At 67.1% G+C, this 230,686-nt stretch carries 207 protein-coding genes, 5 tRNA genes and 4 pseudogenes (1 of these 216 running past the window's edge); 92 read left to right on the top strand and 124 right to left on the bottom strand.

Annotation, left to right across the window (positions count from 1 at the left end):
- Together ACWEFV_RS03635 and ACWEFV_RS03630 are read left to right on the top strand one after the other, a co-directional pair.
- Positions 1 to 482 carry the 3' portion of a flavin-containing monooxygenase gene (locus tag ACWEFV_RS03635; RefSeq protein ID WP_450069081.1) on the top strand. Its footprint begins 1,051 nt before the window's first position, so only the last 482 of its 1,533 coding nucleotides appear in the window; the start codon falls outside the window, past its left edge; its stop codon occupies positions 480 to 482.
- A gap of 98 nt (positions 483 to 580) precedes the next feature.
- A complete protein-coding gene (locus tag ACWEFV_RS03630) occupies positions 581 to 1,903 on the top strand; it encodes a lipase family protein (RefSeq protein WP_450069080.1) in 1,323 nt (440 codons plus the stop codon).
- Here ACWEFV_RS03630 and ACWEFV_RS03625 read toward each other — a convergent pair.
- From ACWEFV_RS03625 to ACWEFV_RS03600, 6 genes are read right to left on the bottom strand one after another with little or no spacing between them, the layout of a single operon-like run.
- Positions 1,900 to 4,599: a fumarate reductase/succinate dehydrogenase flavoprotein subunit gene (locus ACWEFV_RS03625; RefSeq protein WP_450069264.1), complete on the bottom strand. Its 2,700-nt coding sequence runs from the start codon at positions 4,597 to 4,599 to the stop codon at positions 1,900 to 1,902. The genes ACWEFV_RS03630 and ACWEFV_RS03625 overlap by 4 nt on opposite strands.
- 5 nt (positions 4,600 to 4,604) lie before the next feature.
- The gene (locus ACWEFV_RS03620) at positions 4,605 to 5,366 is read right to left on the bottom strand and encodes an ABC transporter ATP-binding protein (protein ID WP_450069079.1); all 762 of its coding nucleotides are present in this window, start codon (positions 5,364 to 5,366) and stop codon (positions 4,605 to 4,607) included.
- Positions 5,363 to 6,223 (bottom strand): ABC transporter permease, encoded by an 861-nt coding sequence (locus ACWEFV_RS03615; protein WP_450069078.1) that lies wholly within the window; start codon positions 6,221 to 6,223, stop codon positions 5,363 to 5,365. The genes ACWEFV_RS03620 and ACWEFV_RS03615 overlap by 4 nt, the downstream gene beginning before the upstream one ends.
- Positions 6,220 to 7,650, bottom strand: coding sequence for an ABC transporter substrate-binding protein (locus ACWEFV_RS03610; RefSeq protein WP_450069077.1), 1,431 nt, complete (start codon positions 7,648 to 7,650; stop codon positions 6,220 to 6,222). The genes ACWEFV_RS03615 and ACWEFV_RS03610 overlap by 4 nt, the downstream gene beginning before the upstream one ends.
- A 10-nt stretch (positions 7,651 to 7,660) precedes the next feature.
- Positions 7,661 to 7,888 (bottom strand): 4Fe-4S dicluster domain-containing protein, encoded by a 228-nt coding sequence (locus ACWEFV_RS03605; RefSeq protein ID WP_003880761.1) that lies wholly within the window; start codon positions 7,886 to 7,888, stop codon positions 7,661 to 7,663.
- Complete coding sequence (locus ACWEFV_RS03600) at positions 7,885 to 8,643, bottom strand: GntR family transcriptional regulator (protein ID WP_450069076.1); 759 nt, start codon at positions 8,641 to 8,643, stop codon at positions 7,885 to 7,887. Before ACWEFV_RS03600 ends, ACWEFV_RS03605 begins: the two co-directional genes overlap by 4 nt.
- Positions 8,644 to 8,931: 288 nt before the next feature.
- On the opposite strand from ACWEFV_RS03600, the gene ACWEFV_RS03595 reads away from it, so the two are divergent.
- A complete protein-coding gene (locus ACWEFV_RS03595) occupies positions 8,932 to 10,443 on the top strand; it encodes a DUF222 domain-containing protein (RefSeq protein ID WP_450069075.1) in 1,512 nt (503 codons plus the stop codon).
- 103 nt (positions 10,444 to 10,546) lie between these two features.
- Here the strand turns inward: ACWEFV_RS03595 and ACWEFV_RS03590 are convergent.
- The 4 genes and pseudogenes from ACWEFV_RS03590 to ACWEFV_RS03575 form a co-directional block, all read right to left on the bottom strand.
- Positions 10,547 to 12,726 (bottom strand): annotated as a pseudogene (locus tag ACWEFV_RS03590) (molybdopterin-dependent oxidoreductase).
- 169 nt (positions 12,727 to 12,895) lie between these two features.
- Positions 12,896 to 13,384: a transcription antitermination factor NusB gene (gene nusB / locus ACWEFV_RS03585; protein ID WP_135454116.1), complete on the bottom strand. Its 489-nt coding sequence runs from the start codon at positions 13,382 to 13,384 to the stop codon at positions 12,896 to 12,898.
- Between the two features lie 2 nt (positions 13,385 to 13,386).
- Positions 13,387 to 13,950, bottom strand: coding sequence for an elongation factor P (gene efp, locus ACWEFV_RS03580; RefSeq protein ID WP_044518154.1), 564 nt, complete (start codon positions 13,948 to 13,950; stop codon positions 13,387 to 13,389).
- A gap of 24 nt (positions 13,951 to 13,974) precedes the next feature.
- Entirely contained in the window at positions 13,975 to 15,060 is a 1,086-nt protein-coding gene (locus ACWEFV_RS03575; RefSeq protein WP_450069074.1) for a M24 family metallopeptidase, read from the bottom strand.
- A 33-nt stretch (positions 15,061 to 15,093) separates the two neighbouring features.
- Here ACWEFV_RS03575 and ACWEFV_RS03570 point away from each other — a divergent pair, with 33 nt between their 5' ends.
- On the top strand, positions 15,094 to 15,666 hold the full coding sequence (locus ACWEFV_RS03570) for a B-4DMT family transporter (RefSeq protein ID WP_450069073.1): 573 nt from the start codon (positions 15,094 to 15,096) through the stop codon (positions 15,664 to 15,666).
- Between the two features lie 51 nt (positions 15,667 to 15,717).
- Here ACWEFV_RS03570 and aroB read toward each other — a convergent pair whose 3' ends face one another.
- The 11 genes and pseudogenes from aroB to ACWEFV_RS03515 form a co-directional block, all read right to left on the bottom strand.
- Entirely contained in the window at positions 15,718 to 16,797 is a 1,080-nt protein-coding gene (gene aroB, locus ACWEFV_RS03565) for a 3-dehydroquinate synthase (protein WP_450069072.1), read from the bottom strand.
- Between the two features lie 181 nt (positions 16,798 to 16,978).
- Positions 16,979 to 17,503, bottom strand: a pseudogene (locus ACWEFV_RS03560) (shikimate kinase); the annotation flags it as partial.
- Positions 17,503 to 18,702 (bottom strand): chorismate synthase, encoded by a 1,200-nt coding sequence (aroC, locus tag ACWEFV_RS03555; protein ID WP_135460005.1) that lies wholly within the window; start codon positions 18,700 to 18,702, stop codon positions 17,503 to 17,505. The pseudogene ACWEFV_RS03560 and the gene aroC, both read right to left, overlap by 1 nt.
- 61 nt (positions 18,703 to 18,763) lie before the next feature.
- Positions 18,764 to 19,150: a hypothetical protein gene (locus ACWEFV_RS03550; RefSeq protein ID WP_450069071.1), complete on the bottom strand. Its 387-nt coding sequence runs from the start codon at positions 19,148 to 19,150 to the stop codon at positions 18,764 to 18,766.
- A gap of 90 nt (positions 19,151 to 19,240) precedes the next feature.
- Entirely contained in the window at positions 19,241 to 19,663 is a 423-nt protein-coding gene (locus tag ACWEFV_RS03545) for a prepilin peptidase (protein WP_450069070.1), read from the bottom strand.
- A 51-nt stretch (positions 19,664 to 19,714) separates the two neighbouring features.
- Entirely contained in the window at positions 19,715 to 20,596 is an 882-nt protein-coding gene (locus ACWEFV_RS03540; RefSeq protein ID WP_450069069.1) for an LLM class flavin-dependent oxidoreductase, read from the bottom strand.
- Between the two features lie 216 nt (positions 20,597 to 20,812).
- Entirely contained in the window at positions 20,813 to 21,640 is an 828-nt protein-coding gene (locus tag ACWEFV_RS03535; protein ID WP_167857830.1) for a shikimate dehydrogenase, read from the bottom strand.
- A gap of 37 nt (positions 21,641 to 21,677) precedes the next feature.
- On the bottom strand, positions 21,678 to 22,922 hold the full coding sequence (locus tag ACWEFV_RS03530) for an endolytic transglycosylase MltG (protein ID WP_135454098.1): 1,245 nt from the start codon (positions 22,920 to 22,922) through the stop codon (positions 21,678 to 21,680).
- On the bottom strand, positions 22,915 to 23,433 hold the full coding sequence (ruvX, locus tag ACWEFV_RS03525; RefSeq protein ID WP_135454096.1) for a Holliday junction resolvase RuvX: 519 nt from the start codon (positions 23,431 to 23,433) through the stop codon (positions 22,915 to 22,917). Before ruvX ends, ACWEFV_RS03530 begins: the two co-directional genes overlap by 8 nt.
- A 4-nt stretch (positions 23,434 to 23,437) precedes the next feature.
- Positions 23,438 to 26,128: an alanine--tRNA ligase gene (gene alaS / locus ACWEFV_RS03520; protein WP_450069068.1), complete on the bottom strand. Its 2,691-nt coding sequence runs from the start codon at positions 26,126 to 26,128 to the stop codon at positions 23,438 to 23,440.
- Between the two features lie 109 nt (positions 26,129 to 26,237).
- On the bottom strand, positions 26,238 to 26,627 hold the full coding sequence (locus ACWEFV_RS03515) for a secondary thiamine-phosphate synthase enzyme YjbQ (RefSeq protein ID WP_170856270.1): 390 nt from the start codon (positions 26,625 to 26,627) through the stop codon (positions 26,238 to 26,240).
- Positions 26,628 to 26,755: 128 nt separating this feature from the next.
- On the opposite strand from ACWEFV_RS03515, the gene ACWEFV_RS03510 reads away from it, so the two are divergent.
- Positions 26,756 to 27,376 (top strand): antibiotic biosynthesis monooxygenase, encoded by a 621-nt coding sequence (locus tag ACWEFV_RS03510; protein WP_450069067.1) that lies wholly within the window; start codon positions 26,756 to 26,758, stop codon positions 27,374 to 27,376.
- A gap of 69 nt (positions 27,377 to 27,445) precedes the next feature.
- On the opposite strand, the gene ACWEFV_RS03505 is transcribed toward ACWEFV_RS03510, so the two are convergent.
- Complete coding sequence (locus ACWEFV_RS03505; RefSeq protein WP_450069066.1) at positions 27,446 to 28,780, bottom strand: replication-associated recombination protein A; 1,335 nt, start codon at positions 28,778 to 28,780, stop codon at positions 27,446 to 27,448.
- Between the two features lie 30 nt (positions 28,781 to 28,810).
- Complete coding sequence (locus tag ACWEFV_RS03500) at positions 28,811 to 29,644, bottom strand: DUF3097 domain-containing protein (protein ID WP_450069065.1); 834 nt, start codon at positions 29,642 to 29,644, stop codon at positions 28,811 to 28,813.
- Positions 29,645 to 29,701: 57 nt separating this feature from the next.
- On the opposite strand from ACWEFV_RS03500, the gene ACWEFV_RS03495 reads away from it, so the two are divergent.
- Positions 29,702 to 30,298: a hypothetical protein gene (locus tag ACWEFV_RS03495; protein WP_135454084.1), complete on the top strand. Its 597-nt coding sequence runs from the start codon at positions 29,702 to 29,704 to the stop codon at positions 30,296 to 30,298.
- Here ACWEFV_RS03495 and ACWEFV_RS03490 read toward each other — a convergent pair.
- Positions 30,282 to 30,602: a DMT family transporter gene (locus tag ACWEFV_RS03490; protein WP_450069064.1), complete on the bottom strand. Its 321-nt coding sequence runs from the start codon at positions 30,600 to 30,602 to the stop codon at positions 30,282 to 30,284. The two genes, ACWEFV_RS03495 and ACWEFV_RS03490, sit on opposite strands and share 17 nt — an antisense overlap.
- Positions 30,599 to 31,252, bottom strand: coding sequence for an FMN-dependent NADH-azoreductase (locus ACWEFV_RS03485; RefSeq protein WP_135454080.1), 654 nt, complete (start codon positions 31,250 to 31,252; stop codon positions 30,599 to 30,601). The genes ACWEFV_RS03490 and ACWEFV_RS03485 overlap by 4 nt, the downstream gene beginning before the upstream one ends.
- A 97-nt stretch (positions 31,253 to 31,349) precedes the next feature.
- Here ACWEFV_RS03485 and ACWEFV_RS03480 point away from each other — a divergent pair, with 97 nt between their 5' ends.
- A complete protein-coding gene (locus ACWEFV_RS03480; protein ID WP_135454078.1) occupies positions 31,350 to 31,976 on the top strand; it encodes a TetR/AcrR family transcriptional regulator in 627 nt (208 codons plus the stop codon).
- Here the strand turns inward: ACWEFV_RS03480 and ACWEFV_RS03475 are convergent.
- From ACWEFV_RS03475 to ACWEFV_RS03460, 4 genes are read right to left on the bottom strand one after another with little or no spacing between them, the layout of a single operon-like run.
- A complete protein-coding gene (locus ACWEFV_RS03475; protein WP_450069263.1) occupies positions 31,973 to 32,998 on the bottom strand; it encodes a zinc-binding metallopeptidase family protein in 1,026 nt (341 codons plus the stop codon). The genes ACWEFV_RS03480 and ACWEFV_RS03475 overlap by 4 nt on opposite strands.
- The gene (locus ACWEFV_RS03470; RefSeq protein WP_135454074.1) at positions 32,991 to 33,908 is read right to left on the bottom strand and encodes a transglutaminase family protein; all 918 of its coding nucleotides are present in this window, start codon (positions 33,906 to 33,908) and stop codon (positions 32,991 to 32,993) included. The genes ACWEFV_RS03475 and ACWEFV_RS03470 overlap by 8 nt, the downstream gene beginning before the upstream one ends.
- Positions 33,905 to 36,595: a circularly permuted type 2 ATP-grasp protein gene (locus ACWEFV_RS03465; RefSeq protein ID WP_450069063.1), complete on the bottom strand. Its 2,691-nt coding sequence runs from the start codon at positions 36,593 to 36,595 to the stop codon at positions 33,905 to 33,907. Before ACWEFV_RS03465 ends, ACWEFV_RS03470 begins: the two co-directional genes overlap by 4 nt.
- Positions 36,595 to 39,921 (bottom strand): transglutaminase family protein, encoded by a 3,327-nt coding sequence (locus ACWEFV_RS03460; protein ID WP_450069062.1) that lies wholly within the window; start codon positions 39,919 to 39,921, stop codon positions 36,595 to 36,597. The genes ACWEFV_RS03465 and ACWEFV_RS03460 overlap by 1 nt, the downstream gene beginning before the upstream one ends.
- A 130-nt stretch (positions 39,922 to 40,051) precedes the next feature.
- Here ACWEFV_RS03460 and ACWEFV_RS03455 point away from each other — a divergent pair, with 130 nt between their 5' ends.
- Positions 40,052 to 40,795 (top strand): GAP family protein, encoded by a 744-nt coding sequence (locus ACWEFV_RS03455; protein ID WP_286174895.1) that lies wholly within the window; start codon positions 40,052 to 40,054, stop codon positions 40,793 to 40,795.
- Here the strand turns inward: ACWEFV_RS03455 and ACWEFV_RS03450 are convergent.
- From ACWEFV_RS03450 to ACWEFV_RS03440, 3 genes are read right to left on the bottom strand one after another with little or no spacing between them, the layout of a single operon-like run.
- On the bottom strand, positions 40,782 to 41,729 hold the full coding sequence (locus tag ACWEFV_RS03450; protein ID WP_450069061.1) for a DUF389 domain-containing protein: 948 nt from the start codon (positions 41,727 to 41,729) through the stop codon (positions 40,782 to 40,784). The two genes, ACWEFV_RS03455 and ACWEFV_RS03450, sit on opposite strands and share 14 nt — an antisense overlap.
- A gap of 18 nt (positions 41,730 to 41,747) precedes the next feature.
- Positions 41,748 to 43,094 carry a DUF4253 domain-containing protein gene (locus ACWEFV_RS03445; RefSeq protein WP_135454066.1) on the bottom strand — a complete coding sequence of 449 codons (1,347 nt, stop codon included), beginning with the start codon at positions 43,092 to 43,094 and terminating at the stop codon, positions 41,748 to 41,750.
- On the bottom strand, positions 43,091 to 43,579 hold the full coding sequence (locus ACWEFV_RS03440) for a winged helix-turn-helix transcriptional regulator (protein ID WP_450069060.1): 489 nt from the start codon (positions 43,577 to 43,579) through the stop codon (positions 43,091 to 43,093). The genes ACWEFV_RS03445 and ACWEFV_RS03440 overlap by 4 nt, the downstream gene beginning before the upstream one ends.
- 81 nt (positions 43,580 to 43,660) lie before the next feature.
- On the opposite strand from ACWEFV_RS03440, the gene ACWEFV_RS03435 reads away from it, so the two are divergent.
- Positions 43,661 to 44,845 (top strand): thiolase family protein, encoded by a 1,185-nt coding sequence (locus tag ACWEFV_RS03435; protein WP_450069262.1) that lies wholly within the window; start codon positions 43,661 to 43,663, stop codon positions 44,843 to 44,845.
- An 80-nt stretch (positions 44,846 to 44,925) separates the two neighbouring features.
- Here the strand turns inward: ACWEFV_RS03435 and ACWEFV_RS03430 are convergent, their stop codons facing one another.
- Positions 44,926 to 45,375, bottom strand: coding sequence for a nitroreductase family deazaflavin-dependent oxidoreductase (locus ACWEFV_RS03430; RefSeq protein ID WP_450069059.1), 450 nt, complete (start codon positions 45,373 to 45,375; stop codon positions 44,926 to 44,928).
- Positions 45,376 to 45,544: 169 nt separating this feature from the next.
- On the opposite strand from ACWEFV_RS03430, the gene ACWEFV_RS03425 reads away from it, so the two are divergent.
- The 8 genes and pseudogenes from ACWEFV_RS03425 (at position 45,545) to ACWEFV_RS03390 (ending at position 57,057) form a co-directional block, all read left to right on the top strand.
- Positions 45,545 to 49,837, top strand: a complete 4,293-nt coding sequence (locus tag ACWEFV_RS03425) for an AAA family ATPase (protein WP_450069058.1) — start codon at positions 45,545 to 45,547, stop codon at positions 49,835 to 49,837.
- Between the two features lie 72 nt (positions 49,838 to 49,909).
- Positions 49,910 to 50,734: a hypothetical protein gene (locus ACWEFV_RS03420; RefSeq protein ID WP_450069057.1), complete on the top strand. Its 825-nt coding sequence runs from the start codon at positions 49,910 to 49,912 to the stop codon at positions 50,732 to 50,734.
- 6 nt (positions 50,735 to 50,740) lie between these two features.
- Positions 50,741 to 51,922 carry a polyprenyl synthetase family protein gene (locus ACWEFV_RS03415; protein ID WP_135454060.1) on the top strand — a complete coding sequence of 394 codons (1,182 nt, stop codon included), beginning with the start codon at positions 50,741 to 50,743 and terminating at the stop codon, positions 51,920 to 51,922.
- Positions 51,919 to 52,374 carry a hypothetical protein gene (locus ACWEFV_RS03410; protein WP_135454058.1) on the top strand — a complete coding sequence of 152 codons (456 nt, stop codon included), beginning with the start codon at positions 51,919 to 51,921 and terminating at the stop codon, positions 52,372 to 52,374. The genes ACWEFV_RS03415 and ACWEFV_RS03410 overlap by 4 nt, the downstream gene beginning before the upstream one ends.
- Positions 52,371 to 52,637, top strand: coding sequence for a hypothetical protein (locus tag ACWEFV_RS03405; RefSeq protein ID WP_135454056.1), 267 nt, complete (start codon positions 52,371 to 52,373; stop codon positions 52,635 to 52,637). The genes ACWEFV_RS03410 and ACWEFV_RS03405 overlap by 4 nt, the downstream gene beginning before the upstream one ends.
- Positions 52,634 to 53,656, top strand: coding sequence for a hypothetical protein (locus tag ACWEFV_RS03400; protein ID WP_450069056.1), 1,023 nt, complete (start codon positions 52,634 to 52,636; stop codon positions 53,654 to 53,656). Before ACWEFV_RS03405 ends, ACWEFV_RS03400 begins: the two co-directional genes overlap by 4 nt.
- Positions 53,649 to 54,053 (top strand): SCP-2 sterol transfer family protein, encoded by a 405-nt coding sequence (locus ACWEFV_RS03395; protein WP_450069055.1) that lies wholly within the window; start codon positions 53,649 to 53,651, stop codon positions 54,051 to 54,053. The genes ACWEFV_RS03400 and ACWEFV_RS03395 overlap by 8 nt, the downstream gene beginning before the upstream one ends.
- Positions 54,050 to 57,057: pseudogene (locus tag ACWEFV_RS03390) on the top strand (FAD-dependent oxidoreductase). Before ACWEFV_RS03395 ends, ACWEFV_RS03390 begins: the two are co-directional and overlap by 4 nt.
- Here ACWEFV_RS03390 and aspS read toward each other — a convergent pair.
- The gene (gene aspS, locus ACWEFV_RS03385; RefSeq protein ID WP_450069054.1) at positions 57,054 to 58,859 is read right to left on the bottom strand and encodes an aspartate--tRNA ligase; all 1,806 of its coding nucleotides are present in this window, start codon (positions 58,857 to 58,859) and stop codon (positions 57,054 to 57,056) included. The pseudogene ACWEFV_RS03390 and the gene aspS overlap by 4 nt on opposite strands.
- Before the next feature lie 82 nt (positions 58,860 to 58,941).
- On the opposite strand from aspS, the gene ACWEFV_RS03380 reads away from it, so the two are divergent.
- Positions 58,942 to 59,838: an oxidoreductase gene (locus ACWEFV_RS03380; protein ID WP_450069053.1), complete on the top strand. Its 897-nt coding sequence runs from the start codon at positions 58,942 to 58,944 to the stop codon at positions 59,836 to 59,838.
- 36 nt (positions 59,839 to 59,874) lie between these two features.
- Positions 59,875 to 60,378, top strand: a complete 504-nt coding sequence (locus tag ACWEFV_RS03375) for an SRPBCC family protein (RefSeq protein WP_450069052.1) — start codon at positions 59,875 to 59,877, stop codon at positions 60,376 to 60,378.
- 4 nt (positions 60,379 to 60,382) lie between these two features.
- On the opposite strand, the gene ACWEFV_RS03370 is transcribed toward ACWEFV_RS03375, so the two are convergent.
- Positions 60,383 to 61,858, bottom strand: a complete 1,476-nt coding sequence (locus ACWEFV_RS03370) for a carboxylesterase/lipase family protein (RefSeq protein WP_450069051.1) — start codon at positions 61,856 to 61,858, stop codon at positions 60,383 to 60,385.
- Positions 61,859 to 61,932: 74 nt separating this feature from the next.
- Here ACWEFV_RS03370 and ypfJ point away from each other — a divergent pair, with 74 nt between their 5' ends.
- Genes ypfJ through ACWEFV_RS03340 form a run of 6 tightly spaced genes read left to right on the top strand, consistent with a single transcriptional unit; the run spans position 61,933 to position 68,028 of the window.
- Positions 61,933 to 62,826: a KPN_02809 family neutral zinc metallopeptidase gene (ypfJ, locus tag ACWEFV_RS03365; RefSeq protein WP_450069050.1), complete on the top strand. Its 894-nt coding sequence runs from the start codon at positions 61,933 to 61,935 to the stop codon at positions 62,824 to 62,826.
- Complete coding sequence (locus ACWEFV_RS03360) at positions 62,819 to 64,453, top strand: DUF885 domain-containing protein (RefSeq protein ID WP_450069049.1); 1,635 nt, start codon at positions 62,819 to 62,821, stop codon at positions 64,451 to 64,453. The genes ypfJ and ACWEFV_RS03360 overlap by 8 nt, the downstream gene beginning before the upstream one ends.
- A 21-nt stretch (positions 64,454 to 64,474) precedes the next feature.
- Positions 64,475 to 65,002 (top strand): DinB family protein, encoded by a 528-nt coding sequence (locus tag ACWEFV_RS03355; protein ID WP_135454039.1) that lies wholly within the window; start codon positions 64,475 to 64,477, stop codon positions 65,000 to 65,002.
- 55 nt (positions 65,003 to 65,057) lie between these two features.
- Complete coding sequence (locus ACWEFV_RS03350; RefSeq protein WP_135454037.1) at positions 65,058 to 65,645, top strand: TetR/AcrR family transcriptional regulator; 588 nt, start codon at positions 65,058 to 65,060, stop codon at positions 65,643 to 65,645.
- Positions 65,645 to 67,204 carry a flavin-containing monooxygenase gene (locus ACWEFV_RS03345; RefSeq protein ID WP_450069048.1) on the top strand — a complete coding sequence of 520 codons (1,560 nt, stop codon included), beginning with the start codon at positions 65,645 to 65,647 and terminating at the stop codon, positions 67,202 to 67,204. Before ACWEFV_RS03350 ends, ACWEFV_RS03345 begins: the two co-directional genes overlap by 1 nt.
- The gene (locus tag ACWEFV_RS03340; RefSeq protein ID WP_135454033.1) at positions 67,201 to 68,028 is read left to right on the top strand and encodes a mycofactocin-coupled SDR family oxidoreductase; all 828 of its coding nucleotides are present in this window, start codon (positions 67,201 to 67,203) and stop codon (positions 68,026 to 68,028) included. Before ACWEFV_RS03345 ends, ACWEFV_RS03340 begins: the two co-directional genes overlap by 4 nt.
- 14 nt (positions 68,029 to 68,042) lie before the next feature.
- Here the strand turns inward: ACWEFV_RS03340 and ACWEFV_RS03335 are convergent, their stop codons facing one another.
- Together ACWEFV_RS03335 and ACWEFV_RS03330 are read right to left on the bottom strand one after the other, a co-directional pair.
- Positions 68,043 to 68,933 (bottom strand): acyl-CoA thioesterase, encoded by an 891-nt coding sequence (locus ACWEFV_RS03335; protein WP_135454032.1) that lies wholly within the window; start codon positions 68,931 to 68,933, stop codon positions 68,043 to 68,045.
- Positions 68,934 to 68,947: 14 nt separating this feature from the next.
- On the bottom strand, positions 68,948 to 69,784 hold the full coding sequence (locus ACWEFV_RS03330; RefSeq protein WP_450069047.1) for an LLM class flavin-dependent oxidoreductase: 837 nt from the start codon (positions 69,782 to 69,784) through the stop codon (positions 68,948 to 68,950).
- Positions 69,785 to 69,896: 112 nt separating this feature from the next.
- Here ACWEFV_RS03330 and ACWEFV_RS03325 point away from each other — a divergent pair, with 112 nt between their 5' ends.
- The 7 genes from ACWEFV_RS03325 (at position 69,897) to ACWEFV_RS03295 (ending at position 76,413) form a co-directional block, all read left to right on the top strand.
- The gene (locus ACWEFV_RS03325; protein ID WP_450069046.1) at positions 69,897 to 70,535 is read left to right on the top strand and encodes a TetR/AcrR family transcriptional regulator; all 639 of its coding nucleotides are present in this window, start codon (positions 69,897 to 69,899) and stop codon (positions 70,533 to 70,535) included.
- A gap of 112 nt (positions 70,536 to 70,647) precedes the next feature.
- On the top strand, positions 70,648 to 71,877 hold the full coding sequence (locus ACWEFV_RS03320) for an amidohydrolase family protein (protein WP_135454026.1): 1,230 nt from the start codon (positions 70,648 to 70,650) through the stop codon (positions 71,875 to 71,877).
- 38 nt (positions 71,878 to 71,915) lie between these two features.
- A complete protein-coding gene (locus ACWEFV_RS03315) occupies positions 71,916 to 73,076 on the top strand; it encodes an acyl-CoA dehydrogenase family protein (protein ID WP_450069045.1) in 1,161 nt (386 codons plus the stop codon).
- A complete protein-coding gene (locus ACWEFV_RS03310; protein ID WP_450069044.1) occupies positions 73,073 to 74,338 on the top strand; it encodes an acyl-CoA dehydrogenase family protein in 1,266 nt (421 codons plus the stop codon). The genes ACWEFV_RS03315 and ACWEFV_RS03310 overlap by 4 nt, the downstream gene beginning before the upstream one ends.
- Positions 74,339 to 74,419: 81 nt before the next feature.
- Complete coding sequence (locus tag ACWEFV_RS03305; protein WP_450069043.1) at positions 74,420 to 74,854, top strand: SRPBCC family protein; 435 nt, start codon at positions 74,420 to 74,422, stop codon at positions 74,852 to 74,854.
- A gap of 61 nt (positions 74,855 to 74,915) precedes the next feature.
- Positions 74,916 to 75,509: a TetR/AcrR family transcriptional regulator gene (locus ACWEFV_RS03300; RefSeq protein WP_167857829.1), complete on the top strand. Its 594-nt coding sequence runs from the start codon at positions 74,916 to 74,918 to the stop codon at positions 75,507 to 75,509.
- A gap of 10 nt (positions 75,510 to 75,519) precedes the next feature.
- Complete coding sequence (locus tag ACWEFV_RS03295) at positions 75,520 to 76,413, top strand: haloalkane dehalogenase (RefSeq protein ID WP_450069042.1); 894 nt, start codon at positions 75,520 to 75,522, stop codon at positions 76,411 to 76,413.
- Here the strand turns inward: ACWEFV_RS03295 and ACWEFV_RS03290 are convergent.
- Complete coding sequence (locus ACWEFV_RS03290; protein ID WP_450069041.1) at positions 76,410 to 77,693, bottom strand: multidrug effflux MFS transporter; 1,284 nt, start codon at positions 77,691 to 77,693, stop codon at positions 76,410 to 76,412. The two genes, ACWEFV_RS03295 and ACWEFV_RS03290, sit on opposite strands and share 4 nt — an antisense overlap.
- A 79-nt stretch (positions 77,694 to 77,772) precedes the next feature.
- On the opposite strand from ACWEFV_RS03290, the gene ACWEFV_RS03285 reads away from it, so the two are divergent.
- A complete protein-coding gene (locus tag ACWEFV_RS03285) occupies positions 77,773 to 78,240 on the top strand; it encodes a MarR family winged helix-turn-helix transcriptional regulator (RefSeq protein ID WP_135454011.1) in 468 nt (155 codons plus the stop codon).
- An 18-nt stretch (positions 78,241 to 78,258) separates the two neighbouring features.
- On the opposite strand, the gene ACWEFV_RS03280 is transcribed toward ACWEFV_RS03285, so the two are convergent.
- On the bottom strand, positions 78,259 to 79,269 hold the full coding sequence (locus tag ACWEFV_RS03280; protein ID WP_210115651.1) for an Rv2578c family radical SAM protein: 1,011 nt from the start codon (positions 79,267 to 79,269) through the stop codon (positions 78,259 to 78,261).
- Positions 79,270 to 79,564: 295 nt separating this feature from the next.
- Complete coding sequence (locus ACWEFV_RS03275; protein WP_135454006.1) at positions 79,565 to 79,999, bottom strand: hypothetical protein; 435 nt, start codon at positions 79,997 to 79,999, stop codon at positions 79,565 to 79,567.
- 235 nt (positions 80,000 to 80,234) lie between these two features.
- Here ACWEFV_RS03275 and urtA point away from each other — a divergent pair, with 235 nt between their 5' ends.
- From urtA to urtE, 5 genes are read left to right on the top strand one after another with little or no spacing between them, the layout of a single operon-like run.
- Positions 80,235 to 81,503: an urea ABC transporter substrate-binding protein gene (urtA, locus tag ACWEFV_RS03270; RefSeq protein ID WP_450069040.1), complete on the top strand. Its 1,269-nt coding sequence runs from the start codon at positions 80,235 to 80,237 to the stop codon at positions 81,501 to 81,503.
- A 31-nt stretch (positions 81,504 to 81,534) separates the two neighbouring features.
- Entirely contained in the window at positions 81,535 to 82,419 is an 885-nt protein-coding gene (gene urtB, locus ACWEFV_RS03265; protein ID WP_135454002.1) for an urea ABC transporter permease subunit UrtB, read from the top strand.
- A gap of 17 nt (positions 82,420 to 82,436) precedes the next feature.
- The gene (gene urtC, locus ACWEFV_RS03260; RefSeq protein ID WP_450069261.1) at positions 82,437 to 83,561 is read left to right on the top strand and encodes an urea ABC transporter permease subunit UrtC; all 1,125 of its coding nucleotides are present in this window, start codon (positions 82,437 to 82,439) and stop codon (positions 83,559 to 83,561) included.
- A gap of 56 nt (positions 83,562 to 83,617) precedes the next feature.
- Positions 83,618 to 84,373 (top strand): urea ABC transporter ATP-binding protein UrtD, encoded by a 756-nt coding sequence (urtD, locus tag ACWEFV_RS03255; protein WP_286175283.1) that lies wholly within the window; start codon positions 83,618 to 83,620, stop codon positions 84,371 to 84,373.
- Complete coding sequence (gene urtE / locus ACWEFV_RS03250) at positions 84,373 to 85,065, top strand: urea ABC transporter ATP-binding subunit UrtE (protein ID WP_450069039.1); 693 nt, start codon at positions 84,373 to 84,375, stop codon at positions 85,063 to 85,065. Before urtD ends, urtE begins: the two co-directional genes overlap by 1 nt.
- A 24-nt stretch (positions 85,066 to 85,089) precedes the next feature.
- Here the strand turns inward: urtE and hisS are convergent, their stop codons facing one another.
- Both hisS and ACWEFV_RS03240 read right to left on the bottom strand, forming a co-directional pair.
- Positions 85,090 to 86,352 carry a histidine--tRNA ligase gene (gene hisS, locus ACWEFV_RS03245; protein ID WP_135453998.1) on the bottom strand — a complete coding sequence of 421 codons (1,263 nt, stop codon included), beginning with the start codon at positions 86,350 to 86,352 and terminating at the stop codon, positions 85,090 to 85,092.
- Entirely contained in the window at positions 86,349 to 87,014 is a 666-nt protein-coding gene (locus ACWEFV_RS03240; protein WP_135453997.1) for an MBL fold metallo-hydrolase, read from the bottom strand. Before ACWEFV_RS03240 ends, hisS begins: the two co-directional genes overlap by 4 nt.
- 120 nt (positions 87,015 to 87,134) lie before the next feature.
- On the opposite strand from ACWEFV_RS03240, the gene ACWEFV_RS03235 reads away from it, so the two are divergent.
- The 4 genes from ACWEFV_RS03235 to ACWEFV_RS03220 all read left to right on the top strand — a co-directional run bounded on the left by ACWEFV_RS03235 (position 87,135) and on the right by ACWEFV_RS03220 (position 91,462).
- Entirely contained in the window at positions 87,135 to 88,010 is an 876-nt protein-coding gene (locus ACWEFV_RS03235; RefSeq protein WP_450069038.1) for a peptidylprolyl isomerase, read from the top strand.
- A 7-nt stretch (positions 88,011 to 88,017) separates the two neighbouring features.
- Entirely contained in the window at positions 88,018 to 89,019 is a 1,002-nt protein-coding gene (locus tag ACWEFV_RS03230; protein WP_450069037.1) for a peptidylprolyl isomerase, read from the top strand.
- Positions 89,020 to 89,076: 57 nt separating this feature from the next.
- Positions 89,077 to 90,651 (top strand): HD domain-containing phosphohydrolase, encoded by a 1,575-nt coding sequence (locus ACWEFV_RS03225; RefSeq protein ID WP_450069036.1) that lies wholly within the window; start codon positions 89,077 to 89,079, stop codon positions 90,649 to 90,651.
- A gap of 82 nt (positions 90,652 to 90,733) precedes the next feature.
- Entirely contained in the window at positions 90,734 to 91,462 is a 729-nt protein-coding gene (locus tag ACWEFV_RS03220) for a hypothetical protein (RefSeq protein WP_450069035.1), read from the top strand.
- On the opposite strand, the gene ACWEFV_RS03215 is transcribed toward ACWEFV_RS03220, so the two are convergent.
- The 6 genes from ACWEFV_RS03215 to yajC form a co-directional block, all read right to left on the bottom strand.
- Positions 91,446 to 93,797 (bottom strand): RelA/SpoT family protein, encoded by a 2,352-nt coding sequence (locus tag ACWEFV_RS03215; RefSeq protein WP_450069034.1) that lies wholly within the window; start codon positions 93,795 to 93,797, stop codon positions 91,446 to 91,448. The genes ACWEFV_RS03220 and ACWEFV_RS03215 overlap by 17 nt on opposite strands.
- A gap of 40 nt (positions 93,798 to 93,837) precedes the next feature.
- Positions 93,838 to 94,365 (bottom strand): adenine phosphoribosyltransferase, encoded by a 528-nt coding sequence (locus ACWEFV_RS03210; RefSeq protein ID WP_450069033.1) that lies wholly within the window; start codon positions 94,363 to 94,365, stop codon positions 93,838 to 93,840.
- The gene (locus ACWEFV_RS03205; RefSeq protein WP_135453987.1) at positions 94,362 to 96,029 is read right to left on the bottom strand and encodes an ABC transporter substrate-binding protein; all 1,668 of its coding nucleotides are present in this window, start codon (positions 96,027 to 96,029) and stop codon (positions 94,362 to 94,364) included. Before ACWEFV_RS03205 ends, ACWEFV_RS03210 begins: the two co-directional genes overlap by 4 nt.
- 5 nt (positions 96,030 to 96,034) lie before the next feature.
- Positions 96,035 to 97,330 carry a protein translocase subunit SecF gene (secF, locus tag ACWEFV_RS03200; protein WP_135453985.1) on the bottom strand — a complete coding sequence of 432 codons (1,296 nt, stop codon included), beginning with the start codon at positions 97,328 to 97,330 and terminating at the stop codon, positions 96,035 to 96,037.
- Between the two features lie 4 nt (positions 97,331 to 97,334).
- Positions 97,335 to 99,185, bottom strand: a complete 1,851-nt coding sequence (gene secD / locus ACWEFV_RS03195; RefSeq protein WP_450069032.1) for a protein translocase subunit SecD — start codon at positions 99,183 to 99,185, stop codon at positions 97,335 to 97,337.
- 72 nt (positions 99,186 to 99,257) lie between these two features.
- Positions 99,258 to 99,611, bottom strand: a complete 354-nt coding sequence (gene yajC, locus ACWEFV_RS03190) for a preprotein translocase subunit YajC (protein WP_450069031.1) — start codon at positions 99,609 to 99,611, stop codon at positions 99,258 to 99,260.
- 161 nt (positions 99,612 to 99,772) lie between these two features.
- On the opposite strand from yajC, the gene gabT reads away from it, so the two are divergent.
- Positions 99,773 to 101,113 carry a 4-aminobutyrate--2-oxoglutarate transaminase gene (gene gabT / locus ACWEFV_RS03185; RefSeq protein WP_450069030.1) on the top strand — a complete coding sequence of 447 codons (1,341 nt, stop codon included), beginning with the start codon at positions 99,773 to 99,775 and terminating at the stop codon, positions 101,111 to 101,113.
- A gap of 4 nt (positions 101,114 to 101,117) precedes the next feature.
- Here gabT and ACWEFV_RS03180 read toward each other — a convergent pair whose 3' ends face one another.
- Positions 101,118 to 101,738 carry a hypothetical protein gene (locus ACWEFV_RS03180; RefSeq protein WP_450069029.1) on the bottom strand — a complete coding sequence of 207 codons (621 nt, stop codon included), beginning with the start codon at positions 101,736 to 101,738 and terminating at the stop codon, positions 101,118 to 101,120.
- Positions 101,739 to 102,103: 365 nt separating this feature from the next.
- Between ACWEFV_RS03180 and car (ACWEFV_RS03175) the strand changes: the two genes are divergently transcribed.
- The 4 genes from car (ACWEFV_RS03175) (at position 102,104) to ACWEFV_RS03160 (ending at position 111,089) form a co-directional block, all read left to right on the top strand.
- A complete protein-coding gene (gene car, locus ACWEFV_RS03175; RefSeq protein ID WP_450069028.1) occupies positions 102,104 to 105,595 on the top strand; it encodes a carboxylic acid reductase in 3,492 nt (1,163 codons plus the stop codon).
- A 172-nt stretch (positions 105,596 to 105,767) separates the two neighbouring features.
- A complete protein-coding gene (gene car, locus ACWEFV_RS03170) occupies positions 105,768 to 109,235 on the top strand; it encodes a carboxylic acid reductase (protein WP_450069027.1) in 3,468 nt (1,155 codons plus the stop codon).
- A gap of 83 nt (positions 109,236 to 109,318) precedes the next feature.
- Positions 109,319 to 109,780 (top strand): SRPBCC family protein, encoded by a 462-nt coding sequence (locus tag ACWEFV_RS03165; RefSeq protein WP_450069026.1) that lies wholly within the window; start codon positions 109,319 to 109,321, stop codon positions 109,778 to 109,780.
- 46 nt (positions 109,781 to 109,826) lie between these two features.
- The gene (locus ACWEFV_RS03160) at positions 109,827 to 111,089 is read left to right on the top strand and encodes an HNH endonuclease (RefSeq protein WP_450069025.1); all 1,263 of its coding nucleotides are present in this window, start codon (positions 109,827 to 109,829) and stop codon (positions 111,087 to 111,089) included.
- Here the strand turns inward: ACWEFV_RS03160 and ACWEFV_RS03155 are convergent.
- The 5 genes from ACWEFV_RS03155 to ruvC form a co-directional block, all read right to left on the bottom strand.
- Positions 111,081 to 111,905 carry an alpha/beta fold hydrolase gene (locus ACWEFV_RS03155; RefSeq protein WP_450069024.1) on the bottom strand — a complete coding sequence of 275 codons (825 nt, stop codon included), beginning with the start codon at positions 111,903 to 111,905 and terminating at the stop codon, positions 111,081 to 111,083. The two genes, ACWEFV_RS03160 and ACWEFV_RS03155, sit on opposite strands and share 9 nt — an antisense overlap.
- 68 nt (positions 111,906 to 111,973) lie before the next feature.
- Positions 111,974 to 112,357 carry a DUF1304 domain-containing protein gene (locus tag ACWEFV_RS03150; RefSeq protein WP_135453971.1) on the bottom strand — a complete coding sequence of 128 codons (384 nt, stop codon included), beginning with the start codon at positions 112,355 to 112,357 and terminating at the stop codon, positions 111,974 to 111,976.
- 5 nt (positions 112,358 to 112,362) lie between these two features.
- On the bottom strand, positions 112,363 to 113,418 hold the full coding sequence (gene ruvB, locus ACWEFV_RS03145) for a Holliday junction branch migration DNA helicase RuvB (RefSeq protein WP_135453970.1): 1,056 nt from the start codon (positions 113,416 to 113,418) through the stop codon (positions 112,363 to 112,365).
- Between the two features lie 2 nt (positions 113,419 to 113,420).
- Complete coding sequence (gene ruvA / locus ACWEFV_RS03140; RefSeq protein ID WP_450069023.1) at positions 113,421 to 114,008, bottom strand: Holliday junction branch migration protein RuvA; 588 nt, start codon at positions 114,006 to 114,008, stop codon at positions 113,421 to 113,423.
- Positions 114,005 to 114,574: a crossover junction endodeoxyribonuclease RuvC gene (gene ruvC / locus ACWEFV_RS03135; RefSeq protein ID WP_135453968.1), complete on the bottom strand. Its 570-nt coding sequence runs from the start codon at positions 114,572 to 114,574 to the stop codon at positions 114,005 to 114,007. Before ruvC ends, ruvA begins: the two co-directional genes overlap by 4 nt.
- A gap of 94 nt (positions 114,575 to 114,668) precedes the next feature.
- On the opposite strand from ruvC, the gene ACWEFV_RS03130 reads away from it, so the two are divergent.
- Positions 114,669 to 115,328, top strand: coding sequence for an SDR family oxidoreductase (locus ACWEFV_RS03130; RefSeq protein ID WP_135453967.1), 660 nt, complete (start codon positions 114,669 to 114,671; stop codon positions 115,326 to 115,328).
- Here the strand turns inward: ACWEFV_RS03130 and ACWEFV_RS03125 are convergent.
- The 3 genes from ACWEFV_RS03125 to ACWEFV_RS03115 form a co-directional block, all read right to left on the bottom strand.
- Positions 115,297 to 115,698 carry a hypothetical protein gene (locus tag ACWEFV_RS03125; protein WP_135453966.1) on the bottom strand — a complete coding sequence of 134 codons (402 nt, stop codon included), beginning with the start codon at positions 115,696 to 115,698 and terminating at the stop codon, positions 115,297 to 115,299. The genes ACWEFV_RS03130 and ACWEFV_RS03125 overlap by 32 nt on opposite strands.
- On the bottom strand, positions 115,698 to 116,453 hold the full coding sequence (locus ACWEFV_RS03120; RefSeq protein WP_135453965.1) for a YebC/PmpR family DNA-binding transcriptional regulator: 756 nt from the start codon (positions 116,451 to 116,453) through the stop codon (positions 115,698 to 115,700). Before ACWEFV_RS03120 ends, ACWEFV_RS03125 begins: the two co-directional genes overlap by 1 nt.
- Positions 116,454 to 116,530: 77 nt before the next feature.
- Positions 116,531 to 116,857 carry a hypothetical protein gene (locus ACWEFV_RS03115; RefSeq protein ID WP_450069022.1) on the bottom strand — a complete coding sequence of 109 codons (327 nt, stop codon included), beginning with the start codon at positions 116,855 to 116,857 and terminating at the stop codon, positions 116,531 to 116,533.
- A gap of 84 nt (positions 116,858 to 116,941) precedes the next feature.
- On the opposite strand from ACWEFV_RS03115, the gene ACWEFV_RS03110 reads away from it, so the two are divergent.
- The 3 genes from ACWEFV_RS03110 to ACWEFV_RS03100 are packed head-to-tail and all read left to right on the top strand — an operon-like array spanning position 116,942 to position 118,918.
- A complete protein-coding gene (locus ACWEFV_RS03110) occupies positions 116,942 to 117,616 on the top strand; it encodes a TetR/AcrR family transcriptional regulator (protein ID WP_450069021.1) in 675 nt (224 codons plus the stop codon).
- A 28-nt stretch (positions 117,617 to 117,644) separates the two neighbouring features.
- A complete protein-coding gene (locus ACWEFV_RS03105; protein ID WP_450069020.1) occupies positions 117,645 to 118,031 on the top strand; it encodes a carboxymuconolactone decarboxylase family protein in 387 nt (128 codons plus the stop codon).
- Complete coding sequence (locus tag ACWEFV_RS03100) at positions 118,028 to 118,918, top strand: NAD(P)-dependent oxidoreductase (protein ID WP_450069019.1); 891 nt, start codon at positions 118,028 to 118,030, stop codon at positions 118,916 to 118,918. The genes ACWEFV_RS03105 and ACWEFV_RS03100 overlap by 4 nt, the downstream gene beginning before the upstream one ends.
- A gap of 13 nt (positions 118,919 to 118,931) precedes the next feature.
- Here ACWEFV_RS03100 and ACWEFV_RS03095 read toward each other — a convergent pair whose 3' ends face one another.
- The 23 genes from ACWEFV_RS03095 to ACWEFV_RS02985 all read right to left on the bottom strand — a co-directional run bounded on the left by ACWEFV_RS03095 (position 118,932) and on the right by ACWEFV_RS02985 (position 149,955).
- Positions 118,932 to 120,830, bottom strand: a complete 1,899-nt coding sequence (locus ACWEFV_RS03095) for an ArnT family glycosyltransferase (protein WP_450069018.1) — start codon at positions 120,828 to 120,830, stop codon at positions 118,932 to 118,934.
- A gap of 70 nt (positions 120,831 to 120,900) precedes the next feature.
- Positions 120,901 to 121,728: an AfsR/SARP family transcriptional regulator gene (locus ACWEFV_RS03090; RefSeq protein WP_450069017.1), complete on the bottom strand. Its 828-nt coding sequence runs from the start codon at positions 121,726 to 121,728 to the stop codon at positions 120,901 to 120,903.
- Between the two features lie 168 nt (positions 121,729 to 121,896).
- Complete coding sequence (locus tag ACWEFV_RS03085) at positions 121,897 to 122,091, bottom strand: hypothetical protein (protein WP_450069016.1); 195 nt, start codon at positions 122,089 to 122,091, stop codon at positions 121,897 to 121,899.
- A gap of 31 nt (positions 122,092 to 122,122) precedes the next feature.
- Positions 122,123 to 123,889, bottom strand: coding sequence for a hypothetical protein (locus ACWEFV_RS03080; protein WP_450069015.1), 1,767 nt, complete (start codon positions 123,887 to 123,889; stop codon positions 122,123 to 122,125).
- Positions 123,886 to 125,211, bottom strand: coding sequence for a hypothetical protein (locus ACWEFV_RS03075; RefSeq protein WP_135453956.1), 1,326 nt, complete (start codon positions 125,209 to 125,211; stop codon positions 123,886 to 123,888). The genes ACWEFV_RS03080 and ACWEFV_RS03075 overlap by 4 nt, the downstream gene beginning before the upstream one ends.
- Positions 125,201 to 127,171, bottom strand: coding sequence for an ATP-binding protein (locus ACWEFV_RS03070; protein WP_450069014.1), 1,971 nt, complete (start codon positions 127,169 to 127,171; stop codon positions 125,201 to 125,203). Before ACWEFV_RS03070 ends, ACWEFV_RS03075 begins: the two co-directional genes overlap by 11 nt.
- Entirely contained in the window at positions 127,164 to 128,663 is a 1,500-nt protein-coding gene (locus ACWEFV_RS03065) for a hypothetical protein (protein WP_450069013.1), read from the bottom strand. Before ACWEFV_RS03065 ends, ACWEFV_RS03070 begins: the two co-directional genes overlap by 8 nt.
- Positions 128,660 to 130,642 carry a phage tail protein I gene (locus ACWEFV_RS03060; protein WP_450069012.1) on the bottom strand — a complete coding sequence of 661 codons (1,983 nt, stop codon included), beginning with the start codon at positions 130,640 to 130,642 and terminating at the stop codon, positions 128,660 to 128,662. Before ACWEFV_RS03060 ends, ACWEFV_RS03065 begins: the two co-directional genes overlap by 4 nt.
- Positions 130,642 to 132,795 (bottom strand): putative baseplate assembly protein, encoded by a 2,154-nt coding sequence (locus tag ACWEFV_RS03055; RefSeq protein ID WP_450069011.1) that lies wholly within the window; start codon positions 132,793 to 132,795, stop codon positions 130,642 to 130,644. Before ACWEFV_RS03055 ends, ACWEFV_RS03060 begins: the two co-directional genes overlap by 1 nt.
- A gap of 10 nt (positions 132,796 to 132,805) precedes the next feature.
- Positions 132,806 to 133,201: a GPW/gp25 family protein gene (locus tag ACWEFV_RS03050; protein ID WP_135453952.1), complete on the bottom strand. Its 396-nt coding sequence runs from the start codon at positions 133,199 to 133,201 to the stop codon at positions 132,806 to 132,808.
- 24 nt (positions 133,202 to 133,225) lie between these two features.
- Entirely contained in the window at positions 133,226 to 134,785 is a 1,560-nt protein-coding gene (locus tag ACWEFV_RS03045; protein WP_450069010.1) for an eCIS core domain-containing protein, read from the bottom strand.
- A 42-nt stretch (positions 134,786 to 134,827) separates the two neighbouring features.
- Positions 134,828 to 139,156: an eCIS core domain-containing protein gene (locus ACWEFV_RS03040; protein ID WP_450069009.1), complete on the bottom strand. Its 4,329-nt coding sequence runs from the start codon at positions 139,154 to 139,156 to the stop codon at positions 134,828 to 134,830.
- Positions 139,144 to 140,685, bottom strand: coding sequence for a hypothetical protein (locus ACWEFV_RS03035; RefSeq protein WP_450069008.1), 1,542 nt, complete (start codon positions 140,683 to 140,685; stop codon positions 139,144 to 139,146). Before ACWEFV_RS03035 ends, ACWEFV_RS03040 begins: the two co-directional genes overlap by 13 nt.
- A complete protein-coding gene (locus ACWEFV_RS03030) occupies positions 140,682 to 141,350 on the bottom strand; it encodes a phage baseplate assembly protein V (protein WP_450069007.1) in 669 nt (222 codons plus the stop codon). Before ACWEFV_RS03030 ends, ACWEFV_RS03035 begins: the two co-directional genes overlap by 4 nt.
- Positions 141,351 to 141,424: 74 nt before the next feature.
- Positions 141,425 to 142,507 carry a phage late control D family protein gene (locus tag ACWEFV_RS03025; protein WP_450069006.1) on the bottom strand — a complete coding sequence of 361 codons (1,083 nt, stop codon included), beginning with the start codon at positions 142,505 to 142,507 and terminating at the stop codon, positions 141,425 to 141,427.
- Positions 142,500 to 142,676: a hypothetical protein gene (locus ACWEFV_RS03020; protein WP_167857822.1), complete on the bottom strand. Its 177-nt coding sequence runs from the start codon at positions 142,674 to 142,676 to the stop codon at positions 142,500 to 142,502. Before ACWEFV_RS03020 ends, ACWEFV_RS03025 begins: the two co-directional genes overlap by 8 nt.
- Positions 142,676 to 143,701, bottom strand: coding sequence for a CIS tube protein (locus ACWEFV_RS03015; RefSeq protein WP_450069005.1), 1,026 nt, complete (start codon positions 143,699 to 143,701; stop codon positions 142,676 to 142,678). Before ACWEFV_RS03015 ends, ACWEFV_RS03020 begins: the two co-directional genes overlap by 1 nt.
- A gap of 1 nt (position 143,702) precedes the next feature.
- On the bottom strand, positions 143,703 to 144,200 hold the full coding sequence (locus tag ACWEFV_RS03010; RefSeq protein ID WP_450069004.1) for a phage tail protein: 498 nt from the start codon (positions 144,198 to 144,200) through the stop codon (positions 143,703 to 143,705).
- Positions 144,193 to 146,148, bottom strand: a complete 1,956-nt coding sequence (locus ACWEFV_RS03005; RefSeq protein WP_450069003.1) for a hypothetical protein — start codon at positions 146,146 to 146,148, stop codon at positions 144,193 to 144,195. The genes ACWEFV_RS03010 and ACWEFV_RS03005 overlap by 8 nt, the downstream gene beginning before the upstream one ends.
- 17 nt (positions 146,149 to 146,165) lie before the next feature.
- On the bottom strand, positions 146,166 to 146,621 hold the full coding sequence (locus ACWEFV_RS03000) for a phage tail protein (protein ID WP_135453944.1): 456 nt from the start codon (positions 146,619 to 146,621) through the stop codon (positions 146,166 to 146,168).
- Positions 146,622 to 146,646: 25 nt separating this feature from the next.
- Positions 146,647 to 148,509 (bottom strand): phage tail sheath family protein, encoded by a 1,863-nt coding sequence (locus ACWEFV_RS02995; protein WP_450069002.1) that lies wholly within the window; start codon positions 148,507 to 148,509, stop codon positions 146,647 to 146,649.
- A 19-nt stretch (positions 148,510 to 148,528) separates the two neighbouring features.
- On the bottom strand, positions 148,529 to 149,365 hold the full coding sequence (locus ACWEFV_RS02990) for a hypothetical protein (protein WP_450069001.1): 837 nt from the start codon (positions 149,363 to 149,365) through the stop codon (positions 148,529 to 148,531).
- Positions 149,362 to 149,955: a DUF4255 domain-containing protein gene (locus ACWEFV_RS02985; RefSeq protein WP_135453941.1), complete on the bottom strand. Its 594-nt coding sequence runs from the start codon at positions 149,953 to 149,955 to the stop codon at positions 149,362 to 149,364. Before ACWEFV_RS02985 ends, ACWEFV_RS02990 begins: the two co-directional genes overlap by 4 nt.
- A 125-nt stretch (positions 149,956 to 150,080) precedes the next feature.
- Between ACWEFV_RS02985 and ACWEFV_RS02980 the strand changes: the two genes are divergently transcribed.
- The 4 genes and pseudogenes from ACWEFV_RS02980 to ACWEFV_RS02965 all read left to right on the top strand — a co-directional run bounded on the left by ACWEFV_RS02980 (position 150,081) and on the right by ACWEFV_RS02965 (position 155,587).
- On the top strand, positions 150,081 to 151,055 hold the full coding sequence (locus ACWEFV_RS02980; RefSeq protein ID WP_450069000.1) for a hypothetical protein: 975 nt from the start codon (positions 150,081 to 150,083) through the stop codon (positions 151,053 to 151,055).
- A gap of 6 nt (positions 151,056 to 151,061) precedes the next feature.
- Positions 151,062 to 152,492, top strand: a complete 1,431-nt coding sequence (locus ACWEFV_RS02975; RefSeq protein ID WP_450068999.1) for a glycoside hydrolase family 5 protein — start codon at positions 151,062 to 151,064, stop codon at positions 152,490 to 152,492.
- Between the two features lie 368 nt (positions 152,493 to 152,860).
- Positions 152,861 to 152,995, top strand: a pseudogene (locus ACWEFV_RS02970) (eCIS core domain-containing protein); the annotation flags it as partial.
- Between the two features lie 159 nt (positions 152,996 to 153,154).
- Entirely contained in the window at positions 153,155 to 155,587 is a 2,433-nt protein-coding gene (locus tag ACWEFV_RS02965; RefSeq protein ID WP_450069278.1) for a hypothetical protein, read from the top strand.
- 26 nt (positions 155,588 to 155,613) lie between these two features.
- On the opposite strand, the gene pdxT is transcribed toward ACWEFV_RS02965, so the two are convergent.
- From pdxT to ACWEFV_RS02910, 11 genes are all read right to left on the bottom strand, one after another.
- Positions 155,614 to 156,195 carry a pyridoxal 5'-phosphate synthase glutaminase subunit PdxT gene (gene pdxT / locus ACWEFV_RS02960; protein WP_135453937.1) on the bottom strand — a complete coding sequence of 194 codons (582 nt, stop codon included), beginning with the start codon at positions 156,193 to 156,195 and terminating at the stop codon, positions 155,614 to 155,616.
- Entirely contained in the window at positions 156,192 to 157,040 is an 849-nt protein-coding gene (tesB, locus tag ACWEFV_RS02955; RefSeq protein WP_135453936.1) for an acyl-CoA thioesterase II, read from the bottom strand. Before tesB ends, pdxT begins: the two co-directional genes overlap by 4 nt.
- A gap of 9 nt (positions 157,041 to 157,049) precedes the next feature.
- A complete protein-coding gene (gene pdxS, locus ACWEFV_RS02950; protein WP_450068998.1) occupies positions 157,050 to 157,961 on the bottom strand; it encodes a pyridoxal 5'-phosphate synthase lyase subunit PdxS in 912 nt (303 codons plus the stop codon).
- 65 nt (positions 157,962 to 158,026) lie between these two features.
- A complete protein-coding gene (locus ACWEFV_RS02945; protein WP_450068997.1) occupies positions 158,027 to 159,085 on the bottom strand; it encodes an NUDIX hydrolase in 1,059 nt (352 codons plus the stop codon).
- A gap of 2 nt (positions 159,086 to 159,087) precedes the next feature.
- Complete coding sequence (locus tag ACWEFV_RS02940; RefSeq protein ID WP_135453933.1) at positions 159,088 to 160,212, bottom strand: glycosyltransferase family 4 protein; 1,125 nt, start codon at positions 160,210 to 160,212, stop codon at positions 159,088 to 159,090.
- A gap of 4 nt (positions 160,213 to 160,216) precedes the next feature.
- Positions 160,217 to 161,125, bottom strand: a complete 909-nt coding sequence (locus ACWEFV_RS02935) for a phosphatidylinositol mannoside acyltransferase (protein WP_450068996.1) — start codon at positions 161,123 to 161,125, stop codon at positions 160,217 to 160,219.
- Positions 161,122 to 161,808, bottom strand: a complete 687-nt coding sequence (gene pgsA, locus ACWEFV_RS02930) for a phosphatidylinositol phosphate synthase (RefSeq protein WP_450069260.1) — start codon at positions 161,806 to 161,808, stop codon at positions 161,122 to 161,124. The genes ACWEFV_RS02935 and pgsA overlap by 4 nt, the downstream gene beginning before the upstream one ends.
- The gene (locus ACWEFV_RS02925; protein WP_450068995.1) at positions 161,805 to 162,395 is read right to left on the bottom strand and encodes an HIT family protein; all 591 of its coding nucleotides are present in this window, start codon (positions 162,393 to 162,395) and stop codon (positions 161,805 to 161,807) included. The genes pgsA and ACWEFV_RS02925 overlap by 4 nt, the downstream gene beginning before the upstream one ends.
- Positions 162,392 to 164,446: a threonine--tRNA ligase gene (gene thrS / locus ACWEFV_RS02920; RefSeq protein ID WP_450068994.1), complete on the bottom strand. Its 2,055-nt coding sequence runs from the start codon at positions 164,444 to 164,446 to the stop codon at positions 162,392 to 162,394. Before thrS ends, ACWEFV_RS02925 begins: the two co-directional genes overlap by 4 nt.
- Positions 164,447 to 164,507: 61 nt before the next feature.
- Positions 164,508 to 164,939 (bottom strand): TIGR02611 family protein, encoded by a 432-nt coding sequence (locus tag ACWEFV_RS02915; RefSeq protein ID WP_135453929.1) that lies wholly within the window; start codon positions 164,937 to 164,939, stop codon positions 164,508 to 164,510.
- A complete protein-coding gene (locus ACWEFV_RS02910) occupies positions 164,936 to 165,568 on the bottom strand; it encodes a PaaI family thioesterase (protein WP_135453928.1) in 633 nt (210 codons plus the stop codon). The genes ACWEFV_RS02915 and ACWEFV_RS02910 overlap by 4 nt, the downstream gene beginning before the upstream one ends.
- 31 nt (positions 165,569 to 165,599) lie before the next feature.
- Here ACWEFV_RS02910 and ACWEFV_RS02905 point away from each other — a divergent pair, with 31 nt between their 5' ends.
- On the top strand, positions 165,600 to 166,097 hold the full coding sequence (locus ACWEFV_RS02905; protein ID WP_135453927.1) for a DUF1990 domain-containing protein: 498 nt from the start codon (positions 165,600 to 165,602) through the stop codon (positions 166,095 to 166,097).
- Positions 166,098 to 166,129: 32 nt separating this feature from the next.
- Here ACWEFV_RS02905 and ACWEFV_RS02900 read toward each other — a convergent pair whose 3' ends face one another.
- Genes ACWEFV_RS02900 through ACWEFV_RS02890 form a run of 3 tightly spaced genes read right to left on the bottom strand, consistent with a single transcriptional unit; the run spans position 166,130 to position 168,731 of the window.
- Positions 166,130 to 166,930, bottom strand: a complete 801-nt coding sequence (locus ACWEFV_RS02900; protein WP_135453926.1) for an SDR family NAD(P)-dependent oxidoreductase — start codon at positions 166,928 to 166,930, stop codon at positions 166,130 to 166,132.
- A gap of 50 nt (positions 166,931 to 166,980) precedes the next feature.
- The gene (locus ACWEFV_RS02895; RefSeq protein WP_450068993.1) at positions 166,981 to 167,778 is read right to left on the bottom strand and encodes an NADPH-dependent oxidoreductase; all 798 of its coding nucleotides are present in this window, start codon (positions 167,776 to 167,778) and stop codon (positions 166,981 to 166,983) included.
- Entirely contained in the window at positions 167,778 to 168,731 is a 954-nt protein-coding gene (locus ACWEFV_RS02890) for a TauD/TfdA dioxygenase family protein (protein WP_450068992.1), read from the bottom strand. Before ACWEFV_RS02890 ends, ACWEFV_RS02895 begins: the two co-directional genes overlap by 1 nt.
- A 298-nt stretch (positions 168,732 to 169,029) precedes the next feature.
- Between ACWEFV_RS02890 and ACWEFV_RS02885 the strand changes: the two genes are divergently transcribed.
- Together ACWEFV_RS02885 and ACWEFV_RS02880 are read left to right on the top strand one after the other, a co-directional pair.
- Positions 169,030 to 169,962: a LysR family transcriptional regulator gene (locus tag ACWEFV_RS02885; protein WP_450068991.1), complete on the top strand. Its 933-nt coding sequence runs from the start codon at positions 169,030 to 169,032 to the stop codon at positions 169,960 to 169,962.
- Positions 169,959 to 170,975: a ketopantoate reductase family protein gene (locus ACWEFV_RS02880; RefSeq protein ID WP_450068990.1), complete on the top strand. Its 1,017-nt coding sequence runs from the start codon at positions 169,959 to 169,961 to the stop codon at positions 170,973 to 170,975. The genes ACWEFV_RS02885 and ACWEFV_RS02880 overlap by 4 nt, the downstream gene beginning before the upstream one ends.
- Here the strand turns inward: ACWEFV_RS02880 and ACWEFV_RS02875 are convergent.
- Together ACWEFV_RS02875 and ACWEFV_RS02870 are read right to left on the bottom strand one after the other, a co-directional pair.
- Entirely contained in the window at positions 170,972 to 172,273 is a 1,302-nt protein-coding gene (locus ACWEFV_RS02875; RefSeq protein WP_450068989.1) for a cytochrome P450, read from the bottom strand. The two genes, ACWEFV_RS02880 and ACWEFV_RS02875, sit on opposite strands and share 4 nt — an antisense overlap.
- Before the next feature lie 118 nt (positions 172,274 to 172,391).
- Positions 172,392 to 173,261 carry a polysaccharide deacetylase family protein gene (locus tag ACWEFV_RS02870; RefSeq protein WP_450068988.1) on the bottom strand — a complete coding sequence of 290 codons (870 nt, stop codon included), beginning with the start codon at positions 173,259 to 173,261 and terminating at the stop codon, positions 172,392 to 172,394.
- A 59-nt stretch (positions 173,262 to 173,320) separates the two neighbouring features.
- Between ACWEFV_RS02870 and ACWEFV_RS02865 the strand changes: the two genes are divergently transcribed.
- Entirely contained in the window at positions 173,321 to 173,677 is a 357-nt protein-coding gene (locus tag ACWEFV_RS02865; protein WP_135453919.1) for a MerR family transcriptional regulator, read from the top strand.
- An 8-nt stretch (positions 173,678 to 173,685) separates the two neighbouring features.
- Here the strand turns inward: ACWEFV_RS02865 and ACWEFV_RS02860 are convergent, their stop codons facing one another.
- Entirely contained in the window at positions 173,686 to 174,090 is a 405-nt protein-coding gene (locus ACWEFV_RS02860; RefSeq protein WP_135453918.1) for a DUF302 domain-containing protein, read from the bottom strand.
- A gap of 241 nt (positions 174,091 to 174,331) precedes the next feature.
- Here ACWEFV_RS02860 and trxA point away from each other — a divergent pair, with 241 nt between their 5' ends.
- Positions 174,332 to 174,715 (top strand): thioredoxin, encoded by a 384-nt coding sequence (gene trxA / locus ACWEFV_RS02855; RefSeq protein WP_135453917.1) that lies wholly within the window; start codon positions 174,332 to 174,334, stop codon positions 174,713 to 174,715.
- Positions 174,716 to 174,907: 192 nt separating this feature from the next.
- Positions 174,908 to 175,618, top strand: a complete 711-nt coding sequence (locus tag ACWEFV_RS02850) for a TVP38/TMEM64 family protein (RefSeq protein ID WP_135453916.1) — start codon at positions 174,908 to 174,910, stop codon at positions 175,616 to 175,618.
- A 3-nt stretch (positions 175,619 to 175,621) separates the two neighbouring features.
- Here ACWEFV_RS02850 and ACWEFV_RS02845 read toward each other — a convergent pair whose 3' ends face one another.
- Both ACWEFV_RS02845 and ACWEFV_RS02840 read right to left on the bottom strand, forming a co-directional pair.
- Entirely contained in the window at positions 175,622 to 178,039 is a 2,418-nt protein-coding gene (locus tag ACWEFV_RS02845) for a Tex family protein (protein WP_450068987.1), read from the bottom strand.
- A gap of 104 nt (positions 178,040 to 178,143) precedes the next feature.
- Positions 178,144 to 178,218: transfer RNA gene (locus ACWEFV_RS02840), tRNA-Val, on the bottom strand.
- A gap of 253 nt (positions 178,219 to 178,471) precedes the next feature.
- Here ACWEFV_RS02840 and ACWEFV_RS02835 point away from each other — a divergent pair.
- The 4 genes from ACWEFV_RS02835 to ACWEFV_RS02820 all read left to right on the top strand — a co-directional run bounded on the left by ACWEFV_RS02835 (position 178,472) and on the right by ACWEFV_RS02820 (position 179,218).
- Positions 178,472 to 178,840 carry a DUF6636 domain-containing protein gene (locus ACWEFV_RS02835; protein WP_450068986.1) on the top strand — a complete coding sequence of 123 codons (369 nt, stop codon included), beginning with the start codon at positions 178,472 to 178,474 and terminating at the stop codon, positions 178,838 to 178,840.
- Positions 178,841 to 178,949: 109 nt separating this feature from the next.
- Positions 178,950 to 179,022, top strand: a tRNA-Gly gene (locus ACWEFV_RS02830).
- A gap of 30 nt (positions 179,023 to 179,052) precedes the next feature.
- A tRNA-Cys gene (locus tag ACWEFV_RS02825) sits at positions 179,053 to 179,126 on the top strand.
- A 17-nt stretch (positions 179,127 to 179,143) separates the two neighbouring features.
- A tRNA-Val gene (locus ACWEFV_RS02820) sits at positions 179,144 to 179,218 on the top strand.
- 154 nt (positions 179,219 to 179,372) lie between these two features.
- Here the strand turns inward: ACWEFV_RS02820 and ACWEFV_RS02815 are convergent.
- Complete coding sequence (locus ACWEFV_RS02815; RefSeq protein ID WP_450068985.1) at positions 179,373 to 181,121, bottom strand: serine/threonine-protein kinase; 1,749 nt, start codon at positions 181,119 to 181,121, stop codon at positions 179,373 to 179,375.
- 183 nt (positions 181,122 to 181,304) lie between these two features.
- On the opposite strand from ACWEFV_RS02815, the gene ACWEFV_RS02810 reads away from it, so the two are divergent.
- Positions 181,305 to 181,377, top strand: a tRNA-Gly gene (locus ACWEFV_RS02810).
- Positions 181,378 to 181,400: 23 nt separating this feature from the next.
- Here the strand turns inward: ACWEFV_RS02810 and ACWEFV_RS02805 are convergent.
- Both ACWEFV_RS02805 and ACWEFV_RS02800 read right to left on the bottom strand, forming a co-directional pair.
- Positions 181,401 to 181,853 carry a hypothetical protein gene (locus tag ACWEFV_RS02805; protein ID WP_450068984.1) on the bottom strand — a complete coding sequence of 151 codons (453 nt, stop codon included), beginning with the start codon at positions 181,851 to 181,853 and terminating at the stop codon, positions 181,401 to 181,403.
- Between the two features lie 216 nt (positions 181,854 to 182,069).
- On the bottom strand, positions 182,070 to 183,749 hold the full coding sequence (locus ACWEFV_RS02800) for an alpha/beta hydrolase (protein WP_450068983.1): 1,680 nt from the start codon (positions 183,747 to 183,749) through the stop codon (positions 182,070 to 182,072).
- 116 nt (positions 183,750 to 183,865) lie between these two features.
- On the opposite strand from ACWEFV_RS02800, the gene ACWEFV_RS02795 reads away from it, so the two are divergent.
- The 3 genes from ACWEFV_RS02795 to ACWEFV_RS02785 all read left to right on the top strand — a co-directional run bounded on the left by ACWEFV_RS02795 (position 183,866) and on the right by ACWEFV_RS02785 (position 187,031).
- Entirely contained in the window at positions 183,866 to 184,432 is a 567-nt protein-coding gene (locus ACWEFV_RS02795; RefSeq protein WP_135453911.1) for a TetR/AcrR family transcriptional regulator, read from the top strand.
- 119 nt (positions 184,433 to 184,551) lie between these two features.
- Positions 184,552 to 185,208, top strand: a complete 657-nt coding sequence (locus ACWEFV_RS02790) for a biliverdin-producing heme oxygenase (protein ID WP_450068982.1) — start codon at positions 184,552 to 184,554, stop codon at positions 185,206 to 185,208.
- A gap of 236 nt (positions 185,209 to 185,444) precedes the next feature.
- Entirely contained in the window at positions 185,445 to 187,031 is a 1,587-nt protein-coding gene (locus ACWEFV_RS02785; protein WP_450068981.1) for a PPE domain-containing protein, read from the top strand.
- Here ACWEFV_RS02785 and ACWEFV_RS02780 read toward each other — a convergent pair.
- The gene (locus ACWEFV_RS02780; protein WP_135453908.1) at positions 187,028 to 188,086 is read right to left on the bottom strand and encodes a 3-deoxy-7-phosphoheptulonate synthase; all 1,059 of its coding nucleotides are present in this window, start codon (positions 188,084 to 188,086) and stop codon (positions 187,028 to 187,030) included. The genes ACWEFV_RS02785 and ACWEFV_RS02780 overlap by 4 nt on opposite strands.
- 269 nt (positions 188,087 to 188,355) lie before the next feature.
- Between ACWEFV_RS02780 and ACWEFV_RS02775 the strand changes: the two genes are divergently transcribed.
- Entirely contained in the window at positions 188,356 to 189,303 is a 948-nt protein-coding gene (locus tag ACWEFV_RS02775; RefSeq protein ID WP_135453907.1) for a LysR family transcriptional regulator, read from the top strand.
- A 64-nt stretch (positions 189,304 to 189,367) separates the two neighbouring features.
- On the opposite strand, the gene ACWEFV_RS02770 is transcribed toward ACWEFV_RS02775, so the two are convergent.
- Together ACWEFV_RS02770 and ACWEFV_RS02765 are read right to left on the bottom strand one after the other, a co-directional pair.
- On the bottom strand, positions 189,368 to 190,507 hold the full coding sequence (locus tag ACWEFV_RS02770; protein WP_450068980.1) for a TDT family transporter: 1,140 nt from the start codon (positions 190,505 to 190,507) through the stop codon (positions 189,368 to 189,370).
- 76 nt (positions 190,508 to 190,583) lie between these two features.
- The gene (locus ACWEFV_RS02765) at positions 190,584 to 191,744 is read right to left on the bottom strand and encodes a CynX/NimT family MFS transporter (protein WP_450069259.1); all 1,161 of its coding nucleotides are present in this window, start codon (positions 191,742 to 191,744) and stop codon (positions 190,584 to 190,586) included.
- Between the two features lie 140 nt (positions 191,745 to 191,884).
- Here ACWEFV_RS02765 and ACWEFV_RS02760 point away from each other — a divergent pair, with 140 nt between their 5' ends.
- From ACWEFV_RS02760 to ACWEFV_RS02750, 3 genes are all read left to right on the top strand, one after another.
- Entirely contained in the window at positions 191,885 to 192,547 is a 663-nt protein-coding gene (locus ACWEFV_RS02760; RefSeq protein WP_135453905.1) for a FadR/GntR family transcriptional regulator, read from the top strand.
- Positions 192,548 to 192,630: 83 nt separating this feature from the next.
- Positions 192,631 to 193,905 carry an MFS transporter gene (locus tag ACWEFV_RS02755; RefSeq protein ID WP_450068979.1) on the top strand — a complete coding sequence of 425 codons (1,275 nt, stop codon included), beginning with the start codon at positions 192,631 to 192,633 and terminating at the stop codon, positions 193,903 to 193,905.
- On the top strand, positions 193,850 to 194,221 hold the full coding sequence (locus ACWEFV_RS02750) for an ArsR/SmtB family transcription factor (RefSeq protein ID WP_135453904.1): 372 nt from the start codon (positions 193,850 to 193,852) through the stop codon (positions 194,219 to 194,221). The genes ACWEFV_RS02755 and ACWEFV_RS02750 overlap by 56 nt, the downstream gene beginning before the upstream one ends.
- A 2-nt stretch (positions 194,222 to 194,223) precedes the next feature.
- Here ACWEFV_RS02750 and ACWEFV_RS02745 read toward each other — a convergent pair whose 3' ends face one another.
- The gene (locus ACWEFV_RS02745) at positions 194,224 to 195,567 is read right to left on the bottom strand and encodes a sensor histidine kinase (protein WP_450069258.1); all 1,344 of its coding nucleotides are present in this window, start codon (positions 195,565 to 195,567) and stop codon (positions 194,224 to 194,226) included.
- A gap of 166 nt (positions 195,568 to 195,733) precedes the next feature.
- Between ACWEFV_RS02745 and ACWEFV_RS02740 the strand changes: the two genes are divergently transcribed.
- The 4 genes from ACWEFV_RS02740 to ACWEFV_RS02725 are packed head-to-tail and all read left to right on the top strand — an operon-like array spanning position 195,734 to position 198,075.
- Entirely contained in the window at positions 195,734 to 196,480 is a 747-nt protein-coding gene (locus ACWEFV_RS02740) for a Clp protease N-terminal domain-containing protein (RefSeq protein WP_135453902.1), read from the top strand.
- 40 nt (positions 196,481 to 196,520) lie between these two features.
- On the top strand, positions 196,521 to 196,946 hold the full coding sequence (locus ACWEFV_RS02735; RefSeq protein ID WP_450068978.1) for a PPOX class F420-dependent oxidoreductase: 426 nt from the start codon (positions 196,521 to 196,523) through the stop codon (positions 196,944 to 196,946).
- Between the two features lie 45 nt (positions 196,947 to 196,991).
- The gene (locus ACWEFV_RS02730) at positions 196,992 to 197,525 is read left to right on the top strand and encodes a hypothetical protein (RefSeq protein ID WP_135453900.1); all 534 of its coding nucleotides are present in this window, start codon (positions 196,992 to 196,994) and stop codon (positions 197,523 to 197,525) included.
- 28 nt (positions 197,526 to 197,553) lie between these two features.
- Positions 197,554 to 198,075 (top strand): N-acetyltransferase family protein, encoded by a 522-nt coding sequence (locus tag ACWEFV_RS02725; protein WP_450068977.1) that lies wholly within the window; start codon positions 197,554 to 197,556, stop codon positions 198,073 to 198,075.
- On the opposite strand, the gene zapE is transcribed toward ACWEFV_RS02725, so the two are convergent.
- Positions 198,072 to 199,112, bottom strand: coding sequence for a cell division protein ZapE (zapE, locus tag ACWEFV_RS02720; RefSeq protein WP_135453898.1), 1,041 nt, complete (start codon positions 199,110 to 199,112; stop codon positions 198,072 to 198,074). The genes ACWEFV_RS02725 and zapE overlap by 4 nt on opposite strands.
- Before the next feature lie 34 nt (positions 199,113 to 199,146).
- On the opposite strand from zapE, the gene ACWEFV_RS02715 reads away from it, so the two are divergent.
- From ACWEFV_RS02715 to aftC, 3 genes are read left to right on the top strand one after another with little or no spacing between them, the layout of a single operon-like run.
- Positions 199,147 to 199,920: a pyrimidine reductase family protein gene (locus tag ACWEFV_RS02715; protein ID WP_450068976.1), complete on the top strand. Its 774-nt coding sequence runs from the start codon at positions 199,147 to 199,149 to the stop codon at positions 199,918 to 199,920.
- A 25-nt stretch (positions 199,921 to 199,945) separates the two neighbouring features.
- Positions 199,946 to 201,523, top strand: a complete 1,578-nt coding sequence (locus ACWEFV_RS02710) for an alpha/beta hydrolase (protein ID WP_450068975.1) — start codon at positions 199,946 to 199,948, stop codon at positions 201,521 to 201,523.
- Between the two features lie 33 nt (positions 201,524 to 201,556).
- Positions 201,557 to 202,849: an arabinofuranan 3-O-arabinosyltransferase gene (gene aftC, locus ACWEFV_RS02705; RefSeq protein WP_450069257.1), complete on the top strand. Its 1,293-nt coding sequence runs from the start codon at positions 201,557 to 201,559 to the stop codon at positions 202,847 to 202,849.
- Here the strand turns inward: aftC and ACWEFV_RS02700 are convergent.
- A complete protein-coding gene (locus ACWEFV_RS02700) occupies positions 202,841 to 203,413 on the bottom strand; it encodes a class I SAM-dependent methyltransferase (protein WP_450068974.1) in 573 nt (190 codons plus the stop codon). The two genes, aftC and ACWEFV_RS02700, sit on opposite strands and share 9 nt — an antisense overlap.
- Positions 203,414 to 203,602: 189 nt before the next feature.
- On the opposite strand from ACWEFV_RS02700, the gene ACWEFV_RS02695 reads away from it, so the two are divergent.
- Together ACWEFV_RS02695 and msrB are read left to right on the top strand one after the other, a co-directional pair.
- Positions 203,603 to 204,046: a hypothetical protein gene (locus ACWEFV_RS02695; protein ID WP_450068973.1), complete on the top strand. Its 444-nt coding sequence runs from the start codon at positions 203,603 to 203,605 to the stop codon at positions 204,044 to 204,046.
- 103 nt (positions 204,047 to 204,149) lie between these two features.
- Complete coding sequence (msrB, locus tag ACWEFV_RS02690) at positions 204,150 to 204,566, top strand: peptide-methionine (R)-S-oxide reductase MsrB (protein ID WP_450068972.1); 417 nt, start codon at positions 204,150 to 204,152, stop codon at positions 204,564 to 204,566.
- A gap of 10 nt (positions 204,567 to 204,576) precedes the next feature.
- Here msrB and ACWEFV_RS02685 read toward each other — a convergent pair whose 3' ends face one another.
- From ACWEFV_RS02685 to hemE, 4 genes are all read right to left on the bottom strand, one after another.
- The gene (locus tag ACWEFV_RS02685; RefSeq protein ID WP_450068971.1) at positions 204,577 to 205,320 is read right to left on the bottom strand and encodes a class I SAM-dependent methyltransferase; all 744 of its coding nucleotides are present in this window, start codon (positions 205,318 to 205,320) and stop codon (positions 204,577 to 204,579) included.
- 117 nt (positions 205,321 to 205,437) lie between these two features.
- A complete protein-coding gene (gene hemQ, locus ACWEFV_RS02680; RefSeq protein ID WP_044517907.1) occupies positions 205,438 to 206,133 on the bottom strand; it encodes a hydrogen peroxide-dependent heme synthase in 696 nt (231 codons plus the stop codon).
- 4 nt (positions 206,134 to 206,137) lie between these two features.
- Positions 206,138 to 207,493: a protoporphyrinogen oxidase gene (locus ACWEFV_RS02675; protein WP_135453887.1), complete on the bottom strand. Its 1,356-nt coding sequence runs from the start codon at positions 207,491 to 207,493 to the stop codon at positions 206,138 to 206,140.
- Positions 207,490 to 208,551 carry a uroporphyrinogen decarboxylase gene (gene hemE, locus ACWEFV_RS02670; protein ID WP_135453886.1) on the bottom strand — a complete coding sequence of 354 codons (1,062 nt, stop codon included), beginning with the start codon at positions 208,549 to 208,551 and terminating at the stop codon, positions 207,490 to 207,492. Before hemE ends, ACWEFV_RS02675 begins: the two co-directional genes overlap by 4 nt.
- Positions 208,552 to 208,662: 111 nt before the next feature.
- Between hemE and ACWEFV_RS02665 the strand changes: the two genes are divergently transcribed.
- Together ACWEFV_RS02665 and ACWEFV_RS02660 are read left to right on the top strand one after the other, a co-directional pair.
- Positions 208,663 to 209,244, top strand: coding sequence for a DUF3000 domain-containing protein (locus ACWEFV_RS02665; RefSeq protein WP_135453885.1), 582 nt, complete (start codon positions 208,663 to 208,665; stop codon positions 209,242 to 209,244).
- Between the two features lies 1 nt (position 209,245).
- Positions 209,246 to 210,496 carry an HRDC domain-containing protein gene (locus tag ACWEFV_RS02660; protein ID WP_450068970.1) on the top strand — a complete coding sequence of 417 codons (1,251 nt, stop codon included), beginning with the start codon at positions 209,246 to 209,248 and terminating at the stop codon, positions 210,494 to 210,496.
- A gap of 3 nt (positions 210,497 to 210,499) precedes the next feature.
- Here ACWEFV_RS02660 and ACWEFV_RS02655 read toward each other — a convergent pair whose 3' ends face one another.
- From ACWEFV_RS02655 to nhaA, 3 genes are read right to left on the bottom strand one after another with little or no spacing between them, the layout of a single operon-like run.
- Positions 210,500 to 211,399: an alpha/beta fold hydrolase gene (locus ACWEFV_RS02655; protein ID WP_450068969.1), complete on the bottom strand. Its 900-nt coding sequence runs from the start codon at positions 211,397 to 211,399 to the stop codon at positions 210,500 to 210,502.
- Between the two features lie 21 nt (positions 211,400 to 211,420).
- The gene (dxs, locus tag ACWEFV_RS02650) at positions 211,421 to 213,334 is read right to left on the bottom strand and encodes a 1-deoxy-D-xylulose-5-phosphate synthase (RefSeq protein ID WP_450068968.1); all 1,914 of its coding nucleotides are present in this window, start codon (positions 213,332 to 213,334) and stop codon (positions 211,421 to 211,423) included.
- 28 nt (positions 213,335 to 213,362) lie between these two features.
- On the bottom strand, positions 213,363 to 214,655 hold the full coding sequence (gene nhaA / locus ACWEFV_RS02645; RefSeq protein ID WP_450068967.1) for a Na+/H+ antiporter NhaA: 1,293 nt from the start codon (positions 214,653 to 214,655) through the stop codon (positions 213,363 to 213,365).
- Between the two features lie 189 nt (positions 214,656 to 214,844).
- Here nhaA and ACWEFV_RS02640 point away from each other — a divergent pair, with 189 nt between their 5' ends.
- A complete protein-coding gene (locus tag ACWEFV_RS02640) occupies positions 214,845 to 215,933 on the top strand; it encodes a GGDEF domain-containing protein (protein ID WP_450068966.1) in 1,089 nt (362 codons plus the stop codon).
- Between the two features lie 19 nt (positions 215,934 to 215,952).
- Here the strand turns inward: ACWEFV_RS02640 and ACWEFV_RS02635 are convergent, their stop codons facing one another.
- Positions 215,953 to 217,173 carry a class I SAM-dependent RNA methyltransferase gene (locus ACWEFV_RS02635; protein ID WP_450068965.1) on the bottom strand — a complete coding sequence of 407 codons (1,221 nt, stop codon included), beginning with the start codon at positions 217,171 to 217,173 and terminating at the stop codon, positions 215,953 to 215,955.
- A complete protein-coding gene (locus ACWEFV_RS02630; protein ID WP_450068964.1) occupies positions 217,170 to 219,167 on the bottom strand; it encodes an APC family permease in 1,998 nt (665 codons plus the stop codon). Before ACWEFV_RS02630 ends, ACWEFV_RS02635 begins: the two co-directional genes overlap by 4 nt.
- Positions 219,168 to 219,272: 105 nt before the next feature.
- Here ACWEFV_RS02630 and ACWEFV_RS02625 point away from each other — a divergent pair, with 105 nt between their 5' ends.
- Both ACWEFV_RS02625 and ACWEFV_RS02620 read left to right on the top strand, forming a co-directional pair.
- The gene (locus tag ACWEFV_RS02625) at positions 219,273 to 219,947 is read left to right on the top strand and encodes a potassium channel family protein (RefSeq protein ID WP_135453877.1); all 675 of its coding nucleotides are present in this window, start codon (positions 219,273 to 219,275) and stop codon (positions 219,945 to 219,947) included.
- Positions 219,947 to 220,615, top strand: coding sequence for a potassium channel family protein (locus tag ACWEFV_RS02620; RefSeq protein WP_135453876.1), 669 nt, complete (start codon positions 219,947 to 219,949; stop codon positions 220,613 to 220,615). Before ACWEFV_RS02625 ends, ACWEFV_RS02620 begins: the two co-directional genes overlap by 1 nt.
- 15 nt (positions 220,616 to 220,630) lie before the next feature.
- On the opposite strand, the gene ACWEFV_RS02615 is transcribed toward ACWEFV_RS02620, so the two are convergent.
- Positions 220,631 to 221,224, bottom strand: coding sequence for a DUF3159 domain-containing protein (locus ACWEFV_RS02615; RefSeq protein WP_135459988.1), 594 nt, complete (start codon positions 221,222 to 221,224; stop codon positions 220,631 to 220,633).
- A 98-nt stretch (positions 221,225 to 221,322) separates the two neighbouring features.
- Complete coding sequence (locus tag ACWEFV_RS02610) at positions 221,323 to 221,694, bottom strand: OB-fold nucleic acid binding domain-containing protein (protein WP_044517882.1); 372 nt, start codon at positions 221,692 to 221,694, stop codon at positions 221,323 to 221,325.
- A 134-nt stretch (positions 221,695 to 221,828) separates the two neighbouring features.
- Here ACWEFV_RS02610 and ACWEFV_RS02605 point away from each other — a divergent pair, with 134 nt between their 5' ends.
- Positions 221,829 to 222,548 carry an alpha/beta fold hydrolase gene (locus ACWEFV_RS02605; protein WP_450068963.1) on the top strand — a complete coding sequence of 240 codons (720 nt, stop codon included), beginning with the start codon at positions 221,829 to 221,831 and terminating at the stop codon, positions 222,546 to 222,548.
- Between the two features lie 11 nt (positions 222,549 to 222,559).
- Here the strand turns inward: ACWEFV_RS02605 and ACWEFV_RS02600 are convergent, their stop codons facing one another.
- Both ACWEFV_RS02600 and dut read right to left on the bottom strand, forming a co-directional pair.
- The gene (locus ACWEFV_RS02600) at positions 222,560 to 223,363 is read right to left on the bottom strand and encodes a DUF3710 domain-containing protein (protein ID WP_450068962.1); all 804 of its coding nucleotides are present in this window, start codon (positions 223,361 to 223,363) and stop codon (positions 222,560 to 222,562) included.
- Positions 223,363 to 223,827 carry a dUTP diphosphatase gene (dut, locus tag ACWEFV_RS02595; protein ID WP_135453873.1) on the bottom strand — a complete coding sequence of 155 codons (465 nt, stop codon included), beginning with the start codon at positions 223,825 to 223,827 and terminating at the stop codon, positions 223,363 to 223,365. The genes ACWEFV_RS02600 and dut overlap by 1 nt, the downstream gene beginning before the upstream one ends.
- Before the next feature lie 25 nt (positions 223,828 to 223,852).
- Between dut and ACWEFV_RS02590 the strand changes: the two genes are divergently transcribed.
- Complete coding sequence (locus ACWEFV_RS02590) at positions 223,853 to 224,332, top strand: DUF3093 domain-containing protein (RefSeq protein WP_135453872.1); 480 nt, start codon at positions 223,853 to 223,855, stop codon at positions 224,330 to 224,332.
- 33 nt (positions 224,333 to 224,365) lie between these two features.
- Here the strand turns inward: ACWEFV_RS02590 and ACWEFV_RS02585 are convergent, their stop codons facing one another.
- Positions 224,366 to 224,668: a DUF4193 domain-containing protein gene (locus ACWEFV_RS02585; protein WP_019344626.1), complete on the bottom strand. Its 303-nt coding sequence runs from the start codon at positions 224,666 to 224,668 to the stop codon at positions 224,366 to 224,368.
- A 165-nt stretch (positions 224,669 to 224,833) separates the two neighbouring features.
- On the opposite strand from ACWEFV_RS02585, the gene cei reads away from it, so the two are divergent.
- Entirely contained in the window at positions 224,834 to 225,481 is a 648-nt protein-coding gene (gene cei, locus ACWEFV_RS02580) for an envelope integrity protein Cei (RefSeq protein ID WP_135453871.1), read from the top strand.
- Here cei and ACWEFV_RS02575 read toward each other — a convergent pair.
- Positions 225,455 to 226,303 carry an inositol monophosphatase family protein gene (locus tag ACWEFV_RS02575; RefSeq protein ID WP_450068961.1) on the bottom strand — a complete coding sequence of 283 codons (849 nt, stop codon included), beginning with the start codon at positions 226,301 to 226,303 and terminating at the stop codon, positions 225,455 to 225,457. The two genes, cei and ACWEFV_RS02575, sit on opposite strands and share 27 nt — an antisense overlap.
- A gap of 157 nt (positions 226,304 to 226,460) precedes the next feature.
- On the opposite strand from ACWEFV_RS02575, the gene ppgK reads away from it, so the two are divergent.
- The gene (gene ppgK / locus ACWEFV_RS02570) at positions 226,461 to 227,282 is read left to right on the top strand and encodes a polyphosphate--glucose phosphotransferase (protein ID WP_135453869.1); all 822 of its coding nucleotides are present in this window, start codon (positions 226,461 to 226,463) and stop codon (positions 227,280 to 227,282) included.
- Between the two features lie 207 nt (positions 227,283 to 227,489).
- Positions 227,490 to 228,911 (top strand): RNA polymerase sigma factor, encoded by a 1,422-nt coding sequence (locus tag ACWEFV_RS02565; RefSeq protein ID WP_450069256.1) that lies wholly within the window; start codon positions 227,490 to 227,492, stop codon positions 228,909 to 228,911.
- A gap of 102 nt (positions 228,912 to 229,013) precedes the next feature.
- On the opposite strand, the gene ACWEFV_RS02560 is transcribed toward ACWEFV_RS02565, so the two are convergent.
- Entirely contained in the window at positions 229,014 to 230,369 is a 1,356-nt protein-coding gene (locus ACWEFV_RS02560) for a histidine phosphatase family protein (protein WP_450068960.1), read from the bottom strand.
- Positions 230,370 to 230,686: the final 317 nt, after the last annotated feature.

Raw genomic sequence — 230,686 nt, 5'->3', positions numbered from 1 at the left:
TCCTGGCCGAGGACCTACAGTCGCGTATCACCGACGCGGACGGCAATTTCCAGCTGTACCGCCAGATTCTGCCCGTCGATGTACCCCGGCTGTTCTTCGTCGGCTACGGGTCGTCGTTGTTGAGCCCGATCAGCGCCGAAGCCGCCGCGATCTGGGTGGTCAACTATCTGGCCGGGTACGCCGAGCTGCCGCCGGTCGAGCAGCAGCGCGCATTCGCCGAGCGCCGGCTGAAGTGGATGATCGAACGGACCGACGGCAAGCACGCTCGCGGAACCAACATCATCCCGTTCTCTGTGCGCCAGATCGACGAAATCCTTGATGAGGCCGGCGTGAACGTCGGACGGTGGACCCAGCTTCGGCAGTGGCTGTTGCCGATCAGGCCGGCCGCCTACCGGGCCGCCACCCGAAAGCTGCACCGCCGGATCGATGACAAGACAGGGGCCCGGCACAGCGCACCGCGTGCTGCTGCGTCCAGAACCTGACGCTTCCACTTCACCGCACAACTGACTGACTCACTGACGCCGCGGGTGCGCGGCGCCAGCACTTGCGCACACCCATTTACTTCGACCTAGGACGTCCCATGCCACTAATCCCCCACTGCCGCACCAGAACCCGACTCGCAACCGCTCTGGTGATCGCGGCGTTGGCGTGGACCGCTTGGCCGGCCACGCTGATGAACCCCGTTGCCCGGGCCGACGACCAGCACTACGAAGAATTCTACACACCGCCGACGCCTCTGCCCGATAGCCGACCAGGCGATCTCATCCGTAGCGAACCGTCACGTTTGGTGCTCGAACCCTCGGGTCAACTCGGCGCGTTCGTGGGAGGTGGTACGCGAATCATGTACCGCAGCACTGACGCTCAGGGAAAGCCGGTCGCCGTGACCGGAACCTACATCGAACCCGACGCCCCATGGACGGGCAAGGGCCCGCGTCCGCTGCTCGCGTACGCGACCGGGCCGTATGGGACAGGTGAACAGTGTGCGCCGTCGCGACTGTTCAACCAGGGCATCCACTTCTCTCAGGGGTTCGACCTGATGTTCAACTACGAAGAGGGGTTCATCGCCACCCTGCTGGCCCGTGGCTTCGCCGTCGTGGTCACCGATGGCGTCGGCATGGGTGTTCATGGTTCGGAGTCACCGCAGTTCCTCAACAGAGTCGCGGCCGGTACCGCGATGCTCGACGCCGCCCGCGCGGCAATGAAACTCCCCGACACGTCGCTGAATCCTAATGGGCCGGTGGCGTTCTGGGGCTGGGCATCCGGTGGACAGGCCTCGATGTCGGCCGCCGAACTGGCCGGCAGCTACGCGCCTGAACTCCGGGTTGTGGGCACCTACGCCGCCGGGGCCGTCACTGATATCGCGGCAGCGCTTCCGGCTATCGACGGCAACTTCCTGGCAGTGCTCACCGGATACATGTTGCGTGGCATCATCGCGTCCTACCCCCAAACCGAAGAACCACTGCGTAACTCACTGACACCGCGGGGTCTGCAGATGCTGGACTGGAGCGGCCACACCTGCCTGGTCCAGGGCAGTGTCGACTACGCCTTCCGGCACGTGCAGCCGTGGTTCAACACCGACCTGAACGACCTGGTCGGCAACGATCCGATCCGGAGTCTGCTGGCGGCTCAACGCATCGGCAGCCTCAAGCCCACCGGCCCGGTCCTGGTCACCCACAACCGCTGGGATTCCCTCGCGCCCTATGCGTCGGCCGTCGACACTGCGAACGACTGGTGCGCGAAGGGTGGCGACGTCACGTTCCGGACCAACGAAATGGCACCGTTCTTGAACAAGATGGCCACCACCAGCTTGTTGCAACCGTACGTCGACGGCGAACCAACCATGGACTGGCTCACCGACCGGTTCAACGGGGTGCCCACCGCTCCCAACTGCGGAGAGTTCTAGCCCGGAACGTGCGGGCCTGTGCGCGCCAACGCCTGACGCGCGTAGGCGCGCACGTCGGCATCACTGTCGTCCAAGGCCACGGTGAGTGCCTGACGGGCCGTCGACTCCGAACCCGCCCACCGGCTCAGGCTCAGCACAGCGGCCTTGCGGACATCGAGATGCTGGTCGTCCAGCGCCCGCGACAGGGTGGGAACCGCCACTTCCGGTAGGGCCCCGGCCAACGCCCGTGCCGCGCCCTGACGGATCTGCCAGGCCGACTCCGTGAACGCCTTCTCGACGCTGACCACGTCGTCCCCGGTGCAGCCGACCGCGCCGAGTGACGCCAGGGCCGCCGCCCGCACCAGCGGATCGGTGTCGTCGAGCGCCACGCGCACCGCATCGGCGCCGGCACGCAGGGTCGCCAGTCCGCCTACCGCGGCGATCCGGACCTCCCGGTTCTCGTCGGTGGTGGCTGCCGCCACCCCGGTGTGGTCGTCGACCGACACCAGCGCCCGCACCGCCTCGATCCGCACCCGGTGATCGGAATCGGTCGACGCGAGGCGGTACGCCTGGGCGTCGCCGACCCGCCGGGAACTCAACAGGTAGACCGTGACCGCACGGACCACCGGGTCCGCGGACTCCAGCCGGTCGGCGAAAGCGCCCGGGTCGGGCAGGACCTCGACGAGTTCACGTACCGCATCCGCGGTTTCCCGTCGCACCTCGGCGTCGCCATCAGCCAGTGCGGCAACCAGCACGGGCTGGTACCCGTCGGGCAGATGCTCGACGAGAGTGGCGACCGCGGTTCTGCGCACGCCGGGGTCGGAATCTGCCAGGTAGGCACTCAGATCCTCCAGAGAGGGCTCCTCCAACGCCAGGACCGCGGCGATACGTGGTGACGGCGGTTGCGCGGATCCGGCCGGGCGCACCCGGGAGCGTTCGGCTGCGGGCGCCCGGCCGCCGTGCAGGTGGGGCTGTTCGACGGTGGTCACCGGATCGTGGGAAGTCAGGTGGTCCAACTCCGGCACGGCGACGAAATACGGTGCCACCGGCCGCTTCACGAACTGCATGGCGCCGTCGGCGTCCTTGTAGAGGTTGAGGTGGTAGCGCCACTGCGCATCGTCGCGCTGCGGCAAATCGGCCCGCTCGTGGTACAGACCCCAGCGTGACTCGGTGCGCGTGAGCGAGGACCGGGCCGCCATCTCCGCGCAGTCCCGGATGAAGGACACCTCCGCGGCGCGCATCAACTCGTGCGGGGTACGTGCCCCGATGCCCTCGACCTCGGTGGTCATGCGCTCGAAGGTCTGCACCGCGATCGACAACTTGGTGGCGGTCTTCGGTGGTGCCACATAGTCGTTGACGAACCGTCGCAGCTTGAACTCGACCTGCGGCTGCGGCGGGCCGTCCGGGTGCCGCAGCGGACGATAGATGAGCTCATGGGCCTGGGCCACCTGATCGGCCGGAAGCTCCACCGGCGCAGCCACATCCGACAGTGTCGAGGCGGCATGCTCGCCGGCGAGATCGCCGTATACGAAGGCGCCGATCATGTAGTTGTGCGGAACGCACGCCAGATCTCCGGCCGCGTACAGGCCGGGCACCGTCGTGCGGGCATGTTCGTCCACCCACACTCCGGATGCGGAATGCCCTGAGCACAACCCGATCTCGGAGATGTGCATCTCGATGTCGTGGGTGCGGTAGTCGTGTCCGCGATTGGCATGGAACGTTCCGCGGGTGGGTCGCTCCGTGGTGTGCAGGATGTTCTCCAGCGTGGTCAGTGTTTCATCGGGCAGATGGCTGACCTTGAGGTAGATCGGCCCGCGGGCCGATTCGATCTCCTCCTTGACCTCGGCCATCATCTGCCCGGACCAGTAGTCGGAGTCGACGAACCGCTCCCCCAGCGCATTGACCTGATAGCCACCGAATGGGTTGGCCACATAGGCGCACGCCGGCCCGTTGTAGTCCTTGATCAGCGGATTGACCTGGAAGCACTCGATTCCCGACAGTTCGGCGCCGGCGTGGTAGGCCATGGCGTATCCGTCGCCGGCGTTGGTGGGGTTCTCGTAGGTGCCGTAAAGATATCCCGACGCCGGAAGCCCGAGGCGGCCACACGCGCCGGTGGACAGGATCACCGCCTTGGCGGCGACGGTGACGAATTCTCCTGTGCGGGTGTTGAATGCGGCCGCACCCACCGCTCGTCCCTCATGCGTGAGCACGCGAACCGGCATGAGCCGGTTCTCGATCCGGATCTTCTCGCGCATCGAGCGTTGGCGCAGCACCCGGTACAGCGCCTTCTTGACGTCCTTGCCCTCGGGCATCGGCAGCACATAGGAGCCCGAACGGTGCACACGCCGCACGGCGTACTCACCATGCTCGTCCTTCTCGAACTTGACCCCGTACCGTTCGAGCCGCTGCACCATCGCGAACCCACGGGTCGCGGTCTGATAGACGGTGCGCTGGTTGACGATTCCGTCGTTGGCCCGGGTGATCTCGGCGACGTAGTCCTCGGGCTCGGCCTTGCCGGGGATGACGGCGTTGTTGACGCCGTCCATGCCCATGGCCAGCGCTCCGGAGTGCCGCACGTGGGCCTTCTCCAGCAGCAGCACCTGGGCGCCGTTCTCGGCGGCGGTCAACGCCGCCATGGTGCCCGCGGTGCCACCGCCTATCACCAGCACGTCGCAGTCGATGCGAATCGCGTCTGACATATCGGGAATCTGGGTCAATTCGGTCACGGTTGCTCCAGGGCGGCAATGATCTCGGCGCGCAGCGCGGATCGTTCGGGATGGTCGGTTCGGGGCTGGGCCACCTCGATGAGGGTGCGCAGCGGCTGTCCGGCACGGCCGAGCACCGCAACGCGGTCACCGAGCGTGAGCGCCTCGTCGACGTCGTGGGTGACGAACACGATCGTGGTCGGATGGGCCTGCCAGGTGTCGATCAGCAACCGCTGCATAGCCGCCCGGGTCTGGGTGTCCAGCGCGGCGAACGGTTCGTCCATCATGACCGCACGGGGCGCACCGGCCAGCCCGCGCGCGAGTTGAACCCGCTGCCGCATACCGCCGGACAGGTTCTTCGGCAGGAACTCGGCGAATCCGGACAGGCCGACCTCGGCGATCCAGCGGTCGGCACGTTCGCGGCGACCCGCCTTGGGTTCACCCCGCAGCTGCAGGGCCAGCTCGATGTTGGACCGCACCGTGCGCCATGGCAGCAGCGCACTGTCCTGGAACACCATGCCGCGGTCCCGTGACGTCGTGGTGACTGGATCGCCGTCGGCCAGCACCCGGCCGGCGTCGGGCCGCAGCAGCCCGGTCAACGCGCGCAACACCGTGGACTTCCCGCACCCCGACGGACCGGTGAGCACCAGGATCTCACCGGGCTCGACGGTGAGGCTCAGATCGTCGATCACCGGAGTGCCGGTGTAGGACAACCGGATTCGATCGAGTTCCAATCGCATTCCGGTGGCGGCCCGGGTAGCGGTGTCGGTGGGGCTCATCGCGTCACCTCCTCACCGCGCGGCAACCAGCGCGTCGCCCGCCGGCCGATGAACTCGACCGCCGCGGCGGTCACGAAACCGAGCACGCCGATCGTGATGATGCCGACGAACACGTCGGGATAGTTCAGCACCGTGTACGCCTGCCAGGTGCGGTAACCCACACCGAGGCGGCCAGAGATCATCTCGGCCGAGATCACGCAGATCCAGGCAACCCCCATGCCGACCGAGAGCCCGCCGAACAGTCCGGGCAGGATGCCCGGCAGCACCACCTGGCGCAGCACGTCGAGACGACCGCCACCGAGGGTGCGCACCGAGTCCTCCCAGATGGTCGGAAGCGCACGCACCGCATGCCGGACGCTGACCATGATCGGGAAGTAGGCGGCCAGGAACGTGATGAACACGATTCCCGCCTCATCGCTGGGGAACAGCAGGATCGCCACCGGCACGATGGCGATCGCCGGTATCGGCCGGGCCAACTCGGTGAGTGGACCGAAGATGTCGGCGAACCACGCGGTGCGCCCCAGCAGGATTCCGGTGATCACACCGACCACCGCGGCGATCCCGAACCCGGTGAGAATCCGGATCAGCGACTGGCCGAGGTCCAGCCAGTACTCCGGCGTGCCCAGCCGGTTCAACAGGGCCGCGGTGATTTCGGTGACGGTCGGCAGAGTGTCGAACCGCAGCCCCACCCGCACGTTGTTGGCGGTCAGCAGCTGCCAGAGGACGACCGCGCCGACCACCGAGGCCAGCCGCACCAGACGATGCGGCCAGACCGAAGGCGTGCGGCGGTGATGCGTTTCCGCCGGGTCGACGGGAGGGTCGCCGACCGTGACGGGCGGGGTATCGGTGGTGGTCACACCGCACCTGCCAGCGCTTGGCGGTAGTCGACGATCGCAGCGCCGGGATGCGCAGCGGTATAGCGTTCGGCACCGGCCTGGGTTCCGAACGGCAGGAAGCCCTCGGCGCCCGGTGCGGGCAGCCGCACCCACACGGACTTGTCGGCGAACCACCGGGTGCCCAACTCGGCGTCGGAGACATAGGCGGCGCGGACCTTCTTGCCCTCGCCTTCCGCCTGCCGGATCGCCTTGAGCAGGCAGACCGGCGTCGCGGCCGCCGTGGTGGTGTCCGATCCGTCGAGCCAGAGCTCGCCGGCCGTGGCGGGATTGTCGACGGCGGTGTGGCACACCGGGTCGGTGCCGCCCAACGCCGACGGGTTGGCGTTCGAGTTCAATGCCTTGTCATAGTCCTGACCGCGCGCGGAGTACGCCGCCCGCAGGGGTCCGTCCTGCACGAAACCGGTCACATCGAGGTCGGCGAAATTGTCGATCGACTTCAGGTAGGGCACATCGCCTTTGAGCGCCTCGACCAGCGACGGCTTGAGGGTGGTGTCGAACGAGGTGCCGCCTGGCCCGTTGTACAGGTACACAACCTCCTGCGGCAGCCCGCTGCCCTCGGCCACCAGGCGGGCCGCCTCCAACGGCTTCGTGTTGAGGAAGTCGGTGGCATCGAGTTGCGCCTGCAGGAACGCGTCGAGCACCTCAGGGTGCTCAGCCGCATACGCCCGGCGAACCACCACACCGTGCAGGGTCGGGTAGTTCAGTTCGGCACCGTCGTAGAGCAGCTTGGCCTTGCCCTGGTGGACCAATAGACCCGGCCAGGCGACGAATTGCGAAAGCGCCTGGACCTGACCGGATTCCAGCGACGACGCGCCGACCTGAGGCTGCTGGTTGAGCACCTCCACACCGGTCTTGGCGTCGATCCCGCCCTTACCGAGGGCCTGCACCAGCATGCCGTGGCCTGCCGATCCGACGCTGGCCGAGACCTTCTTGCCGGCCAGGTCGGTCAACGACTTGGCCGGCGAATCCGGTGCCACCACAACCATGTTCAGCGCACCCTTGGGGTTGTACCCGGTGACCGACACGATCTCGGTCTTGGCGCGTTCGTTGGGCTGTGTCTTGGACCCGTTGATGAGCATCGGATAGTCGCCCATCGAGCCGATGTCGATCTTCTCGGCCACCATCTGCGCGGTGATCGGCGCGCCGGTGTCGTAGTCCTGCCACGTCACGTTGTACTTGGTGCCGGTGCGGGTCGTGATGTCAGCGAGACGGCGTTCCAGGTACCCCTGGGCGCGCAACAACGTTCCGGCGGTGACGGTGTTGATGGTCTTGGACTGGTAGCCGACGACGACGTCGACGGTGTCGGCCGATTTCGTCGCCGAGTCCAGGGAGCAGCCGGCGGTCGCGAGCGTGAGACCGGCGGTGAGGGCGATCAGGGCTGTTTTCACATCGGGTCCTCTAGCGGATGAGATAGGGCATGTTGACGGTGACGGCGCCGGTGGGACAGCGGGCCGCGCATGGGCCGCAGTACCAGCACTCGTCGACGTGCATGAAGGCCTTGCCGTTCTCGGGATTGATGGCCAGCGAATCCAGTGGACACACGTCGACGCACAATGTGCAGCCCTCGATGCACAGTGACTCGTCGATGGTCACCGGGACATCGGCGCGCTGATTGACCAGTGTCATGCGTCTCTCCTAACGAGGTTGCCGCGCATGGTGATTCGGTCACCACGCATCCTGATGTACTCCAAGTCGACGGGCGTGCCGTCGTCCAGACTCGTGAGCCGTTCGGCCATCAGCAGCGCCGATCCGGCCGGTACCTGCAGCGTCGCGGCGGAATGCGGGTCAGCCGAAACCGCTTCCAGGGCAAGGCTTGCCCCACCCAGTCGGCGACCACTGACGCGTTCGATGAGCGCGAAGATGTCATTGCTCTCCAGCGGATGACCGATCACCTGCTCGCCGATCTCGGGAGTCAGGTAGGTCAGATCCAACGACAGCGGTAGGTCGGCGAGGTAGCGCAGACGCTCGATGAACACCACCTGGGCGCCGGGTTCCAGCGCGAGCTTGCGCACCACCGCGGGCGGGGCCGAGAGGCGCTGCACGGCACGGACTTCATTGCGGACGTCGCCGTAGTCCTTGAAGGTCTCCTTGAGTCCCACCAATGCGTCGAGGCCGTGGTCGTACTTGCGGGCCGCTACGTGCGTGCCCACCTTGGTGCCGCGGTCGATCAAGCCTTCGGTCTTGAGGACGGCGAGAGCCTCACGGATGGTGTTGCGGGAGACGAAGAACTCGGCGGCCAGCTCCGCCTCGGCCGGCAGGGCCCCGTCATACGTGCCTTCGTAGATCTGGTGGCGCAGTACATCGGCCACCTGGCGCGCCTGATCGGCACGCGCACGGCGACTCGGCAGCGATACAGGATGGGCTTCGGGCTGGGACGACACGCACTCAAGGTAAGGGGCGATTCATGCGTGTCGCAGTGCGGCGAATCTGCCGTTTGCCCAGGTTAACTGATTGCGCCGCCGACCGACGAGCCGTACCTGGCGAAACCGCCGTTGCGGCTCGCATTGCGCCACCTCGGCCCGGACAAGAATTTACAAATCGCGATGATCGAAACGTCGCCAAGATCCGATTGAGTCAGCCCGAGGCGGGCCCGAAAAACTTTGGCCACTTTGACCACGTGAGTCCCAATTGGCGGATCCTTGTCAGGATGTCGAACTAGTGTTCGAATCATGGTAGTCGGGTTGGCGCAGGACCGGGGTGTGGTGCAGGCCGCCCAGGCCGGCCGCCGCGCCGCCACCGCGGCGCTGGCCGATGCTGATTTCACCGGGTTCGCCACCGCGGAGTTGCTGGCGCTCCAGTCCGAACGGGAACGGCAGGCCCGCACCGAGGCGATGATCGATCACCGGATCCAAGCCGCCCTGATGGCTGCGGCCGCCCCGCACGAGATCGGCGGCAAGTCCTGGAAGGACGTGCTGGCCACCCGGATGCGGATCAGCGGCAAGCAAGCCGCACGCCGCGTGGCCGCCGCCGCCGAACTGGGCCCGCGCTATGCCATCGGCGGTGAGGTACTGGCACCGCGACTGCCCGCCTGCGCCACAGCACTGCTGGCCGGCACGATCAACACCGAACACATCACCATCATCGGTGACACCCTGGGCAAAGCGGCCCACTACGTCAGCACCGCCGAACTCGCCCAGATCGAATCCGACCTGGTGGCCGCGGCGACCCGGGACACCCCCGAAACACTGAAAGCCGCCGCCGACAAACTGCTGTATCTGCTCAACCAAGACGGCGACTCACCCGATGTCGCAGCACACCTGCGTGGGCTGCGGATCGGCACACAAGACGCCGACGGACTGGTACACGTCCAGGGCTGGCTGGACCCCGAGACCGCGGCATACCTGACCACCGTCACCGGCGTGTGGGGTGCACCGGGCATCAACAACCCCGCCGATCCCGAACCGATCCACAACCCCACACCCAACCCAGTCGACACCCCCGACACCGCAGCAGTGCCTGACGTGCCCGAGACCGACGTGGACGATCAATACAGTCCTGCTCACGAGGCTCCCGACGCCTCTCACGAGCAAGGCATCGCTCACGACCAACAGGACCAGGACGCGGCGGCCCGCCGTGACACCCGCACCCAGGCCCAGCGCAATCACGACGCGCTCAAAGTCGCATTGCGGGAACTGCTGATGTCCAAACGACTCGGCCAACACGGCGGCCTTCCGGTCACCGTGGTCGTCTCCACCACACTCGCCGAACTCGAAGCCGGCGCCGGAATCGCCGTCACCGGCTCAGGCATCCGGATGCCGATGAAAGACCTCATTCGCTTGGCATCCCACAGCTTTCACTACCTCACCGTCTACACCCACCACACCGCAGAACCCCTGTACCTGGCCCGCACCCAACGATTGGCCACCAAAGCCCAACGACTGCTGCTCTACAACCGGGACCGCGGCTGCACCCGCCCCGGCTGCACCGCACCAGCCGACCACTGCCAGGTCCACCACGCCAAAACCGACTGGCAACACGGCGGACAGACCAACGCCCCCGACCTCGCACTGAGCTGCGGACCCGACAACCGCCTGGCCGGCCTCGGCTGGACCACCACCATCGACCCAAACACCGGCCGCACCCACTGGCACCCACCACCCCTGATGAACACCGGTCAAGACACCCTCAACCACCACTTCCACCCAGAAGAACTACTCGTTCCCCCGGAACCAAGTGGTTGACGGGACCAACCCGCGACCTACTGCGCTCATCGCAATCACGCTGTCATACAACGTGATTGACTCCCATCAGGGCGCACTCGATATGTTCCGTGAGTGGTGAACGCTAGATCGTCGTCCGGCTGACCGTGACCGGGATGCCGTTGAGCGCACCGTTTCCGGACGGCTCATCGATGAAGTCGGGCAACGACAAGATGTTGGTGTTCACCCCGGGTGACGCGTTCGCGACGCCGAGCCGCGTGCCGGGCTGACCATGGCCCCAGCCGTGCGGCATCGACACCACGCCGAGCTTGATCGCGTCGGTCACCTCGACCGGCACCACGATCTTCCCGGCGCCCGAGGCCACTTCCGCGCTGTCGCCATCGGCGATGCCCCGCGATGCCGCATCCTGGCTGTGCATCAGCAGGGTGCATCGGTCGCGTCCCTTCATCAACGGGCCGACGTTGTGGAGCCAGGAGTTGTTGGACCGCAGATGCCGCCGGCTCACCAGTACCAGTTGGTCGGGGGCGCGATCGAGACGATCGGCCAGCCGCGGCAGGTCGTCGAGCAGATACTGCGGGGCCAGCCGGATCTTCTGGTCGGCGGTGCCGAGCACCTCTGGAACCCGGGGCACCATCGGCCCATAGTTGATTCCGTCCGGCTGGGCCTTGAGCTTGTCCAGGGTCAGACCGTCGGGATTCTCGCCGTACCGGTCGCCGAACGCGGCGGTCCGCAGTGTCAGATCGAGCATCCGCTCGGGACCGCCGTGGTCGTAATGCTTACGGATCTCGGCCCCGTCGAGCCCCTGGGTGAAGCACAGGTAGTCGAACCAACCGTCGTCGAGCGCGGCGATGTCGACATCCTCGGCCGGGGTTCCGGTGCACAGCCCGGTCAGCCGGATCAGGATCTCCCATTCCTCCGGTGCGTCGGGATCCTCGCGATGGAACACCGGCGGCGAGTACCGGGCGAAGCTGTTGATCGCCGCACCCAGCAGCAGGTCTGCGGAGTGCGGCTGCTCGAGCGCCGAGGCGCCGAGGCGCCGGGCAGGATGACATCGGCGTGCCGGGTCGTCTCGTTGAGCCACAGGTCCACCGAGATCATCGCGTCCAGCTGCGGCAGCGCCTCGTCGAGTTTGTCGCCACCGGGAGTGGAGAGCACCGGATTGCCCGCGACGGTGATCAGGGCTTTGAGCTGCCCTTCGCCGGGGGTGGTGATCTCTTCGAGCATGCATGACACCGGGACCTGACCGAGCACCTCTTTGGCTCCGCGGACCCGGGTGCGGTAACGGCCGAAGTTCGGCGCCCCGTCCTCCAGCCCAGGGATCGGCTGGCTCGTAATCGTCCATGCCGTCGGCCGGGCGAACATCGCGCCGCCGGGGGTGTCGAAATGCCCGGTGACGATGTTGACCACATCCACCAGCCAACTGGCCAGGCTGCCGAACTCCTGATTGCAGGTGCCGATCCGACCGTAGACCACCGCGCGCGGCGTACCGGCCAGCTCGCGAGCCAGGCCGCGAATGCGCTCCGCATCGATACCCGTTGCGGCAGCGACCCTTTCGGGTGACCAATCGGCCACAGCCTGCTGCAGCTCGGGCACCCCGTCGAGGTGCTGTTCCAGCTCGCCGAGATTGACCAGCCCTTCGTCGAACACGGTGTGGACGATCCCGAGCAGCAGCGCCGCGTCGGTGCCCGGCGTGATCGGCAGCCATTCGTCGGCCTTGGCGGCGGTCTGGGTCCGCACCGGGTCGATGACGATCACCTTGCCGCGCTTACGGATACCGGCGATGATGCCCATCACGTCGGGGGCGGCCAAGAGCGATCCCTGCGAGGCCGCCGGGTTGGCACCCATCACCACCAGCAGGTCGGTGCGCTGGATGTCCGGTGTCGGGAAGGCCCACCAGCTGCCGTACATCAGGTGCGACGACAGGTTCTTCGGCCACTGGTCGATGGTGCCCGGCGAGTAGGTGATCGGCATACCGGACAGGCCGAGCAGGATGGCCGAGTAGCGGGACAGCGAGAACGAATGCGCCAGCGGATTTCCGGTGTACGCCGCGACCGCGCCGATACCGTGCTTCTCGATGACGGGAGCTAGCAGTTCGGTGCAGCGACGGAACGCGGTGTCCCAGTCGACCTCGTGCCACTCGCCGTCGACCTTGATCATCGGCCGCCGGATCCGGTCGGGATCGTCGTGCAGCGCTGCCAGCGAGGCGCCTTTCGGGCAGATGTGCCCCGCACTCCACTGGTCGGACTTGTTCGGCCGAACGCTCGCCACCTTGCCGCCGGAGACCTGGATCTCCAAGCCGCACATGGCCTCACACAGCGGGCAGGCGTGCAGGTGCAGGCCGTCCTCGCCGACGTCCGCAATGCTTCTCGGCTCGTGTCCCATCAAGGCCTCCGGATGTCGGTACGGGTGAAAACACACGTAACAACATCGTGGCACCGAACGGCATCGATGATCCCGATGTCCGGGACAGTCCCTACTGTTCGGGGCGGTCCTGGATCGCGCCCTGCACGGCCGCGGCGGCAGCCCGGATCTGCGGGGTCACCAGCATCACCTGGCCCAGCACCCCGTTGACGAATCCGGGCGACTCATCGGTGGACAGCTCTTTGGCGAGCTCGACGGCCTCGTCCACAGCGACGGGTTCGGGGACGTCCTCGGCGTGCAGCAGTTCCCAGACGGCCACGCGGAGGATGGCCCGGTCCACGGCAGGCAGCCGCTCCAGCGTCCACCCCTGCAGGTGCGCCGAGATGAGATCGTCGATGTGGGCGGAGTGCTCGGTGACGCCGCGCGCCACCGACACCGTGTAGGGGTTGAGCGGCGTGACGTCGGCCTGATCCTCGGCCAGCGCGGCACGACCATCGGCCACCGCCTCCGGCGTCAGACCGCGCGCCTCAGCCTCGAACAACAGATCGACGGCGCGCTTGCGGGCCTGGTGACGGCCCCGGTCACCACGGCGGTCAGGCATGGTCAGCCATTCACGCGGCCGAGGTAGCTACCGTCGCGGGTGTCGACCTTGAGCTTGTCACCGGTGTTGATGAACAGCGGCACCTGGATCTCGGCGCCGGTCTCCATGGTGGCGGGCTTGGTGCCGGCGCTGGAGCGGTCACCCTGCAGGCCGGGCTCGGTGTGGGAAACCTCGAGCTCGACGGACACCGGAAGTTCCAGGTACAGCGGCGCGGACTCGTGGAAGGCGATCTGCACCGGCAGGCTCTCGAGCAGGAAGTCGGCCAAGCGGCCGACGAGCGCCTCGGACAACGGATGCTGATTGAAGTCCTCGGAATCCATGAAGACGAAGTCGTTGCCGTCGCGGTACAGGTAGGTGGCGTCACGGCGGTCCACGGTGGCGGTCTCCACCTTCACACCGGCGTTGTAGGTCTTGTCGACGACCTTGCCGGACACCACGTTCTTCAGCTTCGTCCGCACGAAGGCCGGCCCTTTGCCCGGCTTGACGTGCTGGAATTCGACGATCTGCCACAGCTGTCCATCGATTTGCAGGACGAGCCCGTTCTTGAAGTCGGCAGTCGATGCCATGAGGGTGTAGCTCCTAAGCTTTTGTCACAAAATGGCCAGTTCCTTGGGGAACCGGGTAAGCAGGTCGGGTGCCGCCTCTCCGACGACCAGGGTGTCCTCGATCCGGACACCGCCGCGATCGGGCAAGTAGACACCTGGCTCAACGGTGACCGCAGAGCCAGCAAGCAGTGTACCGGCGGCAGCGGCATTGATTCCCGGCGCTTCGTGGATCTGCAGCCCCACTCCGTGTCCGAGGCCGTGGCCGAAGTTGTCGCCGTAGCCGGCATCGGCGATGACCTGGCGTGATGCGGCATCCACCGTGCTCAGCGAAACCCCGGGGGCCAGCGCTTCGCAGCCGGCCTGCTGAGCGGTGGCCACCAGGTCATAGATGTCGCGCTGCCACTGTGCCGCCGGGCCCAGCACGAACGTGCGTGTCATGTCGGAGTGGTAGCCCTCCACCAGGGCCCCGAAATCGATCTTCACGAAGTCCCCCGCCGCCAGCACCGCATCCGTGGGCCGGTGGTGCGGGATGGCCGAGTTCGCGCCCGTCGCCACGATCGTCTCGAAGGACGGCCCGTCGGCGCCGTGATCGAGCATCAGGGCTTCCAGCTCGTTCCGCACCTGACGTTCGGTGCGGCCCGGCCGCAGGCCACCGAGCTCCAGCAGATCTGTGAGCGCCGCGTCGGCGGCCTCACAGGCCAACCGCAGCATCGCGATCTCCCCGGCGTCCTTGATCTCGCGCAGGGCCTCCACGGTGCCCGCCGCGCGCACCCACTCGACCGTGTCGCCGGCAGCCTTCTTCAGGGCGGCGAAGGAATCCACGGTCACCACGTGGCTTTCGAAACCCAGCCGCAGCGCCCCGCAACGCGCCGCGCGGCCGGCCAGATGCGACCCGCAGGCCCGCTCGATGACCACCTCGGCGTCCGGGGACTGCTGCGCGGCCTGGGTGCGGTAGCGCCCATCGGTGGCCAGCACCGGGGTGGCATCCTCGGCGAGGACCAGAAGCGCCGCGTTCGAACCGGTGAATCCGGACAGATACCGCACGTTGACCAGGTCTGTCACCAGCATCGCGTCCAGGCTCAAGTCGGTCATCCGACGCCGCAGCCGATCCCTGCGCTGGGAAATAGTCACGGTCTGTGACGCTACTCGCTACAGTGTGCCCCCATGAGCAAGTGGTTACTGCGCGGAGTGGTGTTCGCAACAGCGATGGTCATAGTGCGCTTACTGCAGGGAGCACTGATCAACGCCTCGCCGGGTAATGCCACCTGGTTCAGCCTGGGGCTGGTCACGTTGTTCGGTATCGGAGTGCTGATCTGGGGTCTACTCGACGGCCAGAATGACGCACGTGCCAATCCGGACCCGGACCGTCGTGCCGACATGGCGATGACCTGGCTGATCGCCGGCCTGTTCGCCGGCATCGTCAGCGGCGCCGTGGCGTGGCTCATCGGGATGTTCTACAAGAGCCTCTACACCGATGCGCTGCTCAACGAGGTCACCACGTTCGCGGCGTTCACCGCCCTGCTGGTGTTCCTGCTCGCGGTCGCCGGTGTGACCATCGGCCGTTGGCTGGTGGACCGCCACGCCCCGCCGATGCCCCGCCAACGCCACCACGGCCTGGCGGCCGACGAGCGTGCCGACACCGATGTGTTCGCCGCCGTGACCGCCAATGGAGCCACCGAGAACGCAGACACCGAGCAGACCACCCCGGTCGACCACCCCGAGCAACCCAAGCAGTAACGGGCCCCTGCCCGGGAGGGCAGAAGATTCAGGCGCGAGTGGCGCGGGCAGTCAGGCCCGCGCCACTTCTGCGTATGCGGCCGCCAACAGCGATGGATCCGGGCCTTCCAGACGACCCGGCTTCGCCAGCCCGTCGAGCACGACGAACCGCAACACTCCCGAACGGTTCTTCTTGTCGCCTGCCATGTAATCCATGAGTTGGGGCAGCGCGTCGCTGTCGTAGGTGACCGGCAGCCCGAGCGCGGTCAGCACTGTGCGGTGCCGGTCGGCGGTCTCGTCGTCGAGACGTCCCGCGAGCCGGCCCAGTTCGGCCGCGAACACCAGGCCCACCGACACCGCGGCGCCGTGGCGCCACTTGTAGCGTTCACGACGCTCGATGGCGTGCGCAAGGGTGTGGCCGTAGTTGAGGATCTCACGCAACTGCGACTCTCGTTCGTCAGCAGCAACCACCTCAGCCTTGACCGCAATTGCGCGGCGGATGAGCTCGGGCAGGACCGTCCCGGTGGGATCAAGTGCTGCTTCCGGGTCGGCCTCGATCAGGTCGAGGATGACCGGGTCGGCGATGAAGCCGGCTTTCACGATCTCCGCCATCCCGGCGACAATCTCGTTGCGCGGCAACGTTTCCAGGGTAGCGAGGTCCACCAGCACCGCAGCCGGCTGATGGAAGGCGCCGACGAGGTTCTTGCCGGCGTCGGTGTTGATCCCGGTCTTGCCACCCACCGCCGCGTCCACCATGCCCAACAGGGTGGTTGGCACGTGCACGATGTCGACGCCGCGCAGCCAGGTGGCGGCGGCAAAGCCCGCTACGTCGGTGGCCGCTCCCCCGCCCAGGCTGACGACAGCATCCTTCCGGCCAATACCTATGCGCCCCAACACTTCCCATATGAAGCCGACGACGGGCAGCTCCTTGCCCGCCTCGGCATCCGGAATCTCGACCCGGTGGGCTTCAATTCCCTTGTCGGCCAAGTGTTGCCGGACAGCCTCGGCGGTCTGCGTCAGCACCGGCTGATGCAGAATCGCCACCTTGTGCCGGCCCTCGAGCGTATTGCCCAGTTCGCCGAGCAGGCCGGTTCCGATGATGACCGGGTACGGCCGGTCCACCAGTACCTCGACGATTACCGGGTCAGTCATCATTACGCTCCGCGTTGCGAGCGGCCAGGGCCGCGGGGGTGGGTATGGCTGTAGGTTCGGCATCAGAGGTGGCCGGGACGGTGTTGCCGCCCTCGGCTTCCGAACCGGAAGACTGTGCGGGGGCCGAACCGCGCCGCCACGGCGGGCGACGCCGGCGCCGCTTGATCGCCCGCGGCTGCTGAGCCTGCTTCTGGGGCGGGGGGCTTTCCAGTCGCGTGACGATCGTGCGCACCACCGCACCGGGATTGCGCCGGTTGGTGTTGATCCGCATCGTTGCGACCCGACGGTAGAGCGGCACCCGTTCGGACATCAGGGCACGGAATTTCTCCGCCCGGTCGGGCCCGGCCAGCAGTGGCCGGACCGTGGAACCGCCCGTGCGGCGGACCCCCTCGGCCGCACTGATCTCCAGATAGACGACGGTGTGCCCGGCCAGTGCGGCCCGCACTCCAGGGGTGGTGACCGCGCCGCCGCCCAGGGACAGCACGCCGTCGTGGGTGGCCAGCGCCGAACGGATGACCTCTTCCTCGATCCGGCGGAACTCCGCCTCGCCGTCGGTGGCGAAGATGTCGGCGATCGTGCGGCCGGTGGTCTCCTCGATCGCGGCGTCGGTGTCGAGCATCGTGAGGTTCAGCGCTTTGGCCAGCCGGCGGCCGATGGTCGACTTGCCCGAACCCGGCAGGCCGATCAGTACCGCCTTGGGGGCCATCAGCCCAGGGCCTGCCCCGCCGGCTCGCGCTCGGCGACGGCCCGCAGGTAGGCGTCGATGTTGGCCCGGGTCTCCGCCAGCGAGTCCCCACCGAACTTCTCCAGCACGGCGCGGGCCACCACCAGTGCGACCATGGTCTCCACCACCACACCGGCGGCCGGCACCGCGCACACGTCGGAGCGCTGGTGGATGGCGACGGCTTCCTCACCGGTTGCCATGTCGACGGTGGCCAACGCCCGCGGGACGGTCGAGATCGGCTTCATCGCGGCCCGGACCCGCAGCGCCTGGCCGTTGGTCATGCCGCCTTCCAGGCCGCCGGCCCGGTTGGTCGAGCGCAGGACTCCGTCGGGGCCGGGGTACATCTCGTCGTGGGCGACGCTGCCGCGACGGCGCGCGGTCTCGAAGCCGTCGCCGATCTCGACACCCTTGATCGCCTGGATACCCATGACTGCGGCGGCGAGCTGGCTGTCGAGGCGGTTGTCGCCACTGGTGAACGAGCCCAACCCGATCGGCAGACCTGCGACGACGACCTCGACGACACCGCCGAGGGTGTCACCGTCCTTCTTGGCGTCCTCGATCTCGGCGATCATCGCTGCCTCGGCGTCCTTGTCGAAGGCGCGCACCGGGCTGTCGTCGATCGCCTCCAGGTCGGAGAACTGCGGCGGCGGACCGTCGTAGGGCTTGGACGCGCCGATGGAGATGACGTGCGAGACGACCTCCACACCGAGCGCAGCACGCAGGAAGGCGCGGGCCACGGTGCCTGCCGCCACCCGTGCAGCCGTCTCGCGTGCGCTGGCACGTTCCAGCACCGGGCGGGCATCGTCGAAGCCGTACTTGAGCATGCCGGCGTAGTCCGCGTGCCCCGGGCGGGGGCGAGTCAGCGGGGCGTTACGGGCGACATCGAGTTCGGCCGGGTCCACCGGGTCCGGAGACATCACGGTCTCCCACTTGGGCCATTCGGTGTTGCCGATCTCGATGGCGATCGGCCCGCCCAGGGTGGTGCCGTGCCGCACCCCGGCCAGCATGGTGACCTGGTCCTGTTCGAACTTCATCCGGGCGCCCCGGCCGTAGCCGAGACGACGACGTCTGAGCTGCACCCCGATCTCGTCGGAGGTGATGGGCACGCCGGCAACCATCCCTTCGAGCATGGCCACCAGGGCGCGGCCATGGGATTCACCAGCTGTGGTCCAACGCAACACGGGTGTCATTCTCCCACGTCGGGGTTTGCCTCCCGAAATCCGTGGTCAATCGTGACGAACGCTAGCGCTGTTGAGGCTGCTGCGGCGCCTGCTGATGCTGACCGTACTGATACCACCACTGCGCGTAGGCCCGCGCCTGCTCGACTTCCTCGCGCAGTTTGGCCCGCGCACCCGCGTTGCTCAGCAGCGAGAGCCAGTTCATGAACAGGATCGACAGGAAGCTCCACCAGCCCAGGATGAGGTTGTGCCGCTGGGCGCTGGTCAAAGCGGCCTCGCACTGTTCGGCGGTCCCGGTCACCACACGGGTCTGGTTGAACCACAAGACCAGCAAGCCGGTGTGCCGAGTCGTCTCCACCCGGAAAACCGGAACCGCGGGCGGCGGCGGATACTGCTGCGCGGGCGGCGGCGGATACTGCTGCGCGGCCTGCGGCCAATTCGGTTGTGACATGCGGACTCCCCCGGGACGAATCGCTACCGGTGATGAGCGTAAACGCGGATTCCGCGGGTCCTTCGCACCAAAATCGCGACCACTATTCGGCTACACCAGAACCAAAGCCACCGCGGCGGCACTCGCCGCACACATCGAGGGGCCGTGCGGCACCGTCCGAATCCCGCGTAGGGCTGCACCCAACGCCAACACCGCGGTGCACACCGGTGCCGCCAGCGCCGCCAACAGCCAGACGTCCGCACCGAACGCCCCGGTCATCGCGCCCAAACCAATGGCCAGTTTGACGTCGCCGCCACCCAGGGCCCGCGGGGAGAGCAGATGCACCACCAGGTACGCGGCCGTCAACGCCAAGGCCCCGACTAGCGCTGCGAGACCGCGCCCGGCCACCGCCGCCGCCACCAAGACCAGCACCGCGCCCGGAAGCGTCAGCCAATTCGGCAGCCTGCGTTCGGCGATGTCGTAGCCGCTGAGTGCCAGCAGCCAGGCGCACACGACGGTCACCCCCAGCCCCATCCACCGAGGCTAAGCGCGGCCGGGTGCGCGGGAACGCGCCTGTTTCGCGGGTCAGCCCGCGCGCAGCGAAGCGGACACCGCACCCGCCGTTTCGGCGAATCCGTCGAAATCCACTTCCGGCCCCAACGGCTGGAGCACCAGCGTCTGAGCTGGATAGCCGGCGAGTCCCGCGACGATCTCGTCGACCGTCCCGCTGACGCCGTAGCCGCCGGGTGCCAAACCGCGTTCCGCGGCCACATCGTCGAGGCGCTGCCGTCCGGTCGCACCGGGTACACACGCCAGGTACTGCACCGACTCAAATGGTGCGGAGACGACCCGGTCTGCCTGCCCGGCAGCCACGTGTCCGAGCGCTGCGCGGACGGAGTCAGGGGTGTTCCCGCTGTCGATGATCACGCCGTCGGCAATCTCACCGGCGAGCCGCAGCGTCTTCGCGCCGATCCCGCCGATGAGCACCGGAACAGGCTGGGGCGGCACCCAGTCCAGCTTCACCCCATCAAGACGCACGAACCTGCCTTCGGTGGAGACCGTCCGGCCGGCCAGCAATTCCCTTAACGCACTGTGGTATTCACGCAGCAGCGTCAGCGGAGAGGGCACGGCGGCCCCGGCCTGGCGCATCCAGGCCTGCACGCCGTGACCGATTCCCACCCGGACCCGGCCGGGGAACATCGTGGCCAGGGTCGCGATCTCCATCGCGGTGGACACCACATTGCGCAGTGGCGCCGGGAGCACACCGATACCGACGGCGAGAGTTTCGGTACCAGCCAAGGCAACCGCCGCCTGCGCGATGCCGCCCTGCAGGAAACAGTCCTCCCACAGCCAGAGTTCGTCGATTCCGGCCCGTTGCGCAGCTGCCGCGCTGCGGGGCAGGGCCTCGGGTGAGCGGTCGGGACGAAACACCACCCCGACGCGGGGCGGGTGGCCGGTTCGGATCATGTTCGCCACCCTACGGTTACCCCGGCGCCGCCTGGAAAATCGCTTGCGGCGGTATGACACGGTCGTGTTGTGCGCAGACCTGGCGCAGTTGGGGACGGACGCTGCCGCTGTCTTCGCCCGACGCGCTCCCCGTCCAGACCCCGCTGGCGCGCCTGGTCGGATCCAAGGAATACCCCTACAGCTCCTACCACCGAGGAACGTTCGTCCCGTGACGGCTCAGCCCAGCGCGGCGCGCATCGCCTCTTTCGGGGCGGGCATTCCGGTGAACTGCTCCACCTGAGCGAAGGCCTGGTTCAGCAGCATCTGCAGCCCGTTGATCGCCTCACCGCCCGCCGCCTGAACGGCCTCGGCCAGCGGTGTCGGCCACGGGTCGTAGATGGCGTCGAGCACGCGTGGCACCCCGGCCAGCGTGTCGGCATAGGCGGCGGCCGCCTCGGCCGGAATGGTGCTGACGGCCGCATCGGCGGTGGCTACCGCGTCGGTCAGCGCGGTGCCGCCGATGTCGCACCAGCTGCCCTGCGCTCCGCACCGCCCGGCCAACTCCACCAACCGTGACGCCTTGCCCTCATCGCGTGCCACGACGGTGATCCGCTGCACGCCGAGCTCGGCCAGGGCGACCACGGCGGCCGGGGCGGTACCGCCGGATCCGATCACCAGCGCCGAGTCACCGGCCGTGCCGAGCGCACCGATCACGCCGTCGATGTCGGTGTTGTCGGCACGCCAGCCACCGGTCGGCATCCGGACCAGGGTGTTGGCCGAGCCCACCAGCTCGGCGCGTTCGGTGCGCTGATCGGCGAACTCCAGTGCGGCGAACTTGCCCGGCATGGTGACCGACAGTCCGACCCATTCCGGGCCGAGGGCACCGACGAGGCCGGGCAGTTGTTCGGCCGTGCACTCGATGCGTTCATAGGTCCACGACGGCAGCCCGAGTGCCCGGTAGGCGGCCAGATGCAGCTGCGGCGAGCGCGAATGGGTGATCGGCGAGCCGAGAACGGCGGCTTTGCGCCCGCTGTTTGGCACGGCGGGGGGTGGCCTGTCTGGCACGGCGGCGGGTGGCCTGTCTGGCACGGCGGCGGGCCGCCTATCTGGCACTGTCGAGGACACCGTTGTGTTGCGCCAGTTCGATGTTGGCCAGGTGTTGGTCGTAGTCGCGGGTGAACAGCGTGGTGCCCTGCAGGTCGATGGTCACGAAGTACAGCCAGTCGCCCTCCGCCGGCCGCTCGGCGGCGGCCAGCGCTTCGGTGCCGGGCGAGCAGATCGGAGTCTGTGGAAGCCCTTGACTCATATAGGTATTCCACGGCGTGGTCCTGGCCCGGTCATCGTCGGTGGTCGCCACTTCCTGACGATCGAGGGGGTAGTTCACGGTCGAGTCGAACTCCAGCTTGCGGTGTTCGGCCAGCCGGTTGTAGATCACCCGCGCGACCTTGGCGAAGTCCTGCGGCTTGGCTTCGCGTTGTACCAGGGATGCGACGGTGAGGATCTGATACGGCGACATCTGCATTGCCGCAGCGGTGTCGAGCAGACCGCTCTGGGTGTAGAGCGTGGCGCTGCCGGCGATCAGGGTGGACAGGATGTCCTGCGGGGCGCCTGCGGGATCGACATTCCAGGTGCCGGGTGCGATCAGCCCCTCCAGCCGCCGGTGGTCGTTGGGCATCGCCGCGACGGGAGCGGCGGCCCAGTCCGGTACGGCCAGCGCCGCGGCGGGTGTCGATTGCGCGGCCGCGCGGAGCGCGTCGACCGGTACGCAGCGCTTCTCGCCGTCGAGTTCGACGCAGGAGGCCTGCGAGATCAGGGTGAAGACGCCTTCGGTGACGGCCTTGGTCTTGACATCGGCCGTGTCGTCGAGCTGGCGCCCCTCCGGAATCGTGAGCTTGCCCACTCGGCTCTCCGGATCAGCCAGGCGCTCAACGGCATTGGCGGCCGGGATCTCGGTGCGCAATTTGTAGAAGCCGGGCTGGATCGCCGAGATCGCCTCGTTCTCGTGCGCCGCGTCGACGAAGGCCTTGACCGTGGCGACCACTTTCTTGTCCTGCAGGGTCTTGGCGATGGCCGTAGTGGAGTCGCCGTCGTGGACCTGGACGACGACATCGGCCACGCCGTCACCCGCGTAGTCGTTGGCGGTGCCGGACATGCCGTGCCAGAACTTGGAGCCGAGGAACACCGCGCCGATCACCACCACGATGAGCGCTGCGATGGACAAGCCCCGGGTGGTGCGTCGCTTGCGGTCGTTGCGGGCTTTGCGGGCCCGGTCGGCCTTGCTCAGCCCACGCCGCGGTGGTCCGACCGCCTCGGGCTTCGCTTTGTCGGCACCCCACTTCTCAGCCATCCATGCCCTCTCCGCGCGCAGCCAGAGCCGCACGTCGCTGATCCAGCCAGCTCTGCAGAATGCCAACCGCAGCGGCCTGGTCGATCATCGCTTTCTGTCCCTTTGCCCGAACCCCCGCTTCGCGCAACGACCGTTGAGCCGACACAGTAGTGAGCCGCTCGTCGGCCAACCGCACCGGTATCGGGGCGATCCGGCGGGCCAGCACATCGGCCAGTTCGATGGCGTCGACTGCTGAGGTGCCCGCCCGGTCGGCGAGTGTGCGCGGCAGCCCGACGACCACCTCGACCGCCTCGTACTCGCCGATCAGGTTCACCAGTCTGCGCAGGTGCTTGCCCGAACGGTCCCGCTTGTCCCGCTGAACGGTCTCGACCGGGGTGGCCAGTATCCCGTCGGGATCGCAACTGGCCACGCCGATCCGGACGGTGCCGACGTCGATGCCGATGCGCCGCCCACGTCCGGGGTCGTCGTCCCCTGGGCGGTCCGGTAGCCGGTCGTCGACCGTGTCGGACACGAAGCTAGCCCCGGCCGATCTCGGCGCGCAGCGCGGCCAATGCCGCGTCGATACCCGCCGCCCCCTTACCGGAACCTTGTGCCATGTCCACTTTGCCGCCGCCGCGGCCGTTGACTGCCGCGCTGAACGGTTTCACCAGCTCATTGGCGCGCAGCCCCAGATCCTGAGCGGCCGGGTTGACCGCGACCACGAAGGGCACCGCGTCGTCCTCGCCCTCGGCGATCAGCGCGATCACCGCCGGGTCGCTGCCGAGCTTGCCCTTGATGTCGCCGACCAGGGTGCGCAGATCACCGCCCGACATGCCGCCGGCCATCCGCTGGGCGACGACCCGGACCTTGCCGATGGTCTCGGCGCCGGCGGCCGCGTTGGCCGCCGCGGCCCGGGCGTTGGCCAGGCGGGCCTTGTCCAGTTCCTTCTCGGCGGCCTTGAGACGCTCGACCAGGTTGGCCACCCGGGCGGGCACCTCTTCGGAAGGCACCTTGAGCGACGAGGCCAGGCCTGCCATCAGGGCGCGTTCCTTGGCCAGGTGGCGGAAGGATTCGAGACCGACGTAGGCCTCCACGCGGCGGATGCCGGAGCCGACCGAGGACTCCCCGAGGATGGTGACCGGGCCGATCTGGGCAGAGTTCCGCACATGGGTGCCACCGCACAGTTCCAGTGAGAACGGTCCGCCGATATCGACCACCCGCACCTGGTCGGGGTAGTTCTCGCCGAACATCGCCATGGCGCCCATCGCCTTGGCCTTGTCCAGTGCGGTGACGAAGGTGTTCACCTGGTAGTCGGCCTCGACGGCCTCGTTCGTGACTTCCTCGATCTGCGAGCGCTGATCGTCGGTGAGCGCGCCCTGCCAGTTGAAATCGAACCGCAGATAGCCCGGCCGGTTCAGCGAACCGGCCTGAACGGCGGTGGGGCCCAGCACCTGTCGCAGTGCGGCATGCACCATGTGGGTGCCGGAGTGGCCCTGCGTGGCGCCGTGGCGCCACTTGGGATCCACTGCGGCGGTGACGGTGTCGCCCTCGACGAACTCGCCGGACTCGACGGTGATCCGGTGCGCCCACAAGGTCTTGGCGATCTTCTGCACATCGGTGACGGCGGCCTTGGCGGTAGCCGAGGCTCCGGTACCGGAAATCGCGCCTTCGTCGGCGATCTGGCCGCCGGACTCGGCGTAGAACGGGGTGCGGTCCAGGATCAGCTCCACACGATCGGCGTCCAGGCCGTCGTGGGTCACCACAGGCACCCGCTTGCCGTCCACAAAGATGCCGAGAATCCTTGCTTCAGTGGACAATTCGTCGAAGCCGGTAAATTCGGTGGGCCCGGCGTCGACCAGCTCGCGGTATGCGGACAGATCGGTGTGGGCCTGCTTGCGCGCGGCGGCATCAGCCTTGGCGCGCCGACGCTGCTCGGCCATCAGCGTCCGGAAACCCTCCTCGTCGACCCAGAGGCCGGCCTCGGCCGCCATCTCCAGTGTGAGGTCGATCGGGAAGCCGTAGGTGTCGTGCAACGTAAATGCGTCGTCGCCGGAAAGCACCGTGGCGCCCGATTTCTTGGTCGCGGCGGCGGCATCGTCGAACAGCTTCGACCCGGCGACCAGGGTCCGGTTGAACGCGGTCTCCTCGGCGACGGCGATCCGGTTGATGCGCTCGAAGTCGGTGACCAGTTCCGGGTAGGACGGGCCCATCTCGTCGCGCACCGTGGACATCAGCCGACTCATGATCGGCTCCTCGACGCCGAGCAGTTTGGCGGAGCGGATGATGCGGCGCAGCAGTCGCCGCAGCACGTAGCCGCGGCCTTCATTGCCGGGGCTGACCCCGTCGCCGATGATGATCGCCGCGGTGCGGCTGTGGTCGCCGATGATGCGGTAGCGGACATCGTCCTCGTCGTCGCCGGCGCGGTATCCGCGGGGGGCGATCCCGGCGACCAGGTCGATCACCGGACGCACCAGGTCGGTCTCGTAGACGTTGTCCACGTCCTGCAACAGGCAGGCGATGCGCTCGACGCCCATACCGGTGTCGATGTTCTTGCGCGGCAGCGGGCCGAGGATCTCGAAGTCGTCCTTCGAGGTGCCCTCACCGCGCTCGTTCTGCATGAACACGAGATTCCAGATCTCGATGTAGCGGTCCTCGTTGGCCTCGGGCCCGCCCTCGATGCCGTATTCGGGCCCCCGGTCGTAGTAGATCTCCGAGCACGGTCCGCAGGGTCCGGGGATGCCCATCGACCAGTAGTTGTCGGCCATGCCGCGGCGCTGGATGCGCTCGAGCGGCAACCCGGCGACTTCCTGCCACAGCGCGATGGCCTCGTCGTCGTCCAGATAGACCGTTGCCCACAGCCTTTCCGGGTCGAATCCGTAGCCGCCCTCGCTGACCGGGTTGGTCAGCAGGGTCCAGGCCAGCTCGATGGCGCCCTTCTTGAAGTAGTCGCCGAACGAGAAGTTGCCGGCCATCTGGAAGAAGGTGTTGTGCCGGGTGGTGATGCCCACCTCGTCGATGTCAGGCGTGCGGATGCACTTCTGGACGCTGGTGGCGCGGTCCCACGGCGGCGTGCGCGCACCGAGGAAGTAGGGCACGAACTGCACCATGCCGGCGTTGACGAACAACAGGTTGGGGTCGTCGAGGATCACCGAGGCACTGGGCACCTCAGTGTGGCCCGCCTTCACGAAATGATCGAGGAAGCGCTTCCTGATCTCGTGTGTCTGCACGTTGCTCGTGTCCTCGTGTTCGTGGGTGGCTGGGGTTGCGCAGGCAACCACCAGTTCGACCGCTTTACATTACCGTTCTGCGCGTTCACCCCGAAAAGGGCGACAAGCCTCACGCCCCCAGAAAGCTCAGCCGCACCGAACGCTGCGGGTTGTCGCGGTTCAGATCGACCAGCACCACACTCTGCCAGGTTCCCAGCAACGGTCGGCCCGCCTGGACCGGCAGCGTGACCGACGGCGACACCAGGGCGGGCAGCACGTGATCTGCGCCATGGCCGAACGATCCGTGGCTGTGCCGGTAGCGGTCGTCACGCGGCAACAACCGTTCCAGGGTATCGAGCAGGTCGTCGTCGGAGCCGGCGCCGGTCTCGATGATGGCCACACCCGCCGTCGCGTGCGGGACGAACACGTTGCACAGGCCATCGCGGTGCGCGCCGCAGAACCTGCGTACCGAGTCGGTGAGATCGACGATGCGGCGCCGTGAGGTGTCCACGTCGATCACATCGGTGTCCATCGGCCCAGCCTACGAGCCTCCCGCCACACCATTGCCACCTGCGACACACCGGAGGAAGGTTGGGGGTGGAACCGGTGGCGCCACCGGGGCGCCGCCCTGGCAGGAAGGGGTGGACCGTGTTCGCACGTTCAACCACGATTGCGGCGCGCACCCAGGCCGTCAACGCCGGTATCGCCCATGTCCGCGACGAGGTCATGCCCGCCATAGACACCATCGACGGTTGTGTGGGCCTGTCTCTGATGGTGAACCGGGAATCGGGCGAGTGTGTCCTCACCACGGCCTGGCGGTCTGAAGATGCCATGCATGCCAGTGCCGACGCGGTAGCGCCGATGCGCCATCGGGTGGTGGAGGTATTCGAAGGCGCCGCCACCGTCGACGAATGGGAGATCGCGCTGGTTCACCGCGAGCAGTACTCCCGACCCGGCGCATGCGTACGGGCGACGTGGCTGCGAACCCGCCCCGAACTGTTCGACCGGGCCGTGGACTTCTACCGCACCTCGGTGTTGCCCGCGATGGAGGATCTCGAGGGTTTCTGCAGCGCGAGCCTCATGCTCGACCGCGGGACGGGACGTGCGGTGTCCTCGGCCACTTTCGACAGCGCCGAAGCGATGGACCGCAACCGCGATGAGGCACGGGCGTTGCGCACCGCCCGGCTCCGCGACCTGAGTGCCGATCAGATCGACGTCGGAGAGTTCGAACTCGTGCTCGCCCACCTGCGAGTGCCCGAGATGGCCTGACCCGCCCCGCGCCACGGTCTCGGTTGAATAACCAACCGGGACCGTGGTTTTCGTTTGGCCCGGCCGGTATCAGCGTCGCCGGCGAATGATGGCCCGCAGCTTGTCCACCCGGGTGACCAGCTCGCGTTCGAAACCGCGCCCGGTCGGCTGGTAGTAGTCCACCCCCACCAGATCGTCTGGCGGATACTGTTGCGGCACAACACCATCGGGATGATCATGGGCGTACTTGTAGCCCACGGCGTTGCCGAGTTTCTGCGCTCCCGAGTAGTGACCGTCCCGCAGCTGCGGGGGCACCAACCCGGCCTTGCCGGCCCTGATGTCGCCCATCGCCGCACCCAACGCCGTGGTCACCGCGTTGGACTTGGGTGCGGTGGCCAGATGCACCGTGGCATGAGCCAACGTCAGCTGGGCCTCGGGCATCCCGATCAGCTGCACGGTCTGGGCTGCGGCTACGGCGGTCTGCAGCGCGGTCGGGTCGGCCATCCCGATGTCCTCGCTGGCCAGGATCATCAACCGGCGCGCCACGAAGCGTGGGTCCTCCCCCGCCACCAGCATCCGGGCCAGGTAGTGCAGGGCCGCGTCGACGTCGGATCCGCGGACCGACTTGATGAAGGCGCTGACGACGTCGTAGTGCTGATCGCCGTCGCGGTCGTAGCGCACGGCCGCCTTGTCCAGCGACTGCTCGATGATCTCCACGGTGACCTGTTCACCGGGTTCGGCGGCGACTTCCAACGCGGTCAGCGCCCGCCGCGCGTCACCCGCCGAGAGCTGCACCAGGAGGTCGACGGCCTCGTCGGTGACCGCGACAGCACCACCCAAACCGCGCGGGTCGGTGATCGCGCGGCGCAGCACGATCTCGACGTCCTGCGGGGTCAGCGGTTGCAACTGCAGGATCAATGACCGTGACAGCAGCGGCGCGACCACCGAGAACGACGGGTTCTCCGTGGTGGCCGCCACCAACAGCACGACCCGGTTCTCCACCGCCGCCAGCAGCGCATCCTGCTGGGTTTTGGAGAAACGGTGCACCTCGTCGATGAACAGCACGGTCTGTTCGCCGTGGACGGCCGCGCGCCGTGCCACATCGATCACGGCGCGGACCTCCTTGACGCCCGCGCTCAACGCCGACAGCGCCTCGAACCGGCGGCCGGTGGCCTGCGAGATCAGTGATGCCAGGGTGGTCTTGCCGGTGCCGGGCGGGCCGTAGAGGATGACCGATGCCGCCCCAGACCCCTCCACCAGGCGGCGCAACGGCGAACCGGCCTGCAGCAGATGGGTTTGGCCGACGACCTCGTCGAGGCCCGCCGGGCGCATCCGCACCGCCAGCGGCGCCGTGCCGGGTGCGGCAAGCGCGCCGGGGTCACCCGGCCCCGGGTCACCTGGCACGTCGAACAAACCGTCTGACACGCCTTCTGCTTACCACGCCGGCACGACGGACTACGCCGGCGCGGTGACGAAGTCGATCAGTTCCTCGACCCGGCCGATCAGTGCGGGCTCCAGGTCGTTCCAGTCCCGGACCCGGCCGCGGATACGCTGCCACGCCCGCGCGATGTCGGCCTGGTCCTGGTGTGGCCAGCCCAGAGCCTCACAGATGCCGTGCTTCCACTCCACGTTGCGCGGGATGGTCGGCCAGGCCTTCATGCCGAGCCGGGCCGGTTTGACGGACTGCCAGATGTCGACGAACGGGTGCCCGACCACCAGGGTGTGCTCACCGCCGGGGCCGCGGCGCACCGCCTCGGCGATGCGGGCCTCCTTGGAGCCGGTCACCAGGTGATCGACCAGCACGCCCAGCCGGCAGCCCGGTCCGGGCGCGAACTCGGCCACGATGTCGGCCAGGTCGTCGACGCCGCCGAGGTATTCGACGACGACACCTTCGATACGTAGGTCAGCGCCCCAGACCTGCTCGACGAGTTCGGCGTCGTGGCGGCCCTCCACATAGATCCGGCTGGCCAGCGCGACCCGCGCCTTGGCATTCGGCACCGCGACCGATCCCGAGGCCGTGCGTGCCGGCGCCGCGGTCCGCTTGGGCACCACGAGGCTCACCGGCTTGCCGTCGATCAGGAACCCCGGCCCCATCGGGAAAGCCCGCACCTTGCCCCGGCGGTCTTCGAGTTCGACCCGGCCGCCCTCGATCCGCACCACCGCACCCACGTAACCGCTCTGGGCATCCTCGACGACCAGGCCCTTCTCCGCGGGCTGCTCCTTCGATCGAGTCAGCTTCGGGGTGTGCGGATTTCGGGCCAGAATGTCGGAACCGTAGCGATCAGTCACGCGGCGATCCTAGGAACGCCTGCGGCGAAAGCAGGGTTGCGACATACGATCGTGATCGTGCTGTTAGATCGGCCGACTGCCGATGGCATTGCCGACGGGACCATCTCGCTGGTGCTACGGCGTTGGGACAAGCCCCGGGCCAAACCAGGCGGAACCCAACGGACCCAGGCCGGCACGATTCGTATCGAGTCGGTCACCGAACACCCGGGCGGTTACCGCGTGAGCACCGCGCAGGCCCGCGCCGCGGGATATCCGGATGCTGCAACAGCGCAGGCCCAGCTCGACCGGAGACCCGCCGCGCACACCTACCTCGTCGCAGTCTCCTACCTGGGCCCGGACGAGCGGCCCGATCTGGCCGCCGACGACACACTTACCGACGCCGACATCCAGCTGATCGATGCCCGGCTGGACCGCTGGGACACGGCCAGCGGTGACGGCGCGTGGACCCGCAGGTACCTGACGATGATCGCGGCCAACGAGGCCGTCCGCGCACCGGATCTTGCGGCGCGCGTCGGCCTCGAAGTGCCGCGGTTCAAGCGACGGGTCCGTCAGCTCAAGGGGCTGGGCCTGACCATCAGCCTCGACGTCGGCTACCGGCTCGCCCCACGGGGGCGTGCCTACTTGGCGGCCACCAGGGTCAATCCGGATTCGTGAACCGGGCGAGCGCGATGCCTCCCACGATCATCGACAGCGCCAGGGCGCGCCCCGCGCTCAACAGGTCCCCGTGGATGAGCACACCCAGAGCGATCGCACCGACCGCGCCGATGCCGGTGAAGACCGCGTACGCGGTGCCGACCGGCAGACCGCGCATGGCCAACGACAGCAGGTACACCGACAGCGCACCGACCGCAACGCACACCACGGTGGGCAGTGGCCGGGTGAATCCTTCGGTCGGCTTGATGCTCTGCGACCAAGCGACCTCCACCAGGCCCGCCAAACCCAGTATCAGCCAACTCATTTCGCGTACTCCACGGCCAGGGTGCGGGCCACCGCAAGGGCCTGCGCCAGCGATTCGTCGTGTGTCGACCGAAACTTCGCCAGCGCGGGATCTACCCGCGCGTTGGCCATCTCGGCATTGATGAACACGGTGTCGGTCACGCCGTAGTGCCCGGCGACGAAATCCCGCAGGAACCGTTCCTGGTAGTCGAACGCGGCTTTCGGCGAGCCGGGTGAGTATGCGCCACCACGGGCAGTTGCCACGACGAATCGTCTCGGCGCCAGGGACATTCGCGGAAAGGTCACCTGGTCCAGCCAGGCCTTGAGCGAGGCCGGGATGGAGTAGTTGTACATCGGCGTGGCGATCAGCACGACGTCGGCCGAGCGCAGTTCACCCAGCAGCGGTTTCACGATCGCCCAGGCCGCGGCCTGCTCCGGCGTGCGCGCCAACTCTTCGAGCCGGTCCAGATCGGTATTGCCTGCGGCCAGTACCGCGTCACAGAGTTCGGTCCAGCCCTCACCGATGAACGGCACCGGATCGGCCGCGACATCCCGGTAGAGGTATCGGCCGTCCGGATGTGCGGCCTGCCAGGACCGGGCGAACTCCGCGCCGATCTGACGACTGACGGACCGATTGCGGGCGCTCGCGTCGATGTGAAGAAGCGTGGTCATGCCTACCTCCGAGTTAAGTGGACAATACGTCCGGTTCAGCATCGCAAGTAACCGGACATTTCGTCCACTTATTTCCCGGATCGGCTACAGTGCAGTGATGGACATCGGCGCAGACCTCCTTGCGTCCGACGACGCCGGCTCCGAACGGGTCGGCGCGCTGCGGGCCGATGCGGCCCGCAACCGCGCGAAAATCCTTGCCGCGGCGGCCACGGTGTTCGCCGGCCGCGATCCGCGAACGGTCACGATGGACCACATCGCCACGGCAGCCGGCGTCGGGCGTGGCACGCTCTATCGCCGTTACCCGAGCACCGGCGCCATAGCCGAGGCTCTGCTCGACGAACACGAACGCGCACTACAGCAGCAGCTATTGTCCGGCGAGCCGCCGCTGGGCCCGGGTGCGCCACCGGCCGAGCGACTCGCGGCGTTCTACGCGGCGATGATCGAACTCCTGGAGACGCACGCCGATCTGGCGCTCGGCGCCGAGACCGGGGGCGCGCGGTTCACCACCGGTGCATATGGTTTCTGGACCGCCCATGTACGCGCACTGTTGATGGAAGCCGGTGCGGCTGAACCGGATCCATTGGTCGATGTGTTACTGGCGCCCTTGGCGGCAGAGAGCTTCGCCCACCAGCGCGCGCGTGGACTGAGCGTCGAACAGATCAAGGGCGCGCTCTCCCGGCTCGCCCACGGGATTCTCGATCCCGGTAGTCCGCCGGGGGTCTAGGCGGTGAGCTCGTCGATGACGGTGTGAACGAACCGCATCTTCTCCAGCACCGCCGGGGGCAACACGAACGGGTAGAGATCGTCGTGTCCCATCGACCGGTTCACCATGTTCAGCGACCATGCCAGTGGCAGCCACATCTCGATGATCGTGTCGAAACCGCTGGGCCCCAGTATTTTCCGTTCGAAGGTTGCCCCGGACGGAGCAAATCCATAGGCCGCTGCAGTATCCAGGGTGTCGCGGATGTGCAGATAGTGCGCGAACGTCTCGGCCCAGTCTTCCGCCGCGTGCATACTGGCATACGACGACACGAATTCGTCATCCCAGCCCGCGGGCGGACCGCTCTGGTAGTGCCGGTCCAGGGCGGCCTGATAGTCGGCGTCCGGATCCCCGAACAACTCACGGAACCGCGCGGAGTAGCTCGCCGACGGGGCAACCAGCCGGTAGAAGTAGTAGTGGCCGATCTCGTGGCGGAAGTGGCCCAGCAAGGTGCGATACGGCTCGTCCATCGCGATCCGGAGCTGCTCGCGGTGCACATCGTCGCCTTCGGCGAGATCCAGTGTGATGACGCCGTTGTGATGGCCGGTGAAGACCTTCTCGGACTCGCTGGAAAGCAGGTCGAACGCCAGCCCGAACTGGGGGTCCTGGTCGCGGCTGACGATCGGCAGCTTCAGTTCGTGCAGTTCGGCGATCAGCCGGCGCTTGGCCTGCTCCGCCTCGGCGAACGACGACATCGCCGCGGTATCGGTGTCGGCCGGCCGGGTCCGGGTGAGTGCGCACGAGGCGCAGAGCCGGCCGCCCTGCCCGATGTGCACCAGCCAATTGCATTCGGCCAGATGCAGATTCGCGCACAGCTCGTACTGGCCCTCATCGACGGCACCGGCGTGACCGTTATGATCGGTGTCGGTGATCACCAGCAGCGCCATGTCGTCGAGCGAGAATCCCAGGGCACTGCCGCACGAAAGGCACAGAGAGTTCTCGAAAGCCAGGTGCTGGCCGCAGTTCGGACAGGTGAAATCACGCACGCAGCGATCCCCCTCGAACGGGCGGGTGCGGTGCCACATCCACGGACACCTCGATCACACTACTGTCCGAATCCGTGTAGATGATGCCGCGCAATGGGGGTACATCGGCGTAGTCGCGGCCGAACCCGGCCACGATGTAGCGCTCGTCGACCATCTGATCATTGGTCGGATCCATTCCCAGCCAGACATTCTGCGGCGTCCACACCGACGCCCAGGCATGTGTCGCGTCCACCCCGATCATGCGTTCCTTGCCCGGCGGCGGATCGGTTGCCAGATAGCCGGAGACATAACTGGCGGCCAGGCCGTTGGCGCGCAGGCAGGCGATGGCCAGCCGGGCGAAGTCCTGGCACACCCCCTCGCGCGCCGCCAGCACCTCGGCCACCTGGGTGGACACCGTGGTCGAGCCGGACCGGTAGGTGAAGTCGGAGTAGATCCTCGACGTCAGGTCCCGCAGCACATCGATCAGCGGCCGTCCGGGCACGAAACTCGGTGAGGCATATTCGCGCACCGCGTCGGTGATCTCCGGCGGCGACAGGTCCAGGGTGAACTCGGCGGCCAGCGCACCGTCGCCGCCGACCGGGCGGGCCAGCTCCCACGGCGCTCTGGCCGAAGCACCGGAATAGCGTTCGGGTGTAGGCGGATCCACCTCCACCACGGAGTGGCTCGTGATGCTCAGCGTGCGGTGGCGTTCGGTGACGTGGAAATACGAGCTGATGTTGCCGTAGGCGTCCCGGCTGGTGGAACGATCGGCCGCGTCCGGTTCGAGCACCAGCTCGTGGGACAGGCAACGTTGCCAGTCCAGGTCACGAGGCGTGAGAAAACCACGGCCGTAGGAGCTCGTGACGTCGTCGGAGTAGCGATAGACCGTGCGATGGGTGATGTCGTAGCAGCGGGTGCCGGGTTGGGTCATGGCACCACCCGCCGTTCGTCAGGTCCCCACAACGGTTGCATGCCGCCGGGCAGCGACAGGTGGGCCGCGGTGATCACTCCGGACAGGTCCCGCAGGCCGGCATGCATGCCGTCGAGCAGGGCAGCCAACTCGGCGCGGGTCCCCTCGCCGGTGACCTCCTCGAGGTCGGCCGGGTCGAGCCGGCGCAACCGGGTGGCCAGTTCGTCGACCAGACGTTCTGAACGCGACGAGCCCGACGATCCGGGCAGGGTCTTGAGACCGGATCGGATCCGCTCCAACTGGTAGATCAACGATCTGGGGTTCTCGGCATCGAACAACACCAGTTCCGCGATCGCTGCGATCTTGATCTGGCCGGGATTGCGCCGTCGGTAGATCACCGACGATTCGCAGGCGACCAAGGCCGACTCGGTCACCGCGCGTTCGGCTTCCGCGCTGCGCATCGTCGTCAGGGTGGCTCGCAGCAGCGCGGTGAGCGCCAGGCCCCGCTCGATGCGCTTACCGAGATCCATCATGGTCCAGCCGATGTCCTGCACCATCGACTCTGCCGCCACCCCGGACAACGCCAGCATGCCGGCCAGGGTCTGGCTGTGCGCATTGGCGAGGTAGAGGTCCGCGGAGGTGGGCGATTCGGGCGGAGCGGCCGATGGCCGCAGCACGGCACGTTCGACCCCGGCCAACACCATCCAGGTGTCGTTGGACATCTGGTCACGCACCGAGCGGGCGGCCAGCGCGAGGCGCTCCACCGATTGGGCGAGCGAGCCCGACCGGTGCCGGTCCGCGGTGGCCGACCACAGTGTGGCCGGGGCGATCGCGATCATCTCGTGATCGTCGTCGGCATCGCCGGTATCGGTGCCCGTGATCGATCCGAGCGCCGCAAACAGCACCGGAACACATTGGCTCTCTTCGAGATCCGGGCGATAGCGGAATTCGTGGTAGCGCTCTCGGGTGACGGTGAGCAACCGGGCCGTGCTCTCGGCACGTTCGGCGTAACGCCCCATCCAGAACAGGTCGGAGAGGACACGCGGCGAACTGACCGCCCGGGTAGAGCTGGGGATCGCGCCGGGCGCCACCAATTCGACCGAGACCACCGGGGCGCGCTCGGCTGTGACCCGCTGCGGGGTCCGCACCCAGACATCCTTGGCGGCAAGCGTGTTCATCCGGTAGGCAGAGTTTCCCGGGGCGACCACGTAGCCCAGCCCACCGATCATCGGGGCATACCCGCCGCGTTGCGCCACGGTGAACAACCGCATGCCGACATTTCCGGCCGACAACCCCTTGGCCCGATAATCGGTTGGTGCGGTGGAGAACTGAGGTAACTCCTGCCCCACCCACTCGACCGGTTCAGCCTCGATACGTGCCGCCAGATTCTCGCGATCTGCAGCCGACAGCGTCGGCCCGACGATCATCTCACCGCCGCTGACGGGCCGGATCAACAGTGAGGTCAGCTTGGTGAGCAGATGGGAGCGTTCGATGTCGATGCCGCCCCAGTACATCGGAGCGGCCGTCAGTTGCGGTTTCTCATCCAACAGCAGCTCGGCCAACTCCGGCAGAAATCGGGCCAGGCCCGGACTTTCCAGAATCCCGCTGCCCAGCGTGTTGACCACCGTCACCGCGCCGCGGCGCAACACCTCGACGAGGCCGACCACGCCGAGCCGGGAATCGGGGCGCAGATCCAGCGGATCCATGTAATCGGCATCGACACGGCGCAACACCACGTCGACGCGTTTGAGGGTGCCCAGCGACCGCATCCACAGCGTGCCGTCACGGACCACCAGATCGGCGCTCTCCACGAGTGGGAAGCCGAGCACACCGGCCAGGTAGGCCTGGTCGAAGGCTGTCTCAGAATGGATTCCGGGGCTGAGCACCACGACCACAGGCTCTTGGGCGGCCTCGGGCGCCGCGTCCAGAAGGGCCAGGCGCAGCGCCTGCGCCCACGGAGAGGCCGGCCGCGGGCCGATCCGCTCGTAGAGGTCGGGGGCCGCGTGGGCGATGACGCGGCGGTCGGCCAACGCGTAGCCGGCGCCCGAGGGTGCCTGCGTCCAGTCCGCATTCACCATGAAGGAGCCGTCGTCGCCGCGGCTGACGTCGCAGCCGTGCAGAAACAACTGATGGCGTCCTGGCACCACGACGCCACGCGCGGCGCGCACGTATCCGGGATGGGCGAACAGCAACTGGGCGGGCAGTACCCCGCTGGTGATCGAGCGGCGGGCACCGTACAGATCGGTGAGCACCGCATCGAGCAGCCGGGAACGCTGCACCAGACCCGATTCCAGCGAATCCCAGTCCTGCGCCGAGATCACCAGCGGCAGCGCATCAAGATGCCAGGGGCCGGGTACGGCGGTGCCGTCACCGTCGGTGACCACCTCCCCGTGACGGTCCACCTGGATGTAGGTGATGCCGTCGTTGTCGACGAGGCCGCGTACCACGGCGCGGAGCCGGTCCAGACCGTCACGGCCCCGCTCGCCGACGCCCTCGGCCAGCTCCCGCCAGGCCGGGCGGACGTCGCCCGAGGCATCGACCAACTCGTCGTAACCGGCACCGCCGCCGTCGTCGCGCACGTCGAACAGCGCCTGCTGGGCCCGGGAACTGCGATAGGCGGCCAGTACGCCGTCAACATCCACACCGGTGTCCGCGGCAACACCAGTGGCTTGGGCTGACTCCGGTGAGCCGTTCGCACGTAGAACCATCAGTTAAGAACGGTACGCACCCGACGTAGATCCAGAATTCCGGGCGCGCCGACATCAGTGGATTGGCGTGCCTGCTTCTCCCTCAGATCCGCCAGGTCGATGGTGCCCGGGGTGAATCCCGCCGCTTCGAATCGACGGCCACGCCGCGACTCGGCCTCGACCGCGTTGACCGGTGGGGTGTCGTAGGACCGTCCACCCGGGTGTGCCACGTGGTACGTGCAGCCGCCCTTGGACTGCCCGGTGCTGCCGTCCACCAGTTCGAACTGCAGCGGGGAGTCCACGGTGATCGTCGGGTGCAGTGCGCTGGGCGGCTGCCAGGCACGGAACCGCACACCGCCCACCTGGACGTCGGGATTGTCGGTGGCCAGCAATGGGATCGGGTAGCCATTGGCGGTCACGATGTAGCGGTGCCGGTCGGCCCCGACCAGCCGCACCTGGACCCGCTCCACCGACGAGTCCACGTAACGGGCGGTGCCCCCGGCAGTCGACTCCTCCCCCAACACATTCCACGGTTCGATCGCGCCGCGCAGCTCGATCTCCACGCCGTCGCAGACCGTGGTGCCCACCCGCGGGAACCGGAACTCGGTGAACGGATCCAGCCAGCTGGTGTCGAAGTTGATGCCATGCGCCCGCAGGTCGGCCGCGACCTCGGCGATGTCATGAATCAGGAAGTGCGGCAGCAGGTATCGGCCGTGCAGATTTGCACCGTGCCGGATCAACGGAGCCCGCAACGGCTCCTCCCAGAACCTGGCGACCAGCGCGCGCACGAGCAGCGACTGCACCATCGCCATCTGGAAGTGTGGCGGCATCTCGAAACCCCGCAACTCCAACAGCCCCAGGCGCCCCCGCGCGCTGTCGGGGCTGTAGAGCTTGTCGATGCAGAATTCGGCACGGTGGGTGTTGCCGGTGATGTCGGTGAGCAGATGACGGAGGGCACGGTCGGTGACCCAGGGATTAGCGGAACCGGCCACCGTGCCGTACGCGCCGCCTGCGGCGGAAAGCCGCGCGATCTCGGCGAAGGCGATCTCGAGTTCGTAGAGCGCTTCCGACCGGCCCTCGTCCACCCTCGGCGCCTGTGAGGTGGTGCCGATGAACCGGCCGGCGAACAGGTAGGACAACGAGGGGTGGCGCTGCCAGTAGGTGAGCAGCGACACCAGCAGATCGGGCCGGCGTAACAGCGGTGAGTCGGCCGGAGTGATGCCGCCGAGGGTGATGTGGTTGCCGCCGCCGGTACCGCCGTGGGTTCCGTCCACGTCGAACGATTCGGTCGACAGCCGGGCCTGCCGGGCCTGCTCGTAGAGGGTCTCCAGTTGGGCCTTCTGTTCGGCGAAGCCGGCGGTCGGTGCGACGTTGACCTCGATGACGCCCGGATCCGGGGTGATCGACATGGACGCGATGCGAGGGTCCGGCGGCGGCCCGTACCCCTCGATCACCACCGGCGTGTCCAACTTGGCGGCCGCGGATTCGACGCGGGCCACGAGGTCGACGAAATCGTCGAGCTCCTCGGTCGGGGGCAGGTAGATGTAGAGGAACCCGGACCGGATCTCGGCGACCAGCGCCGTGGTGGGTGCTTCGTCGGCGGGCTCGAGCGCGGCGTCGTCGGGTTCGGCGCGCACGTCGGTGCGCCGCGACAGCGGGTCGGCGTCGTAGGCCGGGCGCGGCGGATGCCAGCTGATCGCATTCAGCGGCAGCCGCAGCCCGGCCGGCGAATCACCCTCCGTGAGGACGATCCGGCCACGCCGCAGCTGCCAGTCCGCGCTGGCCCAGCCGGACCCGTCGGCGCGGCGGTGCAGGGGCAGGACGTAGGCGGCGGGCTGATCGACCGGGGCATCGAGCCGGGCCAGCAGCTCGGCCCGGGCGTCCGGGGTGTCATCGGCCAGGTCGTCGGCGGCGGCCACCGGCTCGCCGGCCGGCTGCCGCGCGGCGGCCGCCAATCGGCTCAGCGCATCCTCATATGCCGGGCGAACCTGACCGGCGGGAAGCCCGAAGTCGGCGGCGACCGCTGCGAGGATGCGCTGACCGGCGTCGTCGGCCAGGGCGGGCACCGCACCACCCCACGGATCGGCCAGCAGCGCCGCGTCGTTCCACAGTGGCTGATCGTCGGTACGCCAGACCAGGCCGATCTGCCAGCGCGGCAGGGGCTCGCCCGGATACCACTTGCCCTGGCTGCGCTGGATCAGCCCGGCCGGGGCCCACACCGCCTTGAGACGCGCCGCGAGCACCGAGGCTCGTTCGCGCTTGTGCTTGCCGTCGGCGTCGGTGGTCCATTCCGGATCGACCTGATTGTCGATCGAGACAAAGGTCGGCTCGCCCCCGACGGTGAGCCGCACATCGCCGTCGGCCAGGCGCTGATCCACCTCGGCACCCAGCTTCGTGATCGCTGTCCAGGCCGCGTCGGTGTACGGCAACGTCACCCTCGGGTCCTCGTGGATCCGAGTGACCACGTTGGAGTACTCCAGCGCGGATTCGCACGGTCCGGTGGCGCCGGTGATCGGGGCCGCCGATTCCGGGTGCGGGGTCGCCGAGAGCGGGATGTGGCCCTCCCCGGCGAACAGTCCCGACGTCGGGTCCAGGCCGATCCAGCCGGCCCCCGGGATGTATGCCTCTGCCCAAGCGTGCAAGTCGGTGAAATCCGCGGCGGGGCCGGACGGTCCGTCGAGGGCCTCTACGTCCGAGGTCAGCTGGACCAGGTAGCCCGAGACGAACCGGGCCGCCAACCCCAGCCGACGCAGGATCGACACCAACAGCCACGCCGAGTCGCGGCACGAACCGATTCCGGTGCGCAGCGTGACGTCCGGGGTCTGCACACCGGGTTCCATCCGGACGGAGTAGCCGATATCGGCATTGACGGCACGGTTGAGCGCGACCAGATAATCGATCGTGCGGGTGCCTGGCGGCACGGTGAAATTGCTCACCCACGCCTTCACCAGTTCGCCCGGACCGGATCCCTCGGCCTCCTCGTCGACCGGGCGCAGGTATGGCTTGAGATCCTCCAGCAGGGCTTTCGGGTACTCGAAGCCGAAGCTCTCTGCGTAATCCTCGATGAAGAAGTCGAACGGGTTGATCACCTTGAGATCGGCGATGAGCCCGACGGTGATGGTCAGCATGCGCGTCCGGTCCGGGAACACCAAGCGGGCCAGGAAGTTACCGAATGCGTCCTGCTGCCAGTTGATGAAATGGCCGGCCGGCTCGACGGTCAGTGAGTACGCCTCGATGGGGGTGCGAGAGTGCGGCGCCGGGCGCAACCGGATGACGTGTGGATGCAGCTCCACCAACCGGTCGAAGGTGTAGCTGGTGCGATGCTCCAGCGCCACTTTGATCCCCATCTACAGATCCCACCACATGGCGAACTCCCCCGCACTGCGTGCAACGGGCGGTCACGGTTGATGCGCCCGGATTCGGCCGTAGTCGGTCAGCGCTGGTTGAATTCAGCGGTGAGGTAACTGAGGTGAAGGGATGTGGCCGCCCGCGATGTGGAGCACCGTGCTGGTGATGGCCGCCGTGGCGGCAATCGATCCCCTGAGAATCGGGGTCGTTGCCTTCATGCTGTCGCGGTCCCGGCCCTTGCGTTTGCTGCTCCCGTTCTTTCTCTTCGCCTTCACCGCCAACGTCGCAGTGGGCGCCGCGGTGGTGTTCGTGTTCAAGAACGCCACGGGCGACGGCGGCAGCACGATGCCGCCGGGACTGGAGATCGGCATCGGCGCCGTGGCGCTGGTGATCGCTGTCCTGTCCGCGACAGGACAGCTCGAACGCCTGGTCAACCGGGTGCGCGCGCGACGGGCCGTACCGGTCGCAGTGGGTGACGGCACCGATACGCCGCCCGCGGAGGAGGCGGTGCCAGGTCTGTCGAAACTGCCGGCGGGGATGCAGGCCGCCCTGCGTGGTGAGGCACCGTGGGCCGCCGCGCTGCTGGGCCTCATCAACGGTTTCCCCACGCCCTACTACCTGGCCGCGATGGCTGCGGCCCTCACCTCAGGTGCCGCATTGGCCGAGCAGATGGCCGCAATGGTCGTGTTCAACCTCGTCGGTTTCCTGGCGGCGCTGATCCCGATCATCAGCTTCTGGGTGGCGCCGGAGGCCACCCGGTCGGGTGTGGAGCGGCTGTATGCCTGGATGGGCCGGCACCATCGCCTGGTGGTGGCCGTGATCGCCGGCGCGGTCGGAGTGTTCTTCTTGGCCTCGGGCATCAGCCACTTGTGACGGCGCGGCGAACCTTCGTGCGACTGCCGACTTTCGCGCGACGGTAGACCGCGAGCGTCAGCACACCGGCCATGGTGATACCCAGCAGGTTCACCAGCAGCTGCAGCACCGAATCGGCGGCGACATCCCAATCGCCGACGGTGGCGGCCACCACCGCGAAACCCGCGGCGGGGACGGTCGTCACCGAGATGAAGACACCCACCAGCGCGGCGGATTTCGACGATACGAGCGACAGCATCCCGGCGGCGCCCGCCAGCAGTGCGACGACGAATGAGAACGGTCCCACCTGGAAGATGAAGTCGACCTGGGTGAGTTCGCTGAACGTGGTCAGCTGCACCCATCCGAGCGCTTCGAATCCGAGTGTTGCCAGCCCGGTGACGACCATGGCCACCGGGAATCCGACCAGCAGCGCCGCGCCGGCCCGCCGTGCCAGCGAGACCCGGCGTTGGACGAGCGCGACGGCGAGCGCCGCGAGCGGTCCGAACTCAGGTCCCACCACCATGGCGCCGACCACGGTGATCGCCGAGTCGGTCACCACTCCGATGGCCGCGAGCAGGCACGCGATGCACAGGAACATCAGGAACGTGACACTGAGGCTGGACTCCTCGCGGGTCCGCGATACCAGCTCATCCCAGATCACCGCATCGGCTCCGTCACCGCCCGCGACATCCTCGGCGTGGTAGGCCGCGCTCGACAGCACGGTGTCGAGCGGCTCGAGGGTTATGGCGCCGAAGTGCTGCACATCAAGGGATTTCAACCGCTGGACAATCTCATCGGCCGCTTCCCGGGCGACATCGGCGGTGATCTGGTCACCGGCGGGATCAACCGCGGCACCGGCCAACAACACGATGTGGGCGACGCCGGGCTGCTCTCGCAGGACACGGAGAATCGGCTCGCGCACATCGGCCGGCGCTATGACGCGTAAGTGCAGCACCGGCCGAGACTAGCGGTTTCAGTCCCACCAGAAGGCCCACAGGGGGTGAGCCAGCATGCGCGCCAGCGCGTCGAGTGAGCCGGCCTGGGTGTTGACCGAATCGTCGCAGTACAGGTAAGCCTCCAGCGCGGCCGCCAGACCCTCCTGCCGGGTACGCGGCGGCTGGTCGACGGTCAGCAGTAGTGACTCGTCGTCGAGGGCGAGCAATTCGGTCCCGTAACGGTCTGACCAGCGGCGCAGGATCGCTGCATGCTCGACACCGCGAACGTCCGAGTTGATCGCGCCCGACCATTGGAGCAGGCCGGGTACCAGCCAATCGGCAGGGGTGGGCACCAGGGCCAACTGCGTGTACTCACTGCGAGAATCGAACTCGGCGAACTGCTGTTGCCAGTCTTCGGAGTCGACGGCCTCGAAGGCGGCCGGATGTCTCGGGATGTTGTATTCGGCTGTGCGCTCTTCGAATTCACGTTGCAGCCAGCGGACTCCGTCGAGTTCGGCCGCAAGCACGGGGCTGTCATCGGCGATACCGTCCATCCCGAGCCGGTGCCAGGCCGATTTGGTGAGCAGCACGGGCCACAAGCCCGTCGCCGGGAACTGGGAACGAACTGCCAGCCATGCCGCGGCGGCGGGTGCACCGGGCGGCACCGGTACCGACCACATGGGTGCCCGGTGGGCCAGCACGTCGTCATGGCGTTCCAGTTCGCCGAGATGGACGCCGAGCAAGGCCAGCGCGGCCGCCGGATCGGTAGGCGGCCGTACCGCGGCTGGTGGCGGGCCGGACGGGTCGGGCCTGAAGGGCGGCTGGGCAAGGGGCAGAACAGGTTCCGTAGCAATGGATTCCGGAAGGAACGGCCGTGCGGACGACGGCGCGAACGCTTCGACGGCCCGGCCGGTAAGGGCGCGGGCCAACCCGGTCAGGTCCGCGCTCACAGCGGCCACAGTGTTGTCCTGGATCGCCCAGACGGTCGGGTCCAGGTCGGGCCCCTGCCGGAGGAACGCGACGCCGTAGACCGGTACCACCCTGGGCTGATCGGCGAGCTTCGCGCTGGCGAGCCTCAGTGCCGCGTCACCACCGGGGTTGTGGCCCCAGGCGGAAAGCCACAGTTGACCTTCGCGCACCGCATGCAGCAACTCGCGAACCGGCCGACCGATGTGCATCCGCAAGGTCACCTCGTCGGCGTTGCGCCAGTCAGGCCAGCCGGAGCCCACCGGCACTCCGGCGGACAGGAAGTCACGGTGATCAGTGTTGAGCCGCAGAGAGAACCGGGACTCGAGGGCGTTCAGTTCGGCTTCGGTGAGTCCGGGTTCGATACGCCATCGGCCGTCTTCGGCGAGCGTCTCCAGCGCACGCGCACCCACCGTCACGACGTGCGACGCTCGACGCGGACGACGAGTTCGTCGGCCGGCACGTGGTGTCCTTCGTCACAACGGATTTCGACTCCGGCCAGCGCACCGCACCCGTCATGTGCGAGCCGCAGTCCGGTGTCGTTGAGATGCTTGCGACCCCACTCGAACATGGCCCACACCACCGGCATGAAGTCGGTTCCGGATTCGGTGAGCACGTACTCGTCGCGCTCCCGCTGACCGGGCTCGCGATAGGGCCGTTTTGCCAGCAGCCCGGCCGCCACCAGGTCGGACAACCGTGCCGAGGTTGCCGCCTTGGTGATCCCGACCCTGCGGGCGAAGTCGTCGAAGCGGGTCGTGCCGTAGAAGGCCTCGCGCATGATCAGCATCGCCGACTTGGTGCCGGCGAACGCCATGGTCCTCTCGATCGGGCAATGACCCACTGCCGACCAGCTGTCCCGGTCGGCGAGCTTGCCCTGCAGCATTCCCACGGAATCAAACCCCATCCCTGAGTTGTTCTCACTATACCCAGGTGTTATACCTGGGTAGTCATCACAATACTCAGCGTGGAGCATCAGGAGGCCCAGATGACCGGATATGCAGACCGGGACGCAGTCATCGTCGGAGCGGTCCGGACCCCGATCGGCAAAGGCAAGGCCAACGGCGCACTGCACGGCGTCCTGCCGGCCGATCTGCTGGCCCACAGCCTGCGGGAGCTGATCACCCGCACCGGTGTCGACCCGGCACTCGTCGACGACGTCATCGCGGGCGCCGTGACCCAGGTCGGCGATCAGGCCGTCAACATCGCCCGCAATGCCCTGCTGGGCGCGGGCTTCCCGGAGACCGTTCCGGGGACCACGGTGGACCGACAGTGCGGCAGTAGCCAGCAGGCGATCAGCTTCGCCGCGCAAGGCGTGCTGGCCGGCGCCTACGACATCGTGATCGCCGCGGGTGTGGAGTCCATGTCCCGGGTGCCCATGGGCAGCTCGGTACTGCCGGGCAGCGACCCGTTCGGCCTGGCCTTCGCCGAGCGCTACTCTGAAGGCCTTGTCCCACAAGGGATCAGCGCCGAGTTGATCGCAGCCAAGTGGGGCTTTTCCCGCGCCCAGCTCGACGAGTTCTCGGCGGGCAGCCACGAGAAGGCGGCGCGGGCCACCAAGGACGGATTGTTCGAGGCCGAACTCGCGCCGATCGCCGGACTGAGCACCGACGAGATCATCCGCCCGGGGACGACGGTCGACACCCTGTCCGGGTTGAAGCCGGCGTTCTACAACGAGGCCTATGCCGCCCGCTTCCCGCAGATCAACTGGGAGATCACCCCGGGTAACTCGTCACCGCTGTCCGACGGCAGCGCGGCGGTGATGATCACCAGCGGGGCGACGGCCAGGAAGCTCGGGCTCAAGCCCCTGGCACGTATCCATACCACCACCGTGGTCGGGTCGGATCCGCTGTACATGCTGACCGGCGTCATCCCGGCCACCGAAAAGGTATTGGCGCGTGCGGGTCTGACGCTGGCAGACATCGACCTGTTCGAAGTCAACGAGGCGTTCGCCCCGGTCGTGCTGGCCTGGGCGCATGACACAGGTGCAGATCTGGGCAAGACGAACGTCAACGGTGGCGCGATTGCCATCGGCCATCCGCTGGGAGCCAGTGGTGCACGCATCATGACCACCCTGGTCAATGCGCTCGAGCAGCGCGGCGGGCGCTACGGCCTGCAGACGATGTGCGAGGGCGGCGGCATGGCCAACGCCACCATCATCGAACGGCTGTAGCCCGATCCCGGCCGAAACGGTATTCCAGCGGCGAAAGTGCGAGTCGCAGGCGGCTGGAATACCGTTTCGGCGCCCAGGGACTAAGCGCGGACGATTTCGAACAACGGGATGGACCGAGTGGTGTTGGCCTGGTATTCGGCGAACACGGGCGCAACCTCGGTGATCTTCGGGTAGGCGGCGTCGCGCTCGGCATCGGGCAGTTCCCGGGCCGTTGCGTCGTAGGCGTCGGTGCCCAGCTCGATACGTACCTTCGGATTGGCCCGCAGATTGTGCACCCATGCCGGGTCTTTCGGCGCACCTGCGTACGACCCCACGATGAGCATCTTGCCGTCGACGGTCAGATAGGCCAGCGGCGAGAGCCGTGGCTTGCCCGACTTGGCGCCGGTCGTGTGCAGCAACAGCAGGTCGGCCTGCTCGAACGGGCCGCCGACCTTGCCACCGTTCCCCCGGAATTCCTCGACCACGTTGCGGTTGAAGTCATCGAGGTATTCCGTGTCGGTGTAGAACTTGCCCTTGTCCATCTCGGTCATGACTTCTCCAGCTTCTCCGGTGGCGCTTCTATTCCACGATGTCTGGCCCAGGTCGGTTCCAGACCCGTGAAAACGCGCCGAAAACGGTGGGCTCCTGCGATCCTGGCTATCTCTGACGATCCGGTCAATTCGCCTCGGACCGCCCAATCGGAGAGGGGCGCTACGTGCGGTGACATCGGCGACGCTCGACATCAGCGGCCGCGTGGTCGACCGACGACGCGAGCTGGGCGAACTTCGCGCCGCAGCGGCGTCAGCCGAACGGAACGGCGGGACATCCGTGCTCATCAGCGGGGTTCCCGGTGTGGGCAAGTCGACCCTCCTGCAGGCCTTCGGAGATGAACTCGCAGATCGCAACTGCACGTTCGCCTACGGCCGCTGTCGAGACGGGGCTCCGGCCCCGTATTCGGCGATAGGCGATGCACTCACCGCGCTGGTCCACTCCATGGTGGCAGCCGCCCCGGCGGAGCGCGACGAATGGCGCGCGGATCTCAGCGTCGAGACTTCGCCGCTGACAGGCGTTCTCGGGGATCTCGTGCCAGAGCTGACCGACGCGCTCGGCGGGGCCGCACCGGTGGCCGACCTCGATGCCGCCGAGACCCGCCGCCGGTTGCACCGCGCCGTCATCCGTCTGCTTTCGATCACCGCCGCCCACCGGATGGTCGTGCTCGCCATCGATGACCTGCAATGGGCGGACCAGGACTCGCTGTTACTGCTGTCGGAACTGCTCGCGGTGGCACCCCGCAGTGTCCTGGTACTCGGCGCGTACCGCGAAGGCGAGTTCGACGCCGGCGCAGCCGGCATCACCTCGCCCCACGTACGCAGTCTGGAGCTGGGCACGCTGGGCCCCGAGGACGTCGAGGAACTGCTCACCGACGTCACCGGCCGGAGCCTTGAGCTGGCCGAAGTGGCCGCCGAATTCCAACACCGCACCGGGGGCAATCCCCTCCAGATCCGCCAACTGCTGTACCGCGCGCAGCGCGAAGGAGCCCTGAACCCGGCCGGCGACGGACAGAGCCCGGTGTGGGATCTGCGCGCGCTGTCCTCGATCGAGGTCTCCGCCACCGAGGCGGAATTTCTCGGCAGCTACCTGAACCAATTGCGTCCATCCGATCTTGCGGTGTTGAGCTCGGTGTCCTGCATCGGTGGCGAGTTCGACCTGGCCGACGCCGCAGTAGCCTCTGCACAACCCTCAGACGTTGCAGCACAAGCCCTTTGGGCGTGTATGGAACTGCGGCTCATCGAGGCGGTCGACAGCGGCGGCCGGCGCATCGCGAACGCCATCAGCCGTGACGCGCGCTACCGCTTCAGCCACGACCGGGTCGCCGAAACGGCCCGGGCCCATCTGTCCGACGACGCACAGCTCGAGGTGCACCTACGGCTGGGCAGGCGGCTGATCGAACTGGGCGACGAGCGGTTGTTCGAAGCCGCGCGGCACGTCGGGATCGGCGGCCTGACCGGCACCGACGGCGCCGAGCGAATCCGCTTCGTCGACGTACTTCACCGCGCCGCCCGGAAAGCCCGGGTCCAGGCATCATTCCCGTTGGCGCTGGAGTACTGCCGCAATGCCCTGCGGCTGCTCGGCGCGCAGCGCTGGGCCACGAACTTCCCGTTGGCCAGGGAACTGCACCTCGACGCCGCGGACGCCGCACTGCTCGTCGGCGATGTCCCGGCGCTGTTCGCCTTGCTCGACGAGGCCGACGACGCGTTGTCCGACCCGGCCGACCGCGCCCGGCTCGCGTACCTGCGGCTCAAAGGTCGCGTCGCGCAGAACCGGTTGCGTGAGGCGATCGAGATCGGGCTGGCCGCGCTCGACGAGCTGGGCGAGCCGCTGCCTGCCCAGGCCGGCAAGCCACGGATGGCCAATGCGATGGTCCGGATGCGGCTGACGATGCGCCGTTGGAGCAACGACCGGCTGCTGGACCTGCCGTCCTGCCAGGATCCGCGCGTCATCGAGGTTCAGCGGATCCTCACCGAGATGCGCAGCATCTCCTATATCGTCCGGCCGAATCTCTTCCCCCTGTTGGTGCGCAAGCAGCTCGAACTCACCCTGGCCTACGGCCATACCCCGTCCTCGCCCCTGGTCTTGGCCAGCTACGGGCTCTTGCTGGTGATACTCGGTGATCGTTCGGGCGCCCAGCGGTTCGGGGAGGTCGGGCTGCAGCTGGCCGAGCGGCCGGAATTCCGGGAGGCCAGGCCGCAGACGCTGTTCATGCATCTGAACTTCATCCACCACTGGCGTCATCCCCTGCGCGACGGGCTCGGCCTGCTCCGCGGCGCCGTCACCGAGGCCCTCGACCAGGGCGATCAGGAGTATGCCGGATTTCTTGCCGCGACCCTGATCTCCCAGTCGTTCTGGGTGGGCCGGCCCCTCGCCGAGATCGACGCACTGGCACAGTCCCTGATCCCCCAGTTCCGTACACAACGCGCACCCAGCATGCTCTGTCAGGCGCAACAACAGATGGCGCTGAACCTGATGGGCAGGTGCGAGGATCCGCTGCTGCTCGCCGGCGAGAGCGGCTACGACGAGCGGGAGGTGCTGGCCGCGGCACAGCGTGAGGGCGACGAGGTCGTCATGGGGATCGTGGCGGCGATGAAGCAGGGTTTGTGTTTCTGGTCCGGCGACCACGCGGGCGCCATCCCGTTCACCGAGGAGGCCGTCGAGCACATCGACGGCCTGGTCGGCACCTCCGTCTCCCAGCTGGTCTACCTGATCGGTGCGCTGAGCCTGATGCAGAACGCGCCGCGCGACCGCGCGACCGCCCGCTTCGTCCGCCGGGCGATGAAGTTGCACCGGACCTGCGCCGAGACCGCGCCGGAGAACTACGCGGCGGCCTACGAGCTGCTCCAGGGCTCATGGGCGCGCGCCCGCGGTCACTACGGCCAGGGTGAGCGCCATCTGCACCGGGCAATTGCGCTCGCCGAGACACACCAGCTACCCATGATCGGCGCCCGTGCCCACGAGGAGGCGGCGTTGCTGTACGCCGAGACCGGGCGAATGACGCTGCGCGATCACATGTTGCGCTCGGCCTACCAACGCTGGCTCAGTCTCGGGGTGGCGATCCGCACGGACTGGCTTGCCCAGCAACATCCCTGGCTGCTCAGCCGGGACCTGGTACATCCGGGTGCGGTCGGTATCGACCCCGTCAGCGCCCATCAGTTGCTGCGGACCCTGGCCGGGGCGCGGACCGCCGATGGTGTGGCTCGCATCATTCTGGGCTCGGTCGCCGACACCACCGGGGCCCGCCGAGTACAGCTGCTCACCAGAGCCGCCGACGAATCCTGGGGTGTGCGCGCCTTCTACGAGCACGGCGCCGCCACAATCCTCGACGAGCGCTCGACCGAAGCGAGCTATGACGGCGAGCTGGTCCGGCTGGTTGCCTCCAGCGGTGTCCCGCATGTGGCCACACGCACTCTGGCGTCACCGATAGTGGTGCAGGACAGGGTGATCGGGGTGATCTGTGCCCAGCGCGACGATACCGGCGGACATTTCACGTCCGATCAGCAGGACGCGGTCATGTTCCTGTGCGCACAGGCCGCCGCACCGTTGTGGAACTTCCAGCTCGAGGCACGGCTGAAGGCCGCCGATGAGTACCGGCAGTCGCTGATCGACGTGCAATCCCGATTCGTGCCCAACGAGCTGCTGCGCATCCTCGACATCGACGACCTCCGCCGCGTACGCGCCGGCTACCGCGTCGAGCGCGAGATGACGGTCCTGATCAGCGATATCCGTGGTTACACCACGATGATCGAGGACATGAATGTTTCGGAGGCCGGCAATCTGGCGATGGGCTTCCTGCGCGCGGTCGAGCTGCCGATCATCAGCTGCAACGGTTTCGTCCAGGACGTACGCGGAGACGAGATCGTCGCCGTTTTCGAGACCCCGGACGACGCGGTCCGGGCTGGTCTGGCGATGCTGCGATCCTTGCGCGACCACAACCGGGAACGGTTGGCACACGGCTCCGAGGAGTTGCGCGCGGGCATCGGCATCAATACCGGAGCGGTGGGAGTCGGACTGGTCGGCGGCGTTAACCGCATGGTGCTGACCATCATCGGCGATGCGGTGAACCTGGCCGCGCGTATCGAGAGCACCAACAAACGTTACGGGTCCGCTTTGCTCATCTCTGATGCGACCATGACCCGGCTGGCTCGATCCCCGGGGTTCGACGTCCGACGCATGGAACGGGTGATGGTCGTCAACCGGCGCAGGCCGGTGACGATTTACGAAGTCTACGACGATGATTCGGATACCCTGCGGTCCGCCAAACGTGCGGCGCAACCCGCCTTCGCGGAAGCCTTCGCACTGTTCGACGCCGGGGATGTCGACCGGGCCCGCACCGCATTCAAGCGGTGTCAGCGATTGCTGCCGGATGATCCCGTCGCTCCGCTGCACCTGGCGCACTGCGAAGCGATGGCACGCGGCGAGATGACGCCCGGGCAGGAAGTGGTACTCCACCAGAAGTAGTTCACGCCGAAACGACCACACCCGCCGGTGCGGTCTGCGATGCTTTCCTGATCGGGGTCAGGGGGTCACCAAATGTATTTGACTACAGAACAATTGACCATCGCCAACCAGGCGGTCACCGAGACCTTCGAGCAGACGTGCATCGCCTGGCAGGCCATCCCCCATTGGAACACCTGCGACCCGGGCCAGCGCCGGGTACGCAACGACGTCGTCAACAATCCCGGCTTCTTACGAGTCCGCTCCCGGGAGGTCAGTTTCCAGGTCACCCTGGTCCAGACCACCGCGCCGACCCTCGATTCCCTGATCGACGAAGTGAACTGGGCTGCAACCAGACTCGCCCGCAGAGTGGACAACAGGGTCATCAGATCACTGCGCAACAATGCGTTCTACACATTCAACTTCGACGCCGCAACATCCCAAATCCTGTTGGACAACCTCATCGACGCCCGGGCAAAGATCGAGGATGCCGGTTACCGGTCCCCGTCGTGTCTCATCTCCGACACCCAGGGACTGAAAGAGCTCAGCGATCTGACTGCCGGCTATCCCGTCACCAATGAGCTGCTCGCCGCGGCGCACGTCAACTCACTGCACCGCGCGTCACAGCTCAACAGGCAGATGGACGAGGTCGACAAGACCGGAGCGATCACGGGCAAGAGAAGGCCTGGCACCGTCATGGTGATGCTCGGCCGGCGCCAGCTCATCGCGCATTCAGGCGCCCCCGAGGCCTCACCGGGTGAGGAGCCGATAGACCTCGCCATCAGTGTGTTGCCGAGTCTCGAGGTACTCGGTGAGACCACGAACTCGCGGATCGAGATGGCCGTCCGAATCCGGTTCGCCCTGCGGATCAAGGAGAAGCGAAGTCTCGCGGCGTTGTACGGGAGGCCGGTCAAGAAGTGATCAGCCATGACCTCGACCCTGCCTGAGGCGCCCCCAGCGCACACCGAACCGAATCCACTCGACGCCTACCTTGCCCTGTGCAAGGAGGCCTGTGACGGTGAGATCACCAGGATCTACGGCAGCGGAACAGGATCCAGCGGTCTGCGGGAGTTGATCCTGGACTACCCGCGCCGCGGCGGGAAGGCGCTCCGGCCGGCGCTGAGCATCGCCGTCTGTCTGGGGCTCGGCGGCCATCTCGATGCCATCCTGCCCACCGCCGCGACACTAGAGCTCTACCACAACGCATTCCTCATCCATGACGACATCGAAGATGAATCATGGTGGCGGCGAGGCAAACCCGCTCTGCACATCGATCACGGCGTCCCGGTCGCGGTCAATGTCGGCGACGCCATGCTGTCACTGTCGCTGCAGCCGTTGCTGGACAACGTCGAGCGCATTGGATTGGGCCCCGCGCTGCGCATCCTGAAGGCCGTCGCGCACATGACCCGGCAGACCGTCGACGGCCAGGCGATCGAACTGGACTGGGTACGGACCAACACCTGGCGGCTCGACGACAGCGACTATCTCCGGATGGTGGAGCTCAAGACCAGCTGGTACTCGTTCATCACCCCACTGCAGGCCGGTGCCATCGCCGCCGGAACAGTCCCTGAGCACCTGACATCGCTGGAGCGTTTCGGCCGCCACCTCGGCGCCGCGTTCCAGATCACCGACGACCTGCTGAACCTGCGCGCCGCCCCCGAGGCCTACGGCAAGGAGATCGGTGGCGATCTCTGGGAGGGCAAACGGACCCTGATGCTGTTACACGCCCTGCGCGGCGCGGAACCGGCCGAACGAGAGCACGCCGTGCGCATCCTGGCCAAGCGGCGCCCCGGCGCTGAAGGCGAATCAGGGCTGACCGGCCTGCTCGATCGCCTCACCACCCGGGGCGAACTCTCCCGCACCGGCCACAGTGCGATCACGAAATTCCTTCATGCACAACACATCACCGAACCGAAAACCCTCGATGAAATTCACTGGCTCTTCGGTCTGCTGCACCGGACCGGATCGCTGACACACGCCAGGGACATCGCCGCCGAGCACGCCGGGCATGCCGCCGCGGTACTGACTGATCTCGACTGGCTGCCACCGAGCCACCACCGGCAGGCTCTCGCCGCCCTGGTCGACTATGTGCACGGGCGGACCCGATGAGTCCCGAAGTGCTGATCGGAATGCTCGCCGAGCTCGATCGGATCCGGGCTCTCACCCTCGACCTCACCGAGCGCCAGGCTCCACAGCTGCTGCCCGCCCCCGACGGTGCCTCACCAGCCGAGCGCACCGTCCACGAGCTGCTCGTGGGAGCCCGTCGCGCGGTTCTCGGCAATCCGGCGGCAGCCCGCGGGTTGCACGATCTCCTCGTCGCCGAGGGCCGGCGTTACGCGCGGAGCCCCGCGGGCGCGCGACTGCGCGACGCACTCATCGCCTCGGAGTCCGTGGAGAACCTTCGCCGCCTCTGGGAGACGGTGAGCCTCAACGTGCTCGACGGGCCGGCCGTATCCGACTCCGCTCCGACCGCCTGGGCGGAGTTGCTCGCCGACGCCGTCATCGGACACGGGCTCGACGACGCGATACTGTCCCGCCTCCGTCCGGAGGGCTTCGCATGAGCCTCTCCGACCCCCGGGCGGCCCTGGCCGAGCAGAGCAGCTTCATCGAGTATCTGGTCGGTCTGGCGGCAGTGTCGCGCGCCATCCACGCCCTGGCCGGTGACGGCACGACACCCGTACCGCCCCGGCCCGCGGACGATTTCGTGCATGCGCTGCTGGGGCTGGCCAGCCTGGGGACTGCGATCGAGCGGCTGGCCGAATCCGCCACCGGACAAACCGCCGCGGCCCCGCCACCGGACAGCCCGAGGAGGTGGCTGCGATGACCGCAGTGCTCGCGGGCAGCGATTTCCTTCGCGCCCCTGTGCTCGCCGCGACGCACCCTGAAGCCTTCAAAGAGTGGCACCACTTCGTCATTCACGGGCCGGGCCGACACATCCTGATCAACTTCAGCCTCGCCGACGAGACAACCGCGACCGGACGTCATCACCTGGTGCCACGGGTGATCGTGATCGCCCACGACGACCGGTGGACCGGAGCTGTCGAACGGTTCGACAGCTCCGCGCTCGACGTGTCAGCCGACCTCGGCGACCTGACGATCGGCGGCAACCGGATGACGGTGGCCCCTGACGGCTACCGGGTGCTGATCGATCTCCCCGAGCAGGATATTCGGGGCGATCTCACCTTCGCACCGGTCAGCCGGCCGTTCGTGGTCAACAATCAGCCTGTCGGCGAGGGCCGGATGAACTGGCTGTTCGTGCCGCGACTGCGGGCCGCCGGACGGCTGCACATCGGCGGCCGCGAGCATCGCATCGAAGATGAACTCGCCTATCACGACCACAACTGGGGTCGCTTCCGGTGGGGTGACGACTTCGGCTGGGTCTGGGGCACCATCCTGCCCCGGGAATCCGGCGATCCGTGGTCGATGGTGTTCCTCCAGATGACCGACCGGCGTCGGTTGCACTACCTGTCCCAGGCGCTCTACGTGTGGCACCACGACGAGCCCGCCGCGATCTTCCGGCACGCCGCGGTCACCACCGAGCGCGTCGGCGTGCTGATGCGAGGGCCCGACTGCACCTTGCCACCCCCGATGCGGCTCGTCCTCGACGGTGCGGCGCCGGGGGTACCGGAGAAGTTCCGCATCGGTGCCGCGCGGGTCGACGACGAGGTACACGCCGAATTCCGGGTCGCTTCCTACGCGCGGCTCGCACAACCCAGCGAGCTCAGTCTCACCCGGTCGACGGTGCTCTGCGAAGCCAACGGCACCGCCACCGTGACCGGAAGAATCGGGGGCAGGCAGATCGACTTCGCCGGCGCGGGTGTATTCGAGTTCCTCTATGGCTGAACAGGTTTCGTCGCTGCTGCGGCGCTCGATCGAGCACCTCGCCGAGGAGGGGCCCGCCGGTTACCGGCTGCTCCTGCAACAGCTGGGGCCGCTGGTGGTCGAACTCGACGTGGACGGCGAGACCTTCGCACTGTCGGGTGGACACGAACTCCAGGTCACCGATGGCGGCGCGGACGCCCCCGGTGTGCGGATACGCACCTCCCGTTCCGCCATTCTCGACGTGCTGGATGCGACGGTCGGCCTCGGGGATGCCGTGGACACCGACAAGCTGTGCGTCCGAGGCACACTCGACGATGTACTGCGCGCACACGACACGCTTCTCGCCTACGTCCACGCCGCGGTCCGGGCGCCGGCACACCCGGCCCTGCTGAGAGCACTCCGCGCGGGTGCGCCATGACGTGCGTGTCGACGCCCGCGTCGTGCACCCCGCGCCCCACTGTCGTCGTTCTGGGCGCCGGAATCGCCGGCCTCACCGCGGCACATGAACTGGCCGACCGCGGTTTCGACGTCACGGTGTACGAGCCGCGGGAGGATGAACGCAACGGATTCGACACCGCGACTCCCGGCAGCCATCCCCCGGTCAAGCTCGGCGGCCTTGCCGCATCCCAGTTCTCGACCATCGGCCCCGTCGGCGGCAGCCCGGCGGAACTGCGTCCGTTCCCGGGTCGCCGGGGCAATCCGTGTCCGCCCGAGTGCGCCGTCGCGGGTGAGCACGGCTTCCGCTTCTTCCCGGCCTACTATCTGCACATCTGGGATCTCTTCCAACGCATCCCGGTCTATCAGCGCACCGGTGCCGGCCAATGGCAGCCGACATCACGCACCGTCATGGACAACGTCCGGCGCGTCGTCACCCAGGGCACGACCGTCGACGGCAAACCCTCTCTGGTGTTCCCCCGCGAGCTGCCGCGCAGCCTTGCCGAATTCCTCGGCATTCTCCGCCAGCTCACCCAACTGGGTTTCACCGCAACCGATGTCGCAGCGTTCCAGGGCCGGCTCCTGCGCTACCTGGTGACCAGCCCGTTGCGCCGTGGTCGGGAATTGCAGAACCTGTCCTCCTACGACTTCTTCGTCGGGCGTGACAACGACACGACCGGCAGGCGGCTGTCCTACTCACCGAACTTCGAGGCGTTGCTGCGCGAAATGCCTCGCGTGCTGGCCGCATTCGACCCGCAGTGGGGTGACGCCCGCACGAATATCACCACCTATCTGCAGCTGTACCTGAACATGGACCGCCGCGACGACAAGGCCGACGGCGTGCTCAACGGCCCCACCACCGAGGCGTGGTTCGACAACTGGCATCGGCACCTCGTCGAGCTCGGGGTCCGTTTCGTCGCAGGGGCGGCCGCGCAGCTCACTGCGCCCGACATCGACCCGAGCCTGCCGGCGCACCTGAGGCCCCGGGTGCAGGTCGTGCTGACCGACGGCACCCGGCTGAACCCGGACTACACCGTGGTCGCCGTGGATGCCCCTGCAGCCGAACAGATCACGGCCACCCTGCGGGTCGCCGGCACCGGTGGCACCGTCGCGGGCCTTGACGGCTTCACGACCTCCGCGCCGCCGCCGGACGGGCCGCTGCAATCGCAGCACACCCGGCCGCCGATCGCACGCGACCCTTGCCTCATGGACGAGATGGGACGCGTGCCCTGGGACCGGTTCCAGACCCTCAGTGGCATCCAGTTCTATTTCGACACGGAGTTCCAGCTGATCCGCGGGCACATGTACTACGCCGGGACCGAGTGGGCGCTGTCATCGATCAATCAGCACGGACTCTGGGAGAACCGACCCCGTCTTGCCCGCGACGGGTACGTCTCGGTGCTCTCGGTCGACATCGGGGATTTCAACGCGCCGTCCCGTCACCTGGTCGACGAGTTGGGACGCGGCAGGGCGGCCCGGGAGTGCACCGCCGACGAGATCGCCGCCGAAGTGTGGCGCCAGATCGTCACCGCCCTGACTAACGATGCCGACAACTCCGCGGAGGAATTGCTGCCCTGGCCCGTCTGGTTTGCGCTGGACCGGGGTCTGGTGATGGCCGACGGGCCGGGCCAGGGCAGGGGCCGGGTGGTCCGCAACGAAACCCCTTACCTGGTACCGATCATCGGGGACTGGGACAACCGGCCCGGTGGTGACCCGTGGAACCCGCACGGCACGTCGTGGAGCTTCGCTCCGACCGAGGAATGGTGGCTGCAGGACCTCGAGCAGCGCCATGTCTGGCAGGCCCGCCACGGCGGCTATCAGGTGCACCACAACTCGGTGGTCTTCGCCGGCACCTGGGCCAGGACATTCACCCGGATGACCTCGATGGAAGCCGCCTGCGAATCAGCCCGGCATGCCGTCAACGCCGTCCTCGATCACTACGTCTGGGTACGATCGGGCGGCCTTGACCGCCGCGAAAACACCACGCTCCCTTGGCTTTTCCCGTACGGGTTCCTCGATCAGGGGCTCTCCAGCCCGATCCGGATGCCTACGCCCGCCGGAGACTACTGCTACATCTTCGACGTCGAGAACCGCGAACCCGCCGACACCCGGGCACTGCGCATCCTCGACTCCGAGTATTGCCAGCACTCACTTCCCCACCCGTTGGACACCATCGCCCCATCCGCTGTCCCAGCTCCGTCAGGAGGCCGACCATGACGTACCCACCCGACCACAACCAGCAGATCTACGCCTATCTGCAGGCCTGGCGGCAGTTTCTGGAGCCGCTGACCGCCATGGCAGCCATGGCCGCCGGCATGGCGTACCCGGCTGGCCCTTGGACCGGGCCACCCACGTATCCCATGCCCGGTGCACCGAGCCTGCCGCCGTACCCGCCGACATACCCGGTACCGCCGCAGGCGCCCGCGGCACCGGCCGTCCAGCCCCCGGCCCAGATGCCGGCCGACTACGCACAGCAACTGTTCGGCTATCTGCAGGGCTGGCGACAGCAGCTCGAACAGATGACCGGCGCGCCACCTACGCCCCCGTCGTCGTACGGGAACGACGGGGGATCCCCGGGCCGCCGGCCGCTGCCGCCGGACGCGCCCGATGTCGGCAGAACGTCCCCACCGGCGGACGGCAGTCTCTACCCCAAGCAGGGCACGACAGCACCCGTCGAGCCGCCCAAGTACGCCATGGCGCCTGCCAACCAGGGCGGCAGTCTGATGCCCGGCGAGCAGCTCCAACGCGACAGCCTCAGGCAGGCGGCCGTGGTGGCGCGCGGACCGCAGATCGGCATGGCGCCGGTCGCCGAACTCGGTCGGGTGCGCCAACGTGACGTCACCGGCCCGCGCGTGACCAGCGCGCCGGTCGGGCGCACCGTCGCGGCGAACCCGGCGAACCCGGCGAACCCGGCGATCCAAACGGCACCACGGTCGAACTACGCCGGACTCACGAATCGCGCGCTGGGCAACGTCGAGAGGGGCTAAGCCTTCGACTCGGCCTCGGGCTTCGGCTCGGGCTTGGACTTCGACTCCGGCTTGGCGTCGATGCCCGATTCCTTGCGCTGCTGCGGGGTGATCGGCGCGGGAGCATCCGTCAGCGGGTCCACACCGCCGCCGGACTTGGGGAACGCGATGACCTCGCGAATCGAGTCCACCCCGGCCAGCAGCGCAGTGATGCGGTCCCAGCCGAAGGCGATTCCGCCGTGCGGCGGCGCCCCGAAGGCGAAGGCGTCCAACAGGAATCCGAACTTGTCCTGGGCCTCGTCGTGGTCGATGCCCATCATCGCGAACACCCGCTCCTGGATGTCGCGCCGGTGGATACGGACCGAGCCGCCGCCGATCTCGTTGCCGTTGCAGACGATGTCGTAGGCATCGGACAACGCGTTGCCGGGATCGGTGTCGAAGGTGCCCTCCGATTCGACCTTCGGCGCGGTGAAGGCGTGGTGCACGGCCGTCCAGGCACCCGAACCCACGGCCACATCGCCCGAGGCCGTCGCCACATCGGCGGGCTCGAACATCGGGAAATCCACCACCCAGGTGAATGCCCAGGCGGCCGGGTCGATCAGGTCCAGGCGCTTGGCGATCTCGATGCGGGTGGCGCCCAGCAGCGCCCGCGCCGTGCGGGCCGGGCCTGCCGCGAAGAACACGCAGTCACCGGGCTTGGCACCGACGTGGGCGGCCAGGCCGTCGCGCTCGGCGTCGGTGAGGTTCTTGGCCACCGGGCCAGAGAGAGTGCCGTCCTCGCCGACCAGCACGTAGGCCAGGCCCTTGTGGCCACGCTGCTTGGCGAACTCCTGCCAGCCGTCGAGCGTGCGGCGCGGCTGCGACGCTCCGCCCTCCATCACGACCGCGCCCACGTACGGGGCCTGGAACACCCGGAACGGGGTGTCCTTGAAGTACTCGGTGCACTCGATGAGTTCGACGCCGAACCGCAGGTCGGGCTTGTCGGAACCGAACCGGCGCATCGCATCGGCGTAGCTGATGCGCGGCAACGGCAGCGGCAGTTCATAACCGATCGTCGACCAGACCGCCCGCAGGACCTGCTCGGCGATCGCCATGACATCGTCGGCGTCGACGAAGCTGAGCTCCATGTCCAGCTGGGTGAACTCGGGCTGCCGGTCGGCGCGGAAGTCCTCGTCGCGGTAGCAGCGCGCAATCTGGTAGTAGCGCTCCATGCCCGCCACCATGAGCAGCTGCTTGAACAGCTGCGGGCTCTGCGGCAGCGCGTAGAACGAGCCGGGCTGCAGACGCGCGGGCACCAGGAAGTCGCGGGCGCCCTCGGGCGTCGAGCGGGTCAGCGTCGGGGTCTCGATCTCGACGAAGTCGTGCTCGGACAGCACGCCACGGGCGGCCGCGTTCACCTTGGAGCGCAACCGGATTGCGTTGCCCGGGCCCTCACGGCGCAGATCCAGGTAGCGGTACTTGAGCCGGGCTTCCTCGCCGGCGGTCTCGTCGAGTTGGAACGGCAGCGGGGCACTCTCGGACAGCACGGTCAGCGAGGTGGCGTTCACTTCGATCTTGCCGGTCGCGATGTCGGGGTTCTCGTTGCCCTCCGGACGGACCTCGACCACGCCGGTGACGGCGACGCAGAACTCGGCGCGCAACCGGTGCGCGGCGGCGAGCACATCACCTTCACGGAACACCACCTGCGACACACCCGACGCGTCGCGCAGGTCGATGAAGATGACGCCGCCGTGATCACGGCGACGCGCGACCCATCCCGCCAAGGTGACCGTTTGACCGGCATCCGCGGCCCGCAATGAACCGGCGGCATGACTGCGCAGCACGAAAACTCCTGAATGTTGAGATCAGACGGGTGGTGACGAGTGACCAGTCTAGAGAGTCGCCTGCGGCGGTAACTTGGCAGCAGTGAACTCCCCCATCGCCGTCATCGGCCCGGGCGCCATCGGATCCACCGTCGCCGCGCTGCTACACGCCGCCGGCCGGACCGTCCTGCTGTGTGGACGGACCGCACGCGACGGCGTCGAGGTCCGGCCCGACGACGGGGATCCCATCCAGGTGCCAGGCCCGGTGCACACCGATCCGTCCTCGGTCGACGGCCCGCTCGACGTGGTGTTTCTCGCTGTCAAGGACACCCAGAACGCACAGGCAGCGGCCTGGCTGGACCGGTTGTGCGACGAGAAAACCGTGGTGTGCGCGCTGCAGAACGGTGTCGAGCAGGTCGAGCGGGTATCCGAGGTCAGCCGGTACACGGACGAGGCCCACGTCGTGCCGGCAGCGGTGTGGATCTCATCGGAGATGCAGCCCGGCGGCTGGGTGCGGTTGCGCAGCGAGGCCCGGTTGGTGCTGCCGGACACCCCGGCGGCGGCGACCGTGGCCGACACGGTGCGCGGCACCGGGATCGTCGTCGAACGCGATCCAGATTTCCGCAGCGCGGCCTGGCGCAAGCTGCTGGTCAACGCCGTGGTCGGGTTCATGGTGCTGGCCGACCGGCGCGCGGGGATGTTCCGCCGTGACGACGTGGCCGTGCTGGCGCGGCGCTATCTGACCGAGTGCCTGGCCGTGGCCCGCGCCGATGGCGCCGGCCTGGGTGACGAGGTGGTCGACGAGATCGTCGGCATGCTGGCCGCGGCGCCGGAGGACCTGACCACCTCGATGCTGACCGACCACCAGGCCGGCCGACCTCTGGAGTGGGATATCCGCAACGGTGTCATCGCCCGCAAGGCGGCGGCGTACGGCCTGCCCACCCCGATCAGCGATGTCGTCGTCCCACTGCTGGCCGCAGCCGGCGACGGGCCGGGCTGACCCGCCACTAGACACTCTCCCCTAGGGTGTCTGGTCATGGCCCGGACCTATGAGTGTGAACGCGTCGAGTTGGACTTCATCGACCGTGCGCCGTTCCGCTTCGTCAGCACCGTCGACCTCGCCATCACGCCCGAGCAGCTGTTCGAGGTACTCAGCGACGCGACCTCCTGGCCACAGTGGGCCACCGTCATCACCAATGTGGAATGGACCAGCCCCGAACCCCGTGGTGTCGGCACCACCCGCACGGTCACGATGCGCGGGCACATCACCGGCGATGAGGAGTTCCTGGCGTGGGAACCCTTCTCCCACATGGCTTTCCGCTTCAACACCAGCACCTCGAACGCAATTTCGGCGTTTGCCGAGGACTACCGCGTCGTGGAGACGGCCGACGGCTGCCACCTGACCTGGGTGATGGCGATGAAGCCCAGCGGGCTCGCCGGGCGGCTCGGCATGACCATGGGTCAGCCGGTGATGGCATGGCTCTTCCAGCGGTTCCTGTACAACCTGCGCCGTTACAGCAACGAGCGGTACGGCAAGTAGGGCGTCAGCCGAGCCCTTCCCACGCCACGCGTCGCGCCACGTCGGGATCGGCGACGGTCTCGTCGCGCGTGGAACGGATCACCCGGGTCAGGCGCTGCTCGACGTCGTACTCCGGCCAATCGGCGACCTCGGCCCGGGCGAAATCCAGCCAGGTGCGTTGCATCCGCCGACCCACCGACGGCTGGACGCGCCGGCCCAGCGGATGCAGCTTGCGCCCCAGATACGACCCATAGCTGTGCTGGATGTGCACGATCTCGCTGCCGTGGGTGGCGCCAAGGCCCAATACCTTCAACGTCCAGGTGGTGTGGTCGAACCGGTACACGTGAGTCGGTGCGTGCCCACTGTAGGCATCGGCGAACGCCCAGGTCGGCGCCCCGAACATGACGTCGGAGCCGAACGCGATCAACGCCCGGCGGCGCGGGAGATCCGGATAGGCGGCCAATACCCGATCGCGATCGTGCGGGGTTCGGCGGCGCAGATAGTCCTCGACACCGGCCAACGTCGTCGGCAACATCGGCGGCTTACCCCAGGCGAACATCGATGCCTCGTGGCTGTTGGTGCCGATGATCAACGGCACCGCGGACACCGCGCCCGCACGTGCGGCTTCGGTCGGGTGCAGCGGCAGCAGGTCGACACCGTGGGTCAGCCCGTAGGCCAACGTCGGTGTCTGCTGCGCACTCTCGAGCTGTAGCTGACCGGCCGCGCGGCGCAACTGACGCTGCGGCAGCACCTTGAGCGCCTCGGCGCCCACCCCGAGCAGTTGCATGAAACGCCGCGACTGGCGGGCCCGGTCTTCGCGATCGGCGATCAGCGGCAGCGCCGGACTCTGGGCGATGGCCCGGGCAAACAGACCGTCGGCCGCCGGGCTGGCCAACAGCGCCAACACCGATGTGGCCCCGGCCGATTCACCGAACACCGTCACCTGTTCGGGATCGCCGCCGAATGCCGCGATGTTGTCGCGCACCCACTGCAGCGCGGCGATCTGGTCGCGCAGGCACAGATTGTCGTCGAATCCCTCGCCCAGGTCACCGAGCTCGAATCCGCCGAACACGCCGAGCCGATACGTGACATTGACGACGACCACGTTGCCGTTGGCTGCCAGCCGCGAGCCGTTGTACAGCTGCAACTGGCCGGCGCCGTAGACGAACGCCCCGCCGGGGATCCACACCATCACCGGCAGCGATCCACCCGTATCGGGCGACCACACCGTGACCGTCAGGCAAGCCTCGTCGCGGACCTTGGGGTCGTCGCGGCCTCCCCCGACGAACGAACGCCCTTGTGGCGGCAACGGGCCGTGCTCGACGGCGTCGCGCACCCCGGTCCAGGGCACCACGGGCCGCGGCGCCAGGAACCGCAGCGCGCCGATGGGCTGCTGGGCGTACTCGACACCCCGCCATACGCTGACCCCGCTTTCGCGGGTGCCGCGTAGCCGCCCCAGCGAGGTGTGGGCGATGGTCGCATGTTCCGCAACGACGGACACGTGTGAATCCTAATGTGGCAAGCTGAACGGGCTGTTGAGCACGCACCTACCGGCGAATGCGATGGAGTGACGCGATGACCTTCAACGAGGGTATGCAGATCGACACGAGCACCACCTCCAGTACCGGCGGTGGCCGTGGCCCCGGCCGTGGCATCGCGATCGGTGGAGGGATGGGCGGTCTGTTGATCGTGGTGCTCGCGTTGTTCCTCGGTGTGGACCCCGGCACCGTGATGCCTCAACAACAGCAGCAAATCGACACCAGCGGCGCCGGGGGCGAGGGATTCGATCTGAGCCAGTGCAAGACCGGCGCCGACGCCAACTCGAAGGTCGAATGCCGCGTGGTCGCCACCGGTAACTCCGTGGACGGCGTGTGGCAGCAACTGCTCAAGGGCTACACCCGCCCGCACGTGCGACTGTTCAAGGGTCAGGTCCAGACCGGCTGCGGTCCGGCCACCAGTGACGTCGGGCCGTTCTACTGCCCGGTGGACAAGACGGCCTACTTCGACACCGACTTCTTCCAGGTGCTCGTCGACCAGTTCGGTTCCAGCGGAGGCCCGCTCGCGCAGGAGTACGTGGTAGCCCACGAGTTCGGTCACCACGTGCAGGACCTCCTGGGGGTTCTCGGCCGGGCCCAGCGTGACCCTGAGGGCGCCACGGGCGCGGGCGTGCGCACCGAACTGCAGGCCGACTGTTACGCCGGCGTGTGGGCGCACTACGCGTCGATCACCCGGCAGGAGGGCACCGACGTGCCGTTCCTGGAACCGCTGAGCGACAAGGACATCACCGACGCGTTGTCGGCGGCCTCCTCGGTGGGCGACGACCGGATCCAGAAGCAGGCCACCGGCCGGATCAACCCCGAGGCCTGGACCCACGGTTCCTCCGAGCAACGCCAGAAGTGGTTCACCATCGGATACCAGACCGGTGATCCGAATAAGTGCGACACCTTCGCCGCGAACAACCTTGGCTAGGGCCACCACCCCCGTCGACGCGGTAGCCGAGCGCTACCTGGACACCTATGCGCGCCTCGACCCGTGCGCAGCAACAGAACTGGGTATCACCGGACACGACGACGACGTCACCGACTACTCCCCGCAGGGAGTGACGGCACGCGCCGAGGCGGCCCGTGCCACCTTGCGGGAGCTCGATGGGATCGAACCCGTCGACGACGTCGACGTGGTCACCGTGGCCGCACTGCGCGAGCGCCTCGGCGCGATCGTCGACGTGCACGATGCCGGCCTGGACCTGGGCGAGCTCAACGTCATCGCGTCGCCGCTGCAGACCATGCGTGACGTATTCGACCTGATGCCCACCGATACCGAGGATGATTGGGCGCTGATCGCCGCGAGGTTGGCGAAAGTACCCGAGCGGGCCGCAGGTTATGCGGACGCATTACGCGAAGCGTCCGGCACCGGCCACGCCCCCGCCCTGCGCCAGGTCACCCGCGGGGTCACCCAGTCCCGCCAGATCGCCCAGTTGTTCGCCGAGATGTGCACCGGCGCGGCGCCGACAACCCCGCGACTTCAGGCGGAGTTGCAGCAGCGCAGCGACGCCGCGGCCGACGCCTACCGGCAATTGGGCGATGCGCTGCGCGAGGAGATCGCCCCGCGGGCCCGTCAATCCGACGCCTGCGGGCGCGACGCCTACGGGCTCATGTCGCGGTTGTTCCTGGGTACCTCCGTCGATCTCGACGAAGCCTACGAGTGGGGTTTGGGGTTGCTCGATGCCGTTGTGGCCGAGCAGGAATCGATCGCCCAACAGCTCTATCCGGGTGCCACGGTCGCCGAGACGCTGCGCCGGCTCGACGAGGAGCCGCGATACGTCATCAGCGGTACGGACGCCCTGCAGGCCTGGATGCAGCAGCTCTCCGATCGCGCGGTGGAATCACTGGCCGGCACCCACTTCGACATCGAGGGGCCGCTTCGCACGCTTGAGTGCCGGATCGCGCCGACCCAGACCGGCGGCATCTACTACACCGGGCCGTCCGAGGACTGGTCGCGCCCCGGGCGCATGTGGTGGTCGGTACCGCCCGGGGTCGAGCGATTCCACACCTGGCAGGAAACGACCACGGTCTTCCACGAAGGCGTCCCCGGCCACCATCTGCAGATCGGCCGCGCGGTGGCCCTGGCCGATCGGCTCAACCGGTGGCGGCGGCTGGGTTGTTGGGTGTCGGGCCACGGTGAGGGCTGGGCCCTGTACGCCGAGCGGTTGATGGCCGAGCTCGGCTGGCTCGACGATGCCGGCGACCGGATGGGAATGCTTGACGCGCAACGATTCCGCGCGGCCCGGGTGGTCCTCGACATCGGTGTGCACTGCGGCCTGACCGCGCCCGACGGTGAGGTGTGGGACGCCGAGCGGGCATGGAACTTCCTGACCTCACATTCGGCCATGGCCGAGGAGAACCTGCGCTTCGAGCTGGATCGCTATCTGGGCTGGCCGGGGCAGGCACCGTCGTACGCCATCGGGCAGCGGATCTGGCACGAACTGCGCGACGAGACCCTGCGCCGGGGATCGTCGTTGCGGGAATTCCACAGCCGCGCACTCGATCTGGGTGGACTGCCACTCGATGTGCTCAGATCGGCGTTGTCGTCCGGCTGACCGGTAGCGGACACTGGGGTCATGGACCCCGCACTGGAACCCGACAACAAGGACTGGACCTGGGTACTGTCCCGCTGCTGCCCTGAGTGCGGGTTCGACCCGACGGTGGTGCACCGGAGCGAGGTGGCCGGCCGGATCCGCGACGATGCCGCACTGTGGGTGTCCCGCCTGCACCGCCCCGGGGTAGGTGTCCGGGCTCGTGCGGACCGCTGGTCGATTCTGGAATACGGCTGCCATATCCGTGACGTGCACCGGATCTTCGAGCACCGGGTGCAGTTGATGCTGACCGAGCACGATCCGCACTTCCCCAACTGGGATCAGGATGCCACCGCGATCGCCGACGACTACGGGTCGCAGGACCCGGGGACCGTCGCGACCGAGCTGTTCGAGGCGGCCGGGGTGGTCGCCGACACCTACGATCGCGTGCCGGCCGACGCCTGGTCGCGCCGCGGGTTGCGCAGCAATGGCAGCGAGTTCACCGTCGCGACGATCGCGATCTACCACCTGCACGACATCGTCCACCACGCGCACGACGTCGCGGAGATGTGAGTTCCACCGCGCTCAGCCATTGACCAGATTGAACACATCTCGTTAATGTGTTCAAATGTCCGAGCCCGAGCGAACCGTGTCACCCGCACTGCTCGTTGCCACCGCGGAGACCCTGAGGCATTTGGGCCCAAGGCAATTCAGCCTTACCGCAGTAGCTGAGGCTGCCGGCGTATCCCGCGGCACCGTGCACAACGCGCTCGGCAGCCGCGACAACGCCATCAAGGTCGCGCTCGATCACCTGACGACGGCATTCATCGAGACCGTCGCCGCCGCGCTGGAGCACGAGACCTGCCTGACCGGTCAGGTCGCCGCCGCGGCGGGGGTCATCTGCGCGCACCGGCAGCAATCCGACTCGGTCATCGCCAGCGGATTCAACGAGAGCATCGTGGTGTTGCTGCTGCGCAATACCGGCGACGACTTGATGCGGCGCTCGATCGAGCTGTGGAAGCCGCGGGTGCGCGCGGCCCAGGAGCGCGGCGAGGTCGGTGCCGACATCGCACCGGCCCGGGCCAGCGAGTGGATCGTGCGAATGCTGATGAGCTTCGAACTTCTCCCACCCATCGGCGTGAACCTCGACAGTCCACGTGCGGTGAAACGATTCGTGTCCGACCACATCGTCGTCGGCCTGACCGGAAGGCAGTAATGAGCACGCCCGATTACGAGGTGGCGATCATCGGCGCCGGCCCCGGTGGCATCGCCACAGCACACATGTTGCGCCAGAAGGGTATCCGCGACTTCGTCATCATCGAACGCGGCAACGACTTCGGCGGCACCTGGCGCGACAACCACTACCCCGGCCTGGCCGTCGACATCCCCACCCTGTGGTACCAGCTGTCGTTCGCCCCCAACCCGAACTGGAGCAGGTTCTTCGCGCCCGGCCCGGAAATCGGCCGTTATCTGCAGGACACCGCCGCCCATCTCGGACTCTACGAACACCTGCGCCCCAACTCCGAGGTGATCCGCCAGCAGTGGGACGACACACACGGCTTGTGGCGATTGGAGATCCGCGACGGAGCGCCGGTGACCGCACGGTTCCTGGTCAGTTCCGTCGGCGGATACGTCAACGCCAAGAACACTGTCGACATCGAGGGTGTCGAAGACTTCACCGGAACCATCCTGCGCCCCAACGCCTGGGACGACAGCTATGACACCAGCGGCAAGCGCATCGCCGTGATCGGGACCGGATCATCCGGCGTCCAGATCACCGGCGCCCTGTCCGCGGAGGCCGCCAATCTCGATGTCTACCAGCGCACTCCGGCCTGGGTGCTGCCGAAGGTCGACTTCGACATCTCGCCGCGGATGCGCCGGTTGTTCCGGCTGCCCGGAGTGGTCCCAGCCGTCAATGCGGCGGGCCGGCTCGCCATGGACATCTTCATGGTGGCACCCATCATCCACGTGTTCTCCCGGCTGCCGGACAAATGGTTGCGCCGCTTCATGCCGCTCTACGATGGCTGGTCCCGGCTGCTGTACAAGCTGCTGCTGCGCGCTGTCGTCGACGACCCGGCGACCCGGCGAGAGTTGGTGCCGCGCTACGGCATCTTGGCCAAGCGGCCGGTGATCTCAAGCGCATTCCTGCCCGCGCTGAACAATCCGAACACCAACCTGATCACCACACCGATCGAGCGGATCACCACAACCGGGATTCGCACCGCCGACGGCGTCGACCACCCGGCCGACCTGCTGGTGCTGGCCACCGGCTACGAACTCTGGATCGACCCGGAGACCTACCGCCCGGACACGATCCTGGGCGCATGCGGTTTCGACCTCGCCCAGTACTACCGGGCGCACGGCCTGCAGAGCTACGCGGGCACGGCCCACCCGCGCCTGCCCAACCGCTGGGAGATCGTCGGCCCGCTCGGTTTCGTCGGATTCGCCTGGCTGGACTATGTCGAGACGGTCGCCGCACACGCCGTGCGGATCATCGATGAGACCCGCCACCGCGGCGCTCAGGTCGCCGCCGTCAGCCAGGACGCGTTCAACCTGTGGAACGAGCGGATGCGTCGCGACGGCCGCGTCGCGTACCTGTACTACACCGCGGCATCGGGCCTGAACACCTATTTCGTCAACTCCCAGAACGAAACCCCGTACTACCGGCCGCAGACCATCACCGGATCCCGGCAGTTCGCCCGGCACTCCCCGCTGTCCGACTACGAGTTCACCAATGTCCGCGTCACCGCCCTACCCGAGGAGCAATCCGCATGAGCAACACCGATACCCCACTGGCCGGGCGCGTTGCCTACGTCACCGGTGCCGCCCGTGGGCAGGGCCGCTCGCATTGTGTGCGGCTGGCCCGCGCCGGCGCCGACATCGTCGCGCTGGACGCCTGCGCGCCGGTCGCCGAGCACAACGGGTATGCCGCCGCCACCCCGGAGGAGCTCGCCGAGACCGTGGCACTGGTCGAGGGTGAGGGACGCAAGATCCTGGCCCGCGAGGTCGATGTGCGCGACGCCGAGGGCCAACGCCGCCTGGTGGCCGATGCGGTCGAACAGTTCGGCCGGCTCGACATCGTCGTCGCCAATGCCGGTGTGCTCAACTGGGGCCGGTTGTGGGAGATTCCGGCACAGCAGTGGCAGGACATCATCGATGTGAATCTCACCGGGCTCTTCCACACCGTGCAGGCGGTGGTGCCTCCGATGATCGAAGCGGGCAACGGCGGTTCGATCATCGCGATCAGCTCGGCCGCGGGGATCAAGGCCGTTCCCGGCTGTGCGCACTACTGCGCCAGCAAGTTCGGTGTCGTCGGGCTCACCAATTCACTCGCTGTCGAGCTGGGCGAGTTCGGTATCCGGGTGAACTCGGTCCACCCCTACGGCACCGACACCCCGATGGGCAACGACCTGTCGATGTACAAAGTGCTGCAGGACCATCCGAACTACATCCACAGCTTCTCCCCCGGCGCGCTGCCGACGGATTCGCTCATCGCACCGGACAACATCTCCGACATCGTCGTGTGGCTGGCCAGTGATGCCTCGGCATTGGTCACCGCCGCCCAGATCCCGGCAGACAAGGGGTATCTCAAGATCTGAGCGGCGGCGCCGGTCTACAGCCGCGAGTGGGCCGAGATGGTGGTATCGGTGGTGCGCAGCGGCCGGATCAGCGCGTCCTGGCTGAACGACGCGATGAGCTCACCCTCTTCGGTGTGCACCGCGCCGCGCACGTACGACATGCCCGAGCCGACCTGGGTGCTCTCGTGGCTGTAGAGCAGCCAGCCGTCCCAGCGGACCGGCTCGTGGAAACTCACCGTGACAGTCATCGGCGCGGTCGAGACGGTGAGATGAGCCTGGGCGGTACCGATGCCCTCGTGGGCCCGCATGGTGGTCGAAATACCCAGGTGCCCAGTGAAGTACGCGATCAGCGCCTTGGCCAGATCGTCACGGGCCGGCACCGGGTCATAGTGCAGCCAGGCGTACAGCTCGGGGGGACCGACCTCGTCGGGGCTGTTCACGTCCACCACGTCGACGAGCCGAAGCTCGCGGCCGATCATCGGCATGTGCGAGACGTTCGAATCGGCCGGGCCCGCGACCTCGGGCCGCGGCAGGTGATGGCGGATCACGTCACCGGACGGCACATCGGTGAACACCGTGATGGTGATGCAGCGCTTGCCGTTCTGCGACGCGGCGACCACCGCGGTGGCCGTGGACCGGCCTTCGCTGATCACATCGATGTCGAGTTCCACCGGCGGTCCGACCATCACCGCGCGGGCGAACACCGCGTGCACCGAGCGAATCGACTTGTCCGGAAACCGTTTGGCCGCTGCGACGATGGCTGCACCCACGATCTGGGTTCCTTCCACCACCTGACGCTCGTCGACACCGGCGATGCCGGTCTGCACGGTGAAGCGGTTCTCCCCCGCCGGTTCGGCGTCGAACAGGTCGAGCAGCATCTGCAGCGTCCACTGCGCCGGCTCGGCCTCTTTTGGTTCGGCTGTCATCGTCCTTGTTCCTTTCATGCGTTGATGACTGTCTCGGCGAATTCCGAAATAGTTTGGGGTGCCGCGAAATCGGCGAACCACACGTAGAAGCGTTCGACCCCCTGGGCCGACAGCCCGGCGAAATGGGCGGTGAGTTCGGCAGCGTCACCGCACACCAGCCCGTCGCCGAGGTGCCCGAACAACCGGGTGCTGCGGTCGGTCACCGTCGAGCGGTCGGCGTCTCGACCCACGAAGCCGACCATCTGCTGTAGCGAGACCCGCGCCGAGCCCACCGTCGGCAGCAATGTGGGCAGTCGATCGAGCTGATGCGACGGAATATTCCACCAGTCGGCATGAGTCCGTACCAGTTCCATCATGCGCTTGCCGGTTCCGCCCAGTACCAATGGAATTCGACGGGCCGGCCGCGGCGTCTGCGCTCGTTCGTCGTCGCCGTCCCAGTACTGGTGCAGCAGCCGCAGATTCTCACCGAGCCTGCGTACCCGCGCCGCGGCGTCACCGGTCTCGAAACCGAACCGCTCGAACTCCTGCGGCCACGAACCTGAGCCCAGGCCGAGCTCGAACCGGCCGCCGCTGGCTGCCGACAACGTGACGGCCTGTTTGGCCAGCACTGCCGGATGCCGGAAGGCGTCGCACAGCACCAGGTGGCCGATCTGGAGCCGCTCGGTGCGGGCCGCCACCCACGTGGCGACAGTCATTGCCTCCCAGATGTTCTGGTGCGTCGCGCCCGGGGCTTCCAGATGGTCGATGAACGCGATGCCGTCGAATCCACTCGCCTCGGCCACCCGCGCACGCTCCACGACGTCATCGACGTCCAGCCGTACCTGGGGCAGGAACAGGAACCACTCACTCACATCGCTGCTCCGCCCGCAGTCGATCCAACACAGTGATCACAAGCCGCCTATTGCTTCTACAGAACCGGTAACGTCATTCTCGCAAGTGCAGCATGACGGAGGTGATGGCGCAATGGTCAGGCCGGCCGAACGACCGTCCGACGGCGCACGCGCCGAGGCGCAGGCGGACCGGGCCCGCCGCTTCATGAAATCGGCGCTGGCCATCCTGGGCGAGACGGGACGCACCGACTTCACCGTGCTGGAGGTCGTGGAACGCTCCAAGACCTCATTGAGGTCGTTCTACCAGCACTTTTCCACCAAAGACGAGCTGCTGCTGGCCCTCATTGACAAGATCATGGCCGAGTCCACACAGCGCTGGCGCGCCGACACCGACGGACTGCCCGGACCCGAAGCACTGCGGTCGCTCATCGAGCGCATCACCACCCCTGCGTCGTCGAGCACCCAGGACAGCATCAACCGCGGCCTGACCTTCTACAACGACCATCTCGCCGAGTCGTTGCCCCGTGAGTACGCCCGGGTGCTGGCGCCGTTGCACGAGCTCATCGGCGACATCCTGCGACGCGGAATGGACTCGGGAGCCTTCCGTTCCGATATTGACGTCCAGAGCACCGCGGCCCTGATCATGCAGTCCGTGCTGGGTGCGATGCGCCTGCGTTCACTCGGCGTGGAACTCAACGGAACGCCGATCGACGGCGAGCACATCTACGAGTTCTGCGTGCGCGGCCTACTGGCACCCGAATCTGTCAACTGACCAGCGCTTTTACGCGATTTTGAGCGATCGCCCGAATGGGCTCGTCGCCGCTGGTCATCACGTGGTAACGTCATTACCAGTTTCGAAAACAAGACTCTTCCAGGAGGCGAACATGCCGTCACGCGAGCTTCCCTATCCGGTGTTCGACGCCGACAACCACTTCTATGAGCCCAAGGAAGCGCTCACCAAATTCCTGCCCGAGCACCGCAAGGGCGTCATCGACTACATCGATGTGCACGGCCGCACGAAGATCGTGGTGCGCAACCACATCAGTGACTACATCCCGAACCCCACGTTCGAGGTCGTCGCCCGGCCCGGCGCCCAGGAGGAGTACTTCCGTCACGGCAGCGGCGGCAAGAGTTACCGCGAGGTGATGGGCAAGCCCATGAAGGCGATCCCCGCCTTCCGCAATCCCGAAGCGCGCCTTGAGGTTCTGGACAGCCTCGGCCTGGACTACACGATCATGTTCCCGACGTTGGCCAGCCTGGTCGAGGAGCGCCTGAAGGACGATCCGGACCTGATCCTCGACATCATTCACGCGCTCAACGAGTGGATGTACGAGACCTGGCAGTTCAACTACGAGGGCCGGATCTTCTCGACACCGGTCATCAACCTCGGCGTCGTCGACCGTGCGCTGGAGGAACTCGAGTGGTGTCTGGAACGCGGCGCCAAGACCGTGTTGGTCAGGCCCGCGCCGGTGCCCGGCTACCGCGGCAGCCGTTCGCTGGGTCTGCCCGAATTCGATCCGTTCTGGGACGCCTGCGTCAAAGCCGGCATCCCGGTGTGCATGCACGCCTCCGACAGCGGTTATTCCCAGTACCTCAACGATTGGGAACCGGCCGAGGAGTTCACGCCCTTCAAGCCGACCTCGTTCCGGATGGTCGCGATGGGCAAGCGGCCGATCGAGGACACCATGGCCGCACTGGTCTGTCACGGTGCCCTGACCCGCAATCCGGATCTGCGCATCCTGTCGGTGGAGAACGGCGCCTCCTGGGTGCCGTACCTGTTCTACCAATTCAAGGACGTCTACTCGAAGATGCCGCAGGAGTTCCCCGAGGACCCGGTCGAGGCCTTCAAGCGTGCCATCTACGTCGCCCCGTTCTGGGAGGACGATTTCAAGAAGATGGCCGACCTGTGCGGTATCGACCGCATCATCTTCGGATCCGACTGGCCACACCCCGAGGGGCTGGCCGATCCGATCAACCTGGTCGACGACCTGCAGGCACATGGCCTCGACGAAGAGGGTGTCCGAAAGGTCATGGGCGGCAACCTGGTCGACCTGTTCAAGGTCGAGAACAAGAAGGTGTACCGGCCCGATGTCCCGGCGCTCGTCCTGAACTGATCCAGTCCTCCTCACACCCAAGAAGCTGGGCCGACTTTATGACCGATGTGGCAAATCCCGAACAGATGCTGTTCACCTCCACCGCGCAGGCCTTCCTGGAAAAGGAGGTGCCGCTGACCCGCGTGCGCCAGCTGCACGCCGAGGGAGTCGCGTTCGACTCCCAGTGGTGGGGCCGCGCAGCGGAATTGGGTTGGGCCAGCCTGCTGGTGCCCGAGGAGCTCGGCGGCGGCAGCCCGTCCGGGGACGGCGTCACCGACCTGGCGCTGCTCGCCGAGCAGGCCGGCCGCACGGTGGCGCCCGGCCCGTTGCACCCGGTCAGCATCGTGCTGGCCGGCCTGGTCGAAGCACCCAGCGGACATGAGGAATTGATCGAGGCCCTGGTGTCCGGCGAGACCGTGGCGTCCTGGGCGGCCTATGAGCCCAACCGGCCGTTCGGGGCCCTGCAGTCCGCCACCGGCATCGGCACCACGGCAACCCGCACCGCATCGGGGTACCGGATCGACGGTGTCAAGGACCGCGTCGAAGCCGGCGACCAGAGCGGCACGGTACTGGTGGTGGCCGTGTGCGACGGGCAGATCCGGCAGTTCGCCGTGCCCACCGATACGGCCGGGGTCACGGTCACCCCGCAGAAGTCGGTGGACCTGGTCAAGCGTTACGCCCGAGTGCAATTCGACGGCGTCGAGGTCGGCGAATCCGCCGCGGTGGGGTCCGCCGAGCAGACGCCGGCCATCATCGAACGCCAACGCCAGGTGGCCCTGCTGCTGCAGTGCGCCGAGATCGTCGGAATCCTCGACGCGGTGCTCACGATGACCAATCAGTGGCTCGTCGACCGGCACAGCTTCGGTCGCCCGTTGGCCTCGTACCAGGCCCTCAAGCATCGCGCGGCCGACATGAAGATGTGGTTCGAAGCCGCGCGCGCCACCACGGCTGGCGCGGTGGCCGCGGTGGCCGAACGTTCCCCGGACGCACCGAAGCTCGTCAGCGTCGCGAAAGCCTATGTGGCCGAACGTGCTCCAGTGATGCTGCAGGACTGCGTGCAATTACACGGCGGCATCGGCGTGACCTGGGAACACGACCTGCATCTGTACCTGCGCAGGGTCTCCCTGTACCGGGCCATGTACGGCTCACCCGAAGACCACCATCGCGCGGTGTACGCGCTGAGCCGCAAGACCCGCGCAGCCGAGGAGGTTGGGGCATGACCGACACCGTGAGCACGACCGCCACGACTGAGTCTGTCGAAGAATTCGCCCTGCGCGCCCGGACCTGGCTGGCCGAGAACATGCCGTCCATCGATCCGGACAACCCTCCGTTCTCGGTGCGTGCCGAAACCGAATCCTGGGAGCGCGCAAAGGAACTGCAGAAGCGCCTCTACGAAGGTGGATTCGCGGGCATCTGCTTTCCGCGCGAGTACGGCGGCCTGGGACTGGATTACGCGTACCAGAAGGCGTTCAACGACGAGTGCACCGCGTATGAGATGCCGCTGATCCTCAACACTCCCTCGTTCACCATCTGCGGCGCGACGATTCTCGACATGGGCAGCGAAAAGCAGAAGCGCGAGCGCATTTCAGCCGCGATCCGCGGTGACGAGGTGCTCTGCCAATTGTTGTCCGAGCCCAGCGGCGGGTCGGACCTGGCCGGTGTGATCACCCGCGCAGAGCTCAAGGGCGACACGTGGATCATCAACGGCGCCAAGACCTGGAGCACCAGTGCATTTGCCGCCGACTACGGGTTGATGCTGGCCCGCACCGATTGGACCGTGCCCAAACACGAGGGCCTGACGATGTTCCTGGTGCCGCTGAACGCTCCGGGTATCACGATGCGCCGCATCACCGAGGTGAACGGTAACGAGGAGTTCTGCGAGGAGTTCTTCGACAACCTGGAACTTCCCGCGGACGCCGTGGTGGGCGAGGTCAACGACGGCTGGACGGTGGCCTCGCGCCAGCTGCACCACGAACGTCGCGCTGTCGGGGGCGGATCCGAGTTCGCCAGCGGGACCGGCGCCGAGAACGCGAACGAGATGCCGCCGGATCACATCGCACTCGCCGAGGCCACCGGGCAGGGTGACGACGCCCGGGTCCAGGACCTGGCAGGCCGTGCCCTGGTGCGGCGCATCGTCAAGAAACAACTCATCGACCACGTCGGCAGCGCCATCGCCAACGGCTCGCTGCCACCCAACGCGGGCACCCTGATCCGGCTGTTCCACGCCGAGACCACCGAACTCGAGGTCGACACCGCGTTGGCCATCGCAGGCACAGCAGGTGTGATCGACGAAGGTTCGGCAGATGTCCCCGGCCTGCTCGACATCGGGGTCCGCTACCTGTCTCGCCAGACAGGGTCGTTGGGCGGCGGCAGTTCGGAGATGGCACGCAATGTGATCGGCGAGCGGATCCTGGGCTTCCCACGCGAACACGCGGCCGACCGCGGCGTGCCGTTCAATGAGGTCAGGCGCAACAAGAGCTGACCGTCCTTCAGCACTGAGGCACGGTCGTGTCGACAGGTTTGCCGCGTACGGTGGGGACCAGTCAACGCAGGGGGAATCCCGATGCCCACCATTCATTTGGAACGAGTGATCGCAGCACCGCTCGAGCAGGTCTTCGACTGGATGGCCGACCCAGCGGGTCTGGCCACCGCACCGCTGGTGCTCCGGTCCCGGTGGGCGGCGGGTTCGTCGGAACCCGCCGTGGGGGCCGTACGGGCGGTGACCGGAGCCGGTATGTGGTTTCGGGAGGAGATCACGGCCTACGACCGCCCGAACAGTTACTCGTATCTGATCATCGGGTCTTTCCCGCCGTTCGATCACGACGGCGGCACACTGACTTTCGCACCCCGCGGCGACGGTACGCACATCGACTGGACGACGAGCTACACCCACCCCGCACGCGCCGGCGGTAAGGCGATGGAGGCCATCAGCTCACGGCTGCTCCCGTGGAATTTCCGCGGCATCCTCACCAACTGCGCCAGGGCGCTGGAGCACTAGGCAGTCTCTCCAAGAAGACACTTCCCATGATAGGCATCATGCGATTAGCATGATGTCTATCATGCGAAATCCAGCGACGAAGCGTGCCGACAGCAAGCAGGAGTCTCAGGACCGGATCCTCGATGCCGCCGCACGCAGGCTGCGCGAAGAGGGACTGACCGGTGCGGGCATCGCCGCAGTGATGCGCGATGCCGGGCTCACCCATGGCGCCTTCTACTCCCACTTCAGCACCAAGGACGAGCTTGCGGGTGCGGCCTTCGCCCATGCCATCGGCACCGGTCGCCCGCGCTGGATCAAGCCGTCACACGGTGAATCCTGGCGAGCCCGCCTGAGTGGCCTGGCCAAGCGCTATCTCACTCCGGCACATCGCGACGACCTGGCGACCAGCTGCGCCTTCGCCACCTTGGGCTCCGAGGCAGCTCGTGGATCCGACGAATTTCGTGCCGCGTACGAACGCGAGCTCCGCACGTCGCTGTCCGCGATCTGCGGCGACGACACCGACGACGAACGGTTCGACGAGGCCATCGCGCTGATGGCAGTCTGCGTCGGCGGCATGACCCTGTCCCGGGCGGTCGCCGACCCTGAATTCTCCGCGCGCATCTTACGTAGCGCTCGGGCCGCCGCCGCCAAAGTTGCCGAAGACCAACCACATTGAGGAGAACGTCATGGTCAGCGCTGAACCGTACGGAAAGCTGCAGTACAAGGAAATCAACGGTAAGCAGATGGCCTACGTCGACGAGGGTGACGCCGCGGCCGCTTCGGCCATCGTGTTCCAGCACGGCAATCCCACCTCGTCGTACCTGTGGCGCAACGTGATGCCCCACCTGGAAGGCCTCGGCCGGCTGGTGGCGTGCGACCTGATCGGCATGGGCGGCTCCGACAAGCTCGACGATTCCGGGCCGGACCGCTACCACTATGCGGAGCAACGCGATTACCTGTTCAAGCTCTGGGACTCACTGGATCTGGGAGACCGTGTGGTGCTCGTCCTGCACGACTGGGGATCGGCACTGGGGTTCGACTGGGCCAATCAGCATCGCGACCGCGTGGCCGGGATCGCCTACATGGAGGCCATCGCGTCGCCGATGACGTGGGCGGACTGGCCCGACCCGGTGCGGGAGGTCTTCCAGGGTTTCCGCTCCCCCAACGGTGAGTCAATGGTCTTGGAACAGAACATGTTTGTCGAAGGTGTACTCCCCGGAGCGATCCGGCGCACACTGACCGACGAGGAGATGGACCACTACCGCGCGCCGTTCCGCGCGCCAGGTGAAGACCGCCGGCCTACGCTCTCGTGGCCACGCAACATCCCGGTCGACGGCGAGCCCGCCGACGTCGTCGCGATCGTCGAGGACTACGGCAACTGGCTCAAGACCAGCGACGTCCCCAAACTCTTCGTCAACGCCGAACCCGGCGCCATCATGCGCGGGCGCGTCCGTGAATTCGTCCGGGCCTGGCCGAATCAGGCCGAGGTGACAGTTTCCGGTTCGCATTTCATTCAGGAGGACAGCCCCGACGAGATCGGTGCGGCCATCGCGGACTTCGTTCGCGGGCTCGCCGGCTAGTTCGTGGAGCTGGCTACGGCCTCGGGAACGACTGACTCGACTTCGCGGTCATCCCAGTCGCTTTCACCGCCAGGAGCATGCCCGCGGGTCAACACGAACAACGCCGTCGCGGCCAGTGCGGCACAGCTGAACATCAGCGTCCCCATCGGCACCGCGCTGTGCTCACCGGCCAGACCTACCAAGGGCGACGCCACGGCGCCGAGGCCGTATTGCACGAATCCGATGATCGCCGAGCCGGTTCCGGCCGCGTACCGGACCTCCCCGATCGCCAGCGTGGTCGCGTTGGCGAAGGTGAAGCCGACGGTAGCCATGAAGCCGGCCATCAGGGCCACGGTCACCGATGGCAACACCCCACCGACTGTGACATTGAGCAGCATCAGCAGCGTGACGATGACCATGGCCGAGACACCGCACAGCAGAAGCTTGCGTGGCGAGACGGTACGAACCAGCCGGGCCGACACCACACCCGACACGGCTACCGCCAGGGCGCAGGCGCCGAATGTGAGCGAGTAGGCCCGAGGCGACATACCGATGATGTTCTGGAGCACGAACGGCGAGGCCGAGATATAGGAGAACATCGCCGCCGCGGCGAAGCCGAGGGTAAGCGTGTAGCCCATGAAGCGGCGATTGCCGAGCACCGAAACAGCGTTTCGGGCAAAGGCGTTGATTCCGGCGGGACGGCGATTCTCGACGGGCAGCGATTCTCCTGCCAGGAAGAATGCACCGATCAGCATCAGCAGGTTCAACCCCGCGAGTGCGAAGAACACCGCGCGCCAGCCCAGGCCGGCGACCACCTGACCGCCGAGCACGGGCGCCAGGATCGGCGCCAGCACCCCGATGACCATCATCACCGAATACAGCTGCGCTGCCTGGGAACCGCGGGTGCGGTCGGTGATGATCGCCCGGGCGATGACCACCCCCGCGGCACCGGCGAATCCCTGCACGAACCGCAACGCGATCAGAACCTGGACCGACGGGCTGAACGCGCACAACACACTGGCCGTCAGGCAGGCGACGACGCCGATCAGCATCGGACTGCGCCGCCCGAGCCGATCGGAGAGTTGGCCGATGAACAACTGCCCTACCGCCAGGCCCACCAAAAAGGTGGTCAGGGTCAGCTGAATCATCGACGCCGACGTCCCGAACTCGTCTGCCATGCCCGGAAACGCCGACATGTACATGTCGACCGAGAACGGTGTCACGGCGGTGAGTAACGCCAGAACGATGATCAGTGCCACTGAAGGTGGCGTGGTGGCCGGAGTTGCCGATCGAAAGGCCATGTGCCCCTTACTTCAATATTTGAGCGTTAAGATTATTTATATCAATATACTTATTGACCCATAAGTATTGAAGGGTGCTATGGACGACACTTCGCCTCCCGCCGACGGTGGCCGACTCCGCGAACTCGCACTCGTGCTGCACGACCTGTCTTGGCGGATCGCACGGTTGGGCCCGGCCCAGGTCGGAGTGGATCCACTTCCGGCATCTGAACTCGCAGTACTGCGCTCGATCATGGAGCAACCGGACCGCAGCGTGTCCGAGGTCGCCGACTCCCTGTCGATGCAGACCAGCAACGTGAGCACCGCGATCCGTGCATTGACCGAACGCGGGCTGGTCGGCAAACGGGTCGCCGACAACGACCGGCGCGTTTACCTGCTCTCCCCCACGCCCCGGGCCCTTCGCGAGCGCGACCAGATCGAGAACGCGATTGCAGCGACAGTCTCGGCAGCACTCGACGCCATCCCGAAAAGTCAGCTCAGCGCGCTACAGAAAGCCGCACCCGCCTTGGAGGCACTGACCCACCAGGTCGGGCCCCACTCGTGGTGACCACTGACGAACACCGGCTCAGAACAGCGTCGGCTGCACGGGCGACGCGGCAGTCGTAGCCGAACCGGCGTCGACAACCCGCGGTGCGCCCGTCAACCCATGCCTGGCGACCAAAGGCCGGACCCGGGCCCGCAGCATGTCGCGGTAGTCCGCGGGCAGGTATGCCCCACGCCGATACAGCCGCTGGTACTCACCGACCAGATCAGGACGCGCGCGTCCCAACCAATCCATGAACCAGCCCCGTGTCGAACCACGCAGATGCAGACCGAAAACGGTCACCCCGCTCGCACCGGCCGCCGCGATCCGGCCCAGCAACGCGTCGAGATGCTCGACGGAGTCGGTCAGGTACGGCAACACCGGGGCGACCATGACGTGGCAGTCCAGGCCCGCCTCACGGATCGCCGAGATCAAGCCGAGGCGCGCTTGCGGCGAGGGTGTTCCGGGTTCGACGTCGCGGTGCAGATCTTCATCGCCGACCGCCAGCGACACCGCCACACTCACCGGCACCCGGTCGGACGCGTCGGCGATCAAACTCAGGTCCCGGCGCAGCAGTGTGCCCTTGGTGAGGATGGAGAACGGCGTGCCGGAATCCGCGAGCGCCGCGATGATCCCGGGCATCAGCGCGTAGCGGCCCTCGGCCCGCTGATACGGGTCGGTATTGGTGCCCAGTGCGACCGTCTCCCGGTTCCAGGACGGGCGACGCAGTTCGCGGCGGAGCACTTCGGCGACGTTGGTCTTGACGACCACCTGCGAGTCGAAATCCGAGCCGGAATCGAGGTCCAGGTACTCGTGGGTGGGCCGGGCGAAGCAGTAGCGACATGCATGACTGCAGCCGCGGTAGCCGTTGACGGTGAAGCGGAACGGCAGTGCGGATGCGGCCGGCACCTTGTTGAGGGCCGATTTGCACAGCACCTCATGGAAGGTCATCCCCTCGAACTGCGGCGAGCGGACGCTACGGACCAAACCGACCCGCTGCAGGCCGGGCAATGCACCGTCGTCGACTCCGACCGCTTGCCCATCCCAACGCACACTCCAATCGAACATCTGTTCGATGTTGATGTCAAGGTAATTCCACCCGTGTCGAACATGCGCAGACGAAGGCCGAATGGATACCTCGAATGAAGACTGGGTGCGCCGATGCCGCGGTTTCGGGTACGGCATCGGCGCGCGCCGAGGGCGCTTGCCCAGTCAAACGCACATCGGGCCGGAAGCGGAACCGCCCGACGTGCACTCGTTTATCGAACAACAGTTCGAGTGCGTAGTCAAGGCGGATCTCAGTCCGTGGGATCCTCGCGAATCCCGCATCGGGGCGTCAGCTCACCGATTACCACTGACCGAGCTGGCAGCGCGGGCTGTACGGATGATCGTTCTGGACGGCGATCTGACCGTCGACGGCGATCTCGCAGTGCGCGTTGGGCTGGGCCTGGCCCCCGTGCGTCGTGCTCGCGACGGTGAAGATCGCCCACTGCGGGTCGGCGAGCGTGGTCTCGAAGACCCAGGGCGCGTCGGGACCGACGTTCACCGTCGCCTTCTGCAGGTACTTGTACGCGTCCGCGTTGTAGGCGTCTTTGCTCGCAGGCTGCGCCGTCAGGTAGTAGAGGTCGAATTCGTAAGGCGCGCCAGACGTGAGCGTGTACTTCACCTGATGGCCTTGGCCCGCCGGGTCCGCATACGACGTTGCGTTGGAGACCGCCATACCCGCAGCCGCCAGAACCAGCGCCGCACCGACCGTGGTTGTCGCTTTTCGCATGTTCCTCATATCGACGCAGGCTACCGCCTTGTTACAGGTGCGACTAACGGGTCTCGTGACGCCGCGTCAACGGCAAACCAACTCTGCCTAGCTTGAGGTTAATTTGTTTGTCACACACAGACATTTCCCAGTAACAGCTGCGCTCTAACGTCCCGATTCGACACCCGCACAGGGTGTCAGCCTCTTGCACCGCTGCCGATCGTGATCGGCCGAGAAGCGCTGCCATTCAAGGGAAAGGTCGCCCATGCGAGTTCCAGGACGTGTCCCGTTCCGTCGGTCAACGTTAGCCGCAGGGAGTTTGATCGCAGTCGCCGGCTTGCTACTGGCCGGCTGCGGCAGCCGGGCGAGCGACACCGACACAGCAAACGCGACTTCCTGTGTGGACACCTCCGGCCCGAAGATCAAGGTCGGATCGTTGAACTCCCTGTCGGGCACGATGGCCATTTCCGAGGTGACGGTGCGCGACGCGATCAAGCTCGCGGTCTCCGAGATCAACTCCAAGGGCGGCGTCCTGGGCAAACAGATCGAACTGATCGGCGAGGACGGGGCGTCCGAGCCCACGGTATTTGCCGAGAAGGCCGAGAAACTGATCAGCAGCGATTGTGTGGCTGCGGTGTTCGGCGGTTGGACGTCCTCGAGCCGCAAGGCGATGCTCCCGGTGTTCGAGAGCGCCAATGCCCTGCTGTACTACCCCGTGCAGTACGAGGGCCTTGAATCGAGCAAGAACATCTTCTACACCGGCGCCACCACCAACCAGCAGATCGTCCCGGCACTGGACTACCTCAAGGAGAAGGGCGTCAAGTCGCTCTACCTCGTGGGCAGCGACTATGTGTTCCCGCAGACCGCCAACCGAATCATCAAGGCCTACGCCAAAGAGAACGGCATCGAGATCAAGGGTGAGGACTACACCCCGCTGGGCTCGACCGACTTCTCCACCATCGTCAACAAGGTCCGCAGTGCCGACGCCGACGCCGTGTTCAACACCCTCAACGGCGACTCGAATGTGGCGTTCTTCCGCGAGTACCGCAACGTCGGCCTGACCCCGCAGGAGATGCCCGTGGTCTCGGTCTCGATCGCCGAGGAAGAGGTCGGCGGCATCGGTGTGCAGAACGTCACCGATCAGCTGACCGCATGGAACTACTACCAGACGATCGACACCCCGGTGAACAACGCCTTCGTCAAGGCCTACAAGGACTTCGTCAAGGATCCCAAGAAACCCACCTCGGATCCCATGGAAGCCGCCTACGTCTCGGTCTACCTGTGGAAGAACACCGTCGAGAAGGCCAAGTCGTTCGACATCGCGGCGATTCAGGAAAACGCCGGCGGCGTCAGCTTCGATGCCCCGGAAGGCAAGGTCACGATCGACGGCGAGAACCACCACATCACCAAGACCGCGCGGATCGGCGAGATCCGGCCCGACGGCCTGATCTACACGATCTGGGAGTCCAAGGGTCCGATCGATCCCGACCCGTACCTGAAGTCCTACCCGTGGGCCGCGGGGCTGTCCGGCTGACGAGCGAAGCGACGGGGGAATCGAACACCGCATGGACATCCTCATCGGCCAGCTGGCAACAGGATTGAGCCTCGGCTCAATCCTGTTGCTGGCCGCACTCGGCCTGTCCCTGACGTTCGGCCAGATGGGCGTCATCAACATGGCGCACGGCGAATTCATCATGGCCGGCTGCTACACCGCCTACGTGGTGCAGCAGGTCATCACCAATGCCGGTGCCTCACTACTGATCTCGCTACTGGTCGGGTTCCTCGTCGGCGGCGCCATGGGCGCACTGTTGGAGGTGACGCTGATCCGGCGGATGTACCACCGTCCGCTGGACACTCTGCTGGTCACCTTCGGCGTCGGCCTGATCCTCCAACAGGTGGCCCGCGACATCTTCGGTGCGCCTGCGGTCAATGTCGTTGCCCCGGATTGGCTCTCGGGTGGCGTCGAGATTCTCGGCGCCGTGGTGCCCAAGACCCGCATATTCATCCTGGTGTTGGCAGTCGTTTGTGTGGCGGTGCTCGCCACCGTGCTCAAGACCAGCCCGATGGGGCGGCGGATCCGGGCCGTGGTACAGAACCGCGATCTGGCTGAGACCAGCGGGATCTCGTCCCGCAGAACCGATATCACCACCTTCTTCATCGGATCCGGCCTGGCCGCCGTGGCCGGTGTGGCCCTGACGCTCATCGGCTCCACCAGTCCGACCATCGGCCAGAGCTTCCTGATCGATGCCTTCCTGGTGGTGGTGGTCGGCGGTCTGGGCCAGATCAAGGGCACCGTGATCGCGGCGTTGGCCCTCGGTTTCCTGAATTCGTTCATCGAGTACAGCACCACGGCGTCGCTGGCCAAGGTGATCGTGTTCGGCATCATCGTGATCTTCCTGCAGGTGCGCCCGCAGGGATTGTTCACGGTTCGGACCAGGAGTCTGGTATGAGCGCACTGACACAGGGAATACGGACGAACCTGGGCCGCTGGCAGACGTGGGCCGGATTCGGCGTCGCGGCGGTGGTGCTGTTCGGCGTCGCCCCCGCCGCGCTGTCGGACTTCCGGCTCAGTCTGCTCGGTAAGTTCCTGTGCTTCGCGATCGTGGCGGTGGGCATCGGATTGGCCTGGGGCCGGGGCGGAATGCTGGTACTCGGGCAGGGTGTGTTCTTCGGCCTCGGCGGCTACATGATGGGCATGCACCTCAAGATCGCCGACGCCGAGATCCGCGGGCACGACGTGCCCGACTTCATGCAGATCGCCGGGGTACGGCACCTGCCTACCTATTGGGAACCATTCGCCTCCCCCGCGTTCACGTTGTTGGCAATCCTGGTTCTGCCGACGGGAATCGCGGCCCTGCTCGGCTTCGGTGTGTTCAAGCGCCGGGTCAAGGGCGCCTACTTCGCGATCCTCTCGCAGGCGTTGGCCGCGGCGCTGGCGATCCTGCTCGTCGGGCAGACCAGCCTCGGCGGCAGCAACGGGTTGACCAACTTCCGAACCTTCTTCGGGTTCAACCTCAATGACCCGACAAACAAGCGGATGGTCTATTTCATTGCGGCAGCGACTCTGCTGATCGTGGTCGCCGTGGTGCGTCAACTCATGTACAGCCGTTACGGCGAGTTGTTGGTCGCCGTGCGCGACGGTGAGGAGCGCGTGCGGTTCCTGGGCTACGACCCGGCCAACATCAAGGTCGTGGCCTACACCCTGGCCGCTTTGTTCGCCAGCATCGCCGGTGCGTTGTTCGTGCCGATCGTCGGCTTCATCGCGCCGTCACAGGTCGGCATCGTGCCGTCCATCGCCTTCCTGATCGGGGTGGCGATCGGCGGGCGCACCACGCTGCTCGGCCCGGTTCTCGGCGCCATCGGTGTGGCTTGGGCCCAAACCCTGTTCTCCGAACGGTTTCCGTCCGGGTGGATCTACGCGCAGGGCCTGTTGTTCATCGTCGTGGTCGGATTCTTCCCCGCCGGCCTGGCCGGGCTCGGTGTGCTGTTCGCCCGGTGGCGGCGCCGGCGGTCCACCACAGCGGATGCCGAGGAGTCCCAGCCCGAGGCGGCATCAGACACCGATACCGAGAAAGTAGGTGCCTCATCGTGACCGGAGCCGAGCAGGCCACCGAGGCGCCCGAGCCGATGGCCGGCGGCAACGCCGGCATGGGTGCCGAGTATCTGGAAGTCCGCGGTCTCACAGTAGATTTCGACGGGTTCAAAGCGGTCAGCGATGTCGACCTCACCCTGTTTCAGGGTGATCTGCGCTTTCTGATCGGCCCCAACGGGGCGGGAAAGACGACCGTCATCGACGCCATCACCGGCCTGGTGGCAGCCACCGGTTCAGTGAACAAGTCGGGTGTGGAACTGCTCGGTAAGAAGGTGCACCAGATCGCCCGACTGGGCGTGGGCCGCACATTTCAGACCGCGAGCGTGTTCGAACAGCTGACGGTGTTGCAGAACCTCGACATCGCGGCGGGCGCGGGCCGTTCGCCGTGGACACTGCTGCGCCGCCGGCGCGGCATCCTGCCCGCGATCGAGGAAGCACTGGAAACCACCGGGTTGGCAGACCTGGCCGACAAACCCGCCGGCGTACTGGCTCACGGCCAGAAGCAGTGGCTGGAGATCGGCATGCTGCTGGTGCAGAACGCCGATGTCCTGTTGCTCGACGAGCCGGTGGCCGGGATGAGCCACGAGGAACGTGAGGAGACCGGAAACCTGTTGCGCCGCATCGGCGGAACCCGCACCGTGGTCGTGGTCGAGCATGACATGGATTTCATGCGGGCATTCGCGACCTCGGTGACGGTGCTGGCCCGCGGCCAGGTGATCGCCGAGGGTTCGGTGGCCGAGGTGCAGGCCAACCCGAAGGTCCAAGAGGTCTACCTCGGCACTGCCGCGGCCGGCGTGGAAGGAATCTCCTGATGCTCGAACTTCTCGATGTCCGAACCGGTTACGGCCGATCCGAGGTGATCCACGGCGCGAGCATCGCGGTGCCGTCCGACGGTGTCGCGGCGGTGATGGGTCACAACGGCGCAGGCAAGACGACGCTGCTGCGGGCGGCCGTCGGACTGCTCAAATGCACTGCGGGCAAGGTGCTTTTCGACGGTGAGGACATCACCAGACTGCGGCCGAGTGCGAGGGTGGCCCGGGGCCTGGCATACGTACCCCAGGGACAGCAGTCCTTCGGCCAGCTGACGACCGCCGAGAACCTTCAGGTGGTCGCCGATGGCCGGCGTAACGGCAAGGCGCTGATCGATGAGCAGCTGGACCTGTTCCCCGCCCTCAAGGAACTGCTCAACCGGCGGGCCGGTCTCCTGTCGGGTGGCCAGCGGCAACAACTCGCGATTGCCCGGGCATTGATCACCAGCCCCACGTGCCTGATCCTCGACGAGCCGACCGAAGGCATCCAGCCGTCGGTGGTGGCCGAGATCGAAGCCGCGATCACGTCGCTGACCGCACGCGGCGATCTGGGCGTGCTGCTGGTGGAGCAGCACATCGGGTTCGCGCTGGAATCCGCTCAGCGTTACTACATCCTGGAGGCCGGCCGCATCACCTCGAGCGGCACCGGTGGCTCGACTTCAGAAGCCGACGTCCGGGCCGCAATGGCCATCTGACCCCCTGCACCGCGGGGCGATGGGTCAGGCCAGCCGGGAAAGCACCTCGGCCACAACGGAATCGGTGGCGATATCCACCTGCTCGCCGGTCGCGAGATCCTTGAGCCCGATGGTGCCGGCCTCGATGTCGCGGTCGCCGGCCACGAGCGCGTACTTGGCGCCCGAACGGTCGGCCGCCTTCATCGCACCCTTGAGCCCGCGGTCGCCGTAGGCCAGGTCCACCCGCACGCCGCCGGCCCGCAGCCGCGCGGCCAGCTTGGCCAACTCCAGCTTGGCGGCGTCGCCCAGCGGCACGCCGAACACCTCGACGCCGCCGACACCGGTCACCGACTTGCCCTCGGCCTGCAATGCGAGCAGCGTGCGGTCGACGCCGAGCCCGAAGCCGATGCCGGACACGTCCTGCCCGCCGAGCTGACTCATCAGGCCGTCGTAACGCCCGCCTCCGCCGATGCCGGACTGCGCGCCCAGCCCGTCGTGCACGAACTCGAATGTGGTCTTGGTGTAGTAGTCCAACCCGCGCACCATCCGCGGGTTGATCACATACGGCACACCGAGACCGTCGAGGTGCGCCTGCACCACCTCGAAGTGGGCCTTGGCACTATCCGACAGATGGTCGAGCATGAGCGGCGCGTCGGCGGTCATCTCCCGCACGTGGGGCCGCTTGTCGTCGAGCACCCGCAGCGGGTTGATCTCGGCGCGACGCCGGGTGTCTTCGTCGAGGTCGAGCTTGAACAGGAAGTCCTGTAGCAGCTCCCGGTAGGCCGGCCGGCAGGTGTCGTCGCCCAGGGAGGTGAGCTCGAGGCGGAAGCCGTCCAGACCCAGTGACCGGAATCCGGCGTCGGCGATCGCGATCACCTCGGCGTCGAGCGCCGGATCATCGACGCCGATGGCCTCCACCCCGACCTGCTGCAGCTGGCGGTAGCGTCCGGCCTGGGGCCGTTCGTAGCGGAAGAACGGCCCCGAGTAGCAGAGCTTGACCGGCAACGCGCCCCGGTCCAGCCGGTGCTGGATCACCGCGCGGATCACGCCGGCGGTGCCCTCGGGCCGCAGGGTCACCGAGCGGTCGCCCCGGTCGGCGAACGTGTACATCTCCTTGGACACCACATCGGTCGACTCGCCCACACCTCGGGCGAACAGCGCGGTGTCCTCGAAGATCGGCAGCTCGATGTCGCCGTAGCCGGCGCGGCGCGCCGAAGCCAGCAGGCCGTCCCGGACCGCCACGAACTGCGCCGACTCCGGCGGTAGGTAATCGGGCACGCCCTTGGGCGCCTGGAATGCAGATGTCACAGAGTCAAACCTTCGAGAAACGGGTTGGTGCGGCGTTCGTGCCCGATGGATGTGCGCGGGCCGTGTCCTGGTAATACCACGGTGTCGTCGTCGAGTACCAACAGCTTTGTCACGATCGACTCGAGCAGGTCGCGTCCGCTGCCACCGGGCAGGTCGGTGCGGCCGACCGAGGACTTGAACAGCGTATCGCCTGTGAAAACAGTCCTGTCGACCCGGAACACCACCGATCCCCTGGTGTGCCCCGGGGTGTGGTCGACGGTCACCGAGAGGCCGCCGAAATCGAGGGTCTGACCGTGCCGGTCCAGCTCAATCAGCTGTTTGGGCTCGGAGAGCAGCACACCGAACGCCAGGCGGGACAGCCGCCCAAAGACGGCGGGCCCGAAATCCTTGATCGGATCGGTCAGCATGAACCGGTCCTCGGGGTGGATGTAGGCAGGACAGCCATAGGTGTCGGCCACCTTCTGGGCCGACCAGATGTGATCGATGTGACCGTGCGTCAGCAGGACAGCTGCCGGGGTGAGCCGGTTCTCGTCGAGAATCCGGCTCAGCCGGTCCATGGCCCGCTGGCCTGGGTCGACGACGATCGCGTCGGCCCCTGGCCGCTCGGCCAGGACATAGCAGTTGCATGCCAGCATCCCGGCCGGGAATCCGGTTATGAACACGGCCCCAGTTTCCCACGGCCGCGCCGCCACCTGCGGTTCCCGCGGGTCGCAGACCCAGGACCCAGGCTCGCCTGGCAGACTCGTCACCAATCCCGACCGCCCACAAGGAGGACTGCCGCGGTGCCGACCAACAAAGAACGGCGTGAGACCGCCAAGCGCAAGCTGGAGGAACAGCTGGAGCGCCGCGCCGCCCAGGAACGCAAACGTCGCATCCTGACCATCGCGGGCTCAGCCGCTGCGGCAATCGTCGTCATCGCGGCCGTCGTGGCCACGCTCGTGTTCACCAGCAAGGACTCGGGCAGCACCACCGCCTCGGCGGACACCACCACCGCGACGTCGGGGGCGCCGGCCCAGCCTGCTGCCAACGGCCAGCTGCCGGCCTTCGTCGCACCCGCCGACCTCGGCGCCAACTGCCAGTACCCCGCCGCAGCTGCGGCCAGCAAGCCCGTCGAACCGCCGAACACCGGCAAGGTCCCCACCGAGCCGGCCACCATCAGCGTCAGCATGGTCACCACCCAGGGCAACATCGGGCTCCAGCTCGACAACGCCAAGGCACCGTGCACGGTCAACAGCTTCGCGAGCCTGGCCTCGAAGAACTACTTCAACGACACCCCGTGCCACCGGCTGACCACGGGTGGCCTGTCGGTGCTGCAGTGCGGTGACCCGACCGGCCAGGGCACCGGCGGCCCCGGCTACCGGTTCGCCAACGAGTACCCGACCAACCAGTACCAACCGGACAACCCGGCGCTGCAGCAGCCTGTGCTCTACCCCCGCGGCACGGTGGCGATGGCCAACGGCGGGCCGAACACCAACGGCAGCCAGTTCTTCCTGGTGTACCAGGACTCGCAGCTGGCACCGAACTACACGGTGTTCGGCAAGATCGACGAAACCGGTCTGGCCACGCTCGACAAGATCGCCGCAGCCGGTGTCGCCGGCGGCGGACCGGACGGCGCACCGAATCTGCCGGTCGAGCTGAAGTCTGTGGCCCTGGACTAGTCCGCCGTTGACTGTCCCGCCCCCTTACAGCGGCTACCAGCCGGACGATCCCGGTTACGCGCCGGGTTATCCGATGGGATATCCGGCTGGTTACCCGCCGCCTGCCCGCACCAACGCCATGGCCGTCGCGTCACTGGTGTGTGCCGTCCTCTTCGCGCCGCTGGGCATCGTCTTCGGGCACATCTCGCTGTCGCAGCTCAAGCGCAGCGGTGAACAGGGCCGCGGCATCGCGATCGCGGGCCTGGTCATCGGGTACGTGATGACGGCGCTGGCGATCGTGGCGCTGGTGTTGGCCGTGGTGTTCGCCTTCATCGTCGTCAAAGCCGCGGAGGACATGCCCCGGCACGACCGCTACACGGCCTCCCCGGGTTCAGAGCAACAACTGCCGGCATTCACGCCGCCGGCGAACCTCGGCGCCAACTGCCAGTACCCGGCCACCACCGAACCGGCCACCAAGCCGGTCCGCCCGCCGCGCACCGGCACGGTGCCGACCGAACCGGCCACGGTGGAAGCCGGGATCGTCACCGATCGCGGCAGCATCGGCCTCAAGTTGGCCAATGGCAAGGCGCCGTGCACGGTGAACAACTTCGCCAGCCTGGCCTCCCAAGGATTCTTCGACGGCACCCAGTGCCACCGGCTGACCACCGGAGTCCTCTCGGTGCTGCAGTGCGGTGACCCGTCGGGCAGCGGAACCGGTGGGCCCGGTTACCGGTTCCCCAACGAGTACCCGACCAACCAGTACCGGCTCTCCGACCCCGCGGTGCAGCAGCCCGTGGTCTATCCGCGGGGCACCGTGGCGATGGCGAACGCCGGGTCGGGAACCAACGGCAGCCAGTTCTTCCTGGTGTACGAAGATTCCCTGCTGCCGCCGACGTACACCGTGTTCGGCACCATCGACAACACCGGGCTGGACACCCTCGACGCGATCGCCGCCGACGGGGTCGCCGACGGCAGCGACGACGGCGAGCCCGCCACATCGGTGACGATCAAATCCGCCAGCTTGGGCTGAGCGGCGAGGCGTTCCGACGTACTGACCGGTGCGCCGGCGGGTCCTATGCTCACCGGTATGGATCGCGGCAGCCGGGATTCGGGCATATCCCTGGCTGAACTGCTGGCCGCGTTCTCGCTTGCCATGGATCTCGGTCTGGGGCAGCCGATGGAGCACGTGCTGCGGTCCTGGCGACTCGCCGCACGCCTGGGCGAGCGTGTCGGACTGATCGCCGAGCAGCGAGCCGATCTCTACTACACGGCGGTGCTGGGCTGGGTGGGCTGCATCGCCGACGCGCCCGAGGTGTCGGCCTGGTTCGGCGATGACATCGCGTTTCGCGCCGACAGCTACCGCGTCGATCTCCGCGGGCTGGGCGGGGCGACATTCATGCTGTCGCACGCCGCTTCGGCCGGCCCCCTGCTCAACCGGGTGCGCAAGACCGCGACGCTCATCGCGACCGGTGGCCGCGACATCGAGCACGGGCTGATGTCGCACTGCCTGAACACCTCGACGATGGCCGAGCGGCTCGGTCTCGACGCCGCCGTCGGTGACGCTCTGCGCCAATTCTTCGCACGGTGGGACGGCAACGGGGTGCCCGCCGGCCTCGGCGGCGACGCAATTGCCTTGCCGATGCGACTCTTTCACCTCGCCGACGTGGCCGAGGCGGTGCACCGAGACGCCGGGGTGGACGCCGCCGTCGATGTCGCCACGTCGCGTCGCGGCACCCAGTTCGACCCGGCCGTGGTCGACGCATTCTGTGCAGCGGCAGGCGATCTGCTGTCCGACGGCGATGACGAACCGGACTGCCACGATCTGATCGCCGCCGAGCCGGCGCTGCAGCGACGTCTCACCGACGACCAACTCGACTCGGTACTGGAGGCATTCGCGGATTTCACCGACCTTCGATCGCCACACCGTGCCGGACATTCGCGCGGCGTGGCCGAACTCGCGGCGCAGGCCGCAAAGATCGCCGGCCTGGCCGCGGGCGACACCGTCCTGGTTCGTCGCGCCGCGTTGTTGCACGACATCGGCCTGCACGGCGTACCCGCCACGATCATGGACAAGCCCGGGAAACTCAGCGCCTCCGACCACGAGCGACTGCGGCTGAGTTCGTACTACACCGAACGGGTTCTGGCCCGACCCGGCCCGGTGGCGCGCATCGGTGCGGTGGCGGCGCTGGCCTATGAACGTATGGACGGCTCGGGGTCGCACCGCGGCCTGTCCGGACCGTCGATCCCGGTGACCGGACGCATCCTCGCCGCCGCGGATTGCTACCGCGCCATGACTGAGCCGCGGCCGTACCGACCGGCGTTGTCCGCCAAGGCCGCCGGCGCTGAACTGCGGGCCGAGGTCCGGCGCGGACGGCTGGATGCGGCCGCTGTCGACGCCGTTGTCGAGGCAGCGGGCGGCCCCCGGCATCGACGCCGCGTGGGTCCGGACGGGCTGACACCGCGGGAAATCGAGGTACTGGGGCTGATCGCCCGTGGCGCGTCCACCCGGCAGGTCGCGAACACGCTGGGGATCAGCCCGAAGACGGCCGGCACCCACATCGAGCGCATCTACACCAAGACGGGTTCGTCGACCCGCAGCACCGCCACGCTCTACGCCGTTACGCACGGTCTGCTGGACACGCTGACCGAAGCCGAAAAGTAGGGCGAATGCCCGACGACACCGGGCTTGTGCGCTCCTAGCGTTCACCTCACGAACCGAACGAGAACCGTAGTGAGGACCCACGATGTCGACGACCATGCTGAATCTCGCTTCTCCCCTGTCCAATCTGCCCGAACACTGCGGACAGGCGCCGTGGCCCGACCACGAATACGTCAAGGGCTGGGGTGTTTTCGGGCTGCCCTTCGACAGCGGCCATGTGCTGGCGCTCCGGGTGTTCCCGGAGAACGACTTCGGGCCGTATCGCACCGTGTGGCACCGTGACCCGGCCGGGCGGTGGTCGATCTTCGTGCACGGCGACCGCCTCGACACCGCATGCCCCCGCTACTACGGACCGGCGTGTGCCTACACCGGCTTCGCCGAGATCACCGTGGACTGGACCGGGCCCGCATCGCTACGTGTCACGGTCGACACCCCCGCACTGGACTGGACGCTGACCGCCACGGCGGGGCCGGTGCTGCGCGCCATGAACGCGGTCAGCCGGCGCCTACCGCTGAGTACCTGGCGGCCTCGGCCGCTGGTGCGGGCGCGCGAGATCCTGGCCGCGGGACTGGGCATGGGTCAGGTGCGCATGACCGGCGTCATGCCGAGCGGGCACGTCGGAACCCTGATGCCCCAACAGATGTACCTCATCACGAAGGCGTCAGCCACCCTCGACGGCCACGACTTGGGCCGGCCGGCACGCCTGGCCGCCAACCCCGTCATCGGTGAGGTGACACTGCCCGCGCGCGGCGTACTGGCCGTCGGTCAGGCGATGTGGCAGATCCCGGTACCGGGTGTCAGGCCGCCGACGTGACGCGGTAGACGTCGTACACGCCTTCGACGTTGCGCACCACGCTCAGCAGGTGACCCAGATGTTTGGGATCGCCCATCTCGAACGTGAACCGGCTGATCGCGACCCGGTCGTTCGACGTCGTCACCGACGCCGACAGGATGTTGACCTTCTCGTCGGCCAGCACCCGGGTGACGTCGGAGAGCAGACGGTGCCGGTCCAGCGCCTCGACCTGGATGGCCACCAGGAACACCGACGACGGCGACGGCGCCCAGTTGACCTCGATGATGCGTTCCGACTGTTGTTGCAGCGACGCCGCATTCGTGCAGTCGGTGCGGTGGACGCTGACCCCGCCACCGCGGGTCACGAAGCCCATGATGGTGTCGCCGGGCACCGGCGTGCAGCACTTGGCGAGCTTGGTCAGGGTGCCGGGCGCTCCCGGCACCGCGACGCCGGTGTCGTCGGTGCTGCGCTGCCGCACCGGCATGGTCAACGGGGTGGACCGCTCGGCGAGCTCGTCCTCGGCCGCATCGTCGCCGCCGAACTGGGCGAGCAGACGCTGCACGACGTGGCGCGCCGACACGTGACCCTCGCCGACCGCGGTGTACAGCGCCGAGACGTCGGCGTAACGCAACTCCCGCGCCAGCGCGCCCATCGAATCGGCATTGATCAAGCGCTGCAACGGAAGTCCACCACGGCGGACCTCCCGCGCGATGGCGTCTTTACCGGACTCCAGGGCCTCTTCGCGGCGCTCTTTGGCAAACCACTGCCGGATCTTGGCCTTTGCCCGTGGCGACACCACGAAGGTCTGCCAGTCGCGCGACGGACCGGCGTTGGGGGCCTTCGAGGTGAACACCTCGACGACCTCACCGTTCTCGAGCTTGCGCTCCAGGGCGACCAGCCGGCCGTTCACCCGGGCCCCGATACAACGGTGCCCCACCTCGGTATGCACCGCGTAGGCGAAGTCGACCGGGGTCGAACCCGTCGGCAGGTTGATCACATCGCCCTTGGGGGTGAAGACGAAGATCTCTTTCACCGCAAGGTCGTAACGCAACGACTCGAGGAACTCGCCGGGGTCGGCGGCCTCCCGCTGCCAGTCCAGCAGCTGGCGCATCCAGGCCATGTCGTCGATCTCGGTTACGGCGTGACTGTGCGGAACCCCGTTGCGGCCCTTGGCTTCCTTGTAACGCCAGTGCGCAGCGATGCCGTACTCGGCGGTGCGGTGCATGTCCCGGGTCCGGATCTGCACCTCCAGCGGCTTGCCCTCGGGGCCGACCACCGTGGTGTGCAGCGACTGGTAGACGCCATAGCGCGGCTGGGCGATGTAGTCCTTGAACCGGCCCGCCATCGGTTGCCACAACGAGTGCACGACGCCGACTGCCGCGTAGCAGTCACGAATCTCGTCGCACAGGATCCGCACACCGACCAGGTCGTGGATGTCGTCGAAGTCGCGCCCCTTGACGATCATCTTCTGGTAGATCGACCAGTAGTGCTTGGGCCGGCCCTCGACGACCGCGTTGATCTTCATCGCGCTCAGCGCCACGCCGATCTCGGCGCGCACCTTGGCCAGGTAGGTGTCGCGTGACGGCGCCCGGTCGGCGACCAGCCGCACGATCTCCTCGTACTTCTTCGGATGCAGGATCGCGAACGACAGGTCCTCAAGCTCCCACTTGACCGTCGCCATGCCGAGCCGATGCGCAAGTGGCGCAATGACTTCCAGTGTCTCGCGGGCCTTGCGGGCCTGCTTCTCGGGCGGCAGGAACCGCATGGTGCGCATGTTGTGCAACCGATCGGCCACCTTGATGACCAGTACCCGTGGGTCCCGAGCCATGGCGATGATCATCTTGCGGATCGTCTCGCCCTCGGCGGCCGAGCCCAGCACCACCTTGTCCAGCTTTGTGACCCCGTCGACGAGGTGGCCCACCTCGGCGCCGAATTCGGCGGTCAACGCCTCCAGGGTGTACCCGGTGTCCTCCACGGTGTCGTGCAGCAGCGCGGCCACCAACGTGGTGGTGTCCATACCGAGCTCGGCCAGGATGTTGGCCACCGCCAGCGGATGGGTGATGTAGGGGTCACCGGACTTGCGGAGCTGGTCGGCGTGACGTTGCTCGGCGACGTCGTAGGCGCGCTGCAGCAACTGCAGGTCGGCCTTCGGATAGATCTCGCGGTGTACCGCGACCAAGGGCTCCAGGACCGGGTTGACCGCACTGCGCTGCGCCGTCATCCGGCGGGCCAGTCGCGCGCGCACCCGCCGTGAGGCGCTGGTCTTCGTGGCGTCGGGACCGGTGGCGCCCGGCAACACCGGCGGCGACTGCACCGCCTGGCCCGCAGCCGCGTCCGTACCCGTATCGCCGGCCATCGTCACCTCCCGGTTTTCGCTCAGAATCCGAGGATATCCCTCACACCGTGTGCAGGCTGCTGACCCTCAGCGGTGCCACCACGTCCCGGCCGCCCAGGTCCGTCAATTCCAGCACCACGGCGGCGCTGAGCACGTTGGCCCCACTCGCCTCGAGCAGCTGTCGTGCCGCTAGCAGGGTCCCGCCGGTGGCCAGGACATCGTCGATGATCACAACGTTGCGCCCCGCGATATCAATCCCGTCGGCCGGGATCTCCAGCGTCGCACTGCCGTACTCAAGCTGATAGGTGACGCTGTGCACCGGAGGCGGCAACTTCCCGCCCTTGCGTACGGCCAGCACACCGACGCCGAGCCGCGTCGCGACCGCGGCACCCAGCAGGAACCCCCGCGCGTCCAGGCCGGCGACCAGATCGGCGTCGACCGCGGTGGCGGCCAGGGCGTCGGTGACCGCGCACAGGCCCCGCGCATCGGCCAACAGCGGGGTCAGGTCCTTGAACTGCACGCCGGGCTCGGGAAAGTCGGGGACCTCCCGGATCAGTTTCTTGACCAACGATGAGATGTCCTGGCTCATGTGGACAGCTTCCAACGGTCCATGTTCCAGCCTGCACCCCACCGGGTCGGATTGCTGCTCACGGCGTACATCTTCGTCGATGTGAGTACGGTGCGCTGCTGGCGGTACAGCGGCAGGGTCGGCATGTCGTTCCACAGGATCGGTGCGCCCTCCCCTGCCAGCCGGGCCAGTTCCTTCGGATCGGTCGTGACGGCCTGTGCATCGATGATGCCGTCGACCCGCTCGTTGACGTAGCCGGGCAGGTTGTTGCCGTTGCCGGAGTGGAACGCGTAGGCGTCGATGGCCGAAGAACCCGAGGAGCCGCTGCCCGCGGCCCCGCCGGTGCTGGCCAGCAGTCCGTCGAACTCGTTGTTCCGCAATGCCACCGGCCCGGCCGTTGCCGATCCGGCGTCCTGCACGGTGATGCCCGCTGCGGCGCATGATTTCGCGATCGCGCCGACGGTCGCGGCCAGCCTCGCGTTGGGCGTCTGATACCCGATGCGTACCGTCAGCGGCTTGTTGTTGAGCGCGGCGCGGGCTGCGTCGGGGTTGGCCACACCGAATTGCCCGGCCTCGCCGACGTTCTCGGCCGCACTGAAGGCGTCGTCACTGACGGGACTCAGCCGGGAGTTGATGATCGGCGTCGCGGCGTTGCGGGCGATCACGTCGCGCGGGGTGCACAGCGCAACGGCCCGGCGCGCCGGCGGGGCGGCCAGCGGACCGCCCGGCGCGAAGATCAACTGCTCGATACCGGCCGACGGGCTCTCCATGCTGACGTAGTCGTCGGGCAGGTTGAGCAGGCCCGAGGATCCGGACTCGATGTCGACGACGTCGAAGGAGCCCTGGTTGACCCGCTCCTGGATGTCAGCCCCGCGTGGCCACACCGCGATCCGGTTGGTGACCGCCGGGGTGCCCCACCACTTGTCGTTGGCGACCAGGACCACCACGCCGTCCTTGGACACCGAGTCGATCCGGTACGGGCCCGAGGACGGGAACCGTTTGAGGTCGAGGTCCGGTTTCAGATCCCAGACGGTGTTCCACGCCTCGGCGATCCGGGCGATCGTCGGCTGGTCGCCGTTCTGCAGCGCGGTAACCACACCCCCGTCGCCGAGGTCGAGCTCGTCGGCGATGACGTGCGCGGGCATCAGCGAGGTGGCCGCGAACAAATGGCCGTAATCGAGGAATCCGCGGTCCTGGGCGAACGACACCCGGGCCCGTTTCTGGCCCGGTTCGCAGTCCACCGACCCGATATCGCGGTAACCCGCTCGGCTGGCGGCGTCGAACCCGGGAAACCGCCCGGACTGTGCGCCCCAGGCCAGCACCAGATCGTCACAGGTGATCGGCTTGCCGTCGGAGTAGACCGCCTTGTCGCTGATCACGTAATCGAGCACCAGCGGAGCGCGACCCACGACCGACACCGAGCCGAAGTCGTTGTCGGCGACCACCTGGCCTTCGGGCCCGTGATAGGCGAACCCGGTCAACGCCCGGGCGAACGCCTGCGGCCCGGCGGATGCGGCTCCCGCCACGGTGTTGGTGTTGTAGGTGGTCAGGGAGCCGTCGACGGCGTAGTCGATCGCGTCAGCCGCGCTGTCCGAACACGCCGCCAATCCCATCGCGACGACCACGGACAGCGTCGCCGCCGTCACCGCTGTCCGTGCCCGGGCGATGGCCCGCCACTGAACCATGCGGTTTACCGCCGGGTGTTCCGCTTGCCCGACGGACGTCCGGTCCGTGCCGCCGGACGCGCACCTGGCGCCGGCTTGGCCGGTGCCGGCTCGCCGGCGACCGAGGCCGTCACCGTCTCGGCACTGATTTCGGTGGATTCTGCGTCCGATGCTTCGGAGGCGTCCGCTGTGTCCTTCGTGGCCGTCGACGCCTTGGCGCCCTTCTCCCGGCGATTGAGCACCCGCTTGGTGTGCTTGCGCACGAGTTCCGTACGTTCGCGCAACGACACGAGCAGCGGCGTGGCGAAGTAGATCGACGAATAGGTACCGACGATGACGCCGACCAGCTGGACCAGGGCCAGATCCATCAGGGTCCCGACGCCCAGCAGCCAGACCGCGACCACCATCAGCGCGACGATCGGCAACACCGAGATGAGGCTGGTGTTGATCGAGCGCATGAACGTCTGGTTGACGGCGAGGTTGGCCTGCTCGGCGAACGTTCGGCGAGTGGTGTGTTCGAAGCCGTGGGTGTTCTCCTCGACCTTGTCGAACACGATCACCGTGTCGTAAAGCGAGAAGCCCAGAATCGTCAGCAGGCCGATGACGGTGGCCGGGGAGACCTCGAACCCGACCAGCGAGTAGACGCCGGCGGTCACGACCAGGTCGAAGACCAGCGTGGCCATCGCGGCCATCGCCATGTAGCGCTCATAGCGCCAGGCGATGTAGATGGACGCCAGTACGACGAAGACCACGAGCGCGATCAACGCCTTCTGGGTGATCTGACCACCCCAGGTCTCGGACACCGCCGAGTCGCTGATCACCTGCTTGCTGGGCTGGCCGTCGCTGCCCTTGGGGTGGAAGGCGTCGAACAGTGCGGTGCGCAGCTGTTCGGTCTCGTCGTTGGACAGCGTCTCCGAGCGGATCTGCACCGTGGCCGATGCGCCGCTGCCGACCAGCACGACCGACTCGGGCGCCCTGTTCAGGGTCTTGTTGAAGACGTCCTCGACCTGTTGGACCGTGACGATCCCCTCGGAGCCGGCCGACGGCATCGACACCTTCGTGCCGCCCTCGAAGTCGATCCCGAAGGTGAACCCGCGAAGCACCATGCTGGCGATGCAGATCGCGACGATGATGCCGCTGACCGCGTACCAGAACTTGCGGCGGCCGATCACCTCGAAGGCGCCGGTACCGGTGTAGAGCCGGACGAAGAATCCGTGCTTGGGCAGTGCCGCAGACGTGGATTCGATGTTCGGCGCCTCCACTGCGGTGTCCTTGACGTCCTCGGCGGTTGTGTCGTCGGTGGTCTTGCTCTTTGCAGCCATGTGCTTATCCCCGTCCCGCGGTCGCATGCGAAGCCTCCCGGCGTTCCCGCGCGATCTGTTGCACCGCGCCGAGACCGTTGAGGGCAGGTTTTGCCATCGTCGGGGACTTGGACGCCAGGTACACCAGCGGCCAGGTCACCAGGAACACCACCACGATGTCCAGGATCGTGGTCAGGCCCAGAGTGAACGCGAAGCCCTTGACCTGGCCGATCGCCAGGAAGTACAGCACCGCGGCGGCCAGGAAGGTCACGGCGTTGCCGGACACGATCGTCTTGCGGGCGCGCGCCCAGCCTCGGGGCACCGCCGACCGGAAGGACCGGCCCTCACGGATCTCGTCCTTTATTCGCTCGAAGAACACCACGAACGAGTCCGCGGTGGTGCCTATACCGATGATCAGACCGGCGATACCGGCCAGGTCCAGCGTGTAGCCGATGTATCGGCCGAGCAGTACGAGGATGGCGAAAACCATTGCGCCGGCAGCGACCAGAGACAGTGCCACCAGCAGGCCGAGCACCCGGTAGTACAGCAGCGAGTACAGCAGCACCGCGGCCAGACCGACGGCGCCCGCGATCAGGCCGGCCCGCATCGAGGACAGGCCCAGGGTCGCCGAAACCGTCTCGGCCTCAGACGATTCGAAAGACAGCGGCAGCGAGCCGTACTTGAGCACGTTGGCCAGTTCCTTGGCCGTGACCGAAGTGAACTGGCCGGTGATCTGGGTGTTGCCGCCGGGAATGGCCTCCCGGATCTCGGGCGCGCTGACCACCTGCGAGTCCAAGGTGAATGCGGTCTGGGTGCCCACGTTCGCCGCGGTGAAGTCGGCCCAGGTCTTGGCTCCCCCGCTCTTGAAGGTCACGTCGACGACGTACTGGCCCTGCTGCTGGTTCAGGCCGGAGGTGGCGTTCTCGATCTCCTCGCCGCTCATGATCGACTTGCTCAGCAGGTAGACGGTCTGCCCGTCCTGGGAGCAGGTGATCAGGGGCAGGTTCGGGTCGTCGTTGCCGGCCAACACGTCTTCCTCACCGCAACGGGTGGCCTGGTACTGCAGCGCCAGGATCTGGATCGACGGGTTGGTGCTCTGCCGCAGTTCCTTCTCATCGGAGATGCGCTGGGCGAGGGCGGCCTTGGCGTCACCGGGCTTGGCCGGTGCCGGAGCCGGCGCGGGGGCCGGGGCAGGCGCCGGGCCGGGCTCACCCGGGGCCGGTGCCGGAGTCGGTTCGCCGGGAGTCGGCGGGGGGTCCAGTGGGTAGGGCCGCGGCTGGGGTGCCGGGACCGGCTCACCGGCCGGAGGTACAGGCTGTTCCCCTGCCGGCGGGACTGCCGGCGGCTCGCCCGGAAGGCCGGGCGCCACGCCCGGAATCCCACCGGGAACGCCCGGTACCACTCCCGGTGCACCAGGTGCCGCGGGCGCGCCCGGTGCCGCAGGGGCACCCGGAGCGCCGGCGCCCGGCTGCTGGCCCTGTTGGACCGGCGGCTTGGCAGGCATCGCGTGCACGACGGGCCGGATGTACAGACGCGCGGTCTGGCCCAGGTTGCGGGCCTCGCTGCCGTCGTTACCGGGAACCGTGATCACCAGGTTGTCGCCGTCGATGACGACCTCCGAGCCCGAGACGCCGAGACCGTCGACGCGGGCACTGATGATTTGTTGGGCCTGGTTGAGAGCCTCTCTGGTCGGCGTCGAGCCGTCCGGGGTGCGCGCGGTCAGCGTCACCCGGGTACCGCCCTGCAGGTCAATGCCCAGTTTGGGCTTGGCCTGCTTGTCGCCGGTGAGGAACACCAGCAGATAAACGCCGATCAGAAGGACCAGGAAAAGTGTCAGGTAGCGCGCAGGATGCACCGGCGCCGAAGACGATGCCACGTTTCTAGGGTCTCCTCGAGATCAGTTCGTCAGCACCGCAAAGGGTACGTGCTTGTCCTGGGTGCTCTGCGGTCAGTCTTTTTTGAGACCGTCGGTGTCGGTGACACCGGTGCTCTCGGTCAGTTCAGTCGCGGCCGACGGGGTGTCGGCGTCGGCGTCGGCATCGGTGTCCTCCTCGATGCGATCGCGCACCGCGAGCTTCATCCAGGTGGTGACGACGCCGGGGGCGATCTCCAGGTCGACGTTGTCGTCGGTGATACCGGTGATCGTGGCCAGCAGGCCCGAGGTGGTGTGAACGCGATCGCCGATCTGCAGCGAGTTGTGCAGGTCGATGGTCGCCTGCATGGCCTTGCGCTGACGACGCGACGCGAAGAACATAAACGCGCCCATGACGATCAGCAGGGGCAGGAAAATGACGAGATCCATGTCGATTATGTCTTTCGTGTTGTGTCAGATGTCAGGGCGACCGAGGCCACGATACCGCCGCCGACCCCGACGACCTCATTCGCCGCCGACTGGCGGGCGACGCGGCTAGGCTCAGTACGCGTTGTTTCCGGCGCCGCCGTTTGCGTATTGAGGAGGCAGTGTTGAGCCATCCCGAGCAGACCCGCCATCTGGCCACCACCATTCCCGGCCCCAAATCTGAGGCATTGACCGGCCGGAAAACGGCCGCGGTGGCTCGTGGCGTGGGTAACACAATGCCCGTGTACGCCGCCCGCGCCGGAGGCGGCATCGTCGAGGACGTCGACGGCAACCGGCTCATCGACCTGGGCTCGGGCATTGCCGTCACCACCATCGGCAACTCGTCGCCGCGCGTGGTCGAGGCGGTGGCCGCGCAGGCCGGGAACTTCACCCACACGTGCTTCATGGTGACGCCGTATGAGCAGTATGTCGCGGTTTGCGAGCACCTCAACCGGCTGACGCCGGTGCGCGGCGAGAAGCGTTCGGCGTTGTTCAACTCGGGCTCCGAGGCCGTGGAGAACTCGGTCAAGATCGCTCGGTCCTATACCCACAAGTCCGCCGTCGTCGCCTTCGACCACGCTTACCACGGGCGCACCAACCTCACGATGGCGTTGACCGCCAAGTCCATGCCGTACAAGCACGGTTTCGGTCCGTTCGCGCCCGAGGTCTACCGGGCGCCGCTGTCCTATCCCTTCCGCGATGCCGAGTTCGGCAAGGAGTTGGCCACCGACGGCACGCTCGCGGCCAGGCGGGCCATCGACGTGATGGAAAAGCAGATCGGTGCGGACAACCTGGCGGCGGTCATCATCGAACCCATCCAGGGCGAGGGCGGGTTCATCGTCCCCGCCGACGGGTTCCTGCCCGCGTTGCTGGGGTGGTGCCGCGACAACAACGTGGTGTTCATCGCCGACGAGGTGCAGACCGGGTTCGCCCGCACCGGCGCGATGTTCGCGTGTGAGCACGAGGGCATCGATCCCGACCTCATCGTCACCGCCAAGGGCATCGCCGACGGACTGCCACTGTCCGGCGTGACCGGACGCGCCGAGATCATGGACGCGCCGCATGTGTCCGGGCTGGGCGGCACCTACGGCGGCAATCCGATCGCGTGCGCGGCGGCGCTGGCCACCATCGAGACCATCGAGGCCGACGGGTTGGTCGGCCGCGCCCAGCACATCGAGGTGCTGATGAAGGACCGGCTGGGCCGGTTGCAGGCCGAGGACGACCGGATCGGCGACGTGCGCGGCCGAGGCGCGATGATCGCCGTCGAACTGGTCAAGGCCGGCACCACCACTCCCGACCCGGAGCTGACCAAGGCGCTGTGCGCCGGTGCCCATGCGGCCGGGGTGATCGTGCTGTCCTGCGGCACCTACGGCAACGTGCTGCGCTTCCTGCCGCCGCTGACGATCAGCGACGAGCTGCTCGTCGAGGGGCTCGACGTGCTCGAGCTGATCCTGCGCGACCTCTGACGCCCTAATGCGCGTGGGTGTGGCGTCCACCGAACAGTCCGCCCCAGGTCCGATGTTCGGGGGCGGCCACGGCTTCGGTCGGCGGTGCGTCTGCGACGGCGACAGGCTCGGCCGATACGGCATGCGCCGCGGGCCGTTGCGCGTACTCGACGTCACGCACACTGCGGACCGACAACCGGCCCACCGCCATGGCCCCCAGCAACACGATCAGCGCGCCGAGCCCGGAGAAGTACGCCAACTCGAGCGTCACCCGTTTCGCATCGGTCACGGCTATCGGCATCCCGGCGTCACCGATGCCCAACGGTCCCGCGAGTGCGCGACCCACCACGAACCAGGCTCCCGCCAGTACCGCCAGCCATGCGCCGAACAGGGCGGTGGCCCGGTTCCCCGAGCCCATCAGCAGCAGGCCGCCGAGAGCTGTCGCAGCGCCCGGAAGCACCTCCAACCAACCGCGTGCGGTGGTCCAGAACCAGGTCTGATCCGGGGTGAACGCGAAGTCGAAGTACGGTCCGACGAACGGGATCAGCGCACCCCAGATTCCCAGCAGGACCAGCAGGAACCCGCTGGCCGCTCCGCGACTGCGGGACATGCGCAGACGACTGCCGCGGGTATCGAATTCGGTCATGATGCCTCCTTTGACTCCCCCGTGGGTACCCGAACTCCAGCGGGAGTAACGCTCCTACCCTGAGGGAATGCGCCTTGCCGAGAACGCCCTGCGCGACACGTTGGCCGACGCCTGGGACCGCTGGGCGCAGCGGTGTGCCGAACTCACCGAACCTCAAGCGATTCCCGCAATCCGATAACGCGGTCACGGACCGGTCGCCACTACTGCAGGTCGACGGCCTTCACCCAGGAACGGGTCAGACTCACAGCACATTGACAGCTAAGAAACTGGTTTTCCGGAAATAAGTTTAGTTTCACTAACGTAGTAGTTCGGTAGCGCAACGTCGCGCCGGTGATTATTTCAGCTATCTGTAAAGAGGGTTCTTGATGTCGTTTGATACTCGTGATGAGCAACTGGCGAGCCGTATCGCCGATCTGACCGCCACCGATCCACAGTTCGCCGCCGCGATTCCCAGCGACACCGTCACCGCCGCCGTCGACGTCCCCGGCCTGCTCCTGCCCGAAATCGTCCAGACCGTCCTGCAGGGCTACGCCGAGCGGCCCGCGCTCGGGGAACGCGCCCTCGAATTCATCGCCGACCCGGCCACCGGACGGACCACCGCGCGCCTTCTCCCCCGGTTCGACACCATCAGCTACGGCGAGCTCTGGGACCGGCTCCGCGCCCTCGCCGCCGCCTTGCACGCGTCCGGCGTCGCAGCCGGTGACCGGATCGCCATCCTGGGATTCACCAGCGCCGACTACACCGTGATCGACACGGCTCTGAGCCAGATCGGCGCGGTCTCGGTCCCCCTGCAGACCAGCTCCTCGCCCGAGTCGCTGGCACCGATCGTGACCGAGACCGAGCCGCGGGTGATCGCCGCGAGCGTCGACCACCTCGCCGATGCCGTCGAGCTGGCGCTCACCGCCCACGCTCCGGCCCAGGTGCTCGTCTTCGATTACCACCCCGAGATCGATGACCATCGCGACGCGGTGGCATCGGCCACCGAGCGACTGGCCGCGGCCGGCCGCGGCATCGCGGTCGACACCCTGGCCGACCTGCTGGCCCGCGGCAGCGAGCTGCCGACACCCCCGGCACCCGAGACCGACGGCACCGACCCGCTCGCGTTGCTGATCTACACCTCCGGCAGCACTGGCGCCCCCAAGGGCGCGATGTACCTGCAGAGCTCGGTCGGCAAGTTCTGGCGGCGCAACAGCAAGGCCTGGCTCGGACCGGTCAGCTCGGCGATCAATCTGAGCTTCATGCCGATGAGCCATGTGATGGGCCGCGGCATCCTCTACGCCTCCCTCGCCGCAGGCGGCACCTGCTACTTCGCGGCCCGCAGCGATCTGTCGACGCTCCTGGAGGACCTCGCCCTGACGCGGCCCACCGAGCTGAATTTCGTTCCGCGCGTGTGGGAAATGATCCACAGCGAATTCCAGAGCCGCGTCGATCACCGCCTGGCCGACGCCGGCCAGGACCGTGAGACGGTCGAGGCCGAGGTGCTGGCCGAGGTGCGGGACAAGGTCCTGGGCGGACGGTTCGTCGCGGCGATGACCGGCTCGGCGCCCATCTCAGCCGAGCTCAAGACCTGGACCCAGGACATGCTCGGAATTCACCTGCTGGAGGGATACGGCTCGACCGAGGCCGGAATGGCACTGTTCGACGGTGTGGCCCAGCGTCCGCCGGTGATCGACTACAAGCTGGTCGACGTCCCGGACCTGGGGTACTTCCTCACCGATCAGCCGTACCCGCGCGGCGAGTTGCTGATCAAGACCGAGAATCTGTTCCCCGGCTACTACAAGCGCCCCGAGGTCACCGCGTCGGTGTTCGACGAAGACGGCTTCTACCGCACCGGCGATGTCGTCGCGGAGATCGGCCTGGACCAACTGCGCTACGTCGACCGGCGCAACAACGTCCTCAAGCTGGCCCAGGGCGAGTTCGTCACACTGGCCAAGCTGGAGGCGGTGTTCGGCAACAGCCCTCTCGTGCAACAGATCTACGTCTACGGCAACAGCGCGCAGCCCTACCTGCTGGCCGTGGTGGTGCCCACCGACGCGAGCGTTTCGAAAGAGGCGATCAGCGAATCCCTGCAAGAAGTGGCCAGGGACGCCGACCTGCAGTCGTATGAGATCCCCCGCGATTTCATCATCGAGACAACACCTTTCACCCTGGAGAACGGTCTGCTGACCGGTATCCGCAAGCTGGCCTGGCCGAAGTTGAAGGCGCACTACGGCGAGCGACTGGAGCAGCTCTACGCCGACCTGGCCGAGATTCAGGCCGGTGAGCTTCGAGCATTGCGGTCCCTGAGCGCCGACGCCCCGGTGCTGGAGACCGTGAGCCGGGCCGCCGGTGCCCTGCTGGGCGCAGCGGCATCCGACCTGGGACCCGATGCCCACTTCACCGATCTGGGTGGAGATTCGTTGTCGGCGTTGACCTTCGGAAATCTTCTGCGCGAGATCTTCGATGTGGATGTGCCGGTGGGCGTGATCGTCAGCCCGGCAACCGATCTGGCCGGGATCGCCGGGTACATCGAAACGCAACGCAACGGATCCAAGCGGCCGACGTACGCGTCGGTGCACGGCAGGCACGCCGCCGAAGTCAGTGCCGCCGACCTGACGCTGGACAAGTTCCTCGACGCGGACACCCTGGCCGCGGCGCCGAGCCTGCCCAAGTCGCGCGCCGAGGTGCGCACCGTGCTGCTCACCGGCGCCACCGGCTTCCTGGGCCGTTACCTGGCCCTGGAATGGCTGGAGCGCATGGACCTGGTCGACGGCAAGGTCATCGCCCTGGTCCGCGCGAAGTCCGACGAGGAGGCACGGGCCCGTCTCGACGCCACCTTCGATGTGGGTGACGCGAAACTGCTTGCGCACTACCAGAATCTGGCCGCCGACCACCTCGAGGTGATCGCCGGCGACAAGGGCGAGGAGAACCTCGGCCTGGATCAGCAGACCTGGCAGCGGCTGGCCGATGACGTGGACCTGATCGTGGACCCGGCCGCACTGGTCAACCACGTGCTGCCCTACAGCGAGCTGTTCGGGCCCAACGCCCTGGGCACCGCCGAGCTGATCAAGATCGCGCTCACTACGAAGATCAAGCCGTACACGTATGTGTCGACCATCGGCGTGGGCGATCAGATCGAGCCCGGGAAGTTCGTCGAGAACGTCGACGTCCGGGAGATGAGCGCGGTCCGCAAGATCAACGACGGCTACGCCAACGGTTACGGCAACAGCAAGTGGGCCGGCGAGGTCCTGCTGCGCGAGGCCAACGATCTGTGCGGCCTGCCGGTCGCGGTGTTCCGTTGCGACATGATCCTGGCCGACACGACGTACTCGGGTCAGCTCAACCTGCCGGACATGTTCACCCGAATGATGTTCAGCCTCGTCGCCAGTGGTATCGCTCCGGGCTCGTTCTACGAACTGGACGCTGACGGCAACCGGCAGCGCTCGCACTATGACGGGCTGCCGGTGGAGTTCATCGCCGAGTCGATCTCGACGCTGGGTGGGCAATCCGTGGGGAGCTTCGAGACCTACCACGTGATGAACCCCTACGACGACGGCCTCGGTATGGACGAGTTCACCGACTGGCTGATCGAGGCCGGCTACCTGATCGAGCGCATCGCCGACTACGGGCAGTGGATCCAGCGGTTCGAGAGCACCCTGCGCGCCCTGCCGGACAAGCAGCGCCAGGCCTCACTCCTGCCGCTGCTGCACAACTACCAGCGACCCGAGCGGCCGATGCTGGGCGCCTTGGCCCCGACGGACCACTTCCGGGCCGCGGTGCAGGAAGCCAAGATCGGGCCCGACAAGGACATCCCCCATGTCAGCCCGGCGGTGATCGTCCAGTACATCACCAACCTGCAGCAGCTGGGCCTCCTCTAAGAACCCGTGCGCTCGTCCCACACCGGCGTGGGGCGGGCGCACGTCGGGGGGTGACGCATCTCGCACCGCCGGAGCTGGCATCTCGAAATATAATTAGTTTTACTAACGTAGTAATTAGTAGGCGCGGAAGACGTGCCGACAGTATTTATTTTGATTTGCTCAGGGGACCGATATGACCACCGAAACACGCGAGGACCGGCTTCAACGCCGGATCGCACACCTTTATGACACCGACTCACAGTTCGCCGGTGCCCGCCCCAGCGACGCCGTCAACGCCGCAGTCGCCCAGCCTGAACTGCGGCTGCCGGCCATCGTCAAAGGCGTGCTCGCCGGCTACGCCGACCGCCCCGCGCTCGGACAGCGCGCTGTAGAACTCGTCACCGACGCCGCCGGCCGCACATCGGCCCGGCTGCTCCCCCGCTTCGACACCATCACCTACCGCCAACTGGGAGACCGCATCCAGGCGGTCACCAACGCCTGGCACAACCACCCGGTGAAGCCCGGCGATCGCGTCGCCATCCTCGGGTTCACCAGCGTCGACTACACCACCATCGACACCGCACTCATCGAACTCGGTGCCGTGTCGGTGCCGCTGCAGACCAGTGCCCCGGTCGCCACCCTGCGGCCCATCGTCGCCGAAACCGAGCCGACCGTGATCGCGGCAAGCATCGACTTCCTCGACGACGCAGTCGAATTGGTCCGCTCCGGACCCGCACCCCGCCGCCTGGTGGTGTTCGACTACCGGCCCCAGGTCGACGCTGAGCGCGAGGCCTTCCAGGCCGCCAAGGCCGCACTGGCCGATACCGATGTGGTCGTCGAGCCGCTGGCCGACGTCCTCGACCGCGGACGGTCACTGGCCGACGCCCCGCTCTACACCCCGGGTCAGGCCGACCCGCTGACCATGCTGATCTACACCTCCGGCAGCACCGGCACCCCCAAGGGCGCGATGTACCCGGAGAGCAAGGTCGCCAACATGTGGCAGCTGGCGTCGAAGGCCACCTGGGACGAAAACCAGGCCGTGCTGCCCGCGATCACCCTCAACTTCATGCCGATGAGCCACGTCATGGGCCGCGGCATCCTGATCGGGACGCTGAGCTCCGGCGGCACCGCGTATTTCGCTGCGCGCAGCGACCTTTCGACCTTCCTCGACGATCTCGCCCTGGTCCGCCCCACGCAGCTCAGCTTCGTGCCGCGAATCTGGGACATGCTGTTCCAGGAGTACCAGAGCCGCCTCGACCGTGCCGGTGGCAGTGAGGACGAGGTGCTCGCCGAGGTCCGCAAGGGCCTGCTGGGCGGACGGTTCGTCTCCGCGATGACCGGCTCCGCGCCGATCTCTGCCGAGATGCACAGCTGGGTGGAACGCCTGCTCGATATGCACCTGCTGGAGGGGTACGGCTCGACCGAGGCCGGTTCGGTCTTCGTCGACGGCCACATCCAGCGCCCGCCGGTGATCGACTACAAGCTCGTCGACGTCCCGGACCTGGGCTACTTCCTCACCGACCAGCCCCACCCGCGCGGTGAGTTGCTGGTGAAGTCCGAGCAGATGTTCCCCGGGTACTACAAGCGTCCCGAGATCACCGCCGAGATGTTCGACGAGGACGGGTATTACCGCACCGGTGACATCGTGGCCGAACTCGGCCCCGATCATGTCGAGTACCTCGACCGGCGCAACAACGTGCTCAAGCTTTCGCAGGGCGAGTTCGTCACGGTCTCCAAGCTGGAGGCAGTCTTCGGGGATAGCCCGCTGGTGCGGCAGATCTTCATCTACGGCAACAGCGCACGTTCCTACCTGCTGGCCGTGGTCGTGCCCACCGATCCTTCCGCGTCGAAGCAGGCGATCAATGATTCGCTTCAGGACGCGGCCCGCGCCGCCGGACTTCAGTCCTACGAGGTGCCGCGCGATTTCATCGTGGAGACAACACCTTTCAGCCTGGAAAACGGTCTGCTGACCGGCATCCGCAAGCTGGCCCGGCCAAATCTGAAGAACCACTACGGCGACCGGCTGGAGCAGCTCTACAGCGACCTGGCCGCAGGTCAGGCCAACGAGTTGAGTGAACTGCGGCGCAGCGGTGCCGACGCCCCGGTCCTCGACACCGTGAGCCGGGCCGCCGGGGCACTGCTGGGTGCCGCGACCTCTGATCTCGCGCCCGATGCCCACTTCACCGATCTGGGTGGAGATTCGTTGTCGGCGTTGACTTTCTCGAATCTGCTGCACGAGATCTTCGATGTGGATGTTCCCGTCGGCGTGATCGTCAGCCCGGCCACCGATCTGGCCGGTATCGCCGGCTACATCGAAGGCGAACGTCACGGATCCAAGCGCCCGACCTACGCGTCGGTGCACGGACGTGACGCCACCGAGGTGCATGCCGCCGACCTGACGCTGGACAAGTTCCTCGACGCGGACACCCTGGCCGCGGCGCCGAGCCTGCCCAAGGCCCCGGCCGAGGTCCGCACCGTGTTGCTCACCGGCGCCACCGGCTTCCTGGGCCGTTACCTGGCCCTGGAATGGCTGGAGCGCATGGACCTGGTCGACGGCAAGGTCATCGCCCTGGTCCGCGCCAAGAGCGATGCCGAGGCCCGCGCCCGGCTCGACGCCACCTTCGATGTGGGTGACCCGAAACTGCTTGCGCACTACCAGAATCTGGCCGCCGACCACCTCGAGGTGATCGCCGGCGACAAGGGCGAGGCCGATCTGGGTCTCGACCGCGCCACCTGGCAGCGGCTGGCCGACGACGTCGACCTGATCGTCGACCCGGCCGCACTGGTCAACCACGTGCTGCCGTACAGCCAGATGTTCGACGCGAATGCCCTGGGCACCGCCGAACTCATCCGCATCGCGCTCACCACGAAGATCAAGCCGTTCGTCTACGTTTCGACGATCGGCGTGGCCGGGGGCATCAAGCCCGGCGAGTTCGTCGAGGATGCCGACATCCGGGTGATCAGCCCGACCCGGCAGGTCGACGATTCCTATGCCAACGGCTACGGCAACAGCAAGTGGGCCGGCGAGGTCCTGCTGCGTGAGGCCCACGACCTCTGTGGCCTGCCGGTCTCGGTGTTCCGTTGCGACATGATCCTGGCCGACACCACGTACTCGGGTCAGCTCAACCTGCCGGACATGTTCACCCGGCTGATGTTCAGCCTGGTGGCCACCGGCATCGCACCCGGATCGTTCTACGAACTGGACGCTGATGGCAACCGTCAGCGGGCCCACTACGACGGGCTGCCGGTGGAGTTCATCGCCGAGGCGATCTCGACGCTGGGCGTGCATGTCACCGAAGGGTTCGAGACCTATCACGTGATGAACCCGTACGACGACGGCCTCGGGCTCGACGAGTTCACCGACTGGCTGATCGAAGCCGGTTACCCGGTGCACCGCATCGACGATTACGGCCAGTGGTTGCAGCGCTTCGATACTGCGCTGCGCACGCTGCCGGACAAGCAGCGTCAGGCATCCCTGCTGCCGCTACTGCACAACTACCAGCAGCCGTCGCATCCGTTGCTGGGTGCGGCCGCGCCGACCGACCGGTTCCGGGCGGCGGTGCAGGAAGCCAAGATCGGGCCCGACAAGGACATTCCCCATGTCAGCCCGGCAGTGATCGTCAAGTACATCACCAACCTGCAGATGCTCGGGTTGCTGTAAAAGACTTCCCCACAAGGGAAGAATCCCCTGAGCGGCCGCGGTCCTTACCAGGACCGCGGCCAATCAGTATGTAGCGTGGTGAGATGGGCAGCACGCGGGTCTCCGGCCACGTCAATGCGCCCCGCGTCGCGGTCTATCGAGCGCTCGTCGACGCCGACGCGATCGCGGCGTGGCGGGTTCCGGACGGTATGCGCAGCGAGGTGCACGAATTCGATGCTCGTGAGGGCGGAGCATTTCGCATTTCCTTGCACTATGACTCGCCGGACGCCGTCGGCAAGTCCAGTGCCCATACCGACACCTATCACGGTCATTTCGTCGAGCTGGTGCCGAATGAGCGCGTTGTCGAGGCGATCGAGTTCGAGAGCGGCGATCCGGCCTTGGGTGGCGCGATGACGATGACGACCACGTTGAGCGACGCCGGACACGGCACCGACGTCCTCATCCAGCACGACGGGATTCCCGACGCAGTGGACCCGGCCGACAACGAGACCGGTACTCGGATGGCGCTGGCCGCACTTGCCGCGTGGGTGGAAAACCGCAGCTAGTCGAAGCATCCCGCCGGTGTCGGAGGCTCCGCGTAGTATCGCACACATGTTCGAATCATTCGCGAAGATTGATCCCGATGCCGGCGAGGCGGCATTGCGGGATCGCATCGCCGAGCTCGAACAACTCAAGTCGGCCGCCGCAGCCGGCCAGGCCCGCGCCACCGCAGCCCTGGACGGTGCCCGCCGTACGAGGGAGGCCGCCGCTGGCGTCCCCGCCGCCCGGCGCGGACGAGGGCTCGGTTCTGAAATCGGACTGGCCCGCATGGAGTCACCCGCTCAGGGCAACCGCTACCTCTCCGACGCCCGCATCCTCGTGCACGACATGCCCTACACCCTGGCGGCCCTGGAAAACGGGGTGCTGACCGAATCGCGCGCCCGGTTGGTCGTGCGCGAGGCCGCCTGCCTGTCCCCCACCGACCGGAGGCGCCTCGACGAACACCTCTGCGCCGACCACGCGAAGCTGATCGGCCTCGGCGATATCCGTCTGACCGGTGACGCCAAAGGCATTGCCTACCAACTCGATCCGGCAGCCGTTATCGACCGGGTCACCAGGGCACCCGAAGATCGCAACGTCACCTTCCGGCCCGCCGCTGACAACATGGCCATCGTCACTGCCCTGCTGCCTGCGACCGATGCGGCGTCCGTGCGCTACGCACTCACCGAAGCGGCCGACCACTGCGCTGACGGCCGCAACCGCGGCCAAACCATGGCCGACACCCTCGTCACCCGCGTCACCGGCCGCGACACCACCAAACCGGTCCCCGTCGCGGTCAATCTCGTGCTTTCCGACAACACCCTCTTCGCCGGCAGCACGCAGCCCGCACATCTGCAGGGCCACGGACCCATCCCCGCAGCCGCAGCCCGACGCATGATCAGCGACGCCCTCGCCGACGACAACTCCTGGGCCACCCTGCGACGCCTCTACGCCGCACCCGACACCGGAACACTCGTCGCGATGGAATCCCGCTCGCGGCGCTTCCCCAAAGGGCTCGCCCGGTTCATCGCCACCCGCGACCAAACCTGCCGCACCCCCTACTGCAACGCCCCCATCCGGCACATCGACCACATCACGCCGCACCACCACCTCGGACCGACTAGCGCTGCCAACGGCCAAGGACTGTGTGAACACTGCAACTACGTCAAGGAAAACCCCGGCTGGCGGGTAATAACCAAAGTCGACAAATCGGGCCGCCACACCACCGAACACATCACCCCCACCGGCGCCGTCTACCGCTCGACAGCTCCACCACTACCGGGAGGGATCCGGGTACTCACCCGAGAAATCCACCTCACCCGAATCTCAGCGTGAGCGGGCCGACCAGAATCCGACGAGCAACTGCGCGATCCGTTCACGGTCGATCAACAGCGGTGAGACGTGGCCGGTGCCTGCCACCGTCTCGACGCGGCAGTCGGCAATGGCCGTGCAGGTCTGCCGAGCCTCTGCCGGTTGCCAGCCCATCACGTCGTCACGAACCGCAAGCACCAAAGTGGGAATCTGAATCTTGGCGAGCAGATCCGCCAGCCCGCTGCGGTGCAGCATCATCGAGCGCATCGCGTGCAGCATTCCCGTGCGGTCAGCCGTTCGGAACGAATCTAGAATCACCGCAGCCTGGTTCGGCTCGGCATCGACGGCTGACGAACCGAGGATCGAATCTGACATTTGCTTCACGATGAACGCATTCGGACCGACCAGACGATAAAACCCGACCAGCGGCCACCCCTTCATCCACTTCTCGCGCATCGTGAACGCCTGGACCGGGGTGCCGATGGTAGTCAAGGTCCGCAGTCTCGTGTGGTCGTCGGCTGCCAAACGGATGCCGACGTGGCCTCCCCACGCATTCCCGACCCAGTCCACTGGTTCGTGCAATCCCAGTCCGTCCAGCGCCTGCTCAGCGGCCGCCACGCATTCCTCGAAGGTGAAATCACGCGTCACTGCATCGCTTTTCCCGTGGGATGGACCGTCGATCGCGTACACGGCGTGGTCGCGGACCAACACAGGCTCGAGGAGACTCCAGGACTGCGAATCAACGAAGAGGCTGTGCCACAAGACGACCGGCTGCCCCGCTCCGCTACAGCGCACGTGCAAACGGCCCAGTTCTGTGGTGACGAAACGGGAGCCGCTCATGGCAATCTCCAACTACTTCAGCAACCGAGATCTCGGCATTCGTAGCATCCTTTGGTGCAATGCCCTCGTCAAGCGACTCCGACCGCGAGCAACACGACCGCGATCAGCGGGAAGGCGCCCTGGGTGATCGCTGCGCGCGCCTTGTCCGGTGAGCTGGTCAACAGCACCGCGGCAGCGGCCAGCATCGAGCCGACCCCGGCGAACACGAGAGCGGCTCCAACCGCATTGTGCCCCAAGCCAACTGCGACGATACCGACCACTGTGACGATCGCCAGGAACAGGTTGTAGAAGCCCTGATTGAACGCGAGCTCCTTCGTCGCCTGCGCCTCTTCCTCGTTGATCCCGAAGGTGGCGCGGGTACGCGGTGAAGTCCAGGTCAGCGACTCCATCACAAAGATGTAGACATGCAGGGCCGCGGCGAGCGCGGCGAACACCAAACCGGCGATGACCATGCGGTCTATTCAAACAGCTCGGACTGCCCCAGTCCGGTAACTGGCGGTCGCATACCCAGATGAGTCCACGCCAACGGCGTGGCCACCCGGCCCCGCGGGGTACGGGCCACCATGCCGGCACGCACCAGGAAGGGTTCGCAGACCTCCTCGACCGTGGTCGCTTCTTCGCCCACCGCCACGGCCAGGGTCGACACCCCGACGGGACCGCCGCCGAAACTGCGGGTGAGCGCCGACAGCACGGCGCGATCCAGGCGATCGAGGCCGAGCTCGTCGACGTCGTAGACCTCCAACGCGGCCTTGGCGATGTCGCGGGTGATCACGCCGTCGGCGCGGACCTCGGCGTAGTCACGGACCCGGCGCAGCAGCCGGTTGGCGATGCGGGGCGTGCCGCGGGAGCGCCGGGCGATCTCCGTGCCGGCCTCGGCTCCCAGTTCGATGCCCAGAATCCCGGCCGACCGGGCCAGCACCCGCTCGAGTTCGACCGGCTCGTAGAAGTCCATATGCGCGGTGAATCCGAACCGGTCCCGCAGCGGACCGGTCAGCGCCCCGGATCGGGTGGTCGCACCCACCAGCGTGAAGGGCGCGACCTCGAGCGGGATCGACGTAGCGCCGGGACCCTTGCCGACCACCACGTCGACGCGGAAGTCCTCCATCGCCAGATACAGCATTTCTTCGGCCGGCCGGGCAATGCGGTGGATCTCATCGATGAACAGCACGTCGTGCTCGACAAGGTTGGACAGCATCGCGGCCAGGTCACCGGCGCGCTCCAGCGCGGGACCGGAGGTTAGCCGCAGCGACGATCCCAACTCGGCCGCAATGATCATCGCCAGCGATGTCTTACCCAGCCCGGGCGGGCCGGACAGCAGGATGTGATCCGGTGTGCCACCGCGATTCTTGGCGCCCTCGAGGACAAGCGACAGCTGCTCGCGCACCCGCGGCTGACCGATGAACTCCCCCAGTGAGCGCGGGCGCAGGCTGGCGTCGACATCACCCTCACCGACCGTCAGCGCCGGCGAGACCTCCCGATCCTCGGGCTCGTCGGCTTCGTCGAACCGGCCCATGGCTATTTCTTACCCAGCATGGAGAGTGCCGCCCGTAGCGCAGAGGCCGTGGTGGCCTCGGGATCGTTGGCCAGCACCTTGTCGGTGGCCTCCTCGGCCTGTTTGGCGGCAAAGCCAAGTCCGACAAGGGCTTCCACCACCGGGGCACGCACCGCATGGCCCATGGCCCCACCGATGGCCCCGGGGGTTACCGGACCGATCTTGTCGCGCAGTTCGAGCACCATCCGCTCCGCGCCGCGTTTACCGATACCGGGAACCCGGGTCAACGCCGTCACATCCCCGTCTGCGAGAGCCTGGCGCAGCGCCTGCGGGTCGTAGACCGCCAGCGTCGCCAACGCGATCTTGGGACCGACGCCTGACACCCCCAGCAGCGTGAGGAACAGGTCGCGGGCATCCCCGTCAGCGAACCCGTAGAGCGTCATCGAATCCTCGCGCACGATCATCGCGGTGATCAGCCGAGACTCGTTGCCACGGCGCAGATTCGCCAAGGTCGACGGAGTTGCCATCACCTTGTAGCCGACGCCGGCGGCCTCGATCACGGCATGATCGAGGGCGATGTCGATGACCTCACCGCGCACCGAGGCGATCATGCCCGCCCCGCCTTCGCAGTGGCTTTCAGTCGGGCCTGATACTTACGGCGCTGTTCGGCGGCCATCGCCTCGGCGGCAGCCATCCGCGCGATCATCGGGGCCCGCCAGCAGTGGCAGATCGCCAGTGCCAGCGCGTCGGCAGCGTCAGCCGGGGTCGGCTTGGCTTGCAGTGCAAGGATTCTGGTGATCATCTCGGTGACCTGGGCCTTGTCGGCGCGGCCGTTACCGGTGACCGCCGCCTTCACCTCCGACGGGGTGTGAAAATGCACCTCGATGTCGCGCCGGGCCGCGGCCAGTGCGATCACCCCGCCGGCCTGGGCCGTGCCCATCACCGTCGACACATTCTGCTGGGCGAACACCCGCTCGATCGCGATCACGTCGGGCCGGTGGGTGTCCATCCAGTATTCGGCCACATCGCTGATCTCCAGCAGCCGCTTCTGCAGCGGCGCGTCGGCCGGGGTGCGGACCACGTCCACATCCAGCGCGGTGACCTGCCGGCCCTTGCCACTCTCGACCACCGACAGGCCGCAGCGCGTCAACCCGGGATCCACTCCCATCACCCGCACACGAACCCCTTCGTCAGAACATCTGTTCGAGAGCCTAGCGTGAGCCGGCGACAGCCCGGCGCAGGGACACGCTCAGATCCGTAGGGTCGGAGCTATGCGCGTAGTGATAGCCGGCGGGCACGGCAAGATCGCCCTGATTCTCGAACAGCTGTTGTCCGCACGCGGTGACGAGGTGGCCGGGCTCATCCGTAATCCGGCCCAGGCCGCCGACCTGCAGGCCGCCGGGGCCGAGGCCGTCGTGCTGGATCTGGAACGGGCGTCGGTGGACGAGGTCGCCGCCGCCCTCAACGGCGCCGACGCCGTCGTGTTCGCAGCCGGCGCCGGGCCCGGCAGCGGGGCGGCGCGCAAGCAGACCGTGGACCGGGATGCCGCGATCCTGCTGGCCGATGCGGCCGAAGCCGCGGGGGTGGGCCGCTACGTGATGGTCTCGGCCCTGGCCGCAGACGACCGGTCGCTGGACGCCAACTACGACGAGGTGTTCCTGGCCTATATGCGGGCAAAGTCCGAGGCCGACGCCGACGTGCGCGCCCGGAGCGGATTGCGCACCACGATCGTGCGGCCGGGCGGGCTCACGGACGAGCCCGGCACCGGGAACGTGACGGTCGCCGAGTCGACCGGCCGCGGCACGATCCCGCGCGCCGACGTCGCGCGGGTACTGCTTGCCGTATTGCACGAGCCGGAAACCGCGGGGCGGACCTTCGAGCTGATCTCGGGCGAGACGCCTATCGACGCAGCGCTGCACCCGACGCGATGAAGGACTTGATCTGATCGATGCGGGCGCTGGTCGCGTCCCAACCACGCACGGCTTCCTCGCCGACGATCTTGTGGTCACGGCGGATGACGATGATCCACGGCGTGCCGAACAGTGAGCGGGCCAGCACCCACAGCGGCAGCAGGAGCAGCAACAGTAGGAACTCCGCCGCCACCAGCAGGGCCAGCACCAGCGCCGGGATCAAAAGCACTATCAGGGCGACGTTCAGCACGATGCTGATGATGTCGTCCCCGTTGCCGAAGGACGTATCGCCAAAACCCCACTCGTCGGGCATCTTTCGGCGCGGACGCCATGGCAACCAACGCCGGCGTACCGTCCATTTGACGCCCTCAGGGTCAAGGACGCTTGCCACTACTCTTCGTCGAGCTGAGCGGCGACATCGTCGGGGATGTCGATGTTGGTGTACACCTCTTGCACGTCGTCGCTGTCCTCGAGCGCATCGACGAGCTTGAGCACCTTGCGGGCGCCTTCCAGGTCGACCGGCACGCTCACCGAGGGCTGGAAGCTGGCCTCCGCCGAGTCGTAGTCGATGCCGGCGTCCTGCAGTGCGGTGCGCACGGCGACCAGGTCGGTGGGCTCGGAGATGATCTCGAAGGCGTCGCCCAGGTCGTTGACCTCCTCGGCGCCGGCCTCCAGGACGGCCATCAGCACGTCGTCCTCGGTCAGGCCGTTCTTCTCCAGCGTCACCACACCCTTGCGGGAGAACAGGTAGGCCACCGAGCCCGGGTCGGCCATGTTGCCGCCGTTGCGGGTCATCGCGACGCGGACCTCACCGGCGGCGCGGTTGCGGTTGTCGGTCAGACACTCGATGAGCACCGCGACACCGTTGGGGCCGTAGCCCTCGTAGGTGATGTTCTGCCAGTCGGCGCCACCGGCCTCTTCGCCGCCGCCGCGCTTGCGGGCGCGCTCGATGTTGTCGTTGGGTACCGAGCTCTTCTTGGCCTTCTGGATGGCGTCGTAGAGGGTGGGGTTACCGGCCGGGTCTCCCCCGCCGACACGTGCCGCGACCTCGATATTCTTGATCAATTTGGCGAACATCTTGCCGCGCTTGGCATCGATGACGGCCTTCTTGTGCTTGGTGGTGGCCCACTTGGAATGGCCGCTCATGCAGGTACGCCCCTTTTCCGGTTAAAACTCCGGCCCTCCAGTCTACGTGGCCGGTCCTACGGCGCTCGATAAGACGCCTACAGGGCCTGCAGCAAGACGAACGTCACCGCCGCCGCAACGCTGCACAGAACCGGCCAGTACCAGATGTGCCAACGCCGCCAATGCCCGATCGCCATGCCGATCGGCGCGAGCACAACCATCGCCAGGGTGAGCGCCGCCCACCCGACCAGGGCCCCAACCTCATCGGCTTGTTCGGGAAATGCCCCACTGAAACCCATCGGAAAGAGCGCGGCGAACGCCAACAACACGGCGATCAGGCCGACCGCGGCCCATGCGACCCAACTGATCACCGACTCGACGACACCAGGCCGGCGCCGGGCGGATGTTGGCGGCAGCGCAGACATGTCGGCAGCGTACCGCCGGTGCGCAGGCGGACCGCCGCGATTAATAGCACCTTCATCGTTTCATTAACGGGTTAGCATGCCCGCATGCCGTCAGGAGATGTCACCGTGCGGCTCCGCGGCACCAACCCGCGGCCACGCGCGGGGCGGCCCACCCAAGAACGGGCCGAGCAACGGCATCGCGAGCTCCTCGACTGTGCGCTGGAAGTGTTCCTGGACAACGGATTCGAGCGGTCCACCATCGAGAGCATCGCGGCGGCCGCCGGCATGGCCAAGCGCACCATCTACGGGCTCTACCCCGACAAGGCGACCCTGTTCGAGGCTGCGGTGCAACGCGCCGTGAACCGGTGGCTGGTCCCGATCGAAACGCTGCGCACAGCGGAGTCCGACGACCTCGAGGAAACCCTGCTCGCGATCGGCCGAATCCGGTTGGCCGGCATCACAAGCCCCGCCGGTATCGCGCTGCAGCGCATCCTCAACGCGGAAGGCAACCGGTTTCCCCGACTGTTCCGGCTCGTCTACGAACAGGGCACCATGCCGGCGCTGACGTTCATCAGCGAGGTACTCACCCGGCACGCCGAGGCCGGAACCATTCAGATCGGCGATCCCGAAATAGTGGGAAGCGCATTCCTGAGTATGGCGGTCGGCGGCCCCGCCACCGGCGCAATGTGGGGCGTGGCATGGGACCCCGATGATCTGGACAAGCGGATGCGGACCTGCGTGCGCTTGTTCCTCGACGGGGTGAGGCCGCGCAAACCATGACCGGCTCGCTACATCTGAAAGGGACACCATGGATCAAGACACGTACGACAAGGGAAAGGCGATCCGGACAGCAGTCCTCGGTGAGGAATACGTCCGCAAGGCGGCCGGGAACGTCGACGCATTCTCCAAGCCGCTGCAGGACCTGGTCACCGAATACTGCTGGGGCGCGGTATGGGGCCGTGAGGGTCTGGAACTGAAGACCCGCAGCATGCTGAATCTGGCGATGATCGCGGTGCTGAACCGGCCGAACGAATTGAGCACACACATCCGCGGCGCCCTCACCAACGGCGTCACCCGCGAAGAGATCTGCGAGATCTTCCTGCAGGTGGGCATCTACGCGGGTATCCCGGCCGCGGTCGACAGCTTCCGGCTGGCCCGCGCCGTGTTCGCCGACCTCGACGAGGAGCGTGCGTGAATCCCGAGATCGGCTTCATCGGGCTGGGCAACATGGGGTGGCCCATGATGGATCGGCTGCTGACGGCGGGATTTCCGGTGGTGGCCTTCGACGTGCGCGAGGATGTCCTGGCCGAGGCTGCCGCGCTGGGCGCCCGGCAGGCCGACTCGGTGCGCGCTGTGGCCGACCGTACCGAGACGATTCTGGCCAGTCTGCCCACCCCGCAGATCTCCGAGTCCGTGGTGGCCGACGTCGCCGGCGGTTCCCGGGTCCAGCGCTTCGTCGACCTGTCGACGGTGGGAGGTCAAGCGGCACAACGGAATCACGCGGCTCTCGGCGCGCAGGGTATCGCCGCGCTGGACAGCCCGGTCAGCGGCGGGATGCACGGCGCGCAGGCCGGCACCCTGGCGATCATGGTGTCCGGACCGCGAGCGGAATTCGATTCGCTCGCGCCGATTTTCGAGGTGCTCGGCCGGGCGATCTTCGTCTCCGAACAACCCGGCGCCGCACAGACCATGAAGCTGATCAACAACCTGATGGCCGCCACCACCCTGGCCGCGACCGCTGAGGTGATGGTGATGGGCGTCAAGGCCGGACTGAGCGCCGACGTGATGATCGACGTGCTCAACGCCGGATCCGGCGGCACGCACGCCAGCCGGGACAAGTTCCCGCGCGCGGTACTCCCCCGCACGTTCGACTACGGGTTCGCCACCGGCCTGATGGCCAAAGACGTCCGGCTCTACCTCGACGAGGCCGCCACCCTCGGACTGCCGGTCGAGATGGCCGAGACCGTGCAACGGATCTGGGAGCAGACACTGCGCGCCGAGGGCCCCGAATCCGACTTCACCTCCGTCATCAAACCGATGGAGAAGGCCGCGGGGGTGATCGTCGAAGGAGGACACCGATGAGCATTCGCAGCGGCTATTTCTTGAGCGGTGCGCGCAGGTCGTACACCGTGTCCGAGCCCACCTTGGTCGGGGTGAAGTTCGCCCTCACCCAGTCGGAGATGTCGGTGTGGGAGTCGTTGCCGAAGAAGCCGCCGTGGTCCTTGTCCTTGGATTCCGGGAGGATGTAGTAGGTGATCTGCCGGTCGCCGACGTAGGTCTGGAACTGTTCCAGCGTCGGCGCCGGATCGGTTCCGGTGAAGCCGCCTATCGCCATTACCGCTGTGTCGGTGGACAATTCGAGGCCGGCCGCGGCCCCGGACCGATTGATGGCCGCCGACCACGTGGTGTTGGTTCCCCGCAGCATCGCGTTCACCTCGGGATTGTCGGAATTCCATCCGTGCCCGTGGCCGTGGCTGTCGTCGGGATCGGCCGGTCCCACGCTCGGACCGCCTCCGGTGTGCGACTGGCCCAGGGTGGCCACGGTGTAGGCGGTAGATCCGGCCAGCCCTCCGATGATCGCCACGGCCAACGCGGCGGCCGCCATTCCGCGGGCGCCCGCCCGCAACGCCCAGAGCAGGGCTACGGTGGCCGCGACTGACACCGCCAGGATCGACCAACGCAGCGGCGGCAGCCACGACGCATTGCGGCCCAGGATCCAGAAGCTCCACGCCGCGGTGCCCAGAAGCATGGTGATCAAACCGATCTGGCCCAGCCGGTCAGTGCGCCGGCGCCACATCTCGGTAACGCCGATCGCGAACATCGCCGCCAGCGCCGGCGCCAGCGACAGGCAGTAATACGGGTGGACCATGCTCTTCATGAAGCTGAGCACCAACCCGTCGATCAGCAGCCAGCTGCCGAACAGGATGGTTCCGGCGCGGACCAGATCAGTCCGTGGCTTCCCGCGCCGCGAGATCAGTACCAGCACCACCGCGAGGAGGCCGGCGGGCAGCAGCCAGCCGATCTCGAAGCCGAACTCGCCGGTGAACAGGCGCGGCAGGCCGTGGGCCTGACTGCCGAACCCGCCACCGTGCGCCGCGGTGGTGGGAAGCCCGGCCACCTCGGCCGCGGTGGCCGACCCGGCACCCATGTGGTTGTGACCGAGAACCCGGCCGAACCCGTTGTAGCCCAGCACCAGGTTCATGAAGTTGTCGTCGGTGGATCCGGCGAGGTAGGGCCGTGAGGAGGCCGGCCACACCAGGGTGAGCACCACGAACCATCCGGCGGAGGCGAGAAACGCCACCAGCGAGCCGGCCAGGTGCAGCAGACGTTGACGCATCGGAACCGCTGTGGCGACCAGGTACACCAGCCCGATGGCCGGCATGACCATCAGCCCTTCGAGCATCTTGGCCAGAAACGCGAACCCCAGCGCCACCCCGGCGAGAGCCATCCAACGGGCACCGTGGTTGTCCAATGCGCGCACCGCGCAGTAGGCGGCAGCCGTCATCAGCAACACCATCACCGCATCGGGATTGTTGAACCGGAACATCAACGCCGCCACCGGCGTCAGCGCCAAGACCGCACCGGCCAGGAGCGCCGCCCGCGGACCACTGATGCGGCGGACCGCACCGTGGAGCAGCGCGACCGAGCCGACAGCCATCAACGCTTCCGGGATGAGCATGCTGGCGCTGCTGAACCCGAACAGCTGGCCCGACAGGCCCATCACCCACTGGGACACCGGCGGCTTGTCCACGGTGATGAAATTGGCCGGGTCCAGCGATCCGAACAGCAGCGCCTCCCAGTTGAGCGAACCGGCCCAGGCCGAGGCCGCGTAGAACTGATTACCCATACCGTTGACGGTGATGTTCCACAGGTAAGCCAGGGCGGTGGCGGCCAGGAGCGCGGGCAGCGCCAGGCGCTCACGAGCGATCCGCGGGGTGCCTCGGGGGGCTTCGAGGGCAGGCTCGGCGGAGGCATCCTCCAACGTCGTCGTCACAGGTCCATTAAGTCGGGGCCGCCTTTGTCTGAGCTATGTGGCCGCCGGGGATCTGCTGTGATGACGTGCCCTACGAAATCGGCGCGACGACCGGCATCAGGTGTCCTGCGCTTATCCGTGGGCGATCGACGATGGCCGGCCGGCGGGGTTCGGCGCGGCGCGTCAGATGGACCAGCGCCTGAAGGTCGATTGAGGGATCGACGCCCAATTCGCGATGAAGCACCTCGGCGTACGCGCAGAACACCCGGCGGGCCTCGACCAAGTTGCCCTCGGCCAGGTGCGCCGAGATCAGCGCCCGCTGAGCGGATTCACGCAATGGTTCACAACCCACCGCCACCATCGCCGACTCCACCGCCTCACTGAACCGGTGTTGCGCCGTCAGCATCTGACTCATCTTCTCCAGTGCGTGCAGAATCTTCTGGCGCATTAGCTCCCGCTCGGTGATTGCCCAGTCGTCGTAACAACCCGGAAGAAGATCAAGTGCCCGAACTTTCTCACCGAAATCGGAGAAATCGCCATAGAGCGGGTCGCCGGCGAGAATACGACGCGCCCAATTGGACGTTGCATCGATGTCCACCGCGACGTGTTCGGCGAGCCCGATCGACCACTTATCCGCGTCGACAACGTCTACTCCCGCGCCCCGCAGGCGCCACAGCGCCGACCTCAGATTCCCCGCGGCGCGAATGTCGTCTCCCAGCGGCCACAGCGCTCCGGCGACGTATCGTCGCTCCAGCCTTCCCTTTTGGAGGGCCATGAACGCGAGCAGCCGTTTGCTCCCTTCAGGAACCTCACGCCTTTCCGCGCCGATGGAGACATACGGCCCGTTGACCAAGTGGACCGTCGGAATGCGATTGCCGGATGCGACCTGCACATCGCATTCCTGGTGAATTCCGCTCATAGCCCGCCCCTAGTTGTGGGAATTGCAGTATTACGAGGCTAACCACGCACCGTCACCGGCTTGTCACGACTGGCACCTTTGGCGTGTCGCCTTCAATGGCATGAATAATCATGTCATCGTCTCGTCCATATCAATCGAGTAGTCGACTACTCGATTTTTGAATAGGCGTCAGCCGTGACCGCTTTGATAGCGCCTCAGAAATGCGGCCACCTCATCAATCGCCGCACCCGCATCGGTGAAAGACTCCACTCGCTCGACCCGGCGGGCGTGAAGATCGCGCGAAGCCAGGTACACCGTCATCACCCGAAAGAGAACCTGGCCTTCGAGGACGTCCACGCTCACCGAGCACACGCCCGACGTCATCGGCTCATCGCTACTCATGACTGCCGACTCGCTACCGAATCTGCGGGGTTCGAATGATGAAGATCGCCTCGGCGAGGCGGGTGTGGTCGTAGGCCGGCACGATCACTTCGTTCTCACGCCACGTATCGAACGGCAGCAGGTCCACGCCGAGCAGTCCGGAACGCACCGACATCAGTGCCACCCGATGGTTTGAACCCGACGCGGTGGTGGCCAGAACCATCAACCGGTAATCGGTGCTCTCGTCGACTTTGGCTTGCAACTTGCCCAATTCGGTGTCGGTTTGGGGGCGTGCCCATGCATCGACGGGGAAGCTCAATGTCGCCACCTTGCTCGCCGAAAGGAGAAGTTCCGTGTGTTCCCCTACCCATTTCCCCACCACCGACCATCGCGACCCCCTGCCGGCACCCGGAAATTCCTCCACGTCCACCAGATAGACCGGCACCTTGTCGACCTTCGGCGGCCCGCAGGCCCGGACGAACACCATCCACGGGTATTCCCCCTGCGGTTTCAGCTGGGTGAGGTCGGTCCTGGCGGCAACGGGCACCAGCAGTTGCACGAACGGATGTGGCGCGGTTCCCGCCGCCACCGGGATGCGGTCGAGGTGTTGGGCCTGTTCGAGCGCCCGGAGCGCGCAGTCGGCCCGCACTTCGACGACCTCCAGATCGACCGCCGTACCGAACAAGCTCTTGAAGTACTGATCCGGGGCCTGATCCGATGGCCGGGGAAGGACGCCTGCCGGCGGGAGTTCCTCGAAGCTGCTCACCAATGCCGCCTCGCGCAGCTCCTCGTCGAGCCGATCGCGCTGCGCTTCGACCAAACTCTTGAGCTCGTCGGCCAGCCGCGTCTGCCTTCCCTTCTGGTGGAGCAGGCCCTCGAAGTCGTGAATCAGCTTGCGCTGCTTGTCCTCGCAGCTACCACCCGTGACCGTCAGCCCGGCTCCGGTATCCACGAGTTGTGCCTCGAATTGCAGTACCTGCGCCATGAAGACGTTCCACGGCCGCAACCCGAGGCGGTTCTCCCACACCGCCCGGGCCGGTCCGTCGCCGATGTCGCGGCGGGCAGTCCAAGTGTCCACCACCCACTTTCCGCCGACCTGGAACAGGACCGCCAGCCGCACCGGGCCGGACGGTGCGGCCGATTCCGGAGCCCCGGCCCGCCACAGCCTACCCAGCGGCCCACCGACCGGACGGCCCCCACCGGTCGGCGTGAGCCACGGATCCGAGCCGGACCGTTCCCGCTCGAAGTACCGTGACGCCAGCCGGTTTCGCTTCAATGATGCCGGTGCGCCGGCCAGCCCGTCGAGGCTGTCACGGCTGAGCCTGATCGTCACCGCCGCGTCCAGCCACGGCCGGATGGTGGCCCCGCCGCACGGGTCGCTGCAGAGTGTTCCGTAGACCGCTTCGCTGCCCGCGGCTCGCGGGTCGGCGGCGACCACCTCGACCACCCAGAATTCGTTGGCGCCGAGTTCGGGCAGGGCGTCGAGTTTCAGGGTGACGTCGCTGACCAGCCGCAGCGGCCGCCGGGAACCGTCGATCGCCAGGCCCGGCGCCACGTGAAGGTTGGGACCGTCCAGTGCCACGGTGTATCCGTAATCGACGCCGGGACCCGCTGCGACACCGGCCAGAAGTGCGAATTCCTCTGCGTACGCCTGCATCTGACCTAGGTGCTCGGCGCGCAGGAACAGACCGTTCGCGGCGTTGAGTGCCCGCAGCCCACTGTCGGCGACCGTCACTTCCGGCGGCTGCGGCAGCGCAGGGGCCGCTTGTGGTGACGTGTCCACCGGTTTCCAGGTGGTCATTGTGCTGCCTCCGTCGGATAGAGCGGCTTCTCGAAAACGAGGACCGCGTCGTGGCCGTCGTTGCGCGAGCCCGGTGGGTCATCGACCAGCCCGGCCAGTGGAACTGACGGGTCCTCCCCGAACACGGGTGTCGGACCGGTGCCGTGGATGATCACCCGGACCGTGTCGTATGCAGGCGCGTCGGCAAGAGTCACCACGATTCGCTCTTCCCCGGGCCGGTAGTGCACGGTATCGACGTCCTCGTCGACCCACCCGCGGTGCGACAGCGAGGTGATCCGGACGGCGCGCCGGCCCGCCGACCCCGGGTTGAGTGGTTTGGTCAGGTGGATCGTGCACACGGTTTCGTCCTGCGACCATTCGACGAATCGCACGCGCGGCCCTCCGGCGTCCTCGGCGACCGGACCGATCACCGCCGGTGCCAGACCACACAGCAGCTCCTGAATGGTCGCGGTCGGCAACAGCGTTGTGCGGCAGGCGGGGTCGACATGTGCGTCGACCACTTCGAGACACCCGCTCGAGTCGTCCACCACGATCGTCACGCACGCGAGCGCGACAGCGGCGCACTCGGGCAGTACCGGATACATCGTCGAATGCCCCGTCATCGGGTCGTCCGGTGGCGCGATCTCGGCGACGTCGAGTGCAGCCAGGGCGCGGAACGCGGCGAGCAGCACCTCAGGGCGTTCGCCGGGCGGTGCCGCGGCAGCGCGGTGCCGGGCATGCAGAGCCTGTTCACCGGCCGGATCGCACTCGCCGACATCGTCGATGCCGAGCAGGACCCGCACGCGGTGATACGGCTGTGGTCCGGTGATGCAGTGTCCGGGTCGCAGGCTCAGCTTGCTGGTCTCGACCACCCGGGAGTAGTCGTCATGTTTACGGCTGACGTCGCACGGGTCGGCCAGTGTGGGCACCGGCGCGGTGCGGCAGCAGTCGAAAGCGACCTCCAGGCAGACCGTGAACTTCCGCTTGCCACAACCTTCCGGTACGACGGATCCGTGGTGCTCTACCCAGTCGCGCAAGTCGACGCACCAGCTGGTCTCCTGGATGAGTTCACGTCCCAGCCCGTCGATCGCCAGTCCGGCGGTGACGCGCAGTTCCCGTCTCCCCTCGATGCACGCCTGGTAGCCCCAGACCACACCGGACCGGTGCAACCAGGCCGAGTGCAGCATCTGCTTGCCACGAGGATTGCCGGCGAGGACCCGGAAGTCGTCCTCCCCGAGCAACATTCCGTACGCGACCCGGAGGGCGAGAAACGGGTTCGAGGCCAGGTCAGTGATGCACGAGTCGCATGTGCAGGACACCGTTTCGGTGTGGTTACAGGTCATTTCGTCTCCTCGATGGTTCGCCGGGGAACGGCATCGCGGCCTTCGTGTATTCACGACGCACGGCTGTGATGAGGTGGTTCTGCGTGACTGTCCGGTTCTCGGATGCGGCCATGAAGGCCGCCGCGATGGATGCGTTGCGGATTGCCGCGCCCGTCACCGGGTACAGCCGGGCGAGGACGTCGAGATCGACGTCGTCGGCCAGATGCCCGGCCGGCAGGTGCAGTGACCACAACGCCAGGCGCGCGGGTTCGTCGGGCAGCGGCAGGTCGATGACGAAGTCCATGCGGCGCAGGAACGCACCGTCGATGTTGTTGCGCAGGTTACTGGCCAGCAACACCAGGCCGTCGAATCGGTCGAGCCGCTGCAGCAGGTATGCGGTCTCCAGGTTGGCGTAGCGGTCGTGAGCGTCGGATACCTCCGTGCGGGCGGCGAACAACCAGTCGGCCTCGTCGACGAACAGCACCGCCTGGGTTCGCTCGGCGACGTCGAATGCGGCGGCAAGGTTCTTCTCGGTCTCCCCGATCCATTTCGACACCATCTGGCTGGCGTCGATCTGCAACAGGTCCGTCTTGGCAGCGGTCGCCAGCGCCTCGGCGGCCAGCGACTTGCCGGTCCCCGGCGGACCCGTCAACAACAGGCGGCATCCGCGCGACGCGCGGGCCTGACCATTCAGGTACCAGTCCTCGAGCACTTGGGCCTGGTGCTCGAGTCGCGAAACGGCCTCGTGCAGTTGCACACCGGCGTCGTCGGGCAGGATCAACCGTTCCCACGGCACCGACGGCGTCAACAGCTCGACGCCGGCCGGCAGGCTGACCCCGGCCCGGGCCCGGATCAATCCCGAGATGCCGCTGACATCCGTGTCGCCGTCGCCCAACCGATACCCGGCCCGGGCATCGAGGGCCACCTGCACGGTCAACGCCGGGTCGAGCGGATGGCGGGCCGCGAGATAGGAGGCCGCACTGTCGAATTCGGGTAGTGCCGCACTCCAGGCGTCGCGCCGGTCGGCGGGGGTGACCGGGCCGAGCGGCACCAGGATGACGGGCCGGTTCCGGCCTACCCGCAGCGATCCTGGCGGCGCGCAGACCAGCAGCGGCCCCGGCACATCATCGATGTCGAGAACAGCGGATCCGGCGGCAGGCTCGGTCAACGGATCGACGACGAGCAGTGCCACAGCGTTGTGGGCCGCGGCATGCAGCGCAAGCAGCCTGATCGCTTCGCCGTCATAGGCCTTGGCCCGGCCCGCGATCAACTGCACACCGGCGGTCTCGCCGAGGGCCGCGCACCGCGCCAGACCCACGGTCTCGTCCTGCGACTGGACCAGCACGGTGCGGGCCCCCGGTGAGGTCAGCGCGGCGGCCGCCCGCTGCACGGCGGGTAGTGCACTCCATCGGGCCAGCCCCGGCGGCACTGCGCCGATATCCACTCCACGCACCGCATCGGGCAGCCTGCGGTGACCGTGCAGGGCCGTCCAGATGCCCGGGGCCGGCCGTAGCACCTGTTCGAACAACGGCGCATTGCCACCGATCCTGACAATGCCCTGACCGCACAGCTGACCGGTCGAGATGATCCGGCGAAGGGTGTGCCGATCGATCTCCTTGCGCTCCAGCACAAGTGCGGCGATGCCCAAGGTCGGCCATGGTTCCCCGATGGGCCCCATCGCCCGGAACGTCGCCGCGAGACCCTCGTGTTCCTCGGGCAGCCCCGCCAGCAGCAACAGATCGCGCTCGGGGTCGGTGAGCCCGTAACGCTCGACGACGTTGCACAGCGGATCGGGTCCCGACAGAGCTGTCGCGTCACGGGTCGTCGCCCAATCACGCAGGAACCCGGCCGTCTCCGCGGCCCCCGATTCTTTACTGCCCGCAGCGGCGACGACGTCGGCGAGGATCATGGCGATGTCGGATGCCAGCGCTGACAATCCCAGGCTGCTCGGCCGTCCAGTCGGCGCCAGCGTGCTAGTCATAGCAGAACCTGACGACGCAACCGAGCCACGGTATCCATCCGGGATCGAGATCCAGACCCGCACGGCGCACGTCGATGTCGACGTCATCAAGGTCCAGATGCACGTCGATCCATCCGGGGTCCGCAACGATCGAGCCGCGACGGAGAGCAACGCGCATGCAGACATCCGCCGGGTCCTCGTCGGTCACATCCATGCGTTCCGCGGTTACCGCGAGCCACCGGGACGCGTACGTCTCAACCCGCCCCTGCTCCTCATCGGTGAGCGGCTCCGCGGGCCGGGGTGGCCCGCATAGCGCGAGCAGGGTCGGGTCACCTGCGGAGATCGGGACCATCGCCTGGATCAGCGCGCCGAGGAAGCGCCACAACGGGCATCCGGCCAGGACCGGATCGGTGAAGAATTCGTCGGGGATACCGGCATTCGCGGCCGTATTGAGGAAGAACAGCGCGCCCGCCCAGAGTGTCTGTGCGGGTTCATCCCGGTCGGCGTCGGCCGCGGCAGGCTCACAGTTTCCCGACTCTGTAGCCGGTGGCGTCGCGTCGAACGCCGCAGCCTCGGATCGCCTGTCCGCACCCAGGAAGCCTGTTGCCGCCCGGTCCTCAGACCGCATGAAATGATCTGCCACCACCGCGATTACCGTGTCCGAGTCAGTGCGCAACAGGACTGACGGAGCCGCCTCCGCAATGGCGATCACCGCCCATGCACATGCGAGCGGCCGCTCGACCCGAATGGACATCCGGGCCAGCGCCGCCGCCAGGACGGAACGGCCGACCACATCGCCGGCCAGTGCCGCCGCACGTTTCGCGGATGTGCCGGGGTGTTGGGCCGGGGACGATTCGAGCACGACTGTCCGGGAGGCTGAACTGTCCGGAAGGCCGGTGACGCCCGGCGCGATGCGGGTGGAACCGCCAAGTGCACCAAGGGCGATCGACGCCAACTCGGTCCAGCCGGTGGCGCCCAACACCCGGTGCAGGGATGTCGCGCCCATCGCTCGAACGCAGGCTGCCACCGCAGCAATCGCGTCCCGTGGATGTCGACCCAATGCGGCAAGAACCACCCGCGCCTGGTCCGTGCCTGCCTCGCCCACGCCGCGATCGGCCGGGGACAGGAGCCCGACCTGGCGCCAGGCCCACTCGTGGCCGTCGTCGTGCCGTACCGCTGAGGTCAGGAGATCGATGAGGGCATCGACGATCCTCGGATAGAACACGAGACCGCCGGACCGGTCGGCGAGCGCTGCGGCGACCGCATCGACGAGCGCCCGTGACCACTGCGTTTCCAGAGCCGCATCGGACCGGTCGAAGTCAAGGGCCAGTGCGACGTCGAGCCGGCGAACACACCAGTACCCCTGCGGTAGCGCCACTTCGGCCAGTGCGGCGTCGAGCCGGCTCGCTGCGACGTGCTGGAGCAGGGTGCTGATCCGGGATTCAGTGCCGGCCCGGTCATCGCCGTTCGCCACCGCGGTCGCGGTGAGCCGATCGATCGTCAACTCCGTCATCCGACCAGGACCTGTCCCGCGTAGGAATCCTGGCCCAACCGGCTGCCGATGGCCGGGGTACCGATGATGCCGTCGGCGCCCAGACGTACCTCACCGAGGCGCAGCGGGATCCAGTCGGCGGCCGGGCCGACGAACGAGGTGATGCCGACCCGGACGGTGCCTACCCGCATGCCTGCGCCGAGTTCCTGCACCGAACCGGCGGTGTGCGCCGGCGCCTGGGTCTGCAGCAGGCCGGTCAGCACTTCGCATTGCTCATCGGTGAGATTCCCGGGTATCAGCAACGTGAACCTGTGCGCCGAGGTCGCGAACGATGTCGGTTGCAGAACCGTGCCACCGACGGTGAATCGGCCCAGGGTGCCTGTTTCACGCACGGAGGCACCGATGTTCGGAGTCTTGTCGCCATCGGGGGTGGTGCCCAGCACGGTCCCGCCGATACCCCGTAGCTGCCAGTGCTCGATGATCTGTGTCTGGCGGTCGAGATAGATGTCGGCCATCCGCCGCAGCGCCCGAACCGTACCGCGGTAGCGGAACAGATCGAACGCCTCGGCCAGCAGGGTCCGCCGCGCCCCCTCCGGCCACCGCGGATCAAGCACCAGCCCGAGGAAACTCGCCAGCCAAGGCAACAGATCGGCTCGCACGGTCGCCGGATCGAGCAGCAGCTCAGCACGCCGGTCGGCCTTCTGATCGAGGTCGTGCAGCATCCCCTCGGCGGGCGCCAGCATCCGGAAGAGGTAGTCGGGATTGTTCTCGTCGCGGGAGAACACTCGCGGGAGGGTTTCGAGCAAGGCGTGCCCCGGCCGTTCCACCCTGATTGCCCGCAGGCGCGGCGTCACCCGTTCGGTGCCCTTGAGCGCCACCTCCAACCACAGGTAGCGGCCGCGAGGCGCATGCACCGGCGCCTCATAGAGGGGGAACTCGTCAGGGCAGGTGTCGTGCTGCGGCCGGCGGTAGACACCGAATACGGTGGCGTCGTCGAAGATCGGTCGCGTCGATGCGTCATCGGCCGTCATCGCACGGATGGACATCGCCGTGCCCTTCGGCAGACATGCGGTGAAGAAGGCTCTCCCCCAGCGGGTCCGGTCCACCCGGCTGTCGAGCGGACCGATCGTGACCGTCCCTTCGGTCAGGTGCTTGGCGACCGATCCGGTTGTCCACCGGATGCCGGCGACAGTGGTGTACGCGACGTGTCCGCGCGGATCTACACAGATGGCGCCGCCGTCGAAATCCGGTGCGCCCACCGGCTCCAGTTCCAGGCCACCCGTCGGCTCCCATCGCCGGAAGGGGTCCCCGGGCACGCCGGCCACAACGATCGTTCCGTCCGGCATGATGTCCAGGTCGGTGGCCCCGGTGGTCTCGATCAGCACCGTGCCGTCCGGACGTGTCACTACGCTCTGACCACCGCTGTTGCGCCACAGGATGATCGGTCCCGCCGACACCCGGATCGCCTCCAGTCCATGCGGATAGCACGGACGCACGAGGGCCGGCCCCATCGCGAGCCCGCTTCTGCCCTCGATGAGAAACAGTGTTTCGGCACCCGGTATCAGCGCGACCACCCCGCCGCACTGCGCGGCCACGTCGACCGGCGCCCCGCACATGACGACACGATGAAGTACACGACCGGAATCCAGGTCGAGCACGCGGACCGCACGTTCGGCCCCGTCGGCGACATACAGCCGGTTTGCCTCGTCGACGGCCAGGCCGCGCGGTGCCGGGAACCCCGGCACGGTGCGCCGTTCCGTTGAGCCGGGGCTCAGTACATCGATGGCGTGCGCCCGGCTGCGGTAGGCCCGGCACTGATGGTCGAATGCCAGCCCGCCGGGTGGAACAGTCTGACGCTCATCCGGGCACGAGGTGGGTTGGGGCCGATCCGTCCAACCGAGTTCGACGCCACCGCCCGGCAAGGGCACGGTGTCGTGGAGTTGGCAGTCCGCCCATTGTTCGGGCTCGACCACCAGGCTCAACGCTCGGTCGGCGGCCATCAGCACACGTCCGGCGGCAGCGGTACGGGTTCGGTTTCCGGTGGCGCGGGTTCGTAGGGCACACCGGCGGGCAGCGGCTCACCGGAAACGACGGTGAGGCCGACGATCTCGGGCATCTCCCAACGCTTGAGCTCGACCGTCTCCACGGTGTGGTAGCCCGTCGAGCCCGGGACCGCCAGCAATAACCCTGTCATGTACTCGACGCCTTCGACCTGTACCGCCACGGCTTCGAGCTCTGCTCGACGTACGGTCCGCCCCAGCGGCCACCCGTTCCCGTCGGGGCCCAGCGGTGGCAGCCCAGACAGATACTGCCGCAGTATGGTGTCGACCCATCGGCGGACCGCATCCACCTGATAGCCCGACTTGACTTGAATTCCCGCTGATACCACAACTTTCCGATAGGTCGGCGGGATCACGTACAACTCGGTGGTGACGAGCCGACGGACATCGAGATAGCGGGCGACACTGCGCAGCAACACGAAATCGGGCATCGGTGCCGACGGGTTCTGCTGGTCCTCCGTAGGGAACACCACGACACTGACCACACCGGCCGCGGCCACATCGGGTGTGTCGGGATGCAACAGTGGCAGCGTCTCGGCCCGGGCAACCCCGGCGACCTCCAACGCGAGATCACGGAAATCGTCGGCGATCACCGCACGGTCCCGCCGGTGCACCCGCGCGGGGATCTCGTCGAGGGCGTCGGCCAGGGAGGCGGGATCCACCCCTCCCGTCGCAGGGAATGGATTGACGGCATCTACTCCGGCGGCCGCGGTAGCGATCTTCGAGATCGATTTCGCGACAACGTTTCCCGCTACTCCGCCGCCGTATCGATACGACCGTGTCCTGATCCGCTGGCCTCGCTGCGGCACCTCCTTACCGTCGAAAGTCACCGCACCGGCGGCGTAGTCGACCGTGAACGTGGAGGCGCCGACGCCGCCGGTCGCATACGGCGCAACCTCCGTCCAGGGCTTCCAGCCGTCGGTCTCTTCGACGTCCAGCTCGACGGTGCCCGGCAGCACGGGCCGTTGCGCCAAGGGGAAGCGCTGGTCGGTGTCGCCGTCACCGGTACCGAGGAACTCCGGTGTCGCCGTCAACGACTGGATGACGCCGACGGCATTGACCCCGATCCAACTGACATTGCGGATCGCATCATTGATGTGTACCTGCGCCGGTCGGGATACCCGAAGCCACGCAACAACGTTGGCCTGGTCCTTCTCATCGATCAGGGGTGGTGGGCTGTCGGCGCCGCCACCGGGGTTGACCGGGTCGTAGACCGGTAGCACCGGAAGCGTCTTGGGCAGGATGACCTCGACGGTGCCCGTGGTGGTCAGGCCGCGCGTGGTGTCGTCACCGATGTCGAGGGTGGTGAACGCCGCCTCGGCGTCCGGGCCCTGCCACAGTTCCCACAACATCGCGGGAGGGTCCACCGTGAGTTGCGGTGACGCGAATGCCGCGGCGCCGGCCGCGTCGAGGTTCTGCAGCGCGAACGGTTCGGCCACCGTCGTGTCGAACGCCATCCCGATGTACACGCCTCGCCCGGACAGCTTGGACAGGTCGGTGGTCTTCGTGCGTTGCACGGCGATCCAGAGGAAATGGTCGATGCTCGCGCTGATGTCGACCGGCGCGGCACCAGGTTCGGTCGGGTCTGCCGGTATCTGGGCGGTCTCGTAGAAGGCGGCCATCGTCGGATCGAGATTCGCCCGGTGGGCGGCGTCAGACCTGCGGTCCTGTTCGGCCTGTGTATCGGCGTCGGCGACGCGAATCTTGGCTGCGGCGATCACGGTGATCGGCCAGACGACGATGTCCCCCTGCGTTTCGAATTTGACCGAGCCGCCACTGGCGATGCTGCCCCGCGGAACCTCGACGCCCTCGGGAAGTTCTGTACTGCAGGCCACCACGGTGCCGGCCGGTTCCGCATTGCGTGGCGTGACACCCAGCATCCGCAGGAACGCGACCTTGGTGGTGTCCGGGATCTGATTGAACCGGTAGAGAAGTGATTCACCGAGATAGGCGAACAACTCGAGCAGGGCGATGCCGGGATCGCTGCGGTTGAAGTTCGTCCACTCGGGGGTGTAGACCGGGATGCGGTCAACCAGCTCCTGGCGCAGCTGCTCGAAGGTCCGGTTGTCGAGTATCGGACTGATCAGCGCCATGACGACGCCCCTAGGTCAGGTAGAACGGGTACACCAGGTTGTCCGGCTTGCGGTCGGCAACCCGTACGTAGGCGATCTCGATCCATACCAGAGAAGGTTCCTCACCCGGCGTCACCGCAACGTTCGTCAATCGAATCCGCGGCTCCCACTTCTCCAGTGCCGCGGTGATATCGCTCTCCATCGCCGAACGAGTCATCAACGAGTTCGTCTCCATCAGATACCGGCGCAGACCACACCCGAAGTCGGGCAACATGATCCGCTCCCCCGGCTCGGTGTTCAGGATCATCTCGATCGACTGCCGAACCAGATCCATGCCGTCAACCGTCGGCAGCAGCCCCGTCTTCTCGGGCCGCATAGGGAAACTCAGGCCGGTACCGAGCCACGCGTCAGCCACGTTGGAGGTCATGCGTGCAGTGTCGGCGGCCGGGCGTCACCGGGGCGTTGCCGGGACGATATCGACGGTGTACTCGTCAACCCACGTCATGCCTGCCCACACCTCCAACACATAGCGGCCGGGCTCGGACGGCGCACGGATCTCCACTTCGATAGGCCCTTTCGCCGTCACGGGTAGCGATTTGACTGTGACCGGAGGACCGTCGGTGGCTCCCGCAGGGACGACAACGATCCGTTTGGCCCCGCCGTCTCCCAGGCTGTCGTAATCCGCCGGCACCACCAGGTGGAATCTGATGAACGAGCCCACCTGCGTGCCACGGATGTCCTTGAACTCGAATCCGAGCTTGGTCCGTGGCTTCGGTATGACGTCGAGGGGGAACGTAAGCTGCGGCGTCTTGTGCTCACCGAGATCAGCTTGCGGCACATTGGGTCCGGTCGGCGGCGGGCCGTCGGGCATCCGGGTGGCGGAACGACCGACGACCAGTTCCAGAATCTTCATCAACCCGTCCTTGATCCCGTCTTTGATGAACCGCCGTATGGCGTCGTCGATCATCTTCTTCGCTTCATCCTTGGGCAGAACCGGCTGCAAGGAAGCGAGGAGGTCACGCAGCGTCCGCACCAGCCGATCTTTGGTCGCTGCGTCCTGGGCACGTTCGATCAACTCGGTCAGCACTGTGATCTGGCCGACGGTGTTCTGGGGCGTTGGTGCGGGTAACGGCCGGAACGGATTACTGGAGGGTGGCCGCTTCTCGTCGCCTCCCGGCGTTGCCGGGCTCGCTCCGGCGGCAGGCGGCGGGTTGTCCGTTTCGATCTCGAAGTCGGCGACGACGATGATGGACTTGCCAGTCGTGCCGAAATCAAAGTAGACGCTCCACTGCAATGTTCCCGCCCGATCGATCTGGAGTTGATGGATCGGCATGTCCCTCGCCGCGGGAGTCTTGGATCCGAGTGACACATCGAGTGCCGTGCGGTGACCGTCATAGCGTGGATGGTCGTCGCGATAATGCGCTTCGGCGAGAACCGTCCCGTCCTTGGCCGTGTACGTCATGTCGTTGGTGATCGCGACCGTGAACTGATCACTCGGGAACACGGCATCACCGGGATCGACCCAGAAGGTGTTGTGCAGGCGCAGCGTCTCCGGCGCCCGGATCTTGAATATCGAAGGATTCGACCAGGATTCAAATCCTGGTCCCAGAATCGTCGTACCCGCATGCATGCTGCTCGCCATCAAGCGGTTCATCGCGACGATGGTGAAGTTCGCCTGCGCTTCGTCCTTCGTCCACGTGCCGCCCGATGTCGGCGGATCGACGTCGCGCTCGATCTTCGGCGGCGCCGAGGTCCGTGATTGGGCGACGACGTGAGCCAGTTCGTGGCGCAGTAACCCGTCCCCCTCCTGGGTCCCCGGTCGGTACTTGCCGGGGCCGAACACCACGTCGTCACCGTATGCGTAGGCCGATGCGCCCTGCGCGACGGCCGATTCCGCGGCTTCAGGCCCCGTGTGCAGGCGGACCCGGTCGGCGTCGAAGGTCTTGTCGTCGCCGAGTAGGCGACGTTCGGCATCCGAGAGCCGTCGGCCATTGCCGAGATCACGGTCCACGCCAAGGACGATCCTCAGCTCACGTCACCGCAACGTTATCTACTACTGGATCTGCACCAACTGATTTCCGTTCTGCACGTATACGTTGTCGTAGCGCACCATCGATGACTCCAGCAGCGCCTGCAGCTGACGTCCGACGGCGGCGACGTCCCGAATCCCTTGGCCTGTCACGTTGAAGACGATGTTCTGCTCGTATCCGGACATGCCCCAGCGGCGCCCCTCGACCTGCCGACGGGCCCGGGCCAGCGCGTCGGTGGACCGTTGTGACGGTGTACCCGTCACCTGGCCATCGGGGTCGATGCCGAGCTCGGCGACATCGAACCGCTTGACTTCAAAAGACCTGCCGCCCTGCCCACTTGGATCAGGCCGATAGTATTCGGGCACCGTGCTGCCCAGGGTCTCGCCGGGCCGTGCCCCGGGAGCCTGGATCCGGCCCGTCACCCATCCCGGACCGAACATCGCCTCCAGGACGGGCCCGAGTTCCCGCTCGGCGACCCGCCAGGCGGGCTCCCGCCGGAAGTCACCGGCGTCATCGCGCGGTGACCGCGGCGCTGTTTCCGTAACGCCGAGCGCGCCTTCCATATCGAAGGCGGTCTCGGTCGCGGCCGCATGCTCGAGCGCAATCTCGATGTGTTTCAACGCTGAGGGCAGCCGACCGGGCGCCACCTTGCCGATCAACGCATCGACCATCGCGTCGCTGAGCACGAGGTCGGATTCCCAGAGGAACTTGCCCAGAGCCTTCAGATCGGCCGGGGTGAAATGCTCGCCCAACCGTGCCACCCGTCCCGCCGAGCGGGTCCCCAGGGTGGAGGCGTCCTCGCCCCCGAAGCTCACGATCTCGTGCGGTTCCAAACCGAAATCGCTCAGCGCGGACATGATTTCGGAGGGTTTGCGAGGCTTGGCCGTGGGCTCGAACGCGGGCCGCGCCGGACCGCTGGGATTTCTCAGCGGGTGGTGAGCAAGCGCGTCCATCAGGTGGATGTCGTTGGCCGGAACGCCTTCGCGGAAATCCAGTAACGCATCAAGATCCTTGAGCAGCGGGTCGGACCGGGCCAGCTCGGTTCGGGCTGACGCTTCGTCCCGGGTCGCCTCGACCTTGCCCAAGATGTCGCGCAGTGTCGCCAGGTGTTCGGCCACGGGAACGCGACGGACGATGGTGCCGTCGGGCTTGATCTCGAACAAGCGCGCTATCCGGCCGTCCACGATCTCCACGACGAAATGTGCGTCATAGCGCATGGCATCGTGGTACTGCGCGCCCGCGACCGCCTCGTTCTTCAACTGTCCCAAGATATCCGGCGTGTACACCGAGGTCTTGGCACCCGGCACCCCCATGCTGGCCGCCGGTGGTGTAAGCGCGAGCTCGTGCGGGACGATCGCGTATTCACGACGGCTCATCACGCTGCCGATCTCCCACGTGCTGAGCCCCTCCAGGCTGCCCCGCCACGCGATCATGTCCGTCATGGCCGTGACGAATTCCTGCGCCGGCTTATCCGGATGCACGGAACTCCACTGCCGATACCACTCGGGCAGGACGGTGGCGTCGCCGCGCGCAATCGGAGCCAGCTGCTGGGGCGGCCCTTCAGCCAGCACCCGGACAACGGGCATCGGCAGCTTGTTGTCGGCCAACGCCCGGCCCGCGTCGGCGCGCGCGGCCCACCCGACGAAGCCTGAGCCACGTCCGGGCCGCAAGCTGCCGGCGAAGGTACCGAGGTCGCCCCACTTCGCGCCGCGCAGATGCGTGATCGCCTTGCCGCGGATCACGTCGGGCACATCGGGCGCGGAGACTTTCACAGCGTCGGCGACGGCGTCGAAAACCACCGGCGGCCCTGTCCCGGCAGGGAAGAACCACTGAATCGTGCCGTCGGAGTCACGGACAGAGAAGATGTTGTTACCTGCGGGCGTGACCTCGGTAAGTCTGCCCTGCGTTCTCAGACGCTCGAGGTATGCCGCGATGTTCTCGGCCGATCCTCGGTAGGACCAGCTCTCGGGACCGGCACTGCGCACGTCCATCCGTACCTCGTCACGGGCATTGCGCACGGTTTCCAACATCGCGTCGGCATGGCCGTCGAGCTGGGCCCGCTGCGCAGCCGTGATCTCACCGAGTTCGGCGAACCGCGCGTGCAGACCTTTGGTGCGGCCGAGCAGCTCGACCACCCCGACGATGGACTTGTCGCCGGCCGCGACGTTGTCACGCGGTCCATTCAGCCACTTCCGAAGCGCTTCGCCGCCGGCCTGCAGCTGTTTGCGCAACGACTCCCATTCCAGGCGAGCCTGTTTGGAGGCGGCGGCATCGCGCTGAATTGTGGTCTCCCCGGCGGGAAGCACCGGGGCGCGCACCAACGCTTCAGCGATCATGAACAGCGCCAGGTCGACCCCAGTATGGACCAGCACCTCGCCGGTCGACGCTGTTTTCGCGCCCGTTGGACCAGGGGTGCCGGGCTGCAGCGCATTCCACGTCAGCGTCCAACCGACCAGAGTGCCGTAGGTACCGCCGAGTCGTGCGGCGCCGGCGAGCAGCCCCGTATCGCCGACCCGTGCCGCGATACGGGCATCCACCCCGCCGAGCAGACGCAGCAGGAGGTAGTCCTTGGCTGCGTCTTCGAGGAGTCCGCCGAGGGTGACCGGACGCCCCTGATTGGCCGTGATCGCCAACCGCGTACCGGTGAATGCCAGCGAGCCGATGATCGTCGCACCGGTCCGGCCGAGCCCCGCGATCGCCGGAACCGCCATCACCGCACGCATCGCACCGATCCCCAGCAAGGTCGCACCGATATTGGCGATCCAGACCACCATCCGTTGGGCAAAGCGCAGGGTATCGGCACGATCGCCCGCCCCGGCGAAGGCCTCCTCGGCCTGCCGGCGGACCTCGGCCCGGTCTGCGGCGCCGTGGCCGCGGCGGACCAGATTGAACAGCGCTGCGGACAACTTCGTCATGACGGTGACCGACTTGAAATCCCCTTCGGTCTCCCACATCGCCTCGGCCAGCACCTCACCCTGCTCGCACAGAGCAACGCCCATCAGGATGTTCTCCGCGCGTGCGCACAGGTCATCGAGAAGGGGCCCTTTCGTCACGACATAGCCCAGCCGCTCTTCGAGCGGTGCTGACGGCGACGGGTGGTCGGTGACCAGTTTCCCGAGCCCCGCCGTCACGGTGTCCCGCTCAGATTCCAGGTCCGCGATGGTGTCCCGTTGCGGGCGGACGGCGTTGTACCGCAGCCCCGTGGAGAACTTGCCGTATCCCTCGGGATCGATTGGTGTGGAGATCTTTTGGCTCACCTCGTTGATCGTCCTGGCGAATGAGTCCGCGATCTGTTCCAGCCAGGCGTCACGGGCGGTCTCCACGTCCGCAACCAATGTGGACAGTTGCGGTGTCAGAATTCCGCGGATCATCCGGGTGATGGCACCGTTCACTGCCACCACGGAGGCGGAGAATGACGCATTGCCGCCACCGGGATCGACTGCGAGCCTGTGTATCCGCGCCGCCGTCTCGACCGCCACGGCACTGGCGTCGACGTCGCTTCTGGCCTGCTGCAGGCCCGGGGTGTCGAGCCACGGGAGAAGCTGACGATAGTCGTTGAGCCGGCCCGCGACGGTCTTCGCCTCGGTGGGAAATCCGACGTTCAGCATCGCGCCGAGGAAATCGATACGGGCGAGGATCTCGGCGACGTTCGCGGTCGGCGGGCCGTAGAGCACCGGCAAGCGGGCCAGGAGATCATCCGAGATACCGATCTGGCGGGTGATCGCGGCGACGACCAGCAGCCGGAGGTTCTCGTGCTCGGTATCCGGGTCCCCTTCCGGCACACTGCGATTCACCGGTGCGATCTGGTCGAGGATCAACGCCAGCCCTTCGCGCACCTGGGCATCGGTCCAACCTGCCACTTCCGGCGCAGTCAGCGTCGAGATGGTGGGGTCCGACCACCCGTCGACCCTGCGCACTCCGCGCCCCACCTGTTGTGCCACGTGGGCGGCTTCATGCGCAAGCACGCGCCCACTGGCGCGGCCGCCGGTGAAGATGTCCGAGCCGCGGGTGAACGCCTGAACCCGCAGAGTTCGGGTGAGATGCGGCGCGTCATGCAGTCGCGTGTTCCCGATGTCGACACCGGTGACCGCTCGTACCGACTCGAGCACCGGACCGAGCGAAGCACTCGTCTGGCGGGACGCGTCCGGTTGCACAACCCGGTCGGCTATCGCGTCAGCCTCGATCTCGGTGGCCGAACGCCCGTGCGATGGCTGCGGAACGACGTGCGCGACATCGTGCGCGAGGGCGCTCGACCGGTCGGCCCGTGGGGCCGAACCAGCGAGTGAATCGACGCCGGCTTGTCGTGGTGGAGCGCTGTCAGGTGGGCGGCGGTCACCACTCACCGACCACACAACGGGTCCTTGAGGGAATCGGTCCCCGGCGGCGCGGGAGGCTCGATGACCCCGGCGGCGGGATCGGCCGCCAGTGCGACATCACTGACCAACGTATTCCGCTCGGTACCAGCAGGCTTCGCCTCCTTGAAGGCGTCGTACCAACCAGTGCTCTTCGTGCCGGCCTCGTCGATGAAACCGGCCCCGAACGCCAGCTCGACCTGGAATCGCAAGTCGGCGTTGGCAGCGATGTCCAACTCACCCTTCGCTGCGGCCGTTGCCAGCGCACTGAACGATATCGACGGGGGGATACAGAACCGCAGCGCCAGCATCCACCACAGCTGGAACGCGAACACGATGATCGGCATGAACATCAGGAACAGGAACAGCGCAACGATAAAGAACAGCTCGAACGCGAAGAAGCAGATCCCGCCACCGGCTCCGATGTTTCCCTGTTTCGGCTTGGGGATCCCGCCGAGCGGATTGAACACCATCTGCGACCGTGGCGGCGTCGAGATCCGTAAACCGCCGGGCCCCATCGGTTGTCCGGCACGTGCCGCCAGCGCACGAAAATCGGGCACCGTAATCGAGATGACCCGGTTCTTGGTGCCGTCCGGGTCCATGGGTGCCGCCAACCGGAATGGCTCGCTGGGTGCGCTGAACCATACTTTCGGTGGACAGTGCTCGTGACCCCGCGCCGATTTCTGGGTAACGAACGCGACGATCTCGTAGATGCCGTGCTCATCGAGTTTCGGCCCGAAGTCCTTGCCGTCGTTGCTCGTTCCGTGGTCTGACGAGTACGTCGGGATGATGCCGAACCACAGGGACCGGGTCCCGGCCGCCGCACAATCGTCCTTGCGCGCCGGCAGCCGCCACATGGTGAAGGTCTGCTCATCGGGAATCGGCCCCTTGCCGTCACACGGCTTCCACTCCCCCGACTGCCCGGTTTTCACCCAGGCTTCCCGATCTGATTGCGGCGTGACCGCATCGATGAGCAGTCGGTTCTGCGCCGCGAATTCGCCGGCCGCCTTGTCACTCCACCACACCTCGCGCAGGTCGGGATCTTCCATGTCGGGGGTGATCGCCACCTTGGCCGCTGAACTGACAAGTGCGGCGGCCAGTTTGCGCACCGACTTGCCGTCGTCGGCAAAGGACACGACCTGGCGGCGCATCGCAAACGACACCTGAATGTCGTCGTGCCCGCCCGCCCGCGGCAGGCCGGGTTGATCGCAGAACACCTCGACGGTGACGGCGTAGAAGCGATCGTGATTGGGCTGGAAAAGCTTGCGCAGTTTGGTGCGCATCATCTTGTAGGTGGACAACCGCGAACGTCCCGTCCCGAACGGGCTCACCGGAACGGGATATCCCCAGTAGTCCTCAGGTTTCGGGGTCAGATAGACCGAGGCGTCCGCCATGATGTGGTCGACGAAGTCACTGCCGGAATACATCTGGATGCTGGGCCGTAGTGACCTGGCATCGCGCAGCCCGAAGGCTCCGGACTCGCGGACATACCAGGGCGCCCGAATCTGGAACCCGGCCTCGGCGGTCACAGCAGGTTTCCCACGCCCGGGGTGTATGCCGGTGAGATGACGAACGCACCTGCGGTGATCGTCTGGCACACGATGGTGTTGGTGAAGGTCGCCGTTGCGGTGTCGACCAGCACCTGGGGTGCATCCACCTTCACCATCACATTGGCGTGTACAGACACGTTGCCGACCCGATCGAGCACGATGCTGCTGCCGTTCTGGTGGCGGATGGTGATGTCGCCGGCGGAGTTGTCGAGCACGACCTTGTGCCCGCTCTCCATCGTGATGCTGACCTTCTCCGCACCGGCCTGATCGTCGAATTCCAGTTCACTGCCGCGGCGGGATCGCAGAACCCTGATGTCGTTCGCCCTGGCAGGTTTTCTGGGTTCGGCGGCCTTGCCGTGCCAGGCCGCGCCGATGATGTAGGGCCGGCGGAAGTTGCCCGCCTCGAACGCGACGACCACCTGACTGCCGACTTCGGGCAGTACCTGCAAGCCCTGATCGTCGTCGGCGTACGGCGAGCACAAGGTCGCCCAGGCCCGCACGTCACGATCGCCGGCGTGCCCCAGCGTCGGGAATCGAACCTGGATCCGACCCAACTGGTCATCGTCCACAATATCGGTGACGATCGCCGGGTAGACACCGAAGTAACCCGGCGCCATACCGTCGTCGGGCATCGGAAGCGCCACTGTCCCACCTCTTCTCGACTACACGCGCATTACCGTCGATGATCGCCCGGCCGCGTCACCACAGCGTCGCCGCATCACGCCAGGTTGACGGTGGACCGTTCGGCCTCGAAATGGGTGCGCAGGCCGCGTTCCAGGTCGAAGGTGTGTTGTACCCGCGTCACGTAGTAGCCACCGCCCTCGAAGGCGGTACCGACGGCGCGCAGATCGAGGATGCTGCCGACCGTCATATCGGGTGTCCCGCGGGTCGTGCCCATCACCGTGACAAAGCCCCGCGCCCGCCTCAGCATTTCGGCCTTGGCATACGCGGCGGCCTCCGCCGAGTTCAACGCCACTTCGCGGACCCGCAGCGACACACTTGCGCCGAGCGCCTTCTCCAGCGCATCGGGGCCCACCCGACCGGGTGCGGCCTCGGCAGCCACCACGGCGGAATCCGCTCTCTCCTCGATGGTCTCGGCGGTCCGGGCGTCATAGCCGGTCACCACCACCTCGGTGCGCTGGTGTGCCAGATCGGCACAGAGCCGGATCCCGAGCAGCTCGTTGCTCTGGACCAGCGTCAGCTTGGTGCCGTTTCGCCTGGTCCGGGACGCGTAGTGCAGCACGTTGCCGTCACACCACAGCTCGGCTCGGGTCAGTCGGGCCCGCTCACGCAGGAACGCGAGATCACTCTGATTCAACTGCTGCACCACGTCGTAGCGGGGTCCGTCGGCATCGACCTCGGCCCGCAACCCGTGGAACCGGGCGATCTCATCGACGATGTCGGCATCGGTCGCGTCGGTGTAGGTGTGCGAGCGTCGGGTCATCCGCAAGCGCATGAACATGTCCTCGGCACTGACCACCACCAAAGGTGGTTGGGCATCGGCGAAGACGGCCTCGATCGCCGAAATAACCCCGTCGAACGCGACGCGTTGACCACTACGGGGCCCTATCGCCACCTGGAGCGCCACCCCGAAATCGACCTGCCGGCCATCCAGGTACTGCATTTTTTCGGGCGGCCCAGGAGCACCCGGTCCGGCGGCATTCAGGTACAGCCGCAACGTCTTGAGTCCTTCGACACCCTCGTCGATCTCCATCTTGACGCAGTCACGCGCCAGGTCAGGGACCGGTTCGCCCTTCACCGTGAACACCGGGGTGCCGAAGCTGATCGCAGGTTCAGTCACTGAACGCCTCCGCCCGTACCCGAAGTGCCAGCCAGTCGGCACGGTCCCGAGACTCGTGCCAGACGTCATCGCTGGATCGGCCGCCGCCCTGCGCCGCACCCGCGGCCGGTCCGCCACCGGACGACGAGGCGCTCACGTCGGTATGAATCTCGTTGACATGCACGGTCATTACGCTGTCCAAATCCTGACCTGGGGCTTGAGCGGCACCGACCAGCCATAGGTCTGAGCGCGACGATCAAGATCCAGGGACGCCCCCGCCGACACCGTGGCAGGCGCCGGCACGGCAAAACCGGCACGTGCGCGGACAACGCCGGCATCGGCATTCGCCGACGCCTGCACGTTGACCGCTTGTGCGATGCCGCCCGCGGCGGAGAGGCTGAATCCGGCCGATACCTCCGCGCCGGCCCCGACCGCTCCGGTTGCGTCGACGGATACCGCCGCATCGACGCCGCCCGAAAGGCCGGCGCCCACCGACACATCGGCGCCGAGTTGCAGTTGGGCACCGGCGGACAGCGCCAGTGGGCTCGTCAATCCGGCCATCGCCGTCCGCCACGTTGCCGGGTCGGCGTTGAGCCGGGTCAGCGCCTGCTGCACGCTCTCACCCGCTTTGGCCGGCGTCGTCTGGACCGGCCTCTTGGTCGGCGCGGACCCAGGCGTGCCGTTCGTGGTGTTCTGCCCGGGCTTGGTCGCGGCCTCGGCATCAGCGTCGGCCGGCGAGAGCTGCAACCGGAGATCCTGCTCTTTGATCGACAAGCTCAGCTTGCAACGCAGTGCCCGTCCTTGATCGTCGAAGTAGTCGAGATCTTCGGTGAGGCTGGTGACATTGCCTTCGAAACTCAGCTTGCCCCAGACGAATTTGATGCGGGGCGGTGGCGCGCCCTTGGATCCCTTCGGGGGGCGTACCAGAGCGACGATGTGTTTCGTCTTTTCCCGAACATCGAGGGACTGGCCGTTCTCGTCGCCCTCAGCGGTGTCGTACTCCAGATCCAGCGACAGCACGGCGTTACCTTGTGCCGCGTTCTGCCGGTTCGGCGCCTTCGTGGTGGCTCCACCGGTCGACTCGTTGGTGTACTGCAGTTTCAACGTCGTCGGATTGAACTGCACCTCGACCGGGGCGGTTTGTGCTCCGGCAGGCGGAGGTCCGGTCTTCTTGTCGTAGACCTGACAGATCGTCGCCTTCTTCAAGACACCCATGTCAATCCCCCAACCTGAGACCCTGATGCACGAGGTGCAGTTCCTCGATCGCGACTTCGCCGGTCTTGGCGTTCAGCGCCGGACCCGTCACCTTGCTCGGCAGGCCCCGATCGAACGACCATTTCGCGACGATGCGTTTGCGTGACGGATCTCGCACTGCGACAACGCCGTTATAGCGCGGGATGGGTAGCCGGCCGCCGACCATGCCGCTGATCCAGTCCCACATGCTGCTGTCGGCGGTGCCATCCTCGCCCGGTGTGCCTACGACGAACATGCCCCGTTTGAGCACAAGCGGTACCAGCTTGACCCGTCCCACCCGACGGATCACGCCGTCATTGAATCCGCCCTCGTTGTAATCCTTGATCTCCGCCTCGAGTTCGAGGCCACTGCATTCTGCGAAGGCCCCCGTATAACCGTTGAGCGGACCAGATCGGCCATCTACCGCGGTGAAGGTCACCTCGAAGTTGAAGGCTTGGAGAAGCTCACTGGTCTCATCCACCGACGCTCACCACCGATGTCCCGTCGACGCCCTGGATCAGGCGCACCACGATGAACTCGAGCGGCGCGGCCGGTGCGACACCCACCTCGGTGATCAGCTGACCCAGCGCCCGAGTCCGTTCGTCATTGACCGAGTCATCACATCGGACGAAGAACGACTCGGCTTCCGTGGCGCCCGCGAACGCACCTCGCCGGAAGAAGTCCCGCAGCATGCTCACCACCGCCTGCTGCACCGCGGTGCGCAGCGCCAGGGTTCCCGGCTCGAACACCAGATTCTCGCCGACCCGCTGCAAGGTCAGCGCCAACACCGTCATCAACCGCCGCACATTGAGTTGGCGGTACTCCGGATCGAAGGACAACGTCCGCGCCGAGGCGAGCCGGAATCCATCACGTTCGGGACGAAAGACGTTGACCGACATTCTGAAAAGGTCGGCGGCTGCGGTGTCGGTCATGGCAGAGGACACATTGACCGCGTCGGATGCCAGCTCGTTGGCGGGTCCTCGCTGTACCCCGGACAGCCGTTCCCGCTTGGCGGTGATCCCGGCCGCGAACGCCGAGGAGCCGACGAACACCGGGCTGCCCCCCGACGTCGCAGCGGCCATCGCCAGCCACGGGTGGTAGCACGCCGCATAACTGGAATCGAACGCCCAGCGCCATTTGGCGATGTCGGACGTCTTCATACCGAACGGGACATCGAGTAGGGCCACGAATCGCTTCCGCAGGCCGGCTACCTCGACGACCCGTTGTTGTCGGGTGACGATCGCCTCGAAGTCGGCGGGGTCGTTCGGATCGAGCTGCGCCGCCGGTTGCTGTACGGCGGTGAGATTCAAGTCTGCCGTGCCGGTTCGGCAACACCGGACGAACTCACCGCCCGTGTCCGGCTTCCCCGCGACCACCAGCTGATCGGGCTGGCCTCGCCACACCCACGACAGGTCCGGAACACACAGCAGGCCGATATCGGGTACTCGGCCCATCCGGTCCACGCCGCGGTGATCGGTGTCGTCGTCAGCCGGATCCTGCCGGGCCGGTGGCACATCGTCGTAGAAGCTGTCGGCGGTGATCTGCTCCCATCGATCCCAGCCACGGGTCACCAACGTGAAGTTCAGGGTTCGCAGGAGGCCGTCGGTTGGTGACACCGCATCAATCAGCCCGCCAGCACTCGCCAGCGCCGAATTATCCTGCAAGGCCACGGGAATGAACTGCGCATGACCGGGGTGCAGGCCGAGCTCGGTGAATGCTTCGGCGCGGGGGCCGTCCGGGCCGTTGTCGGTGATTGTCAGTGTGCCGGTGACGATTTCGATATCGACCTGCTCTCCCGCCGGGAGCGGCAGTTCACGATCCACCACATACCGGGTGCTTCTCCCGCTAGCCGTCAGCGCATCAGCCGTCGCGACCAGCCAGCGAAGTTCGCCGGCCGGCGCCAGCTTCGGATGCCGAATCCGCACCAATGAGTACAGCGGTACCGCGTTGTCCACCACCGGTTGCAGCAACATCGCTGCATCCGCATTGTCCGGCCAGACCGTCATCGGGACGGCGGCACCGGCGGCGAACGCGAGCGTGATGTCGAGATGGTTTCCCCAGCTGCCCTCGTTGGCAGCCGCAATCTGCCGCCCGGCGCCAGCGGAAGGGCACTCAAATATCGCCGTCGCCGGATCCGGCTGTGACGGCACCACCCGCAGCACCCACGCGACCTGTCCGCCCTGGCCGAAGAATGCATCCACCGCGTACGCGAGTTGGGTTGGGGTATCGCCCCGTTCGGGATCGGGCAGCCCACCGAACCACCGCACGTACTCGGACCAGCTGGTCACCCGGACCGGGGTGTGGCCGGGCCCCCGCGGCGCCAGACCGACGAATCCGGTCGCGTCGAGCCGCACCGCCTCTGGCGTCGTATCCGGCTGCTGTGCCCGGATGTACACGCCAGGCCCGCCGAGCTGCAGTCCGGTCGTCATGGTGAATCAGTGTCCGGTCAGGCTGATTTGAAGTCGATCTGCTCGGCAACGAGGTGAAGTTCCTCCATGGCCACCTCGCCGCCGCCCTTACCCGCCAACGTCGGGCCCACCCACTTCTTCGGCTGTGCGGCCGAGAGTACCCAGCTGCACACCTCGTTACGGGCCTCGTCGAGCAGTGAGATGGTCACCGTCCGCGGTTCGTAGGCGCCGTCGCGGGTCTCCTGCAGCCAGGTGAACAATCGAAGATCGCCGATCACCCCGCGCTTGAGCGTCACGTCGTCGGTGCTGTTGACGTTGGGCACCTTGCGCACATGGTTGAACTTGTCGTTGCCGTTGCGGTACTCGGAGAACTTGATCTCGTTGCCGAGACCGCTGACATCCGAGAACCCTCCGGCGATGCTGCCCTCGGTACCGTCGTCACCCAGGCGCACCAGAAAGTTGAACGCACCGTAGGGATTGGGCCGTGTCGCCATCATCTACCTCCTCAGACTCGTTGGGTCAATTGCTCTTGGCGTCGGCAGTCCACTGGCCGATGCGGAATATGACGAACTCGGCCGGATACGTCGGCGCGACACCGATCAGGCAGATCAAGCGGCCGTTGTCGAGGTCGTTCTGGGTCATGGTGGTCCGGTCGCACCGCACGAAGAACGCTTCCTGCGGCTTGGTGCCCATCAGTGCACCGGTCCGCCACACGGTGATCAGGAAGTCCTCGATCGTCTGACGGACATTGGCCCACAGCCGTTCGTTGTTCGGCTCGAACACCGCCCACTGCGTGGATTTGTCGATCGAATGCTCCAGATAGATGAACAACCGCCGGACGTTGACGTACTTCCACTCCGGGTCCGAGGACATCGTGCGGGCGCCCCACACCCGGTTGCTGCGGCCGGGGAAGAATCTGAGCGCGTTGATGCCTTCCGGGTTGATCACCGCCTGCCGGTCGTAGGTCACGTTGTACAGAAACTTGTTGATGCCGAGGATCACCTCGTTGGCGGGCGCCTTGTGCACACCGCGTTCGACGTCGCTGCGCGCGTAGATCCCGGCCGCGAATCCCGACGGCGGCAGATTGACGACCGCTGGTGGAGCCGACGGGTCGTTCGGGGCCGTCGGATCCGGGATCTCGACCCATGGGTAATACAAGGCCGCGTACGTGGTGTCGAACTGCGAACGGTAGTCACGGATCTGGGAGATCGACTGATTCTCGTTGGGCGGATCGACTACGGCGATCCGATAGCGCAGGTTCTCGCAGTGCTCGATGAGGTTGTCGACGGCGGTCTTCTGCTGGCTGCCGTCGAGCGCCGCGATGTCGGGGGCGGCGACGATCGCGATGTCGTCGATCTCCCCCAGCGCCGCCAAACCAGTTGCGGCGATCGCGGCATCGTCCGGATCGGACGGTTCTCCTTTCAGCGCGTCGGCGTCCAGTGGTTTGCCGTCACGTCCGCCGGTGAATATTGCCGCGGGATCGTGCTTGATGGCACCGGTGTATTCCCCGATCGCCGGCGGCGTGTCGAGTTTCGCGTCGAACCACACCAGCGCGTACTCGTCGACCGGTTTGTCGACACCGAGAGCCTTCGGGATCGCCCGGCGGTGGTCCCACCCGAGTTCCAGACCGTCGTAGATGTCGGTGCGCGCACCCATTCGCACCGTCACGGTGGCGGTCAGATGACACACCGCCTGCACGGTGGCGTCCGGCGCTTGCGGAGCACCGCCACGGGTGGTGCTGAATCCCGGCTTTCCGTCGGGGAACGGCGTGTAGATCTTCACATTGCCGGCCACGGGATCGGTCTTCGTCTTGTCCGACGGCACGGCACTGACGTCCGCGAAGGTCTCCACGACCTCCGATCCGCTGAGTCCGCGGAACACCACGTTTCCCTGACCGTCCGTGGTCCGGATGTTCTTGCCGCGCTTGATCTCCACCTTGACGGTGATCGTGCCGCCGGCCGCGCCGGGCCAGCGGGCGCGCCATTTCCCTGCGACCCCGGAATCCAGGGATGCGAAGTCCGGATCGGCGTCGATCGCGGACCCCGAAGCATTGGTGAACGGGAACACCCGCGACACGTACAGCCGCTGACCGCCGTTGTCGAAGAACGCCCTGGCGGCGTATGCCAGGTAGAGGGTGTCTCCGCCCAGTTGTCCGTCGTCGCCGAGTCCGCCGAACGCCCGCTCATACTCGGTAAAGCTGGTCACCAGAACCGGTTTCGGCACCAGCGCTTGCTGCTGGCCGCCGGCGGTGCGCACGTAGGGCACCGGCCCGTAGCGGGCCACCCCGGCCATGCCGAAGGTGCTCGTCGGCACACCTTCAATGGACTTCGACCGGAAGCTCGTCTCCTCGACATACACACCGGGAGTCAGGTACTCGGGCATCGGTTCTCCTTTGGCTGGGTCACACAGTGAACGGAACGGCTGTGGGCAATTGGGTGGTGATGCCGACGGGCACCGTCACGTTCGTCGGCGTCGCCGACGTGATGTAGCCCGGCGGGGTGGTACGGCCCTGCAACAGCGGGCTGTTCAGATCGGATGCCACGGGGGGAACCTGAGACTGTGGCACGGTTTCGACCACCAGGTCGGCCAACGGGTCTTCGGTCACCGTAGGCGGATTGGCCGGCGCGGTCACGACCAGCGTGACGGCCAGTGTGCTGGGTGCCGGTGGATGGAGGGAACCGGTGGAAACGATGACAAGGACGAACTCGCCGCGGTCGTCGCCATGTGCCCAGCCCACCGCCTGTCCGCCCGGACCGATCGCGGTGATGCGCGGCCACCGCGCCGCCGTCGCGCCCCGCATCACGCGGCCGCGGATGGCGGTGGTGGACCGCGGCATCTGGTATGCCGAGCCGGGGCTCAGCCAGGGCCGCAGCTCGCGGGATCCGACGGGGATATAGGGCCCGGTTCCGTTGTCGGAGGCCGTGATGTCAGCGTCGGTGCGCAACGGTGTCGTGAGCCGGCGCGGCACGTATCGACGGGTCGGGTCGGCGATTCGCACCGTGATGTTCGCGGGCATCGGTGGACGGTGCAGCCGGGTCGCCCGCCCGAGTCCGTGCTGGAGCAGGTCAGCGCAGGGCCAGGTCACGTCGTCGGGATAGGTCCGCAGGCGGGGCGCAACCTCTGCGCCGATGCGCACCTGAGTGCCCAGCGGGCTGTGCGTCACCGCGTCAGCACAATCGACCGCCAGCGCCAACCGATGCAGTACCCGCGCTTCACCGAAGGCCGTCTTGATGATCACGGCGTCACCTCGGTGTGTGCTGCGACCAGTGCCACGGGCTCGGCCGTCGTCTCCTGGCGGCCATCGATCCGGACCACCCGGGCCAGGTACGGCAGCGACAAGCGGTACTCGGTGGTCAGCGCCTGGAAGGCCTCACTCATGGAATCCTGGCCCAGCTCATCGAAGACCACCTGGATCGCGTCGCCGTCCTCCCAGTCACCCGAGGGGTGCAGCAGCGGACCGGTGAGGATGGGTTCGGTCTCCAGGATCTGGGCAGCCGCACCCAGGTACTCCAGCTCGTTCTCGACCGCGATGTCCCACGCGGCCACCAGGAAGTACAGGCGTAGCGGAATTCGAGGGATCCCATCGACATTCGCGACCGCTGACCACCCGGCCCTGGTCTCCCTGTCCACGACCACGCGGTAGAAGTAGACGGAGATGGCGGGGTACCGGATCACCGCGGTGGGGCTGCTCTCCACCTTGTCGAAGTCGCTGGTTCCGGCGAGCACGACGCGCGGCTTGGGCCCCGGCGGGAGCAGTTCCCCGATCCGGCGGTTCATCAGGTCGACGACGCTTCTGCCGACGGCAGCGATCGCACGGTAACCAGCCACCGGGCCATGGTTGTCCACGTTGCGTCACGGCGCCGTCGCGGAAGTCGTCGAGCGCCGTCAACCGCGACGCTGGCGTGACACACGGAGACGGACGATGGCCGCCACAAGGCGACCAAGGAGTGCGAATGACCACCGACCAGCCCGACCCGTGCGACCAGCCCGAGCCCTGCACACCATGCGGTGACGACGGTGGTTGTGAACCGAAATTGATCAACCGCCTGAAATGCAAACCTGCCGGCATTGCCGCACAGGCGAAGTCGAACGCCGAGAATCAGCCGGCAGTCACTGCCGCGCAGGACTCGTTCGACAAGACACGCCGCGACTACCGAGACGCCCGACAGCTCTACTCACACGATATCCACGACCTCGAACATGAGATCTGTTCCCTGGTCGAGAGGATCCGGTGCAAGTTCAAGCAGAGCCATGTCCCCGACTGTCTTGACGAAGCGTACGAGTGGATACGTGAACGACTGTGCCAATGCGCGACGGCGGAGCCGGAGCGCAACTGCGAATTCGACACCGACACCTGCGACCTCGATGACTGCGAGTTCCAGCATCTCAAGAAGAAATACGAAGACGACCTGGTTCGCGCGCACGCCTACTTCGACAAACTCTCCACCGAACCCGCCGACCTCGCCAAACGCGTCGCGGACGCGAAAGCCGAAGTCTCCAAGGTCGATACCGGGTACCACGGTGAGGACGCCACGACGGACATCAAAGAGGTGTACGCCCACGCCCTGATGACTCGACATCAGATCAAGAAACTATGGAACGGGTTCGACAGCTACGGCGAGTACGCCGACGAGTTGTGTTCTGCGCTCGTCTGCTGGACCAAGGCGGCCGACGCGGTGGCGATCATGGCCGGCCAGGACGCGATCCGCACCTGCCACGCAGAGGCCAGGAAGAAGCGCTGCGACGACCTGGCGGCCAACACCGTCAAAGAGATCCTCGCGCGATACGAACGCATCTGCGGGCGTGGCAAGGAGGACGAGCACGAATGTGACGAGCGCGAGCATGAGCACGACCACGAATGCGACGAGTGCGGGCACAACCACGGACACGGCCACGGATCCCGTGGTGACGAAACCCAATCTTCGTAGGCTCGCATGGGCACGCCGTTGCGCGGGGTCAACATCGCCGGAGCCGAAGTGGCCTACGACCCTGCTGTCGTACCTGTCGAAGGTGAGAACTACATCTGGATGTCGCTGCGCGACATCGACTATCTGGCAGACAACGGCGTTCCCTTCATCAGAATCACCTTCTCGTGGGAACTGGCGCAACCCGAACTCAACGGCGAGCTGAGCCTCGACGGCTACTTCGGTGTGCTGCTCAACCGGGTGCGCTACGCCACCGCGAAAGGTCTGACCGTGATGATCGAACCGCACGGCGGCACCTACCCCAACTTCGCGCGCTACAAAGGGGATCCGGTCGGCTCGGCAGCCGTCCCCGCCGACTCCTTCGGTGGCTTCTGGTCGAAAGTCGAGACAGCCCTGTCCGACTGCCCCACCGCGGTATTCGGGTTGTCCAATGAGCCCAACGGCATGTCCACCACCGGGTGGTTCACCGCGGCTGCGGCCGCCGTCGAGGCGGTGCATGGCACCAACTCCGAACGGCAGATCTTCATCTGCGGCAACGGTTTCAGCCAGCCGGCATCGTGGCAGGAAAGCTGGTACGACACCGACGACACACAGGTCTCCAACGCGTCGGCGTGGTCCCAGCATCTGGCGGGCGCGGACAACGTCGTCGCCAGCGTGCACACCTACTTCGACAGCGGCGGCGACGGATCCGGCGACGATGTCGTCAATCCCGACATCATCCGGCAGCGCCTGGAACCCGCCGTTGCCTGGGCCAGTGCCTCCGGAGTCCGGCTACACCTGACCGAGTTCGGCGCGAATCAAGCGACCCCGGGAGCGGTCCAGGCCGTGACGAATGCACTGGAATACCTCGATGCACACGATGACGTCGTCATCGGCTGGTCATGGTGGACCTACGGCGCGCCTGCCTGGTGGGCCGGCTATCACTTCACCCTCAGCCCAACCCAGGATTACACCGTCGACAATCCGAAACTCGCCTGGCTGCATCCCCACTTCGTCGCACCGGCACCGCAGCCGACCATCCGCCCATGGCTGAGCAACGCAACAGCACCGCCGGACGACCGCAACCCCTTCATCGCCCGGGTAAAGGTCAAGCCCGGAATGTACGCCGGGATAGGCGAGGGCACGTACTCCGTTCGGGTCCGGATCCGCACCACCCACAGTGACGCCGATACGTTCTGCGTCGCGGTCGTCCTCGAGAACCCGAACGATGGCGTCGAGATCGATTGGCACCACATCACAATCGACCTTCGTGGGCACACTCTGATCGACTGGTGGGACTCCGACGTGGTCGGGACGACAGGCTGGGTGACGGCCTCCCCGTCGGATCAAGGTCGCGTGATCGGTGCCCACAACAAGACATCGTTCGGGCTGTGCCTCAAGCGAGATGACACCCCGCTCCGGGCCGACGAGCAGATCCGCGTCAAGGATCTGCAGTGGTGACTGCCAGTGGATTCCGCACTGCCACCAAGCCCTTTGGCGTGAGTTCCCCGCTCAGTTTCGATGCCGCCCAACAGAAGAAACCCGAGCCGAAGCCGGGTTCCGCCCTCGCTGACAGGTTCCCCGATCCGCTCCGGCGAGCATTGGCATTTGGTGTCCGGCCAGCCCTCGAAGTCGGTGCAGCCGACGACCCACTTGAGTCGGAAGCGGATCGTACAGCCGCCGAGATCACCGGCATATCCAAGCCTTCGCGGCGACCTTCCGGCGGGCAACCCGCACCCCGGTTCAGCGCGCCCGAATCCAACTCCCTATGGGCTCGAATATCGGCTCCCTCCGCAGGTAGGGCACTGCCCTCGAGCCTACGCAGCCCGATGGAATCCGCACTCGGCGTGGACTTCTCGCAGGTGCGAATCCACGACGCAGCCCAGGATCGCGCCGACGCCGCTGCACTCGGAGCCCGCGCGTTCACCAGCCGCCGCGATATCTGGCTGGGACGTGATGCCGATGAAACCGATCACCGATTGTTGGCCCACGAACTGACCCATGTCGTGCAGCAGGGCGGAGCCCGTCCGATGCCCGGTGAGGGCTCCCCCGAAAACCCGATCTCCCGCGTTCCCAACTCAATCCAGCGAGAAGCTGTCCAGCCACCGCCCGTCGTGCCGCCGATGAGCCACGATGCTGAGGGGTACCTCGCGCCGTCAGCGGATACCGCCCGTACAACCTCCGAGTGGGTGATGGGCGACGTGTGGCAGGTCGTGATGGAGGGTTATGAGGGCATCGACTTCACGATCCATACTGAAGATACCGGGATCACCGGTGGACGAACGCTTGTCGGCCAACCTGGTACTTGGCCAGGCTACGTTGCCCGCGGCATCGTCGATGACCTGCGGTCGTACTTGAAGTGGTCGTTCGAGCAGCCGGGCGAGTACCTGATGCGTCTGCGTCGCAACGCGGCGGGAGAACTCATCGCAAAGTCCTGGGAGCGCGTACGTAACCTGCCTCGCAGGCCGGCTCCAGGAGTGCCGCTGACCAAGGCGGGCGAGAACGTCGTCGTCGTGATCGGCTCGCCAAAGCCGCATCAGGCGTATCCGTACCAATTCGTTACCGCGGCCAAACAGGTTAAGGGCCATGCCATCTGGGTCGTGGAGCGCTCCGGCTACGAATTCGCCAACGTCGACCTCGGAAAGATCGTCCAGCTCGCGCCCGGCGGGCAGGTGCTGTGGGTGACATCGTCAGAGGGACTAGTGACGACACTGAACGGCATGCCACCTGCCAGCGTGCGACTGCTGAAGGTGTTCAGTCACGGCGTACGCGGGCAGGTGACCTTGCGCTACGGCTGGGATGATCACCCCAACTACGGCATCGACAAATCTGTCGCACAACAGATTCACGGGGATGTCTTCTCCGACCAGGCACTCATCGACCTCGAATCATGCAATGGGGGAACAAACGCCGACGGCGACTCACTTGCCCAGGCGATCGCGGATGCCACCGGCCGTGTCACCTTCGGTTGGGTAGGTCGTACGTCGTATGTGGACGTGAACCGTGGCACAGGTGGGGTGCGCGGCAGCGAAATAACATTCAGCTCAGACATTTTCGCAGAGCTGGCCTCACGATGGACCGCCGAAAGCGCGCCTTACCAGAAGTCGTTCGGGCCCCGGATTCAGCGCTCGGCGGCGCCGGACCAGAGACAGTTGATCCAACGCGAACTCAGCGACGAGGCAGCTCTGGAGGCCACCAGATCCCTGCCCGATCGTGTACAGAAGGGCAACGGCGGGCACGCACTGGCCGACGACACCCAGCGTCGCGAGTTTCTTCGGTCCGGGCGGGAGTGGTTCGGCAGCTACGACGCTACCCTCGACCATTTCAATGGCATGACCGCGGCCAGCGTTCCTGGAAATCCATTGGTGGCCGCCGAAACCAAGCCCCGGATCGAGGCTGCGGTGAATGAGGTCCACGGCCAGGTTCCCCCGCTGGATGTGGCATTCAGTTTCCGCTCCGCCTTCACCGCGGCCACGCACCTGAATTCCTTATCGATGCACACCCTGGGCTACGCCCTCGATTATGACCCGACAAAACTGCCGAGAATCGGGCGGGATGAAACCGCCGAGCTGATCCGCACCGTAACGGGTTCGGTGTCGAATCTGCAGCTGGGAGACTACGGCACGCGGCGCAACCTCATCGAGCGAATGGGCCAGGACACCGAAGCCCGCGAGGCTGCGCAGCAGCAGCCCGCACCGGATGCCGACGCAAGCCCAGTAGTCCCGGCACCCGCGCACGAACGACTCCTGACCACTATCCGTAGCGAAAGTGACCGCCTCACTGCAACTTCAGCTGCGTTCCAGGAGAGCCTCGGTGCCCAGAAAGAGGCCTTTCTGCAGCTGCGGACGCGGTACTTCCAAGCCGCGGTAAGGGACAGGCCCGCAGTGCTCGCCGAGGTGCCGGCTGTGATCACACCCTGGCTAGGGGCACTGTCCACTGCGGAGGCGAACATCACGACAGCGGCAACGGCCGCTGGATTCACCATCGCGAGTCTGCCCGCCGCACGCGTCGTTCGAAGTGACCTCGACCGCTTGGGAAATGTCGCCGACCGAGCCCAGGCTGTCGCGGCCAAGGGTGGGGACATGACACCGACGAAATCACAGGCCTACCAGATTGCGCAGTGGGCACGTGCACTGGCGCCTACAGTGGTGACGCCGCCGGAGGATGCTTCATTCGCGGTGTCTGCGCAGCATTACGCTGACGCCGCGACAGCTCGGATTGCATTACTGCAGCCCCTCTGGGGCGCCAAGGAGCGCCTGGCTGTCATCACCCATCTGCGTACGCTTCTGGAGAACCCCCTGTTCCTATTCGGCACGGCCATCACCCCGAAAGGTGGCACACCCACCACCAAGGCCGAAGTCAGCGCACCCTCTGTGGCGCAGCTCCTCGAAAGGGGTTTCTACTCCGTCGGGAGCAAAGCACCAGGGGCGACAGCGGTGAGCCCGGATTTCCTGGTAGCCCTCGCCCGGCACGGGTTCGACGTGGGTGCGTCGTGGACCGGTGAGTACACGGATTCGATGCACATGGAGCTCGTGGTGCATAAACCAACCGCCTGATGGAGTTGGTCCGTGAACAACTGCGCCTACAGCGAATCGACGAACAGCTTGTGGATGCGACGGTCCCCGGTCATCTCGGGGTGGAACGATGTCGCCAGCATCGAGCCCTGGCGCACCGCGACGATATGGTCGGCGGCGCGCGCCAGCACCTTGACGTCCGGACCGACCCGCTCGACCCACGGCGCCCGGATGAACACGGCATGCACCGGGGTATCGAGCCCCTCGAAGTCGATGTCCCCTTCGAAGGAATCGACCTGACGGCCAAAGGCGTTGCGCCGCACCGTCATATCGATGCCCGCCAGCGGAAGGGCCTCCCGCCCGTCTGTGCCGGCGTCCTTGATCTCGCTGGCCAGCAGGATCATCCCGGCGCACGAGCCGTAACAGGGCAACCCCGCGGCGATGCGCGCCCGCAGCGGTGCGAGCAGTTCGAACTCGCGCAGCAGGTGGCTCATCGCGGTGGATTCCCCGCCGGGGATCACCAGGGCATCGACCGCGTCGAGTTCGGAGAGTCGCCGCACCGTGCCCGCCTCGGCGCCTGCCTCACGCAGCGCAGCCAGATGCTCGCGGGTGTCGCCTTGCAGCGCGAGCACCCCGACCCGTGGGCTCACGAGCCCTCCGCCGAGGTGAAGTTGCGCTGGTAGCGCGTCAGACCCTCTTGCATCACCGCGGCCACCATCTCTCCGTAGCGGTTGAAGATCTTGCCCTGGGTCAGCGAACGCCCGCCGCAGGCCGAGGGCGAGGACTGGTCGTACAGCAGCCATTCGTCGGCGCGGAACGGCCGCATGAACCACATGGCGTGATCCAGCGATGCCACCATCAGGTTCTTGCGCACATCGAGGTGGTTGACCTGGGCCGAGCCCAGCAGGGTCAGATCGCTCATGTAGGCCAGCGCGCAGATGTGCAGTACGTGATCGTCAGGCAGCGGGTCGCGGTGACGGAACCACACCTGCTGTTGAGAGGCCTTGCCGGGGATCCGCGCCACGAGGTCGCGCGGCACGATCCGGACGTCCCATTCGTCGAACTGGGCGAACCCGGCGTCGTCGAACGCTCCCCCGGACCGGAACCCGGGCAGGTCGTCGGGGCCGGGGGCCTCGGGCATCACGTCCTGATGTTCGATGCCGGTCTGGTCGGTCTGAAACGACGCCGACATCGTGAAGATCGTCTCGCCGTGCTGGATCGCGCTCACCCGGCGGGTGCAGAACGAGCCACCGTCCCGGATGCGCTCGACGATGTACACCGATGGCGCCCGGGCATCGCCCGGTCGCAGGAAGTAACCGTGCAGGGAGTGCACCTGGAACGTCGGCTCCACCGTGCGCACCGCCGACACGAGCGACTGACCGGCCACGTGGCCGCCGAAGGTCCGCTGCAGGAAACCCGACTCCGGGCTGAACACCCCACCGCGATAGATGTTGACCTCGAGCTGCTCCAGATCGAGGATCTCTTCAATCGCCATACGAGCTGTTTACCAGCCGCGTTCGGCGAGCCGGTGCGGCTGGGCGATCTCCTCGACATTGATACCGACCATGGCCTCACCCAGACCGCGCGACACCTTGGCCAGCACATCGGGATCGTCGTAGAACGTGGTGGCCTTCACGATCGCCGCGGCACGCTGGGCCGGGTTGCCCGACTTGAAGATGCCCGAACCCACGAACACGCCCTCGGCGCCGAGCTGCATCATCATCGCCGCATCCGCAGGGGTGGCGATACCACCCGCGGTGAACATCGTCACCGGCAGCTTGCCGGCCCGGGCCACCTCGACCACCAGGTCATACGGCGCCTGCAGTTCCTTGGCCGCGACGTACAGCTCGTCCTCGGACATCGAGGTCAGCCGACGGATCTCGCCGCCGATCTGGCGCATGTGGGTGGTGGCGTTGGAGACGTCGCCGGTACCGGCCTCACCCTTGGAGCGGATCATCGCCGCACCCTCGGTGATCCGGCGCAAGGCCTCACCCAGGTTGGTCGCACCGCACACGAACGGCACGGTGAACTTCCACTTGTCGATGTGGTTCGCGTAATCGGCCGGGGTCAGCACCTCGGACTCGTCGATGTAATCCACACCCAGGCTCTGCAGGATCTGCGCCTCGACGAAATGCCCGATGCGCGCCTTGGCCATCACCGGGATGGTGACCGCGGCGATGATCCCCTCGATCATGTCCGGATCCGACATGCGCGACACCCCGCCCTGGGCACGGATGTCGGCAGGTACCCGTTCCAGGGCCATGACGGCGACGGCACCCGCGCCCTCGGCGATCTTCGCCTGCTCGGGGGTGACGACGTCCATGATCACGCCGCCCTTGAGCATCTCGGCCATCCCGCGCTTCACGCGCGCGGTACCGGTCTGGTTGCTAGAGCCGTTCTGGGCTGCGGTATCCACTGCAATCTCCTCCAAAGTCCTACTGATTCAGTCTAGTGGAGCCGCCAAATCCATTAAATCCGCACTCAACGGATGGCTTGCAGCTCGCGATGCGCAGATCCACGCGTATTCGCCAGTGTCGCAGCCGGCTGTTCGGCCAGTGCATTGGCCTGAGCCAGCAGCTCACCCAGTTGAAGCGGATACACGGCCTCCCCGCCGGCTACCAACTCGGCGATCATTGTCGCATCACACCAGCGGTGCCCGTGAATGTAGTGCCGTTCCAGGGTGGTGCGCCCCGTTGCCGACGGCTCGAAACGGGCCGTGCGGTGGATGAAGAAGAACTCCTCGCTGCGGATCACCGAGGCGTTGAAGTCGATGACGGCGTCGCGCCGCCATACCGGCCCGACAAGGTCGGCCGGTGCCGCCCGCAGCCCGGTCTCCTCGGCGAGTTCGCGGGCCGCGGCGACCGCCAGATCCTCGCCGGGCTGGACCGCCCCACCGACGGTGAACCACCACCGCGGCGCAGGTTTGTCCGGATCGTCGATCGCGGGGTCACTGCCGCGCAGCAGCAAAACCGAGCCGGTTTCGTCGAGCAGCACCACGCGTGCCGAGGTACGCCGGCTCACCGGATTGACCTCGGCCTGGGAGTCCGGGCGCTCGACGATTTCGAAATAGGTCGGCAGCGCCGCTGTTCCACCCAGCCGCAGCACCCGCACCGCGCGGCGTTCCCGCAGGGCCAGGGTGTCGCGGACAGCATCGTTGTGGAAGCGCCGGGCCAGGAGCACCCGGGCCTCGGCATCGGCCAGTTCGGCGACCAGCGCCACCGGCAACCCGGCCGGATCGACCGCGGCCAGGGCGGCCGACAGGTCGTTCTCGGCGGCTTCACGCGCCGCACGCGGGGCCCGCTCGGCGGCATCCGCCAGCGCCGCGAGCCGCTTGCCCGCCGGAGCTCCCGCATAGGCATCGACTGCGACGGCGCGGGCCACGACAGCCCGGCGGGCCAGTGCACCGTCGAGCGCCTGCCACGACAGGTCGTAGCGCACGTGGAGCCGGTCGAGCCGGTTGGCGGTCTGATAGGCCCACCCACCGACGAGCAGCAGCACCACCAGGACGGCCAGCGCCGTCATCACGACCCAGGTCGGCATGTCTAGTCACCCACCTGAACTTTGACCCCGGCGCCGGCCACGGTCTCGTACACCCGCATGATCTGGCCGGCCACCACCGACCAGTCATAGCGGGCGACCCGCGCGGTGGCCCGGTCGATGTACTGCTCGCGTAGCGCGTCGTCGTCGAGCACCTCGATCAGCGCGTCGGCCAGGGCGTCGGCATCGCCGACCGGAACCAGCCGGCCGGCCTGCCCCTGATCGAGAACGCGGCTGAACGCATCTAATTCACTGGCCACCACGGCCGTTCGGGCCGCCATCGCCTCGACCAGCACGATGCCGAAGCTCTCGCCGCCGAGGTTGGGCGCGCAGTAGACGTCGGCGCTGCGCATGGCCGCGGCCTTGGCGTCGTCGTCGACCTGCCCCAGGAAACGTAGGTGCCCGGCGAGTTCGCCGGCCTCCTCTCGCAGCGCATCTTCATCGCCGCGGCCCACGATCAGGATCTCGATGTCGGAGAAACGGCGCACGAGTTTGGGGAGCGCGCCCAGCAGTACCGGCATGCCCTTACGCGGTTCGTCGAACCGCCCGAGGAACAGCACGCTGCGGCCGGGTCGCGGATACCCTTCCAGCCGAGGCGCATTCGCGAACGACGGTACGTCGACGCCGTTGGGGATCTCGACCGCATCCGAGCCGAGCGCTTCCATCTGCCAGCGCCGGGCCAGGTCCGACACCGCGATGCGCCCGACGATCTTCTCGTGGAACGGGCGCAAGATCCCCTGAAACACGCTGAGAGTCAACGACTTTGTCGTCGAGGTGTGAAACGTCGCCACGATCGGCCCCTCGGCGGCCTGCAACGCCAGCATGGACAGGCTGGGCGCATTCGGCTCGTGCAGATGCAGCACGTCGAAGTCGCCCTCGGCGATCCACTTCTTCACCTTCCGGTGGGTGGCCGGCCCGAACCGCAGCCGGGCCACCGAGCCGTTGTATGGAATCGGGACGGCCTTGCCGCCCGACACCACATAATCGGGCAGCTTCACGTGCGGCGACGACGGCGCCAGGACGCTCACGTGATGCCCGCCCGCGCGCATCACCTCGGCCAGTTGCAGCACATGGGATTGCACACCGCCCGGCACATCGAACGAGTACGGGCAGACCATCCCGATACGCATGGCCTCAGGTACCTAACCGGGCGCGACGTTCGGCGGACAGATCGGCCAGCCATTGCGGCTGCAGCATGTGCCAGTCGGCCGGGTGGGCGGCGATGTTCTCGGCGAAGCGGTCGGCCAACTGCTGGGTCACCACGGACACGTCCCCCGACGAGGTGTCGAGCGCGTCGAAGATCTCGACGACGCAGTCCTCCCCGTCGTAGTGGACGTGCGTCGGATGCAGTGGGGCGCCGATTTCGATCGCCAACTTGGCCGGACCGGCGGGCATCCGGGTGGGTTCACCGAAGAAGTCGACCTCCACACCGTTGCGGGTGAGGTCACGGTCGGCCATCAGGCAGACGAACTTGTTGTCCCGCAACCGTTCCGAGAGCACCTCGAACGGCGGGCGCTCCCCACCGGACAGCGGGAACACCTCGAATCCCAGACTCTCCCGGTAGTCGATGAAACGCCGGTACAGCGATTCCGGTTTGAGCCGTTCGGCGACAGTGGCGAAGGTGCCGAACTGCTGGGCCAGCCACACCCCGGCCATGTCCCAGTTGCCGCTGTGCGGCAACGCCAGCACCGCGCCGCGGCCCGCCTCGCGAGCGGCCCGCAGCTTGTCCGCGCCGACGAACACCTCGTCGAGACGCTTGGCCACAGCGGTCAGATCCATCGACGGCAACCGGAACGCCTCCCGCCAGTACCGGGCGTACGAGGCCAGTGAAGCACGCATCAGGTCGTCCGGCACCTCTGCCGGGGGCACCCCGATCACCCGGGCCAGGTTCTTGCGCAGCTGCTGCGGCCCACCGCCACGGGCGGCGTAGACGGCGCCCGCGTCGAACAGGTTGCGTGCCACCAGTTCGGGCATCGCGCGGACCAGCTGCCAGCCTGCCGCGTACCCCAGATCGGTGACCTGCCCGGACAGCGGAATGTTCACGAGGCTCCCGGCTCCTGTGTGTCGCCGCCGTCGGGCTGCGAGGGCTGCAGCGGTTGCAGCAGGTCCATGGCGCCCGGCGACGTGCGCACCGCATGGATCCGCTGCGCGACGGTGATGACGCTGGCCACCGCCAACAGCCAGGCCGCGACATGCAGGAGCCATGGAATGTGCAGGAACGGCACACCCGAGAGCCCCGCGCCGACCAGCACGATCACCAGGCGCTCCGGGCGCTCGATGATGCCGCCGTCGCCGCGCAGCCCGCTGGCCTCGGCACGGGCCTTGATGTACGAGATCACCTGTGAGGTGACCAGGCAGATGAGGATCGCCACCACCAGCGTCGGGTCGTGCAGGCCGAACGCCGCCCACCACAGCAGGCCGGCGAAGATCGCGCCGTCGGCTATGCGGTCACACGCCGCATCCAGCACCGCGCCGAACCGGGTACCGCCGCCGCGTTCCCGTGCCATCGCCCCGTCGAGCATGTCCGCGAGCACGAAGACGAACACGGCGAACGCGCCCCACCACAGCTGACCCATCGGGAACAGGGTCAACGCGGCGGTGACCGATCCGGCGGTGCCGACGATCGTGACGATGTCGGGAGTCAGACCAGCGCGCAGCGCCGCCTTGGCCACCGGCCGCGACAGCTTGGCGTAGGCCGCCCGGCTCATCAGGAACAGGTTGCTCACGTCTGGCGGGCCCATTCTCCTGCCAGCAGCTCCCGGGTCTCGCTCAGCAGCTGTGGAATGACCTTGGCGCCACCGATGATCGTGATGAAGTTCGCGTCGCCGCCCCAGCGCGGCACCACGTGCATGTGCAGGTGCTCGGCCAGCGATCCGCCGGCCGAGATGCCGAGGTTCAGGCCGACGTTGAACCCGTGCGGACGCGAGACGGCCTTGATGACGCGGATCGCCTTCTGCGTGAACGCCATCAGTTCGGCGCTCTCGGCTTCGGTCAGGTCCTCCAGCTCGGACACCCGGCGGTAGGGCACCACCATGAGATGACCCGGGTTGTACGGGTAGAGGTTGAGCACGGCGTACACGAGTTCACCGCGGGCCACCATGAGCCCGTCCTCGTCGGACATCTCGGGGATGTCGGTGAACGGCTGCGACGAACCGGCCGAGCCGATCTTGTTGTCGCCCTTGACCGCATCGGCGATGTAGCTCATCCGGTGCGGTGTCCACAGCCGCTGTAGGTGGTCGGGTTCACCCACGCCATGGTCGATGATGGCGTCTCCGCCGCCGTGGTCGACGATCGACCGCTCGTCCCCGGTCATTCGCTGGTGCCCACCTTGACCAGATCGGCCGTCGGCACCGCGTTGTTGCGGTCGGCGATCCACTTCACGATCGCCTCCACCGCCTCATCCCGCGGGACACCATTGATCTGGGTGCGGTCACCGAACCGGAAGCTGACGGCACCGGCTTCGATGTCCTTGTCACCCGCCAGGAGCATGAACGGCACCTTCTGGTTGGTGTGGTTGACGATCTTCTTCGCCATCCGGTCGTCGCTGCCGTCGACCTCGACCCGCACGCCGCGTGACTTCAGTTGGGCGGCAACGTCATATAGGTAGTCCAGGTGCGCGTCGGCGACCGGGATACCGACCACCTGCACCGGCGCCAGCCAGGCCGGGAACGCACCGGCGTAGTGCTCGGTGAGCACGCCGAAGAATCGCTCGATCGAGCCGAACAGGGCGCGGTGGATCAGCACCGGGCGCTGCCGGCTGCCGTCGGCGGCGGTGTACTCCAACTCGAAGCGGTCGGGCATGTTGAAGTCCAGCTGGATCGTCGACATCTGCCAGTTGCGGCCCAGCGCGTCCTTGACCTGAACGGAGATCTTGGGCCCGTAGAACGCCGCGCCGCCCGGATCCGGGACCAGGTCCAGGCCCGAGGCCTCGGCGACCGACCGCAGGGTCTCGGTGGCCTCGTCCCACATCTCGTCGGAGCCCACGTACTTGTCGGGATCCTTGGTGGACAGCTCCAGGTAGTAGTCGTCCAGGCCGTAGTCCGAGAGCAGGTCGAGCACGAACTGCAGCAGCGAGATGAGCTCGTCGCGCATCTGCTCTCGCGTGGTGTAGATGTGCGCGTCGTCCTGCGTCATGCCGCGCACGCGGGTCAACCCGTGCACCACACCGGACTTCTCATACCGGTACACCGAGCCGAACTCGAAGAGCCGCAACGGAAGTTCGCGGTACGAGCGGCCCCGCGCCCGGTAGATCAGGTGGTGCATGGGGCAGTTCATCGGCTTGAGGTAGTAGTCCTGCCCGGGCTTGCGGACCGTGCCGTCGTCGTTGTACTCGGCGTCGATGTGCATCGGCGGGTACATGCCGTCGGCGTACCACTCCAGGTGACCCGAGGTGATGTAGAGATGTTCCTTGGTGATGTGCGGGGTGTTGACGAACTCGTAGCCGGCCTCGGAGTGCTTGCGCCGCGAGTAGTCCTCCAGCTCCTTGCGGATGACACCGCCCTTGGGGTGGAACACCGGCAGGCCGGAGCCGAGCTCGTCGGGGAAGCTGAAGAGGTCCAGCTCGACGCCGAGTTTGCGGTGGTCGCGGCGCTGCGCCTCCTCGATGAGTTCGAGATGACGGTCCAGCGCCTCCTGCGACTCCCAGGCCGTGCCGTAGACGCGCTGCAGGCTGGCGTTGTTCTGGTCGCCGCGCCAGTACGCGGCGCTGCTGCGGGTCAGCTTGAACGCCGGGATGTACTTGGTGGTCGGGATGTGCGGGCCGCGGCACAGGTCACCCCAGACCCGCTCCTTGGTCCGGGCGTTGAGGTTGTCGTACGCGGTGAGCTCGTCGCCGCCGACCTCCATGACGTCCGGGTCGCCGGACTTGTCGTCGACCAGCTCGAGCTTGTAGGGCTCACCTGCCAGTTCGTCGCGCGCCTCATCCTTGGATTCGTAGACGCGACGGGAGAACAGCTGACCGTCCTTGACGATCTTCTGCATCCTCTTTTCGAGCTTTTGCAGGTCCTCTGGGGTGAACGGCTCGGCGACGTCGAAGTCGTAGTAGAAGCCGTCGGTGATCGGCGGCCCGATACCCAGCTTGGCCTGCGGGAACATGTCCTGCACGGCCTGGGCCAGCACGTGGGCGCACGAGTGCCGGATCACGCTGCGGCCGTCCTCGGTGTTGGCGGCCACCGGCGTCACCTCGACATCGGTGTCGGGGGCCCAGGACAGGTCGCGCAGCCGGCCGTCAGCGTCGCGCACCACGACGATCGCGTCGGGCGTTCCGCGACTGGGCAGATCCGCCTCGCGCACCGCCGCGCCGGCGGTAGTCCCGGCCGCGACCCGGATCGGGGCAGCGGGGGCTGGGCTGGGGGCGGCGCTCATCGGGGAGTCTCCTACCATGCGAGGGCTAATGCGAACGCTGTCATGCTATCGGTGGGCCTGATCAGGACCCCAGCCCGATAGGGCTCTTGAGCCACTGCTGCTCCAGCCCGACCACTCCGGCGCTCCACCCGATCACTCCGAACAGCCACAGCGTGCCCACCACCACCAGTCCGGTGAACGCCGCACTGACCCCCTTGACCGCGATGTGCTGGCGGTCGAACCAGGCCATCACGGCGTCATACCGGGCCCGGACGTAACGCAGCGCCCGCTTGGCGAAGTCGAACTCGCTGGCCAGGATCGCCAACCCGAGGAACACGATCGCCCAGCCGGGACCGGGGTACGGGATGGCCACGATGCCGACCGCCAGCACGAGTGTGCCGACGACGGCGACGACGATCCGGTAGGTGAAGTCAGCGGCCCGGCGCGAGCGCAGCCGTTCCCGCCAACTCGTCCAGCGCCGCTTCGCCTCGGCAAGGTTGGTCGCGAGACTCATGGCTGCCCCGGCTTGAGCCGGACGAACAACGCCTCGGCGTCGGCGAGCACGTCGTCGCCGTCGAGCAGGCGGCCTTCGACGAAGATCTTGCGTCCCTCGATGCGGTCGATACCGGCCTGCACCTGTAGATCTTTGTCGATCGGGGCGATCTTGCGGTAGTTGACGTGTAGGTACGCGGTGCGCTGGTACATGCTGCCGGTCAGTTTGGCCGCGGTGTAGCCGAGCAGCGAATCGAACAGCAGCGCCAGCGAGCCACCGTGTACCGCACCGTTGCGACCGAGGTGGAAACGCCGGAAGTGCGCGGTCCCGGCGATCCGGTTGTCGGCGGTCCGTTCCAGATGCACCGGCACGTTGTTGACGTTGCCACGGTTGGGCAGGTCCATTCGCCGACCGGACGGTGAATTCCATTCGTCGGCTTCGTACGGCGCCAGCAGCGCCGACACCTTCTCGATCAGGTCGGCGGCCTCGGTGATCACCTCGTCGGGGGCATCGGCGCTGCGTGCGTGGTCCTGCAGGGTGCGCACCGCTTCGATGAACCGGCCGTAATCGGGGCCGCCGCGATCGGTGGGCTCGGGCGGGTTGAACCCTCCCCCGGGGTGCTTGCCGGCGGTGTCGTTTTCTGGGGCCACGAAGCCACCGTATTAGTGCCATGGTGGTGAGGTGAAACTGCACGACCTGGAACAGCGCTCGTTGACCTATCCGGAGGTGGGCGCCACGGCCGGCGACCTGCCCCCGGGTTACCGCCACATCCGGGCCTCGGCGGCGATCGGCACCGGCCGTGACCGCTTCGAGCGGGCCGGCGCGGAGGTGCTGCGGTGGGGCATGCAGCGCGGCGCGGGCCTACGGGTGCAGGCCACCACCGAGACCGCTGCGGTGGACACCGAGCTGGTGGTCCGGATCGGTCCCATTCCGGCGCCCTGCCGGGTGGTCTATGTGCTCGACGAAGCCGACCGCCGGGGGTTCGCCTACGGCACGCTGGCCGGCCACCCGGAATCGGGCGAGGAGTTGTTCTCGGTCCGCTACGACCCGGCGACAGACTCGGTGCATGCCGAGGTGGTCGCGTTCTCCCGGCCGGCCACGTGGTGGAGCCGGTTGGGCGGACCGGTGACGCGGCTGCTCCAGCGGGTGGTGACGCGCCGCTATCTCACCGGCATCTAATTCACTCTGTTTCTCGCCTCATCGCCCCCGGACTACCTGACGACGGCCGAGCTGGGTTCGCGCGGCGCACCCAGCATGCCCCGGTGCGACGGCGGCACCCGTCCTCCTTCGTCGGTGATGCCATAGCGGGTCGCCAGTTCGGCACCGATCACGGTGTGCCCGGACAGCTGAGCCAGTTCCGGATCCCGGTACAGCGCGTCGATCAGATACCCGGTGAACTCCGGGGTTTCGGCATGTTCGGCGGTCTTCGCGAGTGCGTCGGGGTGCCCGGCGAAGGCGGCCTTCAGCTTCTCGGTCAGCAGGATGCCCATCCAGATCGACACCGTCGACACCCCGGTATCGGCGAAGTCGACCGCCATGTCCGCGGCCATCTTGTCCACCCCGGCCTTCTGCGCTCCGTAGGCCGGACCGTGCATGTAGCAGACCGACCCGGGCGAGGAGGTGAACGCGATCAGGCCGCGGTCACCGGCCAGCAGCAGCGGCGCGGCATACCAGGACGCCACATAGGCCGAACGCAAGCCCACATCCAGCACATCGGCCAGCTCGATCGGCTTCTCCCAGAAGGGTTTCGGGTTGACGAGGTCGTCGTGGACCGCCGCCGCGTTGTTGACCAGAAGATCCAGCCGGCCCTCCTGCGCACCGATCCGCTCGAACAGCGCGGCTACGGCAGCATCGTCGGAGTGGTCGAGTTGGACGGCGATGCCGCCCTCCCCCGGATCGGTCACCGTCCGTCCGGTGACATACACCCGCCAACCCGAGGCGAGCAGGGCCGCGGCGATCCCGCGGCCCGCGCCGCGACTCGCCCCGGTGACAACGGCGATCCGGGTATCCACGGGTATCAACCTACGGGGCGGGTTTCCCCGTGTGTGAAGGCCGTGACAATTCAGCGTGAAGGCAGGCCGAGTCGTTCGAGCTGCTGGCGCAGCCGGTGCCGCCCGGACAGGGAATGCGGACCGGCCAGCCGGCTCAGCACCCGCTCGCTCCAACTGCCCGACAGACCGTAACGCGTGTTGTAGACCGCCAACCGCTCGTCGTAGGTGGGCAGATGAGAGTCCGCCGCCTGCGCGTTGTACTGCTCGTGATGCAGTACCGCGGCCTGGGGCAGCCGCGGCTTGATCCCGGCGTTCTCCGTCGGATCGGGAGCCCCCACGGCGAGCCCGAATGTCGCCACGGCGTGCGGCGGCAGTCCCAGCTCTGCCGCCACCTCCTCGGGATGGTTGCGGATGGCGCCGACGAAAACCGTTCCGAGGCCCTGTGATTCGGCGGCCACCACGGCGTTCTGTGCGGCCAGCGCGGTGTCGACGAACCCGATGATCGTGGATTCCAGGTAGTCCGCGCCGTCCAGCGCGGCCTCGGACCGCTGCGCGAGCCGGCGGGCCCGCCCCAGATCGGCCACCCAGACCAGAAACAGCGGGGCCTCGTTGATGAACTGTTGGTTGTTCGCTAGGGCAGCCAGCCGGGCTTTGCGCTGAGGGTCCCGGACGGCAATCACACTCCACGGCTGCAGGTTCGACGAGGTCGCCGCGGACTGGGCCGCGGCGACCAGCGCCGAGAGCTGTTCATCGCTGACCGGTTGTCCGGTGAACTTGCGCACCGACCGGTGCGCCAACTGCAGGGCCAATGTGGCGTTGTGGACCTTCAGCGTCGCGTCGACGTCGCCATAGCGCGCAATGACCGTCATCAGGAGCCGTAAAACGGTTCGCCGGAAACCGATTCGGACACCCGCCCGTCGACTCCGGTGGGGACGTCACCTTCGAGCGTGACGCGGTACAGCACCCGGTCGTAGTCCAGGTGGCCCGCGTCGTCGATCGCCAGGTGCGCGGTGGCCCGGTTGTCCCAGAACGCGATACTGCCCGGAGCCCAACGGAACCGGACGGTGTACTCGGTGCGGGTCGCCTCCTCCCACAGCAACTTCAGAATCGCCTCACTCTGCGTCGGCGTGTATCCCCGGATCTCACGGGCACCGCGGGTGAATCCGGGGCTGACGAACAGTGCGCGCTCCCCCGTCACGGGGTGCACCCGGACCGCGGGGTGGTAGGTCACCAGGTTCGCCTCACGCACCTTGCGGTCACGCTGACTGCCGGGCACCGACCGGGTGTCGAACTGGTGCCTGATGTCCAGCTTGTCGGCGAACTCCCGCAGATCTTCGGGCAGGTTCTCGTAGGCCGCAACGAGGTTGGTCCATGCGGTGTCACCTCCGTAGGGCGGCAGGATGTGCGCCCGCAGGATCGAGGCCGCGGGCGGGTTGACCAGTGCGGTGACGTCGGTGTGCCAACTGTTGTCGTACGAGGTGCGCCTGCGGCCCAGATGGCGCTCGTAGCGGCGGCTGTCGATGGGCAGGATCTCAGGGAACCCCTCGGGCGCTTCCTCCTCATGCGGATGGGCCGGGGTCACCTTGCCGAACTTCCGCGCGAAGGCCACCTGTTCGGCGTGGCCGATCTCCTGGTCGCGGAAGAAGATCACCTTGTAGGTGTGCAGGGCATCGCGGATCTCTGCCACGACTGAGGCTTCCAACTCTTCGCGAAGGTCGACTCCGCGGATCTCGGCACCGATGTAGCCGGCGACCGGCACGATGTCCAGACCGGTATCGGTGAGAGGGCTTCTTTCCCTGACTTTTTCGGTGACGTCCGTCATCTGCGGGCTCCCTTGCGATGGCTTGATGGTGGGCTGGCGAGGCGATCTGACCTGTCTCGCTCCGATCAGAGTCGACGCGCGGGCACATGCGAACAAGCGTCTCTGGCTACCGGAACCTTTCAGTGCGACTTAATATCTCGGGCAGCGCCCAGCTGCGCGAGAATTACAACCGCCGTGATTCCTGCGAGGCGCGCTGCACAACGCCCTGCTCAGAGCCGCGGCAGGCCCGCGACTGCGCACGCTCGGTACCTGGCCCCCACCGGTCGTTCTGCCATCATCACCTCGCAGGAGGTAGGAGATGCTGGACTTACGCCGGATGATGTTGCTGTCCGATCTCGCAGACCTGGGCTCGGTGACGGCCGTGGCCGAACACCGCAACATCACGAGTTCTGCGGTATCCCAACAACTTCGTGTTTTGGAAGAAGAAGCCGGCGCCGTCCTGTTTCGCCGGGACGGGCGAACCCTCGGGCTCACCCGAAGCGGCCAGGTCCTCGCCGAGCACGTGCGCCGCGTCCTGGCCGCGGTCGATGAAGCCATGAGCGCGGTGGCCGAAACCAGAGACCGGGTGGCAGGGCAGGTCGCGATCGCAACGTTCAACATGGGAATTCCGACCCTGGCAATTCCTCTGATGCAGCGGCTCAGCACCGCGGAGCCGAATCTGCGTGTGCAGGTTCAACAGGACACGAGCGCGGCCGCGTTGCGCTCGCTGCGCCAGAGTGAGGTCGATATCGCCATTACCTGCCAGTACGACTTCCTCGGGCCCGACTCCACCGGCGGACTGACCACCGTGCCGTTGCTGTTCGAGCCGTTCGTGCTGCTGGCTCCGACGCACTCACACCTGCTTATCCGTTCGCAGGGCCTGTCCGCCCTGGCCGACGGATTCTGGGTGACCGGCCCGCAAGGCTCCGGCCTGGACATCGCCACCACACATGCGTGCGAGAGCGCCGGTTTCCCTCCACAGGTCAAACACCGGTTGATCGGAGCTCAGAACATCTGCGAGCTGGCGGCCACCGAGGTCGCGTCGGCCATCGTGCCCCGGCTGTCCGTTCCCACCAAACTGGAAGGCCTGATCGCCGAAGCCCTCCCCCTCGGCGGTCGCACCATCAGTGCCGTGGTCCGGGCCGGCCGGCAGCGCGATCCCAACATCGCGCTGATCCTGCGTACCTTGCGGACGATCGCAGAGCAGGCATTACCCGGGCAGTCAACCGAAGCGCTGGGTGTCGCATCGTGACGACGTCCCGACCACTCGTGGTGTACGGAGTCGGCGCGATCGGCGGCGTGATCGCCGCCCAACTGCGCCTGGCCGGGTTCGACGTGACCGCCGTCGCCCGAGGTGAGCATCTCGACGCAATCCGCTCCCGCGGCCTCACCTTGGTCACGCAGACCGGGACCGACACCGTCGCACTACCGGCCGCGGCAGACGCCGGCGAAGTCGACTGGTCGGCCGGACCGGTGGTGATACTGGCGGTCAAGAGTCACCAAACTGCCGCGGCCCTGGACGATCTCAGCGCGTACGCACCTACCGAAACTCCCGTGTTCATCGCTCAGAACGGCGTGGCCAACGAGGCTGCCGCCCTCCGGAGATTCGCCAACGTGTACGGCGTCACGGTGATGCTCCCGGCGGCGCACCTCGAACCCGGTGTGGTCATCCAACAGAGCCATCCGGTGGCGGGGATCCTCGATGTCGGCCGCTACCCCGCCGGACAGGACGGGCTTGCCGGACAGATCGCCGCCACACTGAGCAAGTCCCGGTTCCATTCGCAGGTCCGCGATGACATCGCGGCGTGGAAACACCGCAAGCTGATCGCCAATCTCGGCAACGGCGTGATCGCGGCCTACCGTCCGGGGCCCGATGCCGACGAGCTGATCGCCCGCGCCCGTGCGGAGGCCGAACACGTGCTCACCGCGGCCGGGATCGCGTTCGTCACCGCCGAACACGACGCACTACGCCACGGGGATCTGCTGCAAGGCCGGGTCAACGACGACTACTTGAGCTCGACCTGGCAGAGCGTCGCCCGTGGCCACACCCAGGTCGAAACCGACTGGTTCAACGGTGAAATCGTGCTTCAGGCCCGCCTGCACGGTCTGCGCGCACCCGTCAACGAGCTGATCCAGCAGGTGACCGCCGAACATGCGCGGGTGGGCCGTCCCGCGCGTTCACTCGACGCGGCCGCAGCGCTCAAGAAGCTCGGGGCCGCCGCGAGTCCGCCGCGCAGCCAAGACGTCCCGGTCGTCGCGCCCTAAGCAGCCGCCGTCCACGCAACCGGAAGGTGTTTGACACCGTGCACAAACGCCGACCTCAGGATGGCGGGTTCACCGATCGCCACGATGTCGGGAACCTGCCGACGCAGTTCGTCGAAGGCCACCCGGATCTCCCGCCGAGCGAGGTTGGCCCCCAGGCAGAAGTGCACTCCGCCGCCGCCATATCCGACATGAGGATTGGGGTCTCGCAGCACATCGAACCGCCATGGGTCGGCGAAAGTCCGCTCGTCACGATTGGCCGAGTTGTACCACATCGAGACTTTGTCGCCCGCCTTCATCTGAACGCCACTGCGCTCCACGTCCTGGGTGAGGGTGCGCCGCATGAAGATGATCGGTGACGCCCACCGCACGATCTCCTCGACTGCCGTCGGCGTCACCCGGTCGAAGTTGTTCCACCACCTGGCACGTTCGTCGGGATAGCGGCTCAGCGCCACCATCCCGTGACTGATCGCGTTGCGGGTCGTGTCGTTGCCCGCGGCCGTCAGCAGGATGAAGAATGATGCGATCTCGTTGGACGACAATCGTTCTCCGTCGACTTCGGCCTGAACCAGACTGGTCGTCAGATCGTCTGCGGGATGGTCGCGGCGCTGTTCGGCCAATGCGACGCCGTAACTGGCCAATTCGGTGGCCACCTGTAGATAGGCGCCGAAGTCATCGGTGGACACCTCATCGTCCCCGGCCCCCATGATGACCGAAGTCCAGTGGAAGAGCTTGGCCTGATCTTCTTCCGGAACGCCCATCATGTCGCAGATGATCTGTAGTGGCAGTGGCGAAGCCACCTCCTCGACGAAGTCCGCGCTGCCATCCGGATGTGCGTCGACCATCTCCGCAACCAGTCGATGCGCACGGTCCCGCACGCTCTGCTCGATCCGCGCGATCACCTTGGGCGTGAACGCCCGGTTGACGATGCACCGCAGCCGGGTGTGGCGCGGGTCGTCCAGCGTGATCATCGACCCGAAGAACTCGGCGATCTCGGCGGGGACCTCGTTGAGTGATGTGCTGGTCGGGCTTGAGCTGAACAGCTCGGGGTGCCGGCTGGCGAAGTGCACGTCCTCGTAGCGGGTCAGTGCCCAGTGCCCGGCGCCGGCGGGGAATCCGGCGAAATCAGCCACCCCGAAAAATGAGATGGGTGCGTCGTGACGGAGGGTGGCGAACGCCCCGTCACGCACATCGTCGTCACGGCCCCAGAAGTCGAGCGATCCGAGGTCGATCTCGGCAAGTGGCACCGACGGCGGCGCGGTGCCGTTGGTGCGGTGGGCAATGCCGGTGATTGCTGTCATCGTGATCCTCCCCGCGTTCCCGGCGACGCGGACCATCGATCATCGGCCCGCCACTCTATGCGCAGTGTGACATCCCCCACAGCGACGGTCCAGCATTGTGAGTCCAATCGTGCTGCGGCTATTGGCGTTCGCAATCAATCCGCCGCACCACCGCGATCTCATCGCTGGTCGTCAACCACGCGTCAGGTTGCGCGGTGAGATACTCCAGAACCTGCTCGAGGTACTTGTGCCGGAAGGGTTGCCCGATCACGAACGGGTGCAGCGCCAACGCCATCACCCGGCCACTGGTTGCCGAATCCGCGCGCAGTTGCTCGTACTGGTCGATCACCATCTGCACGAACTCGCCTCCGGTGAAACCTTTCCCGAAGATCAGAAGGTCGTTGAGTTCCACCGAGTACGGCACGCTGAGCATGCCCGGCACGGTCAGCGGATAGGGCTGGTCATCGTTGGTCCAATCGAGAACGTAGTGAAAACCGAGTTCGGCCAACAGTTCCGGGGTGTGGGAGGTTTCGGTGAGGCCCGGGCCCATCCAGCCGCGCGGACGCCGGCCCGTGGCATCGGCGATGTCGTCGGCGATCTCGGCGAGAATCTGCCGCTCCTCGTCGACGGCCAGTCCGGTGTGCAGGATCGAGTTGGTCTGCCCGTGCGCCAGCCACGTCCAGTTCCGTTCCACACCAGCAGCCACAATCTGCGGATGATGCTCGATCACGGCTGAATTCAGCAGCACGCTCGGACGGATGCCGTACCGGTCCAGAGCCTCGATCGTGCGCCAAATCCCCACTCGGGCGCCATAATCCCGCCAGCCGTAGTTGAGTGCGTCGGGGGTAAGCTCCGCGGTCCCCGGCCAGATACTCGTCGAGGGCCGGTCGACCAGGAAGTGCTCGACGTTGAGCCCGATGTACACCGCGACTCGCGCGTCGCCGGGCCAGCGGATCGGCGCGCGTTCGGTGATCGGGCTGTAGGTGAAGGGCGGTTGCAACGTGGTCATGACGAACGGTACGAGCTGACACCAATGTCAGGGTCAAGCCGCGTCGGTATAACTGGCATATGCGTATTGGCGAACTCGCACGCCGCACCGGGGTCAGCCAACGGTCGCTGCGGTACTACGAGCAGCAGGGCCTGCTGACGTCGGACCGCACGCCCGGCGGGCAACGCGAGTATCCGGAGAAGGCCGTCGACCGGGTCATCCGTATCCAGGAGCTCTACGCCGCCGGGCTACACAGCCGCACCATCTCCTCGCTGCTGCCCTGTATGCGCGATGCCGACGGCGGACCTGCCCCGCAGGCCACACCCCGCCTACTCACCGAGCTATCGGCCGAACGCCACCGGCTCGAACAGGCGATCCGGGACTTGTCGACCTCCCGCGAGATTCTCGACGGCGTGATCGACGCCGCATCGGGGTGAGGCAGCGCCTAAAGACTGTCGAGTGCTGCTTGTAGGCGTCGGCCGACCTCGGCGGCGATATCGACCAGCGCGGGTTCGTCGGTGACCTCGGCCATCAGGTTGGGATTCATCGCCTCGACGACGACCACCGCGCCATCACCGCGACCGGTGCGCAACACCACGTTGCACGGCAACAGCACGCCGATCGGCGGAAATGCGTTGAGCGCCTGCTGAGCGAACTGCGGGTTGCAGGCGCCCAGGATCAGGTAGTCGCCCAACTCGTCACCGGCACCACTGCCGAGTTTAGCGTTGAGCGTCGTCCTGATATCGATCTCGGTCAACACACCGAACCCCTGATCGGCCAGCGCGTCTCGCGTGCGAGCGACAGCCTCGTCGAACGGGCCTCGTGTGGTGGCCACCAACGCGATGTCCATCTCGTGGTTCCTTTCGTCCTGTCGTTACACGCCAGACGAGCGCACATCCTCCTGCCACGTTACCCGCCGAGGTATCACCCAGAAAGGAACGATCGAGCCTTGCGGCGTTCGCGATTCTCGTATCCACCCGCGCGCAGACGGATGGAATAGATACCCCCGGGGGTATGTTGGAATGGTCGAGCGCCTGTCAGCGACGGGCACCTCGCGATCACCAGACCCCCAGCAAGACAAGGAGAAGACAATGACGACTCGCAACATCGGCTACGCGGATTTCGAATCAACGATCCGCGACAACGACATCGTGCTCGTCGATTTCTGGGCTACGTGGTGTGGTCCGTGCCGGGCTTTCGCCCCGGTCTTTGAGCGGTCGGCCGCCAGCCACCCCGAGATCGTGCACGCCAAGGTCGACACCGAGCAGGAAAGCGAACTCGCCGCTCTGATGGAAATCCGATCCATCCCGACCATCGCGGCCTTCCGCGAAGGAGTCCTGGTCTTCAGCCAACCCGGCGCGCTGCCGGCGGCGGCACTGGAGAATCTCATCTCCCAGGTCGCGGCCCTCGACATGGACCAGGTCCGGGCCACGATCGCGGCCCGGAAAGCCACGAGTTCCACTACGGCGAACTGAAACGAGCAAGACCATGTGTTACACCGTGAAGTGCTCGAGCTGCGCGAAGACGACCTGGGACGGCTGTGGCCAACATGCGGCCGAAGTCATGCGGTCGGTACCAGTGACGAAGCGCTGCACCTGCACCGACACGCCCGTGGGTGACCGCGCCCAGGAATGACGACACGGCCGTGGGGAAGAATCGTGGCCGCCATGACTGACGACGACTCCCCCGCCATCAACCGGCGGCCGCACATCCTGAGGCTCGCCGCCTTCGCGGCGTTTCTGTTCGGCCTGTTCTACCTGGTGGCCGTCGCCCGCGTGATCGATGTCGATGACATCCGAGGCTTGGTCGCCTCCACCGGCCCCGCGGCACCGCTGGCGTATGTCGTGGTGTCGGCCTGTCTCGGGGCGCTGTTCGTGCCGGGTCCGATCCTGGCCGCGGGCAGCGGGGTGTTGTTCGGCCCGGTGCTGGGCACCTTCGTGACCTTGGGTGCGACCGTCGGCACCGCGGTGGTGGCCAGCCTGATCGGCCGGCGCGCGGGCCGCGACAGCGCCCGGGCCCTGCTCGGGGCGCAACGGGCCGACCGGCTGGACCACCAGATTCAGCGGGGCGGCCTGTGGGCGGTGGTCGGGCAACGTTTCGTCCCCGGACTGTCCGACGCCCTGGCGTCCTATGCCTTCGGCGCGTTCGGTGTGCCGTTGTGGCAGATGGCAGTCGGGGCGTTCATCGGTTCAGTGCCGCGCGCGTTCGTCTACACCGCGCTGGGCGCGTCGATCGGTGATCTGTCGGCCCCGCTGGCGTATACGGCGATCGGGGTGTGGTGCGTCACGGCGGTCATCGGGGCGTTCGCCGCCCACCGCGGCTACCGATCCTGGCGCCGCCACTCCGGGGCCGATCAGGCCCCGGAGCAGACCTCCTAGCCGCTACTTTCCGAAACCTGCGTTGCGCAGCGCGTCAGCCATCGAGCCCGTCGGCTGGTTCGAATCCCGGCGACCGGAGTTGTTGCCGCGGTTCTGGTTTCGCCGGTCCCCGCCGCGTCCCTGGTTTCCGCCGCCCTGGTTTCCGCCGCCGCGCCCTTGATTGCCGCCACCGTCACGACGGTTCTGGCCTCCCTGGCCGCCCCGGTCGGGCCGCTTGCCCTGCTGCGGGGTGTCGTTGAGCCGCAGAGTCAAGCCGATGCGCTGCCGCTCCACGTCGACGTCGACGACCTTGACCTTGACCACCTGCCCGGACTTCACCACCTCGTGCGGGTCGGAGATGAACCGGTCGGCCATCGCCGAGACGTGCACGAGACCGTCCTGGTGTACACCCACGTCCACGAAGGCGCCGAAAGCCGCGACATTGGTCACCACGCCCTCCAGCACCATGCCGGGCTTGAGGTCGCCGACCTTCTCGACGCCGGCGGCAAAGGTGGCCGTGGAGAACGCCGGACGCGGGTCACGCCCGGGCTTCTCCAGTTCGCCCAGGATGTCGGTCACGGTCGGGATACCGAATCGCTCGTCGGCGAAGTCGGCGGGCTTGAGCCCCCGCAGGGTGCGCTCGTCACCGATCAACTCGGCCAGCGTCACGTTGGAGCGGTCCAGGATGCGCCGCACCACCGGGTAGGACTCGGGGTGCACGCCGGAGGCATCCAGCGGGTCCTCGCCGTCGCGGATCCGCAGGAAGCCCGCGCACTGTTCGAAGGCCTTGGGGCCCAGGCGTGGAACATCCAGCAGCGCCTTCCGGCTGCGGAAGGCGCCGGCGCTCTCGCGGTGCGCCACGATGGCCTCGGCCAGGGATTCGGTAACGCCCGACACCCGGGCCAGCAGCGGCACCGAGGCGGTGTTGAGATCCACACCGACGGCGTTCACCGCGTCTTCGACCACCGCGTTGAGGCTGCGTGCCAGCGAGCCCGGCGTCACGTCGTGCTGGTACTGCCCGACGCCGATCGACTTCGGGTCGATCTTGACCAGCTCGGCCAGTGGGTCCTGCAGGCGGCGGGCGATCGAGACCGCACCGCGCAGCGTCACGTCGAGGTTCGGCATTTCCCGGGCCGCGTACTCCGACGCCGAGTACACCGATGCACCGGCCTCGCTGACCATGGCCGTCACCGGTGCCTTCGCCCCGGCCGCCCGGATATCGGCGATCAGCTCGGTGGCCAGGGCATCGGTCTCACGCGAGGCGGTGCCGTTGCCGACGGCGATCAGCTCGACGTTGTGCCGGGCGATCAGGGCCGCCAAGACGGCTTTCGACTGATCCCACTGCTTCTGCGGCTGGTGCGGGAAGACCGCGCACGTGTCGACGACCTTGCCGGTGGCGTCGACGACGGCGACCTTGACCCCGGTGCGGAAGCCCGGGTCCAGTCCGAGGGTGGCGCGGGTACCGGCCGGTGCGGCCAGCAGCAGGTCCTTGAGGTTACGGGCGAACACCGCGACCGCCTCCTCCTCGGCGCGCTGACGCAGCCGGATGCGGGCGTCCACGGCCGCCGAGATCATCAGCTTGGCGCGCCAGGCCAGCCGCACGGTGGTGGCGAGCCACGGGGTGGCCGGAGTCTTGGCGGCCATGTCGATGCCGAGCGACTGGGCGATCATCGCCTGGTAGAGCTCGTCGTCGCCGCCGTCGAAGTTCAGCGACAGCGCCTGCTCCTTCTCGCCGCGCAGCACCGCGAGCACCCGGTGCGACGGCATGTTCTCCAGCGGCTCGGAGAACTCGAAGTAGTCCCGGAACTTCTGCGCGGCGGGGCTTTTCGCGGCCTCTTCAGACCACGGGCCGGTGCGCAGCGAACCGTCGGCCCAGAACTTCTCGCGGGTGGCGCCGACCAGCTCGGCGTCCTCGGAGGCCCGCTCGATGATGATGTGGCGCGCGCCTTCCAGTGCCGCGGGTGCATCGGCGACGTCGTCGTTGAGGAACTCACCGGCAGCCTCGTCGGGCACCAGCGTCGGATCGGCCAGCAGACGATCCGCCAACGGTTCCAGGCCGGCCTCCCTGGCGATCTGGGCCTTGGTGCGCCTCTTGGGCTTGTACGGCAGGTAGATGTCCTCGACCCGGGCCTTGGTGTCAGCGGCCATCAGGGCCGCGCGCAGTTCATCGGTGAGCTTGCCCTGCTCCTCGATGGAGGCCAGCACGGCTTCGCGGCGCTGGTCGAGCTCACGCAGGTAGCCCAGGCGTTCTTCCAGGGTGCGCAGCTGCCCGTCGTCGAGACCGCCCGTGACCTCCTTGCGGTACCGGGCGATGAACGGGACCGTCGAGCCCTCGTCCAGCAGTGCCACCGTGGCGACGACCTGCCCCTCGGCTACGGCGAGTTCCTCGGCCAGACGGGCGGTTACGGATTTGATGGTTCCGACGGTAACGCTCTGAGTCACGTCGGAGGACCCTACCGAATCGGACCGACAACACCCGGACACGGGGAAGTGTGTGTCCTGCCACGAAAAAACGGCCTCGGAATATCCGAAGCCGTTGGTCGTGATGGTGGTCCCGGCTGGTATCGAACCAGCGACCTTCCGCGTGTGAGGCGGACGCTCTCCCACTGAGCTACGAGACCGTGGGAACGAGGTGGAACACTAGCACGCATACCGGGCCAGGCCCGAATCGGTATCCACCCGATCGACTTGTTTGATTTGCCAAATATGCATGCCGACGTGGGCGTATGGTCACCCGTCATGGTTCACCTGCGGGTTCGCTGGCCAGTGGTCAGCGGCGCGGTTTTTGCTGCTAGTGCACTGTTTTCCGGTTGCCACAGCGCCCCGGCTCCGATGACAGATCGGGCCCCTGCCGTAATGCCGAGTGTTCGTGATGTGTCCAGCCTTACGAACCGGCAGGTCAACGAGCTGACTGGCTTCACCTCGCCGTCCGGCAACGTGGGGTGCTACCTCGACGCCTCGACGGCGCGTTGCGATATCCGCGACCGTAGCTGGGCACCACCGCTGCGCCCGGCCAGTTGTGAGTTCGCTTACGGCCAGGGCATGACACTGAGCCCGGGCCGGCCCGCCGAGTTCGCCTGCGCGGGCGACACCGCCTTGGACGCCGGCGCCGAACTGGGCTACGGGGACTCGATCACGGCCGGGACATTGCGATGTGAGAGCGCCGACACCGGCATCACATGCCGCGACACGAAGACCCGTCACGGATTCACCTTGTCGCGGCAGGCCTATCACCTGTTCTGAAACACCGTTTTTGGCCGCGCGTTGCCCTCCCGTAATGGGGATTTGTGTCTGCGAGCATCCGTGGACTAATGTTCTGCATCGCGACGGGCGACGATCTCGCTCGTGGCGCGCGGATGTAGCGCAGTTGGTAGCGCATCACCTTGCCAAGGTGAGGGTCGCGGGTTCGAATCCCGTCATCCGCTCGAAGGTGCAATTGTGGCATCAACCCCAGCGGTGGAGTGGCCGAGTGGTGAGGCAACGGCCTGCAAAGCCGTGCACACGGGTTCGATTCCCGTCTCCACCTCCAAGAAAGAATTTCGACCCGCGCGATTAGCTCAGCGGGAGAGCGCTTCCCTGACACGGAAGAGGTCACTGGTTCAATCCCAGTATCGCGCACCACAGCAGTGCAGGCCCGGTTTTCGAACCGGGCCTTTCTGCTGTTTGCGGACAGTCATACCCGGTCGATTCGGCTACCCGACCCTGCGGCGTCGCGCTCGGCGCACGTAAGTGGTTGCCGGGTGACGCATTTCGGCGAACACCCGATCCCGGTTCTTTAGTTACCGACCGGCGGGGGCGGCGCAGGTGGAGCGGCGACCGGCGCCAACGGAGCGGCCGGCGGGCCGGGGTTCTGCATGAGCGGGCCGATTGACGGCGGCGGGGGCACCTGCGGAGCGGGCGGCGGTGGTGCCGGGGGCAGCGGAGGCGCGGGAACCGGAGGGCCCCCCGGTATCGGCGGGGGCAATTGAGGAGCGGGCGGCAGCGGATCCGCAACCGCGGCGGGGTCGGCGATCGGGCTGCCCGGTGGAACGTCGTCGATCCGGGTGGACTGGACGGGCACGGTGATCACCGCGCCTTGTAGCCCGCACTCGTTGGATTGGATGGTCGTGGTTTGAACGCCGGCCAGCCCGCCGTCAGGCTGCGGCGTCAATGCCAACGCCGTATCCATGGCCTGCGCTTGCCCGACGATCGGCGCCTCGCAGGGCAGCGAGCCTCTCGCGGGATCACCCTGCCAAGAATTGTTGAGGAAGCGGAAGACGGCCGTCATCCCGCCACCTTCCATGTGGGGGACGGCATGGTTGGAGCTGTCCATCCGCGTCGACGTCGCAACACATCCCGACGATTTGCAGGTCGATCGGAATGCCCACCAATAACTCGCGATTTGGTTGCCCGCCCCCGGCCAGGGGGTGCCGTTGAGGGTGGCGTGGAGGTTGTCGTAGTCGAGGCGGTAGAGGCCGTCAAAGACCGGGCCGCTCGGCGATGGGGCGATCGCCACATCCGTGGCGCTCGCAATGGCTGCGCTCGGCGGTTGGCTCGGCTGCTCGCTCGCTGCGGCGCCAGCGGATGGCCACAGCTGCCACACTCCGACTCCGGCGACGACGCCAACGGCGGCGGCGGCCGCTACGGGCGCCCATTTCGCGGGTACTCGATACCCGGCGGTCCGTTGGCTGGCCGCCGGTGCGGCCGGCGCCGGCGTCAAAGTCAGTGCGGGCATCGGCGTTTCATCGGCCAGCGCGTGCGCGAAAGCGCCGCAGCTGTCGAATCGATCAGCCGGGTTCTTGGCAAGGGCTTTGGCCAGCACCGGATCGAGATCGGCCAACTCGGGCCGCGTGTCGGCCAACACCGGCGGCTTCGAGTTGACGTGCCGGCTCACTATGACAGCGGGATTGGAGTGCGCGAACAGTTGCATCCCGGTCAAGAGGTGGTACGCGGTGCAGGCCAGCGCGTACTGGTCTGCGCGGCCGTCGACGTCCTCCCCCACCAGTTGCTCAGGTGCGGCGTAGCCGGGCCGGTCCGCAGGTCCGATGCTGCGCGCGATACCAAGGTCGGCGAGAACGGCGCGCGACTCCGCATCACCGTCGACGTCAGTGAGGATGATGTTGGCCGGCCTGACGTCGCGATGCAGCAAGCCATGCTTGTGCGCGTAGTCGAGCGCCCCGGCAACCGCGATGATGATGTTGAAAACTTGTTCGCGCGACAGGCCGTTCGGGTACCGCTGATCGAGGAGACCAGCGAGATCCGTGCCGTCGACGAAGTCCATCGATATCCAGAGCTGACCGTCAAATTCCCCGCGACCGCGGACCCTGGCGATGCTGGGGTGCCACAGCGTGGCGGCCACATCCGCCTCACGGCAGAACCGTTCCCGGTACCCGGGTTCGGCGGACCAGTCCTCGGGCAGCACCGTCAGCGCGTCACGGCCGGGGCGCCTGGGGTGCTGCGCGAGGTAGACCTCCCCCGTCTCGCCTGGCCCCAGCAGTCGATCGATCCGGAACACGGAGAACGTCTCACCGACGTTGAGCGGCATCCACGAATCCTACGAACTGCCCTCTGACGTCTGCCGCGGGCATCCGAATCACCGACACCACCCCGCTGACGTGCACCTTTTACGTTGCCCCGCAATGCAAGTCAAAACCGAGTGATTTGTGTCTGCGCGCATCGGTGGGCTAGTGTTCTGCATCGCGACGGGCGACGATCTCGCTTGTGGCGCGCGGATGTAGCGCAGTTGGTAGCGCATCACCTTGCCAAGGTGAGGGTCGCGGGTTCGAATCCCGTCATCCGCTCAAAGGTGCGATTGTGGCATCGATCAGCGCTTGGGCACGTACCGTTCGGTCGTCCAGCGGCCCAGTTCTGTGCGCCATGTGAGCTCGACCTCGGTGTCACCCGCGGCGGCCAGGACAACACCGAGATCGACAGCCCCGCCCGGTTCCACCGAACTCACGGTCTTTTCGGCCGCCCCAGAGGCGTTCGACGCCTTGGCCGTGACGGAGCGGGCCTTGTCACGGCCCGTGTTCTCCACTCGCATGACACCGTCTTCGGCCCAGTCGACGCGCCATGCGACGAACGACTTCTCCGCACCGAGTTCGCGCCCGCGGGCCGCCTCGTCCATCACCTGTCCGATAAGGATTCTGAGGTCAGCCTGATTCGCGCGAATCCGATTGGCGAGCACTTCGTTGCGCCACGCGACGGCACCGATCGCCAACAGGATCGGCCAGAACAGCAACATCACCGCGATCGCCCACCCGAACAGTCCACCCACACCGCGCAGACTATGCGCTGCCCGCCACGCACCGGCGTAATGACTCACACCGACACGACCGTGCCGCCCCGCCGATGTGCACGGAGTCGAAAGCGTCCTCGATCGCCGCGATCTCGTCTCGCTGAAGCCTGTATCGGCCAAGGCTCCGATGTCCCGTACCCGGCGGCGTGCCAGCAGCAAATTATCAGTTGCGTCAACAAACCGCCGGGCTATCGGTCAGTCGGACTGATCGCTCCCCGCGATCGCATCCTGGATCCGCTGGCTCAGCGCGGGATCCCACCCCTTCGGCGCCAGGATGTCGACCCACAGATCAGTGGCGTCCGGGCCGAAGGCATGCCCGTACCCGTACGGCACGTCGGCAGAGAAGATCATGTCCAGCGTCACCTGCCAGAACGTCACGAACGGCAGCCACCGCATCCCCGGGTCCACGTCGGGCCCAAGCGGTTCCCGCAGCCAGTCCGGGCGATGCAGCAGCAGATCGAAGGACCACCAGGTGATCGGGTCGCCGGCATGCTGCCAGAACACGACGCGCGGAAACTCCCACGGGCCAGGAAGATTCACATCGGAGGTCCGAGAAGCGAAGCGGATGTGGCGGCCGTCGTCGACCACCGGCAGGCGCTCCAGCGAACCGGGATCCCGGTTGGCGGTGATCCTGCTCCATGGCTGCGCGAAGTTGGGGGTACCGACCAGCAGCGCACCGTCGGTACGGGCGACGATGTCTGCACCGGAGGCGAACGCCGACTGCCCGCCGAACGAACCCAGGCTCTCCCCGAACACCACGAGTTTCGGCCGCTTGGCTTCCGGCAGGGCAGCCCAAACCCCGTGCACCGCTTCGAACAACGCCTGCCCGGCCAACGGCGGGGTCTCCCGGTCGGCGATGAAGGACAGCGCGCTGGGCAGGAACGAATACTGCATCGACGCGATCGCCGTGTTCCCGCCGTTGACGTATTCGAGGGCGGCCGCGACGTTGGGGTTCACCCAACCCCGACCTGTGGTGGTCACGACGGCCAGCACCTTGCGCTCGAAGGCGTGGGTGCGGCGCAGTTCGGCGATCACCTGCTCGGCAATACCTTCGACACTGTCCGCGGAAGTGCGGCCGGCGTACACCCGGATCGGGGTGAGCGCCGGAGTGCCGGTCACCGTCGAGATCTCTTGGGCGCTCGGGCCACCGGCTACAAAGCTGCGCCCTTCGCGCCCGAGGGTGTCCCATGCCTGCGCCGAAGCCGGCGAACCGGAACGCTCCGGTGCACTCGGTTGCGCCACGCCCTCGGCGGTGCTCTTGTCGGCCACTTTCGCGGAACGTTCGGCCATGCTCAGCAGTCCGCGATGCAGGGCACCATCGAGCCCCATCACCACCAGGGTCACCACGATGACCACCGCGGCCAGCCGGGCCACCGGGCCGGGTACGACCCGCCCGCCCATGTCGGTCAAACGATTGGTGGCCCAACGCAATCCACGTCCGATGGCGACCAGCGCCACCGCGATGGCCACCGCGATCAACAACACCAGAAAGTAGAAGGACCGCTCAGTGCGCGGCATCCCGATGAGATCGCGCAAGATCTGCTGCCACCATGACCCGAGCACCAGAAACATCGGGACGACCACGACAGCGGCACCGGCCAGCGTCCACCACCCAATCCTGCCGGTGCGCGACGACCATTGCGGGCTGATCCCGCAACGGCGAACCACCCACGCGATGGCGCACCCCAGCCCGTACCCGATCCCGACACTGATACCCGTCGCGACCCCTTGCAGATACCAGGCGCGCGGCAGCAGTGACGGGCTCATCGACCAGGCGAAGAACAGCAGCGCCACCGACAAACCGACCGGGTGCAGGGTGCGCGCAGCAGTGGCGAAACGCGAAGGGATGGGTAAGCCCCGCAAGGCATGCAGCACGAAGTACCACTTTCATTCAGTTGGGTACCGAGACTGTAGTGGACCGGGCGAACGCGACCCGGCAGCTAAGCCTGGACTAACAGACTCCGCTGTGATCGCGGGCGTTAGAGTCGAGCGTGCCCAGGATCAGCGCCTCATCGGTCGAAGAACACCGCGAGCTGGTCCAGCAGCGCATCTTCGAGGCTTTCGCCACACTCATGGCCGAGCACAGCTTCGACGCGATCACGATGGCCAAGCTCGCGGCCGAGGCCGGGATCGGTCGGACCGCGATCTATCACCACTTCCCCGACAAGGAATCAGTGGTGATCGCGTTCGCCTCGCACGAGACGACCCGCTACCTCGACGGGTTGCGCGCCGCCCTGTCCGAGGTCGACGATCCGGTCGGACGCCTTGGGGTCTACATCCGGCATCAGCTGGAGGCCGGCCAGGAATTCCACATGGGTATGGGCATGCAGCTCTACGGCGCATTGTCGACCGAAACCATGCTGGCCATCCGCGACCATGTGGTGGCGGTCGAGGACGTACTGCGCGACATCCTGACGCAGGGCGTGGCCACCGGGCAGTTCGTCATCGACGACGAACCCGCCACGATGTCGTTGATCCATGCGTGCCTGGCGCCCCGCCACCTTCCAGTAGAGGCGATCGAGCGGTTCGTCCTGCGCGCACTCGGCGCCACGCGCTAGCCGCGACCCACCCCCGAACCCGTAGCCCCCCGAACCTGTCGGCACCGTGCTAGGTTTTCGACAAGTTGTCAGGATGCTGACAACGTGTCAAAGTTGAGCCCTAGCAAGTGGAGCCGAGAATGCCGCCAAGTGCCGTCGCAACCGAGTCCGTCCGTTCACTTTCCGCGGCGATGCGTCAGGACTCGACCGACCAGCACAACGCCGCCGAGCAGTCGCCGTTTGTCACCGAACTTCTGAGCGGCCGGGTCAACGAGCAGGGCTACGTCGACTATCTGCTGCGACTGCGGGCGATCTACGCCGCACTGGAGACCGCCATCCGGCAGCACCGCAACGACCCCCTCGTCGGCGCCGTGTACGACCCCGCACTCGAGCGGTTGGACGCCATCGACGCCGACCTGGCGCACTGGGCGCCCGGCACGGATCGCGACGTCGACTCACCTGCGGTGCGCGCCTACTGCGCCCGGTTCGCCGATACCCCCTGGGGCGGCGCGCTCGTGGCGCATCACTACACCCGCTACCTCGGTGACCTTTCCGGTGGCCAGGCCATCGGTCGCATCTTGGGACGCTCGTTCGACCTCGACGGCGAAGGGCTGGCGTTCTACGACTTCCCGATGCGGCCCAAGCCGTACAAGGACGCCTACCGCGACCGCCTCGACGGGCTCGACCTCGACGGGGACGACATCGATCGCGTGGTCGACGAGGTGAAACTGGCCTTCAGCCTCAACCAGCGCGTCTTCGACGAACTCGCCGAGAAGCTGCCCGCCTACCGCCGCTGAGCTCAGCCTCCAGATTGACGATTCCGCCAAGACATAGGAAGTTCATACCCCAAATCGCTTGAAGTTAGCTTATGCTAACCATACTTGTTCGATGGTGGAGCAAAGCGATCGAGAGGAGATACCGGGGCACCTGCATGCACTGCACCCCGGACAACGCCGATGACTATCTGCACCCCCATTACCAAAGCAGCAAATAGCGACGCCACACCGTCCCCCATCCTCGTGGGCGGTCCGCGATGACCGCCCCGGTCTGGATGGCCGTACCGCCCGAGGTGCACTCGGCCCTGCTCAGCAGCGGCCCCGGCGCCGGACCGCTGTTGGCAGCCGCCGGAGCATGGAGTTCGTTGAGTACCGAATACTCCCTGGCGGCAAGCGAATTGACCGCTTTGATGGGCACTGTGCAGGCCGGAGCATGGGAGGGTGCGAGCGCCGAGCGTTACACCGCGGCACATGTTCCCTACCTCGCCTGGCTGAGCGAGACCAGCGCCAGCACCGCGGGGGTGGCCGCCCAGATCGAGACCGCTGCGGCGTCCTACACCGCCGCACTGGGGGCCATGCCGACGCTGGCCGAGCTGGCGACCAACCGCGCAACCCTCGGTGTGCTGGTGGCCACCAACTTCTTCGGGATCAACATGGTCCCGATCGCCGTCAACGAGGCCGACTACGTCCGCATGTGGATCCAGGCCGCGACCACGATGACCGTCTACCAGGCCGCCACCGAGATCGCGGTGGCGACCACACCGATATCTGCGGCCGCACCACTGCTGCTGGCACCGGGCGTCGGCGAAGCCGGTTCGGTGTCGGCCACGATGATGCAGGCCACCGCCGCGACGGAGGCCACCGAATCTGGCTCGTCCCTCAGCTTGAGCGACTTGATCAGTTCGTACGAGGAGTTCGTCAAGTGGATCGAAGCCAACGATCCGATCGGCAATTGGCTGGCCGGGAAGTCTGAGCATTTCTATGGGATGTACGACCAGCTCAGGGAATTCATTCTCGAGCCCTGGAAGATCCCCCAGGTCCTCGCCGAGATCATTGCCGACCCGTCGCTGCTGTTCACCACGTATATCAACGTGTTCTTCCTCGGTGCGTACACGGCAGTCTTCGCGGTGCTGGGCACCCCGTTGTACGCCGCGGCGGTCGCTGCGGCCTCCCCTGCGATGCTCGGCATGCTCGGGCTCGTCGGACTGGCGCAGGCCTACGACATTCCGATCGACGCGCCCGCCGATGAGATGACCCCGCCCGCCGAGCAGCCTGCGGTAGCCGCGCTGCCCGGCTCCCCGGCACCGTCATCGGCGCCCGCGAGCGCACCGACCGCGCCGACACCCGGTTCGGCGCCGGTCACCCCTGCGCCCTCGCCTACACCGATGGCCACCGGCGCGGAAACCAGCATCTACGCGGTGCCGGGCGGCGGTCCTGGGTTCGGTTTCGGCCCGACAATGCGGTACAGCGCGACCGCCCAGGCCTCCGACTCAGTCGGTGCATCGGCCGCTGCCGCCGCGACGGCGGCCGCGATCGACAAGCGACGGGCCCAGGCCCGCAAGCGTCGCGGCGGGACGGCCAAGGACCGCGGTTACCGCTACGAGTTCATGACGGCCGACGGCGAGGCCGCCACACCGCCACCGGAGCAACCCGCCGACACCAGCGCCTCCGGCAGCGACGCCGGAAACCTCGGATTCACCGGTACCGCAGCAAAATCCGTCGTTGCCGGCCCGGCCGGGCTGACCACGCTGGCCGATGACACGTTCGGCAGCGGCACCACGACCCCGATGATGCCGGGCAGCTGGCAATCCGGGGCCGACGAGTCCGAATCGAGCGGGAACTAACCCTCTCGCTTCGCGAGCTCGCGCAGCACCAGATCCGTTGCGTCCCAATCCATGCACTTGTCGGTGACCGACTGACCGTAGGTGAGCGGGCGGGCCTCGGGCGACTGGGCACCGGCGATCAGGAAGCTCTCCAGCATCACACCGCTGATCGGTAGCCCGTCGCGAACCAACTGGGCCACCTCCGCGGCCACCGACGCCTGGCGGACATGGTCCTTGCCGGAATTGGCGTGGCTGCAATCGATCACGACACGAGCCGGCAGCCCGGCACCGGTCAGCTTGGCTGCGGCGGCGGCCACCGCGTCGGCCCCGTAGTTCGGTCCGTCGGTCCCGCCGCGCAGGATCACGTGGCAGTCCTCATTGCCTGCGGTGCTCACCACCGCGCCGCGGCCCATATCGTCCATACCGAAGAAGACATGCTCGGCGGCAGCGGCTTTCACGCCGTCGACCGCGACCTGGATGTTGCCGTCGGTGCCGTTCTTGAACCCGACCGGCATCGACAGGCCCGACGCCAGCTGGCGGTGCACCTGCGACTCGGTGGTCCGGGCGCCGATCGCACCCCAGGCCACGGCATCCGCGATGTACTGCGGGCTGGTCGGTTCCAGGAACTCACACCCGACAGGCAGGCCGATGTCGATGATGTCGAGCAGCAGCTGACGGGCGATGCGCAATCCGCGGGCCACGTCGAAGGTGCCATCCATGCCCGGATCGTTGATCAGGCCCTTCCAGCCGATGGTGGTGCGCGGCTTCTCGAAGTACACCCGCATCACGATCTTGAGCTGGTCTTTGAGTTCGTCGGCCACCTTGACCAACCGGCTGGCGTATTCGAGCGCGGCCGCGGGATCGTGCACCGAACACGGGCCGACGACCACCAGCAGCCGGTCATCACGACCGGCCAGGATGTCGGCGATCTCGTCGCGGTCGCGGGCCACCCGCTCGGCGCGGCGCTCCCCCAGCGGGAACTCGGTCAGCACATCGTGCGGGCTGGGAATCGCGCTGAAACTACGGACCCGCCGGTCCGATGTAGTGGGGGCGTTGGCGGTCTGCGCCAAGTTCATTTTCAGGTGCCTTCCTGGTGGTGGGCACCTGGCAGAGAATCCGGCGCCCTATAACGACGAAAGGCAGCGACCGATGGTCACTGCCTGGGCTCCGGGTGGATGCGTGCTTAGTGCTGCGCTTTATCGGCTCCGCCCGGAGCCTTGATAAAGCGCCAATAGCTGGCACACACACCGATAGTCACGTCGGCCAGGCTACACGACTGCCATCGCGGGGCCACAACCGGGGAGTTCACAAGCATGGTTTGTGACTACAACCTACGATCCTGAACATGCCGCTCAGCGCCCGGATGCCCGAGCTGGCAGCGTTCGAAGTGCTGCTGGCGATCGCCCGCACCGGCAGCCTCGGAGCTGCCGGGCGTGAGCTGGGACTCACCCAGCAGGCGGTGTCCTCGCGGCTGGCGTCCATCGAAGCCCAGACCGGGGTGCGGCTGGTGCAACGCGGCCCGCGCGGATCCCGTCTGACCGCGGCCGGGGCGGTCGTCGCCGAGTGGGCCGACCAGTTGCTCGACGTCGCGGAACGCGTCGACGCCGGCCTGGCTGCGATGCGCACCGAAAGCCACAGCCGGATCACCGTTGCGGCGAGCCTGACCATTGCCGAGCAACTCATGCCGCGCTGGTTGGTGTCACTGCAGGCCGACGCGGCACGCCGGGGTGTGACCGCGCCCCAGGTCATCCTCACCGCGGCCAACAGTGACCAGGTGATCGCCGCAGTGCACGACGGGTCGGCCGACCTGGGCTTCATCGAATCCCCGGGTGCACCAGCCGGTTTACGCAGCCGCGTGATCACCCATGACGAACTCGTCACCGTAGTACCCCCGGATCACAAGTGGGCCCGCCGATCGGCCCCTATCAGCCCCGCCGAACTCAACGAGACCGCACTGGTGTCACGCGAAACCGGTTCGGGCACAAGGGATGCCCTCAGTTCTGCACTGCGATCCGCATTGGGTCCAACGACCAGTCAGGCCGATCCTGCGATCGAATTGTCCTCGGCGGCAGCGATGCGCGCCGCAGTGCTGGCCGGTGCCGGGCCGGCCGTGATGAGCCGGCTGGCCGTCGAAGACGACCTCACGCTGGGCCGCCTGCGCGAGGTGCCCATCGCCGGTCTGGATCTGCATCGCGAATTGCGGGCCGTCTGGTCGGGAGGCCGCACCCCGCCGGCCGGGGCGGTGCGCGACCTGCTCAGCCACATCGCTTCACATCAACATCGCCGAGAATGACGCAAAGGTCGTTTCCGCAATGGATTTACGACCTTTGCGTCACACTCGGCGCAACCGCCAAGGGTCAGCCGCGCAGTAGCTGACCGGATCGCACCCCGCGCAATGTGTTGGTGGCGACGGTCGCCCAAGCGCCGAGCAACAGTACGTACAACGCGACCGCAAGCCAGGAGATGGCCGCCGCACCGGTGGCGGCACCCAACGCGGACGCACCGGTCACGCAGGTGCCCACCGGGAAGGTGAAGCTCCACCAGGTCAGGCTGAACGACAATCCGCGCCGCACCGCATGCACCGTCAGCGCCGTCGCGAGGCAGAACACGAACGCCCCGAATCCACCCATCACCAGGCCGTACACGACGCCGAAGGCATGCAGCGCCGACACCGTGGCCGCGTCGGTGAGCACCGATCCGGCATGGGCGGCCAGCAGATTGGCCGCGGTGATCGACTGGCCGACGACACCCAGCACGATCCACACCGTGGGAATCGCCTGCACCTGGCTGAAGCCCCCGTGCATGAGCCGCGAGTACACCATGGTCGTGGTGATCAGGCCGGCCAGCAGGCTCAGGCCGAACATGGCATAGCAGGCCACCAGCAAGGTCATCCCCGCCTGCCCCGGACCGAGGTGTGACAGCAGCAGGGCACCGGTGGACGCCGAGACCATGGGTGAAACAACGGGCATCATCCAGGCCGGGACCGCCTCCACATCGGTGTGGTCCTCCCGGGTGATCATCGCGAACGGAAGCCACAGGGCGACAACCAATCCCAATACCGTGCCGGCGGTCCACAGCACCACGTCCAGCGCCAGCGCCGCGGACGGACCGATGATGGCAGGCCCGAGCAGCAGCGACCCCGCACCGACGGTGAGCAGCGCCATGGCCGGGGCGCCGTAGAACTGACCCACCACATGATGCGCGGCATAGGCTTTCGCCTGTTCGCGGTGCCGGATCCAGTGCGTGGCGAACGCCGCGGTGAGCACCACCAACACGGTGCCGGCGAGAATCCAGACCGCAGTGGCGAATCCGTGCAGACCCGGCAGGTGCAGCGGCAGGGTGGCCGCGGCCGTCGCGACGATTCCGGTGCCCATCACCGAGGCGAACCAGTTCGGCGTGATGTGCCGGAAGGCCGAACCCGCACTGTCCAACTCGTCCAGCACAGCGGTGTCCAGCAGAGCGGTATGGAACGGCCTCGGGGCGGTGTAGGTGGTCACGTCAACAATGTTCGCGGCGGCAACCGATCACCGGTAGGCACCGCGATGTTGTGGGGCCACAAAACAGGCTTGTGACCTAGACGTAGCGGTCACGGCCGGCGAGCGCACCCGCCACCATCTGCACCAGGTAGATCACCAGCATCATGGCAAACGGCGCCGTCCAGCCGGCGGTCATGTTGTGCAGGAGCCCGAACGAGAACGGACCCACACCGGCCAGCAGGTACCCGAAGCCCTGCGCCATCCCCGAGAGCCGCGCAGTGTCCTCGGCGTTCCGCGCGCGCAGCGCAATCACGGTGAGCGCCAACGAGAACACGCTCATCCCGATGCCCACGAAGAAGCTCCACAGCAACGGCGCCGCGCCGGGATCGACGAGCAGGCCGATCATCCCGACCATCCCGACCACGCCAAGCCCCACGATCCAGCCACTCTGGTTCTTCTGCTTGGCCGCCAGCGGCGGAACGATCAGGCTGATCGGGACGGCAAGGATGGACACCAACCCGAGCAGGAGACCGGAGTCGGTCTTGCTGACGCCGCTGTCGATGAACACCTCGGGCAGCCAGCCCATGACGATGTACGCCAGGAACGACTGGCAGCCGAAGAACAACGTGATGGTCCAGGCCAGCGGGCTGCGCAGCAGTGAGCGACCGGTCGTCCCCGACGAGGCCGCTTCGGTGCGGGCCGTGCTGATTCCCCGCGCGCCCACCAGCCAGAACAGCAGCGCGACGACGGCCACCAGGGCCCAGGAGCCCAACGCTCCCCGCCAGCCACCGAGCAGTGGCTCCAGCGGCGGGGTGACCGCGGATCCCAGTGCCCCGCCGCCCTGCAGTGCGGCGGTATACACGCCGGTCATCAGGCCGATCCGGGCGGGGAACGAACCCTTGATCACGACGGGGATGAGCACGTTGACCAGTGCGATACCCCCGGTGGCCACCAGCGTTCCGCCGATCACCACGTACGGGCCGTCCAGCACCCGGGCGACCAGGCCGATGCTGAGGATCACCAGGGCGACCGAGATCGCCCGGCCCAACCCGATCCGGCGGGCCAACCACGGTGCGGTCAGTCCGGCTGCCGCGAAGCACAGCCCCGGCAGAGTCGTCAGCACGCCGGCCCAGACTGCCGAGGCCCCGAGCGATTCGCGCATTTCCCCGAGGACCGGTCCGATACTGGTGATCGCCGGGCGCAGGTTCAGCGCGGTCAGGACCACCGCCACGACCAGCAGGACACCGCCTGCCGCCATCGTCCCGGGACGGACCTCTACGGCACCGTCGAGCTCGAGCTCCAGATCGTGCTCGTAACTGTTCAGGGTTTCTTTGCGCAGGGTCCCACTCACCCGGCTATGATGCCATACATCCCATGATTGGATGAAAGGACTTTCGAGTGCCGCTCGCCACAACGCGACGCACGGGCCTGGTCGATCAGGTCATCGAGCAACTGCGCACCCTGGTCACCTCCGGCGAATGGCCGGTCGACAGCCGGATCCCCACCGAATCCGAACTGGTCGAGGCGCTCGGGGTGGGACGCAACACCGTGCGCGAAGCCATCCGGGCACTGGCACACAACGGCATCTTCGAAGTCCGACAGGGCGACGGCACCTACGTGCGCGCCACCAGCGAGGTATCGGCAGCGCTGCGCCGGCTGTGCGGATCCGAGCTACGCGATGTGCTGCAGGTCCGACGCTGCCTCGAGGTGGAAGGCGCCCGCCTGGCCGCCACCGCGCGCACCGAAGCAGACCTCGCCGAGTTACGCGCCCACCTCGCACACACCGACACCACCGACCACGCGCAGTTCACCCACTCCGACACCGAGTTCCACCTGGCCGTCGTGCGCGCTTCGCACAACCCGGTGCTGATCGAGATCTACCGCGGGCTACTGGAGGCGATCACCGCCAGCGTCGCGACCACGAGTGCGGCTCCCGGCGGCATGTTCCCGCACGACGACCTCGTCGAGGCCATCGCCGCCGGCGATGTGGAACGCGCCGGGCGCGAGGCCGCGGGCTTCCTCGACGAAATCCTGGCCCGGTCACCCGTTCAGGACTGCTGACGCTTTGCGTGCCGATTACGTGGCTACAGGATCCGGCTAAAACTATAGGTGCGCAATTGCGCACCTATTGACATAATGGTGGCGTGGCGAGCCATCCCCTGCGCATCCCGCTGTTCCGGCGCCTGTACGCGGCGCAGGTCGTAGCGCTGCTGGGCACCGGTCTGCTGACCGTCGCCCTGGGGTTACTGGCCTACGACGTCGCCGCCGACAACGCCGGGGCCGTGCTGGGAACCGCCCTGGCGATCAAGATGACCGCCTACGTCTTCGTGGCCCCGCTGATGGCCGCGGCCACCTCGCGATTACGGCCCCGGTCGGTCCTCATCGCGACCGATGTGCTGCGAGCCGCGGTCGCGCTCTGCTTACCGTTCGTCGAATCCGTCTGGCAGATATACCTTTTGGTATTTCTGCTACAGGCCGCATCGGCCACCTTCACGCCCGCCTATCAGGCGGTGATCGCATCAGCCCTGGCAGACGAGCACACGTACACGAAGGCACTATCGTTGTCCCGCCTCGCCTACGACCTGGAATCACTGGCCAGCCCGATGCTCGCGGCGGCCCTGCTGACCGTGGTCGGCTATCCCACCCTGTTCCTCGGAACCGTCGTGGGATTCCTGTCGTCGGCCACCGCCATCTCGCTGGCACGAGTCCCCGCTGCCCCGCAGGCCCCACGCCCGGCTCATTTTCGGGACCGCCTGCTCAACGGTGCACACATCATGCGGTCATCTCCAGACCTGCGCGCCCTGCTGGCCCTCAACGTCGTCGTCGCGGCAGCCACCGCACTGGTGGTGGTCAACACTGTGATCTACGTCCGAGCCCTGCTCGACGGTCAGGACAGTGGTCTTGCGATAGCGCTGGCGTGTTTCGGCGGTGGTTCAATGCTGGTCGCATTGACTGTGCCCCGCCTACTCAATCTGATCTCCGACCGCACGGTCATGCTCGTCGGTGCCGCAGCTTGCACCGGAGCACTCTGCACCACAACCCTTTTCATCCTGGCCACACCCTCCGGAGCCGCGGGGTGGATCGCCATGTGCACACTGTGGGCGATCACCGGTGCAGGCACCTCGATGATCAACACTCCGTCAGCCCGCCTACTGCGCCGCAACTCGACCGTCCAGAACCGCACCGAGGTCTTCACCGCGCAGTTCTCGCTGTCGCACGCCGGTTTTCTGCTCACGTACCCGATGGCCGGCTGGGTCGGCGCCACGCTCAACCAGGCTGTTGCCGCCCTGTTATTGGCCGCACTGGCTACACTCGCGACACTGGCGGCAGTCACGATGTGGCCGCGTCACGGGAGGGAGTTCCATGGCACCACGGCCCGGGAGCCCATCGTCGCGGTTGCAGGACAGCCTGGTCCATGAGGGCGCACCAAACCAGGAGAGGCTCGACGTCGCCAGCGAGACGTTCCGAATGCTGGCGGATCGGACCCGACTGCACCTGCTATGGCTCCTGACCCAGGGCGAGGCCGATGTGACCGCACTTGCCGAGGCCACCGGAGCCTCTCGCACCTCGATCAGTCAACACCTGGCAAAACTCCGTTTCGCCCGCATGGTTGAAACCCGCAAGGACGGACGACGGGTCTTCTATCGGCTGCGCGACGGGCATCTGAGCCGTCTGGTCCAGGAGGGACTCAACCACGCCGATCACCGCGTCACCGGGGAACCTGCGCACCCCTGAACCTAGAAGGGCGCGTCCTCCATGCGCGTCCGGGTCAGCGGCAGCCGCAGCAACAGCCGCGCTCCCCCCAGCGGGCTCTCCAGCAAAGCGGCTGTGCCACCGTGCAATTCGGCCTGCTGGGCAACCAGCGCCAAACCCAGACCGGATCCCGAACGCGATGCGGTCGAGCCACGGGCGAACCGCTCGAACACCTCGGCCCGTTCCGCCTCGGGCACCCCGGAACCGTTGTCGTCGACCACGATCTGCACGTCGTCGGCAGAACTGACTGCGCTCAGCCGGATTTCGGTGGCACCACCGTGCTTGACGGCGTTGGCGATGGCGTTGTCGATCACCAAGCGCAGGCCCGCCGGCATGCCCAGCATCAAGACCGTCGGCGAGGGCATCAGAGTGGCCCGTAAGCCCGGATACGTGCGCAGCGCGTCGTGCGCGGCGCGATCGAGCAGCTCGGTGACATCCATCGGCACGAAATCCTCGACCGTGGTCAACTCCCCCTGGGCCAACCGCTCCAGGGCGGTCAGGGTGCCCTCGATGCGACTCTGCGTGCGCAGCACGTCCCCGATCACCTCCTCGCGCTGCTCATCGGTCATGTCCAGGGTGGACAGCACTTCCAGATTGGTGCGCATCGCCGTCAGCGGGGTGCGGAGTTCATGGGAGGCCACCGCGGCGAAATCGCGGGCCGACTCCAGCGCGGCCTTGGTGCGCTCCTGCTCGTTGCCGATACGCGCCAGCATGCCCTCGACCGCCTCGGCGATCTGAACTGCCTCGCGCACACCGCGCACCTGCACCTCGTCCGGCTTGGACTGGGCGTTGATCGCCCGCGCCTGCTGGGCCAACAGCCGGAACGGCGTGATCATCACCAGCGAGATCACCCAGCCCACCACGATGGTGCTGCCGATGACGCCGCCGCAGATCAGCAGCACCCGCAGGTGCAGCTCGTCGATCCGCCGTTGCGTGTCGGCCAGCGGTGCGCCGAGCGCGATGCTGGCCGGTCCCGCGGTGAACGTGCGCACGCGGTACTCGACCCCGTCGATCGTGGTGTTGGCGTACCCGTTCTCCAACCGGGGCAGGACGATGTCGCTGGGCACCGAGACGCTGACGCCGCCGATGTGTGCGGTGCGGACCAGGCCGCCGTCATCCGGCATGGACTCGTCGGCCGAGCCCTGCTTCGTGGCGGTGAGCAGCGTGCTCACATCACCCAGACTGCTCAATGAATCCAGCCGCCGGTCCAGCTGGCTGTACTGGTCGTTGGTGACACCGACCCACACCCAGGTCCCGAGCGTGATGACTGTGACGACCACCGACAGTGCACCGACGATGACGATGGCGCGCAACGACAGCACCCGCATCACCGGCCGCAGCACGGGTCGCAGGAGCCGGAGCACACGCTCTTCGAGATTCACCGGCGCTATCTTGCCCGATCCGCGCGGGTCGATGCCCGGCCACTACGTCGCCGACAGCCTCCATCGTCAACTTGCGGTTGACGGTGACGGGTCGTCAACTTAGAGTTGACGCATGAGCCAACCCGTCACCGTCACCAACCCCGTCCGTCTCGACGACCTCATCGGCGCGATCAAGAAGGCTCACACCGAACCTCTTGAACAGTTGATCGATGCGGTGATCGCCGCGGACGCCCTCGGCGACATCGCCGACCACCTCATCGGACATTTCGTCGACCAGGCCCGCCGCTCGGGCGCCTCATGGACCGACATCGGCAAGGCCATGGGCGTCACCAAGCAGGCGGTCCAGAAGCGCTTTGTGCCAAAGGTTCCCGATTTCGACCCGGCCGCACTCGACCCGAATGCCGGATTCGGCCGGTTCACCCCGCGGGCCCGCAACGTCGTCGTCGTCTCCCAGAACACCGCGCACGCGGCCGGCAACGCGGAGATCACTCCCGAGCACCTGCTGCTGGCACTGTTCTCCGAACCCGACGGACTCGCCGCCAAACTCCTTGCGAGTCAAGGCATCACCGCCGAGGCCGCCCAGGCCGCCATCACCCTTCCGCCACCCGCCGGCGAGGTTCCGGCACTGATCCCGTTCAACGGGGGCGCCAAGAAGGCGCTGGAACTGACCTTCCGCCAAGCACTTCGGCTGGGCCACAACTACATCGGCACCGAACACATCCTGCTCGCCCTGGCCGAGGCCGAAGCCGAGGACGGACCGCTGCACCGCCTCGGCGCCGACCCGCAACGGTTCGAGACCGAACTGACCGCCGCCCTGGAATCGTTGACTGGGAAAGATCAAGACACCGCCGAGGACTGACACCTGGAATGAAAGCGTCCCCGTAGCCGTAGAACCAGATGTGAAACTCAACGACGCCGCACGCGAATTCATCGGCACAGGTGCCGACGCCACTCTCGTAACACTGAATCCGGACGGCAGCCCGCAGGTATCGCTGGTCTGGGTGGCGTTGCAGTCCACCCCGGACGGTGACGAGCTCGTCACCGCGCATCTGGCCGAACACAAGAAGGTCCGCAACGTCCGCCGCGACCCGCGGGTCGCCGTAACGATCGCCGACACCGGTCCGCTGCGCGACACGATGCGTCCCTACCTGTCCATCACCGGCACGGCACGCATCGTCGAGGGCGGCGCACCGGAACTTCTCAAGGAACTGGCGCAGACGCTTTCCCCACCGAACGTTCCGTTCCCGCCGAAGGACGCACCGGCCGGCTGGCTCACCCGCATCCGGATCGACAAGGTCGGCGGCTTCGGGCCCTGGGTGTCCTGACCCATCCGGCTGTAACACGTTTCACTTTGTGCGATCATGCGTGGCATGCCTCGCTGGTTTGCGCTCATGTTCACGGCCATGGTGGTGGCCGTCACCGCCCTCGTGGCCCCGCCGGCGGCCTCGGCCGAAGGCGCCCCCATCGGCAACATCGGTCAGACGCTGCGGGTCCAGACCGCCAACGGCATCGTCGCCGACGTCACCGTGCACGACGTGCTCGCCAGTGACGTCCCGCCCGGCTGGGGCTGGAACGGCTCGCCGCGGTGGCGGGCCCAGGGCGGGCCGTGGCGGGCCCCGATCACGGTGACCACCATCTCTGCGCCCAACCCCTACGCGATGGCGCTGGGGTTCACATTCAACGGCGTCACCCCGTACGCCGACGCGTACGCGCCCAAGCACACCGATGCGCCGAACCGGCTCGAAGCGGCGCTGCGCAACGCGCCTCCGGGAGCCACCGTCAACGGCGACGTCTACTGGGATGTCTACCGCGCACTGGTCACCAACGTGGTGCTGACCGACACCAAGACGGGCGAGCACCTGGCGCAGTGGAATCTGTGGCAGCCGGGCGCGCCCCTGCCTTGATCACCCACGAGCGCTCGCGCGAGGAGCCGTGGAGATAGCGCCGGCCACCGCGGCTGACCTTCCGGAACTCGCTGCGGTCGCGGCCGCCACCTTTCCCCTGGCCTGTCCCCCGTCGGTGACGCCGGACAACATCGCCGCGTTCATCGCCGAAACCCTCTCCGAGGAACGCTTCGGCGAGTACCTCACCGATCCGAACCGGATCGTGCTGGTGGCACGCGATACCTCAATCACCGGATACGCCATGCTGATTCACGGTGTCCCCGACAACAGTGACGTCCAGCAAGCGGTGACGCTGCGGCCCGCACTCGAGCTGTCCAAGATCTACGTGCTGCCCGACCGCCACGGCGGTGGTGCGGCCCAGGCTCTCATGACCGAGTCACTGCGCGCCGCGGCCGAATCCGGCGTCGGCTGCGTGTGGCTGGGGGTCAACCAACAGAACCAACGCGCGCAGCGCTTCTACGCCAAGAACGGTTTCACCATCAGCGGCACCAAGACCTTCCGGCTCGGGACCCGCATCGAGAACGACTACGTGATGGTCCGTCCGGTCTAGACGGTCTTCTGCTGCGCGGCGGCGGTCAGGGCCAGCAGACGCGACGTGGCCCGCAGGTACTTCTTCCGGAACCCGCCGGCCACCATCTCCGGACTGAAAATGGTGTCCAGCTTGGTCCCCGACGCCAGCACCGGGACACCCGCGTCGTAGAGCCGATCGGTCAGCGCCACCAGGCGCAGCGCCACGCTCTGATCCTCGATCGGGTGCACCCCGGTGATGAACACCTCGGTGACGCCTTCGATCAACGCGTGATAGCGCGACGGGTGCATGGTCGCCAGATGCGCACACAACGCGTCGAAGTCGTCGAGGGTCGCTCCGGTGACGCCCTCGGCCCGCTGCGCCACTTCGTCATCGGACAGCGGCTCGGGGGCCGGCGGCAGATCGCGATGCCGGTAGTCGGGCCCCTCGATCCGGACCGTCGTGAAGATCTGTCCCAGCGTGTTGATCTCGCGCAGGAAATCCTGCGCGGCGAACCGGCCCTCACCCAGCTGTTCGGGCAGCGTGTTCGAGGTAGCCGCGATCGACACCCCGCGCTCCACCAGCGCCGAGAGCAACCGCGAGATCAGCGTCGTGTTGCCCGGGTCATCGAGCTCGAACTCGTCGATGCACACCACCACGTACTCCGAGAGCAGGTCGATGCACTCGTTGTAGCCGAACACACCGGCCAGCTGGGTCAGCTCGCCGAACGTGGCGAACGCGGTCGGTGCCTCGCCCGCCGAGAGCGTGTAATAGGTGGAGGCCAACAGGTGGGTCTTGCCGACGCCGAACCCGCCGTCCAGGTACAGCCCGACCCCGGGCAGCACCTCACGCTTGCCGAACAGCTTCTTCTTGCCTGCCCGCCGAAGCGCTGCCTGCTCGCAGAAACTGCGGCAGGATTGCACCGCGGCGGCCTGGGACGGTTCGGCCGGGTCCGGGCGGTAACTGTCGAAGCTGACGTCGGCGAACGTCGGCGGCGGAACCAACTGTGCGACCAGCCGCTCCGGCGTGACAGTGGGATGACGATCGGCGAGATGAGCGACGCCGCTGGACCCGTGCATTCAGGCAGCGTAACGACGTGCTCCAATTCAGTTCATGTCCGATGACACCGCCGGGACCGACCTGACCGTGCTGGGAAACGTCGACAAGATCGCCGACGGCCAGCTGGCCGATTACTACACCTACCCCGATGACCTGCGGCGATGTTGGGTGCGAGGCAACATGATCAGTAGCCTCGACGGCGGTGCCACCGAGGACGGCAAGTCCGGCGGCCTGGCCGGTCCGGGTGACCGGGCTGTGTTCAATCTCATGCGCCAGACGGCCGACGTCATCCTGATGGGCGCGGCGACGGTGCGGATCGAGAACTACTCCGGCGTGCAGCTGTCGGCCGCCCAGCGGCAGGAGCGCCAGCGCCGTGGCCAGGACGAAGTGCCGCCGATCGCCGTCATCACCGCATCGGCCGAGCTCGACCAGAACTCCAAGTTCTTCACCCGCACCGAGGTGGCACCGCTCATCCTCACCGCCACCAAGACCGTCGCCGACGCACGGCGCCGGCTGGGCACTCTCGCCGAGGTCCTCGACGCCTCCGGTGCGGACCCCTCGCGCGTCGACCCGGCGGTGGCACTGCGAATCCTGGCCGAACGCAAGCTCTTCCGGGTGCTGACCGAGGGCGGCCCGTCGCTGTTGAGCCTGCTCATCGAAAACGACCTGCTCGACGAGCTTTGCCTGACCGTGGCACCGATCCTGCTCGGCGGCGTGGCCCGGCGCATCGCCACCGGTGCGGGCCAGGCGCACACCCGGATGCGGCCCTCGCACCTGCTCACCGACGACGAGGGCTACCTGTACACCCGCTACGTCCGCGGGCACTGACAACCCTGTCGCTACTGTGGTCAGCATGCGTCATCAGCTGGTGAAAGCCCTGAGAAGGTCGGCGGTCGCCGTGCCCGTCCTGTCACTGGGGCTCACTGCCTGTGCGCCGCTGTTCGCCGCAGATCCGCGGTATGCCACCAACTCCGGCGCTCACCCGCAGGGACAGCCCGTGACCACCTCGGCGGCCCCGCCCGGTGCGCCCGGCATCGAAGCGCCGAAGAACGACCTGTCCTGGCGGGACTGCACCCCGCGGGTGTTCAGCGGTGCCGGCGTCCAGCCGCCCGCCGACGTCACGCTGGACTGCGCGACCTACGACGCCGATCTCGACTCCATCAACGGGGCCACCGGCACGATCAGCATCGGCGTGGTGCGGGCCCGTTCGACGCAGACCCCGCCCGACGCCGGACCGCTGGTGATGACCACCGGATCCGACGTCCCCACCTCGGTGCAGCTGCCGACATGGTTGGCGCGCTCGGGAACCGACATCCTCAAGACGCATCCCATCGTCGCCGTGGACCGGCGCGGCATCGGCATGTCCGGCGCCATCGATTGCCGCGACGTCTACGACCGCCAGGAAATGCTGGACCAGACGCAGTTTCAAGCCGGCGACGATCCGGTGGCCAACCTGGGCGCGGTCACCATGACCGCCACCACCAGCTGCACCGACACCATCGCCCCGGGCGACTCGGCCTACGACAACGCGCACACGGCCGAGGATCTGGAACGGCTGCGCAGCACCTGGGATGTGCCCTCCCTGGCGCTACTGGGCGTCGGCAACGGCGCTCAGGTGGCCCTGGCCTATGCCGGCTCGCACCCCAACAAGGTGTCGCGGCTGATCCTGGACTCCCCGCTACCGCTGGCACTCAGTGCCGAGGCCGCGGCCGAACAACGTGTGAAGGGCCAACAGGCCGCGCTGGACGCGTTCGCCGCCCAGTGCGTGGCCACCAACTGCCCGCTGGCCCCCGATGCGAAGGGCGCCGTCGACGCCCTGCTGGCCGACGCGCGGGCCGGCCGCGGACCCGGCGGGGCCTCGGTTGCCACGCTGGTCGACGCGATCACCACCGGAATGGGCTTCCCCCAAGGCGACAGGGTGGCCGCCACCAACAACCTGGCCGGCGCCCTGGCCGCGGCTCGCGCCGGTGATGCCGGTCCGATCTCGACCTTGATCACCCAAGCCGACAGCCTGCGCCAGACCGACGGCCAGTTCGTGAACTCCTGCAGCGACGCGCTGAACCGGCCGACCCCGGACCGGGTCCGTGAACTGGTGGTCGCCTGGGGCAAGCTCTACCCGCAGTTCGGCGCCGTCGGGGCGCTGAACCTCGTCAAATGCCTCAACTGGCCCAGCGGCACCGCACCAAAAGACCCGCAGGACCTCAAGATTCCGGTGCTGCTGCTCGGCGTGCACAACGACCCGATCGTCGGCAACGAGGGCGTCGCCGCCGTCGCCGCCACCATCATCAACGCCGGCGCCAACAACCGGCGGGTGATGTGGCAGGGCATCGGCCACGGCGCCAGCATCTACACCCCGTGCGCGCTACCCCCGCTGACCGGCTATCTCAACAGCGGCAAACTGCCCGAGACCGACACCTACTGTCCTGCCTGACGCGGGGCCCGATCGACGTCGGTATAAGGTTCGCTGGTGGCCGAAGCAGAATCCACGACCAATCCCATCAGAGTCGGTCTTCTGAACTCCTTCCGTCCCCGCACCTCCCCGCCGAGCACCGCCACGGTGCTGCGTTCGGTGCTGTGGCCGGTCGCGATTCTGTCGATCATCCATCGCAGCTATGTGCTGGCCACCAACGGCTACATCACCGACGATTTCGGTCCGGTGTACCGCGCGGTGTCGAACTTCCGTCGGCACTGGGCCATCTACAACGAACATTTCAACTTCGTCGACCCGCACTACCTCTACCCACCGGGCGGCACTCTGCTGCTGGCCCCGTTCGGGTTCCTGCCGGAGTTCGCGTCGCGGTTCTGGTTCGTCGGGATCAACTCCGCGGCAGTCATCATCGCCGCATGCGTACTGGTACGACTGTTCAAATTCTCATTGACCTCAGTAGCGCTGCCAGCCCTGCTGCTGGCCATGTTCTGCACCGAATCGGTCACCAACACACTGGTTTTCACAAACATCAACGGCTGCCTGCTGCTGGCCGAGGTGTTGTTCTTCTGGTTCCTGCTCAAGGGCGGCACCCGCAACGAACTTTTGGCAGGGGCGGCGATCGGCCTGACGCTGGTGGTGAAGCCGTCATTGGCACCGCTGCTGCTGTTGCCGGTGTTGAACCGGCAGTGGCGCACCCTGATCACCGCGTTCGGTGTGCCCCTGGCGTTCAACGCGGTGGCCTGGCCGCTGTCGGCGGACCCGATGGGCTTCGTGCGCAACACCGCGCCCTACATCCTTGAGACTCGCGACTACTTCAACTCCTCGATCCTGGGCAACGGCATCTACTACGGGCTGCCGATGTGGTTGATCATCTTGCTGCGCGTGATCGCGGTGGTGCTGACGGTGGTCAGCCTGTGGCTGCTCTACCGCTACTACCGCGAACGCGACCAGCTGTTCTGGATGCTGACCTCGTCAGGCGTCCTGCTGATCAGCTCGTGGCTGGTGCTCGGACTGGCCCAGGGCTACTACTCGATGATGCTGTTCCCGTTCCTGATGACGGTGGTGCTGCCGAACTCGGTGATCCGCAACTGGCCGGCGTGGCTGGGGGTCTACGGGTTCATGACGATGGACCGCTGGCTGTTGTGGCGCTGGCCGACCACCGGCCGGTTCCTGGAGTACATGAAGATCACCTACGGCTGGTCACTCATGCTGGTCGTGGTGTTCTGCGTGCTGTACTTCCGCTACCTCGACGCCAAGCAGGACGGCAGGCTCGACGAGGGCATCGATCCGCCGTGGCTGAACCGTGCCAAGGAAGCCGAATCAGTCTGAGGTGAACTGCATGACCTGACCCGCCAGGCGGGTCCGGGTCTGCATCGGCAGGCCGTGGTGCGCGCAGACCTCATCGAGCTCGTCGGGTTCGACCAGCCGGAACGGTGACCGGTCGAGCCGGTGGATCGCCGTTGCCATCGGGGTTCGGGTCAGGTCGTAGCCAGTGAACACACCGCCCGGCCGCAACACCCGGGCGATCTCGGCGACGGCCTTCTCCCATTCCACGATGTGGTGCAGCATCAGGCAGCTCAGCACCGAATCGAACGAGTCGTCGGCGAATGGCAGGTCGGTGGCGTCGGCCCCACGCACGGTCACGTCTGGATATGCCTGCAGCCGCCGGGCGGCGGCGCGCACCATCGCCGGGTCGAAGTCGGTCGCGGTGATGGCCAGATCCGGATTGCCCTGCCGCAACCGGGCCGCGATATCGCCACTGCCCGAGCCGATTTCGAGAACATCGTGACCCAACCGATCGACCGGGATGCTACCGAGCACGGCCTGCCCGGTTCCCCCACGCCACAGCGCCGTCTTGCAGAATGCGCGCTCGATCCGTGACATCGCCGGCATGTGAGCTCCCCTGTCATAGGTGATTGATCCAGTCTCGAGCATCACGCGCGTCCCCGCCGGGCGCTTGGACGAATCTGCCAGATCAGCTCAACGCTCGCGCTCGCTCGATGAGCAAAAGTAGCCCAGCAGCACACACCCGATCCCCCGTGGCGGTAGCCTCACCTCACCAAATCGACCAAGGGGGCAACCATGAGCCAGGCCGACGACAACTATCTGCCTGCGGTGCCACCACCCATCCAGTCACAGCAGCCACCGCCGATCCTGCAGCCCAATCTGAGCCCACCGCCCGGCTACTTCGGCGCCACCGGCCCACAGCCTTACCCATACCCGGCCCCGCCCGCCGTCCAGGTCAACATGTATGCGCCGGCCGCTCCGACGAAAAACCCCGGGCTCGCGGCCTTGCTGGCCGGACTGTTCGGCTGCCTGGGAATGCTCTACGCAACGGTGCCGGGCGCCTTCATCATGTTCGGCATCAACGCGTTGCTGCTCATCATCGGATTCTTCACCCTCGGCTTGACCTGGTTCCTCTGGCTGTTCACCTGGATCGGCGGCATGGTGTGGGCCTACATGGCCGCTGACGCACACAACAAGAGACTGATGCCACCGCCCTACCCGCCCACCGCCCCGTACTGACCGGATGCGACCTGCTGACCCGATGCCGCGGTCACGGCGCCCGGCGCTCGTACGGATCCGTCGTGCCTGGCGCGCACCGGCGGGCAACACGTAATTTGGGTTCATGACGACCGACGGTCCCAAGCTGCAACTGACCGATGACCAGTGGCGCGAGAAGCTGACCCCTGAAGAGTTCGCGGTGCTGCGCCGGGCGGGCACCGAGCGGCCCTTCACCGGTGAGTACACCGACACCAAGACCGAAGGCGTGTATGAGTGCCGGGCCTGCGGCGCCGAGTTGTTCCGCAGCACCGAGAAATTCGAATCCCATTGCGGCTGGCCGTCGTTCTTCGATCCGGCTGATTCCGCCGCGGTGATCCTGCGGTCGGACACCTCGCTCGGCATGCGCCGCGTCGAGGTGCTGTGCGCGAACTGCCACAGCCACCTGGGGCACGTGTTCGAGGGCGAGGGCTACCCCACTCCGACCGATCAGCGGTACTGCATCAACTCGATCTCACTGAAGCTGGTACCCAAGACCGCCTGAGCGCCGCGCCTCAGTCCACGCGGGAGGCGTGCACCTCCCAGAACGGCATGTGCACCCGGCCGTCGACCAGCCATGGTTCGATCACCCGCAGTCGCTCCAGCAACGGGGCCATCTCGTCGGCCATGTCGGGGTTGCGCGCAGCCATCGTCTCGAAAACCTCGACGCTGACGTTGCCCTGGTAGGTGGTTGTTCCGAGATAGGTGATCTCCCAGCCTCCGTCGGGAAGGACTTCACGGAAATCGTCGGCAGTCATCGAACGCGGCATCCTGAAGCCGTTGACGTTGTGCTCACCGAACTCGTACATGTACAGCCGTGCACCGGGTTTGGTGGCCCGGTGCAGCGCCCGCGCGTAGGACTTCTGCAACTCGGGCTCACCGGTGAAGACGTGATAGAACGCGGTGTCGACGACAGTGTCGAATCTGCCCTCGAGGCCGTCGAGTTTCGTCGCGTCGGCCACCCGGAAATCCACTGTCACACCGGCCTGCCGGGCGTTCTGCCGGGCCCGCTCGATCGCGGCTGGCGACGCGTCAACACCCGTGGCCGACAACCCTTTTGACGCATAGTGGATGGCGTGGTGACCGGGCCCGGTGCCGGGATCGAGCACCTCACCCTTGACGGCGCCCAGCGCGACGAGCTGCTGCACGACCGGCTGCGGCCCACCGATGTCCCACGGTGTCGCGGCGGGCAGTCCATGTGCCGTCCGCTCATCGCGGTACATCTCTTCGAAGCGATCGGATTCTTGCGGAGCAGTCATGCCCGCGAGGGTAGACCCGCGATCTGAAAGCCCAGGTCAACTACCTTGGCCGGCAGACACAAATGTCCCCAACACGCCGGGTGTATGGGGACATCTGTGTCTGCTCGCGCAAGAAAACTACGGCAGCTTGGCGACCAGATCTTCGACGCTGACCCGCGGGCCGGTGAAGAACGGCGTCTCCTCGCGGGTGTGACGGCGGGCGTCGGTGGCCCGCAGATCGCGCATCAGGTCGACGATGCGATGCAGCTCGGGTGCCTCGAAGGCCAGGATCCACTCGTAGTCGCCGAGAGCGAACGCGGGCACCGTGTTCGCCCGCACGTCCTTGTAACCGCGGGCGGCCATGCCGTGCTCGGACAGCATGCGCCGGCGCTCTTCCTCGGGCAGCAGGTACCACTCGTAGGAGCGCACGAACGGGTACACGCAGATGTAGTTGCCCGGGTCCTCACCGGCGATGAAGGCCGGGACGTGGCTCTTGTTGAACTCGGCCGGGCGGTGCAGCGCCACGCTGCTCCACACCGGGTCGCTGACCCGGCCCAGCGCGGTGGTGCGCCGGAAGTCCGAATAGGTCGCCTGCAGCGCCTCGATGTTGTCGGCGTGGGTCCAGACCATGAAGTCCGCGTCGGCCCGCAGGCCGGCCACGTCGTACAGGCCGCGCACGACCACACCACGCTCTTCCTGGGTCTTGAAGAAGGCCGTCGCCTCGTCGATCACCGGGGTCCGTTCGTCGCCCAGTTCCCCGGGGCTCACCGCGAACACCGAGAACATCAGGTAGCGGATGGTGGAGTTCAGTTCGTCGTAGTCGAGCTTGGCCATACGCCTATCGTGCCACGCCGCTGTACACCAGTTCCGCGGCCGCCCGGGTGGCGGTGCCCACACACGCGGGCACCCCGATCCCGTCGAGATAACCGCCCGCCACCGCCAGCGTCGGGGGCAGTCCCGCACGTAGTTCGGCGACCAGATCACCGTGCCCGGGGCCGTACTGCGGCATCGCGTCGATCCAGCGGTGCACATGGCTGTCCACCGGGTCCACCGTGACACCGAACAGCGTGGTCAGATCGCGGGCCGACCAGGCCAGCAAGTCGTCATCGCCGGTGTTGGCGGCCATGTCGTCGCCATAGCGTCCGAACGACAACCGCACCATCTCGACGTTCCCGCGCCGGCCCCACTTGCGCGAGGACATCGTGACCGCCTTGGCATTGAGACGTTCCCCCGCGGCCACGAGTACACCCGACTGCTGCGGCAACGGTGTGCCGCCCGGCAGCGCCAGGGCCACGACCGCCGCCGAGGCCACCCGGATGCGCCGGGCGGCTGCTGCCGTGCGCGGAGCGATGTGTTCGATCAGTGACGGCAGGTGTGGCGCCGGCACCGCCAGCATCACCGCGTCGGCGTGCCAACTGGCGCCCTCATCGTCGAGCACCGACCAGCCGCCTCCACGACGGTCCACCCGCACCGCGGCGACCTGCGCCCACCGCACGTCGGCGCGGCGACGCAGCTCGTCCAGCAGCACGGTGTAGCCGCCGTCGACCGCCCCGAACACCGGTGCATCCGACGGTGGCGGCAGCGCCTCACGCACCGCCTCGGTGAGGCTGTGCGCCCCGCGGTCCAGTGCCGCCGCCAGCGACGGCACCGCCGAACGCAACCCGATCGTCGCCGAGGAGCCCGCGTACACGCCGGTGAGCAACGGATCCACGGACCGGGTCACCACCTGCGAACCGAACCGGTCACCGACCAGCTCGGCGACCGACGGATCGGCGCCCGGGCTCCACCGCAGGGGCCGGGAGCGTTCATCGAGGATGCGCGCCACGGTCTCGTCGTCGACGAGACCGAGCAGCGACGACGCCTGCGCCGGAATGCCCTGCAGGGTGCCCTGCGGCAGCTGATGCAGCCGCGCCCCGCTGTAGATCAGCGGCCGGGTGCCGGTGGGGCTGAGCTGACGGCCGGCCAGGCCCAGCTCGGCGAGCAGGTCCAGCATCTCGGGTCGGCGCACCACGAACGCCTCGGCACCGACATCGAAGGGTTGCCCGCCGACCCGTTCGGTGCGCAACACCCCTCCGAGCCGGTCCGCCGGATCAAGCAGCGTGATCACCGCGCGCGGCCCGGCCGCGAGCCGCAATCGGTACGCCGCGACGAGTCCTGAAATACCGCCGCCGACAACGCAATAGGACACACTCACAGCGAGTGCACCAATGTCACCGCCTCGGTGATGATGCCGGGATCGGTCGCCGGCAGCACACCGTGGCCCAGGTTGAAGACGTGACCGGCCGCTCCGGCCGCCACTGCGGCACGCCCGTCCTCGACCACGCGGCGCACCGCCACCTCGGCCACCGGCCACCCCGCCAGCAGCACCACCGGATCGAGGTTGCCCTGCAGGGCACTGCCCGGTTTGACCCGGGCCGCGGCGTCGACCAGCGAGGTGCGCCAGTCCACCCCGACCATGGTGGCCGGCGCGGTGCCCAACGCCTCGGACATCGCCCCGAGCAGCTCGGCGGTGCCGACGCCGAAATGCGTCATCGGCACACCTGCCGGGGCCATGGCGGCGAACACCCGCGTGGTGTGCGGCAGCACGTAGGTGCGGTAGTCGGCCAGCGACAGCGTCCCGGCCCAGGAGTCGAACACCTGCAGGGCATCGGCCCCGGCGTCGACCTGGGCCTGCAGGAAGGTGATGGTCAGATCGGTCAGCGAAGTCATCAGCGCATGCCAGGTGGCCGGCTCCCCCAGCATCATCGCCTTGGTGCGCTCATGGTGACGGCTGGGGCCACCCTCCACCAGATAGGAGGCCAGCGTGAACGGCGCGCCGGCGAAGCCGATCAGCGGCACGTCGCCCAGCTCGCGGACGAGCATCGAGACGGCCTCGGTGACCGGCGACACCTGCACCGGATCAAGCGGTTTCATGCCCTCGACATCGGCCACCGACCGGATCGGGTGTTCGATGACCGGGCCCACGTCCGGCACGATGTCCAGACCGATCCCGGCGGCCTTCAGCGGCACCACGATGTCGGAGAACAGGATCGCGGCGTCGACGCCGTGCCTGCGCACCGGCTGCAGGGTGATCTCGCAGACCAGTTCGGGGTCGAAGCAGGCCTCCAGCATGCGGTGCTGGGCACGCAGCGCACGGTACTCCGGCAACGAGCGGCCGGCCTGCCGCATGAACCACACCGGCACACGGTGTGGGGTGCGGCCGCTCGCGGCGGCAAGATAGGGGGAATCGGGCAGCTCCCGGCGGGTATTCATCGGCTCCTATGGTGCCATGTGCCCGTGGGCGCAGGCCGTTGCCGGTTCGTGACGCCCGGACTTCGGCGCGCCTGCTTCCTGTCCTGGCAGTATCCGCTAGCGTCAAACGCCGTGACCTCTGCCGAACCGGCCCAGTTCCGGACGGCGGTGGCGGCGATGAACGCCACCACCGTACGGCCAGAAATCGAACTGGGTCCGATACGCCCGCCACAGCGGTTGGCGCCTTACAGCTACGCGCTGGGCGCCGAGGTCCGACATCCCGATACGGCGGTCATCCCGGAGCGCTCCGAGGGAGACGCGTTCGGCCGGCTGATCCTGCTGCACGACCCCGAAGGCGCCGAGGCCTGGGACGGCACCATGCGCCTGGTCGCCTACATCCAGGCCGACCTGGATTCCAGCGAAGCCATCGACCCCCTGCTGCCCGAGGTGGCCTGGAGCTGGCTGGTGGACGCCCTGGAATCGCGTGCCGAGCACGTCACCGCGCTGGGCGGCACCGTCACCGCCACCACGTCGGTGCGCTACGGTGACATATCCGGCCCGCCGCGGGCACACCAGCTTGAGCTGCGGGCCTCCTGGACCGCCACCGATCTGGAGTTAGGGCCGCATGTGGAGGCATTCTGTGAAGTGCTCGAGCACGCGGCCGGGTTGCCCCCGGCTGGTGTCACCGACCTGAGTACCCGTACGCGCGCGTGAGATGACTGACGAAGACCCAGACACTGCCGAGCCCCAAGAGGCCGACTCAACCCCGCTGCTCTCACCCGCCGAAGGGGTCCCCGAGGTCTGCGTCACTGCGGGTGAGATCTCTTCTGCAGCAACCTCTCTTGCCAAAGGCAGCGGGCCCTTCGCGATCGATGCGGAACGTGCGTCCGGCTTCCGCTACTCCAACCGCGCGTACCTGGTGCAGATCCGTCGCTCCGGTTCGGGCACAGCGCTGATCGACCCGGTCAACCACGGCGGCTCCCCCATCGACGCGATGGCGCCGGTCGCCGAAGCCCTGGCCCAGGACGAATGGGTGCTCCACGCCGCCGATCAGGACCTGCCGTGCCTGTCCGAGATCGGCCTGCGCCCGGGCAAGCTCTACGACACCGAATTGGCGGGCCGGCTGGCCGGTTTCGAGCGGGTCAACCTGGCTGCGATGGTGCAACGGCTGCTCGGCCTGCAATTGATGAAGGGGCACGGCGCGGCCGACTGGTCCAAACGTCCACTGCCGCCGGACTGGCTCAACTACGCCGCCCTGGACGTCGAAGTGCTGCTGGAACTGCGCCACGCGATCGCCGCGGTCCTCGAAGAGCAGGGCAAAACCGACTGGGCGACACAGGAATTCGAGTACCTACGCACCTATGTGGCACAGCCCACCCGGCGTGACCGTTGGCGGCGCACCTCCGGCATCCACAAGGTGCGCAACCCGCAGGCATTGTCGGCCGTACGCGAGCTGTGGACCACCCGCGACTCCATCGCCCGCGGCCGCGACATCGCGCCCGGACGGATTCTGCCCGACGCCGCGATCATCAACGCGGCGACGGCCGATCCCAAGACCGTCGACGAGCTCATCGCGCTGCCGGTCTTCGGTGGCTCCAAACAGCGGAAAAGCGCCAAGGTCTGGCTGGACGCACTGAACCGGGCCAGGGAGAGCACCGACTCGCCCGAGGCCAACGACAGCCAGAGCGGCCCGCCCCCGGCAGCCCGTTGGGCCAGGCGCAAGCCGGAAGCCGCCGCCCGGCTCGAAGCCGCGCGCGCGGGCCTGGCCGAACTGTCGGAGCGCGTATCGGTGCCTGCCGAGAACCTCATCACCCCCGAGGTGGTGCGCCGACTGTGCTGGGACTGGCGTCCGGTCGCCGATGTGGCCACCGCAGTGGAGGAATTCCTCGTCGAGGCCAACGTCCGTCCGTGGCAGCGGGAGCTGACCGTGCCGGTGCTGACCAAGGCGCTCAGCTCCACCGACTGACGCTCACCCGCTGACCCGGTCGATGTGGGCCAGGAAATGCGACAGCACCGCCTGTGGATCCTCGATCTGCGGCCAGTGCGCGATGTCATCCGCGAGCATCACCACATCGGGATCGGGAATCACCTCGCGATAGCGCTTCGCCATGTGCCGCCCCGAATTCGGGTCCGACGGCCCGTCGATCAACCGCATCGACACCGAGGTCTCCCGCATCGCTCGTACCCACCGGTTCCGGTGGGTGTAGCGGTCGTTGACGAACCGGCCGACCTTGTGGATGACCCGCTTGCCGTCGTTGTACTCCAGGATCTGGTGGAACTTGTCCATGAGCTCCGGCGACGGTTTGGTGTTCACTCCGAACATCTCGTTGATGGTGGGCTCCACGATCCGACGCGAGAACCGACTGCCCTGCAGCGGACTCATGATGTCGCCCAACGGTGTTCGCGACATCACCTTCTGCAGCAGCCGTGGGGTGTAGGCCTCGTTGAACATTCCGCCGTTCAGCCAGGTGATCGAGTCGATGTCGAGTGCCCCGTAGGACCGTCCGCCGAACTCGTGGCGGGCCAACAGCTCCTGACCGACCGAATCACCCAGGTCATGGGCCAGGATGTGGGCACTTCCGACCCCGAGGTGATCCAGCAGCGCCTCGTGCATGTCGGCGTGGTCGGGTACTGAGTAGCCGTAGGCGACGGGCTTGTCGGAGAAACCCATCCCGATCATGTCCGGCGCGATGACGGTGAACCGCTCGGTCAAGGTGGGCCAGATCAGCGACCAGTCCCAAGAGTTGAACGGATATCCGTGAATGAGAAGAAGATTCGGTCCGCTTCCCTCGACCCGGTAGAAGATGTCGAAGCCCAGGTAGTCGAAAAACCGCCCGGCGTCCTTCCAGCTCTGCAATTCGGCATCCATGCCTGCAATCCTGCCCGGACGCTAGTCCACCTGATGCGTGACTTCCTGCTCGCCCTCCGACGCACCGATCGCGGCGATCCAGCCTGTGATCCGACGGGCGATGTGCTGGTCGGTCAGGCCGATCTCAGCGAGTACCTCGCCACGCGAAGCATGCTCCTGAAAGACCTGCGGGACACCGAGATCCCGGCACGGCACATCGATTTCGGAGTGGCGCAGCGCCGCCGACACCGACGAACCGATGCCGCCGTGCACACCGTTGTCCTCGACTGTGACCACCAGTTTGTGACCGCGGGCCAGCTCGCCGAGGGCCTCCGGGACCGGCAGGACCCAGCGCGGATCCACCACCGTGACACCGATGCCCTGATTGCGCAGTCGCTCGGCGACCGCCAGAGCCATCGTCGCGAACGAGCCCACCGCGACCAGTAGTACGTCGTGGTTCAGACCGGTTGCCGGGACGGCGAGCACATCGACGCCACCGCGCCGCTCGACTGCCGGAATGTCGTCGCCCACATCACCTTTGGGGAACCGGAGGGCGGTCGGGCCGTCGTTGACAGCCAGCGCCTCGCCGAGTTCTTCCCGGAGCCGCGCACCGTCGCGGGGGGCGGCGACCCGGATGCCCGGGATGATGCCGAGGATCGAAAGGTCCCAGACCCCGTTGTGGCTGGCCCCGTCCGGCCCGGTGACACCGGCCCGGTCCAACACCATGGTGACGGGCAGCTTGTGCAGCGCCACATCCATCATCAGCTGGTCGAACGCGCGGTTGAGGAACGTGGAGTAGATCGCCACCACCGGATGCAGGCCACCCATGGCGAGCCCGGCCGCCGAGGTCATGGCGTGCTGCTCGGCGATGCCGACGTCAAAGAACCTGTCGGGGAACCGATCCCGGAATGCACTCAGACCGGTCGGCCCGGGCATGGCCGCGGTGATCGCCACGATGTCGCGCCGTTTGCCGCCGATCCTGACCAGTTCGTCGGAGAACACCGACGTCCACCCGAGGCCCGACGCCTTGGTGGCCAGCCCGGTCTCGGGGTCGATCACGCCGCACGAGTGCATCTGATCGGCCTCGTCGTTCTCGGCATGCGTGTAACCCATGCCCTTGCGGGTGACCACGTGCACGATCACCGGGGCATTGAAGCCGCGGGCATTGCGCAGCGCGCTCTCCACCGCATGCTCGTCATGGCCGTCGATCGGACCGACGTACTTGATCCCCAGATCGGTGAACATCACCTGCGGGGCCACCGCGTCCTTGATGCCGGCCTTGATGCTGTGCATGCACTGATAGCAGAACTCGCCCACGATGGGCAGCCCGCGCACGGCCTTGCGGCCCTCTTCGAGGATCCGCTCGTAGGCCGGCTGCAGGCGCAGACCCGCGAGGTGGTCGGCGAAGCCACCGATGGTGGGCGCATAGCTGCGGCCGTTGTCGTTGACGACGATGACCACCGGGCGACCACCGGTGGCGATGTTGTTCAGCGCCTCCCAGCACATGCCGCCGGTCAGGGCGCCGTCACCGACGACCGCCACCACATGGCGATTGCGGTGTCCGGTCAGCTCGAAGGCCTTGGCCAGACCGTCGGCGTAGGACAGGGCCGTGCTGGCGTGGCTGGACTCCACCCAGTCGTGCTCGCTCTCGCTGCGCGACGGGTACCCCGACAGACCGTCCTTGCACCGCAGGGTGTCGAAATCCTGGGCGCGCCCGGTCAGCATCTTGTGCACGTACGCCTGATGGCCGGTGTCGAAGATGATCGGATCGTGCGGCGAATCGAACACGCGATGCAGCGCCAAGGTGAGTTCGACGACACCCAGATTGGGGCCAAGATGTCCGCCGGTTGCAGCGACCTTGTGGATCAGGAACTGACGGATTTCCTGTGCCAGATCAGTCAGCTCGGACTGTGACAGGTGCTGTAGATCAGCGGGACCGCGGACCTGTTCAAGCATCCAGCCAGTGTACGCACGCATCCCGAAGTCAGTCCTGCCGAGGCTGATAGACATCGGGCACACCGTCGTGGTCGGCATCGAGGGTTTCCAGCTGGTGGATACGGCGATATGCGGCATTGCGCGAAACCAGAACCACCGAGGCGAGTAGGCCTGCCACCACCGATCCGGTGACCACCGCGATCTTCACGTCGTCGTCGGCCACGGACGCATGCCCGAACGCCAGTTCACCGATGAGCAGCGACACCGTGAAACCGATCCCGGCCAACATCGCGACACCCAGCACATCCCGCCAGGCGAGATCCTCGTCCAGGCTCGCGTGGGTGAAACGGGCCAGCAAATATGTGGTTCCCAGCACACCGATGGGTTTCCCGAGCACCAGACCCGCGATCACCCCGATGGTCACCGGATGCGACAACGCCGTTGCGAAGCCCGACCAGCCACCGACCGTCACGCCCGCGGCGAAGAACGCGAACACCGGCACGGCGAACCCTGCCGAGAGCGGCCGTACGAGGTGTTCGAAGTGCTCGGCCGACGCATGGCGGCCCAGCACGGGAACGGTGAAACCGAGGACCACGCCGGCCACCGTGGCGTGCACGCCACTGGCATGCACGAGCGCCCAGGCCAGGATGGCCGGCGGCATCAGGATCCACCACTGACGTGCGCCCCGCTGCACCGCGAACGCATACAGCCCGATCGGGATCAACGCTGCCGCCAAGGGCCCGAACGCCACGTGGTCGGTGAAAAAAACCGCGATCACCGTGATGGCCAGCAGGTCGTCCACGACCGCCAGCGTCAGCAGGAAAATCCGCAGCGCCGCAGGCAGGTGGGTGGACACCACGGCCAGCACCGCCAGGGCGAAGGCGATGTCGGTGGCGATCGGCACCGCCCACCCGTCGATGTTCTCCGGATGGCCCGAGAACAGGTTGATCCCGACGAAGATCGCCGCGGGCACCACCATGCCGCCCACGGCCGCGGCGATGGGCAGCGCAGCGCGGGCCGGATCCCGCAGGTCCCCCGCGACGAACTCGCGCTTGAGCTCCACGCCCACGACGAAGAAGAAGACCGCCAGCAGGCCGTCGGCCGCCCAGGCCGACAGACTCAGGTCCAGATGCAGAGACTGTGGGCCGACGACGAACTCCGAGAGCCGGTGATAGCCGGATGACCACGGTGAATTGGCCCAGACCAGCGCCGCGCCCGCGGCGGCCAGCAGCAACGCCCCGCCGACCGTCTCGGTGCGCAGCAGCTCCGACACGCGCTGCCACTCCGGCCAGGACCCGCGTGCCAGCAAGCGTCGAGTGCTGTGTTCACGGCGATCGTTCATCGGGCTCCTGGAGTCAGCATGCATCGAACGCCGACCAGACTTCCCGGCACACCTGCGGTTCACGCTAACAGGTGGAATACACGAGCAAATACCGACGAAGTCCGTGGCAGCGCCTCAAACCGGCGGCAAAACACCGACCATCATGATTACGTAGGGTGTTAGACGAAGTCGATTACTCCGGGGTGCGGGTTGAGTCCATTCGATAACTACTACGCGCGTACTGCCCTGCTCGCTGCGCAGGGCAAGCGCATCTGGATGCAACGCCTCGTCGGGGTCACCATCATCGGACTGAGTCTGGTCCCGCTGCTGTTGCTGGTCAGCCCGAAAGGTCCGCACGGCGGCCTCCAGTACGTGGCTGTGGCCGTGGCCATCGGCGGCCTGACCCTCGCGCAGTGGTGGTGGCGGCGGCAGTGGCCCAGCCGCACCCAGTCGTGGAGCGTCGTGTCCATCGGCACCGCCTGTATCGCGGCGACCTGCATCCTGCTGGTGGACCCGGTTGTCGGGCTGATGGGTTCCAGCTCGTTGAGCCTGATCACCGCCTACACGGCCTTCCTGCACAGTCGCCGGGTGCTGCACCTGACCTGGGTGGCCTCCGGCGCGGTGGTGGCCTTCCTGGGCGTGCGGGTAGGGCTGACGGATGTCTGGCTGGGGGCCGTGGGCACGCTGGTGGCGCTCCTCGTGATCCTGAGTACCTCGGCGCTGTGCCGGATGGCGGTCGAGTTGATCGAACCCGACCGGGTCCAGCACCCGGGCGAGATCGACCCGTTGACCGGCCTGCTCAACCGCGAGGCGTTCGACATGCACACCGCCACGATGCTGGGGTCCCACAGCCGCCACGACGACCAGTACCTGGTGATCGTGGCGGTCGGCATCGATGACATGGCGCTACTGAGCGACATGGACGGCAGCCACAGCACGTTCCATGCCCGGGTTGCCGTCGCCCAGGCCATCCGGGAGACCGTTCGCCACAAAGTCCCGCTGGCCCACGTGTCCGACAGCGAATTCCTGATCGCCGACGTGTTCAAGACCAACGACCCCTCACCCCTGGTCAACCGGATCCGGATGGCCATCACCACTACGCCCATGCGCCTGACGGCCAGCATCGGCACGGCCTGCAGCCAGTTGCGCCCGCTGACCGAACTGCCCACCCCGCAGGTCGTCGACGCCCTCGTGGCACTTGCCGACACCGCGATGAACCAGTCGAGGGCCCAGGGCGGCAATCGGGCCACCTATGCGCATTTCCCCACTCCGACGATCGGCCCCGACGCCCAGGAGTGAACGGGGCCGCCCGTCCTGATCAGCGGGTCAGCACCGCGACGCACTCCACATGGTGGGTGAGCGGGAAGGAATCGAACACCCGCAGATCCTCCACGGTATAGCCGTGCCGTAGATACAGCCCGATGTCGCGGGCAAATGACGCTGCCTCGCAACCGATGTGGATGACCCTCGGCACGCCGGTGGCGGCCAGCGCATCGATCACCTCGCGGCCGGCGCCGGTGCGCGGCGGGTCGAGCACCGCGACGTCGGGGCGTCCCGACTCGGCAGACAGGGCGCGTCGCACCGAGTCGGTGACCACCGAGACCCAGGGCAGGTCGGCCAGTGCGGTGCGCGCCGCACGCGACGCCCCACGCGAGGTATCGACGCTCAGCACGCGACCGTCGGGCCCGACATGTTCGGCCAGCGCCGCGGCGAAAACTCCGGCACCGCCGTACAGGTCCCACGCCGTCATGCCCGGCTGCAGCCCGGACCATTCGGCCACCAGCCCGCTGTAGAGGGCGGCTGCATCGCGGTGGGCCTGCCAGAACGCCGTCACCGGAAGCATCCACTGCCGTCCGCCGACGCGCTGCACCGCCTCGTAATCGCCCTCGATGACGCGGGTGGCATTTTTGGGGCCGGCCGCGCGGCTGCCTTTACCGCCGGCAGGCTTGGGACCCGATTGCACGATGTGCCTGCGGCCGTCGGAGTCCAACACCACGTGCACGTGCGCCCCTGGTGTCCAACGCATCCCGGCCAGGCTGTCGGTCAGCTCGGCGGGCAGTTGTCCGCAATCGAGGTCGGTGACCAGTTCGGCGCTGTGGTAGCGGTGGAACCCGGCCCGGCCGTCGGCGGTGGTGTCCAACCGCACGCGGGTCCGCCAGCCGCGGGCCTCACCGGTGCCGACCGGTTCGGCCACGGCGGTTTCTTCGTCGCGCCAGGTGAATCCGCCCAGCCGGGCCAACTGGTTGGCCACCACCGAGCCCTTGAGCCGCCGCGCCGCCGTTGGCTCGGCGAACGCCAGATCGCAGCATCCGGCACCGTCTACCCCGGCGATCGTGCACAGCGAGGAAACCCGGTCCGGCGAAGCTTCGACGACCTCGACAACCTCTGCGTGCCAATACGATCCACGTTCGTCGAACACGTTGACCCGCACCGTCTCACCGGGCAGGGCATACCGGACGAACACCACGCGCCCGTCATGGCGGGCCACACAACTGCCACCGTTGGCAGCCGGGCCCGTGGTCAGCGTCAGTTCCGTCATTCCAGGAATCCTCTACGCGCATCGCCCGGGGTGACCCGGGGCTGCAGCGCCCTCAAGCGCTCCGACGAATTCAGTTGCCACGGAACCGATGTCACCATCACGTTCGGAATGAACAACAGCCGGCCCTTCAGGCGCAACGCACTCTGGTTGTGCAACACCTGTTCCCACCAGTGACCCACGACGTATTCCGGGATGAACACCGTCACCACGGTCCGCGGCGATTCCTTGGTCACCCGTCTGACGTAATCCAATACCGGGCGCGTGATTTCGCGATAGGGAGAAGCGATGACCTTCAGCGGCACACTGACATCGCTGTCCTCCCACTGGTGCACCAGGGCACGGGTCTCGGCGTCGTCGACGCTGACGGTGATCGCCTCCAACACGTCCGGCCGGGTCGCTCGCGCATAGGCCAGCGCCCGCTTGGTCGGCAGGTGCAGCTTCGACACCAGGACCACCGCGTGGTTGCGGCTGGGCAGCACGATGTCGCCGTCTTCACCCTCGTCCTGCCCCTCGAGCTCGTGGGCCACGGTGTCGTAGTGCTTGTGGATGAGTTTCATGATCACGAACAGGGCGCTCATCGCCAGGATCGCGATCCAGGCACCGGCCAGGAACTTGGTCACCACCACGACCACCAGCACCGTGCCGGTAGCCGTCAGACCGACCGCGTTGATGATCCGCGACCGCATCATGTGCCGCCGCACCGCCGGATCGGTTTCGGTGCGTAACAACCGGGTCCAGTGCCGGACCATGCCGATCTGGCTGAGCGTGAACGACACGAACACGCCCACGATGTAGAGCTGGATCAGCGCCGTCACCTCGGCGCGGAAAGCCACCACGAAGGCGATCGCGGCGAAGGCCAAGAACAGGATGCCGTTCGAGAACGCCAGCCGGTCACCGCGGGTGTGCAGCTGCCGCGGCAGGTACCGGTCCTGGGCCAGGATCGACCCCAGCACCGGAAACCCGTTGAACGCGGTGTTCGCCGCCAGCACCAGGATCAACGCGGTGACCCCCGCGATCAGGTACAGACCCACCGGGAAGTTGTGGAACACCGCGTCGGCGAGCTGCGCGATCAACGTCTTCTGGTGGTAATCGGCCGGCGCACCGATCAACTGCTCTTGGGGCCGTTCGGCCATCTGCACTCCTGTCGCCTTCGACAGCAGGATGATCCCCATGAACAAGGTGACCGAGATCACCCCGAGCAGCAGCAGGGTGGTCGCTGCGTTGCGCGACTTGGGCTTACGGAAGGCTGGCACCCCGTTGCTGATCGCCTCGACACCGGTCAGCGCCGCCGAACCCGAGGAGAACGCCCGAGCCACCAGGAACACGAGTGCGAAGCCGAGCACCTCGCCGTGCTCGGGACGCATCTCGAAACCGGCGGATTCCGCGCGCAGCGGGTGATCCAGAACGTAGATCTGGAACAGGCCCCAGCCCAGCATGATGTACATGCCGATCATGAAGGCGTAGGTGGGAATCGCGAACGCGGTGCCCGATTCCCGCAACCCGCGCAGGTTCATCGACGCCAGCAGCAGGATCGCCACCACCGCGAACAGCACCTTGTGCTGCGCGACGAACGGCACCGCCGAGCCGATGTTCGACATCGCCGACGACATCGACACCGCAACTGTCAGCACGTAATCCACCATCAGCGCGCTGGCGACCGTGAGCCCCGCGGTGGGCCCGAGGTTCGTGGTGACGACCTCGTAATCCCCGCCGCCGGACGGATACGCATGCACGTTCTGCCGGTAACTCGCGATCACGATCAACATGACGCCTGCGACCGCAAGGCCGATCCACGGCGTCAGGGAATAGGCGGTCAGCCCTGCCACCGACAGCACCAGGAAGATCTCCTCCGGCGCGTAGGCGACCGACGACAAAGCGTCGGAGGCGAACACCGGCAGAGCGATTCGCTTGGGCAGAAGGGTGTGAGAGAGCTTGTCGCTGCGGAACGGCCGCCCCAGTACCAACCGGCGCGTCGCCGTCGAAAGCTTGGACACGAGAGCCAAGACTAAGCCCGAAAGGGAAAAGTCGTCACAAAGCTGTAGCGTTCGAGGGCACGGACAGTGCAACAGCACGTTTCTGCCACCGGAAAGGACCGTCGGGTGCGTGTAGTCGTCATGGGGTGCGGCCGGGTAGGCGCCTCCCTCGCAGACAGCCTGGCCCGTATCGGCCACGAGGTCGCGGTCATCGACCGTGACAGCACCGCGTTCCACCGGCTGTCGCCGGAGTTCGCCGGCGAGCGCGTGCTCGGGATGGGCTTCGACCGCGACGTGCTGCTGCGCGCCGGAATCGAAGAGGCCGGCGCGTTCGCCGCGGTCTCCTCGGGCGACAACTCCAACATCATCTCGGCCCGGGTGGCCCGCGAAACGTTCGGTGTCGAGCGCGTGGTGGCGCGTATCTACGACGCCAAACGTGCCGCGGTCTACGAGCGGCTGGGCATCCCCACCGTGGCCACGGTGCCGTGGACCACCGATCGACTGCTCAACGTGTTGACCAGGGAGACCGAGACCACCAAGTGGCGGGATCCGTCGGGCAACGTGGGCGTGGCCGAACTTCCGCTGCACCAGGATTGGGCCGGGCACCTGGTCACTGATCTGGAGGCCGCCACCGGCGGCCGGGTGGCCTTCATGATCCGGTTCGGCAACGGCTACCTGCCCGAACCGAAGTCCGTGATCCAGGCCGGCGACCAGGTGTACGCGGCCGCCGTGTCCGGGCACATCGCCGAGGCACTGGCCATCGCGGCGCTGCCGCCGAGCGAGGACTTGGAGTCCCACTGATGAAAGTTGCCATCGCCGGGGCCGGCGCCGTCGGCCGCTCCATCGCCCGCGAGCTGCTCGACAGCAATCACGACGTGACGCTGCTGGAGCGCAATCCCGACCATATCGACGTCGACGCCATCCCGGCCGCGCACTGGCGGCTCGGTGACGCCTGCGAGCTCTCCGTGATGGAATCGGTCAAGCTCGAAGAATTCGACGTGGTGATCGCGGCGACCGGTGACGACAAGGTCAATGTCGTCGTCAGCCTGTTGGCCAAGACCGAATTCGCGGTGCCCCGGGTGGTGGCCCGCGTCAACGATCCACGCAACGAGTGGCTGTTCGACGAGAACTGGGGCGTGGACGTGGCCGTGTCGACGCCACGCATGCTCGCCTCGCTCGTGGAGGAGGCCGTTGCGGTCGGTGATCTGGTGCGCCTGATGGAGTTCCGTAAGGGGCAGGCCAGCCTGGTCGAGATCACGCTGCCCGACGACACCCCGTGGGGCGGACGTCCCGTCCGGCGTCTCGACCTGCCCCGTGACACCGCGCTGGTGACGATCCTGCGCGGGGCCAGGGTGATCGTGCCCGAATCCGATGAGCCCCTCGAAGGTGGCGACGAACTGTTGTTCGTGGCCGTCACCGAGTCCGAGGACGAACTGCGGGAACTGCTGCTGCATCCGGCGCCGCGCTAGCCCGGCGTACCGCGCTCAGTCGGCGCTTTGAGCCGCGTCCTGCGCGTGTAGGGCGCGCTGCGCGGCCCGGATGGCCAGATAGGTCACCAACGCGGCGACGGCGGTCAGCGGCCAGCCCATCGCGATCCGCGCGAAGCCCAGCCAGCCCGTCTGGTCGGAGTCATAGAGGTACTGCTGAACCAGAAATCGCGATGCGAACACCGCGACCCAGGTGAGCGTGGCGACATCGAAAGCCACCACGGCCCGACGGACATCACGCCAGGCCCGGTCGTGTGAATTCACCCAGCCCCAGATGTAGCCGACCAGCGGGCGCCGGATCAGCACCGACACCCCGAACACGACGGCGTATACCAGTGAGCTCCAGATCCCAAGCAGGAAATAGCCTTTCGACTCCCCCACCACGTAGGCGATCAGGGCACTGACGCCGACGGCGAAGAACCCCGACACCGCGGGCTGAACGGATTCTCGGCGGATCAACCGCCAGATCAGGATCAGGGTCGCCACGCCGAGCGCGGCGGCGATCGCGGGCATCAGCCCGAACGTGGTGGAAACCGGGACGAACACCACCACCGGCAGCGATGAATAGATCAGCCCGCTGATGCCGCCCATCTGGTCGAGCACCGCTCGGCCGCCGCCATGGGCAGGGGTGGGCGCCGGATCACTCTCGGGGGGCTGAGGTGCGTCGCCTGTGTTCTTTTCGGCCTGGCTCACTTCTGGATTTCGTAGCGGGGGTTGTAAATCGCCTTGGCGCCGTTCTCCAGCTTGCCGACCCGGCCGTGCACCCGCAGGGTACGGCCCGACTCGATACCCGGAATGCGGCGCTGCCCGAGCCACACCAACAACACCGTGTCGGTCCCGTCGAACAGTTCGGCTTTGATACCGCCGGAACACCCCTTGCCGTTACATTCGACGCTGCGCAGAGTGCCGACCATCGTCACTTCCTGGCCGCGCTGCGCGTCGATCGCCCTGAGCGCGCCGGTATTGGCGGCCTCGTCGCTGAGCTCTTCGACATCAAGCTGTTCGGGGTCTTCCGTCAGGCGTCGCGTAAGCCGGCGCAGATACCCTTCGGCCGTAGCCATGGCCTCTCCTGACCTTCTGCAGATCCACTGTGAATCCGCCCAACCAAGGCCACGGTAGACCTCTTGTTGAGGGAATGCCACGTGGGGTACGGGTCGGCGCGCCGAGGATTTGACGGGGCAGGCACGATCGTGTGATGAGCGTCATTCTGCGCGGTGTCCCAACCGTTCTGCTGCCCGGTACCGGGTCCGACGATAACTACGTCTACCGGGCATTTTCGGGTGCGTTGCACGCCGCCGAAGCTCTGGTGGTGACCCCACCACCCACGCCGGACCGGCTTGTCGAGGGTTACCTGCACGCGCTGGATGACGCGGCCCGATCGGGCCCGATCGCGGTCGGCGGAGTGTCCATCGGCGCCGTCGTGGCGCTCCGGTGGGCGTTGGACCACCCCGGCCACACCGTGGCGGTGCTGGCCGCCCTGCCGCCATGGACGGGCTCCTCCCAGCACGCCCCTGCCGCGCTGTTGGCCCGGCAGTCGGCGGAGCTGTTGCGCCGGGACGGGTTGGCCGCCACGGTCGCGCAGATGCGTGCCTCCAGCCCGCCGTGGCTGGCCGACGAACTGGCCCGCTCCTGGGTGGGCCAGTGGCCGACCCTGCCCGATGCGATGGAGGAAGCCGCCGGTTACCGCGCACCCGGCAGTGCCGAACTCGAACAACTCGCGGTACCCATGGGCGTCGCGGTGGCCACCGATGATCCCGTGCATCCGGCCGAGGTCGGATACGAGTGGGTGACCGCGGCGCCGCGGGCGGCGCTGCGGTCGGTCACGCTCGACCAGATGGGGGTCGATACCGGCGTGCTGGGTGCGGCATGCCTGGCGGCGCTGCAGGAGGCCGCGAGCGACACCGTGGGGCGTTGAGGGCGGGGGTACTACCCGCCGGTGATGGTGCGCAGCTGCTGCATCGCCGAGCCCTGCACGCTGCGGCGCGCCGCCGGCTCGGCCGGCGGCTGATCCTGCGGCAGCGCCTGTGCCGCGGCGGCGAGCTGCTGGGCGGCCTGCTGCATCGCGGCCTGTTGCGCTGCGGCGCGCAGTTGAGCCGCCATCGGCTCGGGCAGCTCCACCTGCAGCGGCGTGCGCACCGGCAGCGGCGTTTCACCGCGACGAATCACGCTGTCGGCCAATGATGCCCGCGCCTCTTCGGTCAGCGCGTCGATGGTCTCGGGGGCGCCGTTGACCACGCAGCGCACCATCCAGCGGTAGCCGTCGACGCCGATGAAGCGCACCACGCCGCCGTTACCCGCGCCGACCACCTCGCGACCCCAGGGGCCGTCCTGGATGTTCACCGAGCTGGCGTCCTTGCGCAGTGAGTCGGCGAGCTCGCCGGCCACCTCACGCCAGAGGCCGGCACTCTTGGGTGCCGCGTAGGCGGCGATGGTGAACCGCCCGTTCGGGGTCACCACCCACACCGCGCTCGGCGCCCCGGCCTCGTTGAGCTCGACCTGGACCTGTCCGCCGTCGGGCATCGGGATCAGTACCGAGCCGAGGTCGAGCCGGCCCTGTGCCGCGACCTCGGGATCGTCGAAGTCCTCGATGTCGAACGGGCCGTCGTCGGAGCCCTCGTCGAAGTCGTCGGCCTGCTCCACTGGTGCCGGTTGCTCGACAACCTGCTCGTCATCGTTCTGACGAGCCGAGTCGTCAGCCGAATCGTTGCTCTTGCGCTTTCCGAATGCCATCACAAACTCGCATGTCCGCCGGAGGAACCGTGGCCGCCGTCGCCACGGGAGGTGTCAGCCAGGCCCGCCTCGTCGAATGAGGTCACCTCGACCAACTCGGGCAGTTCTACCCGCTGAACCAACAGCTGGGCAATCCGGTCACCGCGGTTGATGACGATCGGCGTGTCGGGATCGAGGTTGATCAGCGAAACCTTGATCTCGCCGCGATAACCGGCGTCTATCGTGCCCGGGCTGTTGACGATCGAAAGTCCCACGCGGGCAGCCAGACCCGAGCGCGGATGGATCAATCCCACCATTCCGTGCGGAATCGCCACGGCAACCCCGGTCGGCACGAGCTCGCGTTGCCCGGGGGCCAGCTCGACATCGCGCGCGCTGTAGAGGTCTACGCCCGCGTCCCCATCGTGCGCCCGGCTGGGCATCGGTAGTTCGCGGTCTAATCGGACGACCGCCAGAGAGGTGGACACGACGTCACAGATTACTCTGAGCCGCGTGTCAGACACGCGCGCAACCACCCAAAGCGTTCACTACCGCGAACGTTTGTGGGTCCCGTGGTGGTGGTCCCTGCCGGCTGCGGTGCTGGCAGGGGTGATCGCATTCGAGATCGGCCTGGCCGCGCCGGCGATTCCGGCGTGGTTGCCTTACGTGCTGCTCTTCGGCGTGGCGGGGGCCGTGCTGATGTGGTTCAGCAAGACGGAGTTGAAGGTGGTGCGCGACAACGCCGGCGACACCGAGTTGTGGGTCGGTGACGCACACCTGCCGACCAGCGTCATCTCCCGGACCGCGGAGGTACCGCGGTCGGCCAAGTCGGCCGCGCTGGGTCGTCAGCTCGATCCCGCCGCTTTCGTCGTACACCGGGCCTGGGTGGGCCCGATGGTGCTGGTAGTGCTCGACGATCCGGATGACCCCACCCCGTACTGGCTCGTCAGTTCGCGCCATCCGGATCGTGTCCTGGGTGCGCTCCGCGGCTGAGCCGCGAATCAAGCTGCAGCGGCTGAGCCGCCGTCAGGCGGCGCAGTCCGTGCAGATCATCACGCCGTTCTTCTCGCTTGCCAGCCGGCTCCGGTGATGCACCAGGAAGCAGCTGGAGCACGTGAACTCGTCGGCCTGCTTCGGGACCACCCGTACCGACAGTTCCTCGCCGGACAGGTCTGCGCCCGGCAGCTCGAACGACTCGGCCGATTCTGATTCGTCAACATCCACCACGGCGGACTGCGCCTCGTTGCGCCGCGCCTTCAGCTCCTCGAGCGAATCCTCAGAAACCTCGTCTGCTTCGGAACGCCGTGGAGCGTCGTAGTCGGTAGCCATCGTCTGTGTCCCCTCCCTTACCTTGCAGCAGAGCTTTGTACCAGCGTCGAACGCATTCCCCAAATGATTCGTGCCCGTATTGCCACACGTTTCAGTGTGATTTACATCACACTACCGTCTGAGCACTGCTGCGTCAGCGAACACCTTTACCCCTAGAGTGCAGATGTGGTCGCGCAAATCACCGATGGAACCGCCTTCGACCGGCATGGTCGACCGTTCCGTCGGCGCAGTTTCGTTCCCGGCATCGTGCTCTTCGTCGCGCTGGCGGTGGTGACGATGATCGTCTGGATCATCGCCCTCAATCAGCCCGCAGATGTGCGCGAGGCCACGGCCTGTAACCCGCCGCCCGCCACCGATCCGGCTGCCCCCAAACTCGGCGAGCAAGTGGCCCGATCGGCCATGACCGACGTCACACCGGCACCGCTGGCCGAGACCAGGATCCGGGTCCTCAACGCCAGCGGCCAGGGCGGCCAGGCCGGCGAGGTGGCCGGTGCACTGCGCGATCTGGGCTTCGCCCAACCCGAGGCGGCGAACGACCCGATCTACGCCAGCACGCGGCTGGAATGCCAGGGCCAGATCCGGTTCGGCCCGTCCGGACGCACCGCTGCCGCCGCCGTGTGGCTGGTGGCCCCGTGCACCGAGCTGTTCCAGGACGAAAGGCCCGACGCAGGGGTCGATCTGGCGCTCGGCACCGAGTTCAGCGAGCTCGCCAGCAACGACGACATCAAGGCCGTGCTGGCCAGCCTGCGGCCCGACGCCACCGCGCCGTCGGATTCCGCGCTGCTGTCAAAGATCCATACCGGCGCCTGCTAGCGCGTCGTGCAGGGCGTCGGCGATGGCCGGCGCCGACGCGGCCACGTACTCGGCACCGGGAGCGGTCGGCAACCACACCGTCGCTCCCGCCTCTGCGGCGATCAGCGCCGCCGCGGCCCAGTCCCAGACCTGGACGCCCTCTTCGTAGTAGGCGTCCAACCGGCCTGCGGCGACCATGCACAGGTCGAGCGCACACGAGCCGATGCGGCGAACGTCCCGCACCGAGGGCAGCACCTGGGCCAGCACCGCGGCCTGACGCGCGCGCTGGCCGGGATCGTAGGCGAACCCGGTCCCCAGCAGCGTCATGGACAGGTCCTGGACACCGCTGCACCGCAGCGGGCTCCGGACCCCGTTCCGCACCACCTCGGCACCATGCCCCAGGGCAGCCGAGTACACCTCACCGGCAGGCACATCGGCCACGGCTCCGGCCACTGACCGCCCGTCGTACTGCACGGCCACCGACACCGCATAGGCCGGTATCCCGTAGACGAAGTTGACCGTGCCGTCGATCGGGTCGAGCACCCAGCTCAGCCCGGGGCGGTCATCCTGCTGACCGCCCTCCTCCTCCCCCAGGATCGCCTCTTCGGGCCGTAACACCGCCAGCCGCTCGCGCAGCCACCGTTCGGTTTCGGTGTCGACGATCGTGACGGGGTCGGTCGGGGTGCTCTTAGATCTCACGGCACCGGAAGCCACCGGGCCGCCCGAGGGCTCGACGGCGCCGAACACCTCGGCGCGGCGGCGGGCGACGAACTCGGCGGCTTCGGTGGCCAGCTGCTCGGCCACCACCCGCAAGGCGGGAGCATCGAAACTGTTGTCGGTCATGGCCCTATCGCAGCATCTTCTGCCCGAAATGTCGCTTCGCGGTGGATGTCAGACCACCCGCGGGTGCGATGTTCAACGACTAGGGTGAGGTCGCGCCTTGGTTTGTCCCCATCCTGTCCGACAGCCTGCTCACCGCCTGTCCCACAAAGGAGCACCCATGACCGCACCCGATGCACCCGCGGCAGATCCGGTTCCCGCCGCCGAAGCCCCACGCCGCGGATTCGGCGTCGACGTGGGCGGCAGCGGCATCAAAGGCGGCATCGTCGACCTCGATACCGGGCAGCTCATCGGCGAGCGGTTCAAGCTCGACACACCGCAGCCGTCCACCCCCGAATCGGTGGCGAAAACGGTGGCTGCGGTGGTGGCCGAGTTCGGCTGGACCGGCAGCGTCGGCGTCACCTACCCGGGCGTCGTCACCGACGGCGTCGTGCGCACCGCGGCCAATGTCGACAAGGGCTGGATCGGGGTGAACGCCGCCGAGGTGATCAGCGCCGCGCTCGGCGGGTTGCCGGTGCGTGTACTCAACGACGCCGACGCGGCAGGCCTTGCCGAGGAGCGCTACGGGGCGGGCAAGGACAACTCCGGTGTCGTGGTGCTGCTGACCTTCGGCACCGGCATCGGCTCGGCGGTGATCCACAACGGTGTGTTATTGCCCAACACCGAATTTGGCCACCTGGAAGTGGACGGCAAGGAGGCCGAACACCGCGCCGCATCCTCGGTCAAGGAGCGCAAGGAGTGGAGTTACGCGCGGTGGACCGAAGAGGTCAACAAGGTGCTGGTGACGATCGAGAACGCGATCTGGCCGGACCTGTTCATCGCAGGCGGCGGCATCAGCCGCAAGTCCGACAAGTGGCTGCCACTGCTGAAGATCCGCACCCCGATCGTTCCGGCGGCTTTGCTGAACACGGCCGGCATCGTGGGCGCGGCCATGGCCAGTCAGGACCAGGAGCCCGCCGGCACGCAGGCTACCGCCGGGTAACTTTGCCGCTTTCGGTCGGTCACGTGCCGAAATTTGCCGCTCGGCACGGTGAACACCCACACTGTCGTTACAATGGTCTTCGGCGGCCGCCTACCGAATAGCGGTGAATATCCCCAGCCGATAAGAACGCCAACATTCGATAGCAGACGCTTTCGGTGGAGTATGCCCATGCTCGCCGAGAAATTTCGTGAGACCGAAAGGGTGTACGTGGCAGCGACAAAGGCAAGCCCGGCGACCGACGAGCCGGTGAAGCGCACCGCTACCAAGACTCCCGCCAAGAAGGCCCCGGCCAAGCGGGCAGCCAAGAGCACCGCGGCCAAGGCCGAGGGCGGCACCGCCACCAAGCGCGCTCCCGCCAAGAAGGCCACCAAGGCCGCGGCGGGCAAGCCTGAGGACGTCAATGACGATCTCGAGACCGGCGACGACCTGGAAGCGGGTCCCGGCGAAGATCTCGACGTAGAGGACACCGACCTCGAGCTCGACGACGACCTCGACACGGATGACGACGTCGAGGACGCGGGCGACGACGAGGACGAGGACGAGGCTGAGGAAGGCAAGGCCGCCAAGGCCGCCGCACCGGCCAAGGCGGCCAAGGCCGACGAGGACCACCCCGAGCCGTCCGAGAAGGACAAGGCCTCCGGCGACTTCGTGTGGGATGAGGAAGAGTCCGAGGCGCTGCGGCAGGCACGCAAGGACGCCGAGCTGACGGCTTCGGCCGACTCGGTCCGCGCCTACCTCAAGCAGATCGGCAAGGTCGCCCTCCTCAACGCCGAGGAAGAGGTCGAGCTCGCCAAGCGCATCGAGGCCGGGCTGTTCGCCACCCAGAAGATGGCCGAGTTCGCCGAGAAGGGCGAAAAGCTCACCACTCAGGTGCGACGCGACTTCCAGTGGATCTGCCGTGACGGAGATCGCGCGAAAAACCATCTGCTGGAAGCCAACCTGCGTCTGGTGGTGTCGCTGGCCAAGCGCTACACCGGCCGCGGCATGGCGTTCCTGGACCTGATCCAGGAAGGCAACCTGGGCCTGATCCGTGCGGTCGAGAAGTTCGACTACACCAAGGGCTACAAGTTCTCCACGTACGCCACCTGGTGGATCCGCCAGGCCATCACCCGCGCCATGGCCGACCAGGCCCGCACCATCCGTATCCCGGTGCACATGGTCGAGGTGATCAACAAGCTGGGCCGTATCCAGCGTGAGCTCCTGCAGGACCTGGGTCGCGAACCCACGCCCGAAGAGCTGGCCAAGGAAATGGACATCACGCCGGAGAAGGTGCTGGAGATCCAGCAGTACGCGCGTGAACCCATCTCGCTTGATCAGACCATCGGCGACGAGGGCGACAGCCAGCTCGGTGACTTCATCGAGGACTCCGAGGCCGTGGTGGCCGTCGACGCCGTGTCCTTCACGCTGCTGCAGGATCAGCTGCAGTCCGTGCTGGAGACGCTGTCCGAGCGTGAGGCCGGCGTGGTCCGGCTGCGGTTCGGCCTGACCGACGGTCAGCCTCGCACCCTTGACGAAATCGGCCAGGTCTACGGCGTGACCCGCGAGCGCATCCGCCAGATCGAGTCCAAGACCATGAGCAAGCTGCGTCATCCGAGCCGCTCCCAGGTGCTGCGCGACTACCTGGACTAGTCCGCTCGACCAGCCACGACGAAATCGGCCCCCTCCGTCTGACGGAGGGGGCCGATTTCTTGCCGCCGGCGCGGCGAAACTACGCCGGCCTACCCGCGGTCATCAGCCGTCCGAATCGGCCGAAGCCTTGTCGGAACCCGCGGCATCGCGCGAAGCGCTTGGCGCGCCCGCACTTTCGGACACCTTCTTGGTGGCACCGGTGATGCTGCCGATCGACGACTTCACCGTCGACCTGAGCTGATCGGCGGCATCGGAAACCGCGGTACGCACCTGCTCACCGGCGCGCTTGGCATCGACGAAGGCCTTGCCGGGCCTGACCATGTTGCCGGCGGTCAGGTCGGTCGCACCGTTGCCCCGCACCGCGGAGGTGACCTTCGGGGTCGCACCGGCGCGATCGGAACCGGCCGATTCCGGCGCTACCTTCGGATCGGCCACCGCAGCGTTCAGCGGCTTCAGCAGGTCCGTGACCGAACCGGTGTTCGGGACAACGCTCTTGGCCGTGTCGGACATCTTGTCGGTGAGCTCCGACACCGCATCGGAATCCGGATTGCGTACCTCATCGATGGCTTTGCCGACCCGCTTGATGACCTCGGCATTGATCGCCCGGTTGAACTTGGCCACCGAGAAGGACGCGTCGGCCACACTGCGGTTGATCGCCGTCGCAACCTTGATCACGTCACCGGTGGCGAACGAGTCGGTGACCTGCTTCATGGCGGCTTCGAGCTGGCGGGTCAGCGTCCGCACCTGCAGCCCGACCTCATGCCCGAATGTGGGCTCGGGGCTGAACCGCTGGCCGTTCCAGTCCACCAATGTCCAGCCGTCCTCGGGGTTTCCCTCGATGACGACGTAGTCGGTGTTGCCCAGCGCGTGCTGGCTCAGCAGCATGCCCTTCTCCGCCAAGGTGAGGTTCTTGGCATTCATCATGGTCCAGAACATGATGGTGCCGCCGTGCGAGAACACGACGACGTTGCGGTCGCCCTTGTCGTACATGGTCTTCAACGCGCCGTCGACGCGCGCGTCGAACTCATTGCCGTCGATCGAACCCGGGATGCGTGCGCCGAGTTGACCGGCGAACGCCCAGGCGATCGGGGCCTTGAGGTAACCGCCGAGTGCCCCGCTCTCGGGAGTGCCCTCGTAGTCGCCGGCCTCGATCTCCTGCAGGCCGGGCAGCACCTGGATCGGCAGACCCAGATAGGCCGACATCGGTTCTGCCGTCTGCTGGGTACGGATCATCTGCGACGCATAGATGGCGTCATAGTTGTTGTCCCCCAGCTGGTCGGCCACTGCCCGGGCCTGCTCTCGCCCCAGCGGGGTGAGCGACGGGCCCGGCGTCGAGGTGTCGATGTTCCCCGACGTGTTGCCCGCGGATTGACCGTGCCGCACAAAAGTCACCCGCATGTTCTCGGCGGCCCACGCCGGCAGCACGGACATCACGAAGAAGCCGATGGCAGTGAGCATGATGCCAAGGGCTCTCCATCTCGTTCTCGAACGACGACGCACAGCGGGTACGGCGCCGTTGTCGAACTTGCTATGTCGGTCCATTGCCTCTCCATCTATTTGGTTGTCGAGCACGCCGTGATGACGGCCCGGAATTGCCCGGCCCTTGGCGGATTTCGCGCTTGGGAGCGACGCTCGAACAGACCGCCTCGGTGTGTCCGATGCCTCAGCGGGCCCGGCCATGTGATCGTGCGCACCCACCACACATCCCGGAACTGCTGTCTCGCTCAGCGGTACAAGACTTTTGGCGGTGTGGTATAGCCGGGGTGCGGCCCGCA

The organism is Mycobacterium sp. NPDC004974 (genome assembly GCF_053600815.1).
Note: the sequence above shows the minus strand (reverse complement) of the source record. Positions and strands in the feature narration are given on the sequence as shown.

Coding starts and splice junctions, on each gene's coding strand:
- ACWEFV_RS02775 (WP_135453907.1), top strand. CDS start 188,356: ATGCCGCTCAGCGCCCGGATGCCCGAGCTGGCAGCGTTCGAAGTGCTG.
- ACWEFV_RS03440 (WP_450069060.1), bottom strand. CDS start 43,579: ATGGGGTTTGATTCCGTGGGAATGCTGCAGGGCAAGCTCGCCGACCGG.
- ACWEFV_RS03490 (WP_450069064.1), bottom strand. CDS start 30,602: ATGAGTTGGCTGATACTGGGTTTGGCGGGCCTGGTGGAGGTCGCTTGG.
- ruvA (WP_450069023.1), bottom strand. CDS start 114,008: ATGATCGCCTCGGTGCGCGGTGAGGTCATCGACATCGCCCTCGATCAT.
- ACWEFV_RS02785 (WP_450068981.1), top strand. CDS start 185,445: ATGACCGCCCCGGTCTGGATGGCCGTACCGCCCGAGGTGCACTCGGCC.
- urtD (WP_286175283.1), top strand. CDS start 83,618: ATGGGTGCCGAGTATCTGGAAGTCCGCGGTCTCACAGTAGATTTCGAC.
- ACWEFV_RS03065 (WP_450069013.1), bottom strand. CDS start 128,663: ATGACGGAGTTGACGATCGATCGGCTCACCGCGACCGCGGTGGCGAAC.
- ACWEFV_RS02750 (WP_135453904.1), top strand. CDS start 193,850: ATGGCACCACGGCCCGGGAGCCCATCGTCGCGGTTGCAGGACAGCCTG.
- ACWEFV_RS02870 (WP_450068988.1), bottom strand. CDS start 173,261: ATGACCACGTTGCAACCGCCCTTCACCTACAGCCCGATCACCGAACGC.
- ACWEFV_RS02975 (WP_450068999.1), top strand. CDS start 151,062: ATGGGCACGCCGTTGCGCGGGGTCAACATCGCCGGAGCCGAAGTGGCC.
- ACWEFV_RS02620 (WP_135453876.1), top strand. CDS start 219,947: ATGAAAGTTGCCATCGCCGGGGCCGGCGCCGTCGGCCGCTCCATCGCC.
- ACWEFV_RS03075 (WP_135453956.1), bottom strand. CDS start 125,211: ATGACCTGTAACCACACCGAAACGGTGTCCTGCACATGCGACTCGTGC.
- ACWEFV_RS03090 (WP_450069017.1), bottom strand. CDS start 121,728: ATGAGCGGAATTCACCAGGAATGCGATGTGCAGGTCGCATCCGGCAAT.
- ACWEFV_RS03400 (WP_450069056.1), top strand. CDS start 52,634: ATGACCGCAGTGCTCGCGGGCAGCGATTTCCTTCGCGCCCCTGTGCTC.
- ACWEFV_RS03305 (WP_450069043.1), top strand. CDS start 74,420: ATGCCCACCATTCATTTGGAACGAGTGATCGCAGCACCGCTCGAGCAG.
- tesB (WP_135453936.1), bottom strand. CDS start 157,040: ATGGCGATTGAAGAGATCCTCGATCTGGAGCAGCTCGAGGTCAACATC.
- ppgK (WP_135453869.1), top strand. CDS start 226,461: ATGACCGCACCCGATGCACCCGCGGCAGATCCGGTTCCCGCCGCCGAA.
- urtA (WP_450069040.1), top strand. CDS start 80,235: ATGCGAGTTCCAGGACGTGTCCCGTTCCGTCGGTCAACGTTAGCCGCA.
- ACWEFV_RS02655 (WP_450068969.1), bottom strand. CDS start 211,399: ATGGATGCCGAATTGCAGAGCTGGAAGGACGCCGGGCGGTTTTTCGAC.
- ACWEFV_RS02965 (WP_450069278.1), top strand. CDS start 153,155: ATGAGCCACGATGCTGAGGGGTACCTCGCGCCGTCAGCGGATACCGCC.
- ACWEFV_RS03350 (WP_135454037.1), top strand. CDS start 65,058: ATGTCCGAGCCCGAGCGAACCGTGTCACCCGCACTGCTCGTTGCCACC.
- ACWEFV_RS02740 (WP_135453902.1), top strand. CDS start 195,734: ATGAGCCAACCCGTCACCGTCACCAACCCCGTCCGTCTCGACGACCTC.
- ACWEFV_RS03150 (WP_135453971.1), bottom strand. CDS start 112,357: ATGGTCATCGCCGGTTTGGTGTTCGCCGCGCTCGCCGCGGCCCTGCAT.
- ACWEFV_RS03325 (WP_450069046.1), top strand. CDS start 69,897: ATGGTCAGGCCGGCCGAACGACCGTCCGACGGCGCACGCGCCGAGGCG.
- ACWEFV_RS03070 (WP_450069014.1), bottom strand. CDS start 127,171: ATGACTAGCACGCTGGCGCCGACTGGACGGCCGAGCAGCCTGGGATTG.
- thrS (WP_450068994.1), bottom strand. CDS start 164,446: ATGAGCGCCGCCCCCAGCCCAGCCCCCGCTGCCCCGATCCGGGTCGCG.
- ACWEFV_RS03410 (WP_135454058.1), top strand. CDS start 51,919: ATGAGTCCCGAAGTGCTGATCGGAATGCTCGCCGAGCTCGATCGGATC.
- ACWEFV_RS02615 (WP_135459988.1), bottom strand. CDS start 221,224: ATGGGCGGCATCAGCGGGCTGATCTATTCATCGCTGCCGGTGGTGGTG.
- ACWEFV_RS03210 (WP_450069033.1), bottom strand. CDS start 94,365: ATGAGCCAGGACATCTCATCGTTGGTCAAGAAACTGATCCGGGAGGTC.
- ACWEFV_RS03570 (WP_450069073.1), top strand. CDS start 15,094: ATGAGCAAGTGGTTACTGCGCGGAGTGGTGTTCGCAACAGCGATGGTC.
- ACWEFV_RS02695 (WP_450068973.1), top strand. CDS start 203,603: ATGAGCCAGGCCGACGACAACTATCTGCCTGCGGTGCCACCACCCATC.
- ACWEFV_RS03050 (WP_135453952.1), bottom strand. CDS start 133,201: ATGACCTCCAACGTGGCTGACGCGTGGCTCGGTACCGGCCTGAGTTTC.
- ypfJ (WP_450069050.1), top strand. CDS start 61,933: ATGACCTTCAACGAGGGTATGCAGATCGACACGAGCACCACCTCCAGT.
- ACWEFV_RS03080 (WP_450069015.1), bottom strand. CDS start 123,889: ATGACCACCTGGAAACCGGTGGACACGTCACCACAAGCGGCCCCTGCG.
- efp (WP_044518154.1), bottom strand. CDS start 13,950: ATGGCATCGACTGCCGACTTCAAGAACGGGCTCGTCCTGCAAATCGAT.
- ACWEFV_RS03115 (WP_450069022.1), bottom strand. CDS start 116,857: ATGTCTGCGCTGCCGCCAACATCCGCCCGGCGCCGGCCTGGTGTCGTC.
- ACWEFV_RS03180 (WP_450069029.1), bottom strand. CDS start 101,738: ATGACCGAATTCGATACCCGCGGCAGTCGTCTGCGCATGTCCCGCAGT.
- ACWEFV_RS03130 (WP_135453967.1), top strand. CDS start 114,669: ATGCGCGTAGTGATAGCCGGCGGGCACGGCAAGATCGCCCTGATTCTC.
- msrB (WP_450068972.1), top strand. CDS start 204,150: ATGACGACCGACGGTCCCAAGCTGCAACTGACCGATGACCAGTGGCGC.
- ACWEFV_RS02865 (WP_135453919.1), top strand. CDS start 173,321: ATGCGTATTGGCGAACTCGCACGCCGCACCGGGGTCAGCCAACGGTCG.
- ACWEFV_RS03605 (WP_003880761.1), bottom strand. CDS start 7,888: ATGACACTGGTCAATCAGCGCGCCGATGTCCCGGTGACCATCGACGAG.
- ACWEFV_RS03355 (WP_135454039.1), top strand. CDS start 64,475: ATGGACCCCGCACTGGAACCCGACAACAAGGACTGGACCTGGGTACTG.
- ACWEFV_RS03320 (WP_135454026.1), top strand. CDS start 70,648: ATGCCGTCACGCGAGCTTCCCTATCCGGTGTTCGACGCCGACAACCAC.
- ACWEFV_RS03340 (WP_135454033.1), top strand. CDS start 67,201: ATGAGCAACACCGATACCCCACTGGCCGGGCGCGTTGCCTACGTCACC.
- ACWEFV_RS02765 (WP_450069259.1), bottom strand. CDS start 191,744: ATGGCGGCAGGCGGTGTCCTGCTGGTCGTGGCGGTGGTCCTGACCGCG.
- ACWEFV_RS03375 (WP_450069052.1), top strand. CDS start 59,875: ATGGCCCGGACCTATGAGTGTGAACGCGTCGAGTTGGACTTCATCGAC.
- ACWEFV_RS03430 (WP_450069059.1), bottom strand. CDS start 45,375: ATGACCGAGATGGACAAGGGCAAGTTCTACACCGACACGGAATACCTC.
- ACWEFV_RS03105 (WP_450069020.1), top strand. CDS start 117,645: ATGGATCAAGACACGTACGACAAGGGAAAGGCGATCCGGACAGCAGTC.
- ACWEFV_RS03310 (WP_450069044.1), top strand. CDS start 73,073: ATGACCGACACCGTGAGCACGACCGCCACGACTGAGTCTGTCGAAGAA.
- ACWEFV_RS02780 (WP_135453908.1), bottom strand. CDS start 188,086: ATGAACTTGGCGCAGACCGCCAACGCCCCCACTACATCGGACCGGCGG.
- ACWEFV_RS02890 (WP_450068992.1), bottom strand. CDS start 168,731: ATGACGGACGTCACCGAAAAAGTCAGGGAAAGAAGCCCTCTCACCGAT.
- ACWEFV_RS03530 (WP_135454098.1), bottom strand. CDS start 22,922: ATGGCTGAGAAGTGGGGTGCCGACAAAGCGAAGCCCGAGGCGGTCGGA.
- ACWEFV_RS03420 (WP_450069057.1), top strand. CDS start 49,910: ATGTATTTGACTACAGAACAATTGACCATCGCCAACCAGGCGGTCACC.
- ACWEFV_RS03060 (WP_450069012.1), bottom strand. CDS start 130,642: ATGGCCGCCGACCGAGCGTTGAGCCTGGTGGTCGAGCCCGAACAATGG.
- ACWEFV_RS02885 (WP_450068991.1), top strand. CDS start 169,030: ATGCTGGACTTACGCCGGATGATGTTGCTGTCCGATCTCGCAGACCTG.
- ACWEFV_RS02635 (WP_450068965.1), bottom strand. CDS start 217,173: ATGACGGAACTGACGCTGACCACGGGCCCGGCTGCCAACGGTGGCAGT.
- ACWEFV_RS03300 (WP_167857829.1), top strand. CDS start 74,916: ATGCGAAATCCAGCGACGAAGCGTGCCGACAGCAAGCAGGAGTCTCAG.
- ACWEFV_RS03015 (WP_450069005.1), bottom strand. CDS start 143,701: ATGGGTGTCTTGAAGAAGGCGACGATCTGTCAGGTCTACGACAAGAAG.
- ACWEFV_RS03215 (WP_450069034.1), bottom strand. CDS start 93,797: ATGGCCGGCGATACGGGTACGGACGCGGCTGCGGGCCAGGCGGTGCAG.
- ACWEFV_RS03345 (WP_450069048.1), top strand. CDS start 65,645: ATGAGCACGCCCGATTACGAGGTGGCGATCATCGGCGCCGGCCCCGGT.
- ACWEFV_RS02700 (WP_450068974.1), bottom strand. CDS start 203,413: ATGCCGGCGATGTCACGGATCGAGCGCGCATTCTGCAAGACGGCGCTG.
- ACWEFV_RS03055 (WP_450069011.1), bottom strand. CDS start 132,795: ATGGCGCTGATCAGTCCGATACTCGACAACCGGACCTTCGAGCAGCTG.
- ACWEFV_RS03485 (WP_135454080.1), bottom strand. CDS start 31,252: ATGACCACGCTTCTTCACATCGACGCGAGCGCCCGCAATCGGTCCGTC.
- car (WP_450069028.1), top strand. CDS start 102,104: ATGTCGTTTGATACTCGTGATGAGCAACTGGCGAGCCGTATCGCCGAT.
- ACWEFV_RS03165 (WP_450069026.1), top strand. CDS start 109,319: ATGGGCAGCACGCGGGTCTCCGGCCACGTCAATGCGCCCCGCGTCGCG.
- ACWEFV_RS02710 (WP_450068975.1), top strand. CDS start 199,946: ATGCGTCATCAGCTGGTGAAAGCCCTGAGAAGGTCGGCGGTCGCCGTG.
- ACWEFV_RS03160 (WP_450069025.1), top strand. CDS start 109,827: ATGTTCGAATCATTCGCGAAGATTGATCCCGATGCCGGCGAGGCGGCA.
- hemQ (WP_044517907.1), bottom strand. CDS start 206,133: ATGGCCAAGCTCGACTACGACGAACTGAACTCCACCATCCGCTACCTG.
- ACWEFV_RS03545 (WP_450069070.1), bottom strand. CDS start 19,663: ATGGGGCTGGGGGTGACCGTCGTGTGCGCCTGGCTGCTGGCACTCAGC.
- ACWEFV_RS02730 (WP_135453900.1), top strand. CDS start 196,992: ATGCCTCGCTGGTTTGCGCTCATGTTCACGGCCATGGTGGTGGCCGTC.
- ACWEFV_RS02790 (WP_450068982.1), top strand. CDS start 184,552: ATGCCGCCAAGTGCCGTCGCAACCGAGTCCGTCCGTTCACTTTCCGCG.
- ACWEFV_RS02610 (WP_044517882.1), bottom strand. CDS start 221,694: ATGGCTACGGCCGAAGGGTATCTGCGCCGGCTTACGCGACGCCTGACG.
- nusB (WP_135454116.1), bottom strand. CDS start 13,384: ATGCCTGACCGCCGTGGTGACCGGGGCCGTCACCAGGCCCGCAAGCGC.
- ACWEFV_RS03595 (WP_450069075.1), top strand. CDS start 8,932: ATGGTAGTCGGGTTGGCGCAGGACCGGGGTGTGGTGCAGGCCGCCCAG.
- ACWEFV_RS02925 (WP_450068995.1), bottom strand. CDS start 162,395: ATGACCGGGGACGAGCGGTCGATCGTCGACCACGGCGGCGGAGACGCC.
- ACWEFV_RS03285 (WP_135454011.1), top strand. CDS start 77,773: ATGGACGACACTTCGCCTCCCGCCGACGGTGGCCGACTCCGCGAACTC.
- ACWEFV_RS03290 (WP_450069041.1), bottom strand. CDS start 77,693: ATGGCCTTTCGATCGGCAACTCCGGCCACCACGCCACCTTCAGTGGCA.
- ACWEFV_RS03020 (WP_167857822.1), bottom strand. CDS start 142,676: ATGACCGTGCATGTCAACGAGATTCATACCGACGTGAGCGCCTCGTCG.
- trxA (WP_135453917.1), top strand. CDS start 174,332: ATGACGACTCGCAACATCGGCTACGCGGATTTCGAATCAACGATCCGC.
- ACWEFV_RS02575 (WP_450068961.1), bottom strand. CDS start 226,303: ATGACCGACAACAGTTTCGATGCTCCCGCCTTGCGGGTGGTGGCCGAG.
- secF (WP_135453985.1), bottom strand. CDS start 97,330: ATGGCTGCAAAGAGCAAGACCACCGACGACACAACCGCCGAGGACGTC.
- ACWEFV_RS03315 (WP_450069045.1), top strand. CDS start 71,916: ATGACCGATGTGGCAAATCCCGAACAGATGCTGTTCACCTCCACCGCG.
- ACWEFV_RS03110 (WP_450069021.1), top strand. CDS start 116,942: ATGCCGTCAGGAGATGTCACCGTGCGGCTCCGCGGCACCAACCCGCGG.
- ACWEFV_RS02715 (WP_450068976.1), top strand. CDS start 199,147: ATGTCCGATGACACCGCCGGGACCGACCTGACCGTGCTGGGAAACGTC.
- ACWEFV_RS02940 (WP_135453933.1), bottom strand. CDS start 160,212: ATGCGTATCGGGATGGTCTGCCCGTACTCGTTCGATGTGCCGGGCGGT.
- ACWEFV_RS03550 (WP_450069071.1), bottom strand. CDS start 19,150: ATGTCACAACCGAATTGGCCGCAGGCCGCGCAGCAGTATCCGCCGCCG.
- hemE (WP_135453886.1), bottom strand. CDS start 208,551: ATGAATACCCGCCGGGAGCTGCCCGATTCCCCCTATCTTGCCGCCGCG.
- ACWEFV_RS03205 (WP_135453987.1), bottom strand. CDS start 96,029: ATGGTTCAGTGGCGGGCCATCGCCCGGGCACGGACAGCGGTGACGGCG.
- zapE (WP_135453898.1), bottom strand. CDS start 199,112: ATGCACGGGTCCAGCGGCGTCGCTCATCTCGCCGATCGTCATCCCACT.
- yajC (WP_450069031.1), bottom strand. CDS start 99,611: ATGGATCTCGTCATTTTCCTGCCCCTGCTGATCGTCATGGGCGCGTTT.
- ACWEFV_RS03155 (WP_450069024.1), bottom strand. CDS start 111,905: ATGAGCGGCTCCCGTTTCGTCACCACAGAACTGGGCCGTTTGCACGTG.
- urtE (WP_450069039.1), top strand. CDS start 84,373: ATGCTCGAACTTCTCGATGTCCGAACCGGTTACGGCCGATCCGAGGTG.
- ACWEFV_RS03395 (WP_450069055.1), top strand. CDS start 53,649: ATGGCTGAACAGGTTTCGTCGCTGCTGCGGCGCTCGATCGAGCACCTC.
- ACWEFV_RS02815 (WP_450068985.1), bottom strand. CDS start 181,121: ATGCCGCTCAACGTCGGTGAGACGTTCTCCGTGTTCCGGATCGATCGA.
- ACWEFV_RS03455 (WP_286174895.1), top strand. CDS start 40,052: ATGTGGCCGCCCGCGATGTGGAGCACCGTGCTGGTGATGGCCGCCGTG.
- ACWEFV_RS02980 (WP_450069000.1), top strand. CDS start 150,081: ATGACCACCGACCAGCCCGACCCGTGCGACCAGCCCGAGCCCTGCACA.
- ACWEFV_RS03275 (WP_135454006.1), bottom strand. CDS start 79,999: ATGAGGAACATGCGAAAAGCGACAACCACGGTCGGTGCGGCGCTGGTT.
- ACWEFV_RS03480 (WP_135454078.1), top strand. CDS start 31,350: ATGGACATCGGCGCAGACCTCCTTGCGTCCGACGACGCCGGCTCCGAA.
- ACWEFV_RS03120 (WP_135453965.1), bottom strand. CDS start 116,453: ATGAGCGGCCATTCCAAGTGGGCCACCACCAAGCACAAGAAGGCCGTC.
- ACWEFV_RS02605 (WP_450068963.1), top strand. CDS start 221,829: ATGAGCGTCATTCTGCGCGGTGTCCCAACCGTTCTGCTGCCCGGTACC.
- ACWEFV_RS03295 (WP_450069042.1), top strand. CDS start 75,520: ATGGTCAGCGCTGAACCGTACGGAAAGCTGCAGTACAAGGAAATCAAC.
- ACWEFV_RS02995 (WP_450069002.1), bottom strand. CDS start 148,509: ATGCCCGAGTACCTGACTCCCGGTGTGTATGTCGAGGAGACGAGCTTC.
- ACWEFV_RS02850 (WP_135453916.1), top strand. CDS start 174,908: ATGACTGACGACGACTCCCCCGCCATCAACCGGCGGCCGCACATCCTG.
- ACWEFV_RS03220 (WP_450069035.1), top strand. CDS start 90,734: ATGTCGACGACCATGCTGAATCTCGCTTCTCCCCTGTCCAATCTGCCC.
- ACWEFV_RS02860 (WP_135453918.1), bottom strand. CDS start 174,090: ATGGACATCGCGTTGGTGGCCACCACACGAGGCCCGTTCGACGAGGCT.
- ACWEFV_RS03415 (WP_135454060.1), top strand. CDS start 50,741: ATGACCTCGACCCTGCCTGAGGCGCCCCCAGCGCACACCGAACCGAAT.
- ACWEFV_RS03460 (WP_450069062.1), bottom strand. CDS start 39,921: ATGGGGATCAAAGTGGCGCTGGAGCATCGCACCAGCTACACCTTCGAC.
- nhaA (WP_450068967.1), bottom strand. CDS start 214,655: ATGAACGATCGCCGTGAACACAGCACTCGACGCTTGCTGGCACGCGGG.
- ACWEFV_RS02915 (WP_135453929.1), bottom strand. CDS start 164,939: ATGAGTCTCGCGACCAACCTTGCCGAGGCGAAGCGGCGCTGGACGAGT.
- ACWEFV_RS03540 (WP_450069069.1), bottom strand. CDS start 20,596: ATGATCCGAACCGGCCACCCGCCCCGCGTCGGGGTGGTGTTTCGTCCC.
- ACWEFV_RS03085 (WP_450069016.1), bottom strand. CDS start 122,091: ATGACGTCGGGCGTGTGCTCGGTGAGCGTGGACGTCCTCGAAGGCCAG.
- car (WP_450069027.1), top strand. CDS start 105,768: ATGACCACCGAAACACGCGAGGACCGGCTTCAACGCCGGATCGCACAC.
- ACWEFV_RS03000 (WP_135453944.1), bottom strand. CDS start 146,621: ATGGCGACACGGCCCAATCCCTACGGTGCGTTCAACTTTCTGGTGCGC.
- ACWEFV_RS02745 (WP_450069258.1), bottom strand. CDS start 195,567: ATGCGGGTGCTGTCGTTGCGCGCCATCGTCATCGTCGGTGCACTGTCG.
- ACWEFV_RS03470 (WP_135454074.1), bottom strand. CDS start 33,908: ATGACCCAACCCGGCACCCGCTGCTACGACATCACCCATCGCACGGTC.
- ACWEFV_RS03225 (WP_450069036.1), top strand. CDS start 89,077: ATGGATCGCGGCAGCCGGGATTCGGGCATATCCCTGGCTGAACTGCTG.
- ACWEFV_RS02895 (WP_450068993.1), bottom strand. CDS start 167,778: ATGACGGTCATTGCGCGCTATGGCGACGTCGACGCGACGCTGAAGGTC.
- ACWEFV_RS03335 (WP_135454032.1), bottom strand. CDS start 68,933: ATGACAGCCGAACCAAAAGAGGCCGAGCCGGCGCAGTGGACGCTGCAG.
- ACWEFV_RS03435 (WP_450069262.1), top strand. CDS start 43,661: ATGACCGGATATGCAGACCGGGACGCAGTCATCGTCGGAGCGGTCCGG.
- ACWEFV_RS02875 (WP_450068989.1), bottom strand. CDS start 172,273: ATGACAGCAATCACCGGCATTGCCCACCGCACCAACGGCACCGCGCCG.
- aroB (WP_450069072.1), bottom strand. CDS start 16,797: ATGACTGACCCGGTAATCGTCGAGGTACTGGTGGACCGGCCGTACCCG.
- ACWEFV_RS02560 (WP_450068960.1), bottom strand. CDS start 230,369: ATGCTCACTGCCATCGGCTTCTTCGTGATGTCCGTGCTGCCGGCGTGG.
- ACWEFV_RS02585 (WP_019344626.1), bottom strand. CDS start 224,668: ATGGCTACCGACTACGACGCTCCACGGCGTTCCGAAGCAGACGAGGTT.
- ACWEFV_RS03620 (WP_450069079.1), bottom strand. CDS start 5,366: ATGAGCCCCACCGACACCGCTACCCGGGCCGCCACCGGAATGCGATTG.
- ACWEFV_RS03630 (WP_450069080.1), top strand. CDS start 581: ATGCCACTAATCCCCCACTGCCGCACCAGAACCCGACTCGCAACCGCT.
- ACWEFV_RS03405 (WP_135454056.1), top strand. CDS start 52,371: ATGAGCCTCTCCGACCCCCGGGCGGCCCTGGCCGAGCAGAGCAGCTTC.
- ACWEFV_RS02660 (WP_450068970.1), top strand. CDS start 209,246: ATGACTGACGAAGACCCAGACACTGCCGAGCCCCAAGAGGCCGACTCA.
- ACWEFV_RS03005 (WP_450069003.1), bottom strand. CDS start 146,148: ATGACGACCGGACTGCAGCTCGGCGGGCCTGGCGTGTACATCCGGGCA.
- ACWEFV_RS02945 (WP_450068997.1), bottom strand. CDS start 159,085: ATGCCGACCTGGGTCGTGATGACGGCGCTGGCCGTCCTGGTGGTGCTG.
- ACWEFV_RS02685 (WP_450068971.1), bottom strand. CDS start 205,320: ATGACTGCTCCGCAAGAATCCGATCGCTTCGAAGAGATGTACCGCGAT.
- urtB (WP_135454002.1), top strand. CDS start 81,535: ATGGACATCCTCATCGGCCAGCTGGCAACAGGATTGAGCCTCGGCTCA.
- ruvB (WP_135453970.1), bottom strand. CDS start 113,418: ATGGGCCGGTTCGACGAAGCCGACGAGCCCGAGGATCGGGAGGTCTCG.
- ACWEFV_RS03465 (WP_450069063.1), bottom strand. CDS start 36,595: ATGGTTCTACGTGCGAACGGCTCACCGGAGTCAGCCCAAGCCACTGGT.
- dxs (WP_450068968.1), bottom strand. CDS start 213,334: ATGCTTGAACAGGTCCGCGGTCCCGCTGATCTACAGCACCTGTCACAG.
- ACWEFV_RS02600 (WP_450068962.1), bottom strand. CDS start 223,363: ATGGCATTCGGAAAGCGCAAGAGCAACGATTCGGCTGACGACTCGGCT.